161 protein-coding genes and 2 riboswitches are annotated in these 188,044 nt (G+C 68.9%); of the genes, 65 read left to right on the top strand and 96 right to left on the bottom strand.

Annotation, left to right across the window (positions count from 1 at the left end):
• Positions 1-153: 153 nt before the first annotated feature.
• Entirely contained in the window at positions 154-867 is a 714-nt protein-coding gene (locus WG924_RS22170) for a hypothetical protein (RefSeq protein WP_345935238.1), read from the bottom strand.
• Between the two features lie 34 nt (positions 868-901).
• Positions 902-1,156: a CDGSH iron-sulfur domain-containing protein gene (locus tag WG924_RS22165; protein ID WP_345935237.1), complete on the bottom strand. Its 255-nt coding sequence runs from the start codon at positions 1,154-1,156 to the stop codon at positions 902-904.
• Between the two features lie 435 nt (positions 1,157-1,591).
• On the opposite strand from WG924_RS22165, the gene ispH reads away from it, so the two are divergent.
• The 3 genes from ispH to rnhA are packed head-to-tail and all read left to right on the top strand — an operon-like array spanning position 1,592 to position 4,055.
• Complete coding sequence (ispH, locus tag WG924_RS22160; protein WP_345935236.1) at positions 1,592-2,578, top strand: 4-hydroxy-3-methylbut-2-enyl diphosphate reductase; 987 nt, start codon at positions 1,592-1,594, stop codon at positions 2,576-2,578.
• A gap of 45 nt (positions 2,579-2,623) precedes the next feature.
• A complete protein-coding gene (locus WG924_RS22155) occupies positions 2,624-3,589 on the top strand; it encodes a homoserine kinase (RefSeq protein WP_345935235.1) in 966 nt (321 codons plus the stop codon).
• Positions 3,576-4,055 carry a ribonuclease HI gene (rnhA, locus tag WG924_RS22150; RefSeq protein ID WP_372044900.1) on the top strand — a complete coding sequence of 160 codons (480 nt, stop codon included), beginning with the start codon at positions 3,576-3,578 and terminating at the stop codon, positions 4,053-4,055. Before WG924_RS22155 ends, rnhA begins: the two co-directional genes overlap by 14 nt.
• A 14-nt stretch (positions 4,056-4,069) precedes the next feature.
• Here rnhA and WG924_RS22145 read toward each other — a convergent pair whose 3' ends face one another.
• From WG924_RS22145 to WG924_RS22110, 8 genes are all read right to left on the bottom strand, one after another.
• Positions 4,070-5,476 (bottom strand): amidase, encoded by a 1,407-nt coding sequence (locus tag WG924_RS22145; protein ID WP_345935234.1) that lies wholly within the window; start codon positions 5,474-5,476, stop codon positions 4,070-4,072.
• 49 nt (positions 5,477-5,525) lie between these two features.
• Positions 5,526-6,272 (bottom strand): SDR family NAD(P)-dependent oxidoreductase, encoded by a 747-nt coding sequence (locus tag WG924_RS22140; RefSeq protein ID WP_345935233.1) that lies wholly within the window; start codon positions 6,270-6,272, stop codon positions 5,526-5,528.
• A 20-nt stretch (positions 6,273-6,292) separates the two neighbouring features.
• The gene (locus WG924_RS22135; RefSeq protein ID WP_345935232.1) at positions 6,293-7,054 is read right to left on the bottom strand and encodes an SDR family NAD(P)-dependent oxidoreductase; all 762 of its coding nucleotides are present in this window, start codon (positions 7,052-7,054) and stop codon (positions 6,293-6,295) included.
• A gap of 11 nt (positions 7,055-7,065) precedes the next feature.
• Complete coding sequence (locus WG924_RS22130; protein ID WP_345935231.1) at positions 7,066-7,887, bottom strand: polysaccharide deacetylase family protein; 822 nt, start codon at positions 7,885-7,887, stop codon at positions 7,066-7,068.
• Positions 7,888-7,939: 52 nt separating this feature from the next.
• Positions 7,940-8,725, bottom strand: coding sequence for an ABC transporter permease (locus WG924_RS22125; RefSeq protein WP_345935230.1), 786 nt, complete (start codon positions 8,723-8,725; stop codon positions 7,940-7,942).
• Positions 8,722-9,576 carry an ABC transporter permease gene (locus tag WG924_RS22120; RefSeq protein WP_345935229.1) on the bottom strand — a complete coding sequence of 285 codons (855 nt, stop codon included), beginning with the start codon at positions 9,574-9,576 and terminating at the stop codon, positions 8,722-8,724. Before WG924_RS22120 ends, WG924_RS22125 begins: the two co-directional genes overlap by 4 nt.
• Positions 9,573-10,673 (bottom strand): ABC transporter ATP-binding protein, encoded by a 1,101-nt coding sequence (locus tag WG924_RS22115; protein ID WP_345935228.1) that lies wholly within the window; start codon positions 10,671-10,673, stop codon positions 9,573-9,575. The genes WG924_RS22120 and WG924_RS22115 overlap by 4 nt, the downstream gene beginning before the upstream one ends.
• A 278-nt stretch (positions 10,674-10,951) precedes the next feature.
• A complete protein-coding gene (locus WG924_RS22110) occupies positions 10,952-12,022 on the bottom strand; it encodes an ABC transporter substrate-binding protein (RefSeq protein ID WP_345935227.1) in 1,071 nt (356 codons plus the stop codon).
• Positions 12,023-12,335: 313 nt separating this feature from the next.
• Between WG924_RS22110 and WG924_RS22105 the strand changes: the two genes are divergently transcribed.
• A complete protein-coding gene (locus WG924_RS22105) occupies positions 12,336-12,917 on the top strand; it encodes a MarR family winged helix-turn-helix transcriptional regulator (protein ID WP_345935226.1) in 582 nt (193 codons plus the stop codon).
• Positions 12,918-13,079: 162 nt separating this feature from the next.
• On the opposite strand, the gene WG924_RS22100 is transcribed toward WG924_RS22105, so the two are convergent.
• Positions 13,080-13,670: a helix-turn-helix domain-containing protein gene (locus WG924_RS22100; protein ID WP_372044901.1), complete on the bottom strand. Its 591-nt coding sequence runs from the start codon at positions 13,668-13,670 to the stop codon at positions 13,080-13,082.
• A 90-nt stretch (positions 13,671-13,760) separates the two neighbouring features.
• On the opposite strand from WG924_RS22100, the gene rhtA reads away from it, so the two are divergent.
• The 7 genes from rhtA (at position 13,761) to WG924_RS22065 (ending at position 21,611) form a co-directional block, all read left to right on the top strand.
• A complete protein-coding gene (gene rhtA, locus WG924_RS22095; protein ID WP_345935224.1) occupies positions 13,761-14,645 on the top strand; it encodes a threonine/homoserine exporter RhtA in 885 nt (294 codons plus the stop codon).
• Positions 14,646-14,783: 138 nt separating this feature from the next.
• Positions 14,784-15,524, top strand: coding sequence for an EF-hand domain-containing protein (locus tag WG924_RS22090; protein WP_345935223.1), 741 nt, complete (start codon positions 14,784-14,786; stop codon positions 15,522-15,524).
• Positions 15,525-15,759: 235 nt separating this feature from the next.
• Positions 15,760-17,346 carry a UbiA family prenyltransferase gene (locus WG924_RS22085; protein ID WP_345935222.1) on the top strand — a complete coding sequence of 529 codons (1,587 nt, stop codon included), beginning with the start codon at positions 15,760-15,762 and terminating at the stop codon, positions 17,344-17,346.
• 2 nt (positions 17,347-17,348) lie between these two features.
• Positions 17,349-17,792: a GtrA family protein gene (locus WG924_RS22080; protein WP_345935220.1), complete on the top strand. Its 444-nt coding sequence runs from the start codon at positions 17,349-17,351 to the stop codon at positions 17,790-17,792.
• Entirely contained in the window at positions 17,789-19,132 is a 1,344-nt protein-coding gene (locus WG924_RS22075; RefSeq protein ID WP_345935219.1) for an FAD-binding oxidoreductase, read from the top strand. Before WG924_RS22080 ends, WG924_RS22075 begins: the two co-directional genes overlap by 4 nt.
• Positions 19,129-19,881, top strand: a complete 753-nt coding sequence (locus WG924_RS22070; protein ID WP_345935217.1) for an SDR family oxidoreductase — start codon at positions 19,129-19,131, stop codon at positions 19,879-19,881. Before WG924_RS22075 ends, WG924_RS22070 begins: the two co-directional genes overlap by 4 nt.
• Positions 19,878-21,611, top strand: a complete 1,734-nt coding sequence (locus tag WG924_RS22065; protein ID WP_345935216.1) for a hypothetical protein — start codon at positions 19,878-19,880, stop codon at positions 21,609-21,611. The genes WG924_RS22070 and WG924_RS22065 overlap by 4 nt, the downstream gene beginning before the upstream one ends.
• On the opposite strand, the gene WG924_RS22060 is transcribed toward WG924_RS22065, so the two are convergent.
• Entirely contained in the window at positions 21,511-22,737 is a 1,227-nt protein-coding gene (locus WG924_RS22060) for a glycosyltransferase family 87 protein (protein ID WP_345935215.1), read from the bottom strand. The genes WG924_RS22065 and WG924_RS22060 overlap by 101 nt on opposite strands.
• 148 nt (positions 22,738-22,885) lie before the next feature.
• Between WG924_RS22060 and WG924_RS22055 the strand changes: the two genes are divergently transcribed.
• Positions 22,886-24,037, top strand: a complete 1,152-nt coding sequence (locus tag WG924_RS22055; RefSeq protein ID WP_345935214.1) for a zinc-binding dehydrogenase — start codon at positions 22,886-22,888, stop codon at positions 24,035-24,037.
• A 46-nt stretch (positions 24,038-24,083) separates the two neighbouring features.
• Here WG924_RS22055 and WG924_RS22050 read toward each other — a convergent pair whose 3' ends face one another.
• Entirely contained in the window at positions 24,084-25,427 is a 1,344-nt protein-coding gene (locus WG924_RS22050; protein ID WP_345935213.1) for a cobyrinic acid a,c-diamide synthase CobB, read from the bottom strand.
• Positions 25,424-26,296, bottom strand: coding sequence for a uroporphyrinogen-III C-methyltransferase (gene cobA / locus WG924_RS22045; protein ID WP_345935212.1), 873 nt, complete (start codon positions 26,294-26,296; stop codon positions 25,424-25,426). The genes WG924_RS22050 and cobA overlap by 4 nt, the downstream gene beginning before the upstream one ends.
• A 191-nt stretch (positions 26,297-26,487) precedes the next feature.
• On the opposite strand from cobA, the gene WG924_RS22040 reads away from it, so the two are divergent.
• Both WG924_RS22040 and WG924_RS22035 read left to right on the top strand, forming a co-directional pair.
• Entirely contained in the window at positions 26,488-27,627 is a 1,140-nt protein-coding gene (locus WG924_RS22040; protein WP_345935244.1) for a cobalt-precorrin-5B (C(1))-methyltransferase, read from the top strand.
• Position 27,628: 1 nt separating this feature from the next.
• Complete coding sequence (locus WG924_RS22035; RefSeq protein ID WP_345935211.1) at positions 27,629-28,402, top strand: cobalt-precorrin-6A reductase; 774 nt, start codon at positions 27,629-27,631, stop codon at positions 28,400-28,402.
• Positions 28,403-28,434: 32 nt separating this feature from the next.
• On the opposite strand, the gene WG924_RS22030 is transcribed toward WG924_RS22035, so the two are convergent.
• From WG924_RS22030 to WG924_RS22000, 7 genes are all read right to left on the bottom strand, one after another.
• Positions 28,435-29,022 carry a HupE/UreJ family protein gene (locus WG924_RS22030; protein ID WP_345935210.1) on the bottom strand — a complete coding sequence of 196 codons (588 nt, stop codon included), beginning with the start codon at positions 29,020-29,022 and terminating at the stop codon, positions 28,435-28,437.
• Between the two features lie 65 nt (positions 29,023-29,087).
• On the bottom strand, positions 29,088-29,930 hold the full coding sequence (gene cobM, locus WG924_RS22025; protein ID WP_345935209.1) for a precorrin-4 C(11)-methyltransferase: 843 nt from the start codon (positions 29,928-29,930) through the stop codon (positions 29,088-29,090).
• Positions 29,927-31,786, bottom strand: a complete 1,860-nt coding sequence (gene cobJ / locus WG924_RS22020; RefSeq protein ID WP_345935208.1) for a precorrin-3B C(17)-methyltransferase — start codon at positions 31,784-31,786, stop codon at positions 29,927-29,929. The genes cobM and cobJ overlap by 4 nt, the downstream gene beginning before the upstream one ends.
• On the bottom strand, positions 31,783-32,547 hold the full coding sequence (cobI, locus tag WG924_RS22015) for a precorrin-2 C(20)-methyltransferase (protein WP_345935207.1): 765 nt from the start codon (positions 32,545-32,547) through the stop codon (positions 31,783-31,785). The genes cobJ and cobI overlap by 4 nt, the downstream gene beginning before the upstream one ends.
• Positions 32,547-33,776, bottom strand: a complete 1,230-nt coding sequence (gene cbiE / locus WG924_RS22010) for a precorrin-6y C5,15-methyltransferase (decarboxylating) subunit CbiE (protein ID WP_345935206.1) — start codon at positions 33,774-33,776, stop codon at positions 32,547-32,549. The genes cobI and cbiE overlap by 1 nt, the downstream gene beginning before the upstream one ends.
• Positions 33,776-34,444 (bottom strand): precorrin-8X methylmutase, encoded by a 669-nt coding sequence (locus WG924_RS22005; RefSeq protein WP_345935205.1) that lies wholly within the window; start codon positions 34,442-34,444, stop codon positions 33,776-33,778. The genes cbiE and WG924_RS22005 overlap by 1 nt, the downstream gene beginning before the upstream one ends.
• Complete coding sequence (locus WG924_RS22000; protein ID WP_345935204.1) at positions 34,441-35,553, bottom strand: sirohydrochlorin chelatase; 1,113 nt, start codon at positions 35,551-35,553, stop codon at positions 34,441-34,443. Before WG924_RS22000 ends, WG924_RS22005 begins: the two co-directional genes overlap by 4 nt.
• A 746-nt stretch (positions 35,554-36,299) precedes the next feature.
• On the opposite strand from WG924_RS22000, the gene WG924_RS21995 reads away from it, so the two are divergent.
• From WG924_RS21995 to WG924_RS21965, 7 genes are all read left to right on the top strand, one after another.
• Complete coding sequence (locus tag WG924_RS21995; RefSeq protein WP_345935203.1) at positions 36,300-36,704, top strand: AtpZ/AtpI family protein; 405 nt, start codon at positions 36,300-36,302, stop codon at positions 36,702-36,704.
• Positions 36,705-36,896: 192 nt separating this feature from the next.
• Positions 36,897-37,628 carry a F0F1 ATP synthase subunit A gene (locus WG924_RS21990; RefSeq protein WP_345935202.1) on the top strand — a complete coding sequence of 244 codons (732 nt, stop codon included), beginning with the start codon at positions 36,897-36,899 and terminating at the stop codon, positions 37,626-37,628.
• A 125-nt stretch (positions 37,629-37,753) separates the two neighbouring features.
• Complete coding sequence (locus WG924_RS21985) at positions 37,754-37,981, top strand: ATP synthase subunit C family protein (protein ID WP_014746295.1); 228 nt, start codon at positions 37,754-37,756, stop codon at positions 37,979-37,981.
• 203 nt (positions 37,982-38,184) lie between these two features.
• Positions 38,185-38,688 (top strand): F0F1 ATP synthase subunit B family protein, encoded by a 504-nt coding sequence (locus WG924_RS21980; protein WP_345935200.1) that lies wholly within the window; start codon positions 38,185-38,187, stop codon positions 38,686-38,688.
• A gap of 5 nt (positions 38,689-38,693) precedes the next feature.
• Positions 38,694-39,176 (top strand): F0F1 ATP synthase subunit B family protein, encoded by a 483-nt coding sequence (locus WG924_RS21975; RefSeq protein ID WP_345935199.1) that lies wholly within the window; start codon positions 38,694-38,696, stop codon positions 39,174-39,176.
• A gap of 354 nt (positions 39,177-39,530) precedes the next feature.
• Positions 39,531-41,597: a SpoIIE family protein phosphatase gene (locus tag WG924_RS21970; RefSeq protein WP_345935198.1), complete on the top strand. Its 2,067-nt coding sequence runs from the start codon at positions 39,531-39,533 to the stop codon at positions 41,595-41,597.
• Positions 41,594-42,838: an ABC transporter substrate-binding protein gene (locus WG924_RS21965; RefSeq protein WP_345935197.1), complete on the top strand. Its 1,245-nt coding sequence runs from the start codon at positions 41,594-41,596 to the stop codon at positions 42,836-42,838. Before WG924_RS21970 ends, WG924_RS21965 begins: the two co-directional genes overlap by 4 nt.
• Here WG924_RS21965 and WG924_RS21960 read toward each other — a convergent pair.
• The 4 genes from WG924_RS21960 to WG924_RS21945 all read right to left on the bottom strand — a co-directional run bounded on the left by WG924_RS21960 (position 42,817) and on the right by WG924_RS21945 (position 48,507).
• Positions 42,817-44,520 (bottom strand): glutamate-cysteine ligase family protein, encoded by a 1,704-nt coding sequence (locus WG924_RS21960; RefSeq protein ID WP_345935196.1) that lies wholly within the window; start codon positions 44,518-44,520, stop codon positions 42,817-42,819. The two genes, WG924_RS21965 and WG924_RS21960, sit on opposite strands and share 22 nt — an antisense overlap.
• On the bottom strand, positions 44,517-47,063 hold the full coding sequence (locus WG924_RS21955) for an MFS transporter (RefSeq protein WP_345935195.1): 2,547 nt from the start codon (positions 47,061-47,063) through the stop codon (positions 44,517-44,519). Before WG924_RS21955 ends, WG924_RS21960 begins: the two co-directional genes overlap by 4 nt.
• A gap of 350 nt (positions 47,064-47,413) precedes the next feature.
• Positions 47,414-47,626: a cold-shock protein gene (locus tag WG924_RS21950; protein ID WP_188575362.1), complete on the bottom strand. Its 213-nt coding sequence runs from the start codon at positions 47,624-47,626 to the stop codon at positions 47,414-47,416.
• A gap of 266 nt (positions 47,627-47,892) precedes the next feature.
• A complete protein-coding gene (locus WG924_RS21945) occupies positions 47,893-48,507 on the bottom strand; it encodes a TetR/AcrR family transcriptional regulator (protein WP_345935194.1) in 615 nt (204 codons plus the stop codon).
• Between the two features lie 129 nt (positions 48,508-48,636).
• On the opposite strand from WG924_RS21945, the gene WG924_RS21940 reads away from it, so the two are divergent.
• Positions 48,637-49,296, top strand: a complete 660-nt coding sequence (locus WG924_RS21940) for a glutathione S-transferase family protein (protein ID WP_345935193.1) — start codon at positions 48,637-48,639, stop codon at positions 49,294-49,296.
• 68 nt (positions 49,297-49,364) lie between these two features.
• Here WG924_RS21940 and WG924_RS21935 read toward each other — a convergent pair whose 3' ends face one another.
• Positions 49,365-49,850: a group III truncated hemoglobin gene (locus tag WG924_RS21935; protein WP_345935192.1), complete on the bottom strand. Its 486-nt coding sequence runs from the start codon at positions 49,848-49,850 to the stop codon at positions 49,365-49,367.
• Positions 49,851-49,942: 92 nt separating this feature from the next.
• A complete protein-coding gene (locus WG924_RS21930) occupies positions 49,943-50,728 on the bottom strand; it encodes a (2Fe-2S) ferredoxin domain-containing protein (RefSeq protein WP_345935191.1) in 786 nt (261 codons plus the stop codon).
• Between the two features lie 235 nt (positions 50,729-50,963).
• Positions 50,964-51,252: riboswitch (cobalamin riboswitch) on the bottom strand.
• A gap of 157 nt (positions 51,253-51,409) precedes the next feature.
• On the opposite strand from WG924_RS21930, the gene cobW reads away from it, so the two are divergent.
• The 3 genes from cobW to cobO are packed head-to-tail and all read left to right on the top strand — an operon-like array spanning position 51,410 to position 56,994.
• Complete coding sequence (gene cobW, locus WG924_RS21925; RefSeq protein ID WP_345935190.1) at positions 51,410-52,462, top strand: cobalamin biosynthesis protein CobW; 1,053 nt, start codon at positions 51,410-51,412, stop codon at positions 52,460-52,462.
• A 21-nt stretch (positions 52,463-52,483) separates the two neighbouring features.
• Complete coding sequence (cobN, locus tag WG924_RS21920) at positions 52,484-56,368, top strand: cobaltochelatase subunit CobN (RefSeq protein WP_345935189.1); 3,885 nt, start codon at positions 52,484-52,486, stop codon at positions 56,366-56,368.
• Positions 56,365-56,994, top strand: coding sequence for a cob(I)yrinic acid a,c-diamide adenosyltransferase (gene cobO / locus WG924_RS21915; RefSeq protein ID WP_188575343.1), 630 nt, complete (start codon positions 56,365-56,367; stop codon positions 56,992-56,994). The genes cobN and cobO overlap by 4 nt, the downstream gene beginning before the upstream one ends.
• 30 nt (positions 56,995-57,024) lie before the next feature.
• Here the strand turns inward: cobO and WG924_RS21910 are convergent, their stop codons facing one another.
• The 6 genes from WG924_RS21910 to WG924_RS21885 form a co-directional block, all read right to left on the bottom strand.
• Positions 57,025-61,320 (bottom strand): AAA family ATPase, encoded by a 4,296-nt coding sequence (locus WG924_RS21910; RefSeq protein ID WP_345935187.1) that lies wholly within the window; start codon positions 61,318-61,320, stop codon positions 57,025-57,027.
• A 51-nt stretch (positions 61,321-61,371) separates the two neighbouring features.
• On the bottom strand, positions 61,372-62,061 hold the full coding sequence (locus tag WG924_RS21905) for a DsbA family protein (RefSeq protein ID WP_345935186.1): 690 nt from the start codon (positions 62,059-62,061) through the stop codon (positions 61,372-61,374).
• 146 nt (positions 62,062-62,207) lie between these two features.
• Positions 62,208-62,753 carry a DUF721 domain-containing protein gene (locus WG924_RS21900; RefSeq protein ID WP_345935185.1) on the bottom strand — a complete coding sequence of 182 codons (546 nt, stop codon included), beginning with the start codon at positions 62,751-62,753 and terminating at the stop codon, positions 62,208-62,210.
• Positions 62,754-62,826: 73 nt separating this feature from the next.
• Entirely contained in the window at positions 62,827-64,071 is a 1,245-nt protein-coding gene (locus WG924_RS21895) for an RNA polymerase sigma factor (RefSeq protein WP_345935243.1), read from the bottom strand.
• Between the two features lie 52 nt (positions 64,072-64,123).
• Positions 64,124-64,540: a YciI family protein gene (locus tag WG924_RS21890; RefSeq protein WP_345935184.1), complete on the bottom strand. Its 417-nt coding sequence runs from the start codon at positions 64,538-64,540 to the stop codon at positions 64,124-64,126.
• A gap of 129 nt (positions 64,541-64,669) precedes the next feature.
• The gene (locus tag WG924_RS21885) at positions 64,670-65,287 is read right to left on the bottom strand and encodes a cysteine hydrolase family protein (protein WP_345935183.1); all 618 of its coding nucleotides are present in this window, start codon (positions 65,285-65,287) and stop codon (positions 64,670-64,672) included.
• A gap of 501 nt (positions 65,288-65,788) precedes the next feature.
• Between WG924_RS21885 and WG924_RS21880 the strand changes: the two genes are divergently transcribed.
• The 3 genes from WG924_RS21880 to WG924_RS21870 all read left to right on the top strand — a co-directional run bounded on the left by WG924_RS21880 (position 65,789) and on the right by WG924_RS21870 (position 69,503).
• Positions 65,789-66,736 (top strand): LysR substrate-binding domain-containing protein, encoded by a 948-nt coding sequence (locus WG924_RS21880; RefSeq protein WP_345935182.1) that lies wholly within the window; start codon positions 65,789-65,791, stop codon positions 66,734-66,736.
• Positions 66,737-66,815: 79 nt separating this feature from the next.
• Positions 66,816-67,988, top strand: coding sequence for an A/G-specific adenine glycosylase (locus WG924_RS21875; protein WP_345935181.1), 1,173 nt, complete (start codon positions 66,816-66,818; stop codon positions 67,986-67,988).
• 120 nt (positions 67,989-68,108) lie between these two features.
• Positions 68,109-69,503 carry a tetratricopeptide repeat protein gene (locus WG924_RS21870; RefSeq protein ID WP_345935180.1) on the top strand — a complete coding sequence of 465 codons (1,395 nt, stop codon included), beginning with the start codon at positions 68,109-68,111 and terminating at the stop codon, positions 69,501-69,503.
• Here WG924_RS21870 and WG924_RS21865 read toward each other — a convergent pair.
• Positions 69,478-70,080, bottom strand: coding sequence for a TetR/AcrR family transcriptional regulator (locus tag WG924_RS21865; protein ID WP_345935179.1), 603 nt, complete (start codon positions 70,078-70,080; stop codon positions 69,478-69,480). The genes WG924_RS21870 and WG924_RS21865 overlap by 26 nt on opposite strands.
• 223 nt (positions 70,081-70,303) lie before the next feature.
• On the opposite strand from WG924_RS21865, the gene WG924_RS21860 reads away from it, so the two are divergent.
• Positions 70,304-71,599: an MFS transporter gene (locus WG924_RS21860; RefSeq protein ID WP_345935178.1), complete on the top strand. Its 1,296-nt coding sequence runs from the start codon at positions 70,304-70,306 to the stop codon at positions 71,597-71,599.
• Between the two features lie 30 nt (positions 71,600-71,629).
• On the opposite strand, the gene WG924_RS21855 is transcribed toward WG924_RS21860, so the two are convergent.
• Positions 71,630-72,847: an MFS transporter gene (locus tag WG924_RS21855; protein ID WP_345935177.1), complete on the bottom strand. Its 1,218-nt coding sequence runs from the start codon at positions 72,845-72,847 to the stop codon at positions 71,630-71,632.
• 256 nt (positions 72,848-73,103) lie between these two features.
• On the opposite strand from WG924_RS21855, the gene WG924_RS21850 reads away from it, so the two are divergent.
• The 3 genes from WG924_RS21850 (at position 73,104) to WG924_RS21840 (ending at position 77,162) form a co-directional block, all read left to right on the top strand.
• A complete protein-coding gene (locus WG924_RS21850) occupies positions 73,104-74,126 on the top strand; it encodes a nucleoside hydrolase (protein ID WP_345935176.1) in 1,023 nt (340 codons plus the stop codon).
• A gap of 187 nt (positions 74,127-74,313) precedes the next feature.
• Positions 74,314-76,521, top strand: a complete 2,208-nt coding sequence (locus WG924_RS21845; RefSeq protein ID WP_345935175.1) for a methyl-accepting chemotaxis protein — start codon at positions 74,314-74,316, stop codon at positions 76,519-76,521.
• Between the two features lie 149 nt (positions 76,522-76,670).
• Positions 76,671-77,162 (top strand): hypothetical protein, encoded by a 492-nt coding sequence (locus tag WG924_RS21840; protein WP_345935174.1) that lies wholly within the window; start codon positions 76,671-76,673, stop codon positions 77,160-77,162.
• Between the two features lie 16 nt (positions 77,163-77,178).
• Here the strand turns inward: WG924_RS21840 and WG924_RS21835 are convergent, their stop codons facing one another.
• From WG924_RS21835 to WG924_RS21805, 7 genes are all read right to left on the bottom strand, one after another.
• Positions 77,179-77,895: a copper resistance protein B gene (locus WG924_RS21835; RefSeq protein WP_345935173.1), complete on the bottom strand. Its 717-nt coding sequence runs from the start codon at positions 77,893-77,895 to the stop codon at positions 77,179-77,181.
• Positions 77,896-77,965: 70 nt separating this feature from the next.
• Positions 77,966-79,654, bottom strand: coding sequence for a copper resistance system multicopper oxidase (locus WG924_RS21830; protein WP_345935172.1), 1,689 nt, complete (start codon positions 79,652-79,654; stop codon positions 77,966-77,968).
• 14 nt (positions 79,655-79,668) lie between these two features.
• Complete coding sequence (locus WG924_RS21825) at positions 79,669-80,262, bottom strand: cupredoxin domain-containing protein (protein ID WP_372045131.1); 594 nt, start codon at positions 80,260-80,262, stop codon at positions 79,669-79,671.
• 214 nt (positions 80,263-80,476) lie between these two features.
• The gene (locus WG924_RS21820; protein ID WP_345935170.1) at positions 80,477-80,905 is read right to left on the bottom strand and encodes a hypothetical protein; all 429 of its coding nucleotides are present in this window, start codon (positions 80,903-80,905) and stop codon (positions 80,477-80,479) included.
• A 174-nt stretch (positions 80,906-81,079) separates the two neighbouring features.
• Positions 81,080-81,565: a bacterioferritin gene (gene bfr, locus WG924_RS21815; protein WP_345935169.1), complete on the bottom strand. Its 486-nt coding sequence runs from the start codon at positions 81,563-81,565 to the stop codon at positions 81,080-81,082.
• A 275-nt stretch (positions 81,566-81,840) separates the two neighbouring features.
• The gene (locus WG924_RS21810) at positions 81,841-82,047 is read right to left on the bottom strand and encodes a (2Fe-2S)-binding protein (RefSeq protein ID WP_188575303.1); all 207 of its coding nucleotides are present in this window, start codon (positions 82,045-82,047) and stop codon (positions 81,841-81,843) included.
• Positions 82,048-82,162: 115 nt separating this feature from the next.
• The gene (locus WG924_RS21805) at positions 82,163-83,812 is read right to left on the bottom strand and encodes an acyl-CoA synthetase (protein ID WP_345935168.1); all 1,650 of its coding nucleotides are present in this window, start codon (positions 83,810-83,812) and stop codon (positions 82,163-82,165) included.
• A gap of 221 nt (positions 83,813-84,033) precedes the next feature.
• On the opposite strand from WG924_RS21805, the gene WG924_RS21800 reads away from it, so the two are divergent.
• Both WG924_RS21800 and WG924_RS21795 read left to right on the top strand, forming a co-directional pair.
• Positions 84,034-84,870, top strand: a complete 837-nt coding sequence (locus WG924_RS21800; RefSeq protein WP_345935167.1) for a division plane positioning ATPase MipZ — start codon at positions 84,034-84,036, stop codon at positions 84,868-84,870.
• 87 nt (positions 84,871-84,957) lie between these two features.
• Positions 84,958-85,602 carry a DUF6445 family protein gene (locus WG924_RS21795; RefSeq protein WP_345935166.1) on the top strand — a complete coding sequence of 215 codons (645 nt, stop codon included), beginning with the start codon at positions 84,958-84,960 and terminating at the stop codon, positions 85,600-85,602.
• Here the strand turns inward: WG924_RS21795 and WG924_RS21790 are convergent.
• The 5 genes from WG924_RS21790 to WG924_RS21770 all read right to left on the bottom strand — a co-directional run bounded on the left by WG924_RS21790 (position 85,559) and on the right by WG924_RS21770 (position 91,911).
• A complete protein-coding gene (locus WG924_RS21790) occupies positions 85,559-86,302 on the bottom strand; it encodes a hypothetical protein (RefSeq protein ID WP_345935165.1) in 744 nt (247 codons plus the stop codon). The genes WG924_RS21795 and WG924_RS21790 overlap by 44 nt on opposite strands.
• Before the next feature lie 481 nt (positions 86,303-86,783).
• Complete coding sequence (clpA, locus tag WG924_RS21785; RefSeq protein WP_345935164.1) at positions 86,784-89,219, bottom strand: ATP-dependent Clp protease ATP-binding subunit ClpA; 2,436 nt, start codon at positions 89,217-89,219, stop codon at positions 86,784-86,786.
• The gene (clpS, locus tag WG924_RS21780; protein ID WP_188575291.1) at positions 89,219-89,563 is read right to left on the bottom strand and encodes an ATP-dependent Clp protease adapter ClpS; all 345 of its coding nucleotides are present in this window, start codon (positions 89,561-89,563) and stop codon (positions 89,219-89,221) included. Before clpS ends, clpA begins: the two co-directional genes overlap by 1 nt.
• Positions 89,564-89,879: 316 nt before the next feature.
• Positions 89,880-90,857 carry a phasin family protein gene (locus WG924_RS21775; RefSeq protein ID WP_345935163.1) on the bottom strand — a complete coding sequence of 326 codons (978 nt, stop codon included), beginning with the start codon at positions 90,855-90,857 and terminating at the stop codon, positions 89,880-89,882.
• 355 nt (positions 90,858-91,212) lie between these two features.
• On the bottom strand, positions 91,213-91,911 hold the full coding sequence (locus WG924_RS21770) for a hypothetical protein (protein ID WP_345935162.1): 699 nt from the start codon (positions 91,909-91,911) through the stop codon (positions 91,213-91,215).
• A gap of 457 nt (positions 91,912-92,368) precedes the next feature.
• Between WG924_RS21770 and WG924_RS21765 the strand changes: the two genes are divergently transcribed.
• The 3 genes from WG924_RS21765 (at position 92,369) to WG924_RS21755 (ending at position 95,469) form a co-directional block, all read left to right on the top strand.
• Positions 92,369-93,976: a D-alanyl-D-alanine carboxypeptidase gene (locus WG924_RS21765; protein ID WP_345935161.1), complete on the top strand. Its 1,608-nt coding sequence runs from the start codon at positions 92,369-92,371 to the stop codon at positions 93,974-93,976.
• 255 nt (positions 93,977-94,231) lie between these two features.
• Positions 94,232-94,387 carry a hypothetical protein gene (locus WG924_RS21760; protein ID WP_188575282.1) on the top strand — a complete coding sequence of 52 codons (156 nt, stop codon included), beginning with the start codon at positions 94,232-94,234 and terminating at the stop codon, positions 94,385-94,387.
• Between the two features lie 50 nt (positions 94,388-94,437).
• Positions 94,438-95,469 (top strand): PfkB family carbohydrate kinase, encoded by a 1,032-nt coding sequence (locus WG924_RS21755; RefSeq protein WP_345935160.1) that lies wholly within the window; start codon positions 94,438-94,440, stop codon positions 95,467-95,469.
• On the opposite strand, the gene WG924_RS21750 is transcribed toward WG924_RS21755, so the two are convergent.
• Positions 95,451-96,869: a methyl-accepting chemotaxis protein gene (locus tag WG924_RS21750; RefSeq protein ID WP_345935159.1), complete on the bottom strand. Its 1,419-nt coding sequence runs from the start codon at positions 96,867-96,869 to the stop codon at positions 95,451-95,453. The two genes, WG924_RS21755 and WG924_RS21750, sit on opposite strands and share 19 nt — an antisense overlap.
• 423 nt (positions 96,870-97,292) lie before the next feature.
• Here WG924_RS21750 and WG924_RS21745 point away from each other — a divergent pair, with 423 nt between their 5' ends.
• Complete coding sequence (locus tag WG924_RS21745; RefSeq protein WP_345935242.1) at positions 97,293-97,961, top strand: YjbE family putative metal transport protein; 669 nt, start codon at positions 97,293-97,295, stop codon at positions 97,959-97,961.
• A gap of 255 nt (positions 97,962-98,216) precedes the next feature.
• Here WG924_RS21745 and WG924_RS21740 read toward each other — a convergent pair whose 3' ends face one another.
• On the bottom strand, positions 98,217-99,056 hold the full coding sequence (locus WG924_RS21740; RefSeq protein WP_345935158.1) for an alpha/beta fold hydrolase: 840 nt from the start codon (positions 99,054-99,056) through the stop codon (positions 98,217-98,219).
• A 295-nt stretch (positions 99,057-99,351) separates the two neighbouring features.
• On the opposite strand from WG924_RS21740, the gene WG924_RS21735 reads away from it, so the two are divergent.
• Positions 99,352-99,969, top strand: a complete 618-nt coding sequence (locus tag WG924_RS21735) for a CGNR zinc finger domain-containing protein (RefSeq protein WP_345935157.1) — start codon at positions 99,352-99,354, stop codon at positions 99,967-99,969.
• A gap of 165 nt (positions 99,970-100,134) precedes the next feature.
• On the opposite strand, the gene pgmG is transcribed toward WG924_RS21735, so the two are convergent.
• The 22 genes from pgmG to WG924_RS21625 all read right to left on the bottom strand — a co-directional run bounded on the left by pgmG (position 100,135) and on the right by WG924_RS21625 (position 125,483).
• Entirely contained in the window at positions 100,135-101,544 is a 1,410-nt protein-coding gene (gene pgmG / locus WG924_RS21730; RefSeq protein WP_345935156.1) for a phosphoglucomutase/phosphomannomutase PgmG, read from the bottom strand.
• 90 nt (positions 101,545-101,634) lie between these two features.
• On the bottom strand, positions 101,635-102,954 hold the full coding sequence (locus tag WG924_RS21725; protein ID WP_345935155.1) for a UDP-glucose dehydrogenase family protein: 1,320 nt from the start codon (positions 102,952-102,954) through the stop codon (positions 101,635-101,637).
• Between the two features lie 161 nt (positions 102,955-103,115).
• Positions 103,116-104,015, bottom strand: a complete 900-nt coding sequence (gene galU, locus WG924_RS21720) for a UTP--glucose-1-phosphate uridylyltransferase GalU (RefSeq protein WP_345935154.1) — start codon at positions 104,013-104,015, stop codon at positions 103,116-103,118.
• A 373-nt stretch (positions 104,016-104,388) separates the two neighbouring features.
• Positions 104,389-105,234, bottom strand: a complete 846-nt coding sequence (locus WG924_RS21715; protein ID WP_345935153.1) for a molecular chaperone DnaJ — start codon at positions 105,232-105,234, stop codon at positions 104,389-104,391.
• Between the two features lie 3 nt (positions 105,235-105,237).
• Complete coding sequence (locus WG924_RS21710; protein WP_345935152.1) at positions 105,238-105,993, bottom strand: VWA domain-containing protein; 756 nt, start codon at positions 105,991-105,993, stop codon at positions 105,238-105,240.
• 143 nt (positions 105,994-106,136) lie between these two features.
• Entirely contained in the window at positions 106,137-106,412 is a 276-nt protein-coding gene (locus WG924_RS21705) for a hypothetical protein (RefSeq protein ID WP_345935151.1), read from the bottom strand.
• Positions 106,413-106,442: 30 nt separating this feature from the next.
• Positions 106,443-106,715, bottom strand: a complete 273-nt coding sequence (locus WG924_RS21700; protein WP_345935150.1) for a hypothetical protein — start codon at positions 106,713-106,715, stop codon at positions 106,443-106,445.
• A 153-nt stretch (positions 106,716-106,868) separates the two neighbouring features.
• On the bottom strand, positions 106,869-108,488 hold the full coding sequence (locus WG924_RS21695; protein ID WP_345935149.1) for a hypothetical protein: 1,620 nt from the start codon (positions 108,486-108,488) through the stop codon (positions 106,869-106,871).
• Between the two features lie 94 nt (positions 108,489-108,582).
• The gene (locus WG924_RS21690; RefSeq protein ID WP_345935148.1) at positions 108,583-109,749 is read right to left on the bottom strand and encodes a GNAT family N-acetyltransferase; all 1,167 of its coding nucleotides are present in this window, start codon (positions 109,747-109,749) and stop codon (positions 108,583-108,585) included.
• Between the two features lie 44 nt (positions 109,750-109,793).
• Complete coding sequence (locus tag WG924_RS21685) at positions 109,794-110,231, bottom strand: hypothetical protein (RefSeq protein WP_345935147.1); 438 nt, start codon at positions 110,229-110,231, stop codon at positions 109,794-109,796.
• Positions 110,228-110,584 (bottom strand): hypothetical protein, encoded by a 357-nt coding sequence (locus WG924_RS21680; RefSeq protein ID WP_345935146.1) that lies wholly within the window; start codon positions 110,582-110,584, stop codon positions 110,228-110,230. Before WG924_RS21680 ends, WG924_RS21685 begins: the two co-directional genes overlap by 4 nt.
• Positions 110,585-110,634: 50 nt before the next feature.
• The gene (locus WG924_RS21675) at positions 110,635-114,615 is read right to left on the bottom strand and encodes a non-ribosomal peptide synthetase (protein WP_345935145.1); all 3,981 of its coding nucleotides are present in this window, start codon (positions 114,613-114,615) and stop codon (positions 110,635-110,637) included.
• 79 nt (positions 114,616-114,694) lie between these two features.
• Entirely contained in the window at positions 114,695-115,267 is a 573-nt protein-coding gene (locus WG924_RS21670; RefSeq protein WP_345935144.1) for an RBBP9/YdeN family alpha/beta hydrolase, read from the bottom strand.
• A 4-nt stretch (positions 115,268-115,271) separates the two neighbouring features.
• Positions 115,272-117,002, bottom strand: coding sequence for an NAD(P)/FAD-dependent oxidoreductase (locus WG924_RS21665; RefSeq protein WP_345935143.1), 1,731 nt, complete (start codon positions 117,000-117,002; stop codon positions 115,272-115,274).
• Positions 117,003-117,036: 34 nt separating this feature from the next.
• Entirely contained in the window at positions 117,037-117,750 is a 714-nt protein-coding gene (locus WG924_RS21660; protein WP_345935142.1) for an acetyltransferase, read from the bottom strand.
• Positions 117,747-119,126 carry an ANL family adenylate-forming protein gene (locus WG924_RS21655; protein ID WP_345935141.1) on the bottom strand — a complete coding sequence of 460 codons (1,380 nt, stop codon included), beginning with the start codon at positions 119,124-119,126 and terminating at the stop codon, positions 117,747-117,749. The genes WG924_RS21660 and WG924_RS21655 overlap by 4 nt, the downstream gene beginning before the upstream one ends.
• Positions 119,123-119,953 (bottom strand): SDR family NAD(P)-dependent oxidoreductase, encoded by an 831-nt coding sequence (locus WG924_RS21650; RefSeq protein WP_345935140.1) that lies wholly within the window; start codon positions 119,951-119,953, stop codon positions 119,123-119,125. The genes WG924_RS21655 and WG924_RS21650 overlap by 4 nt, the downstream gene beginning before the upstream one ends.
• A 408-nt stretch (positions 119,954-120,361) precedes the next feature.
• Entirely contained in the window at positions 120,362-120,610 is a 249-nt protein-coding gene (locus WG924_RS21645) for a hypothetical protein (RefSeq protein WP_345935139.1), read from the bottom strand.
• A gap of 303 nt (positions 120,611-120,913) precedes the next feature.
• Positions 120,914-121,255: a hypothetical protein gene (locus WG924_RS21640; protein WP_345935138.1), complete on the bottom strand. Its 342-nt coding sequence runs from the start codon at positions 121,253-121,255 to the stop codon at positions 120,914-120,916.
• A 378-nt stretch (positions 121,256-121,633) separates the two neighbouring features.
• Positions 121,634-123,400 carry a thiamine pyrophosphate-dependent enzyme gene (locus tag WG924_RS21635; RefSeq protein ID WP_345935137.1) on the bottom strand — a complete coding sequence of 589 codons (1,767 nt, stop codon included), beginning with the start codon at positions 123,398-123,400 and terminating at the stop codon, positions 121,634-121,636.
• Between the two features lie 90 nt (positions 123,401-123,490).
• Positions 123,491-123,958 carry a RidA family protein gene (locus tag WG924_RS21630; RefSeq protein WP_345935136.1) on the bottom strand — a complete coding sequence of 156 codons (468 nt, stop codon included), beginning with the start codon at positions 123,956-123,958 and terminating at the stop codon, positions 123,491-123,493.
• 46 nt (positions 123,959-124,004) lie between these two features.
• Complete coding sequence (locus WG924_RS21625) at positions 124,005-125,483, bottom strand: aldehyde dehydrogenase family protein (protein ID WP_345935135.1); 1,479 nt, start codon at positions 125,481-125,483, stop codon at positions 124,005-124,007.
• A 341-nt stretch (positions 125,484-125,824) separates the two neighbouring features.
• Between WG924_RS21625 and WG924_RS21620 the strand changes: the two genes are divergently transcribed.
• From WG924_RS21620 to WG924_RS21600, 5 genes are all read left to right on the top strand, one after another.
• Positions 125,825-127,231 (top strand): bifunctional enoyl-CoA hydratase/phosphate acetyltransferase, encoded by a 1,407-nt coding sequence (locus WG924_RS21620; protein WP_345935134.1) that lies wholly within the window; start codon positions 125,825-125,827, stop codon positions 127,229-127,231.
• Positions 127,228-128,481: an acetate/propionate family kinase gene (locus tag WG924_RS21615; protein ID WP_345935133.1), complete on the top strand. Its 1,254-nt coding sequence runs from the start codon at positions 127,228-127,230 to the stop codon at positions 128,479-128,481. Before WG924_RS21620 ends, WG924_RS21615 begins: the two co-directional genes overlap by 4 nt.
• A gap of 88 nt (positions 128,482-128,569) precedes the next feature.
• Complete coding sequence (locus tag WG924_RS21610) at positions 128,570-128,953, top strand: DUF6165 family protein (RefSeq protein ID WP_345935132.1); 384 nt, start codon at positions 128,570-128,572, stop codon at positions 128,951-128,953.
• 17 nt (positions 128,954-128,970) lie between these two features.
• Positions 128,971-129,921 carry a glycosyltransferase family 9 protein gene (locus tag WG924_RS21605; RefSeq protein WP_345935131.1) on the top strand — a complete coding sequence of 317 codons (951 nt, stop codon included), beginning with the start codon at positions 128,971-128,973 and terminating at the stop codon, positions 129,919-129,921.
• A 306-nt stretch (positions 129,922-130,227) separates the two neighbouring features.
• Positions 130,228-131,349, top strand: a complete 1,122-nt coding sequence (locus tag WG924_RS21600; protein ID WP_345935130.1) for an agmatine deiminase family protein — start codon at positions 130,228-130,230, stop codon at positions 131,347-131,349.
• A 52-nt stretch (positions 131,350-131,401) separates the two neighbouring features.
• Here the strand turns inward: WG924_RS21600 and WG924_RS21595 are convergent, their stop codons facing one another.
• On the bottom strand, positions 131,402-132,784 hold the full coding sequence (locus tag WG924_RS21595; protein ID WP_188577804.1) for an OmpP1/FadL family transporter: 1,383 nt from the start codon (positions 132,782-132,784) through the stop codon (positions 131,402-131,404).
• A 306-nt stretch (positions 132,785-133,090) separates the two neighbouring features.
• Here WG924_RS21595 and aguB point away from each other — a divergent pair, with 306 nt between their 5' ends.
• From aguB to WG924_RS21580, 3 genes are all read left to right on the top strand, one after another.
• On the top strand, positions 133,091-133,984 hold the full coding sequence (gene aguB, locus WG924_RS21590; RefSeq protein WP_188577806.1) for an N-carbamoylputrescine amidase: 894 nt from the start codon (positions 133,091-133,093) through the stop codon (positions 133,982-133,984).
• Between the two features lie 181 nt (positions 133,985-134,165).
• On the top strand, positions 134,166-135,074 hold the full coding sequence (locus tag WG924_RS21585) for an EipB family protein (protein ID WP_345935129.1): 909 nt from the start codon (positions 134,166-134,168) through the stop codon (positions 135,072-135,074).
• A 107-nt stretch (positions 135,075-135,181) separates the two neighbouring features.
• Positions 135,182-135,547, top strand: a complete 366-nt coding sequence (locus WG924_RS21580) for a hypothetical protein (RefSeq protein WP_345935128.1) — start codon at positions 135,182-135,184, stop codon at positions 135,545-135,547.
• Between the two features lie 93 nt (positions 135,548-135,640).
• Here WG924_RS21580 and WG924_RS21575 read toward each other — a convergent pair whose 3' ends face one another.
• Positions 135,641-137,212: an AMP-binding protein gene (locus WG924_RS21575; protein ID WP_345935127.1), complete on the bottom strand. Its 1,572-nt coding sequence runs from the start codon at positions 137,210-137,212 to the stop codon at positions 135,641-135,643.
• A gap of 92 nt (positions 137,213-137,304) precedes the next feature.
• Positions 137,305-138,534, bottom strand: a complete 1,230-nt coding sequence (locus WG924_RS21570; RefSeq protein WP_345935126.1) for an ABC transporter substrate-binding protein — start codon at positions 138,532-138,534, stop codon at positions 137,305-137,307.
• Positions 138,535-138,759: 225 nt separating this feature from the next.
• Between WG924_RS21570 and WG924_RS21565 the strand changes: the two genes are divergently transcribed.
• On the top strand, positions 138,760-139,311 hold the full coding sequence (locus WG924_RS21565; protein WP_345935124.1) for a MarR family winged helix-turn-helix transcriptional regulator: 552 nt from the start codon (positions 138,760-138,762) through the stop codon (positions 139,309-139,311).
• A gap of 19 nt (positions 139,312-139,330) precedes the next feature.
• Here WG924_RS21565 and WG924_RS21560 read toward each other — a convergent pair whose 3' ends face one another.
• From WG924_RS21560 to WG924_RS21545, 4 genes are all read right to left on the bottom strand, one after another.
• Positions 139,331-140,032, bottom strand: coding sequence for an extensin-like domain-containing protein (locus WG924_RS21560; protein WP_345935123.1), 702 nt, complete (start codon positions 140,030-140,032; stop codon positions 139,331-139,333).
• A gap of 81 nt (positions 140,033-140,113) precedes the next feature.
• A complete protein-coding gene (locus WG924_RS21555) occupies positions 140,114-141,457 on the bottom strand; it encodes a hypothetical protein (protein WP_345935122.1) in 1,344 nt (447 codons plus the stop codon).
• Between the two features lie 283 nt (positions 141,458-141,740).
• Complete coding sequence (gene panC, locus WG924_RS21550) at positions 141,741-142,706, bottom strand: pantoate--beta-alanine ligase (protein WP_345935121.1); 966 nt, start codon at positions 142,704-142,706, stop codon at positions 141,741-141,743.
• 39 nt (positions 142,707-142,745) lie between these two features.
• The gene (locus WG924_RS21545) at positions 142,746-142,931 is read right to left on the bottom strand and encodes a hypothetical protein (RefSeq protein WP_345935120.1); all 186 of its coding nucleotides are present in this window, start codon (positions 142,929-142,931) and stop codon (positions 142,746-142,748) included.
• 30 nt (positions 142,932-142,961) lie between these two features.
• Here WG924_RS21545 and WG924_RS21540 point away from each other — a divergent pair, with 30 nt between their 5' ends.
• Positions 142,962-144,272 carry an MFS transporter gene (locus tag WG924_RS21540; protein WP_345935119.1) on the top strand — a complete coding sequence of 437 codons (1,311 nt, stop codon included), beginning with the start codon at positions 142,962-142,964 and terminating at the stop codon, positions 144,270-144,272.
• A 9-nt stretch (positions 144,273-144,281) separates the two neighbouring features.
• Here WG924_RS21540 and WG924_RS21535 read toward each other — a convergent pair whose 3' ends face one another.
• Both WG924_RS21535 and WG924_RS21530 read right to left on the bottom strand, forming a co-directional pair.
• Positions 144,282-144,698: a hypothetical protein gene (locus tag WG924_RS21535; RefSeq protein ID WP_345935118.1), complete on the bottom strand. Its 417-nt coding sequence runs from the start codon at positions 144,696-144,698 to the stop codon at positions 144,282-144,284.
• 93 nt (positions 144,699-144,791) lie between these two features.
• Positions 144,792-145,280, bottom strand: coding sequence for a 6,7-dimethyl-8-ribityllumazine synthase (locus tag WG924_RS21530; protein ID WP_345935241.1), 489 nt, complete (start codon positions 145,278-145,280; stop codon positions 144,792-144,794).
• A 196-nt stretch (positions 145,281-145,476) separates the two neighbouring features.
• Positions 145,477-145,649: riboswitch (FMN riboswitch) on the bottom strand.
• Positions 145,650-145,795: 146 nt separating this feature from the next.
• On the opposite strand from WG924_RS21530, the gene WG924_RS21525 reads away from it, so the two are divergent.
• The gene (locus WG924_RS21525; RefSeq protein WP_345935117.1) at positions 145,796-146,392 is read left to right on the top strand and encodes a D-glycero-alpha-D-manno-heptose-1,7-bisphosphate 7-phosphatase; all 597 of its coding nucleotides are present in this window, start codon (positions 145,796-145,798) and stop codon (positions 146,390-146,392) included.
• 17 nt (positions 146,393-146,409) lie between these two features.
• Here the strand turns inward: WG924_RS21525 and WG924_RS21520 are convergent, their stop codons facing one another.
• The 6 genes from WG924_RS21520 to WG924_RS21495 all read right to left on the bottom strand — a co-directional run bounded on the left by WG924_RS21520 (position 146,410) and on the right by WG924_RS21495 (position 151,939).
• Complete coding sequence (locus tag WG924_RS21520; protein ID WP_345935116.1) at positions 146,410-147,057, bottom strand: nitroreductase family protein; 648 nt, start codon at positions 147,055-147,057, stop codon at positions 146,410-146,412.
• Positions 147,058-147,197: 140 nt separating this feature from the next.
• The gene (locus WG924_RS21515; protein ID WP_345935115.1) at positions 147,198-148,688 is read right to left on the bottom strand and encodes a PAS domain S-box protein; all 1,491 of its coding nucleotides are present in this window, start codon (positions 148,686-148,688) and stop codon (positions 147,198-147,200) included.
• Positions 148,689-148,874: 186 nt separating this feature from the next.
• Positions 148,875-149,396 carry a TspO/MBR family protein gene (locus tag WG924_RS21510; protein WP_345935114.1) on the bottom strand — a complete coding sequence of 174 codons (522 nt, stop codon included), beginning with the start codon at positions 149,394-149,396 and terminating at the stop codon, positions 148,875-148,877.
• 56 nt (positions 149,397-149,452) lie between these two features.
• On the bottom strand, positions 149,453-150,100 hold the full coding sequence (locus WG924_RS21505) for a histidine phosphatase family protein (RefSeq protein ID WP_345935113.1): 648 nt from the start codon (positions 150,098-150,100) through the stop codon (positions 149,453-149,455).
• A gap of 107 nt (positions 150,101-150,207) precedes the next feature.
• Complete coding sequence (locus tag WG924_RS21500; protein ID WP_345935112.1) at positions 150,208-151,227, bottom strand: nickel/cobalt transporter; 1,020 nt, start codon at positions 151,225-151,227, stop codon at positions 150,208-150,210.
• 82 nt (positions 151,228-151,309) lie between these two features.
• Positions 151,310-151,939 (bottom strand): DUF1007 family protein, encoded by a 630-nt coding sequence (locus WG924_RS21495; RefSeq protein WP_345935111.1) that lies wholly within the window; start codon positions 151,937-151,939, stop codon positions 151,310-151,312.
• A 346-nt stretch (positions 151,940-152,285) separates the two neighbouring features.
• On the opposite strand from WG924_RS21495, the gene WG924_RS21490 reads away from it, so the two are divergent.
• Entirely contained in the window at positions 152,286-152,939 is a 654-nt protein-coding gene (locus WG924_RS21490; protein ID WP_345935110.1) for an exopolysaccharide biosynthesis protein, read from the top strand.
• Positions 152,940-152,993: 54 nt separating this feature from the next.
• On the opposite strand, the gene WG924_RS21485 is transcribed toward WG924_RS21490, so the two are convergent.
• The gene (locus WG924_RS21485; RefSeq protein WP_345935109.1) at positions 152,994-154,181 is read right to left on the bottom strand and encodes a YbfB/YjiJ family MFS transporter; all 1,188 of its coding nucleotides are present in this window, start codon (positions 154,179-154,181) and stop codon (positions 152,994-152,996) included.
• Between the two features lie 425 nt (positions 154,182-154,606).
• Here WG924_RS21485 and dctP point away from each other — a divergent pair, with 425 nt between their 5' ends.
• From dctP to WG924_RS21425, 12 genes are all read left to right on the top strand, one after another.
• Positions 154,607-155,629: a TRAP transporter substrate-binding protein DctP gene (gene dctP, locus WG924_RS21480; protein WP_345935108.1), complete on the top strand. Its 1,023-nt coding sequence runs from the start codon at positions 154,607-154,609 to the stop codon at positions 155,627-155,629.
• A gap of 90 nt (positions 155,630-155,719) precedes the next feature.
• Entirely contained in the window at positions 155,720-156,226 is a 507-nt protein-coding gene (locus WG924_RS21475; protein WP_345935107.1) for a TRAP transporter small permease, read from the top strand.
• Entirely contained in the window at positions 156,223-157,500 is a 1,278-nt protein-coding gene (locus WG924_RS21470) for a TRAP transporter large permease (protein WP_345935106.1), read from the top strand. The genes WG924_RS21475 and WG924_RS21470 overlap by 4 nt, the downstream gene beginning before the upstream one ends.
• A 26-nt stretch (positions 157,501-157,526) precedes the next feature.
• Positions 157,527-158,912 carry an MmgE/PrpD family protein gene (locus WG924_RS21465; RefSeq protein WP_345935105.1) on the top strand — a complete coding sequence of 462 codons (1,386 nt, stop codon included), beginning with the start codon at positions 157,527-157,529 and terminating at the stop codon, positions 158,910-158,912.
• Positions 158,913-158,937: 25 nt separating this feature from the next.
• Complete coding sequence (locus WG924_RS21460; protein WP_345935104.1) at positions 158,938-159,420, top strand: MaoC family dehydratase; 483 nt, start codon at positions 158,938-158,940, stop codon at positions 159,418-159,420.
• Positions 159,421-159,446: 26 nt separating this feature from the next.
• A complete protein-coding gene (locus WG924_RS21455; protein ID WP_345935240.1) occupies positions 159,447-160,592 on the top strand; it encodes an acyl-CoA dehydrogenase family protein in 1,146 nt (381 codons plus the stop codon).
• 10 nt (positions 160,593-160,602) lie between these two features.
• Positions 160,603-161,082 (top strand): MaoC family dehydratase, encoded by a 480-nt coding sequence (locus tag WG924_RS21450; RefSeq protein WP_345935103.1) that lies wholly within the window; start codon positions 160,603-160,605, stop codon positions 161,080-161,082.
• Positions 161,079-162,266: a CaiB/BaiF CoA transferase family protein gene (locus WG924_RS21445; RefSeq protein WP_345935101.1), complete on the top strand. Its 1,188-nt coding sequence runs from the start codon at positions 161,079-161,081 to the stop codon at positions 162,264-162,266. The genes WG924_RS21450 and WG924_RS21445 overlap by 4 nt, the downstream gene beginning before the upstream one ends.
• Positions 162,267-162,332: 66 nt before the next feature.
• Entirely contained in the window at positions 162,333-163,256 is a 924-nt protein-coding gene (locus WG924_RS21440) for an HpcH/HpaI aldolase/citrate lyase family protein (RefSeq protein ID WP_345935100.1), read from the top strand.
• 75 nt (positions 163,257-163,331) lie between these two features.
• On the top strand, positions 163,332-164,084 hold the full coding sequence (locus tag WG924_RS21435) for an IclR family transcriptional regulator (RefSeq protein WP_345935099.1): 753 nt from the start codon (positions 163,332-163,334) through the stop codon (positions 164,082-164,084).
• A gap of 12 nt (positions 164,085-164,096) precedes the next feature.
• Complete coding sequence (locus WG924_RS21430) at positions 164,097-165,263, top strand: MFS transporter (RefSeq protein ID WP_345935239.1); 1,167 nt, start codon at positions 164,097-164,099, stop codon at positions 165,261-165,263.
• A 98-nt stretch (positions 165,264-165,361) separates the two neighbouring features.
• Complete coding sequence (locus WG924_RS21425) at positions 165,362-166,396, top strand: SGNH/GDSL hydrolase family protein (protein ID WP_345935097.1); 1,035 nt, start codon at positions 165,362-165,364, stop codon at positions 166,394-166,396.
• A 219-nt stretch (positions 166,397-166,615) separates the two neighbouring features.
• On the opposite strand, the gene WG924_RS21420 is transcribed toward WG924_RS21425, so the two are convergent.
• From WG924_RS21420 to WG924_RS21390, 7 genes are all read right to left on the bottom strand, one after another.
• Positions 166,616-167,878: a beta-ketoacyl-[acyl-carrier-protein] synthase family protein gene (locus tag WG924_RS21420; protein ID WP_345935096.1), complete on the bottom strand. Its 1,263-nt coding sequence runs from the start codon at positions 167,876-167,878 to the stop codon at positions 166,616-166,618.
• A 16-nt stretch (positions 167,879-167,894) separates the two neighbouring features.
• A complete protein-coding gene (locus WG924_RS21415; RefSeq protein ID WP_188577871.1) occupies positions 167,895-168,149 on the bottom strand; it encodes an acyl carrier protein in 255 nt (84 codons plus the stop codon).
• A 71-nt stretch (positions 168,150-168,220) separates the two neighbouring features.
• Entirely contained in the window at positions 168,221-168,655 is a 435-nt protein-coding gene (locus WG924_RS21410) for a PaaI family thioesterase (protein ID WP_188577872.1), read from the bottom strand.
• Between the two features lie 36 nt (positions 168,656-168,691).
• On the bottom strand, positions 168,692-176,401 hold the full coding sequence (locus WG924_RS21405) for an SDR family NAD(P)-dependent oxidoreductase (protein ID WP_345935095.1): 7,710 nt from the start codon (positions 176,399-176,401) through the stop codon (positions 168,692-168,694).
• Positions 176,398-178,236: an AMP-binding protein gene (locus tag WG924_RS21400; protein ID WP_345935094.1), complete on the bottom strand. Its 1,839-nt coding sequence runs from the start codon at positions 178,234-178,236 to the stop codon at positions 176,398-176,400. Before WG924_RS21400 ends, WG924_RS21405 begins: the two co-directional genes overlap by 4 nt.
• A 37-nt stretch (positions 178,237-178,273) precedes the next feature.
• Complete coding sequence (locus WG924_RS21395) at positions 178,274-179,806, bottom strand: B12-binding domain-containing radical SAM protein (protein WP_345935093.1); 1,533 nt, start codon at positions 179,804-179,806, stop codon at positions 178,274-178,276.
• Between the two features lie 128 nt (positions 179,807-179,934).
• Positions 179,935-181,320 carry a B12-binding domain-containing radical SAM protein gene (locus WG924_RS21390; protein WP_345935092.1) on the bottom strand — a complete coding sequence of 462 codons (1,386 nt, stop codon included), beginning with the start codon at positions 181,318-181,320 and terminating at the stop codon, positions 179,935-179,937.
• 467 nt (positions 181,321-181,787) lie between these two features.
• On the opposite strand from WG924_RS21390, the gene WG924_RS21385 reads away from it, so the two are divergent.
• A complete protein-coding gene (locus WG924_RS21385; RefSeq protein WP_345935091.1) occupies positions 181,788-182,600 on the top strand; it encodes an enoyl-CoA hydratase in 813 nt (270 codons plus the stop codon).
• Positions 182,601-182,654: 54 nt separating this feature from the next.
• Here the strand turns inward: WG924_RS21385 and WG924_RS21380 are convergent, their stop codons facing one another.
• Complete coding sequence (locus tag WG924_RS21380; protein ID WP_345935090.1) at positions 182,655-183,806, bottom strand: alkene reductase; 1,152 nt, start codon at positions 183,804-183,806, stop codon at positions 182,655-182,657.
• Positions 183,807-184,036: 230 nt separating this feature from the next.
• Complete coding sequence (locus WG924_RS21375) at positions 184,037-184,519, bottom strand: Lrp/AsnC ligand binding domain-containing protein (protein WP_345935089.1); 483 nt, start codon at positions 184,517-184,519, stop codon at positions 184,037-184,039.
• Between the two features lie 159 nt (positions 184,520-184,678).
• Here WG924_RS21375 and putA point away from each other — a divergent pair, with 159 nt between their 5' ends.
• Complete coding sequence (putA, locus tag WG924_RS21370; protein ID WP_345935088.1) at positions 184,679-187,903, top strand: bifunctional proline dehydrogenase/L-glutamate gamma-semialdehyde dehydrogenase PutA; 3,225 nt, start codon at positions 184,679-184,681, stop codon at positions 187,901-187,903.
• Positions 187,904-188,044: the final 141 nt, after the last annotated feature.

The following is a 188,044-nucleotide window of genomic DNA, read 5'->3' as shown; positions in this document are numbered from 1 at the left end:
TCCGCGCGGTCGCAGACAAAAAGAGCCTGAAACTCAGGCGCAAGCTCGCAGGCTGGGATGTCAAATACCTCGCTTCCATCCTCGGGTTACCTCTCCGTTAACCTGGATTCGGAGCCCTGGCATGTCCCGGCCAGCAGACGAGGCGTGTGGTCGTCAGCGCACCGCGCGCGTGTGGCCGCGCTGGAACTCCAGTTGTTCGGGGCTGAGCTGGAAGCCGACCATCAGCGCGTAATCGGCGCCCGAGGTGCCGGCCGTCAGCGGCACGCGGATGCTGAGTTCCTCTTGTGCCGCGGCCTTCAGCCGGTCGGCCGGCAGCGGCAGGTCCGAGCGGAAGACCTGCTTGTTCAGGATCGTCTGGTCGCGATCGGTCACCGCGACGTAATAGTCGAAGGCGGTGCCGGTGTCGCCGGGGGCGGCGGGGCCGCGCTCGACATCGATCACCAGGGTCAGTGCCACATCGATATAGCGCCGGCCGTCATCGGTATCGGCGTCGCAGTTCCATTGCGCATCGGCGATGCGGCCCAGGAAACGCACGCCGGTGACGTCGGTGGCGCCGGGCACGATCTGAACCGCCTGCGACGTTTCGCGCAGCACCACCACCCGCGGGCAGACCGGCGGCTCGGCGCGACTGAAGGCGCCGCAACCGGCGGTGGTGGCCGCCAGCGCGATCGCGGCGGCGCCCAGCAGGCGGCGGCGGCCGCGGCCGCCGGTCTTCAGGGTGGTCCCGGGACCGGACGCGGAATTGGGCTGTGCCACGACGAAGCGCTCCGTGATCGTTGCCGCATGGGCGTGCAGATATGCGCCACTGTATAGCGACGCCGCGCGGGCGCGCAATGCCGCCGCCCGCGCGTGTCTGCCTCGTCTCATGACTCAGATCCGGTCACGATTGCGATGATGACGGTCACAGACCGTTATGGCTGCCGTCGCACATCGGATGGCCGCCGGTCTTCTTGCAGCCGCAGAACCAGGCGGTTCCGTCCTCTTCGGCCTTCCAGGCCATCGGCGACAGGCCGGTGCCCTTGTGGGTGCCGTCGCAGAAGGGCTGCTTCTTGCTGAGCCCGCAGGAGCACCACCAATAGGTGCGGCCCGCAGTCACCGCCACCTCATAGGGCTCGGCCTGGGCCACCACCGGTTCCATGATCGGTTCGGTCGTCATCTGGTCAGTCATCCCCATTGGGCGCCGCCAGGGCCTGGCCCGTGCCTGGCCCGTGCGGTCGCCCGGTTCACACGATGTCGTCGCCGGTGGGCCGGCGATCATTCGATGTTGCTACGACCCCATGTCACGCCCGCATAAAGCTGTCACCCCCGCAGAAAGCCGCCTGACGTGATGTGGCGCGCAAAGGTTGTGATATAGGGTCAGTAGGCACGCATAAGTGTAACGGCCGTGGCAAGGCTGCGGCAAGCCTCCGTCGATGCGCCCGACCGGGCGCCGCTGCGGGCGCATGGTGTTGAACTTCAAGGCCCGGCATGCCATACCGCACCCTTGAGCCCGTGACGCGCCCGACCGGAACCGCCCGACCGGCATGTTGCGCCCGTCATGAGCGACCGGCCGCCAAGGTCCGGCCCCATCCTGATCCGGAGCGTCGATGCGATGACCCAGGTGGTCAACCCCGCCTCCCCGAGCGCTACCCCTGAGGTGGCCTCCGTCACCCTGGTCCTGGCCGAGCCGCGCGGCTTCTGCGCCGGCGTCGACCGGGCGATCCAGATCGTCGAGCGGGCCATCGAGCGGTTTGGCGCCCCGGTCTATGTCCGCCATGAAATCGTCCACAACAAGACCGTGGTGCAGGATCTGGTGGCCAAGGGCGCGGTGTTCGTCGAGGAACTGGACGAGGTGCCCGACGACGTGCCGGTGATCTTCTCGGCCCATGGCGTGCCAAAGGCGGTGCCGCTTGAGGCCGCCCGCCGCAAGCTGCTGGCGATCGACGCCACCTGTCCGCTGGTCTCGAAGGTCCACCGCGAGGCGGAACGCCATCATGGTGAAGGCCGCCATGTGCTGCTGATCGGCCATCGCGGCCATCCGGAGGTGATCGGCACCATGGGCCAGTTGCCCGATGGCGCGGTCGAGCTGATCGAAACCGTGGACGATGCCGAGGCCTATGCGCCGGCCACAGGCGGGTTGCCGCTGGCCTATGCCACCCAGACCACATTGTCGGTGGCCGACACCGCCGGCATCGTCGCGGTGCTGCGCCGGCGCTTTCCCGATATCGCCGGGCCGAAGCGCGAGGATATCTGCTATGCCACCACCAACCGCCAGGAAGCGGTGGCGCAGATCGCGGCCAGCGTTCAGGCGGTGCTGGTGATCGGCGCGCCCAATTCGTCGAATTCGCGCCGGCTGGTGGAAACCGCGGCGTCTGCGGGCTGCGCCAATGCCCGGCTGATCCAGACCGCGGACGAGATCGACTGGGACCGGCTGGCCGGTGCCACCCGCATCGGCATTTCGGCCGGCGCCTCGGCGCCCGAAATTCTGGTCGAGCAGGTGATCGCGGCCTTCCGCGCCCGCGGCCCGGTGGTGATCGAGCGGGTGACCACGGCCGAAGAGAGCGTGGTGTTCAAGCTGCCGCCGGACCTGAACCGGTGACGCCTGCGGCCGGGACGCGTGACACGATGATGCAGGGGGCCTGAGATGGCGGTTTACACGGCGGTCGCCGACGACGAGATGCGGGCGCTGCTGGCCGGCTATGACATCGGGCCGTTCCAGGGACTGGCCGGGATTCAGCAGGGGGTGGAGAATTCCAACTGGATTCTGGCCGCCGGTGGCCGGCGCTATATCCTGACCGTCTATGAAAAACGCGTCGATCCGGCGGATCTGCCGTATTTTCTGGGGCTGATGGATCACCTGACCCATCGCGGCATCCGCTGTCCGCAGCCGGTGCAGGATCGCCAGGGCCGGGCGCTGGCCGAACTGGCCGGCAAGCCGGCGGCGATCTTCACCTTCCTGCCCGGCCGTGGCCCCACCCGGATCGTGCCCGCCCATTGCCGGGCGCTGGGCACGGCGCTGGCGGAACTGCATCTGGCGACCGCCGATTTCCCGATGCACCGGCCGAACACCCTGGCGCTGGCCGGCTGGCAGAGCCTGGCTGGCGGCATCGGGGCCCGCGCCGACGAGATCGCGCCGGGCCTGTCGCGTGAGATCGCGGCCAGCATGGCGACACTGGCGGCCGATTGGCCGCATGATCTGCCCTCCGGCACCATCCATGCCGATCTGTTTCCCGACAACGTGTTCTATGAACGCGCCGACCGGGTCTCGGGGATCATCGATTTCTATTTCGCCTGTTCCGATGCCTTCGCCTATGAAATCGCGATCTGCATCAATGCCTGGTGCTTCGAGCCCGACGGGCAGTTCAACATCACCAAGGCGCGGCTGATGCTGGGCGCCTATCGCGCGGTGCGGCCGTTCTCAGACGCGGAACTCGCCAGCCTGCCGCTGCTGGCGGAAGGGGCGGCGATGCGGTTTCTGCTCACCCGCGCCCATGACTGGCTCAACCGTGTCGAGGGGGCGCTCGTGAAGCCCAAGGATCCGCTGGAATATCTCCACAAGCTGCGCTTCCACCGCGGCGTCACCGGTCCCGGAGCCTATGGCCTTGACTGACGCCACCACCGCCGGAGACACGCTGCCGCCGAAGCGGATCGTGGAAGCCTTCACCGACGGCGCCTGTTCCGGCAATCCCGGCCCCGGCGGCTGGGGCGTGGTGCTGCGCTGGGGCGAGCTTGAGCGCGAGATGAACGGCGGCGAGGCCGAGACCACCAACAACCGCATGGAGCTGATGGCCGCGATCGAGGCCCTGCGCGCGCTGAAGCGCCCGACCACGATCCGGATCTGGACCGACAGCACCTATGTCCGCGACGGCATCACCAAATGGATCCATGGCTGGAAGCGCAATGGCTGGAAGACCGCCGCCAAGGCGCCGGTGAAGAACGCCGATCTGTGGCAGCAGCTCGACGAACTGGCGCGCGGGCACAAGGTGGACTGGCAATGGGTGCGCGGCCATGACGGCCATCCTGAGAACGAGCGCGCCGACGCGCTCGCCCGTGGCGGCATTCCGAAACGGCGCTGACGTCGCGGCGATGGTCAGCCGGCGTCTCCACCGTTCAGCGTCTCCACCAGCCCGGCCACATCCAGGATGAAGCGGTCGTCATGCCAGCGGCCGATGATCTGCAAGCCGATCGGCAGGTGATCGTCTGGGGTCGTACCGCCGGGCATCGACAGGGCCGGATGGCCGGTCAGGTTCAGCGGGAAGGTGTAAGGATACCAGGCGCCGCGGATGGTGCCGACCGGCTCGCCGGCAATGGTGACGATGCCGTTCGGATCCTGATCGACCGGCAGCGGCGGCGCGGTGAGTGTGGGCGAGATGATCACGTCGGCGCGTGACAATTCGGCCTGGATGCGGGTGAAGATGGCGGTGCGGGCGGCGGCGGCGGCCTGAAGATCGACGGCCGAATGGGCCATCCCCTTTTCGATCGTCATCACCAGCGACGGGTCCATGCGGTCGCGGAACCGGGCCAGATGCGGCCCGATGCGCGCGGCGAGCCCGCTTTGCAGCACGACCAGGAAATGCCGTTCCTCGGCGGCGAAATCGATCTCGATCTCGTGGACATGGGCGCCGGCCTGGGCCATGCGGGCGACCACCGCATCGGTTGCCGCCAGAACCCGCGGGTCCACCCGTGTGCCGCAGCGCGGCAGATAGGCGACCTTGAGCCCCTCCAGAGTGGTGACCCGCCGCTCGGCCGGCAGGGCGCCCTGGCCCCAGGGATCGCGGGCGTCCAGCCCGGATATGGCATCGAACAGCAGCCGCGTGTCGGCCACGTCGCGGGCCATGGGGCCGACGAAGGAATTGGCCGAGAACAGGTCGGGCAGCGCCAGATGCGGAATGCGGCCCAGCGTTGCCTTCAGCCCGACGATGCCGCAGCAGGCGGCCGGAATCCGGATCGAGCCGCCGCCATCGGTGCCCAGCGCGATCGGCCCCATGCCGGCGGCCACCGCCACGGCGGCACCGGAACTGGAGGCACCACAGGTGACGGTGGGATCGATCGGGTTCAGCGTCCGGCCGAAGATCGGCGCATCCGCCGCCTGCTTGTGGCCGAATTCCGGCGTGGTGGTCTTGCCGATCAGGATCGCGCCGGCGGCGCGGGCGCGGGCCACCGCCACCGCATCCTCAGCCGGCAGATTGTCGGCAAAGATCGCCGATCCCATGGTGGTGCGCACGCCGCGGGTGGCGGTCAGATCCTTCACCGAATAGGGCACGCCCAGCAGCGGCGGCAGCGATGCCGGGTCGTCGGCCGCCATCACCATCGCCTCGGCGGCGCGCGCCTCGGCCCGTGCCTCTTGGGCGGTGACGGTGATGAAGGCGTTCAGATCGGCCCGGGCCTCGATCCGCGCCAGCACCGCCTCGGTCACCTCGACCGGCGACACCGCGCGGCTGCGGATGGCTGCGGCCAGATCGCGGGCGGTCATGGCGGTGATGTCGGTGGTGGTCATGTCCTGTCCCTGTCTCTGGTCCTGTCGTATCGGGGGCGGCACGTCATATTCAGAGCATCCAGCGGCCGCCATCGATCAGCAGCGTCTGGCCGGTGACGTAGCGGGCATCGTCGCTGGCGAGGAAGGCGACCACGCCGGCCACGTCGTCGGGCGTGCCGACATAGCCGGCCGGGGTCGCGGCCTTGATGCGCTCCACCACGGCCGGGGTCAGCCGGTCATGGGCGCGGGTGGCGATGGCGCCCGGCGCCACGGCATTGACCGTGATCCCGCATGCCGCGTTCTCGCGCGCGACCGCGCGGGTGAAGCCGATCACCCCCATCTTGGCCGCGGCATAATCGGCAATGCCGGCATCGCCCGCGAGTGCGCCATCGCTCGACATGTTGACGATCCGGCCATACCCCCGCTCGCGCATCGCCGGCAGCACCAGCCGGGTCATGCGCAGGGTGGTGATCAGGCTGACCTCCAGCACGAAGCGCCAGACGCCTTCTTCCGAGGCATGAAACGGTCCGGCACGCTCGCGCGCACTCTGGCCGACATTGTTGAACAGCACGTCGACCGGCCCGAAGCGGTCGGTGGCCATGATATAGGCCCGGCCCAGCACGGCCGGATCGGTGCAGTCGCCGGCCACCGCCAGCCCCCGGTCACCGGCACCGGCGAACACGCCGGCCAGTCCCTCGCCATCCAGATCGACACCCACCACCCGGGCGCCTTCCGCCAGAAAGCGGCGCACGGTCGCGGCACCGATGCCGTTGGCGGCACCGGTGACGATCACCAGCCTGTCGGAAAACCGCTGCATCGCCTTCAAGCCTTTCGCGATCAGTGAAAGCTGCGGCCGCCATCGACGGCGAGTGCTATACCGGTGACATAGCCGGCTTCGGGCCCCAGCAGCCACAGCACCGCGCCGGCGATCTCGTCGGGCGTGCCGATCCGGCCCAGGGCATAACGGGCGCGAATATGCTCCAGCGCCGCCTGCGGATCGGGCCGTGGCTCCCAGGATGTGCGGAACAGGGGGGTGTCGATGGCGCCGGGGCAGATGCTGTTGACCCGGATGCCATCGGCGGCCAGTTCCATGGCCAGCGACTTGCCCAGCATCACCAGCCCGGCCTTGGCCGCGCAATAAGCCGCCCGGCCGGCGATCGGCATCAGGCCGGCGGCCGAGGACACGAACACCATGGCGCCACCGCCGGCGGCGCGCAGATGCGGCAGGCTCGCGCGGGCGGTCAGCATCGGCCCGGTCAGATTGACGCCGATCGATCGCGCCCAGCCGGCATCGTCGATCTGGTCCAGCGGCTGTTCATGATCGATGCCGGCGGCGCAGATCACACCGTCGATGCCGCCCATGGCCAGGGCCGCCCCGTCGACCGCCGCCTGAACCATGGCACTGTCGGCCACATCCGCCTGATGGCCGGTGACGCGGTCGAGGGCAAGGGCTGCCAGCGCCGCCGCGTCGCGGTCGAGCACGGCGACCCGCGCGCCGCGCGCGGCCAGCATGGCGGCGCAGGCAAGGCCGATGCCGCTGGCGCCGCCGGTCACCAGCACCCGGCGCCCGGTCATCGTGGTTTCTGGCAACAGGGTCATCTGTGCGGCCGTCATGACCGCGCGGCCTCAAGCCCCGGCCGCATGGCGTCGACCAGCTCGTCACAGCGGCCGATCATCACGCGGCTATGCGCCAATGCGTGCTTGATGATGCCGTCCAGAAGCGTCAGGCGGGATGGCTGACCGATCAGTTGCGGATGCATGCCCAGCATCATCATCCGCTTCTCGGCATAGAGCGTGTCGAATTCCAGCGTCCAGGCCTCCAGCGCCGCCGATGGCGCCTGAAGCGTGCGGCCGGGCAGGACGATCGAATACTGGAAGAACGGCGCGTCATCCAGAACCCAGCGAAAGGGCAGTTCCACCAGTTTGGTGGGCCGGCCCTTGTGGCTGTGCAGATAGGGGCTGTCGTCATCGAAGAAGTTCGACGAATAGTCGAAGCCGTAGTCGACCAGCAGATCCATGGTGATGGCGCTGAACTCGGCGGCGGGGGACCGCCAGCCACGCGGTGCCCGGCCGGTCATCCGCTTGATGATTTCGATGCCGCGTTCCATTTCCTCGCGCTCCTGCTCGGGCGTGAGGTTGACGATCCAGGCATGGCTCCAACTGTGATGGGCGATCTCGTGGCCGCGTTCCAGCAGAGCCTCCACCACATGCGGGCGCTGTTCCATCACCAGCCCGGGCACGAAGAAGGTCGATTTGATGCCATAGCGGTCGAGCAGGTCGAGGATCCGCCAGATGCCGACCTTCCAGCCATAGGCGCCCTGCGACATCAGGATCGGCCGGTTGGCGTTGTTGGGATCGCGCGCCGTCCACATGGTCTCGGCGTCGAGGTCGAAGGTCAGGAACAGCGGAAAGCCATCGGGATGACAGGACATGGGATCGGATTCCGTCAGGAAAGGGCCGGGCAACACAGGATGATTCAGGCGATCAGACGAAGCGGTGGAAACCGGTGCGGCGTTCCGCGATCAGCAGGATCAGGCCGGTGAGGATGATCATGATCGTCGAGATGGCGGCGACGCCGGGGTCGACCCCGTGTTCGACCGACGAGAAGATCAGCACCGGCAGGGTCTGCTGGCCGGGGGCGAGCAGGAAGATCGTGACCGGCACGTTGTCGAGCGAGGTGACCAGCGCGAACAGGGCGCCGGCGACCAGGCCGGGGCGGATCAGCGGCAGGGTCACCAGGCGGAAGGCCTGGAGGCCGGTGGCGCCAAGCACCCGCGCCGCCTCTTCGAGCGACCGGTCGACACCGCCCAGGCTTGAGAGGGCGGCGCGCACGATATAGGGCACGGTGATCACCACATGGGCCGCGATCAGCACGCCGGTGCCGCCATAGAGCCGCAGCAGGCTGACATACTGAAGCAGGGCGACACCGATCACCACCGACGGGAACACCAGCGGCGCCATCAGGAACGAGGCGATCGCCTCGGACCCCGGCAGGGCGCGGGAATGGATCGCCCAGGCGGCGGCGACGCCCAGCACCAGCGACAGCGTGGTCGACGACACCGCCAGGATCAGACTGAGCCGGATCGCCTTCAGGTATTCAGGATCGCTCAACACCTCGGCGAACCAGTGCAGGGTCAGGCCCTGCGGCGGGATGGTGAGATACGAGGTGGTGCTGACCGCGGCCAGCATGGTGACGATCACCGGCACCTGAAGGAAGATCACCACCAGAACCGCGATGATCGCCACGATCCGTCCGGGTGCCAGGGTCATGCCATGCCTCCCCAGCGCTTCGCCAGCCGGCCCGACGCCCAGACGATGACCAGCGCGGCCAGCGTCAGCGCGAAGGCGAGGGCGGCACCGCCCGGCCAGTTCAGAAGCTGCATGTATTCGTCATAGATCACGGTCGCCAGCACCCGATAGGTGGCGCCGCCCAGCATGCGCGGCGTGACCAGGGCGCTGATGGTCAGCACGAAGACCAGGATCGATCCGGCGAGGATGCCGGATGCGGTCAGCGGCAGGGTGACCATGAAGAAAGTGCGGATGCGGCCGGCGCCGAGGGTCGAGGCGGCGGCCTCGACATCGCGCGGCACCGCCTGGATCGCCGCCACCAGCATCAGCACCATGAACGGCAGATAGATATGGACCAGACCGATGACCACGCCGGTCATGTTGAACATCAGCTTCAGCGGCGTGTCGATCAGCCCCAGGTCGATCAGCAGGTTGTTGAGCAGGCCGCGATTGGCCAGCAGCGCGATCCAGCCGAATGACCGCACCACCAGGTTCAGCATCATCGGGAACACGACCAGCAGGATCAGCGGCACCCGCCAGCGTTCGGGGCCCCGCACGATCATCAGCGCCAGCGGATAGCCGATCACCAGCGCGATCGCCGTCACCAGCAGCCCCAGGCCGAAGGTCCGCCACACCACCTCGCGGTAGTAATCGTCCAGGATGATCTGGGCGTAATTGTCGATCGTCCATGAGCCCGGCGTGATGCCCATGCCCGGCAGATATTCGCGAAAGCTGGTCGGCAGCATCAGGATGATCGGTGCCGCGAAGCAGGCGATCAGCACCAGCGCCAGCGGCGAGATCAGCGCCGCACCGGTCCGACGGCGGATGATCATGCGGCACCTTCCATGCCGGCTGCGGCCGCCGGCATCACGAACACCTGACCCGGATCGATCGACAGCACCACCGGCGCGCCGGGGGTGAGCCCGGCCTCAGGCCCCGCCGATGATGTCTCGGCGATGATTTCGACGTCGCCCGCCAGCCGCACCACATACTGCACCCGCGCGCCGGTGAACGACCGGAAGGCGATGGTGCCGGGGATGTTTCCATCATCCTGTGGTGCAGAGGCGGCCGGCCTGATCCGGATGGCTTCCTGGCGGATGATCACCTCGGCCGCGGCGCCGAGCGGTGCCTGCGGGTTGGTGGCGCGCAGCACCAGTGCCGATCCGATCCGCACCCGGCCGGCATCGCCGGTGGCGTCCACGCGGCCCGACAGGCGGTTGGGCCGGCCGATGAAGCTGGCGACGAAGCCGTTGGCCGGGCGGGCATAGATCGCCTCGGGCGCATCGAACTGCTGGATCACGCCATGGGCCAGCACACAGACCCGGTCCGACAGCGACAGCGCCTCGGACTGATCATGAGTGACGAACAGGCTGGTGATGCCCAGCCGGCCCTGAAGCCGCTTCAGCTCGATCTGCATCTCGTCGCGGAGCTGGGCATCCAGGTTGGACAGCGGCTCGTCGAACAGCAGCATGCGCGGGCGCGGCGCCACGGCGCGGGCGATGGCCACCCGCTGCTGCTGGCCGCCCGACATCTGGCGTGGATAGCGCCCGGCCAGATGATCCAGCCGCACCAGCGTCAGCGCCTCCTTCACCCGGCCGGCCAGCTCGGCGCCGCGCACGCCCTGGCGCTTCATGCCGAAGGCCACGTTCTCGGCCACGGTCAGATGCGGAAACAGGGCATAGGACTGAAACACCAGGCCGATCCGGCGCTTGTGCGGCGGCGCCCGGGTGATGTCCTCGTCATCGGCGAGGATACGGCCGCCGCTGGGCTCGATCAGCCCCGCGACCATGCGCAGGATGGTGGTCTTGCCGCAGCCCGACGGCCCCAGCAGCGAGACGAATTCGCCATCGGCAACGTTGATGGAGACGTCGCGCACCACGTCGCTGTCGCCATAGCGCTTGTGGAGACGGTCGATGGTGAGCTTGGCCATGATGCCCTATCTGACGTGGGGAGGCGGGTCGGAGGTGGGGAGACGGGTCCGAAATGGGGAGACGGGTCCGAAATGGGGAGGCGGGTCCGAAATGGGGAGGCGGGTGGCGGAGCGGCCGGGGGGAGGGACCGGCCGGTCACGGGGCTGCCGGGGGAAGCATGCCCGTCGTCTCCGCCACCGCCTGGAACCGCGGCTGCCGATACCCGCCCTGGGGGGAGGGAGGCGGGGGCGCCTGCGGTTCAAGCACGGCGATCACAGAACCGTGTCGCGGATGGCGGTCAGCGGGTCACTTCACGCTGCCAGCGCCGGGTCCAGTTGGGCAGGTTCTCGGCCACCGCCTGCGGGTCGGGGAACCACAGATTGTCGCGTGCCTCACCGGTCGGCACGATCGCCGCCACCTTGTCGGACAGCTCGACTTTGGTGTTCACCGGTCCGGCATATTTGCGTTCGGCGAAGCAGGCCTGACCTTCGGGCGACAGCACCACATCGATGAATTTATGCGCCAGATCGGGATGGGGCGCGCCCTCGGGCACGCTGAGTGTCGGGCGGATGCCGACGGCGCCTTCCTTAGGGTACGCCACCGCCACCTTCACGCCCTTGTCGGCAGCCGAGCCGACCCGGTCGGGATACCAGGGCGCCATGGCGATCTCGCCGCGTTCGAACAGCGACACGATCTGGTCGGCCTGGGTGTAGAAGGTCACCACCGACGGCGCCAGCGCCTTGGCGGCGGCAATGCCCGGATCGACATTGTCGATCGTGCCGCCATGCATCTTGTTCAGCGCCAGCAGGAACTGCATGCCCGAGGTGCCGGTGACGTCGCCAAGGGCGATCTTGCCGGCCCATTTCGGATCGGCGAGGTCGCCCCAGGATGTCGGCGGCTCGGGCATCATCTCGGGGTTGTAGGCAAGGGCGGTCGCACCCAGCATGAACACCACGAAGCGGCCGCCATCGGTCAGGGCGCCGGGGATCAGATCGGCGGCGTTGGACAGCTTGGCCGCGTCGATCGGGCTCAACAGCTTTTCATTGGCAAGCTGGGTCGCCAGCGAGTCGTCCATATAGGCGACGTCGAACTGGCTGCGGCCACCCATGGCGCGGATGGCTGCCGCATGCTGCACCGACGAGCCGACCTTCATCGCCACCATGGCGCCGGTCGCCTTCTCGAAGGCGGCGATATGGCAGGTCTTGGTGTCTTCGGCAAAGGATCCGCCGAAGGTGGCGATCACCAGTTCCTCGGCCGATGCCGCGGCCGGCATGGCGGCGGCCAGACAGGCCGCGACCGCGGCGGTTGCGGCGGTATTGCGTGCGTGATGGCGGCGCTGTGTGGCGGCGGCGGACGGTTTGGTCACCATGGTCTCACTCTCCCGGCATGATCGGTGTCGGCCTGCATGAAGCAGCGTCGGCGGCGGGCGGATTATCCGGCCCCGGGCCGTCTGGCGGCCCTTTATGTCGCATCGACGCGTCCTGTCGATTGAAAGCCTAGGTCTCTTTCAGTTATCTTTCAAGAAAGAAACTTGTGAGACATCTCCTGCCAACTGCCCGGCCGGCGGGGGTTTCCAGGGCATGCATCGGCCATCGGCCACGATGCATGCCTGTCGACCAGCAGACCGGCTGGGCTATGATCGGGATCGAGGATCACGGATGAGCGCGGAGCAGACCCAACCGATGCAGACCAATCCGGCCACGCCGCTGGACGATGACGAGACCGCCGCCGCCCCCACACACACGGCCACGGCGCCTGAGCATTTCGATACCGTCGCGCGCGGCATGGCACGCTGGGCGCGTGAGCGACCGGATATCGATGCCTCGGGCAAGGCCGTGGTCGGCCGGGTTCTCAGATTGCAGGGGGTGATCCTGAAGGCGGTGAATGCGACGCTGGCCGCCCATGGGCTGAAATACCCGGCCTATGCGATCCTGGCGACGCTGCGTGTGGAAGGCGCGCCCTATCGGCTGTCGCCGTCGCAATTGCAGCAGACCATGCTGTTCTCGTCGGGCGGCATTTCCAACCTGCTGCTGCGGCTGGAGAAAGACGGGCTGGTCCGCCGCACCTCGGACCGCAGCGACCGTCGCGGCGTGATCGTGGAGCTGACCGACAAGGGTGTGGCCCTGGCCGATGTCGCCATGACCGACCACGCCAACACCGAACGCCACCTGATCCGCATGTTCAGCCAGGACGAACGCGCCCAGATGGCCGATATGCTGGCGCGCATGCTGGTGGTGAACGCCGATGCGCCGGGCTATGTCTGACGCCGGCGACGCTGCCCAGCCTGCGCGGATCCGCCGGCCTTGAGCCGTCCTTAAATAAGAAGACGAGCGTATATTTAATTAAGACGCCGCGTTGATTAAAGCCTTCAAACAAGCCGACGTCAGCGCGGGGCCGCGGAGCGTGTGTGCCGGGGCATGTGGCCGTCAGTAGATCACGTTGCGCAGGAAACGGACGCGGGCGGTGCCGGTGTTCTCGTAAATATAGGGCTGGTTGCTGGCGAAACTATGGAAATCGCCGGCCTCGATGACACGGGGGCCGTCGACCAGATGCACGGTCAGGCGGCCCTCGATGACATAGATCATGTCATGCCAGCCATCGCCATCCGGCTCCGAGACATAGCGGTCGCCGGCGCCGAGCGACCAGATCCAGAGTTCGGCCGCATGGCTGGCCGGGGCGCCGGCGAGCAGGGTGCCGCGGCTCTCAGGGGTGGTGCCGGCCCAGGCCAGGGCCTGGATGCGGCTGCGATCGGGCCCGTCGGCATCGCGGACAAGATCCACGAACAGCACGTTCAGCGCCGCCGCGATCCGGTCGAGGACGGCCAGGCTGACATTGGCGTCGCCGCGTTCGATGTTGACCAGCATCCGCCGGCTGACCCCCGACGCCTCGGCCAGCGCCTCCTGGCTGAACCCGGCCGCACGCCGCAGGCGCCGCAGATTGCCCGCGACATGCTCCAGGATCGGCGGTCGCTCGGTTGCGCCGCTAACGGTCTCTTGACTGTGCATTATAGTGCCCATAATCTCCCTCTGCGCAGTATAGTACACCAATCCCGCGCCAGTCTGCGCCAATCCGTTCCTGCCCCCAATCCGTTCCGGAGTCCCCGTCCCATGGCCGCCCCCAAGGTCGCCCAGGCCGCCGGGTCGATCCTGCTGCCCGTCGGGCTGCTGCTGATCGCCATCGCCTCTATCCAGTCCGGCGCCTCGCTGGCCAAGACCCTGTTTCCCGCCATCGGCGCGCAGGGCACGGTGGCGCTGCGGGTGCTGTTCGCGGCCATCCTGCTGATGCTGATCTTCCGTCCCTGGCGGGTGCGGCTGACGACGGTGACCCTGCGATCGGTGATCGTCTATGGCATCGCGCTGGGCTGCATGAACCTGACCTTCTATCTGGCGCTGCGCACGGTGCCGCTGGGCGTGGCGGTGGCGCTGGAATTCACCGGTCCGCTGGCGGTGGCGCTGTTCGGATCGCGCCGGCCGACCGATTTCCTGTGGGTGGGGCTGGCGGTGGCGGGGCTGCTGCTGTTGCTGCCGGTCGGCGGCCTGGCCGCCGGCATCGATCCGGTGGGGGCCGCCTATGCGCTGACCGCGGGGGTGTGCTGGGCGCTGTATATCCTGTTCGGGCAGAAGGCCGGTGCCGTGCACGGCATGCAGACCGCCGCCTGGGGTTCGCTGATCGCGGCCATCGTGGTGCTGCCGATCGGCATTCACCATGCGGGGACGGCGCTGCTGGACCCGGCGATCCTGCCGGTGGCGCTGACCGTGGCGGTGCTGTCGACGGCGCTGCCCTATTCGCTGGAAATGATGGCGCTGACCCGCCTGCCGACCCGCACCTTCGGCACGCTGATGAGCGTGGAGCCGGCCTTCGCCGCCCTGTCCGGCCTGCTGTTCATGGGCGAGATGCTGACCCCGCTGCAATGGACGGCGATCGGCGCGATCATCTGCGCATCGGTCGGCACCACGGCCACCGCGCGGCGCGCGCCGGCATCGGCCGGCTGACCACCGCTGTTGGCCTGTCTTGTGTAAAGTTTCCGTTGTGACTGTGTAAAGTCGCCCCTGACCCCCGGCCCGACGTGGTTTTCTGTGACGGTGCGGGATGGTTGAGGCCCGCAGCACCGGATCAGCGGGTGGCGGGCTATGAGCAGCATTGGCAGTATCACGCAGCAGGCGATATCGACATGGTCCAGCCGGAGCGGCACGAACCGGTCGAGTGCGGCCGCGACGGCATTGCAGGATCTGACCGGATCTGCCGGTTCGGCGACAGCGTCGACCACGGCGACCATCACGCCTCAGGCCGCGACGACGTCGGGAACGGCCGGGGCCTTCGTTCAGCAAATGTCGGACCTGCTGCAATCGGCGCTGCTGAGCCTTCAGGAAGCCGCGGCGGGCAGCCCGGTGCAGGGTGGTCAGGCCGGGCAGACGGAGCCGGACGCGGAAGCCATGGTCGCCCGGCTCGACACTGACAGCGATGGCCTTGTCACCCGTGACGAGTTCGTTGCCGGCAAGCCCGACGAGGTGAGCGACGCCCAGGCCGCGGCCTTGTGGGACAGCATCGCCGGCGCCGATACCGAAAGCCTGACCGGGACCGCCTTTGCCGAGGGGCTTGCCGCAAGTGGTGGTCCGGGCGGTCCTGGTGGTGCCGGTGGTCCGCCGCCGGGCGGGCCGCCACCCGCGGCATCGGATGACGATGACGACGAGGACACGCTCACCGGCCTGTATGCGATGCTCGACACCAACGAGGATGGCAAGGTCTCGGCCGAAGAGCTTGCCGCCGGCGGCAAGAAGGCCTTGCAGGCGATCACCGCGGCGCTGTCGGCCTATCGCCAGGCCGATGAACAGGCCACAGGCACAGCCACCGCCACGGCCGTTACCGCCTGAGGCACCGCACGGCCACCACTCTGACACGGCCCGCTCACGGAACCATCTTCAACCCCCCGGCGTTGCGGCTCCTGGGGACTGCAAGACAGCCGGCCACGCGCCAGAAGGCGTTCCGGGCGGTCATACGATCGTCTATATACAAGCGGCGTTCGACGGACGCGGCATCGGCACTCCCCGCACACCTCCGAGCTGACCGGCATCGGTCGGACACTCGTCGTGCCGAGGAGACACCATCTTGCGGACGATCAAGTTTGAAGCCATCGCCGGCGATATGCGGGACGTATCGGGTGACCTTCTGGAACCCACGGGTCGCGGCTTTTCCGGTGCCGCGCCCGACCCTGCCACCCATCCACGTCTGGTCGAGACGACGCGGCCGGCCCGGCCCCGACGGCCCGACGGCGAGGCGGCGCGTCCGCTGCCGCTGGTCGTTGATCTGGACGGCACATTGGTGGCGTCGGATCTGCTGATCGAATGCGCCTTCGCCACCCTGGGCCGTCGTCCCGCCGCCATCATCGACATCATCGGCGGGTTGCGGCGCGGCAAGGCCGATCTGAAACACCGGCTGGCACGGTCGGCCGCGTTCGATCCCGCAGCATTGCCTTATGATCCGGAAGTGCTGGCGCTGATCCGGCAGGCGCGGGCCGAGGGCCGGCCGGTCTATCTGGCATCGGCCAGCAACGGCCTGCTGGTCGAACGGGTGGCGGCACATCTGGGCCTGTTCACCGGCTGGTTCGCCTCGGATGCCGACACCAACCTGGCCGGCGCGGTCAAGGCACGCCAGCTTGTCGACGCCTTCGGCGAAAACGGCTTCGATTATGTCGGCAACAGCGCCGACGATCTGCCGGTGTGGCAGGTGGCGCGCCGGTCGATCGCGATCCGCACGCCCCGGCGGGTGGCGGCGCGGCTGTCATCGGCCTGCCCGGATGCCCGGCATCTGCCGGCACAGCCGGCCGGCCTGCGGGGTTGGGCGAAGCTGCTGCGGGTGCATCAATACGCCAAGAATGCGCTGGTTTTCCTGCCGCTGCTGGCGGCCCATGTCATCACCTTCGGCGCCATCGGTCAGGCACTCGCCGCCTTCGTCGCCTTCTCGCTCTGCGCATCCAGCGTTTATATCGTCAACGATCTGGTCGACCTTCAGGACGATCGCGCTCACCGGAGCAAATGCCGGCGGCCGCTGGCCAGCGGCGCGATTCCGCTGTGGCAGGCCATGGTGGCGGCACCGGTCCTGCTGATCGCCGCCGTCGCCGTGGCGGCCAGCGTGTCGTTGCCGTTCCTGGCGGTGCTCGCCGGCTATTTCGTCATCACCACCAGCTATACCTTCGCGCTGAAGCGGATGATGCTGATCGATGTGCTGACCCTGGCGGTGCTGTATCTGGCGCGGGTGATCGGGGGTGCCGTGGCGACCGATGTGCCGATGTCGAAATGGCTGCTCGGCTTCTGCCTGATGGTGTTTCTGTCGCTGGCCCTGATCAAGCGCTATGTCGAGCTGGCGGCGCGGCGCGATGCCCGTCTGCCCGATTCCAAAAGCCGCGATTATCGCGCCAGCGACCTTGAGATGGTCGCGGCGCTGGCGGCGGCGGCGGGGTTCAATGCCATCGTGGTGTTCGCGGTTTACATCTCCACGCCGGCCGCCGGCGCGCTCTACAGCACGCCTGAGGTGCTGTGGCTGGCGATCCCGCTGCTGCTCTACTGGATCGCGCGCGCGCTGATGCTGGCCAGCCGCCGCGAACTGCACGACGACCCGATGGTCTTCGCGCTGAAGGACAGGGTCAGCCTGCTGACCATGGGGGCTGCGGCCCTGCTCGTGGTCGGGGCGCTCTGATCGTGGCGGCACGCGGAGAGACCGGCTGGCAGGGCCGCCACACGATCTCGCCCCGCTTTCGGCGCTATGTGGCCTTCGCGCTGTTGGCGATGGTGGCCAATCTGGCGGTGCAGGAACTGGTGGTGCGGGGCTGGCCCGCTGCCCCCTTGCTGGTGGCGATCGCGGCTGGAACTGCGGCCGGGTTTGCGATCAAATACCTGCTCGACAAGCTGTGGGTGTTTGATGACGCCTTCACCGGCTATCGCCAGGAGGCATCGAAGATCGCGCTGTATGGCCTGTTCAGCGTCGGCACCACACTGATCTTCTGGGCGACCGAGCTGGCGTTCTGGATGGTCTGGCAGACGGCGGCGGCCAAATATGCCGGTGCGGTTCTGGGGCTGGCGCTGGGCTATGTGATCAAGTTCCGCCTGGATCGCCGCTTCGTGTTCAGGGCGGCGCGGTCATGACAGAATTCCATGGCTGGGGCCGTTATCCCCGCCACGACAGCGCGCTGATCAGCCCGGCCGCGCCCGATGACGTTGCGTCGCTTTATAACGATGCCGACGGCCGGCCGCGCGCCGGGCTGATCGCCCGTGGCGCCGGCCGCGCCTATGGTGACGCCGCCATCGGCGACAGCGCCACCGTGGTGATGCGCGGCCTGGATCGTATCCGCAGCTTCGATCGCCAGACCGGGCGGGTGACCGTGGAAGCAGGGCTGCTGCTGGCCGATCTGATCGGAGTGGCGATGCCGGCCGGCTGGTTTCCGCCGGTGGTGCCCGGCACCCGCTTCGTGACCATCGGGGGCATGATCGCCGCCGACGTCCATGGCAAGAACCATCACCGCGCGGGTGGCTTCGGCGACCATGTCGAAACGCTGACCCTGGCGCTGCCCGACGGGCAGATGGTGACCTGCGGCCCCGATCACCACCCCGATCTGTTCCGCGCCACCATCGGCGGCATGGGGCTGACCGGCATGATCGTCGAGGCCAGCTTCACGCTGATGCCGATCCAGACCGGCTGGATCAGCCAGCGCACGGTCGTGGCGCCCGATCTCGATCGGGCGCTGTCGGCCCTGCGTGATGCGGCGGGCGCCACCTACAGCGTCGCCTGGATCGATTGTCTGGCACGGGGGGCGGCCCTTGGCCGCTCGCTGGTCTATCTGGGCGAGCATGCGACGCCGGCCGATCTGACGGCGGCGGGGGGCGATCGGTGGCCGCCGGCTGTGGGCGGCCGTTTCTCGGTGCCGCTGGATGCGCCGTCGATGATGCTGAACCGGCTGTCGGTGGGGGCGTTCAACGCGCTCTATTACAAACGCGGTGCCCGCGCGGCTGGCCGGTCGATGCTGGTACCGTGGGACCGGTATTTCTTTCCGCTCGACGGTATCGGCGACTGGAACCGCCTGTATGGCGCACGCGGCTTTGTGCAATATCAATGTGTTCTGCCGATGGTCGCTGCCGCGGGAACGCTTGCCGATATCCTGGAACGGGTATCGCGGGCCGGTCACGCCTCGTTTCTGGCGGTGCTGAAGCAACTGGGCCCCGCCCATGGTGATCTGTCATTTCCGATGGAGGGCGTGACCCTGGCCCTGGATCTGCCGGTGTCGGCACGGATGCTGGCCCTGCTCAACGACCTGGACCGGCTGGTGGTGGCGGCCGGCGGCCGGCTGTATCTCGCCAAGGATGCCCGCCAGTCTCCCGCCACCTTCGAGGCCGGATATCCGAAGCGCGACCATCTGCGCCGGCTTCGCCACCAGATCGGCGCCCCGGGGCGGCTGTCCTCGAAACTCTCGACAAGGCTTGGTATATGACCGCGAACGCGCTCAGCAAGACACTGCTCGTGATCGGCGGCAGTTCCGATATCGGCCGGGCGATCGCCAGCCGCTATGCCGCCGCCGGCTGGCAGGTGGTGCTGGCGGTGCGCGACGTGGCGACGGGCACGCGCAACGCCGACGACATCGCGGCGCGCAGCGGCCGGCCGGTGCCGGTTCACCGGCTGGACATTCTGGAGACCGACCAGTTCGCGGCCATGCTCGACGGGCTGCCGGCCCTGCCGGATACGGTGGTGTGTGTGGTCGGCGACATGGGCGATCAGGCCCGGTCCGAGACCGATCCCCTGGCCGCCCAGCGGGTGCTGCGGGCGAATTTCGAAGGCCCGGCGCTGTTTCTGGGTATGATCGCCGAGCGGTTCGCCGCCCGTGGCACCGGCGCCATCGTCGGGATCAGTTCGGTGGCGGGCGACCGTGGCCGGGCCTCGAATTATGTCTATGGCGCGGCAAAGGCCGGGTTCACCGCATTCCTGTCGGGCCTGCGCAACCGGCTGGCCGGCCGGGGCGTGCGGGTGGTCACGGTGAAGCCCGGCTTTGTGCGCACCCGGATGACCGAGGGCATGGCGCTGCCCGGCCCGCTGACCGCCGATCCGTCCGAGGTGGGCGAGGCGGTGTTCCGGGCCGCCGAACAGGGCCGGGGCGAGGTGATCTATGTCCGTGGCGTCTGGCGGCCATTGATGATGGTGATCCGCGCCATACCTGAGCGGTTCTTCAAGCGGATGCAATTGTGACGACACTCGATCTGCCCGGCCCCGGCCCCGGCCCCGCCCCCGACGTCGGCCCCGACCATCGGCGCTGGCGCACTGTGCTCGCCCGCCCCGGCGTGGTGATCATGCTGGTCTGCGTGGTCGCGGCGCTGGTGCTGGCGGTGCCGGGCCAGACCGTGACCAACAAATACGTCAACGACCTGTTCATCTTCCTGGACGGCGTCTGGCGGATCGATCAGGGCCAGGTGCCCAATCGCGATTTCCATACCGCGCTGGGGCCGCTGGTCTATTACATCCCCGCCATCGGGCGCTGGATCGGCGGCAGCTTCACCAGTGCCATGCCGATGGGCATGGGTCTGCTGCTGCTGGCGATGGCGCCGGTGATCGCCCATGTGCTTGCCTCGCGGCTGCGGCCGGCGCTGGCGATTCCGCTGGGCGTGTTTCTGGTTCTGGTGGTGGCGGTGCCGATCAATCTGGGCGAGGACATCCGCGAGCTGTCGTTCGCCATGTTCTATAACCGGGTGGGCTGGGCGGCGCTGGCGCTGCTGCTGATGCTGTATGTGCCGCCGCGGCAGCCGGCCGGCGACGGCGGCGCGTCTGCCCGTCTGCTGATCTTGGACACCGCATCCGCCACGTTTCTGACCGTGCTGATGCTGTATATCAAGATCAGCTATGCGGCGGTGGCGCTGGGCTTTCTGTGCCTGCTGCTGATCGACCGGCGCCACCGGCTGTGGGCGGCGGCGACCCTGGCCGCCACCATGCTGGTGGCGATGGCGGTGGAGGCGGTCTGGGGCGGCACCGCGTCGCATCTGCTGGATCTGATGCTGGTCGGGCAGGTCAGTGGCAATATCGACGATGTCGGCAAATATGCCCGGCTTCTGGGCGACAACCTGGCCGATATCGTGGTGTTCGCGGCGGCCGTGATGCTGTCGCTGTGGCGCACCCGCAGCCTGCGCGATCTGGTGTTCTTCGCGGTCTGTCTGGCGGGCGGCATGATGCTGCTCGCTCAGAATTTCCAGGCGCGCGGCATCGTGACCCTTGCCGCCGCGATCGTGGCCGCGGCTGAACTGGCGTGGCGGGTGCCGGCGACCCACCGGCGCGCGCGCCCGACCTGGACGCTCGCCGCCATTCAATTGCTGGTGCCGGCGATCCTGCTGCCGCCGATCGTGTTCAATGGCGCCGCCCTTGGCATTCATGCCGGGCTTGCGGTCAGCGGACAGGGTGATGGCGTGCCCCTGCCGCAATTTCAGGGCATTCGGATGGTGGCGGCGCGGGATGGCTGGCTGCAGTCGATTTTCGACCGCTATCGGACCAGCATCGCCGATGGCCGCGACATTCTGGACGATCTTGGCGTCGCCACCGGCCCGGCCGCCGACGGCGGCGGGCGGGTGGTGGTGCTCGATTTCGTCAACCCGTTCACCGCCGGCATGGGGCTGGTGCCGCCGCATGGCGACAGCACCTGGCATCACTGGGGGCGCACGATCGACGACCGCCATTACCTGCCGGCCGCGACCATGTTCCGCGATGCCCGGGTCGTGATGGACCCCAAGGCGCCGATCGAGCGCGGCACCGCCGAGGGCATGCGCCGGATCTATGACGACACCCTGACCCGCCAGTTCCGGCTGGTGCGGGAGACCAGCGAGTGGCGGGTGTTCATGCGCCGGGCGTCGATGCCGGGCGGGCCACCGGTTCCGTCGCCGTGGCCATCGTCGCCGGCATCGCCGGATCTGCCGCTGATCCTGGCCGCCCGCTGATCCGGCCGGCCTGCGCCGACGGCACCGCCTGTCGCCAGCGATCGGCGACCAGCGAGCCGACGCAGATCAGCAGTGCCCAGCCATAGACCGAGCCCAGCGTGAGCTGATCCAGTGCCGGGGCGCCCATCCGCGCCAGCACCATCGGCACCGGCACGCACAGCATCAGCCCCGCCAGCCGGATTTCGGGATGGTGCCAGCGCGACAGCAGCAGCGGCAGCAGAAACAGGGTGTAGTGGACCCAGCCCAGCGGCGAGGCGAGCAGGGCCGCGAGCAGGGCGAAGCCGCTGGCGCGTTCGATGCCCGGGCGCCGGCGCACCGCCCAGAGCGCCAGCCCCAGCAGCAGGGCAAGGCTGAGCGGCAGGCCGGCCCAGGGTATGCCGGCGCGGGCGGCAAAGCCCGCGATCGAGGCATTGGTCAGGAACACCGCCCGGCTGCCGTCGCCGGCGACCAGAGACAGCCATTGTCCATAGATATCGGGGCCATAGACCAGCAGCGGCACCGCGCTGACCACCGCTGCGGTGATCGCGGCGGCAATCGGCGCCGGGCGATGGCCGGCCAGGAACAGCAGCACCGGCCAGACCAGGACATTCGGCTTCATCGACACCACCAGCCCGATCAGGATGCCGGCGGCGATGTGCTGCCGGCGTTCCAGCAGCAGCCAGGCCGCCACGGCCATGAACACCAGCGGGATATAGATCTGGCCCAGCAGCAGCGTGTCCCAGAAGCCCGCCAGCGCGAACACCCACAGCACCGTCAGCGGCGTGGCGCCATAGCGGTCGAACAGCAGCAGCACGGTCGCCACATAGATGGCGATGCTGATCATCCGCCAGATCCGGAATGTCTGGTGGACATCGCCGCCGTCGAATAGCTGGAACAGCAGGGCCGAAATCGGCGGATTGAGGTTGGGGTTCCACATGTCGAAACCGGCGATCGACACATGGAAGGTCAGTTCATGGATGCCATAGGGATCGAGCCCCTGAGCGGCCGCGCGGCCCGAGGCCACGAACGAGCCGAAATCCCACAGCAGATCGCCCGGAAGGGTGCGGAGGAATTCCCCGCCGATGATCCAGACGAGGATAAGGGTCACCAGCAGCCGCAGCGGCCAGTCGGTCATGGTCCGGACCATCGTCATCCTTCCGGCAAAACAGCATCCACCCGCACAGCAACATCCTGAACCGACAAAGCGTTCCCCGGTTTCCCTTGTCGCGACCCGCTGTCGCTGCCACCCTGCGTCGGACAAAATTTAAAATAATCTCAGATGGAGGGACGCTCAGATGGCGGACACGACGGCGACGACGGCGTTGGAGGGCGTGGAACTGCGCTCCAAGGTGACATCGGATGGCCGGATCGAGGTGTCGCTGATCCGGGTCGACGTGCCCGAACCCGCCGCCGACGAGGTGGTGGTTCGGATCGAGGCGACGCCGATCAACCCGTCGGATCTGGGCCTGCTGCTGGGCCCGGCCGATCTCGGCACCATCGAGACCGGCGGCACCGCCGATCTGCCGGCGATCAGCGCCGCGATCCCGCCGGCGGCCATGAATGCGATGGCCGGGCGGCTGGACCAGTCGCTGCCGGTGGGCAATGAAGGCGCCGGGGTGGTGATCAAGGCCGGCGCCGACGCCGCCCATCTGCTGGGCCGGACGGTGGCGATGATCGGCGGCGCCATGTATGCCCGCTATCGCGTGATCAGGGCTGCCGACTGCCTGCTGCTGCCGGATGATGCCAGCCCCGCCGATGGCGCATCCTGCTTCGTCAATCCGCTGACGGCACTGGGCATGGTGGAAACCATGCGCCGCGAGGGTCACACCGCCCTGGTCCATACCGCCGCCGCATCCAATCTGGGCCAGATGCTGAACCGGATCTGCCTGAAGGACGGCATCGGTCTGGTGAACATCGTCCGCAACGCCGAACAGGTGGCGCTGCTGCGCGGGATGGGTGCCGCCCATGTGCTCGACAGCACCAGCCCCGATTTCACCGATCGTCTGACCGAGGCGCTGATCGAAACCGGCGCCACCATCGGCTTCGACGCCATCGGCGGCGGCAGGCTGGCCGGCCAGATCCTGTCGGCGATGGAAGCGGCGATCGCCGCCCGCGCCACCGGCAGCTACAGCCGCTATGGCTCGTCGGTGCACAAGCAGGTCTATCTGTATGGCGGGCTCGACACCCGGCCGGTCGAAATCCAGCGCAATATCGGCATGGCCTGGGGGGTGGGGGGCTGGCTGCTGTTCCCGTTCCTGCAACGGGTGGGGCCGCAAGTGGCGCAGCGCCTGCGCGATCGGGTGGCGGCGGAGCTGAAGACCACCTTCGCCAGCCATTACACCGCTGAAATCTCGCTGGCCGAGGTGCTGAAGCCCGAGGTGATTGCCGGCTATAGCAAGCGGGCGACGGGCACCAAGTACCTGATCAACCCCAACAAGGGCGTCTGAGGCCAGCCGCCCGGACCTCTAGCCCCGGACCTCTAGCCCCGGACCTCTAGCCACGGGCGATCAGATGCAGGAACGACCCCGCGACCCGGCCGTGGCACAGCCCGGCCGCGGCCGCGGGCTCGCCCAGGGCATCGGTGACGTCCCGCCACAGCGGCAGGCCATCTTCGGCGGTGATGCTGGCATAGTGGAATTCATGGCCGCGATAGCCCTGGCCCGCATCCCCCAGCGGGCCGGGGCCTGCCAGCCGTGCCTGACGATAGCCAAGATGCAGCCGGCGGCGGGCGAAGCTGGTGTCGAGCGCCAGCAGCCCCGCCATCGGCCAGGCGCGGCCATCGGCGTCGGTCAGGCCGCGCCCCAGCGCCATATAGCCGCCGCATTCGCCGAAGATCGTGGCGCCGCGCCGTTCAGCCGCCCGCAGCCCCGCCACCCAGCCATCGGGCCGCGCACCCATGGCGGAAAGGGCGGGGGCATGCAACTCCGGATAGCCGCCGGGCAGCCAGACCGCATCGGCATCCCCGTCCGGCGCCTCGCCGGCCAGGGGGGAGAAGGGCAGCATGGCGGCACCGGCATCATGCCAGCCGTCCAGGATATGCGGATAGGCGAAGGCGAAGGCGTGATCGCGGGCGATCGCGATCCGCTGGCCGAGCGGCGGCACGGCCGGTGTCACGGGGCTGGCCGCCAGCCGGGGGCCGGTCGCGGCCGGCCGTGCCAGGGCGGCGATGCCGTCGAGATCCAGGTGGCCGGCGACCAGATCGCCCAGCCTGTCGAGCAGGGCATCGAGCCCGCCGGTCTCACGTGCCTGAACCAGCCCCAGATGCCGCGAGGGCAGGGCGATATCGGCCTGGCGGGGCACGAAGCCGAAGGCCGGCACCCCGGCTTCAATGGCGGCTGCGGCCAGGCTGCGGATATGGCCGGCACCGCCACAGCGGTTGAACACGACGCCGGCCAGATCGATACGCGGATCGAAACTGCGGAAACCATGGATCAGGGCGGCGGCGGAACGGGCCTGCGCCGAACCGTCGACCACCAGCAGCACCGGCAGCCCGAACAGCGCCGCCAGGGCGGCGGCAGATCCGTCGCCGCCGGCCCCCGGCGCCGGCGCGCCGTCGAACAGCCCCATCACGCCTTCGATCAGCAGCAGGCCGGCATCGCCACGGCTGTCGATCATCCGCGCCAGCCGGTCGGGCGTCATCGCCCAGCCATCCAGGTTGACCGATGGCCGGCCGGATGCCGCCTCGTGAAAGGCCGGATCGATGTAATCGGGGCCGATCTTGGCGGCGGCCGGTCGCCGGCCGGCGCGGGTGAAGGCCCGCAGCAGCCCCAGCGTCATCGTGGTCTTGCCGCCCGAGGATGACGGCGCCGCGATGATCAGCGCTGACGGCCCGGTCACGACCCTGTCTTCTTCTGGCCATGGCGGGTGCCCAGCGGATCGGCGGTCAGTGTGCGGCCGTCGAGCGCGCCCAGCCAGTCCAGCGCCGCCCGCAGCCGCACCACCGGCCCCATCACCACGATCGCCGGCGCCTCGATGCCCGATGCCGCGACATCGGCCTCGGCACGGCGGATCGTCGTCTCCAGCACCCGCTGAGCCGGGGTTGTTGCGCGCGCGATCACCGCCACCGGCTCGTCCGGGTCGCGACCGCCGGCCATCAGCCGGGTGGCGATCTCGCCCAGATGCTTCAACCCCATATACAGCACGATCACCGGCGAGCCCTTGGCCAGCGCCTCCCATTCGATATTGCCGGTGACGCCGCCGGTGGTGTCGTGGCCGGTGATGAAGCTGACCACGTGGTTGGTGTCGCGATGGGTGACCGGGATGCCGGCATAGGCCGAGCCGCCGATGCCGGCGGTGACGCCGGGAATGACCCGGAACGGGATGCCGGCCTCGACCAGCGCCAGACCTTCCTCGCCGCCCCGGCCGAACACGAAGGGGTCGCCGCCCTTCAACCTCAGAACCCGCTTGCCCTGGCGGGCCAGATCGATGATCCGCAGCGTGATGTCTGCCTGTTTCGGCGACGGGCGGCCGCCGCGCTTGCCGGCATATTCCAACTGCGCGTCGGGGCCGGCCAGCGCCAGGATGCGTTCGTCGACCAGCGCGTCATAAACCACGACATCGGCCGAGGCCAGCGCATGGGCGGCGCCAAGCGTCAACAGCGCCGGATCGCCCGGCCCGGCACCGACCAGCCACACCCAGCCGGGTTGAAACATGGGCAGCCCCAGGAAACCGGGCAGGGTGACGCTGGTCCGGGTCGCCTCGCTCATGCTGCCTGTCTCCTGTCGCTGACGGTGGAAAGATGTCGTCCCGGTCTTGTCCCGGCTGGGGCTTTCCGGGGGTCGGGCTGCAATGGTATCGTCCGGCCATGAGCGATGCACCGTCCGACGCAGCCCCTGTCGATCAGCCCGACGCACCGACCGTCATGCGGCCGGATGAGGGCATGCGGCCGGTTGAGGGCATGCGGCCGGTTGAGGCGCCGGCCGGTGGCGGCCGCAAACCCGAAGGGGTGTTGCGTCGCGGTTGGACGACCGGCGCCTGTGCTACAGCCGCCACGGCCGCCGCGTTCACCGCATTGGCCACCGGCCGGTTTCCCGACAGTGTCCAGATCACGCTGCCCAAAGGCGAGCAGCCGGTCTTTACCCTGGCCGAGCGCCGGGTGGAGCGGGGTGGCGCCATCACCGCCGGCATCGTCAAGGATGCCGGCGACGATCCGGATGTCACCCATGGCGCGCTGATCCTGGCGACGGTCGCGCCGGCGGCCCCCGGTAGCGGCGTGGTGTTTCGCGCCGGAGCCGGGGTCGGCACCGTCACCCGCCCCGGACTGCCGGTGCCGGTGGGGGAGCCCGCGATCAATCCGGTGCCGCGCCGGCTGATGACCGAGACCATCACCCGGCTGGCGGGACTGTTCGGCCATCCGGGCGATGTCACGATCACGATTTCGGTGCCCGGCGGTGCAGCTCTGGCCGAGCGCACCTGGAACCCGCGCCTGGGCATTCTGGGCGGCATCTCCATCCTGGGCACCACCGGTGTGGTCGTGCCCTATTCCTGCGCGGCCTGGATCCATTCCATTCACCGGGGTATCGATGTGGCGCGCGCCGCCGGTCTGGCCCGGGTCACCGGCTGCACCGGCTCGACCTCCGAGGCGATGCTGCGCCGCCTGCTGCCCGATCTGCCCGATCACGCGCTGATCGACATGGGCGATTTCGCCGGCGCGCTCGTCAAATATCTCCGCGCCCATCCGGTGCCGCATCTGGTGGTGGCGGGTGGTTTCGCCAAGCTGGCCAAACTGGCGCAAGGCGCGCTGGATCTGCATTCCTCGCGATCGACGGTCGATTTCACCCGACTCTCGGCCATGGCCGCCGGCATCGGCGCCGATGCGGAGCTGGTGTCGGCGATTGCCGGCGCCAACACCGCCAAACAGGTGCTGGACATGGCCATGGCGGCAGGCCTGCCGCTGGCCGCAGCGATTGCCGACGGCGCCCGCGCCACCCTGGCCGCGGCGGTTCATCCGGCACCGGTCATGGTCGATGTGGTGGTGGCCGACCGGCTGGGCAAGCCGGTGGCGGCAACCGACCCGGTTCTGCTCGGGGCGGCATGACATGGCGATCGGCGCGCCCCTGAAGCTGCTGATCCTGGGCGGCACCGCCGAGGCGCGGGCGCTGGCCGAGGCCGCGACCGGCGCCGGCCATGATGTCTGGACCTCGCTTGCCGGGGTCACCGACGAACCCCGCCGGCCGGCCGGGCGGCTGTTGAGCGGCGCGCTTGGCGGCATCGACGGGCTGACCCGGCTGTTGCAGGCCGAAGGTTTCGACCGGCTGATCGATGCCACCCACCCCTTCGCCGAAACCATGTCGGGCCATGCGGTCGAGGCCGCGCGCAGGGCGGCGGTGCCACGTCTGGTGCTGCGCCGGCCGCCCTGGACCGCCGGGATCGGCGATCGGTGGTATGGTGTCGCCGATCTGGCCGAGGCGCTGGAGACCCTGCCGAGAGCGGCCGCCCCTGAGGATGGCCGCGTGTTCGTGGCCACCGGCCGGCGCGGGCTGAACCTGCTGACCCGGCGCCTGGAATACGGCTTCGTGGTGCGGACGATCGAGCCGGTGACCGTGGTGCCGCCGGCGATCGACATCCGCTTCGTGCGCGATCGCGGGCCGTTCGATCTGGACGCCGAACGCCGGTTCTTCGCCGACCACGTCGTCTCCGCCGTGATCGCCAAGAATGCCGGCGGCACGGGCGCCATGGCCAAGATCGATGTTGCGCGGGAATGCCGCATCGCCGTCCTCATGATCGACCGGCCGCCGGTGCCCGATGGCCCGCTGGCGGCGGATGTCGCCGCCGCCATGGACTGGATCGGCCTGCCCGCCGAGCCCGTCTGAGCGACCTCACGTCCAGGCCGTATCGGCCTGGGTCAGCCGACCATCAGCGCGACACCGGCCAGCGCGATGCCGGCACCGACCGCACGTTCCAGCTTCGCCACCGACGCCTTGCGCATGCCCATGGCCACAGCGATGCCGGCCAGATGCAGCAGGGCGGTTGCGGCCACGAAGCCCAGCACATACAGCGCCGCCGATCCGCCGGCGGCCATTTCGGTGCCATGGGCATGGCCGTGGAACAGCGCGAAGACGCCGGCGATGGCGGCGGCGGCGACCGGGTTCGGCCTGAAGGCGAAGGCGATCATCAGCCCGAAGACCACGATCGAGGCGGTGATGCCAAGCTCGACACCCGGCAGGCCGATGCCGGCCATGCCCAGCGCGCCACCGGCGATCATCAGCACGACGAAGCCCAGCGGTGCCGCCCAGATCATGCGGCCGCCGGTCTGACCGGCCCAGAAGCCGACCGCGAGCATGGCCAGCACGTGATCCAGCCCGCCGATCGGATGGGCGAAACCGCTCATGAAGCCCGCGACCTCATGGCCGGTATGGGCGAAGGCCGGGCTGGCCAGGAGCAGGCCGGCGGTTGCGGTGCCGAGCGTGGTGGACAGAAGGCGTCGGAACATGGGTGCGGTCTCCGTCGTCGGGACGTCTGGCGTCGTGGATGAAAAGCAGGGACGGGTGGTGCGGATCAACTGGACCTGACGCGGGGGGCTGCGTCTGCGTCGGCGCCCGCGTGGCCGGCTGTGGGTGCCGGTCTGGCGCGCCGGGGCGCGGTCCGCTTCGGGCGCAACACATGCGCATGTCCAGGATCGTAAAGTGCGCTGTCGGCGAAGTCGCCGGGTTCGAAGACATGGCCCACCAGCACCAGCGCCGTGCGGGTGATCTTGGCGGCGCGGACCTTGGCCGCGATATCGGCCAGCGTGCCGCGAATGATCATCTGATCGGGCCAGCTTGCGCGATAGACCACCACCACCGGGCAGTCGTCGCCGTAATGGGGGCCAAGTGTGCGGTGGATCTGGGGCAGGAAGCGGATCGACAGATGGATGGCGAGCGTCGCCCGCGACCGGCCCAGTTCCTCTAGCGTCTCGCCCTCGGGCATTGGTGACGAGGCATGGCCGGTGCGCGTGACGATGATGGTCTGCGAGATGCCGGGCAGGGTCAGTTCGCTTTGCAGGGCCGCCGCCGCCGCCGCGAAGGCCGGCACACCCGGTGTGACGTCGAAGGGAATGCCCAGCGCCCGCAGCCGGCGCATCTGTTCGGCCGTGGCGCCATAGATCGACGGATCGCCGGAATGGACCCGCGCCACGTCATGGCCAAGCGCATGGGCCTGGCGCATCTCCTCGACGATCTCGTCCAGGGTCAGCGGGGCGGTGTCGATGATCCGTGCGCCTGCGGGCGCATAGTCGATCACCTCACGCGGGACCAGGGATCCGGCATAAAGGCAGACCGGGGCACGCGCGATCAGGTCGCGGCCGCGCAGGGTGATCAGGTCGGGCGCTCCCGGCCCGGCGCCGATGAAATGAACCGTCATGCCACCTCCTCGCCGCGGCTGCCATAGCCACGGGGTGTATAGACCCGCACCCCCTGGCCCAGATCGAGCCGGCGGGTGCCGCGCGCGCCGACCATCACCAGGGTCAGCATGTCGACGGCGTCGACATCCAGGCGCCCAAGCTCGATCACCGTCACCGTTTCGTCGGGCCGGCCCAGATTGCGGGCCAGGATCACCGGCGTTGCCGGTCCGCGCGCGGCCAGCAGGATCTCGCGCGCCCGCGCCAGTTGGTGACGGCGGCGGCGCGAGACCGGGTTGTAGAACGCGACCACGAAATCGCCGTCGGCGGCGGCCTGCACCCGGCGTTCGATCACCGGCCAGGGGGTCATCAGATCCGACAGCGAGATGGCGCAGAAATCATGGCCGAGCGGCGCGCCGGCACGGGCCGCCGCCGCCTGCAGGGCCGAGATGCCGGGGGAGACCCGCACCCGCACCCGCGACCACAGCGGGCGCGGGCCGCCCTGATCCTGGCCACGCTCGATCAACTCATAGACCAGGGCCGCCATGGCATAGATCCCGGCATCGCCCGAACAGACCAGGGCGACCTCGCGCCCTTCGGCCGCGAGGTCGAGCGCGCAGGCAACCCGGCGCTCCTCCTCGCCCAGCTCATAGCCATGACGGCGCTTGCCCGCCGCGGCAGGCCCCAGCAGATCCAGATACAGGCCATAGCCGACCAGATCGGTCGATGCGGCGACCATGCGGTCGACCTCGGGCGTGCGCCAGTCGGCGCGGCCGGGGCCGATGCCCACCACATACAGCACCCCCGGCGCCCGGCCGGTGCGGTCGATATCGATCGGCGCCGGTGCCAGCGCCACGGCACAGGTCGCCCGCGCCGATCTGCGCTTGGCCACGATCAGCCGGCCATCGGGGCCGGCGGCGGCCAGGGCCGCCGCCTCGGCCACACCGGCCACGCCGACGGTGGCCTGCACATAAGCGGAGGGGGTTTCGAGGCGCGGGGCCTCTTCGGCCAGCCGCGCCGCCGGAAAAATCCTGACCGGCAGGCCACGGGCCTCGGCGGCGGCGGCGATGCCGGCTTCGTCGGCCTTGATGTCGATGGTGACGATCAGGGCCACGGCCTCGGGCGCCAGCCCGGCATCGGCCAGGGTGTCGTCGATCAGCCGGCCGATTTCGGCCGCCGGCGCACCGCGATCCGATCCGATGCCGATCGCGAGGCTCTGTGGATGATAGAGCAGCCCGCCATCGGGTGCATTGATGCGCAGATGACTGGTCACCACCGCCACGGCACCGTCTGCCGCCTGCGGCAGATGGGCCAGCCAGTCGGGCAGGGTGGTGTCGGGCCAGGTGGGATCGGCCAGGGTGGGATCGAGCCGTATGGCGGCGCCGGCGACCAGTGCCGCCATCGCCGGCTTCGGATCGCAGTCTGCCGCCAGTCGCCAGCCGGCGGGCGGATCGTCGAGCGCCACGCCGAAGCGCAGATCGCCGGCGGTGGTGATGGCCGCGACCGCACCGATGGCGCCGGCGATCCGCCGCGCCAGATCATTCGCGCCATGATGGCCACCCAGCAGGGGCACCACCACGCTGGCATCTTCCGCCACCGCCAGCACCGGCGGTTCGGTGGCCTTGGTGGCCAGCACCGGCGCCAGCATCCGGATCAACGCGCCGGCGGCGGCGATGCCGATCACCGGCCGGCTGGCCAGGAACAGCGCCCGCAGGCCATCGGCCACCGGTTCAAGCGGCGCCACCTCGATGCGCTCGGCGGCATCCAGCCGGGCATGGGGGCCGGTGATCACGGCGCCGGGCAGCAGGGCCGCCAGCCGCCGGGCCAGCGGCAGCGCCGATGGCCCCAGGATCAGGATGGCGGGGGTCATATCGGTCATCGGGTCGCCTCGCCGCGTCGGTGAACCAGGATCAGGCTGAAATAGGGGGCCGTGTCATCGGCCAGCATCGACAGCTTCAGGATGCGTTCCTCCGGCCGGGTGGCGTGTTCCACATACCAGGCGTGGTCGGCAAGGCCTGCCGCCGTCAGCACCCGGCGCAGCTTGGCCAGATGGCGGCCGATTTTCAGAAAGGCGGCACCATCGGCCGCGTCCAGCCGGCGGGCCAGTTCGGCTTCGGGCAGGGTTGCGGGGATGATCGCCAGGCTGTCGGTGCGCGCCGCCAGCGGCAGCACCAGCCGGGCGGCGGCGGCGGTCATCGAGGTGATGCCCGGCACCACCTCGATCCGGAAGCGCCCCGACAACCGGGCCGCCAGATACATGAACGAGCCGAAGGTGAGCGGGTCGCCCTCGCACAGCACGCCGACATCGTGGCCCTCGGCCAGATGCCCGGCGATCCGGGCCGCGCCGGCATCATAGGCGGCGGCACCGGCGGCGCGGTCCTCGCGCATCGGCATCGCGATCGCGATCAGCGTGGCGTCGGCGCGGATCAGGTCGCCGGCGATGCCACGGGCGAGCCCGGCCTCCGCGCCCGAGGCCGGCCCGGCGGCGCCGGCCTCGGGTGTCTCGGCATGGATATGCGCGATCACCGGCAGGCTGGCCAGCAACCGGGCCGCCTTCAGCGTGATCAACTCAGGATCGCCCGGGCCCATGCCCAGCCCGATCAGCCGGCCGGCGGCGGCATCGCCGATCCCTGCCGCCATCAGCGTTTCCTCCAGACATACTGAGTGACCGGCATCGCGGCGCGCCAGCCCATATGCGGCCCCACCGGCACCGCGCGGGCGGCCTGAACGCGGATCAGATCGCCGCCATGGTGATGATGGGCATCCGCCAGCGCCGCCTCGCCCGAGAGCGTGACGGCGTTGGCGACCAGCCGTCCGCCCGGGATCAGGCGATCCATCAGCAGCGCGATCAGGCCATCCTGTGCGACGGCGCCGCCCAGAAAGATCGCATCCGGCGCCGGCAGGCCGTCCAGCGCCGCCGGTGCCGACCCCTCGATCACCGTCAGCGCCGGCACGCCCAGCGCCTCGGCATTGCCGCGGATGCGGGCCGCCCGGTCTCTGCGGGGCTCGACCGCGACCGCCCGGGCGGTGGCCTCGGCGCGCAGCCATTCGATCCCGATCGAGCCATTGCCCGCGCCGATATCCCAGAGCAGCGCGCGCGGTGCCGGCATCAGCCGGGCCAGGGTGATCGCCCGCATCTCGCGTTTCGTCAACTGGCCGTCATGATCGAAGGCGTCATCATCCAGCCCCGGCACGGTCGGGTGCCAGTCGGTCGCGGCATCGGCCGCAAGCGTCACCGCCACCGTGTTCAGGTCGGCGGTGATGGCATCGCCCCAATCGGCGGCGCGGGTCTGGCGGATCGTTTCATGTGGGCCGCCCAGGCAGGCGAGCACGGTCATCCGGCTGGCACCGAAGCCGCGTTCGGCCAGCCGGCGGGCGATCGCCGCCGGGGCGGCACCGTCGTCGGTATATATAACGAGCTGCGCGCCCGGCTGGAGATGCCGGTCGAGCAGCGCCAGCGGTCGGCCATGCAGGGTGATCAGCCGCACATCCGGCAGCGACCAGCCCAGCCGCGCGCAGACCAGGCTGGCGGCCGAGGGTGCCGGATGCACCGTCAGCGCATCGGCGCCGAACCAGCGCGCCAGCGTGGTGCCGATGCCCCAGCAGAACGGATCGCCACTGGCCAGAACCACCAGATCATGACCGCGCGCCGCCTCGATCACCGGCCGCAGGGCCTTGAGCGGGCTGGGCCAGGCATGTTTCGGGCGGGTGTCGCCGGCCGGCAGCATCGCCAGATGACGGTCGCCGCCGATCAGGATCGTGGCCGCATCGATGCAGGCGCGGGCCTGCGCCCCCAGACCGCCAAGCCCGTCCTCGCCGATGCCGACCACCGTGATCCAGGGGGCGGTGTCTGCCCTCATGGTGTCCATCACAGCGCCTCCTCGTTCGGGGCGGCAATGGCGTTCACCGCCGCCGAGGCCATGGCGCTGCCACCCATCCGGCCGGGCAGGGTGAGGCAGGGGATGGCGAGCCCGGCATCGAGCAGCGCCTGCTTGCTTTCCGCCGCACCGACGAACCCCACCGGAAAGGCCAGGATCGCCGCCGGGCGCGGGCCGCCGGCCGTGATGATCTCGATCAGCCGGAACAGGGCTGTCGGCGCGTTGCCGATCGCGACCACCGCGCCGGCGATCCGGTCACCCAGCGCATCGATCGCCGCCGCCGACCGGGTGGTGCCATTGGCGGCGGCCAGCCGGTCGGTCCGGGGATCGTCGAGCCCGCAGAGCACGGTGTTGCCGGCGGGCAGGCGACGGCGGATCACGCCCGACGCCACCATCCGGCAATCGGCGATCACCGGCGCGCCGGCGGCCAGGGCCGCGCGGCCCGCGCCGGCGACATCACCCTGAAACGCCAGCCGGCCGGCGATATCGACCATGCCGCAGGCATGCACCACCCGGATCGCCACGCCATGCAGGCTGTCGGGCAGATGGCCCAGCGGCGCCTCGGCCCGGATGATCGCGAACGATCGGGCATAGATCGCGGCCGGGTCGCGGTCATAGGTCGGGGTTGCGGCCTCGTTCAGAACCAGCGGCACCGTCATCTCTTGGCCGCCTTCAGGCTGACAGGGCCCAGCGGATGATCGGCATGGGGGTAGGGGTGGTGATGATGGCCGTGCCCATGCGCGTGATCATGCCCGTGCCCATGATCATGGTCGTGATCATGATCATGATGTGCGGCGTCATGGCCGGCCTCGGCCGGGGCGGGCGCGCCGGTGCCGATGCCCTCGACATGATGGTGATGGCTTTCCTGCGGCAGCCCGCGTTCGGCTTCGAAGCCCAGCACCTGCACCCGATATTTGCAGAGCTGGCAGTTCATGTTGCCGGTGCCGTGCACGATCTCCCGCACCCGGTCGACCATGGTCTCGATCACTTGCGGGTGGTCGCGCAGATAGCCGGCCTTCACGAATTCGATCTCGGGGAAATCGGCCGCGACCCGGTCGACGGCGTCATAGATCCGCTTGACCAGAATGCCGGTGAACAGGAAATAGGGGAACACCACGATCCGCCGGAAACCCAGTCGTACCGCATGGCGCAGGCCCGGCTCGGTCAGCGGGAAGGTGACGCCGGAATAGGCGGTCTCGGCCCAGCCCAGGCCCAGCCCTTCCCACAGCATCCGGCTGACCTTGGCGACATTGGAATTGGCGTCGGGGTCCGATGCGCCACGCCCCACCACCACCAGCAGGGTATCGTGCCGCGACACATGATCACCGGCCGCGCGCGCGGCATCGGCGCGGGCGATGGCGCTGTCCACCCGCTCGCCCGCCGCGCGCAGCATCCGCGGATCGATGCCCAGCTCGCGACCATAGCGGATGGTGAAGCCGGGATCGGCCCGGCCCTGCGCCATCTCGCCGCCCTGGCGCACGCTGGTCTGATAGGTGTTCAGCACCGACGGGATGTCGTTCTTGGCGTGGCCGGCGGCGAACAGCATGCCCGGCACCGCCAGCACCTCACGCACCCCTTGGGCGCGCAGCCGGTCCAGGCCGTCGCGGATGATCGGCTTCGCGAACTCCAGATAGCCGTACTCGACCGGCACGGGGGTAAAGCGGCGGCGCAACGCGATCGCGAGTTCAGCGAATTCGTCGACCGCGCCCTGATCGCGGCTGCCATGGCCGCAGATCATGATCCCCTGTCCGTCACCCAGTCCGAGCATCGCCTTGCATCCTCCGCTCTCACACGATCCGGGCATCCGGCATCGGGCGGGCGGGGTGGAAGGCGACAGAGCGCGTCGGGGGCGCGGACGGCGCGGCAGTATCGGCGATGCATCCCTCTATATATAGAGAGAGTGGCGCCAAGCGATCCGCGACGATCGGCATCCCACGCGGGCTTCCGTCAGGATCCGCCCGTCCGCCGGCGCTGGTTGGCCCGGCGAAGCCCCGTCGCGACTGGCGTCCCGGGGCGTGGTGGCCGGTTCCGCTGTCATGCGGGCCGGCCTTCATCTCCGATCACCATGCGTCAACCGCGTCTGGGATGCAACAGCCGGTCGCTCTTCAATCATGGCGCAAGTAATATGTGCACTGCACCTACACGTCGGCGGGTCCGGGGGGTCGATTCCCCCCCGCCGATGGCCCGGACGATCCCTTGCGGGTTGCAGGACCAGGGGGGGCACCCCATGGCGCCGTGTGCCCCGGCGGGTGGTGGCCGAGAATGCGAGTGCTTGAAAGTCAATGGGTTAGCTTGGCCAATCCCTTGTAAAGCAAGGGGTTTTCATTCTTGACACGCATATGGCTTCCCCGTATGGTTCACGCGCCTTCGGCAGCGCTGTTGCGGCGCGGCCGGCGCGCCCGGATCGCCGGATGACGGTTCGTCATATGTGTGATGCTCACGCATCGATGACCCGGCATTCGTTGGTTCACCAGGGCCTTTCACCGACTGGATGCAAAGGCGGGCCAGACGCTCATGAACGACCGGGACGATGACTCGGGACTGAAAGAGCTTGAAGCCCGTCTGAAGCAGGCACGCGTGTCCACCGACCGCCGCAATGGCGACGGCCCGGAGAATTCGCGTGGGCCGGCGAGGGGCGTGGGGTTCGCCGCCCGTATCGGAACAGACATCCTGGCGGCGCTGGTCGTCGGTCTCGGTCTGGGCTGGTTTCTGGACCGGTGGCTCGGGACGGCGCCTTTCGCGATGATGGTCTTTTTTGTACTTGGTGCGGCGGCCGGCATACGCAATGCCTATCGCCTGGCCAACCGCACAATGGGCGAGATCGACGCGGAAGAGAAGGCGGGCCAGGATGCAGGGGGCCGGGACGCGGCGGACCGGACTGCGGCGGGTGATCAGCCCGGCGAGGACGGGAAACGCTGACGAACGGCATGCCTGCGGGCTTGGCAAGCCACAGATTTCGCTGGCCATGGATCGGTGATCCGGGGTACAGCCGGACGGAAATCGGGTTCGCGGGGTAACCGCGGACGTAAGGTGCGGAAGGTGTACGGCACGGTGACTGACGTGCCGAACGGCTCCGGCCAGGGTTGAGTTCTTAAAAGAGCGAGGACCACGGTGGCGGAAGCGCATAGCCCGCTTGAGCAGTTCGAGATCAAGCGTCTGGTCGACCTCCAGATCGGCGGCGTCGACATCTCCTTCACCAACTCGTCGCTGTGGATGTTCATTGCCATCGCGGGCGTGACCCTGTTCCTGACGCTTGGCTCTCGCAGCCGGGCGATGGTTCCTGGTCGGGGCCAGTCGATGGCGGAAATGTCCTACGAGTTTGTAGCGAACATGCTCCGCGATAACGTGGGATCGGAAGGGCGGAAGTATTTCCCCTTCATCTTCACGCTGTTCATGTTCATTTTGTTCGCCAATCTGGCGGGCATGCTCCCTTACAGCTTCACCACGACCAGCCATATCGTCGTGACCTTCGCGATGGCGCTGTTCGTCTGGATCCTGACCACGGTCATCGGTCTGGTGAAGCATGGCACGCACTTCTTCAGCTTCTTCGTTCCGCAGGGTGTGCCCGTGTGGATGATGCCGCTGGTCGTGCCGATCGAGATCATCTCCTACCTGTCGCGGCCGATCAGCCTTGCGGTGCGACTGTTCGCCAACATGGTTGCCGGTCACACGATGCTGAAAGTGCTGGCCGGCTTCATCATCGCACTCGGCGTCGCCGGCATTGCGCCTCTCGTGGTGGTCGTGGGCCTTACCGCCCTCGAACTCTTCATCGCGGCACTCCAGGCCTATGTCTTCGCGATCCTGAGCTGCATCTACCTGAACGACGCACTTCACCTGCATTGAGAACATCGGGCCTCGGGGTTTAAGGGCCGGCGACGTCGCCGGGCCACCCCTTGGTCGCGAGCAGGTTATGGGCGATCGCCCCTCGTTGAAAACCAGTCCCTTTGTCAAGATAAGGAAGTTGAGCGATGGAACTGGAAGCCGCAAAGATGATCGGTGCCGGCCTCGCTGTGCTCGCGCTGTTCGGCGTCGGTATCGGTATCGGCAACATCTTCTCCTCGCTGGTCAGCTCGCTGGCGCGCAACCCCTCGGTCCGCACCACCGTGTTCCCGCTGGCAATGCTGGGCTTCGCGCTGGTTGAGGCGGTCGGCCTCTTCGCCCTGCTGATCGCGCTGATCATTCTCTTCGTGTTCTGATCAGCACGCAGCCGGGATCCGGTACCGAACGGGCCCGAGGGGTGTGAAAACACCACCTCGGGCGCGTTCGTGAGGGCCCGGAGGGCAGGTGCGTGGAGCCATGGTCTTGAACCATGTACCCCTGCGCCCCATGCCCGCCCGCGCCAGACTTTCGACATGACGGCCGGCCTCATGCCCCGTCCACGAAATGCCCCGGGAGACCCATGCCTCAGTTCGAACCGAGCACCTTCGCGTCGCAGATCTTCTGGCTGGTGGTATCCTTCGGCCTGCTCTATCTGCTGATGTCGAAGATCGCGCTCCCGCGCATCGCCGATATCCTCGAGGTGCGCCAGGACCGTATCGCCGCTGATCTCGATCGTGCCGAAGCGCTCCGGCGCGAGGCCGAAGAGGCGCGCGCGGCCTATGAACTGGCCCTGAGCGACGCCCGTTCCGAAGCCCAGAAGCTTCTGGAAAACGCGGCCGAGCAGGCCCAGGCCGAGGCCCAGCGTCAGCTTGACGCGCTCGATGAGCGTCTGGCCGCCAAGGTGCGCGAAGCCGAAGTCGCCATCGCCGCCGCCAAGACGGCTGCCATGGCCGACATGGCGACGCTCGCGACCGAGACCGCCGAAGCCGCGACCGCCAAGCTGGCCGGTGCACCGGTCGATCCGGCCACCGTGCGCCGCGCCGTCGACACGGCGCTTGCCGCCACCTCGTCGCGGAAGGAGTGAGGCTGATGTTCTCCGATCCCACCTTCTGGGTCGCTATCGCCTTCATCCTCTGCATGGTGGGCCTTGGTTTCCTCAAGGTTCATAAGATGATCGGCGGCATGCTGGACGCCCGGGCCGACGCGATCCGCGCCGAGCTCGACGCGGCGCAGAAGCTGCGCGAGGATGCCCAGGCCCTGCTGGCCCAGTATCAGCGCAAGCAGCGCGAGGCGATGCAGGAAGCCGAGCAGATGGTCGCCCATGCCCGTCACGAGGCCAAGCGCATCGTCGAGCAGGGCCAGACCCAGCTCTCGCAGTCGATCGAGCGCCGCGAGCGGATGGCGATGACCAAGATCTCGCAGGCCGAAAGCGACGCCATCGCCGAGGTCCGCGCGACCGCGGTCGACGTGGCCATGGCGGCGACCGAGCAGGTGCTGCGCACCCAGCTTTCGGCCGATCGCCAGGCCCGACTGGTCGACGACACCATTGCGAGCCTGAAGACACTGCATTGAGGCCGACAGGCCGGGCGGCCATGCCGGCGAAGCCGGCCATGGCGTTTTGGATGCCGGAAAATGCCCCTGACGGTTCTGCCGCCAGGGGCATTTTCCGTTGGGCGGCCAGATCGCTGTTGCCCTGCTGGCACGGAGGTCGCCGACGGTCCATCAGCCATGCCTGCGGCCTCGCCATGGCCTCGGCGATCAGGCAGGATGCCAACGCGGGCGGGCGGGTTCGCGGCCGGATACAGTCGCCAGGATGCGGTCGATGCTGCCGGTGGCCGGCCGATGCGATCCGGGGCTCCGGAGCGATCCGGGGCTGGAAGCCCCTCGGCGGTCCGCAGAGCAGTCAAGATGGGGACGGGACGGGGCGTGTTACGGTTTCATTCACTCAGGGTGGCGGTATTCCTGGGCGTCGCGCTGATTCTCGGCGTGACAGCGGGCGTCATCCTGCCATCGACCACCATACTGCTTGAACGGAGCTTCGTGGCCGAGCGCGACCGCGAGGCCCGCAACACCGTCGACCTGTTCGCGACCAGCCTGCGCGAGCGTTTCCAGGCCCTGATCCGTCAGAAGGTCGATACGGTCGAGCAGCGCAAGCGCTCGCTGGAGGATCACGGCAATCAGGTGGTGTCGGTGCTCCAGTCGTTTCGCGGCATGGCGGCAACCGGACGGATGTCCGAGACCGAGGCGCGAAACGCGGCGCTCGACTGGCTGGTCAGTCAGCCACGCAGCGAAACTCGCTATATTCTGGTCTATGACGGCCAGATGCGGATGCTGGTGCATCCCGACATCGCCCGGCTTGGCCAGACCCTGCTCGACGGCGTCGACATGAAGGGCCGGCCGACCTTCGCCGCTGCACGCGCGGATGTGCTGACCTATGGCAATACCTTTTCGACCTTCGAACGCCCCAGCCTGGACGAGACCAGCACCCGGCTGAAATTCGGCTTCTTCCGCGGCTTTGCCCCCTGGGACTGGACCGTGGCGATCATCGCCGATGCCGAGGATGTCCAGCGGGCCGCCGATGCCCAGATCGACCAGATGATCCGCGACCTCACCACCAGCGTGCACGCGCTGCGGCTGGGCGATCGCGGCCGGGCGATGATCTTCGACGGCGCCGGCCATATGGTGATCGCCCCCCAGGGCGGCGATGCGGCCTGTGCCGCGGTCACCACCGGTGCCGGCGGCTGTGGCGATCTGTTCCACATGCTGCCGGGCGATCTGCCGCGCCAGCGCACCACCGGCGTCACCCCGCCTGACGATGCCGGCGATCTGGTGCTCTATGCCTATCTGTTCCGCCCGCTGGACTGGCGGGTGGCGCTGGTGCTGTCGCGCGACGACATTCTGGGGCCGGCGCATGAGGTGACGCGCAATCAGGCCCTGCTGCTGGGCAGCGTGCTTGTGCTGTCGTTCCTGGCCGCCTATCCCCTGTCGGGCCTGCTGGTCCGGCCGCTGCGCCGGCTGGAGGTGCGGGTCCGGGCACTGTCGTCGCAGGACTTCACCCGCGATGCCGAGCCCGACGCCGATCTTGCCCGGCTGATCGACGACCGGCGCGACGAAATCGGCCGGCTGGCCGGCGCCTTCGCCTTCATGGACCGCACGCTGCGCGAGAAGATCCGCGAGCTGATCAAGATCACCGAAGAGCGGATGCGCATCGAAGGTGAACTGGCGGCGGCGCGCGACATTCAGGAAGGCCTGCTGCCCAAGACCTTCCCGCCCTTCCCAGGCCGGCCGGAAATCAACCTGAACGCCCGGCTGATCTCGGCCAAGGAGGTCGGCGGCGACCTGTTCGACTTCTTCTTTGCCGAGGACCGCTATTTCTATTTCGTGGTCGGCGACGTTTCAGGCAAGGGCGTGCCGGCGGCGCTGTTCATGGCGATCACCCGGACGCTGCTGAAGACGTCGGCCGAGAAGGGCCTCAGCCCGGCGGGCATGCTGGCCGAGGTGAACGACATGCTGGCGCGTGACAATCCGAACACCATGTTCGTCACCCTGTTCTGCGGCCGGCTGGATCTGGCCAGTGGCCGGCTGGAATACTGCAATGCTGGCCACAACCCGCCGCTGCTGTTGCGCAAGGGGGCGGCCCCGGAAGCGCTGACCACGGTCTGCGGTCCGGCGCTGGGCGTGATCGAGGACATGCCCTATCGGGCCATGGCGCTGGACCTCATGCCCGGCGATGACCTTCTGGTCTATACCGATGGCGTCACCGAGGCCCATAATCCGCAGAATGTCCTGTATGGCGAACCCCGGCTGTTCGGCATCGCCGAGCCCGGCATGCAGGGCGATCCCGCCGGCTTCGTCGACCGCCTGTTCGACGACATCACCGAATTCGTCGACGGTGCCGCCCAATCGGACGACATCACCGTCTTCGCCCTTCACTATGCGGGGCCGGCCGAGGCCGCCTCGAACCCGCCTGCGGCACTACGGAGCATCGGATGACCTTGAGGAAGCCTGCCACCCTGTTCGGCCGCGCCATGCTCTCGCTGCTGATCGGCCTTGCCCTTGCCGGCCTGCTTCTGGGCCTTGTGCCGGCATCGGCAGATGCCGCCGAGGCGGCAGCCTCTCCGCCGCCGACCGCCGCCGAGCGCGCCGCCGCCGAAGCGGTGCCGGAAACCCCGCCTGCAACCGCGCCTGAACACCGGTTCCGGATCGGCTATTACGAGGGCGGGCAGTATGCCGATTACAAGATCATCCTGGCGGCGATCGTGCGGGGCATGATCCAACTGGGCTGGGTGCCGGCCATCGACCTGCCGCCGAATGACAGCTTCGCCAATTCGGCCGAGCTGTGGCAGTACCTGGTGGCCAATGCCCGCGGCCCCTATGTCGAATTCGCGGCCGATGCGCATTACACGGCCGGCGATTTCGACCCGGAGCGGCGCAAGCTGGTGCGGCCTGAACTGATCGAGCGGCTGGCGACCCGCGGCGACATCGACCTGATGATCGCGATGGGCACCTGGGCCGGCCAGGATCTGGCCAATGACGCGGTGGCGGTACCGGTGGTCGTGGCCTCGACCTCCGACCCGGTGGCGGCCAAGATCATCCCCAACCCGGATGACAGCGGCCGTCCCAATCTGCATGCCAAGGTCGAGCCCGGCCGCTATGGCCGCCAGGTCGAGCTGTTCGAGGACATCGTCGAGGCCGATCGCCTGGGCATCGTCTATGAGAACACGCCGGAAGGCCGGACCTTCGCCGCGATCGAGGAACTGGAAGCGGTGTCGGCCAATCGCGGCTTCGAACTGGTGACCTGCTTCGCGCCGTTCAACGGCGTCGATCAGGAGGTGGCGAAGGCCGAGGCGGTGCGCTGCTATGAGGAGCTGGCCCCGAAGGTCGATGCCTTCTACATCACCGTGCATCGCGGCGTGACCAGCAGCAGCCTGCCCCGCATCGTGCAGGCGGCGCTGGATGCCGGCATCCCGACCTTCTCGATGGCCGGATCGGCGGATGTCCGCCGGGGCGTGCTGATGAGCATCGCCCAGGGCGACTTCACCTATGTCGGGCGGTATCACGCCGAAATCATCGGCCGGATCCTGAACGGCGCCCTGCCGCGGGCGCTGGATCAGCGCTGGGTGGCGCCGGCGAAGATCGCGCTCAATCTCGAGACCATGGAGGTCATCGGCTTCAACCCGCCGGTCGACATCCTGCTGGCCGCCGACGAGATCTATCGCACCATCGAGCAGTGAGCCGGCAGGTCGTTCCGGGCGGGTGAGGCATCCACGCCGACACCCGGCCCAGCACCATCCGGCCCAGCACCATTCAGGCCGGCACCATTCAGGCCGGCACCATTCAGGCCGGCACCATTCAGGCCAGCACCATTCAGGCCGGCACCACGCCGGCTGGCGCTATCCAGGCTGGCAGGCACATGGCGGCGCGCGGTCACCAGCGCGCGCAGACGCCGGTCCATGCTGCCATGGCCGGCCTCGACCATGGCGATGGCGCGGTCAGCGCCACTCTGACCGGTGCGGCAGACATGGTCGGGATAGGCCAGGAAGCGCTGATCGGCGCCGTCCAGCCCGCTGGCCGCAATCTCCACCAGTTCGGCGGCCAGGGCGGCGGCGGTCAGGCCATCGACCTCGGCTGCCATGGCATCGCGGATCGCGGCGGTCCGGAGGGCCATCAAGCGGCCCCAGCCATGGCGGTCGATGGCTGAAAGCGCGCGGTCGGGATTGGCGAGCAGGCCTTTCTGAAGCGCGCCGGCGGCATTGACCACGCTGCCGGCGACCGCCGGCCCGGCCCGGTCGATCAGGTCGCGATCGGGCAGATTGGCGCCGGGGGCGCGGCCCTCCAGATAAACCGCACGGGTGCAGGCGCCCATCAGCGCCGCGATGGCGTCGTCATCGTCGATCGCCGCCACCAGATCGGCGGGATCGGGCATGTGATCGGGCGAAAAGGTGAAGCGCAGTCGGGCGTCGAGGAAATTCGACGACTGCATCGCCGCGAAATGGCCGGCGGTGGGCGTGACCATCACCTCGGCGCCGCTGTCGCCATACAACCGTCCGGCCCAGCCCTGCCGGCGGGTCAGAAACTGGCGCAGGCTGGGCGTGCCGTTGATCTCGACCAGTCCGCCGATCTTCGACGTCGGCGCCAGATCGGCCGGGCCGAAGGGCAGGGCCGGAACCGGCGCATCCATGCCCAACGCCCAGCGCAGATAGGCGCCAAGGCCGTTGAACGGCTGCGCCGGCGGCTGAAAGCAGATCCGGTCACGCGCCGCATGGGCCGTGCCGCACATCCGCGGCCACAGGGTCAGCCGGTTTTCCTTGAAGCCGGTGGCCGCGCCGTTTTCGAACGGGCTGTTGGCGAACAGGGCGATGAAGGCGGCGGAAAAGCCCAGCACGATGTTGACCGCATCGGCGCCGCGCGCGATCTCGACATCGGTCGACGGGCTGTTATGGGCCTTGGCGTCGATACCCGAGGCATGCACCCAGCCCCGGGTCTGGTTCCAATAATCATAGACCGGTTTGGGCGCGCGGGTGCGGGCATAGAAGCCGGCGTCGGTGGCCTGGAACGGATGTTCGGCCAGATTGACCAGCATGCCGCCTTCGGCCGCGACCGCGGCGCCGATCCGGTCCAGGGCTGCGGCCGCCGATGCGTCGAGGGCGGCCAGATCGGGCTCGGGGCCAAGCGATGCTTCCAGATTGTTGAAGCCGTTATCGACCGAGATCATGCCCGACGGGTCGCGCAGGCCGATCAGCGCGCCGCCCAGCATCAACGCCGATACCGGGCCATCGCTGGAGCCGCCGGCGGAAAGAAGATGGCTGAAGGCGCCGGGCACCGCCAGACTGTGGCCATCGGCCTCTGACGCCACCGGCAGTTCCACCTCGACACCCACCTTGACCGGCGCGGCACGCCACCCGATCCCGTTCATTGTCCGACCGCCTTGCCGATGGGGGCGTCCGTGGCCGCCGTATCGCCCGGCTGGCCGCCGCCCGGGCCGGATGAGCCTGCCAGCCCCTTGACGATCCCCAGCTTGACCGGCGCCTTGTCGAGCAGCAGGAAGATCAGCCCGGCCACCAGCATCAGCCCGGCGGTGGCGGCAAGGCCGGCGGTGGTGCCGACCACGGCGAACAGCCCGCCGACGATCAGCGGCCCCAGCATCTGCCCGAACTTGTCGGCCGAGCGCTTCATGCTGACCGCGCGGCCGATGCCGGCGCGGGCGACGCCTTCACCCTGCAGGCCATGGGCGCTTTGTGCGCCGCCGGCGATGCTGCCCGACACGCCGATCAGGAACACGGCGGCGACCAGCGCCATCAGATTGCCGCCCAGACTGGCGACCACCAGGGCCGCGGCGGCGGCGATCGCCCCCGCCACGATGAACGGACGCTTGTCGGTCATCCGGTCGGTCAACCGTCCGAACAGCGGCCCCAGGATGATCACCGCCAGACCGTTCACCATCAGCACGCGGCCGATATCGGACTGGTTGATCCCCTGCTCAGACAGATAAACCGGCACGGCGAAATTCAGCAGCCCGACCTGGGCGATCGAGAACGGCACGACACTGCACAGCAGCACCAGCATGAAGGTGCGGTCGCCGAGCAGGCCCCGCCAGCCACCACCCTCTGCGGCGGCAACCGGCCGGGTGGCCGGTTCGATCACGGGGGCGGCCGGCAGCGGCGTTGCCGTGTCGTCATCGACCACGGCGATGGCGTCGGTGCCGCCGGTGGTGGCGGATAGCTGCTGGCGGGCGGCGGTGATCGCCACCACCGCCACGATCAGCGGCAGCAGCAGGAACACCGCCGCCATCAGGAACACGTTGCCATAGCCCAGTTGCTCGGCCAGCATCGCGCCGATCGCGGTGCCGCACATCTGGCCCACGAAGATGCCGGCGATCAGTGCCGCCGTGGCACTGCCGCGCCGTTCCGGCCGGGTGGTAGCGTAAAGATGGCTCTGAATGCCCATCCAGGCGAAGCCATAACCCAGCCCGCCCAGCGCGCGGGCGGCGACGAATCCCAGCGGATCGTTGGTGACCGTCATGACCAGCATCGAGCACAGATTGGCCAGGCCGCACAGGGCGAAGCCGGTCAGCACCGGCACCTGCCAGCCCCGCCGGTCGGCCATCGGGCCGGCGATCAGGGCGGTGATCAGCGCGCAGAACATTTCAGCCGAGACCGGGGCCGCCATCAGCATGTCGCTGGGCGGCTGTCCGCCCGTGGCCGACAGCGCCCGCATCGCCAGCGGCACGAACGACAATGGCAGCGACCAGGACAGCAGAAACAGGAAGGCCATCGGCCGGGCGAAACGGCTGTCGGCGATGGCGGTGGCTGCGGCCGAGCGCCCGCGCACGGCCGCGAACACGAAGATCAGCCCTTCGCCCACGATCATCGCCGATACCAGCGCGAGCGTGATGGCATCCAGCACGCGGGCGCGCACGCTGGTGGCGATGGTGCTGCCCGACAGGGTGACGGCGACATAGCCGGCGGGTCGGTCATCCGAGCCGATGGCGGTGCCGTCTGCCGCGACCGATCGGGTAAGCGCGCGGCGCACCACCGGGCCGCTGCCGGCATCGGTCACGCCATAGCCGGCGATCCGCCGGCCATCGGCATCGATCAGCTCGGCACCGCCGATCAGCGGCACGGCATCCACCAGCCGGGCGAAATTATCCTCGATCCGGCTCATGTAGCGCAGGTCGATGCCCTTGTCGAGCAACTGGTCCAGGTCATGGGCAACCGATGTTGCCAGACGGTCGCCCTGGCGGCTGGCGGCGGCTTCGACAGCACCCCGGAATTCGCGGATGCTATAGGCGGCGAAGGCAAGCTGGGCCACCACCACCACGGCGATGCCGGCGATGCGCATCCAGCCCAGTTGCAGGGTGCCGCGCTTTCGGCCGCGACGCGACAGGGCGAGACCCAGCGCCACGGTCAGCACCACGCCGGCCAGCGTGATGGCGATGGCGGCCAGCGTCATCGCCTGGACGGTTTCGGTCACCGCCGCGGTCTGTGCGCCGGCGGGCAGGGCGGTCGCCAGATGGCCGATCACCCGGCCGCCGGCCTCGCGGATCGGGAACAGCACCCAGCGGGTGCCATCGGCCACCACGTCATGCACCCGGCCGCCGCCGCTATCGGCCTGTACGGCCGGAGGCAGTTCGCCCCGGCCCCGCAGCTCCAGAACGCCGCCCGTGGCATCCAGCACCGCGGCCTGGGTGACCACGGGGATGTCGGCGCGGATATCGTCGAGCAGGGCGTCGAGGCCGGCGAATTTCTCCAGCGGCTTGCCATAGCGCACCGATACCTGCAGCCGGTCGGCCCATTTGCCGCCAACCGCCTGCACCTCGCTCAACGTGGCTTCGGCATCCACGCGCTTCAGGGCGGTGAGGTTCAGAAAGCCTGCGATCCCCATACAGACCGGCAGCAGCAGTGCCAGAGCCAGGGTCAGCCGGAAGATCGGTCCGCGGGGGGCAGATGGCGAAGTCATGGGTGCAAGGGTCCGACGGCAGATATGGCTGCGGCCGGAGCGACCGTCAGCGGCGCCTATCCTACGACGGTCCGCCAGAAATTGCGCGGGGCAGGCATCACCGGATCAACCCGGATTGACACCTGGCCACATGCCGGCCACACATGATCGGGCAACTGTGCCACATCTGTGGCGGCAGACAGGCCGCACGCGGCGGATCGGCAGGGGTCCGGGGACGAATGATGGCATCCGGCACGGGACCAGCGGGTATGCCGGTCATGCAAAAACCCCGCGCCTCGGAAGAGGCACGGGGTCTTCGTATATCGGTCCGGTGGGCTCTAGACAAGCCCTGGACGGCAAACCCGTTAGGGTCAGCCGACGATCCGGAGGTTGTCGGCAGTCATCTTGCCGCTGCGACGGTCAGCGACCAGTTCGTAATCAACGCGCTGGCCTTCGACCAGCTCGCCGATGCCCGAACGCTCGACGGCGCTGATGTGCACGAACGCGTCATTGCCGCCATTGTCGGGAGCGATGAAGCCGAAGCCCTTCTGGGCGTTGAACCACTTAACGGTGCCGGTCTGCATGGGGAATGTCCTCATCTGCAGTGTGTCTACATAGCCGCGTTACCGCAGCCATCGGAATCGCATTTCAGGAAAGAAGAGTATCAGCTCGACGCAAATTTTTTAGCGCAAGATCAAGTCATTCTGGTCCATCCATCGACGGGCTGAACATGAGCGTATTCTGAGAGAAATTCAAGCGTCATGATCGGATTTCTGGTCGATTCATCGTCCGGCTCGGGCGAGCGGGACAAAAATACATCGCTTTTCCGGCGCTGTCACAGCCCGTCATCTCACCGCGACGGCGACGGGTGGGGCGGGCCGTCGGCCGCCTGGAAGCCCATGATCCGGGTGAAGGCATTCAGCGTGCGATCGCGTGCGGCCGGATCCCGCAGCAGGCGACTGGTCTGGGCATAGGCCAGCACCATGCCGAACAGCAGGAAGGCGCGGTCGCGGTCGCAGCCGGTGGGGCTGGCGCGGTCGCAGGCGGCGGCGACCAGGTCCGCCAGCAGGGTCTGCCACTGACGTTGACCCTCGACCAGCTTGTCGCGCAAGGGGCCCGGCTGGTCGTCGAGTTCCACGGCCGCCGCGGTCAGCGGGCAGCCGCCGGGCAGATGATGGCCATCCACCCAGGCCAGCCAGTTCAGGAACACCGCCGCAAGCCGAGCCCGGCCGGGTGGCTGCGCGCGTGCCGGCCGCCAGACCACGGCGGCGAAGCGGTCCTGCATGGCGTCCAGCAGGGCGGCCTGCAAGGCCTCCTTCGACCCGAAATGGGCGAAGACCCCGCTTTTCGACATGCCGAGCGCCGCCGACAGCTCCCCCAGGCTCAGCCCCTGCATGCCGTGCAGGCTGGCGCGGTCGAGCGCCGCGGCGATGATCCGCTGCCGGGTGGTCTCCGCCTTGCTCATCCATTCGCTCCTGGTCGCATATCTGGCCGCGGCATCGCCTCGGCGCCGGTCCAGCATAGGGGCCTTGACCAAAAAGCACGATCGTTCACTAATAATCCACAGACCGTTTTCTGTGGAGCCCCCGCCGCCATGTCCGACATCACCTTGTTCTATGCCAGGGCCGCCTGCTCGCTGGCCGTGCGGATCGGTCTTGAGGATCTGGATCTTGCCTATGAGGACCGGATCGTCGACATCAAGGCAGGCGAGACCGGGGCACCGGCCTTCCTGGCGGTCAACCCCAAGGGGCGGGTGCCGGTGCTGGTGACGGCCGCGGGCGACACGCTGACCGAGGCGCCGGCGATCCTGGTGTATCTGGCGCTCAGCCACCCCGACGCTGGCTTGCTGCCCGCCGATCCGCTGGGCCATGCCCGGGCGCTGGAATGGCTGAGCGAGCTGTCGGGCGTGATGCATGGCCAGGGCTATGGCGGGCTGTGGCGCAGCAACCGGTTCAGCGACGATCCGGCGGCGCAGGACGGCATCCGTGCCCGCGCGGCCCGGACCATCGCCGACCAGTCGTCGCGCATCGATGCCCGCCTTTCGGGGCGCGACTGGGCGCTTGGCGACCGCTATTCGGTGGTCGATGCGTTCCTGCTGGTCTTCTATCTGTGGGGGCGGCGCGGCGGCACCGACATGGCGGGGCTGTATCCGAACTGGCATGCCCAGGCGGAACGCGTGCTGGCCCGGCCGGCGGTGCAGCGGGCGCTGGCGCGTGAGGGGCTGGCACAGCCGCTGCCGGCGGTCGGGATCTGAGCGGCCAGGGCGGTCTGACCGGGTGGTGATGTCGGGCAGGGTGGGGGTCGTCGGCCGTTGACGGGTGCTCAGGATACCGGTTCGTGGGTAGAGGCGGACGACAGCCGCTCTCCGCGGCGCAGCATCTGGCCCCGCCCGACGGCGATGCCCATCTCCAGGCTGGCGGCGATGCGGCCGGCCCGATCGATCAGCAATGCGGCGCCGGCCTCGGTGCAGATGGTGGTGACGGTGTCGCGAAACAGCGCCAGCCAATGATCGAAATCGGCACCGCTGATCGGCAGCGGCAGATGCGCCGGCATCGGCCGGCCATGATAATCGCCGGTCATCAGCGCCACCGACGACCAGAACCGGCGCATCTGCGCCAGATGGGCCGGCCAGCGCTCATCGGCGATGCGGGCGGCGAAAACCGGGCCCAGCACCGGATCGACGCGGATCCGGTCATAGAAGCGGTCGACGACCTGGCCGATGACCGCATCGGTCAGGCCGGTCTCCTCGATGATCCGGGCGGTCAGCGCGGCCCGCCGTTCGGGGCCGCCCTCGGGGTGCAGCGACATCGCAGGGCCTCATCATTCAATGCATTCCATATGCATCTTATGGGCGCGCCCCGACGGGATGACAAGCGGCGGGGCCGGCCTGCGACCTCCGGTCACGTGGCGGCGCGGAACAGAAGATCGCCGACCGGCCGGCCCTGTTTCAGATGCTCGTCCACGATCCGCCGGGCGGCGGCGGCATCGGGCACCGCATACCAGTATCCGCCGGGATGCAGGGTCAGCACCGGTCCGCGATTGCAGGGAAACAGGCAGCGGCTGCGGGTCATCATCACCCGATCGGGGGTCTTGTTGCGCAGACCCGCCGCTTCCAGCGCCGCCAGCAGTGCCGTCCACACCGGCCCGGCGCCGCGATGGGCACAGCGCGGCCCGTCGCAGGCAAAGATGTGATGGGCATGCTCCGGCGGGTCGTTCCATGACGGCCTGGTGTCGATGGCGGGGCTGTTGCGGATGTCGTCGTGGTCGCTGGCGGCGATGCGCGCGGCGATCGCGTCGACGAAAAGCGGGTCGCCCTCAACCGGGGCGCTGAAGCTGATGTCGAGGGTGATGGCATGGCGCTGTGCCCAGTCATGCAGGGCACCCGGCAGCCAGCCACGCAGGCTCATCTCGGCCGGCACCACCAGATCGACCAGCAGCACCGCGTGATGGCCGCCGCCGGCCAGGTCGCCAAGCGCGCCCGAGACGGCTGGTACCGCCAGTTCGGTGAAGGCCAGCACCACCGGCCCGTCGAAGCCCGCGGTGTCCCGCAGCCGGGCGGCCACGGCCGCGCGCAGGGTTTCCAGCCGGCGCGGGCTGCCCTGGCCGCGCCGCACCAGCAGGATGACCGCGTCATGGTCGATCCGGGCAATCGTCGGCGAGGCTGGCGTCGTGTGGTCAGCCGGCATCGCGGCCGCGATCTGCGGCTGATCGATAACGGTTTGAGATGTCTGGATAAATCGCCATCGTTGCACTGTCACCAATCGCCTCCGCCGAAACGGATCGGCGGTTCATGGGTCAATGGCTGGCAGCGGAAGCGGGTGCGGCGATGTCCGGGGGGGCGGCATATGGGGCGGGCTGTCCGGCGGGGTCCGGAACAGCCGCATGCGCGGCCCTGGATCAGCGCGCACCGCCCTCCGCGGCTTGCCGGTCGTGTCACAGGCTGGTTTCCGGGCTCGACCGCGGGAGGTTTCAAGGACCGCGTCTGGTCCTGATCCTCCGGGCCCGTGCCTTCCCAGGCCGCCCCGGCCGATGCTGGCGGGGGTGAAACCCAGTGGCTGCGACGGGCTTGCCGCATGTCCTACCGTTGCGGGGGCAGCGTCGGCTTCCGCCATGCCGGATCGGGTGATCCGGGATCGCGTTCCGACTTCCCAATTCTCCGCGAGTGACCCTGACCGGACCACTCAACGGCACCTGTGCAGCCCTGATGCTAGACCGCCGGACCTGCGTCTGCAACGCGTTTTCACGGCGTCGACGTGGCCGGAATGGCGTCGGCCGGTTCGCCATGCGGTCTGAAGACAGCGGATTGACGGCGGCCCCCACACGCCTCTACCGTTGCCGCGACCCGATTGAACCAACGTGAGGCGCGCATGAGCACCCGGTCGAAAATACCTGCGACGATCGTCACCGGCTTTCTCGGCGCGGGGAAGACCACGCTGATCCGGCATCTGATCGAGAATGCCGGCGGCCGGCGTCTGGCGCTGATCGTGAACGAATTCGGCGATGTCGGTATCGACGGCGATCTGCTGAAGGGTTGCGGCATAGACACGTGCCCTGATGAAAACGTGATTGAACTGGCAAATGGCTGCATCTGCTGCACGGTCGCCGATGACTTCCTGCCGACCATGGAAGCGCTGCTGGCCCGCGAGCCGCGCCCCGATCACATCATCATCGAAACCAGCGGGTTGGCGCTGCCCAAGCCGCTGGTGCAGGCCTTCGCCTGGCCGTCGGTGAAGACCCTGGCGACGGTCGACGGCGTGATCGCCGTGGTCGATGGCGCGGCGCTCGCCGAAGGCCGGGTTGCCAATGATCCGGAGGCACTGGACCGTCAGCGCGCCGCCGATACCTCGCTCGACCATGAGGCCGAGGTCGACGAGCTGTTCGAGGATCAACTGGCCTGCGCCGATATGGTGATCGTGACCAAGACCGATCTGCTGGATGCGGCCGGACTGGCCCGCGCCCATGCGGCGATCGCGCCCGAATTGCGGCCGGCAACCCGGGTGATCGAGGCGGCAGGCGGCAAGGTCGACCCCGCCGTGCTGCTGGGGATCGGCGCCGCGGCCGAGGACGACATCGCGTCCCGGCCCAGCCATCACGACGGCACCAGCGAGGAGGAGCACGGCCATGACGCCTTTGCGAGCTTCGTGGTCGAGCTTCCCGACGGCATGAGCCCCGATGACATCAGCCGGCGGATCACGGCGGCGGTGGCCGATCATCCGATCTATCGGGTAAAGGGTTTCGTTTCGGTGACAAACAAGCCGATGCGGCTGGTGGTTCAAGGCGTGGGGCCACGGCTTCAGCAGCATTTCGACCGGCCCTGGGGGGCTGGCGAGGCCCGGCGGTCACGGCTGGTGGTGATCGGTGCGCAGGGGCTGGATGCCGGGGCGGTCGCGACCGCGCTCGGCGGACGGACCGCGGCCTGAGACCGGGCGGGGCAGCCCCCGATGCATCTGCTGGCAGCCGAACCCGGCCGGATCGATGATGGCGACGAGGCCATCGACCTGCGCCAGAGCCCGGCCGAAATGGTGGTGGTCACCGCCGCCGACACCGAACTTGCCTGCCTGTCGGCGGCGCGGGATCGGCTGGGCGATGCCGCACCCGGGTTGCGGCTGGTCAATCTTCAGCGCCTGAAGCACCCGATGTCGGTGGATCTGTGGGTGGACCGGACGCTGGCCCATGCCCGGCTGGTGATCGTGCGCCTGCTGGGCGGCACCGCCTATTGGCCCTATGGGCTGGAGCGGTTGACCGAGATCGCCCGCGCCCGGCCGATCGCCCTGGTGGTGATCCCCGGCGACGACAAGCCCGATGCCTCGCTCGACGGGCTGTCGACGGTGTCGCCGGCGGAGCGGCGGCGGGTGCTGGCCTATTTCTCGGGCAATGGCGTCGGCAATGCCTGCGGGCTGCTGCTTCATGCCCAGCATCTGCTGGGCCGGCGCGCCGAACCTGGCCCGGCGCCGGTGCCGCTGCCGCCCGCCGGGCTGCACCCGGCCCTGGCCGGCGCGGGTGACGGCACCGCCGCCGACAGCACGGCCGCCCAGCCCCTGCACGGCTTGAGCGGCGCCGATATCGAGCGGATCGACGCGGCGGTGGCGACCGGCCGGCCGGTCGCCGGCATCGTGTTCTATCGCGCCCTGGCGCTGGGCGGCCAGACCGCGGCGGTGGATGCGCTGGCGGCGGCCCTTGAGGCGCAGGGGCTGGCACCACTGGCCATCCATGCCCAGAGCCTGAAGGATCCGGCGGCGGCGGCCTTCGTGCGCGCGGCGCTCGACCGGGCCAGGGCGGCGATCGTGTTGAACACCACGGCCTTCGCGCTGGGATCGGCGACCGGGGTGGGCGGGCCTGCCCGCACACCATTCGACGGGCTGAACCGCCCGGTGTTGCAGGTGGTGCTGTCGGGCGCCAGCGAGGCCGCCTGGGCGGGCGGGCATCGCGGGCTTGGGCCCGCCGACCTCGCCATGCATGTCAGCCTGCCCGAGATCGACGGCCGGGTGCTGACCCGCGCGGTTGCCTTCAAGGCCGAGGCACGCTGGGATCCGGCGACCGAATGCCCGATCCTGGTTCAGGCGCCGAAGCCCGACCGGGTGGATTTCGTGGCGGCGCTGGCCGCCGCCTGGGTGCGGCTGGGCCTGACACCGCCCGCGCGGCGACGCGTGCTGCTGGTGGTGGCGAATTATCCCAACCGCGATGGCCGGATCGGCAATGGCGTCGGCCTGGACACGCCGGAAAGCGTCGCCCGGATTCTGGGCGCGCTGACCGCCGCCGGCTATGACACCGGTGATGCGCCGACCGATGGCGCCACCCTGATGGCCCGGCTTCTGGCCGGCCCCACCAACGACCTGACCCGGCGGCGCGCGTCGGCGGCGACGGATGACGGCGATCAGACGGCAGGCATCGCCTGGAGTCTTGATGCCTATCGCACCTGTCTGGCGGCGATGCCGGCCGGGGCGGCGGCGCGGATCAGCGGCCGCTGGGGCGATCCGGCCGACGACCCCTTCGTGGCCGATGGCGCCTTCCGCCTGCCGGTGCATGTCTTCGGGCGGGTGGCGGTGGCGGTGCAGCCGGCGCGTGGCTACAACATCGATCCGGTGGAGAGCTATCACGACCCGGCCCTGCCGCCACCCCATGGCTATGCGGCCTTCTATGGTTGGGCGCGCACGGCGTTCGGCGCCGATGCGGTGGTGCATGTCGGCAAGCATGGCAATCTGGAATGGCTGCCGGGCAAGTCGCTGGCGCTGTCGGCCGATTGCCTGCCGGAAGCGGTGCTGGGCCCCCTGCCCAATCTGTATCCGTTCATCGTCAACGATCCCGGCGAGGGCGCGCAGGCCAAGCGCCGGACGGCGGCGGTGGTGATCGACCATCTGACCCCGCCCCTGACCCGCGCCGGCAGCTATGGCCCGCTGGGCCGGCTGGAGGCGCTGGTCGATGAATATTACGAGGCGACCGGGCTGGACCCGCGCCGCCTGCCCGAACTGGGGCGCGGCATCGTCGCCGAAGCGGCACGGCTGGGGCTCGACAAGGATTGCGGCGTCGAGGCCGGCATGGCCGAGGAAGCGGCGCTGGCCCGGATCGACGCCCATCTCTGCGACATCAAGGAACTTCAGATCCGTGACGGGCTGCACATCTTCGGCAGCAGCCCCGATGGTGACCGGCTGACCGAATTGCTGGTGGCCATCCTGCGCAGCCCGCGCCACGCCGGCCAGAGTGGCGACGCCTCGATCCTCAGGGCTCTGGCGCTGGATCTGGGGCTGAGCGACCCGGCGGATGGCGGCTTCGATCCGCTGTCACGCGATTTCGCCGCCCCCTGGACCGGCCCCAAGCCCGCCGTGCTGGGCGATGCCGCCGGCTGGCGCAGCGCCGGCGACACGATCGAGCGGCTGGAAGCCCTGGCTCATGATCTGGTGGCGGGCACGCGGCCGGCCGATCCGGCCTGGATCCGCGCCACCGAGGTGCTGGCGGTGGCCGAGCGGGTGATCAGGCCGGCGATCGAGGCCTGCGGCGCCGCCGAGATGACCGCATTGCTGCATGGCCTCGATGGCCGGTTCGTGGCGCCGGGGCCGTCGGGCGCGCCGACGCGCGGCCGGCCCGAGGTGCTGCCCACCGGCCGCAATTTCTTCTCGCTCGACAGCCGCTCGCTGCCCACGCCCGCCGCCTGGACGCTGGGTTGGAAATCGGCCGGCCTGCTGGTCGATGCCCACGTCCAGGAGCAGGGCATGTGGCCGCGCCGGATGGTGTTGACCGCCTGGGGCACCGCCAATATGCGCACCGGTGGTGATGATATCGCCCAGGCGCTGGCTCTGATCGGCGCCCGGCCACGCTGGGATGACATCTCGGGCCGGGTGGTCGGGTTCGAGGTGCTGCCGGCGGCCCTGCTGGGCCGGCCGCGGGTGGATGTGGTGCTGCGGGTGTCGGGTTTCTTCCGCGACGCGTTTCCGGCCCAGATCGATCTGTTCGACAGCGCGGTGCGGGCGGTGGCGGCGATGGCCGATGAGGATGACGAGACCAACCCGATCGCGGCGGCGATGCGCGATGATCGCGCCCGGCTGGAAGCCGATGGCGCCGATGGCGAGGCGGCCGCGCGCGCCGCAGGCTTCCGGGTGTTCGGTTCGGCGCCGGGGGCCTATGGCGCAGGTCTTCAGGCCCTGATCGATGAAGGCGGCTGGACCAGCCGCGCCGATCTGGCCGAGGCCTATCTTACCTGGGGCGGTCATGCCTATGGCGCGGGCGCCGAGGGTGAGGGCGCCCGCGGCCTGTTCGCGGCCGCCCTGTCGCGCGCCGATGCGGTGGTTCAGAACCAGGACAACCGCGAACACGACCTGCTGGACAGCGATGATTACTATCAGTTCGAGGGCGGGGCGGCGGCGGCGGTGGAAACCCTGTCCGGCAAGGCGCCGGTGGTCTGGCACCCCGATCACAGCCGCCCTGAACTGCCGGTGATCCGCACGCTCGATGCCGAGATCGCCCGCGTGGTGCGTGGCCGCGCCGCCAACCCGAAATGGATCGCGGGGGTGATGCGCCACGGCTATAAGGGCGCTTTCGAAATGGCGGCGACGGTGGATTATCTGTTCGCCTTCGCGGCCACCACCAATGCCGTGGGCAACCACCATTTCGACCAGCTTTACGACGCCTATCTGGCCGATCCGGCGGTGCGTGACTTCATCGCCGAGGCCAACCGCCCGGTGCTGGAAGAAATGGCCGTGCGCTTCGCCGAGGCGATCGATCGCGGGTTGTGGCGCCCCACCCGCAATGCCGTTCACGATGAACTGACCGCCCTTCGTGCCGCCGGCCATGCCGGTCGTGCGGACCAGCCCCTTCCGGAGACCGACCGATGACCGACAGCCGCACGCCCGAGACCCCTGAAGACCTCGACCGCCGCCATTCCGAGAAGATGGCCAAGAAGAAGGCGGTTCGCGACAAGATCGTCGCCGGCAAGACCATCGAGAAGGGGTTGCTGATCGTTCATACCGGCAAGGGCAAGGGCAAGTCGACCGCCGGCTTCGGCATGGTGCTGCGTGCCATCGGCCATGGCTTCAAGGTCGGCGTTGTCCAGTATGTGAAGGGCGCATGGGACACCGGCGAGCGGACGGTGCTGGAACGCTTTCCCGATCAGGTGACGATCAAGGCACTGGGCGAGGGTTTCACCTGGGAGACCCAGGACCGGACCCGCGACGTGGCCGCCGCCCGCGCCGCCTGGAACGCCACGCTAGAGATGCTGGCCGATCCTGAGATCCGCATGGTGCTGATGGACGAGATCAACATCGTGCTGCGCTATGGCTATCTGCCGGTCGATGAGGTGATCGAGGGCCTGTCGCGCCGCCACCCCGACACCCATGTCATCGCCACCGGCCGCAACGCCCCCGACGCGCTGATCGCCGCCGCCGATCTGGTCACCGAGATGACCATGATCAAGCATCCGTTCCGCGACGGGGTGAAGGCGCAGGCGGGCGTGGAGTTCTAGGTTCAGGGGGAGTTCCAGGCTCAGGCTCCGTCAGTCGACCATCCGCTCGGCTTCCGACAGGTCGACCGAGACCAGCCGGCTGACCCCGCGCTCGATCATCGTCACGCCATACAGCCGGTCCATGCGCGCCATGGTCATCCGGTGATGGGTGACGACCAGAAACCGGGTGTGGCCGGCCGCGGCGATGTCCTCGACCAATGACAGGAAGCGGTCGACATTGGCGTCGTCGAGCGGCGCGTCGACCTCGTCGAGCACGCAGATCGGCGCCGGGTTCGACAGGAACACCGCGAACAGCAGCGCCAGGGCGGTCAGCGCCTGTTCGCCGCCCGACAGCAGGCTGAGCGATTGCAGCTTCTTGCCGGGGGGGCTTGCCAGGATGTCGAGCCCGGCATCGAGCGGGTCGTCGCGCTCGATCAACTCCAGCCGGGCGCGACCGCCACCATACAGCCGTTCGAACAGCCGGCCGAAGGCGCCGTCGACCTCTTGAAACGCGGCGAGCAGCCGGGCACGGCCATCGCGGTTGATGTCGGCGATGCCGCGGCGCAGCCGGTCGACCGCGCCCTGCACATCGTCGCGTTCGCCCTGGATCTGGTCGTGCTCGGCCCGCACGGCCGCATACTCCTCGGCGGCGCGCAGGTTCACGGCGCCCAGCGCCTCGCGCCGGCGGGTCAGATCGGTCACCCGGCGCAGCAGCACGGGTTCCTCGGCCGATGGCAGCACCGGGCTTGTGAAGCGCGGGCCGACAGGTGGTGGGGATGATGGCGATGCCGGCTCGGCCGCGATATGGCCTGATAGCGGCAGTTCGGGCTCCCCGTCATCATCCTCGCCCGCGTCGTCGCCGGCATCGCCCAGCAGCCGGCGTTCGGCGCGCACCGCGTCTTCCAGCGCATCCGGCCCCAGATTGAGCCGTTCACGCAGATCGGCCACGAAGGCGTTCCAGGCCTCGCGCACCTGATCGGACTGGCCGGCGGCGCGGGTGCCGGCATCGCGGGCTTCGGCCAGACGGGCAGTGGCGGCCCGCTCGTCGGCGGCGGCCGTGGCGCGGGCGGCCTCGGCCAGCCGCAGGTCTTCGCTTGCCCGGTCGAGCGCGGTTGCGGCCGCGCGCAGGGCCGCATCGGCGGTGGCGCGGGCGGATGCCAGGGCATCGGGCTGTCCGGCGATCGCCTGCTGGCGGGCGTCCAGATCGGCGAGCCGCCGATCCAGCGCCGCCAGCCGGTCGGACGCCGCCTGCCGGCGGGTGGTCGCCCGCACATGATCGGCGGCCAGATCGTCGCGACGTCGGGCCAGCGATGCGGCCTCGGCTTCATGGCCGGCGATCCGGCGGGCAATCTCGTCACGCGCCGCACGGGCGGGGTTGAGGGCGGCTTCCGCCGCCTCCGTCGCCGCGCGGGTCTCGATGACGGTCCGGTCGCCCGCCAGCCGGTCGGCCAGGTCGTCGTGGCGGCGCGCCGCGTCCTCGGCCTCGACGCGGCTGGCGGCGGCCTGCGCCTCCAACTGGTCGCGGCGCCGGCTCAGGCCGCGCTGTTCGCCCTCGGCGCGCTCCAGCGCCGCGCGGGCTTCATTGATCTGCCGGTCCAACTGGCGCAGGCGGCCATCGGCCCCGCGCAGGGCGGCATCGGCGGCGCCACGCCGGCGGCGGGCCTCGGCCAGCGCCCGATCGGCGGCGGCAAGCCCGGCGCGTGCGGCCTGATCCTGGGCCTGGGCCTCGGTCGTCGCGGCGGTGGCGGCGGCAAGCCCGGCGGCAGGATCGGGTTCGGCCGCGATCGCCGATGCCGTGGCCGATGCCTCGGCCAGCGCGTCTTCGGCGGCGGCCAGTTTTTCGGCGGCGAGACCGGCACGGGCGGTGGCGTCACGAACGGCGGCGGCTGCGCGCGACGCGGCCTCGGCCGTCGTCACCGCATGGCGTCGGGCCTCGGCGGCGGCATGGCGGGCAGTCTCGCGCCGGCTGCCGGCGGCCTGATAGGCGGCGGCGGCCGTGGCGGTCGCGGCCGCTCCGGCATCGCGGGTGGCGGTGGCCTCGGCCATGTCGGCGCTGAGCGCCCGCCGGCGCGCCCGGCGGCGCAGATCGGCCGCCCCCGATGTCTCGCCGGCGGCGGCGTCCGGGCGCAGGCGATAGCCATCGGCCCGCCACAATCCGCCATCGGCGGTGACCAGCGCCGCACCGGCCGGCAGCGCCGGCGCCAGGGCTTCGGCGGTGTCGGCATCGGCGACCAGCCAGCAGGCGGCCAGCGCCGGCATCAGCGCCGCGGGACCGCGAGCCAGATCCGAGAGCGGCCGGGCGCCGGCGGTGGCGATGACCGGCGGCATGGCTGGCGGGGGCGATGCCCGGTCGGCCCAATGGCGCGGCGCCCCGGCCGTCAGCCGGGCGGTCAGCCCGTCGCCCAATGCGGCTGCCAGGGCGACGGCATGATCATCGGCAACAGTCAGCACGGCGCTCGCCGGTGGCCCGCTCGCCGCACCGGTATCGTCGGCGCCGGCTTCGGCCGCAATCAGCCGGTCCAGCGCCCGGGCCTCGGCGGCGAGTGCCGCAAGGGTTGCCGTGGCCTCGTCCTCGGCGGCGCGGGCGGCGCGCAGGGCGGTTTCGGCGCTGGCGAAGTCTGCCTCGGCCTCGGCCTCGGCGGCATCCGCCGCGCGCGCGGTGCGGGCTGCCTCGTCGGCGCGGCGCGCGGCATTCTCGGCATCGGCTGTCAGGGCAGCCGGGTCGGGCAGGCCGGTCGCGGCGGCGCGGGCCTGATCCCGACGGATCGTGGCGTTGCGCAGCCGGGCTTCGACCTCAACGGCCCGGCGGCGGGCGGCTTCGGCGGCGGCGCCGGCCTCGTCGACCGCGCGACGGCGGGCGGCAAGCTGCTGGGCGGCTTCGGCGGCGGCGGTCACCGCCGGGTCGCGGGCGGCCTCGGCCTCGGCCAGAGCCGCATCGGCGGCATAGAGCGCGGTTTCGGCGGCGTCACGGGCCGCGGCAGCGCGCGCCGCCTCGGCTTCGGCCTGCCCCAGCCGGGCTTCGGCCTCGTCCAGACGCCGGCGGTCGGCCAGACGGCGGGTCACCTCGTCCAACTCGCGGGTGGCGGCGCGCGCCACCTCGGCCAGCCGGTCGCGGTCGCGCGCCAGGGCCGCCAGGTCGCGCGCGGCGCCGGCGGCTCCGGCCTCCGCCTCGGCGCGGGCGCGGTTGGCATCGGTCAGGGCGGCTTCGGCGGCGGCCATGGTGGTTGCGGCCGCTGTCGCCGCTGTGGCGTCATCGGCACGGACGGCCGCAATCGCCGTCGCCGCCTCGGCCAGCGCCGCCGCCTCGGCGGTCAGGCGGTCAAGCTCGGCCTCGGCGCCCGCGGCGTCGGCGGTGGCGGTGGCGCGGTCGTCGTCCAGCGCCGCGCGGGCGCGGGCCAGTTCCTCGGCCAGCGTGTCGATGCGCGCCGCTTCGGCCGCCAGCCGCGCCAGCTCGGCCTGGGCCAGATCGCGGGCGGCACGCGGGGCATCCAGCGCCAGACGCGCGGCCTCGGCGGCCCCGGCCGCGGCCTGGGCCACGGCTGTGGCGCGGGCGGCATCGGCGGTGGCGTTGCGCATGGCGGCATCGGCGCCGGCTTCGCGCTCGGCCGCCCGCGCCCGGCGTTCGACCAGGGCGATGCGCCGTGCCAGCATCAGTTCGGCCTGAGCCAGCCTCAGGCGCTGCGACAGCCGCCGATATCGGCCGGCCTCGCGCGCCTGCTGGCGCAGTGCCGCCACCCGTACCGCCAGGGCGGCGATGATGTCGTCCAGTCGGGTCAGATTGGTCTCGGCGGCGGTCAGGCGCTGTTCGGCCTCGCGCCGCCTTGCATGCAGGCCGCTGATCCCGGCCGCTTCCTCAAGGATCGCGCGGCGATCCGATGGTTTGGCGGAAATGATCTGGCCGATCTGGCCCTGACCGACGATGGCGGTGGAGCGCGCGCCGGTCGCGGCGTCGGCGAACAGGATCTGCACGTCGCGGGCGCGGGCCGGGCGGCCGTTCACCCGATACTGGGTGCCGTGGCCGCGCTCGATCCGCCGCCTGACCTCGATGGTCTCGGCCTCGGTCCACGGCATCGGCGCGCGACCATCGGCATTGTCGAGCACCAGGGTGACATCGGCCAGATTGCGCCGCGGCCGGCCCTCGGCACCGGCGAAGATCACGTCGTCCATCTCGGCGCCGCGCAGATTGCGGGCCGATGCCTCACCCATCGCCCAGCGCAGCGCTTCCGTCAGATTCGATTTGCCACAGCCATTGGGGCCGACCACGCCGGTCAGCCCCGGCGCGATCTCGACCTCGGTGGTATCGGCAAAAGATTTGAACCCGCTCAGGATCAGGCGGACGAACTGCATCGGCGCGATCCGGTCTCGGGCGGCGGCCGCCGGGCGATGGCTGGTCTGACCTTACGGCAACTTGGCGTCGATGACCTTGGCGAAGTCATCGATCGGCAGGTTGCCGGTCACCTTCTCGCCATTGACGATGAAGGTGGGGGTGCTGTCGATCTGGAAGGCGCGCGAGCCTTCAAGCCGCTGGCTCAGGATCTTTTCCTCGATCGCGCCATCGGTCAGGCAGGACTGCATCTTGTCGTCGCTCAACCCGGCCAGCCGGCCATAGCGCTTCAGGCCCTCGGTCGGATCCTGCATCGTGCCCCATTCCGCCTGGCTGCGGAACAGCACGTCGACGAAGCCGGCATAGCGTTCAGGCGCCACGCATTCGGCAAGCTTGGCCGCGACCAGCGCCGGCTCGTTCAGCGGGAAATGGCGCAGCACGATCTTGACCTGGCCCTGATCGATATAGCGCGCCTTGATGTCCTGAAGCGTGGTGGCGTGGAAGGCCGCGCAATGCGGGCAGGTCAGCGAGGAATATTCAACGATCGTCACCGGCGCCGCCGGGTCGCCGATCACATGATCGCCGGGCTGGGCCTGGGCCAGCGCCGGGGCGTCGGCCGTCGACTGGTTGGCGGGCTGGCTGCTGCCGGCGGCTGGCGGGGCAGGCGTTGCCGCCGGCTCGTCCTTCAGGGCGAACTGCCATGCACCGAGGCCGACGACGGCGACAGCGGCGATACCGATCAGGCCATAGGTCAGATTGCGCACCGGACGACGAAGCTCCTGCTGAAACGCGATTTGGTTGGCTGCGGAGTGTAGTGCGGGATGCCGGCTCAGGCCAGTATCGATACGGTGACCTGGTGTCGCAGAGATGCCCCGGGCGTGGCCATTCCCACAGGGAGGCCGCGTCGGCGTCATGTGCCTTTCAGCGCGTTGCGCGCCAGCACCGCACGGCCCAGCCGTTTCAGCCGGGCGGCGAGGTCGGGGTCTTCGGTGCCGTCGAACATGCGGTTCAACCGCACCTCTTCGGCGGCTGGCAGCGGTGCCGCGGGCGCGCGGCGGCGGTTGTGGCTTTCGGGGATCGGCCCCTGGCGGATGCGCAGCCGCGCCACGGCGCCATAGCCGAAATAGGCATTCACCCGTTCGATCAGCAGGTCGCCCAGCATCTGGATTTCCGTCGCGAACGGACCGGCCACCTTGACATAGAGCGTGCCGCCCGCGCGTTTTCCGGGCGGAAAGGTCAGCTCCAGCGGCATGGTCACCCGGTCCAGCGGCTGGCCGATGATCTGCGGCCAGTCGGTGACGATGCGGCCGGCCATGAAGCCGCGCCGCCTGAGATCGCGATCGAGCAGCCCCGGCACCAGATCGGCGATCCGGCGCTCGGCCCGGATGCGCTTGGGCGCCTCGTCGGCGGGCTTCGGCGCCGGCCGGCGCTTCGCGGCGGGTGCGGGATCGGACATCGGGGCTCCGGTGGCGGCAGGTCGGGTGATAATGGTGCCAGTCTAGGCCGATGACGGCCTTCCGAACAGGGGGTCACGTGCCGCAGGCGGCGGCGCGGGCCAGAAGATGGAAGCGTTCACGCGCATTGCGGGTCAGCCCGGCAGCGTCCACGAAATGCTCCCGTGCCTCGGCCTTGCGTCCGGCACGACACAACAGATCGCCGATCACCGCCGGCAGCGGCGCATATCCGGCCAGCGCCGGCAGTGTGGCCAGCGTCATGGCGATCGCCAGCCCGGCCTCGGGGCCATGGGCCATGCCATGAGCGACCGCACGGTTCAGGGTCACCACAGGCGACGGCATGACCAATTCGAGGTCGTCGTAAAGCCCGGCGATCCGCATCCAGTCGGTGGCGGCGAAGTCCGGCGCGCGCGCGTGGCAGGCGGCAAGCGCCGCCTGAAGGGTGTAAGGGCCGCGGGTCTCGGCCAACCTCCAGGCCAACCCCTCGGCCTGGGCCAGGGCATCCAGGCCCTGGCTGATCAGCAGCCGGTCCCAGCGCCGCCGGTCCTGCGCGTCGAGCGGCACGGCCGACCCATCGGGGGCGATGCGGGCGGCAAGGCGCGATGCCTGGATGTCCATCAGCGCCTTCAATCCCAGCACCTCGGGGTCGGCCGGCATGGCGGCGGCCAGAACCCGGCCCAGGCGCCGGGCCTCGGCACACAGCGCCGGCCGGGTCAGGTCGGGGCCGGCGGTTGCCGCATAGCCTTCGTTGAAGATCAGATAGATCACCTCAAGCACCGAGGCGAGGCGCGGGGCCAGCGCCGGCCCGCGCGGGATCTCCCAGGCAAGGCCGGCGGCGGAGAGCGTTTTCCGTGCCCGCACCAGGCGTTGCGCCATGGTCGCCTCCTTGACCAGAAAGGCGCGGGCGATCTCGTCGGTCGCAAGCCCGCCGATCAGGCGCAGGGTCAGTGCCGCGCGCGCCTCGCGGGTCAGCACCGGATGGCAGGCGGTGAAGATCAGCCCCAGAACCTCGTCACCCAGATCATCATCCATTGCGGCTTCCGCGCGCGCGATCCGGCGCAGGCCGTCATGGTCGGGCACCGCCGCCGCCGGGGTCTGCGCCAATTCGGCCAGCTTGCGGCCGCGCATCCGGTCGTGGCGGAGATGGTCGACGGCCCGGCGCCGGGCGGTGGCCATCAGCCAGGCGCCGGGATTGGCGGGGATGCCGGTCTCCGGCCAGGTCGCCAGTGCCGCGACCAGCGCATCCTGGGCAAGATCCTCGGCCCGGGTCAGATCGCGCAGCATCCGGGCGAGCCCGCCGATCAGGCGGGCCCGCTCCATCCGGAACACGGTCTCGACCGTCCGGGCGACCGCGTCCGCCCGCTCGTCGGTCTCAGCCAAGGCGGTCCCGGACCCGATCGTGGACCGCTGCCGCCTCAGGGGTCATGACGGCGTCGAAATCCGACAGGTCGTAAAGCGGCCGGATCTCGATCTCGCTGGGCCCGGGCATCGGGTTCGGGCAGCGCTTCACCCATTCCACCGCCTCGGCCATGTCCTTCACCTCCCACAGCCAGTAACCGGCGACCAGTTCGCGGGTTTCCGCGAACGGGCCGTCGATCACGGTGCGACCGGCGCCATCGAAGGCCACGCGGCAACCTTTGGACGACGGCTTCAGCCCGTCGCCGGCCAGCATGATGCCGGCCTTCACCAGCGCCTCGTTGTACAGCCCCATGGCTTCAAGCAGGCCGTCGGGGGGCATGACGCCGGCTTCGCTGTCGGCCGTGGCCTTGACCAGAACCATCACACGCATCGTCGCATCTCCTGTCGGATGGGCACCCGAAGCGGGTGCGATAACCATACGACGAACGATGCTGCCTGTGATCGACAGGCCGGTGGTGGATGCCGGAAAAAAAGTTCACCACCGGCCTTCGGGGCGCCCTCAGCCGCCCCAGGCACCGGCATCGGGCACCACCGCCGCGAAACGGTCGGCCAGCGCCGCCAGGGTCGCGCGGTGCAGCAGCTCGGCCGGCACTGGTTCGGCCTCGCCGCCGGCCGGCGGCAGGTCGCGGGTGGCGCAGCCCCGCGCCACCACGGTCGGGCTGAAGCCCAGATGCAGGGCGGCACGGGTGGTGGTGGACACGCACATATGGGTCATGAAGCCGGCGAAGACCGGCTGGTCGCGACCGGCGGCGCGCAGTCGCCCGGCCAGATCGGTGCCGGTGAAGGCATCGGGCAGGGCCTTGGGGATCACCGGCTCGTCACCGCGCGGGCCGGCTGCGGGGATGATCAGCGAGCCGCTGCCATCGGGGTCGAACAGGGCGCCGCCGGGCCGGCCCAGATGGCGGATGTGGAAAACCGGCACCTCCAACTGCCGCATGCGGTGGACCAGCCGGATGATCTCGTCCAGCGCCGCATCCACGCCCACCAGCGGCAGGCGGCCATTGCGATATTCTTCCTGCACGTCAATCAGCACCAGGGCGGCGCGGCTGGCCTCCGCCGGGGCGAGGCTGGCGCCGGCATGGGCGAGAAGGGTGGTGGCAGGGCCGGTGACGGGCATGGGATCGGCTTTCCGTGCAGGAGCGGGCTGGGGGCAGGTGCGGGCTGGACAAGTCAGGCTAGGGCAACGCCATGATGCTGGCGGAAGATGATGGGGGTCAGAACGGCCAGACCGGGCGGGGCGGTTCAGGCAGCGGATCGGGCAGGTTCAACGCCCGATGCTCGCCCCGCGGTACCGCCCCATGGGCGGTCGTCGCGGCAGGATGGAACAGCCGGGCGACAAGGCGGAACAACAGGGGCCGTATGATGGACGGCCAGATCGGATGGGCGCAGGCCGGAAAGGCGAATGCCGGCGGGCCCGGCCGCGACCGCAGGGCGGGGGCCAAGGGCGGGGAGGGGAGCATGGAACGTCTCCGGGGTTCGTGATACGGTCCAATCTACGCCGCGCCGGACGGGGGTGCGATCGAGGCTTTCTCGCCCATAGCCCTAACCTGGCTGAGTCTCGCTCATCCATGGCCGCCGCCTCCGGCCATGCGTCCGTCCCATTGCCTCAGAGGGTGCGTTGAGTCAGCCACCGCTACGCCGTCGTCGTCTGCCTCCGCTTCTGGCGCTGCGCCATTTCGAGGCGGCGGCCCGCCTTGGCGGCTTCGCCCGCGCGGGCGAGGAACTGGGGGTCACGCCGGCGGCGGTCAGCCAGCAGGTCCGTCAGTTGGAAGACTGGCTGGGCCGGCCGATGTTCGCCCGCCATGCCCGCGGCGTGGAGGTGACGGAATATGGCCGCCGGCTGTTGCCGACGCTGACCGAGCAGTTCGACACGCTTGAAGCGACCCTGCGCCGGGTGCAGGAGGCCGATGCCGATGTCAGCCTGACGGTATCGACCCTGCCGAGCTTCGCCGGTCGCTGGCTGCTGCCGCGCATGGAACGGATGACGGCGGTGCTGGGCGGCCGCCAGGTCAGCCTTCTGGCATCCTCGATGCTGGCCGATTTCACCCGCGACGGGGTGGATGTGGCGATCCGCTATGGCGGCGGGCGCTATGTCGGGCTGATCGCGCATCATCTTCTGCCCGGGCAGATGGTGGTGGTCTGCGCGCCGGCCATGGCCGAACGGCTGCGCGCGCCGGCCGATCTGTGCGGCGTGACCCTGCTGCATGACGAAATTGAAACCGGAACCACGGTGGTCGAACCGGGCTGGACCGATTTTCTGCGCCGCTTCGGGCTGGGGGCGATCGATGGCGGACGGGGCCCGCGCTTCGGCCTGACCTTTCTGCAACTGGATGCGGCGGCGGCCGGCATGGGCGCCGCCCTGGTGCCATTGGGCCTGGCGATCGACGCGCTGGTGGCCGGTACCCTGGTGCGCCCCTTCGCCCAGGCGCTGGAGGTGCCCTATGATTACTGGCTGGTCTGCCCGGAAGACCGCGCCGGTGCCCGCGCGATCCGCGATTTCATCGCCTGGGCGCTGGACGAGGCCGGCCGCCAGATGGCGGCTCTGCCGCCGCCGGTCCATGGCTGACCGCTTGCCGATCGGGCCTGTGGCCGCTATCTGATGGCGCCTGCCCTGTTGCCTTGCCCGGATCGGAAACCCACCGCCCATGCCCCGAGGTCGCCCCGCCAAGCCGAAGCTCGCCATTGCCGTGCCGGCGATCGATCCCGATCGCCGCGACCGGCTGCGGCGGGCATTGCTCGACTGGTATGATCGCCACCGCCGCGTTCTGCCCTGGCGGGCGGAGCCGGGCCAGACTGCCGACCCCTACGCCGTGTGGCTGTCGGAAATCATGTTGCAGCAAACCACGGTTGCGGCCGCCGGCCCCTATTTCCGCGCCTTTCTGGATCTGTGGCCGCGGGTGACCGATCTGGCGGCGGCACGGCGCGAGGCGGTGCTGGCCCGCTGGGCGGGGCTTGGCTATTACGCCCGGGCCCGCAATCTGCATGCCTGCGCCGAGGTGGTGGCCGACTGCCATGGCGGCCGCTTTCCCGATACCGAGGCCGGCTTGCTGGAACTGCCCGGCATCGGCGCCTATACCGCCGCCGCCGTCGCATCGATCGCCTTCGACCGGCCGACCGTGCCGGTGGACGGCAATGTCGAGCGGGTCTGCGCGCGGCTGTTCGCGATCGCCACGCCTCTGCCCGATGCCAAGCCGGAATTGCGGGCGCGGGCGGCACAGTTCGCCCATGACCACCGGCCGGGCGATTTCGCGCAGGCGATGATGGATCTGGGAGCGACGCTGTGCACGCCGCGCCGCCCCGCCTGCCATCGCTGCCCGTGGAGCGGCGATTGCGCGGCCGAGGCGGCCGGCATCGCCGACACCCTGCCGGCCCGGCTGCCAAAGGGCGACCGGCCCGTCCGCCATGCCGTGGCCTTTATCACTCTGCGTGCGGCCGATGGTGCCCTCCGCATCCGCACCCGCCCCGATTCCGGCCTGCTGGGCGGCATGGCCGAGGTGCCGGGCACGCCGTGGGAAGAAGGGGCGCCATGGGATCAGGCCGCGGCGCTGGCCCATGCGCCGCTGTCCCCCCAGGGCTGGCGGCTGCTGCCGGGGGTGGTGGTGCATGTCTTCACCCATTTCCGGCTGGAGGCGCGGGTGATGCTGCGCCATCTGGACCGGGCCGAGGCGGCGGCGCTGGATGCGGCCGAGGCGGGGGAGGCCGGTGATCCGCGCTGGTGCCCGCCTGAGGCGCTGGGCCGGGCCGGGCTGCCCAGTGTGATGGCCAAGCTGGTCGAGCATGCCCGGATCGGCACCAGCGAGCCGGGTCTGCCTCTGTAGCCGGGCCGGAGCCGGCTGCTGGATGCGGCAATCGGAACCCTTGATCCCGTGGGGCGCCACCGCCAAGCTGGCAGGGGCCAGCCATCCGCCGCGCCATCTGACCCCAAGGACCGCCAGCCCATGCCGATCACCCGCCAGACCGACCGCCTGGACAACCCCGTGACAACCGGCCTTGCCGGCACGCTCGATGGGGTGAATGCCTTTATCGGCGGGTTCCTGGGCTATCGCACCGAAGCCGTCGATCTGCTGCCTGCCGCCGATGCCGACCCGGATGCGGCGCTGGCACAGGCCTATGCCGCGGCCTTGCACATGTTCGCCGAAGCCCATGACGCCACCGCCAATGCCACGCCCTATCTGGCGCGGGCGGAAGCGGCGGCGAAGGGCGCGACCGAGCGCGAGCAGTTGACGGTGAAGGCGGTGGGGGCGTGGGTGCGTGGCGACATGCCGGCCGCGATCCGGCTGCATGAGGAAACCGTCGCCCGGTTCCCGCGCGATCTGGTGGCCGCCAAGCTTGGCCAGTATCACGCCTTCAATCTGGGCGACAGCCCGACCATGCTGCGGATCATCGACCGCGCGGCGCCGCATGCCGACGAGGTGGCCGAACTGCACGGCATGCGGGCCTTCGCGCTGGAGCAATGCCATCTGATCGACGAGGCCGAGGCGGAGGCCCGGACGGCCGTGCGCCTGCGCCGCGACGAACCCTGGGCGCATCATGCCATCGCCCATGTCTGCCTCAGCCGTGGCCGCACCGATGACGGGCTGGCCTTCATGCGCGAGATGAGCGAGACCTGGGTGGGCCTCAATTCATTCATGTCCACCCATAACTGGTGGCATCTGTGCCTGTTTCTGCTCGACCGCGACCGCATCGACGAGGTGTTCGACATCTTCGACGGCCGGGTCTGGGGGGTGTGGAAGGAATATTCGCAGGATCAGGCCAATGCCGTGTCGCTGCTGATGCGCCTGGAACTGGCCGGGGTCGATGTCGGCGACCGCTGGGCGGATGTGGCAACCTATCTGGCCCCACGGACCGGCGATCATGTTCAGCCGTTCCTGGACCTGCATTATCTGTACGGGCTGGCGCGCGCCGGCCGCTGGGCCGAGGCCGGGGCATTGGAGGGCTCGCTGCACGCCCATGCCCACGCGGTGCCCGCCTTCCTGAAGACGGTATGGGGCGAGGTGGCGGTGCCGGCCGCCGATGGCCTGCTGGCCCATGCCCGTGGCGACTGGGCGGATGCCGTGCGGGGGCTGGGCCGCGCCCTGCCGCGGATGACCGAAATCGGCGGCAGCCATGCTCAGCGCGATCTGTTCGAACAGGTCTATCTGGATGCGCTGATCCGCGCCGGGCGGCTGGTGCCGGCCCAGCAGATGCTGGAACTGCGCCGGGCGGCGACGCCCGATGTGCCGGCCAATCTGCGGGCCCTGGCGCGGGTCTATGGCCGGCTGGGGCTCGATACCCGCTCAGCGGCGCTGGACGCCCGGGCCGAGGCGCTCAGCCGGCGGTATCGCCACGGGTAAGTTCCGCCTTCAGGCTGGACAGGATCTCGGTCGACAGCTCAGGATCGGTGGCGGCCGCGGCGCGTGCCAGCGCCAGCCCCCCGACCAGGGCCGACATCATCAGCAGCGCCTTGCCGCGATCCGAGGCCCGGCCGTCGCCACCATCGCCGGCCAGGGACGGAAAGCGGCCGATCAGCGTGTCGGCGAAGTGGTCGATGCCTTGAGCATATTCGGCCTGAATACCGGTGTCCTGGCGGGGAATATCCGACGCGAAGGCGGCGATCGGGCAGCCGATATCGCGGCGGTCGCGATGGGTTTCAGACAGATAGCCATCGACATACTGCGCCAGATCACCCTTGGCCAAACCGCGCCCGCCTGCCAGCCGATCGACCGTATCCTTGAACGCGACGCCGCAGGCTTCGGCCGCCAATGCATCCTTCGAGGCGAAATGGCCATAGAAGCCGCCATGGGTGAGGCCAGCGGCCTTCATGATTTCCGCCACCCCCACGCCATCGAAGCCGCGTTCGCGGAACAGTCGTGCCGCCGCCTTGACGATGGCCGCCCGGTTCGCGGCGGCCTGTTCCCGTGTCACTTTCATTTGCGGCACCCCGTTGCTGGTCGCGCTGCCGGCTGTCGAACATGACCGGCTGTCGGACTGATCGGCGCTTGACATTAATCATGATGTTTATCATCAATAACACAAATCGATGATCTCCATCATCATAAATCGAACGATGTTCGTGGGCAACCGGCGCAGATGTCGCAGCCGCCGGTCGCCCCACCCCCGCCGGACCGCCGGCAGATCGGGAGCCGCACGCGCCATGTCCACACCACGCATCGCGGCCGCACTGGCTCGCCGTCAGGTCCACTACGGCTGGGTGGTGGCGGCCGTCACCTTCCTGACCATGCTGATTTCGGCCGGCGCCGTCGGCGCGCCAGGCGTGCTGCTGCTGCCGTTGCAGGCGGAATTCGGCTGGGAAACCGCCGACATCTCGCTGGCCATGGCGATCCGGCTGCTGCTGTTCGGGTTGATGGGGCCGTTCGCGGCGGCGCTGATCAACCGTTTCGGTGTGCGGCGGATGACCTTGACCTCACTGTCGCTGGTGGCGGGCGGGCTGGCATTGTCGATGGCGATGACCCAGTTGTGGCAGTTGATCCTGCTATGGGGCGTGGTCGTCGGGATCGGCACCGGGCTGACCGCTCTGGTGCTTGGCGCCACGGTCGCCACCCGCTGGTTCACCCATCGCCGCGGCCTGGTCATCGGCCTGCTGACCGCAAGCTCGGCGACCGGCCAGTTGATCTTCATGCCCCTGCTTGCCTATATCGCCGAGGAAACCGGCTGGCGGACGGCATTGATGCTGTTATGCGGGTTGATGGTGGTGGCGGCGCTGGCGGTGCTGGCCTTGATGCGCGACCGCCCGTCGGATCTGGGCCTGCCGGCCTATGGCGAGACCGAGGTGGCGCCGCCTGCGGCGGCGTCGGGCCGCTCGGTCGCCTTCGCCGCCATCGATGCCCTGCGCGATGCCGCCCGCACCCGGGTGTTCTGGGTGCTGTTCGGCACCTTCTTCATCTGCGGTGCCAGCACCAATGGCCTGATCCAGGTGCATCTGATCCCGCTCTGCGCGGATTTCGGCGTGCCGGCGGTGCGTGCGGCCGGGCTGCTGGCGCTGATCGGCGTGTTCGACTTCATCGGCACGGTCGGGTCGGGCTGGCTGTCGGACCGCTATGACAATCGCTGGCTGCTGTTCTGGTATTACGGCCTGCGCGGCATATCGCTGCTGTTCCTGCCGTTCTCGGATTTCACGCTCTATGGCCTGTCGCTGTTCGCGGTGTTCTATGGCCTGGACTGGATCGCGACCGTGCCGCCGACCATCAAGCTGACCGCAGACCGCTTCGGCCGCGACCGCGCGCCGCTGGTCTTCGGCTGGATCTTTGCCGGCCACCAGATGGGCGCCGCCGCAGCGGCCTTCGGCGCCGGCCTGTCGCGCACCATGCTCGACAGCTATCTGCCGGCATTCTTCGTGGCCGGCGCGCTGTGCCTGGTGGCGGCGGTGGCGATCCGCACGCTGGGGCAGGGGCGGCCGGCCGCCGTGGCGGCCGGGGCGACGAAGGGGTGATCCGGGTGTGATCCGAGAGACGGGCGCGGCTCAGGCGCCCACCGCCCGTGGCCGGGTGCCGTCCATCGCCCACAGCCAGCCCAGGGCGCAGGCGGTGATGGCGACCGGCGGCAGCGCCGCCATGGTCAGCGTCGCCCAGTCGAAACGCTCGATCAACTGGCCCGAGAAGAAGGCCGACAATGCGACCAGGCCGAAGACGATGAAGTCGTTCGCGGCCTGGCCGGGGCCGCGTTCGGCCGGCAGCAGCGACAGCGACACCAGGGTGGTGGCGCCCACGAACAGCGCCGACCAGCCCAGACCGAGCAGGGTGAGGCTGATCCGGAAATGCCAGAGGCTGATGCCGGATGCGCCGACGCCAATGGCCATCGCCATCAGGATGCAGCCGCCGAACATCACCGGCATCAGGCCGAAACGCTCGATCAGCCGGCCCACGATCAGCGCCGGGGCGAACATGCCGAGCACATGCCATTGAATGACCTGCGCGGTGTTGGCGAAATCCAGCCCGCAGGCGGCCATGGCCAGCGGTGTCGCGGTCATCAGCAGGTTCATGACCGTATAGGAGGTGATGCCGGCCATGACCGCGATGATATAGCGCGGCCGCCGGAAGGCGGCACCGAGCCCGCCGGCCAGCGATTTCGGCGGGCCGGCCGGGCGGCGCATGTCCAGCGACAGGGCGGCCACCAGCATCAGGGTCGCCGCCCCGGCGATCACCAGATAGGTGCCAAGGAACGGATAGGGCGCGATGGCATCGCGCGATGCCCGCGCCAGCGTGGGCCCGACCAGCGCCGCCATCAGCCCGCCCGAGATGACCAGCGCGATCGCCCGCGCCTCACGCCCGCGCGGTGCCGCCTCGCCGGCGGCATGGCGCAGAAAGACGCTGAAGCCGTTCGACATGCCGACCAGCACCATTGCCGCGCACAGCAGCAGGAAGCTGCCGATCGCGATCGATGCCGCGGCCACCAGCGCGCCGGCGATGCCGAAGCTGGCGCCGATCGCGAAGCCGGTGCGCCGACCGGCCCGCGCCATCAGCATCGATGCCGGAATGGTGGTGGCGGTGTTGGCGATGAAGGTCAGCGCGAAAGGCAGGGTGGCGAGGGTCTTGTCCTCGGCCAGCATATACCCCGCAAGGCCCGAAACCGTGACCAGCAGCATGGTCATGACGGTGTAGAAGCCCTGGGAGAGCGACAGCAGGGCGATGGAACGCCGGCTGCCGCCCTGGGCCGCATCGGCGGGGGCGGTTGCAGTCATCGGGGGTGGGGTACTCCAAAGCCGTTATGGCCAGCGCGGATATGGCCAGTGCGGATATGGCCAGCGCGGACTGCCGTCGCCGGCGCGGGCCGCTATCGCCCAGGCAGGATAGTTCCACTATCCTGACGTGTTCAACCCCTGGCGTCCATACCGCGTTCGCCAGGGCTTCCGGTGATCCGCCGTGCATGCCACTCTGTGACCCGTCCTTCAGCCTGAACCTGCCACCGATGGCGGTGCCCCTGTCGAAAGCCCCCCGATGTCTGTTGCCGACCAGCCCCCGTTGATCATCGATTGCGATCCTGGCGTCGACGATGCCCACGCACTGTTCGCGGCCATCGGCGCCCGCCGGCGGCTGGGGCTGGAGGCGGTGACGGTGGTTGCCGGCAATGTCGGGTTGGGCTTCACCCGCGCCAATGCCTTGCGGGTCCGCGACGCCGCCGGGCTGGATGCGGCGGCGCTGCCGATCCATGCCGGCTGTCCGGCGCCCCTGACGGGCGGCACCACCGACGCCGCCGATATCCATGGGCAGGATGGCCTGGACGGGGCCGGGCTGCCGCCGCCGCGCAGCGATACCGAGTCTGGACATGCGGTGACCTTCCTGATCGAGCGGCTGCGCCGGGCGGCGGCTGAAGGCCGGCCGGTCAGGCTGGTGACCCTGGGGCCGCTGACCAATCTGGCGGCGGCGCTGATCCTGGCACCCGACATCGTCGACGGGTTGCTGGAGGTGCGGGCGATGGTCGGCAGCGCCGCGCGCGGCAACATCACGCCAGCAGCCGAATTCAATGCCTTTGTCGACCCTGAGGCGCTGGATCGGGTGGCGGCGGCGCTGGACGTGCCCGACGGCGTGGCGCCGCGGCTGCATGTCTATGGCCTGACCCTCACCCACACGGTCTGCGCCGATGCGGCCGAAATCGCGCGCTATGCGGCACTCGGCACCGTGCCGGGCCGGGCGGTCGCCGGCATGCTGGGCGCCTATCTGTCGCGTCATCGCACGCCGCCGCTGCCGGGGATGGGCGGCGCCCCGGCCGATGCGGCACCCCTGCACGACCCCTGCGTGATCGGCCATCTTCTGGCGCCCGATGCCGTGGCCGGGGTGGACGGGCGGATGACGGTGGTGCTGCGCGGTCCCGCACGAGGCCAGACCCTGGCAAGTTTCGGCGACGGCGCGGCGGCGGCGGGGCGCGCGCGGGACGTTCGGGTGCGCTGGATGGTGGATGGCGATGCTGCGGCGCTGAGGGTGGCATTGCGCGATGCTGTTGCGGATTGCGGATCGGTGTAAGGCTGGCAGCGGGGGCGTCTGCGACGATACAGGATCCGCAAATTCCGCAGAGTGTTAACGATCGCCTAAGCTTCAAGGGTTCAGCATAGAGATACCGGGTGTTGATCACGCGGAACGCATGCCGCAAGAGCATCGCCGCCAACGGCCGGAACGGCCGCAATAAATCAAGAGGGGAGGCAGGGCAGACATGACCGATCAGTCATTGGACGAGGTTGAGGCCGCGGAGACCCCGGTGGACCGGCCGCCGCGGAAGATCGGCCGGCTGGGCCGCATCGGCTTGGGACCGAAGCTGTTCCTGGCCTTCGCGATCGTGGCGATCCTGGCGGTGGTCGCCAGCGGCGTGGCCTGGATTTCCTATGACCGGGTCGAAAACGGCTTCGAACGGGTGCAGGAACAAGGCGTGCGGCCATTGACCGCCGCGCTGCGCATGGCCCGGCAGGCCGAGGTGCTGGCGGCGCTGGCCCCCGCCGTGGCTGCCGCCGGGTCGGCCGAGGCGCTGGACAAGGAGCGCCAGGCGATCACCGCCGCCATCGGCGCGATGCGCGGCGATCTGGCCGCCCTGCAATCGGCGGGGCTGGACGGCGACCTGATCGGCATTGTCACCGAGGATTCGGATGCGCTGATCACCCGGCTGAACGAATTGCTGGAGGCGGTGGAGCAGCGCTATACCCTGACCGAGCGCCGCGAGACCGTGACCCGCGACCTCGCGGGTGCCCGCGACACCTATCTGGCGGCGATTTCACCCGGTGCACAACGCATTGCCCAGGACTTCCGCAACCGGTCGGAGGCGACCGCCGGCATGTTCGAACTGGGCACCTTGCAGGATGCGGTGCACGACCTGACCGCGCGCCAGCTGCCGGCCCTGCAATTGAGCATTCAGCTGCGTGGCGACATCGCGGCAGCCCAGGGCATCATCAACGAAACCGCCACCATCACCAATGCCCAGCATCTTGAGCGGCTGCGCCAGCGGTTGGCGGCCGCCGCCTATGCGCTGGACCGCGACACCAAGGCGCTCGACGACCGGATCGCCAAGGAGCGGCTGCTGGAGGCCGTGGCCCGCTATGCCACTGCCGCGACGGCCGGCGACCCGACCAATGTGTTCGAGTTGCGCGTGGCCGAGGTGACGGCGATCGAGCAGGTGGAGCAGCGGCTGGAAGCCGCGCGCGATGCCGGCGTGCTGCTGGCGGAAGACGTCGACGGCCTGGTGTTCCAGACCTCCGGCGCCATCGCCGAGGTCCGTGCCCGCACCGCCGAGGATCTGGAACAGAGCCGCACCGTGCTGCTGGCGCTGGCTGTGGCCAGTGTCGCCGTGTCGCTGATCATCGCGCTGGGCTATGTCGGGCGGCGGGTGATCGGCCGGCTGAAGCGGCTTGAAGGCGCCATGCGGGCGGTGGCGGCCGGCGATCTGGACGCGCCGCTGCCAAAACCCGCGGGCGACGAGATCGGCCGGATGACCGACGCCTTGCGCGTGTTCCGTGATACCACCGCCGAGGTCGAGGTCACCAAGCGCCGGGCCGAGGAGGAAGAGGCCCGCCAGGCGGCGCTGCGCCGGTCGGAAATGCTGGAACTGGCGGCGACCTTCGAGGCGGAGGTGAAGGGCGTGGTCGACCAGTTGACCGAGGCGGTCGGTGCTCTGGGCGGCAGTGCGGTCGAGCTGTCAGCGGCCGCCGCCCGCGGTAATGAACGCGCCCAGACGGTGGCTGCGGCCAGCGAGCAGGCAGAGCGCAATGCCGAGACGGTGTCGGACGCGACCAGTCAGCTTTCAGGTGCCGTGGCCGAGATTGCAACCCAGGTGCAGGAGGCGTCGACCATCGCACGCGGCGCGGTGTCGCAGGTCGAGCGCACCGATGCGACAGTCGAGGAACTGGGCAAGGCCAGCGAGGAGATCAGCGAGGTGGTGCGGCTGATCGGCGAGATCGCCGGCCAGACCAATCTGCTGGCCCTGAATGCCACCATCGAGGCGGCCCGTGCCGGCGAGGCCGGCAAGGGCTTCGCGGTCGTGGCGGGCGAGGTGAAGACGCTGGCGGCCGAAACCGCCAAGGCCACCGGCCGGATCAGTCAGCGGGTGGAGGCGATCCAGAGCCGCACCGGCGAGGCGGTGGCGGCCATCCGGGCGGTGCGCGACACCATTCTGCGGCTGAATGAAATCGCCGGCGCGATCGCGGCGGCGGTCGAGGAGCAGGGCAGCGCCACCCAGGAAATCGCCCGCAGCGTGTCTGAGCTTACCGCCGGCTCCCGCGAGGTGTCGGGCTCGATCGCCGATGTCGCCGATGCCAGCCGCCAGACGGCGGACGGTGCCCAGCAGGTGCGCCACGCGGCCGACGCGCTGGGTGCCGCGTCGGGTAATCTGGACAACTCGATGGGCGGGTTCCTCAACAGACTCCGGCGTGCATAACGATCGCATTTCGCAGTAATAGCACCCACGATACGTTGAGTGTGACAGGACTCATTCGCGGCAATTGTATCTTGTTTGAAGCCAGGACCGGCCCAGTTCTTTAGGTATAGACGGGCTGGGCAGGCCCTGCTGCAAGCGAGGACAGCGAGATGAGACATTCAGGCGCCGATACCACTGTGGCCGGGCGGCAGGATACCACGATCGTTCATCTGGACGCCCATCGCCGGCAGCAGGCCTTGCGGGTACTGGTCGAGAATACCCGCAAGGCCGGCGCCGGCATGGCCCCGGCACCCGATCGTGATGACGATAGCGGCGCGCGGGCCGCCGCCACCACCACTGGCGGGCAGGTGGTGGCTTTTGATCGCCGCAGCCGCGCGACCGAGCGGCTGGCACAGGCCATGGCGTCGATCAACGCCGCCGGCGTCGAACTTGCGGCGGCGCGGGGCAACCTGGCCGATCAGTCCCGCCGGCTGGATGACCAGCGCCACCGGCTGTCGACCCATTCCGATCGGCTGACCGGCATCGTCGACGACCTGAACCAGCGCGCGGCGCGCCTGCGCCAGATCGAGGCGGCGGCCGGAGAGGTGATGGCGCGTGCCGAGGCCCTGCCTGGATCGGAGATCGAGCACCAGCCGCGTTGAGCGACTGATCCGCTGATCAGAACCAGAACCGGATGCCGGTCACGACGGCGAAGTCGTCGTCATCCTCGCCATCCTCCCGGGCCAGACGCGCGGTCTGCCCCATCATCCGTCGCCAGTTGACGCCTATATAAGGCCCGATCTTGCGGGTGAGGTCATAGCGGAGCCGCAATCCCAGTTCCAGATCGTTTACCCCCGATCCGACGCCCCGTTCCGGCACGTCCTGAAGGGCGATGTTCAGCTCGGCCGTCGGCTGGAGCACCAGCCGCCGGGTGACCGGCAGATCGTATCCGGCGTTGAGCCGGGCCGAGACCTCGCCTTCATGGCTGACAAAGGCCGAGGCGCCGACCTCGAACCACTGCGGCGCCAGCCCCTGTATGCCCAGCACGGCGAAGCCCCGTGCCGGAGCGCCATCATCGCCGGCCGGTTCCGGGTCATAGCGCAGCCCCGCCTGAAGATCGTAGAAGGCATCCAGCCTGCGGCTGTAAAGCAGCTGGATTTCGGCCTCGGCCAGCCGGCCGCGGTCGGTGGTCTCGCCCTCGGTTTTTAACCAAGCGCGATGGTCGTCGGTGCCGATCCAGCCCTGGATGTCCCAGTTCAGGCTGTCGGCGCCGTCGCGCGACCGCAGTTCCAGTTGTTCCGCCTGTAGAAAGGTGAAGATCCGGCCGGCTTCGGCGGCCTCTGCCGGCGGGGCTGCCAGGATCGACAGCAGGGCCATCGCGGCAATCAGGCCCATCGGGGTAAACAGGCTCCCGCGGTTCTGGCGGCCGGCCTTTCGTCTTGCGTGCACTGTCATGGCCGGGCCCTCACGCGGTCTGATCGTCGACGATGAAGCGGGTCATCATGCCGGCGGCCATGTGGTAGAGCAGATGGCAGTGGAAGGGCCATTCGCCCGGCTCGCTGGCCGTCAGCACCACCGATATCGTCTTGCCCGGCGGCACCAGCACCACATGCTTGCGCGGCATGCGCCGCCCCTGTCCGTTCTCCAGTTCCACGAACATGCCGTGGAGGTGCATGGGATGGGCCATCATGGTGGTGTTGACATAGGTGATCCGGATGCGGTCGCCCTGCCGGACCCGGATCGGCTGATCCTTGCCGAAAGGCCGGCCGTTCAGACTCCACATATAGCGGTCCATGATGCCGGTCAGCCGGACCTCGATCACATGGTCCGGCGCGCGATCATCGCCATTGACCGTCGCCGACACCAGATCGGCATAGTCGAGCGCCTTGTCGCCGGGGGGCGTGGATGCATCCGCCCAGCCTAGCGGCCGGCCACGATCGGTGGTATCCGCCATGGCCGCGTGATCCATCCCGGCCATGCCATTGCCGGCCATCGCCATGGTCGAATGATCCATGCCGTCCATGCCTCTGCCCCCCATCCCCATGTCTCCCATTCCCATGTCGGCCATGGTCAGAAGGGTGCGCGGGCGGGGTTCGGGAACAGGGCCGGACATGCCGCGGCGCGGTGCCAGCGTGGCGCGGGCATGGCCTGTGCGATCGATCGGTTCGGCGACGATCGTATAGGCCCGGCCCTCGCGTGGCAGAACCACGACATCATAGGTCTCGCCGACGCCGAAACGGAACTCATCGACCCGGACCGGCTGAACGGTCTGGCCGTCGGCCGCGAACACCGTCATCGGCAGGTCCGGGATCCGGACATCGAAGATGCTCATCGCCGAGGCATTGATGATCCGCAGGCGCACCCGCTCTCCGGGCGTGAACAGCCCGGTCCAGTTGTCCTCCGGTCCGCGACCATTGACCAGAAACCGATAGCCGGCGACATCGGCCAGATCGGTCGGGTCCATCCGCATGGCCCCCCAGTCGAGGCGGTCGGACAGGGCGGCGTTGAAGCCGCTGTCGCGGGCGTCGCGGATGAAGTCCATCAGCGTCCGCCGGGCCTGATTGTAGTGGCCCGCATCCGCCTTCAGGTTGGACATCACCCGCATCGGGTCTTCGGCCGTGTGGTCAGACAGCACGACCACGTAGTCACGGTCGGCCCGCACCGGCTCGGGCCCCGCCGGGTCGATGACGATGGCGCCATACATGCCGGCCTGTTCCTGAAGCGCCGAGTGGCTGTGATACCAATAGGTGCCGGCCTGGCGCAGCCGGAAGCGATAGGTATAGGTCTCCCCCGGCTGAATGGCGACATAGCCGTTGAAGCCGGGCGCGCCATCCATGACGCCGGCGATCAGCAGCCCGTGCCAATGGATCGATGTCGGCTCGTCCAGCCGGTTGGTCGCATGAACCACCACCTCCTCGCCTTCCCGCCAGCGCATGGTGGGGGCGGGAACCGTTCCGCCCATCATCACGGCCTTGCTGCTGACCCCGTCGACGATGATGCGATCGGCGGTGATCGCCAGTTCATAGGTACCGGCCGCCGAGGCGAAGCTCCGCCGGCCGTTGTGGATGGTGACAAGGCCGGCGATGCCCGCGATGCCGCCAAGCTTCAATGCCGAACGCCGGGACAGGCCGGCGGCGGTGGTGAACCGTGTCATCCTGACTGCCCCCCTCACTGCCCGAAGCCGATCGGCCCGCTCATGCCGGACTCGTAATGGCCTGGAACGTTGCAGGCGAATTCCAGCGCGTCGGCTTTCGCGAACTGCCAGACCAGTTCCGCCGTGCCGCCCGGCGCCACCAGCACGCTGTTCGGGTCGTCATGTTTCATGTCCGACATGTTCATGCCGGACATGTTCATGCCGGACATCCGGGCGTGATCCATGGCCGGCATCTCCTGCAGGCCGGTGGCGGTCAGCATGCCGTGCTCCATCATCATCGCCATCTCGCGCTGATGGCGGGCATGCATGTCGGGCGTGCCGAGATTGAACTCGTGAAGAAGCGTGCCCTCGTTTTTCAGCACGAAACGGATCACCTCTCCGGGCGTCACAGTCAGGCTGTCGGGCTCGAACAGAACGTCGCGCATGGTGATGGTGACGGTGCGGGTGGCCTTGTCGGCCGTGGCCGGCCTGCCGAAGGCGAAGCCGTGACCGGCATCGGCGCGGGCCGGTGCGGCCGAGGCGATGATGGCGGCCGTCAGCGCGGCGGTCAGGGCAAGAGTGATGGTGCCGACGGCGCTGTTGGCACGTCGGGGCGTGATGGCTGTCATCGACATGAAAGGACGGTCCGTTCCGAAGCCCGGCCGGTGATGCCGGACGGGCAGTGTCAGACGGAGGATCGCGCGGCCGGCGGGTCGTGCGAGGCCGGGCAGCCCCCTTATGAAAGCGGAGACGGCAAGACCGCGACCAGCGGTGGGCCCTGCACGCAGATGTGGGTCTGCGCGCAGAACTGATCCTGCGAGGGGCCGGCTTGCCGTCAGCGGATCACAGTTGACGGCGTGGCGGCCGGAACAGATCGTCGGCGATGGTGGCGACAAGCACCTGAGCGGCGGGTGGCGCGCGCCGGCTCGTCACGAAGGCCGGCATGCCGGCATCGCCGCCGGCGGCGGGGGCGAGCCCCGGGGCACACAGACTGACGCAGCAACCGCCGGCCATGCCATGTGCTGCCGGCATATCGGCCTGCCCGGCTGTCGCGGCGGTCTCGTCGGCCGGCGCCACGCAGCTTGCGGTGTGCAGGATCATTCCGTTATCGGTGCTGGATGACAGGGTCGGCATGGCGCCGTGCACGTGTTGCATCGGCATCTGGACCGGAGACGGGCCGGCAATGGCCACAAGCATGCCAAGCAGTGCCAGCGCCGCCCAGATGCGGCGCAGCCCCTGCGCGGTGATCAGATGTCGGAATGCCTGCCCCATAGCGACACCCTAGCACGACAGCGCGCCGCCGCAAGGCCTGCCAGCGGCTGGCCCGCCTGCGGCGCTTGGGCGCAGCCGGGCATGGCACCCACATGGAAACGGGCCGGCGGACTTGTGATCCGCCGGCCCGTTTTCCGTATCGATGTCCGGTTGGTGCCGCTGTGCGGCGCGGGTTCAACTGCCTTCTTCGATCTCGCCGGCGGCGGTCTGAAGGTAATTCTGAAGGCCCAGCGCGTCGACCAGGCCCAACTGGGTTTCCAGCCAGTCGACATGGTCTTCCTCGCTCTTCAGGATCGAGCGGAACAGGTCGCGGGTGACGAAGTCGGCCTTGGTCTCGCAATCGACGATCGCGGCCTTCAGATCGGGGATCGCCTTCATCTCCAGATCCAGATCGGCCTGGAGCATTTCAGGCACGGTCTCGCCGATATGCAGCTTGCCCAGATCCTGAAGGTTCGGCAGGCCTTCCAGGAACAGGATGCGCTCGATCACCTGATCGGCGTGCTTCATCTCGTCGATCGACTCGTGATACTCGACATGCGCCAGCTTGCGATAGCCCCAGTTCTTCAGCATGCGGGCGTGCAGGAAGTACTGGTTGATGGCCGTCAGCTCATTCTTCAGCACCATGTTGAGGTGCTTGATGATCTTCGGATCGCCCTTCATGGTCGTCTCGTCCTCATTCTTGTGACCCGTGGCGCGGCCGGGGCGCGAGGCACAGCCGTCTTGGGGAGAATATAGGACGAAGAGCCGCCCCGACGCCAGTCGGGACGGCCATTATTTTCAGATTTTCCCTGTGATTACTTGAGTTTGCGTCGCAACTTCGTGTTTTGACTGCGGCTGCGTCTCAACTTCGTATACGTCACAGCGACTGCGTCTCAACATTATGTGCTTCGCAGCAACTGCGTCGCAAGGGCGCCGGAATTGCCTGCGGCTGAAAATCAGGCGCGGACCGAAGCCGGAATGGTGGTGTTGGCGGCATCGCCGGTGCCGCCGCAACCGGCCAGCATGCCGCGTACACAATCGATGCACTTGCCGCATTGCGGCCGGCTGTCCAGGGCGCGATAGACACCGGAGACGCTGCGCGCGCTGGCTGCCGCCTCACGCACGCGCCGTTCAGTCAATCCGTTGCAGATGCAGATATACATTCTGAGCCGCAGCCTCCGATCGGGTGCGGTCGCCCCGGCCCGGGGGAGGGATAGGTGGCCCGGGAACCGTTGCGAACCGCTCGCAAAATCAGATTGGCGACTCTGAGAATGAATGTCAATCGCCTTTGCGCGCCTCGCGATCCTTGAGCACCCGCCTCATGATCTTACCCGTTGCGGTCATCGGCAGCTCGGCAACGAAGGCGATCTCGCGGGGGTATTCATGGGCGGCCAGCCGGTCGCGGACATGCTGCCCCAGTTGGCGCGCCAGATCGTCCGAGGGCTCGACCCCCGCGGCCGGCACCACAAAGGCCTTCACGATTTCGGTGCGCAGCGCATCGGGCTTGCCGATCACCGCGGCCATGGCCACGGCCGGATGGCGGATCAGGCAATCCTCGATCTCCCCCGGGCCGATGCGATAGCCGCCGCTGGTGATGACGTCGTCGGCGCGGCCCATGAAATGGAACAGTCCCTGGGCGTCGCGACGGCCCATATCGCCGGTCAGCAGCCGGTCGGCGCGGAACTTGGCCTCGGTTGCGGCAGGGTTGTTCCAATAGCGCAGGAACATCACCGGATCCGGGGCGGCCACGGCGATTTCGCCCGCCATGCCATCGGGCACCGGCTGGCCGTCCTCATCGACGATGGCGACGTCGTGGCCGGGCACCGCGCGGCCCATGGCGCCGGGCGGCGATGGCTCGATGCGTTGGTTGCACGACACCACCAGATTGCACTCGGTCTGGCCATAGAACTCGTTGATCGGCACGCCGAAGGTGTCGCGGCCCCAGTCGAGCAGCTCCGATCCCAGGCTCTCGCCACCGCTGCCGACACTGCGCAGGGCCAGATCGGCGGGTACGGCCGCGCGGCTCACCCCGCGCATCAGCTTCAGCGCCGTCGGCGGCAGGAACACGTTGCGCACCCGCTCGGCGGCCATCAGCCGGAAGGCGGCCTCCGGGTCGAATTTACGCATCCGCTGCGACAGCACCGGCAGGCCCATGGCCCAGGCCGGCAGCAGCACGTCCAGCAGGCCGCCGATCCAGGCCCAGTCGGCGGGGGTCCAGAACATGTCGCCGGCCTGTGGCGGAAAATCATGGGGCATCTGAACACCGGGCAGATGGCCGGTCAGCACCCGGTGGGCATGCAGCGCCCCCTTCGGGTTGCCGGTGGTGCCCGAGGTATAGATGATCACCGCCGGGTCGTCGGCGGCGGTATCCAGAATGCCGGGCAGGGCGCCGGTGGCATCGCGGAGCAGGCGGGCGAAGGCGGTGGTGCCGGCGGCCACCGGCTCCGGGCCGGTCACGATCACATGGGCAAGATCGGGGCAGTCAGCTCTGACCGACATCAGCGCCTCCACCCGGCCGGGATCGACCACCACGGCGCGGGCGCCGCTGTCGGCCAGCCGGAAGGCCAGCGCTTCCGGCCCGAACAGCGTGAACAGCGGCAGGGCGATCGCGCCGATCCGATAGACCGCCAGATGCGCCAGCGCTGCCTCGGGGCTCTGGCTCAGGCAGATGCCGACCCGGTCGCCGGGCTGCACGCCCAGATGCAGCAGGCCGGCCGCCAGCCGCGCCGCCTGACGGTCCAGATCGGCGAAGCTGAACACCTGCCGGCCGCCATTTTCATCGACATGCACCAGCGCCGTCCGATCAGGTGTCTCGGCCGCCCAGCGGCCCACGGTCTGGTGGGCGATGTTGATCCGCGGCGGCACTGACCAGCGGAAGCGGGCGCGCCACGCGGCCGTGGTTTCCTCGGGGCGGGGGGCTTGCAGCATCGGGTATGATCCTTCGGATGGCGGTACGGCATCTGCCGATCCTGCCCCGGCGGCGGTACATCGTACAAGACCCGCCACGACCTTGCCCAATAAGTTGGCACTGTCGGGGCTGCCGGTCCAACAGCCGCTTGACCCGCCCGTACACCCCGCTATCGTGCGGCAGCGGCACGGATCCGTGCGGCCAGGGGCTTTCGGGCGGGATTCAAAGGGATATAACGGGCATGGGCGGTCAGATCCCTGCGCATATCATCGTGCTGGGCAACGAAAAGGGCGGCTCCGGCAAGTCGACCACCGCCATGCATCTGGCGGTCGGGCTGATGAAGCTGGGGCAGAAGGTGGGCGTGATCGATATCGATGGCCGCCAGCGGACCATCAGCCGGTATATCGAGAACCGCGCTATTTTCGCGCGCGATCAGCCGAACTGGATGCCTGTGCCGGAAAACGCGGTCATCGCGCGATCGGACAAACAGAACCGCACGGATGTCGAGGCGGAAGAGCGCGAAAACTTCATCACCGCTCTTGCCAGGCTGGCACGTGACAATGACGTGGTGATCATCGACAGCCCCGGCAGCGATCATTTCCTGGCGCGCCTGGCTCATTCCTTCGCCGACACGTTGATCACGCCGATCAATGACAGTTTCATCGATCTGGACGTGCTGGCGCGGGTGGATCCTGAAACGCTGAAGGTGCTGGGGCCCAGCGTCTATGCCGAGATGGTGTGGAACGAGAAGAAGAACCGCGCCATCCGCGATCGCGGCACCATCGACTGGGTGGTGATGCGCAACCGCCTGTCATCGACCGAAAGCCGCAACAAGCGGGATATGAACCGGGTGGTGGAACAGTTGTCGCGGCGGGTGGGCTTTCGTGTGGCGCCCGGTTTCGGCGACCGGGTGATCTATCGTGAATTGTTCCTGCGCGGGCTGACCATGCTGGATCTGCGCGATGTCGACGCCAATATCTCGCTGTCGATGTCGCATATCGCCGCCCGCCACGAGGTGCGCGCCCTGATCGAGACCTTGCGCCTGCCGATGCTGGATGGCCGCGACCTGATCCTGTGACACCATGGCCGCCACGGCCGCGGGTTGCGATGCCGCGGGCGGCATGATGGAATGCACCCGGTTCAGATCCCGCCGGAGTGCCCCGTCATGCATCAGTCGATGATCGTCGTCGACGACTTCTACGAAAACCCGCTTGAGGTGCGCGCCCAGGCGCTGGCGTTGGATTATCCGCTGGTGGAAGGGCCGGGGATCTATTTTCCCGGCCGCAATTCCAGGCAATTCATGCTGCCGCCCGACAGCGACCGCATGTTCAGCTATCTGGTGCGCGAACCGGTGGCGGGCAATCGCGGCATGGCCCATGGCAAATGCCGGCTGTCCTATGCCGCCGACACCCGGGCCGGGGTGGTACATATCGACCCCGGCTGCGCCTGGGCCGGCATCGTGTTCCTGTCGCTGGACGAACATGCCCGCGGCGGCACCGAATTTTTCCGGCACAAGGAAACCGGTACCGACCGTGCGCCGCTGAGCAACGAGGAAGCTCAGGCGAAATTCGGCTGCGCCACGCCCGACGAGGTCCTGGACACGGTGCTGAAGCGCGATGGCGGCGACCGGTCGAAATGGGATCTGCAGATGGTTCTGCCGATGAAGTTCAACCGGCTGATCCTGTTCCGGCCCTGGCTGTGGCACACCAGCGGCGAGGATTTCGGCGACGGACCCGAAAACGGCCGCCTGGTGCAGATCCTGTTCTTCAAGCCCGGCGCAGCGTCGGCGGCGGCACGGCCGCAACGATAGGCCGTGGTGCGGCCCAGCTATCGCTGGCGCCATCGCTGCCGGTCGCGGTTTTACCCTCGCCGGGCGACGGCGCCGCGGGGGCCGTCGGCTGCATCCGGGGCGGTGTGCCCTGCGGTTCAGGTGGCAGGATCTGCGTGCGGATGACGTTTTCGACGAAGGCGGCAAGCCCGCCGGTCATTGCCGGCTCGATCACCGACAATGTCAGTGCCAGCGCTGCCCGCACCGCTTCGAGGGCAAGCGGCACCTGTGTTGCGGGCAGCGTGCGCAGGCAGGCATGGATCACCAGAAACCGCAGATTCAGGCGGACCATATCGGCGACCAGACCGCCTTCGCTGCAGAAATCGGCCGGATCGGCAGGGGGGGGTGGCAGAACCCCGTCCGGCAGGGCCAGCGGGTCCAGTTGGGCCGCGGCCTGCTCCAGCGCGCCCGCAATCAGCAGCATACGCGATGCCAGATCGGGGGTGGAACAGGGCGCGCCGGTGGTGCGCAGACAACCCGCCAGCAGGTCGATGCCGGCCGCTGCCCAGCAACTGGCCGCATGATGGGATGGCTGGGCCGGCATGCCGGTTGTAATTGATGGCGCCGGCGTCGCTTTGGGGGCGGCAGCCGCCAGCATCATCCGCAGCACTGCCCGCCGGTACAACCCCGGTGGCAGCGCGTCTGCAAGGCGCGGGTCGGCAAGGTCGATCGCAGGGATCATGGGTGACAGACCGATCTGACAACAACAACCATCGGGTCCGCGATATGGCCCGGCGGTGGGGCTTCTTGACGCGGGCTCCGGCGAACAGGCGTAACGGCCCTGCCATGGCACACGACATGAGCGCAGGCGCGCGACATCATGCGCGGAATATGGCCGGGACGCTCGTCTGGGCGGGGCAACCGATTGGTCTGTGGGGGAACCGATAGCGCTTCTGCAGGCCGGTTTCAAGACCGGCACCGCCGTGTGCACGTTCATCCGTGCATCAGATTTCTACTTGAGGTTATTGGCAAAATCGCCTGTCCGTCAAGTGCCTTGGGCGGAAACCGCCGGGCAGAAGCCACGACAGTCCGCATTGTGAAACAGTTTTGACTGTATGCGTCCTGACGAAAGCCGGCCGATGCGCACGAAAAAGCCGGCCACAGGCCCTCGGCGGGGGCTGTGGCCGGCTTGATTGGCAGGCCGATCGCGGCTGGCGCCGGTGTTACACCACCGGCTCCGGCATCTGATCGTGGTTGGGGCTCGTCGCCTCGCCACCATCGCCTTCGGGGCCGGTCGGGCCGGTATCGGGCACCGAGCCGCCACCGCGACGGCCGCCACGCGGCCGGTCGGGGCGCTTCGGCTTGTCGACGCCGCTGTCGAAGCGGAACACCGGCTTGCCCTCGTCGACATCGATCACGACATGGCCGCCATCGACCAGATGCCCGAACAGCACCTCTTCGGCCAGCGGCTGCTTGATCTTCTCCTGGATCACCCGGGCCAGTGGCCGGGCGCCCATCGCCTCGTCATAACCGGCATTGGCCAGCCAGCGGCGGGCCTCCTCGGTCAGCGAGATGGTGACCTTGCGGTCGGCAAGCTGGGCTTCCAACTGGTTGATGAACTTGTCGACCACCAGTTCCACCACGTCGATCGGCAGCCGGCCGAAGGGAATGACGGCATCCAGGCGGTTGCGGAACTCAGGCGTGAACATCCGCTTCACGACGTCCTGATCCTCGCCCTCGCGGTCGACGCGGCCGAAGCCGATCGGCGCCTTGGCGATCTCGGCCGCACCGGCATTCGAGGTCATGATCAGCACGATGTTGCGGAAGTCGACCGTCTTGCCGTTATGGTCGGTCAGCTTGCCATAGTCCATGACCTGCAGCAGCACGTTGAACAGGTCGGGATGGGCCTTTTCGATCTCGTCCAGCAGCAGCACCGCATGCGGGTTCTGATCGATCGCATCGGTCAGCATGCCGCCCTGGTCGAAGCCGACATAGCCCGGCGGCGCGCCGATCAGCCGCGACACGGAATGGCGCTCCATATACTCCGACATGTCGAAGCGGATCAGCTTGATGCCCAGCACCTCGGCCAGGCGCTTGGCCACCTCGGTCTTGCCGACGCCGGTCGGGCCGGTGAACAGATAGGACCCGATCGGCTTTTCGGGATCGCGCAGGCCGGCACGGGCCAGCTTGATGGCGTTGGACAGGGCGTCGATCGCCCGGTTCTGGCCATAGACCACGGTCTTCAGATTGTCGCCCAGATTGCGCAGGCTGTTCTTGTCGCGCGCCGACACGCTCTTTTCAGGGATGCGGGCGATGCGGGCGACGATGCCCTCGATCTCCTTGACGCTGATCTGCTTGCGGCGGCGCGATGGCGGCAGCAGCCGCTGGGCGGCGCCGACCTCGTCGATCAGATCGATCGCCTTGTCGGGCAGTTTGCGTTCATGGATATAGCGCACCGACAGGTCGACCGCGGCCTTCAGCGCCGCCTCGGTATACTGAACGTCGTGGAACTTCTCGTAATAGGGCTTCAGACCCTTCAGGATTTTGACCGCATCCTCAGGGGTCGGCTCCGACACATCGATCTTCTGGAACCGGCGCAGCAGCGCGCGGTCCTTTTCGATGTAGTTGCGGAACTCCTTATAGGTGGTGGAGCCCATGCAGCGGATGGTGCCGGCCTGAAGCGCCGGTTTCAGCAGGTTCGATGCATCCATCGCCCCGCCCGAGGTGGCGCCGGCGCCGATGACGGTGTGGATCTCGTCGATGAACAGAACCGCATGGTCCTGCGCCTCAAGCTCGGTCACAACCGCCTTCAGCCGTTCCTCGAAATCGCCGCGATAGCGGGTGCCGGCCAGCAACGCGCCCATGTCGAGCGCATAGATGGTGGCGTCCTTCAGCACTTCGGGCACGTCGCCGGTCACGATCCGGCGCGCCAGACCCTCGGCGATCGCGGTCTTGCCGACACCGGGGTCGCCCACCAGCAGCGGGTTGTTCTTGGTGCGCCGGCACAGAACCTGGATCGCGCGTTCGACCTCGCCGTCACGACCGACCAGGACGTCGATCTTGCCAGCGCGGGCCTTGTCGTTCAGGTTCACGCAATAACTGGCCAGGGCTTTGGCGCTGCCCTTCTGGCCGGTCTTGGTGCCCTCGCGCTGGGCCTCGTCTTCCGGCGCCTGACCGGTGACCGGCGCGCCGCGCACGGCGCGGTTCTCGGTCATGCCCGACGCCTTGGCGATGCCATGGCTGATATAGTTGACCGCGTCCAGACGCGACATGTCCTGGGTCTGCAGGAAATAGACCGCATGGCTTTCCCGTTCCGAGAACAGGGCGACCAGGACATTGGCCCCGGTCACCTCGGCCCGGCCCGAACTCTGGACATGGATCGCCGCCCGCTGGATCACGCGCTGGAAGCTGATGGTCGGTTTGGCCTCGACCCCGCTGTCTGTCACCAGACTGGCGAGTTCGTTGTCGAGGAAGTCGTTGAGGTCGACGCGCAGTCGATCGACATCCACGTCGCATGCCTTCAGGACAGCAACCGCATCCTGATCATCCAGCATCGCGAGCAGCAGATGTTCGAGCGTCGCGTATTCGTGCCGCCGGGCGTTCGCGATGGCGAAGGCGCGGTGCAGGCTCTGCTCGAGGTTCTTGGAAAGAATCGACATCAGTCCTTTTCCATCGTGCACTGGAGCGGATGCTGGTTGCGGCGGGCGTAATCCATAACCTGGTTGACCTTGGTTTCGGCAACCTCGAACGGAAACACGCCGCAGACACCGACGCCGTGATTGTGAACGTGGAGCATGATGCGGGTAGCTTCCTCCGCACCCTTGCCGAAAAATCGCTGCAGCACGTCGATCACGAACTCCATCGGAGTGTAATCGTCGTTCAGCAGCAAAACCTTGTACATCGACGGTTTGCGGGTCGCCGTCTTCGGTCGGGTATCGACCTCAGTGACTGTACCGTAACCGGGACGGTCTTCATCGGGCCTGCGTTCGCCGCTCATTCCCATTCCGTCGTGTTCGATCAGGATCCCTATGCCCTACCGTCTGAGGATATTGGATTTGGCCCGGACAGGAAAAGGCCTTGAAACAGTGACGCGTCGACCTATTGAAACCCCCGCGGCGCGATAAATTTTCGCACCGCGCCGAAATCGGCGCCTCACGGCCGATTGTGAACCGCGCTTCAGGTCCGAAAAAAACCCGCAGCCGGTGATCCGGCTGCGGGTTTTTCGAGCGTCGGCGCTCCGGATTGTGTCCGTGGTGCAACGTCAGAGCACCGTGGACGGCGCCGGATGCCGTGGAGGGGGTCGGATGCCGTGGAGGGGGTCAGGCCCGCGGACGACTGCCCGGCGCCACGAAGGTCTTCTGCCAGTGACGGTTCATCGGCGACAGAGCCGCGCCGGCCAGCCTGAGGCCCACTTCCGACATCTTCGCCGCATGTTCGACGTAAAGGTCGACCAAACCGCGGGTGTAACGCTCCTGCACCGCCGCCATCTCTTCGAACGACTGGGCCGACATGGCTTCGCGGGCGGTGTTGATGCCGAAATCGATCCGGGCCTGAGTGAACGACACCAGACCGTCGGTGGCATCGCCGAACGCCTTGGCGGCTTCGTTCGATGCATCGACCAGACCGCTCATCGCCTCGTCACGCATGCGCTGTGCCTCGGCGAAGGCGGCGGCGGGGTCGGTGATCATCTCGGCCGACATGCTCTTCTGCATGCCGTCGAACACCTCCATCGCCGCGGAGGCGGAGCGCTCGGCGATGCTGGTGGCGGTGCGCAGAGCCTCGGCCGCAACATCGGCCGCGGTGGTCGCGGCGGCGCTGGCGGCCACCTCTTCCATCAGCTCGGCCTGGGTCTTGCCGGTGGTGTGGGTCGCGGTCTTGGCAATCTCGGTCGTGGTCTTCGCCATCTCGGTCGCGGTCGATGCGGCGGTCTCGGTCGCGTCGGTGGCGGCGTCGGCGATATCGGTTGCGGTCTCGGTCATGGCCTCGGTAACCTCGGCGGTCTGCGCCACTGCGGTATCGGTGGCGGCCTTGGCGGCGGCGGCGGTATCGGTCGCGGCGGTATCGGCTGCGCCCGCGCTCTCCGAGGTCTTGCTCTCGGAGGTCTTGCTCTCGGAGATCGCGCTCTCGGCGGCCACGGGCGCCTCGACAGGTGTCACGGCGGCCGCTTTGGCCGGGGCTTTCGCGGGCGACGTCGCCTTCGTGGCGGTCGTACGGGGCGTGGCACCGTTCGCGTCGGACGCGGTGCCGCGGGTGGTCCGGCCGCGCGTGGCGGGGCCGGCGGGCTTGCGGGTGGTCATGCGTCTCTCTCCGTTCGGTTCCGCACCGTCTGGCCGTGGGATGCGGGCACCCTCTGCGGCGGTCCGGAATGCCGTGGACCGGACCGGCGAATGCCGGATCCGGGCTGGCTCTCAAAGGTCTGTCCGGCTCAAAAAAAGCTCTGGCCCGGACGTGCCAATCTGCACCGCGCCCCCGTCTGCCGGGTTCGCCTGCACGGTTATGTTGCGTTGCAACATAACTTAACGCCTTCACCTGCTTGAGGTCAAGCCCGCCCGCGCTTGCGTTGCATCCGGTGCCGTTGCATCCGGTGCCGCTGTATCCAGTGGCACGGGCCGGCTGTTCCGGTTCCCTTCGTGACCGACGGGGTGCGCCCGTTCAGTTGCGGCCATCGTAATCGACGCCGACCAGGCCGCTTTTCGACACGGTCAGCTCGAAGGGCTGGTGGCCGTTGACCAGCCCGCCATCCTGCGAGCGGATCGGCGGGTTGGTGACCACCGGGCGGGGTTCGCGCGGCGGCACGGGGTTGCCGTCGATCGAGAACAGCATCTGGAGATGGAACGCGGTGAAGGCCGGATCGGGCGCCTCGGCGGCCCAGAAACCGAACCGGCCATCCTGGCAGCGGGCCACCGTCCAGTAGAAGCCCAGGGAATGCAGCCGCTCACCCGCAGGCGCCGGCCTGAAGCCGCCCCCGGCAGCCAGCCGGTCGATCAGGGCGGCGGTCTGGGCCGCGCCCAGATCGGTGCGGCTTTCGGTCGGCCCCCAGGGCGCCCCCGGCCGGCTCGCGGTGATCCTGGCCAGATTGGCGCGTTCCCAGACCGTGGTGACCAGCGTCGATCCACTCAACCGGCCACGGTTGTCTTCGCGGGTGACCAGATCATAGGTGCGGACCTGTTCGGGAAACACCGCATTATAGACCAGCCGGTATCGGTCCGGGATGCCAGGCGCGCAGGATCGGGCCAGGTTGCCGCCGCCGACATAATCGAACCAGGTGAAGCTGCGGGTGATCGGGTCACCCGCCGGGCCACTTGCGGTACAACCGGCGGTGATGGCGGCGGCAACCGCTGCCACGATCACGGCAGCACGCCTCCGGCCGCGGCTGCGTCCGATGGTTGAGGGTGCCGGCATCATTTCGGGCATGCGCGCTCCTTTGGTCACACCATGGCTGAGGAAATGGAATTAAGCCCATACACAACAAGAATTTTTGGGTTGCCGCAACTGCCCTCCCATGTCTAGGATGCAATTCCACGGATCACAACACTCCAGCCACCATTGCACAGAGCGCGTGCCGCTTGCCGGCCGCGCAATGGCAGATCGTCCCGAGGCCCGGGATACACGGCCCCGCCCTTTTCGGCTGGGCGTGAAACCCTGGGTCGTGGAATGCTGCGCTCCGCCCTCGGGCCGCCTTCAGGACGGGCGGAATGGCGGACGGCACAGGCAATGGCGGCTGGAAGACAGGTCGTGATCCGGCACCGCAAGGTCAATGCAGCCCGGATGCTTCTGGTGTATCCGGCAAACCACGGGGACGGACACCATGGATATCGGTCGCTACAGCCGGATGCGGATCGCAAGGCCCGACGGATGCACGCGGTCGACATCGACGCGCGCGACGGCGGCGGCCGGAGAGCCGGCAAGCGCCGGGCGTCCGGCTCGGGTGTCGCTGGCGCGGCTGCCGCTGATCAGGCTGGCGCTGGTTCTTCTGGTGGCCGTGATGGCGGCCACCGGTTTCGCCCGCGATGCCGCCGCCGGCTATGCGGCGCTGGTGGTCGAGGCCGATACCGGCCGCGTGCTGTATTCCAAGAACGGCGATGTCCGCAATTACCCGGCGTCTCTGACCAAGATGATGACGCTGTATATGACGTTCGAGGCGATCAAGGCCCGCAAGCTTTCTATGGACACGGCCCTGCCGGTGTCGGCGCGGGCGGCGGGCATGGCGCCGACCAAGCTGGGTCTGCGCGCCGGCCAGACCATCAAGGTCAAGGACGCCGTCTACGGCCTGATCACCAAATCGGCCAACGACGCCGCCGTGGTGCTGGCCGAGGCGATCAGCGGCAGCGAGATCGCCTTCGCCCGCGCGATGACGGCCCGGGCGCGCAAGCTTGGCATGGAGAAGACCACCTTCCAGAATGCCAACGGGCTGCCGAACCGCCATCAGTTGTCCACCGCCCGCGACATGGCGACGCTGGCCGTGCGCCTGATGAACGATTTTCCCCGCGAATACGCGCTGTTCTCGACCAAGTCCTATAACTACAAGGGCCAGGAACTGCGCAACCACAACCGGCTGCTCAGCTCCTATACCGGCACGGACGGGATCAAGACCGGCTATACGCGCGCCTCAGGGTTCAACATCGTGGTTTCGGCAGTGCGGGACGATCGCCGGCTGATCGGGGTGATCTTCGGCGGCTCCACCTCGCGGGAACGCGACAAGGCGGTGGCGGCGCTGCTGGACAAGAGCTTCACCCGGCTGGCCTCTGAAACCCCGGCCGAGCGCCAGCGCGCGATCGCATCCGCCCGTGCCCGCGGCGAATTGCAGATCGCCCGGCTGGAGCGTGATCTGGACGATATCGGCGGCAGCGGCATTCAGGTGGCCTCGATCACCGACGCACAGGTTGCGGCCGCCGAGCGTGACATGACCGGTGCGGCCGCCATCGCCGCGGTCGACGAGGACGATGCCGAACTGGCCGAGACGACGCAGGTGGCTGCCGCCGCCCCCACTCCCGCACCGGCAACGCAGCTTGCGGCGGTTGCCGCCGGCACGGCCAATGCCCGCGCCGCCGATATCCGCAACGGCCCGGCGCCGCAGCCGGTGGCCCAGGGTGATACGCAGTATGCCGCGATCGCGCCCAAGCCGCGGGTGTTCGACGCGCAGGGCCGCTGGGGCATTCAGTTCGGTGCCTTCGGCCGGGTCGATGCTGCCCAGGGTCTGGTCGGCCGGGCGCAGGATCTGCTGCCGGCAGAGCTGCGCAGCGGCGCCGAAACCGCGGTGGAACCGCACAGCATCGGCGGTCGCTATATCTATCGGGCGCGGATGATGGGTTTCGAAGGCGAGCGGCCGGCCCGTCAGGCCTGCGCGCTGCTGGACAAGCGCGGCATCGCCTGCATCCTGGTGCCGCCGATCAGCGCGCTGTCGGCCGCCGGCTGATCTGCCGGCCGCTGCCTCAAAACGACGGTCCCGTCAAACCTGCCCCGGTCGATCGATCGGGGCAGGTTCGTTTGCGGGCGGCGCGGGTGTTCAATCGTGCTGGCGGCGCCGGGTCTTCAATCGTGCTGGCGGCGCCGGGCTTGACCGGCGCCGCCACAGCCGCCACCTTGGCCAACGTCGCGCGGGCCAGGGAGCGGCGCGTTCAGGGCGCCACGTCTGGGCAGCCGTTCATCCTATCGGCGCAGGAGCCTCCGCATGAAAACCTATCTGATCGTCATGGCGCCCGTGCTGCTGGGCATTCTGCTGCTGGGGCTGTCGATGGGCGCGGTGGACTGGGTCTCTGCGCTGATCGTGGCGGTGATCATGACCCTGCTGTTCGTCTTCACCATGTGGTATCGGCCGCGCGGCTGACCGCTGCGGTATAGAACAGCGATCCACAGAAGCAGGGGGAGGCAGCGCCCATGGCCCGGCCGCGCGGGGTTCTGGTCTTCGGATCGGTCAATCTGGATCTGGTTCTGCCCTGCGCGCATCTGCCGGCGGCGGGCGAGACGGTGGCCGCCGGCGACCCGCTGCATCTGCCGGGCGGCAAGGGCGGCAATCAGGCCTTCGCCGCCGCCCGCGCCGGCGCTGCGACCCGGCTTGCCGCCAGCCTCGGAGATGATGCGGCGGCCGATGCGGCGCTGGACGGGCTGGCCCGGGCGGGTTGCGACCTGTCGCTGACCGTGCGGGGCACCAGGCCGACCGGCATCGCGGTGGTGGCCATCGGCCCGCGCCAGGCGGCTGTCGATACGGCCAGCAGCAGCCCGGCAGTCGACAACCAGATCATCGTGGCCGCCGGTGCCAATGCCGATCTCGACGACCGCGCGGTCGCCGATGCCGATCTGGCCGGCATGGTGCTGGTCACCCAGAACGAAACCCCGGCTCCGGCGCTGGCGCGGCTGCATCTCCGCGCACGCACCGCCGGTGCCGTGGTGGTCCACAATGCCGCACCGTCCCGGGGTCGGGATGCGCCGCCGTTGATCGCGGTCGACTGGCTGGTGGTGAATGAAACCGAATGGGCCGACCTGTCGGGCTATGCCATCGGCGACGACAGCGCCGGTGGCGACCAGAGCGAGGACGGCGCGCTTGCGGCGGTTCTGCTGTCCGGTCGCGATGCGCTGGGCCTGCGGGCCGATCAGCGGGTGGTGCTGACCTTGGGGTCGCGCGGCGCCGCGGTTCTGGATGGCTGCGACGTTCTGATTCAGCCGGCCCCGGCGGTGGCCGTTGTCGACAGCACCGGTGCCGGTGACGCGTTCGTTGGCGCCTTCGCGGCCGGGCTGGTGCAGGATGCGGCGGCGACGGGATCAGCACTGGCGGCCGCCGTCGCGGCCGGCGCGCTGGCCTGTGGCGCTGTGGGCGCCCGCAGCGCCACACCAGACGCGGCGGCGATCGCGGCGATGCGGGCCGGCCTGCCGCCGCAGCGGCTGGTGCGGGGTCAGCCGTCGGCGCGATAGGCCAGACGGATCACCCCCCAATGCCGGCCCTGCACGGCGATCGGCACCGCCAGATCCTTCATCAGGGCGAATTGTCCGCCGCCCATGTCGCGGCGATAGGTCTGCAACAGGAAGCGCTTGGTGCTGCGCGCGGCCCGAAGCCCGGTGCGGTCGTCGAATTTGCGCCGGTTGCGGGCATTGGCCGCATTCCACACCGCATCCCGGCCCTGGGGCTTCGAGAATTTGGCATTGTGGGTGGGCAGATAACCGTTGCGGTCGACCGCCGCGCAGAACACCACTTTCGGGTCCAGGCTCAGCACCGGTTCCTGGATCCGGGGCAGAAGCTGATCGCACAGATCGGTGAAGGCGGTGGTGAACTGTATCGGGTTCGATCCGGCCACCGGGCGATAGTGTTCGTCGAACAGGCCGCGAAGATCGATGCGACCGGCCTTGAGCGCCGTTTCGAAGGCCTCGCCGGCCTGGGTCGCGGCCCGCGTCGCCGCGGCGATGAACGGCGTGTCGACGGTCTCGGCGCCGGCGCCGGCGGTCAGCTCGATCAGGCTTTCCGACACGTCGAGCAACTGCACCAACTGGGTGTCGGCTTCGTCCAGCCGGGCGCGCGACTGCGCCACTTCGCCGTTCAGGGCGCCGACTTCGGCGCTGATCTCGGTGCACACCCGGGTGTTTTCACCCGCGCCGGCGGCGATCCGGCCGACCTCGCCGCCGATCATGCTCACCGCATCGGCCAGTCCGTCGATGACCCCGCCGATCCGGCCGGTACCATCGCGGACATGTTCGGCCCGGCCCAGCGTGTTGCTGCTGACCTCGACCAGGGCACGTACCTCTGTGCCAAGCTCGCCCAGCGTGCGGGCGATCTGCGCGGTCGCCTCCTGGGTGGAGCGGGCAAGGCTTTTGACTTCGCCCGCGACCACGGCAAAGCCACGGCCGGCATCGCCGGCACGCGCCGCCTCGATCGTGGCGTTCAGGGCCAGAAGATTGGTCTGCTTGGCAATCCCGTCGATCTGGCCCGACACCTTGCCCACCCGGTCAAGTGCCGCGGCCAGGGCATCCAGGCGCCGGGCAATATCCGCGACCCCGCCGGCCAGATCGCGGATCTCGTCCAGCGTCTGGGCGGCCTCGGCACGCGACGAGGCCGCCTGGCGTGCCGCCTCGGCCGCGCGTTCATCGGCGGCCCGCGCGGCGGTGTCGATCGCGCGATTGTCCTCGGCCATCCGGTCGACCCGGGCCGACAGGGTGCCGAACCGCTCCGATTGTCCACGCAGGGCGCGCGCGACATCATCCACCTTGCCGACAATGTCGGCGACCCGCACCCCCAATCCACCCGCGCGGTCGGCAAGGCGGGCGATCGTCTCGCTCATCGACATGCCGTCGCCCGTGGTGGATCTTTCGGGAATACTCATCGCTGTCACCTCAATCCTCCCCAGGACATCTGCCGGGCGCGATCGCGCACCGGGAATGGCCATCCCCCACGCCGATTATAATCCCGCGGCGTACCGCGTTCTTGTTGATGCGCGGTTCGGTTGACCATCATGTCGCAAGCCTTCACCACATGCCAGCGCCGGGCGCCGATCGCGTCGCGATCAGGACCAAGGTCGGGGATATGCGGCCCGACCTGCCTGAACCGTGACCGACCTGCCTGAACCGTGACCGACCTGCCTGAACCGTGACCGATCTGGGGGAAGTGCGGCGGGGCAGGGGAGCATGCTTGCGGCGGCGGCATCAGGGGCCTAAAACCGGACCGGGCCGTGGTCCGGACGGCAGATCGCCGGCATCGGCACAGATCCCGGCATTCGAAGGTTGTTATCACCGTGCCAGAATTTCTCATGTCCGCCGACGGGCTGGGCGCGCTCGCCACCGTGATCATGATCGACATCGTGATGTCGGGCGACAACGCCGTGATCATCGGCATGGCCGCAGCCGGTCTGCCGGCCACGCTGCGGCGCAAGGCCATCATCTATGGCATCCTGGCGGCCACGGTGCTGCGCATCGCCTTTGCGGCGGTGACCGTGCAACTGCTGGCCATCATCGGCCTGACGCTCGCCGGCGGTATCCTGCTGCTGTGGGTGGCGTGGCGGATGTGGCAGGAACTCCGCGCCAGCCGCCGGGCCGCCGCCGCCGAAGCCGCCGCTGCCGCAAGCCCCCCCGGCGCATCGGCCGGCGACGGGGTGGACCTGCCCGGTGCGGCCGGTGCCGCGCCCAAGACCATGCGTCAGGCGCTGACCTCGATCATCATTGCCGATGTGTCGATGTCGCTCGACAACGTGCTGGCTGTGGCCGGTGCTGCGCGCGAGCATGTCGAGGTGCTGGTCATCGGTCTGGTGCTGTCGATCGCCCTGATGGGGCTGGCCGCCAATTTTGTCGCCCGCCTGCTGGAGCGCTGGCACTGGCTGGCCTATCTGGGGCTGGCGATCATCACCTATGTGGCCCTCGACATGATCCTGCGCGGCAGCACCGAGGTGATGCAGGCGGCGGGCGCGGGAGGAGTCTTTTAGTCCCTCGCCGGGCGGGCGCTGCCGCGCCCTTGGCCGCCGCCGCAATGGCGGCTGGAGGAAGGGCGGGGGGAGCCTGTTTGTCCCTCGCCGGGCGGGCGCTGCCGCGCCCTTGGCCGCCGCCGAGTCTGTTTGTCCCTCGCCGGGCGGGTGCTGCCGCACCCTTGGCCGCCGCCTCAATGGCGGCTGTTAAGCCTTCCTCCCGGGCGGGCGCCGTCGCAATGGCGGCTGGGGGGCGCACCACCGGCTCGGGTGGTTTCAGGCGAAGACGGTTCGGATTTCGGCGGCGATGTCGGCCGCGTGGGTTTCCAGGGCGAAATGACCGGTGTCGAGGAAGGTCACCCGCGCCTCCGGTATGTCGCGCTGGAACGCCTCGGCGCCCTGTGGCAGGAAAAACGGATCGTGGCGGCCCCACACCGCCAGGAAGCGCGGCTTGTGGGCGCGGAAATACGCCTGGAATGCCGGATAGAGCGCGATATTGGTCTTGTAGTCGCCGATCAGATCCAACTGGACATCCTCGGCGCCCGGACGACCGAGATAATGAACATCCAGGGTGTAGCCATCGGGTGAAACGGCCGACGGGTCCGGCACCCCGTGTGTGTACTGCCAATAGGTCGTCTCCGGCGTCAGCATCGCGCGCAGCGCCTGACGATTGGCGATGGATGCATCCGCCCAATAGGCGCGGGCGGGGTTCCAGCCCTCGCTCAACCCGTCGACATAGGCGTTGCCGTTCTGAGAAATGATCCCGGTGATCCGCTCCGGATGGCGGATCGCGAGGCGGAAGCCGGTCGGCGCGCCATAATCGAAGACATAGATGATGAACCGGTCGAAGCCCACGATCTCGGTGAAGCGCCCGATCGTGCCGGCGATCGACTCGAAGGTGTTGGCCTCAGGATCGCCCGACCGGCCAAAGCCCGGCAGATCCGGCGCGATGATGTGGAAGCGGTCGGCCAGACGGGGCATGAGATCGCGGAACATATGGCTGGAACTGGGGAAGCCGTGCAGCAGCAGCAGCTTGGGCGCGCCAGCCGCCCCCGCCTCGCGGTAATGGATGTTGATGCCGTCGACATCGATGGTCCGATAGGCAATGGCGGTCATGACGTTTCTCCTGATGATGCGTAACCGTCTAAACTTTCATAAGACGGTTATCAGCCGATCGATGCTCGCTGTCAACCGGCATCGTAACCTCTCAAGAAGATTTTTATTGGTTACATTTCTTTCCGTGCAGGAGCAGACTATGTCGGATTGCAGCATGATATGGCGTTGATAACCCCATCCGATATCGGATATGAAACCTGTCTCTTGTCAGAAAGAGGGTTACGATTCGCTCTCATCATGGCTATCATTGACAATGATATGGCCCGTCACCGATTGATGGATGGACAGCACCGCCATGCCTGTGAACATGCCGGCCTTTTTCATTGCCGATGCCTTGGGGCTCGATTTTCTCAACGCGATCGCCACCACGACCGATGGACCGGTCGACTGGATCGGTGATGGCAAGGGGCTGGTCGACTGGCTGCGGCAGGCGGCACTGGTGCCGGAGCCTGAGCTTGACGCGATCGCCGGGCGTGCCATGCCGGGGGAACTCGATCGGGTCGCCGATCAGGCCCGCGATCTTCGCGAATGGTTCCGGGGCTTCGTGACCAGCCACATGGGCAAACCGCTCACGGCCGGGATGCTGCAGGATCTGGCTCCGCTCAATCGCCTGCTGGAGCGTGACGAGGCCTTCAGCCGGATCACCCTTCACGAAGGGAACCATCTGGCCCTGGAGACGGCGCGGCGCTGGCGCTCGCCGGAGGGGCTTCTGCTCCCGATCGGTGAGGCGATCGCACGCGTGGTCGTGGAGGAAGATTTCGCGCAGGTCAAAGCCTGCCAGGGATCGGGCTGCACGCTTCTCTTCGCCGACCACACCCGCAGCCGGTCGCGCCGCTGGTGCAGCATGAGCGTCTGCGGCAACCGGTCCAAGGTGTCGGCGCATCGCAGCCGCCGGAAGGCGACAGAGGGGTAGGGCCGGGGGGTAAGGCCGGGGCCGGGGGCAATCGCGGCACGCCATTCCGGACGAGCGAGCTGCAACCGGACATGACAAAGGGCCGCATCCTTGCCGGATGCGGCCCTTTGCGCGTGGACAGGCCCGTGCATATGGACAGGCCCGGATCGCACCGGGCCGCGCGGATCAGTCGGCGATCGCGGCCGGAACCGCGACGCCGGCCCTGGTCAGCACCCGGGCGAGTTCGCCCTTCAGCACCGTCAGGCGGTCGGTATCGGCGGCTTCGGCGCGGGCGACCAGCACCGCCTGAGTGTTGGAAGCCCGCAGCAGCCACCAGCCGCCATCGACCTTCACCCGCACGCCATCGGTCCGGTCGACCTCGGCACCTTCGGCCGCCAGCAGATCGGCGATGTCGGCAACCACGTCGAATTTGCGGTCGTCGGCACAGGGCACCCGGATTTCGGGGGTGTTGACCATGTCGGGCAGGCTGTCGCGGATGTCGGTGATGCTCTCGCCGCTGGCCACAAGCTGATCCAGCAACCGCATGGCGGCATAGAGCGCGTCGTCATAGCCGTAATAGCCATCCGCGAAGAACACATGGCCGCTCATCTCGCCGGCCAGCGGACTCGATGTTTCCTTCATCTTGGTCTTGATCAGCGAATGGCCGGTCTTCCACATCAGCGGCGTGCCGCCCAGGCGCGCGATCTCGTCGAACAGGGCCTGGCTGGCCTTCACGTCGGCAATGATCGTGGCATTGGGAATGCGGGCGATGATCGGGCGCGCCAGGATCATCAGCAACTGGTCGCCCCACAGGATCCGGCCCTTGCCGTCGACCACGCCGATGCGGTCGCCGTCGCCGTCGAAGGCGATGCCGAAATCGGCGCCTTCCTCGGCGACCCGCGCGATCAGGTCGACCAGGGTGTGCGGCTCGGTCGGATCGGGGTGATGATTGGGGAAGGTGCCGTCGATATCGGCATAGAGCAGAACATGACGGCCGGGCAGGTTGCGCGCCACCATGGTCAGCGCCTCGCCGGCGGCACCGTTGCCCGCATCCCACACCACCACGGGCTCGCGGGTCACGGTCTGGAACAGGCCTTCGGTCAGGCGGGCGACATAGGCCGACAGCACGTCGGGGGCATCGTTGTCGGCGCCGAGCGAGGGGGCCGCCAGCAGCTCGCCCCCGGCCGCCAGCCGGCCCATCTCGCGGATGTCCTCGCCGAAGAACGGCTTGCCCAGCATGACCATCTTGAAGCCGTTCTGGTCGGGCGGGTTGTGCGACCCGGTGACCATGATGCCGCCGTCGACACCCCGGGTCTGGGCCGCGTAATACAGCATCGGCGTGGGGCCAAGGCCGACCCGCAGCACATCGACGCCGCCTTCGGTCAGGCCGCGGACCAGGGCGCCTTCCAGTTCGGGCGAGCTGATCCGGCCATCGCGGCCGACGGCTGCCGAATTGCCGCCGCGGGACTTCAGCATATGGGCGAAGACCCGGCCGATGGCATAGGCATCCTCGGTCCCCAGGGTCTCGCCGATGATGCCGCGGATGTCATATTCACGCAGCACGCTCGGATGAAAGCGGTGGACGAGCTTGGTCACGGATGGCCTCTCGGGGTCGGTTGCACGCAGGGGCGATAGAACGGAACGGTGCGAACGGAACGTGCCGCGGTACCGGCTGTGGTGGCGCGATCAGGCGACGCCGGGTGTCGGCCGGCCGATCGAGGTATAGGTGAAGCCGCGACCGACCATTTCGGACGGGGCATAGACATTGCGAAGGTCGACCATCACCGGCGCCTTCATCACCGCCTTGACCCGGTCGAGGTCGAGCGCGCGGAACTGGTTCCATTCGGTGATCAGCACCGCGACATCGGCACCTTCCAGGGCGTCATAGGCATCCGCGGCCCAGGTCACCCCGGTCAGCAGGCGTCGTGCCTCGGTCATGCCTTCGGGGTCATAGGCCCGCACGCGCGCGCCGGCCCGCAGCAATGCCGGAACGATGTCCAGGCTCGGCGCCTCGCGCATGTCGTCGGTGTTGGGCTTGAAGGTCAGGCCCAGCACGCCCACGGTCTTGTCGCGCAGGCTGCCGCCGGCAGCGGCGACCACACGCTCGGCCATCCGGCGTTTGCGGGCCTCGTTCGACGACACGACCTGCTCGACCAGGGTCAACGGCGCGCCATATTGCTGGGCGCTGGACACCAGAGCGCGCGTGTCTTTCGGAAAGCACGATCCGCCGAAGCCGGGCCCGGCATGCAGGAACTTGCGGCCGATGCGGCCGTCGAGCCCGATGCCGCGCGCGATGTCGTGAACATTGGCGCCGACCTTCTCGCACAGATCCGCCATTTCATTGATAAAGGTGATCTTGGTCGCGAGAAAGGCGTTGGCGGCGTATTTGATCAACTCGGCGCTTTCGATCGTGGTGTGCACGATCGGGGTTTCCATCAGGAACAGCGGCCGGTACAGCTCGGTCATCAGGTCGCGCGCGCGCTCGCTGTCGGTGCCGGCAACCACCCGATCCGGGCGCATGAAGTCTTCGATCGCCGAGCCTTCGCGCAGGAATTCGGGGTTCGAGGCCACGTCGAAGTCCACATCGGGGCGGGTCTCGGCCAGCAGCGCCTTGACCCGGCCTCCGGTGCCCACCGGCACGGTCGATTTGGTCACGACCAGGCGGTAGCCGTCGGCGGCCAGCGCCACCTGACGCACCGCCTCGAACACATAACTCAGATCGGCATGGCCGTCGCCACGACGGCTGGGGGTGCCGACGGCGATGAACACCACCTCGGCGCCGCGCACCGCTTCGGCCAGGTCGCTGGTGAAGCCCAGCCTGCCGGCGCGGACATTGCGCGCCACCAGATCCTCCAGCCCCGGTTCATAGATCGGGATCTCGCCGCGCAACAACCGCTCGATCTTCGACTGGTCGTTGTCGACGCACACGACCGAATGGCCGAATTCGGAAAAACAGGTGCCCGACACGAGCCCGACATAGCCCGTGCCGATCATCGCGACGCGCATGAAGCCCTGGTCCTTCTCAAGCTGGCTGGTCGCCGGTATCCGCCCTGGCGTCTACCCCGACCGCGCATCCCGGCCTGCCCGGAACGCGCAAACGGCGCACGAAGCCTGCGACGCGCCGCGATCGCGGCCGGTCATCAGGCTCCGTGCGCCGAACTATAGCCTTACTGGGCGGCGTCGCGGTAGGTGGAAAGCCGCTCGGCCAGGAAGTCCTTCACCTGATCGCGCAGGTCCACCCGGGCCAGCGAGAAGGCGATATTGGCATGGATGAAGCCGGCCTTGTCGCCGCAGTCGAACCGCTCGCCCTCGAAGCGCAGGGCATGGAAGGGCGTGTTGCCCACCATGGCGCGGATGGCGTCGGTCAGCTGGATCTCGCCACCCGAGCCGCGCTCGTGCCGGCCCAGATGCTCGAAGATCTCGGGCTGCAGGATATAGCGGCCGATCACGGCGGTGCGCGACGGCGCATCACCCGCTTTGGGCTTCTCGACCATGCCGCGGGCGGTGACCAGACGGCCATCGTCGTCGGCGATGTCGATGATGCCATAGCGCGCGGTGTTCTCGGCCGGCACGTCCATCGCTGCCACGACATTGCCACCCTTCTGCTCGTAGACCTCGACCATCTGGCTGAGGCACGGGCGGTCGGCAAGCACCAGATCGTCGGCGAGCAGCACGGCAAAGGGCTCGTTGCCCACCAGATGGCGGGCACACCACACGGCATGGCCCAGGCCCATCGGCTCCTGCTGGCGGGTATAGGACACATTGCCGGCCTTCGGCAGCCAGCGGCGCAGTTGCGCCAGCTGCTCGTGCTTGCCGCGCTCCTGCAGCGTCCATTCCAGCTCGAACGACTGGTCGAAATGGTCTTCAATGGCGGTTTTGTTGCGGCCGGTGACGAAAATCAGCTCTTCGATGCCGGCGGCACGGGCTTCTTCCACCGCATACTGGATCAGCGGCTTGTCGACGACAGGCAGCATTTCCTTCGGCATGGCTTTGGTTGCCGGCAGGAAGCGCGTGCCCAGGCCACCCACGGGGAAGACGGCTTTACGAACGGGCTTGGTGTTGCTCATGGACCTAATCGCTGGATCGAATTCTTGAGGCGTTCTTCGGAACGATCGTCCGACCGGTCACGTCACTGCCGATATCGCGGAGACCACGTGCTGCCCACACGCTCCGCAGCGGATGCCGGTTGCCTCCTCGCCTCGGGCAGGAGCAACGTCGATCCACCAATCGACTGTATGTATATTGCATCGCAACAGAGGGCGATGCGACGCCTAATTTCACCTGCCCCGTTTTTGTCACCGGGGGCGGTGATCGGGCGTGTCACGGTCACATGTCGGACCTATCTGCGCGGTGTGTATACCCTTTCCGACCTGAAAATGCAATCGCAGCCCCGATCTCGCGTCTGCGGAAACAGGCAGGGGCCTGTGCATACGGCAAGGATCATGCACCGGATGCGGGCCGGGTCAGGCGGTCGCGGGCGGCATTGACCCGGGCCGCCAGCGCGGCGCTGCCGCCCTGATCCGGATGCACCCGGGCCATCATCCGCCGCCAGGCCGCGTGGATGTCGGCGGGGCTGGCATCGGCGGCCACATCCAGAATGGCACGGGCTTCCGCCGCGGTCATCGCCTCGTCCGAGGGGGGCGGCCCGGCCTGTCCGCCGCTGCCGCCGCCGCCACCGTCGCCGGTTCCGTCACCGGCCCGGCCGGTTGGGTCATCGGCCCAGCCCGGACCGATCATGCGCTCGCCCCAGGTCTCCAGCAGCCGCGCCGCGTCGGGGTCGTTGATCCGCCAGTCGTTGAGCCAGTGGCGCAGGCGGTCGGGGGGCAGGTCGGCCAGGGCACGGCCTCGATCGGGGCCGGTCAGGATCACGCCGGTCATGGCGCCGGTATCGGGGTCGAGCGTCATCCGCAGGCTGGCGGTTTCCACGGTTTTCGGGCGGGCCTGCGCGCGGCCGGCCTGTCCGAAGCCACCGCCGCCGGGCGGGCCGGCCGACCGGGCACGGCGCAGCAGGTGATAGACCGGGGCCAGTTTCAGGGCGGTGCCCGCCAGCCGCAGCACCACCGGCAGGCTGGCCGCCGCCACAGCCATCACGGCCGGCCATCGGCCGGTGACCGCCAGCAGCACGGCGGCCACCACGGCCAGCGCGGCCAGGCTCCACAAGGCCACCCGGGTCATGGTGGCGCGGCTCATGCCGCGGCGCCCGCTGCGGCGGCCGCTTCCCGGCATGCCGCCCAGACCCAGCACAACCAGCAGCGCGACGAACCCCGCCAGCAGCGCCCAGGCCATCGCTCAGCCTCCGCCCATGCGATCGGCCAGCAGGCGCAGGGCCGCCGGATCGGCCCGCCCCGGCCGGTCCAGGGCCCGGGCCCCGTGCGACACGAAGGCCGCCACCGCCCCCAGCAGGGCACGCAGCCGGTCGGGCCCGGTGCTGTCGAAGGGCAGCAGGGCGCCGCCGGTCGTCCGCGCGATCCGCTGGAAGCCGGCGGTCGCCACCGGATCATGGCCTTCCTGAAAGATAAAGGCGCGCACACCGAGCAGCGCCAGATCGGCCGCGTGGCCGTCGAGCACGTCCTGGGGTTCCTCCAGCGCGTCGCCCACGAAAACCAGCGCCTTCACCGGCACCACGCGCGCCTCGGCCACCGCATGCGACAGCACGCGCGCGATCTGGGTACGGCCGCCCCGGCAGTCGATCCTCGACATGGCCCGGGCCAGCCCCTGGGCGTCGCCCGTCCAGCGGCTGGCGCGGCATTCGTCCAGGCCGCGATAATAAACCAGTTGCACCGCCAGCCCGCCATCGCCGGCCACGCGGAACATCTCGCCCTGCTGGCTCTGGGCCAGATCCCAGCCCGGCTGCCGGCTCTGGGTGGCGTCCAGCGCCAGGATCAGCCGGGCGGCACCCGTGCCGACGGCGGCAGGGCGCGCCGGCGCCATCTGCCGGGCCTCGGCCAGAAAGGCATCGACGGCGCCGCGCGATGCCGGCTGCACATGACCGGATGGCGGCGTGCGGCTGCGGCGATGGTCCAGATCAGAGCGGTCACGGGTCATCAGGCAGGGGTTCCGGGCATGCTGGCAGGATATCAGCCCCTGAAACACAAGGCTCATACAGCCGATGTGGTGTCGCCGCCCCCGATGGCCAATGACTTTGATCCGCCGCCGTCGATCCGCCGCCATCGATCCGCCGGGCGGGTTCAGGGGATGATCGACCAGTTGCCGGACAGGGGAACATAGGTCGTGTTCCCGGCAAGACCGCCCGCGACCGCTTCCAGGGCGGCGTCATCCAGATCCCGGTCGCTGCTGGTGCGCTTCAGCCGCGGGATCAGCGACCGCCAGTCGAATTTGAAGCCGCGGGACTGGCCGGCCTGGCCCAGAATCTGTGCGGCCTCCTCAGGCGTCATCGCCGCGATCAGCGCCGCCGCGGTCTGCGGATCGGCGGCCAGAATCATCAGATTGGCAGTGGATATCATCGGGTGCGCTCCGGCTTGCCGACATGTGGATCAGTTGGCGGTGATCGACCAGGGTCCGGCCAGCGGCATGGGCATGCCGCCGGCGCCACCGGCCACGCCTTCCAGCGCCGCATCGTCGAGGTCGCGATCGGCCGACTGGCGCTTCAGCCGCGGGATCAGCGATCGCCAGTCGAATTTGAAGCCGCGCGCCTCGCCGGCATCGCCCAGAACCCGGGCGGCATCCTCGGCGGTCAGCGCCATCACCAGCGCCCCGGCAACGGTCGGGTCGCTGGCAAGCATGATCAAACGGGATGTGGGAACCATGGCTGCATCCTCCGTGGGGCGCCTTATGTCGATCATCGACGACCACAGAATGCACCGGCCGGGTGCCCTGCGCATCCGGGAATGGCCGGTCGGGTTGCCCGTGGTTCACTTCACCGGGCGATGCCATCTGCGCGGCGTCCCGGTACGTTCCGATCACCGGGGGCCGTATCGCCAGCGATCGATCATGAACACCACCTCGCGGTCGTCCCAGGTCAGATGGGCCAGGCGGTTGCGGCGATGCAGCCAGATCGATACGAGTTCGGGCACGAAACTGCCGGCCAGAACCTCCGGGCTGAAATTGCCATGGACGTCGCCCTCCCATGGTCGCGTCGGCGGCTCGCCGGTCAGCAGCTGGCCACCGGTTCGCGGCAGGTCCGAGAATGAGAAGCTCAGCGGGTCCTCAGGATAGAAGCCGGGGTGCCACGCCTCGATGCCGCCGCCGATATTGACCAGTCCGATCGCCGCATGGGCGATCCAGGCATCGATGCTGCGTGCCAGCAGGCGGAACAGGGCCTTGTCGCGGTGGTCGGGAAACAGGGTGGCGCCATGGTACAGGATCAGGCCGATGCCATCCGCAAGTCGCATCTGTCGTAGCCCGGTCTGGGTCCGGCGTGCGAACACCTTCATCTTCAGGGCATGGTCGGCGTCGCTCAGATCACGGTCATGGGTGGCAAGCAGCATGTCGGCCCGCGGGTGTTCCGCAAAGCGCAGCGAGAAGGCCGGTGTCACGCCGGCGCGGAGATTCTCCCGTGCCGCCGCGATCGCCCGCAGATTGTCCGCCACCCGGCCGCCGAGCGTGTCCTTCAGCGACACCACGAATTCGGCGGGAAGCGGCGCGGGACGCGTGACCGGGGTGGGTGCGGCAATGGGCGTGGCGGGCGTGGCGGAGGGCGGGGGACCGGCCGGCAAGACGGTCGTGGCCGGATATTGCCGCGCCACCCGGTCGAAGATCATCTCGATGGTCGCCAGATAGTCCTGCACCGATATCACCGGCGCCACCTTGCCGCGCGCGCCCTGACGCACACCCAGCCACACGCCATAGGCATGCATGGCCCGATCGTCGCTGGCCCCTGCGGCGACGGCCAGGGTCAGTTCGCGCAGGCCGCGCGCCAGATCGGTCGTCTCGGCTGCCGGCATGCCGGGATCGGCGGTCGCCACGGCAAAGGACCGTATCAGCTCTTTCGGAACCGGGTCGGCATGGGCCCCGATCGCGAACCGGACCCGGCCATTGGCGCCGATGGCGAGAAAGCCCGCGCGTGTCTTCTGGACGAGTTGCGCCAGGCCGCGATGCGACGGCGCCACGACCGTGTGTGACGGCTCCGCCAGTCCGGCAAGCCGACCGCCGCTCAGCAGATCGATCGCCGGAGTTTCGGTCAGGATCGCCGAATTGCCGTCCTTGTGGACAGCATGGGCGCGTTCCCATGCCGTCACCGGCACCAGACTGACGATCTGGTCATCGGCGGAACCGCGGTGGAGGGTCTTGAGCAGAGTCTGTTCCAGGTCGATCTTGGCGTCGCGCAGGCGATGAAGCGCCGTGACCCGGCCGCTGACGCTCAGGCTGTCCCACGGCACCTCGACGATGACATCCAGATCGCTTGTGTCTGCGTCGAAACGCAGGCCGTCGTCATTGACCGCGCTGCCGAACAGCCAGGCCCCGCCGATCAGCCCCCGCTCGGCGACGGTCTGGCTCCATGAGGTCAGCGCCTCGATCGCCCGATCGAGCATCGGGCTTCGGATCAGCGGTGATGGCGGCGTGTCGGCGGGACCGGTCATCATGCACACCTGAACATGGATCATGTGCGCACAATTCTAGGCGGGTCAGAGGTGCCGTCAAGCGGCCGTCATGCCGGCCTGTCACGCCGGCCCGTCACGTCGGCCCGTCACGTCGAAACGGCAGATGATCGGCCAGCGCCTCGGTCTCGGCGTCGACCGCCGCGCGTTCCTGATCCAGAAAGCCCTTCACCGCGCGGGCCAGGCGCGGATCGGCGATCCAGTGGGCCGAGCGGGTGGTGACGGGCTCATAGCCGCGCAGCAGCTTGTGGCCACCCTGGGCGCCGGCCTCGACCCTGGCTAGGCCGCGCTCGATCGCCACATCGATCGCCTGATAATAACAGGTCTCGAAATGCAGAAAGGGCAGGTCGACCACCGCCCCCCAGTTGCGGCCATAGAGCGCATCGTTGCCGATCAGGTTCAGGGCGCCGGCAACCGGGCGGTCGCCGTCATAGGCCATGATCAGCACCACCCGCTCGGCCATCATCTGGCCCAGCCGGTCGAAGAAATCGCGGGTCAGATAGGCCTCGCCCCATTTGCGGTCGACCGTCGCGTGATAGAAGCGGTGAAAGGCGTCCCAGGCCTCGGCGGTGATGTCGGCGCCGGACAGGGCCCGGAAGCGCAGGCCGCTCTCGGCCACCTTCTGGCGTTCCTTGCGGATGGTCTTGCGCTTGCGGGCCGCCAGCCCCGCCAGGAAATCGTCGAAACTGCCATAGCCCCGGTTATGCCAGTGGAATTGCACGTCATGGCGTTCCATGAAGCCGGCCATGGCCAGCGGTGGCATGTCGTGATCGGCAACGAAGGTGGCATGCACGCCCGACACCTCCAGCGTCTCGGCCACCGCCACCAGCCCGTCGGCCAGCGCCCGGCGGATGGCCGGCGCGTCGGGGCCATCGCCCGCCAGCAGGCGCGGCCCCGGCACCGGCGTGAACGGCACCGCGGCCTGAAGCTTCGGGTAATAGGCGCCGCCCGCCTGTTCATAGGCGCGCGCCCAACTGTGGTCGAAGACGTATTCGCCCCAGGAATGCGCCTTCAGATACAGCGGCACCGCGCCGACCAGCCGGCCAGATGCGGTCGACAGGATCAGATGCCGGGGCAGCCAGCCGGTGCGTTCCGACACCGAGCCGGATTGTTCCAGCGCGTCCAGAAAGGCATGGGCAAGGAAGGGATTGCCGGGACCGGCCAGGGTGTCCCATGCGGCCGGGTCGATTTCGGCCATACTGCCGGCGGTGGTCAGGGTCAGGCGCGTGTCCTGCTCGGTCATCGGCTCCGGTTCCGGCGTCTCGTGTTGCTTGGCGATGGATCCTCCTATACTTGGCGCCCCGGCGCCGGGGAGCAAGGCTCGACCGCGGCCGGTCTTGCGCCGGCACGGCTGCGGCTGCGGACATAGACCGTGCAGAACACCAGCCCGATGCCATAAGACGGCGCGATCGTGGCCAGGATGCGGGGCGTGCCTGCGATGGCATGGGCCGCCGCGAACACCAGCGCCAGCAGGGTGATCGGCAGCACCGCCGCCGCCAGCCGCCGCGTCGGGCCGGCCGGTGCGTCGCCCGTGGTCAGCACCGCGTCCATCGCCATGGTCAGCACGGCGGTGGCGCCGAAGCTCAGCGCGAATTGCACGCCCGCGGCCCGCAGGGCCGCTGCCGGATCGGCGGTGTGGTTGGCGAAATACGCCCAACTGCCATAGATCAGCCCCGATGCGACCCCAAGCATCAGGGCACGCCGGGTGACGATCACGCGGCTCATGAAGCGGCGGCCCTGAGCGGTGCTGCGTCAGGCGCGTCTTCGGCCGCATCGTCGCCGGCGATCTCTTCCAAAATGAAGCCGGCCAGGGCGCGCACGCTGGCAAAGGGGCTGACCTTGCGCGACACCGCCTTCTCGGAGGTCAGGGAGACCATCGCGCCCAGATCGTCTTCCAGCTTTTCCTCGACCGTGGTCAGAAAGTTCACCAGCCCCATGCTGTCGAACACGCCACCGGTGCCATACAGGATCAGGTCGGGGCCGGGGCCCAGATCGAAGGGTTCGTCGCGATCCTCGTTCACCTCGCCAAGCGTCGCCATGATGATGTCGTGGATCTGCTGTTCGGTTGCCTGGGCCATCGTCGGGCCTCCTTGTGGTCTGGTGGTGGGGCGTCGTCGTCAGGTGGTGGTCATGCGGGCAGGGTTGCGGGCGCAAGCAGCGCCTCGTCGATGATGCCGGCGATCTCGGGCAGCAGCCGGTCGGCCAGCAGGTCGAAATGGCCACCATCGACATCGATGCGGGTGAAGCGGCCGGTGGTGTGGGCGGCCCAACGGTCGGGCCGGTGCTCGGCCGGATCGCGGCGGGCTGATACCATGGTGATATCGCCACGGATGGCGCCGCGCGCCTGCCAGCCGGCCACGGCGCGGGCGTTGCGCAGCACCAGCGCCTTCAGCCGCGCGATGGCAGCCCGGTTCAGCGTCGCGGCGGCCCGCCCCATGGCATCGCAGGTATCGAGGGCGCGGCGGCTGAACTCCCGCTCGAATGTCCGCGACACCGCGTCGTCATGTGTCGGCACTGGCGCCACCGCCGTGTCCAGCAGCACCAGATCGACCCGTGCGCCGGGATGGGCGGCCTCGATCAGCCGGGCCGCCTCGAAGGCGACCATGCCGCCCAGCGAATAGCCGACCAGACGCCAGCGGCGCCGGGCCGCGCCGTCATCGGCGGCCGGATCGGGCTGGCAGGCCAGCATGCAGGCCGCGGCATGGCGGGCGAATTCCGGCAGGCCGGCGGCGGTGGCGGCTGGAAAGCGCAGGCCGATCGCCGGATGATCCATCAGCCGCGCCAGATCCAGGAACACCGCCGGCTCGCCCGCGACCGGCGGCAGCAGGAACAGCGGCGGCCGGTCGCAGGCGGGATCGCGCGGGGTCAGTGGCACCGGATCATCGGTGGCCGGGCGGCTATCGCGCGCGTGCTCCAGGGCCATGGCAAGCCCGGCAGGCGTCGGGTGCAGGAACAGTTGTTTCAGATCGGCGTGCAGGCCGGTTGACGCCTCCACCTCGGCCAGCAGCCGCAGCGCCAGCAGCGAATGACCGCCGGCCAGGAAGAAATCGCTGCCGGCATCGATATCGGCGGCATTCAGCACCTGCGCGAATACGCGGGTGATCGCGGCCTCAAACGGCGTGGCCGGAGCCAGGGCCGTGCGGGGCCCGTTCAGGGCGTCGACCGGCATCGGCAGCCGGGCGGCGTCCAGCTTGCCATTCGCGCGCACCGGCAGGCTGTCGACCGCGATCAGCGCCGCCGGCACCATCCAGCCGGGCAGGCGTTCGGCGACCCAGGATCTGAGGGCTGCGGCATCCAGCGCCGTTCCGCCGGTGGCATACCAGCCGATCAGCCGCTGCCCGCCCGGCATGCGCACCGCCCTGACCGCCGCCTCGCGCACGGCGGGATGACTGAGCAGGCGGTCGACGACCTCGCCCGGTTCCACCCGCGCGCCATCGATCTTCACCTGATCGTCGGACCGGCCCAGATAGAGCATCACGCCATCGGGGGAGAGCAGCGCCCGGTCGCCGCTGTCATACCACCGGCGTCCGGTGCCGTCCGGCGCGATAGGGAAGCGCTCGGCGGTCAGATCCGGCCGGCCTAGATAGCCGCGGGCAAGCTGCACGCCGCCGATCATCAACGCGCCCGGCCGCCCCACCGCGACCGGGGCCCCGGTCGCCGGGTCGACCACATGCAGGCTGGTGTTCCAGGCCGGGCGGCCGATCGGCACCACGGTGTCCTGCGGGTCGCCGTCATGGCGGCTGACGTCGATCGTGGCCTCCGTCGGGCCGTACAGGTTGATGATCCGCGCAGCCGGCCAGCGCGCCGCGACGGTGCGCACGCATTCGGGCGGCAATGCCTCGCCACTGGTGATCACCAGCCGGACGCCGGCCATGTTGGTGTCGTCGGCCGGTGTCATCGCGGCCAGCGTGGCATTCAGCGCCGAGGGCACGAAATGCAGGCAGGCGACCCGATGGCGGGCGATCAGCGCCGCCAGGGCCGCCGGGTCATGGGCGGTCAGGGGTGGGCACAGCACAATCGGCGCGCCGAAGGCCGGCGGCATCAGCATTTCCCACACCGAGACGTCGAAGCTGCTGGTGGTGCGGTGCAGGACCGGCTCGTCCACGCGATGGCCCAGCGCATGCCATTGCCAGACCAGACGATTGAGCAGGGCCGCATGCCCGATCATCACGCCCTTGGGCCGGCCGGTGGTGCCCGAGGTATAGAGCACATAGGCAAGGTCATCGCCACCAACGGCTGGCAGATCGGGCAGAGGCGGCGTCGCGGCGATGTCATCATCGGCGGTGTCGCCGATCACCAGGAGCGGGCCCGGTTGCGCCGAGCCCGGTCGGTCGGCGACGGTGGGATGGTCGACGACGGAGGGATGGTCGACGAACGCTGGGCAGGTCACGATGGCCGTGGCCGACGCATCCGCGGCCAGTTCTGCCAGCCGCGCCGGTGGCAGGGCCGGATCGAGCGGCAGGAAGGCCGCGCCGGCCTTCATCACCCCGATCACGGCGGCGATCATTGCCGGGCTGCGATCGATCATCACGCCGATCACCGGCTGATCGCCGGCGGTGGCCCCGGTGTCGATCAGCCGCCGGGCGATGGCGTCGGACCAGCGATCCAGCGCGCCCAGGCTGGTGACGGTGCCCGCCGCCGTGATCAGTGCCGGCGACCGCGGGGCCGCCGCCGCCGTGGCGCGGATCAGGTCGACGATGCTGGCGGCATCGGCGGCAGGCCCCGGCAGGGGCTGGGTGGTGTCGTTGAACCGGGCGATCAGCCGGGTCTCGGGCCCGGGCATCGGCGCCAACAGCATGCCAAGCGGCGTTTCGGGGGTGGCGTCGGCCAGGGCATCGAGCATCGGCCCCAGGCGATCCAGGGCGGGGCTTGCGCCCAGCTCACCCCAATGCGCCGCATCCATGGCCAGATCGAAATTCACCAGCCCCTCACCGCCCAGATCGCGGACATGCAGCGACAGGGCGTATTTGTCGCCCTCATGGCTGATCGGGTGCAGCACCGTGCCGCAGCCGTCGAAACCCGGCGTGCGTGCGCGGGTTTCGAACGAGAACAGAACATCGCCCAGCATCGCCTCGCCCCCGCCCGGCCGGCGGCCAAGGGCCTTGCCGATCGCGCCCATTGGCAGGCGCTGGTGGCGGAATCCACGACGCATCGCGGCCTGAACCCCGGTCGCGGCGGTGCCGACCGTGGCGTTTGGGTCGATGGCGAGCCCCAGCGGCATCAACCGGACATAGGGTGTGATCGCGGCGCGCTCGGCGGCGGTCATCCGATTGCGCACCGGGGTGGCCAGAACGATCGCCTCCTGGCCGGTCAGGTCATGGACCAGCAGGCCGAACAGCGTCATCAGCAGGGCCGGCATCGGCGTGCCGCAGGCCGTGGCCACCGCCTCGATCCGGCCGAACCTGTCGCGGTCGATCGACAATCGCGCCTTCAGCGACGGGCCGAAGGGCGGCCGGCGCAGGAATGCCGCCGGCTGCATACAGGCCAGCTCGGCGGCCCAGAACGCGGCATCCGCGGCGGCTTTCGGGCTGTCGATCCACGCCAGTTCCGCAGTGGGATCGGGCAGCGGCGCCGGGTCCGGATCGGGCGAGACACCAGACCTGATCGCGTCATAGGCGCGGCGGAACCGGTCGAACAACTGCAGGCCCGCCCAACCATCGATGATCAGGTGATGGCAGCGGAACAGCACGATCCGCCGGTGGGGGTTGATGCGGATCAACCGCATGTCGTGCATCAGCCCGCCGTCTTCGGGCCGGATCGGTTCCGCCCACAGCGCCTCGGCGCGCGCCACACCGGTCATCTCGGGCTCGGCCGTGGCCGATACGTCCTCGATATCGATGTCGAGCGCATCGGCATCGTCCGGCGGTGCCACCGCCAGCATCGGGCGATGGTCGCGCACCACCAGCCGCGCCCGCATCGCCGCGACGTCGCGACCGGCGGCGCGATAGGCCGCCCGCGCGACATCTTCATCGAACGGTCCGTCGACATGCATCTGGCCGCCGACGAGATACAACCGGTCGGGGTTGAGCGTGCGATCGAAATAGATGTCGCGCTGCGCAAGGTTCAGGTCGTGCAACTGGGCGTCGCGCGGTCCGGCGTCATAAGGCATTGCGGGCCTCCTGGACACGGCAGGTCTTGGGCCGGTTGCGGGGCGCGGGGGGGGGGTGGGCGTCGACACGGGCCGGATGTCAGCCGTCCTCGATCAGTTCACGCAGCAGATCCTGGCCCAGCGGCCAGACCCCGAAGCCGCTGTCGGCATTGATGTGTCCGGCGTCGCGGATCTCGACCAGATCGGCGCCCCAGGCGGCGGCGAAGGCGCGGGCGCGTTCCGGCGCCACGAATGCGTCGTCGGTGCTGGCAACCACCAGCGTCGGGAAGGGCAGCCGCCCCATGCCAAGGGGGGCGAAGACCCGGGCCTCGTCGGGCGTGTGGTCGGGGCTGTCGACATCGGCGGGCGAGACCAGCAGGGCCGCGGCCACCCGGCCGGCGCGGGCGGATGTCTCGGCCCAGCGCACGACCATGGCGCAGGCCAGGCTGTGCGCCACCAGCACCACCGGCGATGGCGCCAGCGCCACCGCCTCTTCCAATGACGCCAGCCATTCATCGGCGACCGGCCGGTCCCAGTCGCGTTGCTGAACCTGCCGCCAGCCGGGGTTTTCCGCCGCCCACAGGCTCTGCCAGTGGTCGGGGCCGGACCCGCCCAGCCCCGGCACGATCACCACGGTCCGGCGCGGCACGGCATCTGCATCGGTCACGGGCATGGCATCAGACCTCGTATTCCGCACCGACACCGTCGAAGCGCAGACGGTGCTGGACCTGGACCGGCGCATCGCTGCGGTCATAGCCCTTCAGCATCCCGGCCTCGATCAGCCGGATGATCATCTGCGACGACAGGTCGGGGCCGTCATCGGCCTGCTTCAGCCGCTTGACCAGATCGCGATAGCCAACCCGCTCGGTCTTCAGGCCGGCCAGCACCGCACGATGGGCATCGGTCATCGGGTATTTCACCATCCGCCGCCCGGTGTCGTCGGCCACAAGCTGGCGTTCGACCAGTTGGAAGCTCATCGGGTCGACCTTGAAAGTCGGTACCAGCGAGACCTCGCCGCCGGTCCATTCGAACCGGTCGATGCGGTTCAGGCTGCGGGTCAGCTTGCCGATCCACTGCACGCGCTTGGCGGCCAGTTCCTCTTCCGTGAAATCATCGGTCAATTCGGTGCGCAGATGCTGGCCCAGGCTGATCATGTTGCCCGAGCGGTTGACGAAATCGCGCAGCAATTCATCCTCGCCGGCGGTCTCGGCGGCCGCCTGACCGGTCATGCGGGCAAACCAGGCCTTGTCGCTGAACCGCTTGTCGCCCAGCCCCTGCACCCGCCGCTTCGACCAGAAGGTCGAGGCCGGCATCACCTCCGACGCATAGCTGTAGAACGAGGCCAGAAACTCGTGATACTGCGAATAGCTCTCGCGATAGGCGGCATCGTACCAGGCGTGGATGTCGTCGGCGCGGTCGGGATTGTCGAGCAGGAAGTCGATCGCGGCCCCGGCATAGACGCCCGACTGGGTGGCCAGATGCACCCCTTGCGAGAACAGCGGATCGGTGAAGCAGGCGCTGTCGCCGGCAAGGAAAGCGCGGCCGACCGACATCTTCTCGGCATTATACGACCATTCGCGGATGATCCGCGGCTCGGCGCGGGGATCGTCCAGATCCACGATGCTCGCGACCTCGGGCGCCGATCGCAGGCACTGGTCCAGAAACGCCTGCCGGCCGGTTTCGTGGATGTCGCCGGCATTGTCGACATCGACCACGGCGCCCACCGAATAGGTGCCGTCCTTCAGCGGGATCATCCACACCCAGCCCTTCTCGAAGGTGATCGAGAAGGTGGTGCCGTCCAGGTCGCCGGTGAATTTGCGGATCGCCGGGTAATAGTTCCACACCGCCAGCGAGCGATAGAATTCGTCATAGCGGCGCAGGTTCAGCTCCCGCGCGATCAACCCGTTCTGGCCGGTGGCGTCGACCACATAGCTGCCGGGCAGCACGACATCGTGATCGCCCTCCACCGCGCGGGCCCGCACCAGCACGCCGTCGCTGTGGTCGTAATCGATGGTGGTGACGGCGTGGCCCATGCGCACATCCACCCCGGCATCGCGGGCGGCATCCAGCAGCAGGCCGTCGAATTCCTGCCGATAGACCTGGATGGCGTGATCATAGATCCAGGGCTCGGGGCGCGGGGTCGCGAACGAGAAGGTCCACGGCGCCTGCCCCATGCCCCAGACGAAGGTGGCGGAAGGCTTCGACACGAAACCGCGTTCGTTGATGCGGTCCATCAACCCCAGCCGGTCGAGCAGCGACAGGGTGCCGGGCAGCAGCGACTCGCCGATCTTGTAGGCGGGCTCCGATGCCCGCTCCAGCAGGATGACCTCGCGGCCGCGGCGGCGCAGGGTCAGGGCGGCAACACAGCCGGCCGGGCCGGCACCGATGATCAGGACGGGATCGGACATGGGGCGCATGGACCTCGATCGACGGGTTGCGGGATCAGCCCTCGCCGGCGGTATCAGCGGCAAGGGTGGGGGCGGCAAGGGTGGGGGCGGTAAACAGAAAAGCGGTCTTCGGCTGGTCCTTGCGGAACACGAAGGCGCCGGAGCCGACATCGGAGGCCACCGACACGCCGGCCTGGATACGGTTGCGGTCGCCCAGCGTCAGGCGTGGCTGGACCGAGGCGCTTATGCCGAAGAAATTATCGGCGCCGAGCGTGACATAGCCCGCCAGTTGCACGCCCGATGCCAGAACGTTGTTGCAGCCGGATGCCCCGTCATGACCGAAGGAGCAGCCGTAATTCATCACCGTGAACCGGCCGGGCCGCGCCTTGACGCCGACATGCGCCCGCGGCCCCAGCACCGATCCGGCGCCGATCGTGGCGCCGGCCATGATGGTGGCGGTGGGGTGGATGATGGTTGCGGCCGGCCAGCCGGCGCCGCCGGTATCGGCGTCCGCATGGGGGGCATCGAACCAGCGGGCGATCAGCCGGGCGCGGATGGCGGTGTCGGCGATGCCCAGCGCGAAGAGTTCAGTGCCGTCGGGGCGATAATCTTCCGCGCGCCCCAGCCAGCCGGGCTCCGGCGCGCCATGGGCCTGCCAGGCCTCGGCCGAGACGTCGAGGAAGCCGCGCAGCCGGAAGCCGGCATCGGCGGCATAGGCCGCGACTTCCTGGGCGAAGCCGCCCGACCCGAAGATCACCAGATCGATCATGACGCCTCCCGCGCGATCAGTTTCTTGAACCGGGCCGAATAGGGGATGTCGGCGACCACCTTCACCCGCACCGGCACCTTGAACGCATCCAGACGGCCGCGGGCATGGGCCTTGACCGCCTTGACCAGATCGGCGCCGCCGTCATTGCCGGCGGGCACGATCTCGGCCCAGACGCTCTGGCCGGTGATGGCGTTGGGCTGGCCGAAGACCTTGCAGTCGGCCACCAGACCCGATGCCATCAGCACGCCTTCCACCTCGGCCGGAAACACCTTCTCGCCGCCGACATTGATGATCTCCTTGGCGCGCCCCTTCACCTTCAGGAAGCCGTCGCCGGCCTCTTCCACCAGATCGCCGGTGCGGAACCAGCCGTCATCGGTGAAGGCATCCATGCTGTGGTTCAGATAGCCCAGGATCCGCCGCCGGCTGCGCAGCCATAATTCGCCGTCCACCACCCGGTGTTCGACGGCATCATCGTCGAAGCGCATCAGCAGGCTGTCGGATGCCTTGCTGACGGTCGACACGATGCCGGTCTCGGAGGTGCCGAAGGTCTGCAGCAGCCGTGCCCGTGGCAGCCGGGCGCGCAGCAAGGCCAGCAACCCGTCGGGCATCGGCTCGGTGCCATAGGTGATCATCCGCAGGCATGACAGATCGTGGCGGGCGGCAACCCCGCTCATCAGCATCAGATTCAGGAAGGTGGGCGAGGCCGGCAGCACGCCCACCCGGTGGGCGGCGATCGCGGCCGCGACACCGTCGGGTGTGCGGGCGGCGGGCAGAACCAGCGTGGTGCCCTGGGCAAGGCTTGAGAAGATGGTGTTGATGCCGCCGATATGATCGAACATCAGGAACAGCAGCAGCCGCACCGATTTGGTGCGCGGGTCACCGGCGATATAGCTGTCGGTCAGCCGGTCCAGATCGTGGAGCATCGCCTTGGGCCGGCCGGTGGTGCCGCTGCTGAACAGGATCAGCCCGGCGCGGTCGGCGGCTGTAAGCGCCGCCACCAGCGGCGCCGGGGCGTCGCCGGATGGCGTCAGCGCCTGCGGGTGGTGGCCGTCTTCCGGTGCCAGCCGCCAGCCGGCGCCGGCCAGTGCCGCCTTGTCGGCCCGTTCCGCCGCCACGGTCGAGGTGTCGAGCGCCGTCACCGCCCCCAGGCTTTGCAGGGCCAGCAGCAGGGCCAGTGTGCCGGCCGCCGCCTCGCCATCCAGCTTCACGACGGCACCGGGGCCGATGCCGGCGGCAGCGAGCTTGTGGCGGGCTTGATCGGTGGCTCCGGCCAGATCGGCGAAGCTGGTCTCGATGCCGGTCGCGGCATCGATCAGCGCCACGCGCGGTCCCAGCGCGCGCAACCGGTCCAGGAAGCGATCGGCGGCTTCCGTCATGCGAACACCCCTCCCAGATAGATGACCTGACCGGTCACCATGGCGGCCCCCGGTGCGGCCAGGAAATCGATCACCCGTACCACCTCGTCCATGGCGGCCAGACGCGGCACCGCCTGGGCCGCAAGCAGCCGGTCGATGGTCTCGGCCGGCACGGTGCGGGTCAGGCGGGTACGCACCGGCCCCGGCCCGACGGCATTGACGGTGATGCCCTGCGGTGCCAGTTCGCGGGCCAGGGTGCCGGTCAGGCTTTCGACCGCGGCTTTCGATGCGGCATAGGCGGCGGCACCGGCCAGCCGCAGCGGCACGGCGACGCTGGTCAGATTGATGATCCGGCCGCCGGCCGGTGGCGCAACCGATGGCGCGGCCGGTGGCGATACGGAGCGGGCCTCGCCATCCGCATCCGTATCGCCATCGCCTTGTGCATCCTTGCGCCGGGCCTCGGGCCGCATCAGCCGGGCGGCTTCCCGCGCGCAGACAAAGCTGCCGACGACATTGGTGCGCAGCATGGCGTCCAGCGTCGCCGCAGGGGTCAGCAGGGCATGGTTCATCGATGCGATACCGGCGGCGTTGACCAGCACGTCGATCCGGCCATGGGCGCGGCGGATGCGGCCGCACATCGCCTTCACCGCCGCCTCGTCGGCCACGTCCAGCACATGATGGTGATAGGCGTCATGATCGATGCCGGCATCACCGCGCGCGCAGCCATGAACGATGTCGCCCGCGCCCAGAAAATGCAGGGCCGCGCCGCGACCGATGCCCTTGCTGGCACCGGTGACCAGCACGATCCGCGATGGCGCGGCCGTGCAGGATGCGGGTATGGGCGACATGGCGTCTCCCTCTGTCATCGGCCGTCACGGCCGACACAGGGTCGCATGCCCCACAGTGCTGCGCAGAATGTCCTCATCGGATAGTTACCCTGATGAACAAATTACCTGTGGTTGCATTTTCCGACGGAGTCTCGACGCCATTGCCGTCGTCTCAAAACGACGGCGCAAAGCGTCGCAGGCGTGGCGCGGGGGCAGGCGGCGCACCGCATGGCCGGGGTGCCCGGTTATACATGGCGTGGATCCGGCACGCTGGGGGCGACGCGGGCACGGATCTGAAACGTCAGGGTTATGTCTTCCCAAGTATCTCCCGCCGGGCGGAATCTTCAACATTATTCTGGGTTGATGGAATTGGGCGGCTGTAACCAGAAGCGATCGCCTGCCGGCTGCGGCAATCCGGCGGCCGCCGCCTCAGGGCCGGTTCTGCTTGTCCGACCGCCGGACCGGGCCATTGGTGCCATCAGGGCCAGGATCAGAGCCGGTGTCGGCATTGGCGCAGATCCGGCGAAGGGCCTGCCAGCCGGCATCGTCCAGAAGGACCGGTCCCGATGGCAGCGTCTGCGCGGTGTCGGGCGCCGCCGCCAGCCGGTCGAGCCGTTCGGCGCTGACCGGATGGCTGTCGAGGATTGTCCCCCGGCTGTCGCTGCCGGTGATGCGCACCAGCAATCGGCCGAAGGCGGCGGGCGGGCGCCCCAGGGCGGTGACGGTGGCGGCGGCGAAATCATCGGCCGCGCGCCCACCATCCGCGCCAGTGCCGCCGCGCCATCGGGGCGGGCGCAGACCCGGCCGCCGAGCATGGCGCGCAGCCGCGTGTCGGTGGCATCGCCCAGGCGCTGCTCCACACTTAACGGCACCAGCGGTGCCAGCCGCCTGGCGGCGAAGGGGATGCCATAAAGGACAAGGGCCAGGATCGACACACAGGCCGCCGGCGACCAGCCGACGATCTGGCGGGCGCGGCCGTCATCAGATCCCGCCCAGATTGAGGTCGAGCCCGCCGGCGAAGCCTTCGCCCAGCGCATCGGCGGCGCTGCCCTGGCCGACGACGCCATCGGCCGCCGCCAGGTTATGGATGGCGGTGGTCTCGGCGATCCGCGCCCGGATATCGCGGGTCAGATAGATCCGGATCACCACCCCCAATCCCGGCGCCATCAGCAGATAGCCGGCGGCGATGCCGGCCACCACCAGCGGGTGCTGAAATGCCATGGCGTAATCGGGCGTGCCCTCCGGCGCCGGCGCCCGCGCCCGGGCGGCGGCGATGCCCAGCACACAGCCGCCCCACAGGCCCATCATCGCCGCCAGCAGCAACCCCCCAGCCGGTGGCCTTCCAATAGCAGCCGAACAGGCTGTTACGGTCCAGATAGTTGTGAAAGCGCACCGCGCCGAAGCGGATGTTCGATACCCACCACTGCCACAGGATCGCGCGGAAAGCGGCCACCAGGAACGGGATGGGGATGACCAGCAGCACGCCGGGGATCGCCAGCGGCCGAAAGGCCGGGCGCCGGCCATGGAACCGCACCCAGCGGGCCGGTTCCGGGGCTGTCGGCGCCGGGGCGGTGACTGGCAGGGCGGGCGACAGACCATCGCACCTCATGAACGGCCTGATCCGGTCATAACGGAAGATGTGACGACATGCAACCCGAGCGTTCCTTGCGGTGCCCGCCAATCATCTTTCTCGTTGGCGACTCAGGCCAGGGGGCCATAGGCCGAGATGTCGCGTGGGTCGGTCTTCACATGCACCAGCGCCGGGCCGTCATGGGCAAGTGCGGCCCGGAACGCCCCGGCGAAATCCTCCGTCCGCTCCACCGTGAAGCCGGCGGCGCCATAGGCGCGGGCCAGCATCGCGAAATCGGGCCGCGACAGCACCACGCCGTGGTCGCGCCCACGGCCGATGCGGCGGGTCTGGTGCATCAGAATGGTGCCATAGACGCCGTTATCGACCACGATCACCTTGACCGGCAGCCGTTCCAGCACGGCGGTGGCCAGTTCCTGGCCGGTCATCATGAAGCCGCCATCGCCGGCGAACACCACCACCGGGCGCCGGTCATCGGCGGTGGCCGCCCCCAACCCCGCCGGCAGGCCATAGCCCATGGCGCCGGCCTGGGTGGCGAACTGGGTATCGGGACGGGTGAATGGCCAGTAGCGATGCACGAAGCCCGCGAAATTGCCGGCATCGATCGCGACCGCCGCATCGGGCCCGGCGATCCCGGCGGCGGTGATCACCACCGCCGCCATGTCCACCGCCCCCAGCACCGGGCGCACCGGATCGGCGGCGAAGCGGGTGACCTCGCCATGGATGGCATCACGCCAGTTGATCCGGTCGGCGGGCGGGATGGTATCGGCCAGCCGGTCGGACAGCGCATCCAGGCTGGCCGCGACGTCACCCACCAGCAGATGCGCGGGCAGGCGGATCTGGCGCCCGGCGGCGCGCGCGATCGCATCCGCATCGGGATAGAGATGGATCACGGTCTGATGGGCGGCCGGCATCGTCCAGCCCTCGGTGGTCACGTCGTCCAGCCGGCTGCCGGCGATCAGGATCAGATCGGCCTCGGCGAAGGCGCGCTTCTGGGCCGGGGCACGGCCCAGCCCCAGATGTCCGAACCATGCCGGATGATCGGTGGGCACCAGATCCTGGCGGCGGAAGGCGGTGGCAAGCCCGGCGCCGGTCAGCCGGGCCAGACGGTCCAGCGCGCCATGGGCGCGGTCGAAGGCCGCGATCTCGCCGCCGATGATGATCGGGCGCGCCGCCTGTGACAACGCCTCGGCGGCGGCGATCACCGCCGCCGCGCCAGGCAGGCCGGCGGCGGCGCGCAGATGCGCCAGATCCAGCGCATGGGCGGCGACGCCATGGCTGATATCGGGCACGGTCGCGGCGGCATCCCCGGTCAGCACGCCCTCGGTCACGTCTTCGGGCAGCACCAGGATCACCGGGCCGGGGCGGCCGGCCATGGCGATGCGCAGGGCGCGCGCGGTGGCGCCGGCACAATCGGCGGCGGTGCGCGGCTCGATCACCGCCTTGACCGCCTGGCCGAACATGGCGGTGTAATCGACCTCCTGGAACGCCTCCAGCCCGTATTCGGCGGTGGCGACCTGGCCCACCATCAGCACCAGCGGCGTCGAATCCTGTGCCGCGACATGCACGCCATGGGCCGCATTGCTGGCGCCGGGGCCGCGGGTGACCATGGCGATGCCCGGCAGGCGCCGTGCCCGCGCCCAGGCCTCGGCCGCGCAGGCGGCGCCGGTCTCGTGGCGATGGACCAGCAGGCGGATCCGGTCGTCATGGACCCGCAACCCTTCCAGCACCGCCAGATAGCTTTCGCCCGGCACGCAGAACGCGGTGTCGATGCCATGGGCGATCAGCGTGCGGATGATGGCCTCGCCGCCGGTGATGGCGGCGGCGGCGGCGGTGGCGGGTGCATCTGTGGCGGGTGTGCCGGCGGTGTTGGCGGTCATGGGGCGGGGGTCTCCGGGGCGGCGGGGGATGCCTCAAAGCAGAACCGCCGCAAACCCCGGGGAGAGGTTTGCGGCGGCATCAGGTCCGGATCAGGCGATCTCGGCGACGATCTCGACTTCCGTCGTCACGTCCAGGGGCAGTTCGTTCACCCCCACCGCCGAGCGGGCATGTTTGCCCGCATCGCCGAAGATCTCGACCAGCACGTCGGAGGCGCCGTTGCCGACCTTGGGCTGATCGTTGAAGCCGGCGGCCGAGGATACGAAGATCACGACCTTCACGATCCGCTTCACACGGTCGAGGTCGCCACCGCAGGCGGCCTTCAACTGGGCGATGCAGTTCAGCGCGCACAACCGCGCCGCGGCGGCGCCATCCTCGATCGACCGTTCGGCGCCGAGCTTGCCCTTCCAGACCACCGCGCCGTCGGCGACCGGCACCTGGCCGGAGGTGTAGACGAGGTTGCCGGTCACGGCGTATGGCACGTAATTCGCGACGGGGACGGCGGGCACCGGCAGGGTGATGCCCAGTTCTGCGAGACGCGCCTCGATCTTGCCCGACATTGCGCTGCTTGCTCCTATCAGTCGTGGATGAAGCCGGGCCGTGGCGTCAGGCGCCGGGCCGGCCGGCCGCGCCGGCGGTCAGCCGGATCGCGACATTCTTGGTCTGGACATAGCCGAGCAGGGCTTCGACACCCTTCTCGCGACCATAGCCCGACCGCTTCATACCGCCGAACGGCGTTTCGATGCCACCGGCAAACCATTCATTCACGAACACCTGACCGGCCACCAGACGCTCGGCCACCAGATGCGCGCGGGCGAGATCGCGGGTATAGACACCGGCACACAGACCGTAATCGGTGCCGTTGGCGATGGCGAGCGCTTCTTCGGCATCGTCGAACGGCAGGATGGTCAGCACCGGGCCGAACACTTCCTGCTGGGCGATTTCCGAATCCGGCGTCGCATCGGCCAGCACGGTCGGGGCCATGAAATAGCCCGGACGCTCGATCCGCCGGCCACCGGCGACGGCGCGGGCACCGTCCTGCACCGCGCGCAGGCACATGGCCTCGATCTTGTCGCGCTGGCCGTCGGAAATCACCGGGGTCAATTCGCTGTCGTCGATGCCGGGGCCGACCGTCAGCGCGCCGGCGGCGGCGCCCATCCGCTCCACCACCTGGTCATAGACCGCGCGTTCCACCACCAGCCGCGCCGAGGCCGAGCAGACCTGGCCGGCATTGGTGAAGATGCCGCCGCGCGTGGAGGCGATGACCTGGTCGATATCGGCGTCCTTGAACACCACCCCGGCCGATTTGCCGCCAAGCTCCATCACCGCCGGCACCACCCGGTCGGCAAGCGCGTGCAGGATGCGGCTGCCGGTGGTGACCGAGCCGGTGAACACCAGATGGTCGATATCGCCATGACCGGCCAGTGCCGCACCCGCCTCGTGGCCATAGCCGGTCAGGATGTTGACCACACCCGCCGGCACGCCGGCATCGTGGACCGCCTCGGCCAGCGCCGCCAGCGACAGCGCCGACAATTCCGGGGTTTTCATCACCACGGTGTTGCCGGTGGCAAGCGCGCAGGCGATGGAGCGCGCGCCGATCTGAAGCGGGAAGTTCCACGGCACGATCTGCGCCGACACGCCGAAGGGCGCATGGACGGTGTAGTCGATATAATCGGGGCCGAGCGGGATCGACTTGCCTTCCAGCTTGTCGGCGAGCCCGGCGTAATACTCGAAATAGCGGGCGGCGGCGCCGACATCGACACGGGCCGAGGAAATCCGCTTGCCGTTGTCGAGGGTCTCGACCAGGGCGATCTGTTCCGTGCGCTCCAGCAGGATGCGGGCGATGCGATGCATCAGCCGCGACCGCTCCACCGGCTTCATGTTCAGTAGCAGCCGGGCGTTGAAGGCGCGGCGGGCGGCGGCCACCGCCATGTCGACATCGGCGGCCTTGGCGCAGGCGATATCGGCGATGACCTCGCCGGTCGCGGGGTTGACGACGGGGATGCGGCTGCCATCCAGGCTGTCGACGAAACGGCCGTCGATATAATGCTGCCAGCTCCGCTTGATCTCGGTCGAACCGGTCATGGGCTTTCTGATGCCTCCCTGATGATGTCGACGCCCGGGGGTCCGGCGGTCATGCGGGGCGGGCATGCGGGGACGGGCGAGGGCGGCAGCATGCCAGCCCCGGCCGGCGCAGACAACGCCCGCAAACGGCGATGCCGACAGAATTCCACCGGTTGTCCACTCGAATGTGCCACCATGTCCATTACCGGGGACGGGGGCGACTCCTGGCAGCGGTGGCGACGATCCGCCGCAGCCCGCCTCGGTCTCATCCGCATGGCGATGGTGGCGATCGTCATCTAATCAGGCGAGTATCGGTCAAGGCCATGCCATCGATCCACCAACCGTGGGACCACACAGCCGATATGCTCAGAATTGCCAACCGCACAGTCGACGACATCCGCACCGGCGATGACGCGGTGCTGGTCCACGAAGCCGGCGCGTCGCTGGTCGACCGCCTGGGCGCGATGGCGCTGGACATCGACCCCGCCCATGTCGATCCGGCCCTTGCCGCCGATGCCGGCTTCCGGGGCACGGCGGCGCTGGGCGCCCTGCCGGGCCTGCTGATCGACCTGCTGATCGCGGCCGACCTGCCGGGACCCGGCGCCGAGGTGCTGACCTCGCGGCTCGACCGGCTGTGCCCGGTGGTGGCGGGTGAAACCCTGACCGCGCGGGTGGTGGTGACCGCCATGGCCGCCGACCGCCGGCTGACACTGGCCTGTACCGTCTCGGGTGCCGGCGGCCGGATGGTGGCCGAAGGGCATGCCGAGGTGCGGGCAGGGGCGGTCCGGGTCGACCGTCCCTATGTCATGGCGCCGGGGGCGGCGATCGCGGCCGCGGTTGCGGCGGCGCCTGAAAACCGGCCGGTCTATCGCCATCTGCTGGCGATGACCGCCGAGCTGCCGCCGATCGCGACCGCCGTGATCCATCCGGTCGATACCAATTCGATCGAAGGCGCGCTGGATGCGGCGGCGGTCGGGCTGATCCTGCCGATCCTGGTCGGCCCGGAAGCGAAGATCAGGGCCGCGGCCGAGGCCTGCGGCCGCAGTCTGGCTGGCATCCGGATCATCGATCAGCCCCACAGCCATGCCGCGGCCGAGCGCGCGGTTCTGCTGGTGCGCGAGGGCGAGGCGGCGGCGCTGATGAAGGGCGCGCTGCACACCGACGAGGTGATGTCGGCGGCGGTCGACAAGGCGTGTGGCCTGCGCACCGCGCGGCGGATGAGCCATGTCTTCGCCCTGGACGTGCCGGCCTATCCCAAGCCGCTGTTCGTCACCGACGCGGCGATCAACATCTATCCCAACCTGGATGCCAAACGCGACATCGTCCAGAACGCCATCGATCTGGTCAGGGCGCTTGGCACCGACCGGCCCAAGGTCGCGATCCTGTCGGCGATCGAAACCGTCTATCCGCCGATCGCCTCGACGGTTGAGGCGGCGGCGCTGTGCAAGATGGCCGATCGCGGCCAGATCACCGGCGGCGTGCTCGACGGGCCGCTCGCCTTCGACAACGCGGTGTCGAAAGCGGCGGCCCGCGCCAAGGGCATCGTCTCGGAGGTGGCGGGTGATGCCGACATCCTGGTCACCCCCGACCTTGAGGCCGGCAACATGGTCGCCAAACAGTTGATCCATCTGGCCGGCGCCGAGGCAGCGGGGCTGGTGCTGGGCGCGCGGGTGCCGATCATGCTGACCAGCCGCGCCGACGGCCCGGCCGCCCGGCTGGCCTCGGCGGCACTCGCCCAGATCTTCGTTCATCGTGGAGCACGGCCATGACCGCGACGCCCGCCAATCAGTCAGGGGCCGATCAGTCAGGGGCCGATCAGTCAGGGGCCGATCAGGCATCCCCCACGGAACGGCTGATCATCACCGTCAATGCCGGCTCGTCGAGCCTGAAATTCGGCGTGGTGCGGATGTCGGACATGGTCGAGATCGGCCGTGCCGAGGTGGAGATGATCGGCACGCTGAAGGGGCCGTCGGCCAATGGCCGCGGCGTGCATCTCGACGATATCGGCAACCCGCCTGAAGGATTGGCCGACCATGCCGGGCTCACCGCCTGGGCGCTGGGGCGGATCACCGACATCGTCCATCATCTGGGCGAGGTGGTGGCCGTGGGCCATCGCGTGGTCCATGGCGGTGCCAGCTTCTCGGCGCCGGTGCTGATCGACGATGCGGTGATCGAGGCGCTGGGCCGGCTGACGGCGCTGGCACCCAATCATCAGCCGCACAACCTGTCGGGCATCGCCGCCACCCGCCAATTGTGGCCGGATCTGCCGCAGGTCGCCTGTTTCGACACCGCCTTTCACCGCACGCAACCCCGCCTGGCCCAGTTGATGCCGATCCCGCGTGAGCTGTCGGATGACGGCATCCTGCGCTATGGCTTCCACGGCCTGTCCTATACCCACATCGCCTCGGTCCTGCCCGACTATGCCGGCGACCGCGCCGACGGCCGGGTGATCGTGGCGCATCTGGGCCATGGCGCCAGCCTGTGCGGCATGCAGGGGCGCCGGTCGGTGGCCACCACCATGGGCTTCACCGCGCTGGATGGCCTGATGATGGGCAAGCGCGCCGGCAGCATCGATCCGGGCGTGGTGCTGCACCTGATCCGCGACCGCGGCATGAGCGCCGCCGAGGTCGACCGGATGCTGAATGCCCGCTCAGGGCTGCTGGGCGTGTCGGGGATTTCGGCCGATATGCGGGTGCTGGAGGCATCGGACGACCCGAAGGCCGAAGAGGCGATGGCGCTGTTCGCCTATCGGGCGGCGCGTGAGGCGGGGTCGATCGCGGTTGCGCTGGGCGGATTGGACGTGCTGGTCTTTACCGCCGGCATCGGCCGCCACTCGGCGCAGATGCGGGCGCGGATCGCCGACTATCTGGCGTTCCTTGGGGCGGAGATCGATCCGGCCGCCAATGCGGCCCATGGCCCGGTGATTTCGGCACCCGACAGCCGGGTTCTGGTTCTGGCCCTGGACACCGATGAAGAGGCGGTGATCGCGCGCGAGACCGCGCGTCTCGTGTTCGCATGAGCCACGCGGCCCGGAATCCGTTTGGCGACATGATGTTGAGGCGATACAAACAGGACGGCGCGACCACCCGTGTTGAAAGACGGCTCCCTTGAGGCTCAAGATCGACGTATCCCCCGGCGAGGTGATCGACAAGCTGGTCATCCTGTCGATCAAGGCGGCGCATATCGATGCGGCCGACAAGCTGGCGCATGTCCGGCGCGAGATGGCGGCGCTGGAGGAGGTGGTGGGGCCGGTGGTCCGGGGCCATGACGCCCTGCCGCCCCTGATCGCTGAACTGCGCGAGATCAACCAGGCGCTTTGGGACATCGAGGATGCCTTGCGCGTGCATGAGGGCAAGGCCGATTTCGGCCCGGACTTCGTCGCCCGTGCCCGACTGGTCTATCAGACCAATGACCGCAGGGCGGCGGTGAAGGCGAAGATCAACGATCTGCTCGGCAGCGATATCGCCGAGCAGAAGGCCTATTCGGTCTGACGCCCAGGATGGCGCAGTTGTTCATCGGTCCGACCCGGCTCGGCGACGCGATCCTGGTCAGCGGCGTGCTCGCCTGGATGCGGGAGGATGCCCCCGACAGCCCCATCACCATCGCCTGCGGTCCGCAGGCGGCACTGGCCTTCAGCGGCTGGCAGGGCGTCGAGGCCATGCATGTCGTCCACAAGCGCCGGCATCACCGCCACTGGCTCGATCTCTGGCAGAAGACGCGCAACCGGCGCTGGCGTCGGATCGTGGATCTCAGGCGGTCGGCCCTGCCCTGGTTGCTGCGGGCGGACGCGCGCTATCGGATTCCACCGGGCCTGCCGGGCGAGCATCGCGTGATCCAGGCGGCGCGGACCCTGGGTCTGCCGCCCCAGATGCCGCGGATCGACCTCGCGGCGGCGGGGCGTGCCCATGCCCTGTGCGATCTGCCGGACGGCGTACCGGCACTCGCCATCGGCCCCGGCGCCAGCCAGATCTTCAAGACCTGGCCGATTGAGCGGTTCGCGGCCGTGGCGGACCGGCTGCTGTCGACGGGCGGGCCGCTGGCGGGCGGACGGCTGGTGCTGCTGGGCAGCGACGCGGAGCGTCGGGACGCGGCGGCATTGTTCAAGCTGGTGCCGGCCGACCGGCTGGTCGACGGGTTCGGGCTGGACATCCCGGCCTCGGCGGCGTTGCTCGAACGATCGGCGCTGTTCATCGGCAACGACTCGGCAATGATGCATCTGGCGGTCGCGGCCGGAACCCGGACCGTCGGCCTGTTCGGGCCGACACGGGATGACCATTACGGTCCGTGGGGGCCGCAGGGACTGGTCGTGCGCACGCCGGAGAGTGTGGATGCCCTTCAGGCCCGGCTTGCCGCCGAGGGCGGGGGCGGGTCATTGATGGCGTCGCTGACCGCCGACGCGGTCAGCGACGCGGTTCTGCGGCGCTGGCCTGATCTATCGGCCGGCATGCATTCCGCCTGACGGATGCATGCCGCGATACATCCGGTTGCCTGAGGCGCACGGCGATCCCGCGGGCGTCAATCGCGGGTCATTGCAGTGTTGGCCCGATGCGCGGTAGACTTCTATCTTGCGACACGCCAACAACAAAGCGGAACGCCGGTCGCCTGGGCGGCCGGAAAGAACGCCACGCCTGATGATGCCCCGGGACGGGCAGATCAGACCCGACCCCGAACAGGGGGGCGGGATCGGCGATGGCCCGCATCATCCGCACCCTCCGATCACCGATACGCGCATTGAGATCCCAGCGACCCGGAGCGGAGACGCCACATGTCCGACAGTGTTTTTCCGCCGGGTGCCATCGATCTGCACCCGGTCTGCCTTCTGCCGTCGCCGGACCGTCCGGCCGCGATCTGGCTCGCCGTCTGGCCGTCGGCCGTCGACGGCTTCACCGACCCGCGCGATGCCGGGCTTGCCATTGCCGAGGCGGCGCGCCTGCTGGCCCGCGACACGACCGTTGCGGTGGTCGCGCGGCCGGGCGATCTTGCCGATGCCTCGATGCGGTGCGGCGCCGGCGTCCGGGTGTCGTCATGGGGCGGCAGCCTGCGCTGTTTCGCCGATCGTCTGCCCATGATGGGCCACGGCCCCGATGGCCGGCCGCTGGCGCTGGACTGGGCCCCGCCGTCTGATGCGGCCGGCGGGGCTGCGATCGACCACGACCCGGATTGCGACATCACCGCCCGGCTTCTGGGGCTGGGCGGCCATGGCGAGGCCGCGGCGGCGATGCGTGCTCTGGCGCCGGTCGCCGGCCGCGCACAGATGATCGCCGGCGACGGTCACGGAATGGTGGTGGCAAGCGAAGCCCTGCTCGCCACGGCCGATCCCGATGCCCGCGCGGCGGTGGCCGATCTGTTGTGCCGCAGCCTGGATGCCGAGCGGGTGATCTGGGTACCCGGCGGCTTTTCGGAAGACGACTGGCCGGGCAGCCTGGATGGCGTGGTGCGGTTTCTGGCGCCGGGCGTGGTGGCCGTGGCCACCGCCATCGATGGCGACCCCGACCAGCCGGCCCTGCATGAAACCCGGCTGCGGCTGGAGGTGACGACCCAGCCCGACGGTCGGCTTCTGACCGTGGTGCCGGTGCCGCTGCCGCGCAAGCGGCCGCGTTCCGAGGATGGCCGGCTGCTGCCCGCGAGCTATCTGAGCCTGCTGCGCGATGGCCGGCGGCTGGTGGTGCCGGCCTTTGACGACGGCAATGACGATGTGGCGCTGCGGCTGCTGTCGCGCGCCCTGCCGGCCGCGGCGATCGAGCAGGTGTCGTGCAGGGCGCTGGCCGGCTATGGCGGCCTGGCCCGGCTGGCGGTGGCTCTGCCGCAGGCGCCGGCACTGAATGCCGCCACCATCGCCGCCGCGATGACCGCCAGCGGCGGGCCGGTGCCGCAGCCGGGCGCCTGACTGCCTGCGCACCCGCGCCTGTGATCAACCGGCCGCGCACCCGCGCCTGCGATCAGAAGCGCAGCCGTGCCTGCAGGCTGACGATGTCGATGCTGCTCTCGACATCGGCCTTCACCCGCACCCGGCCAGTGCCGGCGCCGGCCGGCTCGTCCAGATCGATCGTGGCGTCGTCGACGAAGATATGGGCATAGGCCATATCCAGCGACACCGCATCGCTGATCGCCCAACTGGCGCCGGTCGACAGCCACAGCCGGTCGCCATCCGGCGTGCGGGTGGTGCGGAAGCCGTTCACGGTGGGGGTCTCGTCCCACTGGGCACCGCCACGCAGGGTCCATGCCTCGTTCAACCGATATTGTGCTCCCAGGCTGACGCCATAGCTGTCTTCATAATTCTGCTGTTTGACCGAATCCGGCAGACCGTTGGAGAACTTGACCCGGATCTCGTGAAACCGGCTCCATTCATACCAGTTCACCTGGCCCAGCAGGGTCAGCCGGTCGGTGGCATCCCAGGCGACGCCGGCCGATGCGATGGCCGGCAGGTCGAGGGCGGCGCTGCCATCGGTGTTGAAATTGGCGACCGCAAGCGGGCCGGTCAGGCCGGTGAGCGACGCGGTGCCCTTCAGATCATGGCTGATCGCCGAGCGGTAGTGCACGCCCAGCCGCAGCGCAGGCGTCAGCGTGAACTGCGCGCCAAGATTATAGCCGACGCTCCAGTCATCACCCTGGACCCGCGCATGGCCGTCGGTGGCGGCGCTGGGGCCGCCGGGAGCCAGCCCGTTCGGCACCGCGTTCTCAAGCGTGGCATCGGCATACTGGATGTCGAAACCCGCCCCCACCGACAGCCAGTGCGCCGCCTTGAAAGCGATGCTGGGGGCGATGTCGATGGTCTTCAGGTCGGTCTTGGTCGAGTCATAGCGCCCGAACCAGTCGTCCTGATAATCGGCGACCAGACCGAAGGGGGCCGATATGCCGACGCCCAGCCACAGCCGGCCTTCGTCATCCACCGGTGCCGCCGCGTACAGGTTCGGCACGGGGGTGTCGTCGAACGGATTGCCGCCGTCACCACCGCCCAGCGGCACGCTGGCGCCGCCGCTGCCCAGCGTGGTGGCGGACGACCCGGTATCGGTCAGCGTGGCGCGCAGAATCAGATAATGGCCACCCAGTTGCGCCTGCCGGCCCTTCAGGCGGGTCATGCCGGCCGGGTTGGTGAAGATGGTGGAGGCGTCTTCGCCAAGGGCGACGTCACCGGCGAATGCCCGGCCGACGCCCTGCACGCTCTGCTCCTGAATGAAGAAGCCGGCGGCCGATACCGGGCCGGCGGCAAGGATCATGACGATGGCGGTGGCCGTGGCGGCGGTCAGGCTGGCGGTGCCGGGCGTGGTGCGAAGGGTGGGGGCGGGGCGGGGTATGGGCGGTGTGGGGGCGGGGCGGGGCATGGGCGGTCTCCCTGAACCATATGCGCCGGCCGTGATGACGGCCGGTGGCAGATTTCGCGCTATACGTTCTTTATTTTTGAGATTATGTCGTACATGGTTATGATCGTTAAACGTGCTTAACGTATGCGTCAAGATCAATATCCATGATCAGGTGTCTTCTATTTCATATTGGAAACAGGCGTGGCGGATCGGTCGCGGGCCGCCGGAATGTCACATCACTGGCGGTTGCGGCCGAGGGCCAGGGGCGGCTAGCCTGCATGCACGACATCCAGATGTCGCAGCCAGACCGCCAGGGAGTGCCGATCCATGTCCGAGGGTCACCTGACCGTCGCCGCCTTGCAGATGCAGGTGGAGGACGACCGCGACCGCAATCTCGACCGGGTGGAGGACATGGTGCGCGCCGCCGCCGCCGCCGGCGCCCGGCTGGTGCTGCCGCAGGAGCTGTTTGAACTGCCCTATTTCTGCAAGGATCAGGATCCGGCCTGGTTCGAAACCGCCCGGCCGTTCAGGGACAATCCCGCGATCATCCGCATGCAGGCGCTGGCGGCAGAACTGGGCGTCGTCATTCCGGTCAGCTTCTTCGAGCGCGCGGGGCCTGCCTTCTTCAACAGCCTGGCGATGATCGACGCCGATGGCCGCGTGCTGGGCCTGTATCGCAAGAGCCATATTCCCGACGGGCCGGGCTATCAGGAGAAGTTCTATTTCTCGCCCGGCGACACTGGTTTCATGGTGTTCGACACCGCCATCGGCCGGGTGGGGGCCGCGATCTGCTGGGATCAGTGGTTCCCCGAAGCGGCGCGGTCGATGGCGCTGATGGGCGCCGACATCCTGCTGTATCCGACCGCGATCGGATCGGAGCCGCAGGCGCCCGACTGGGACAGCCGCGATCACTGGCGCCGGGTGATGCAGGGCCATGCCGCCGCCAATATCGTGCCGGTGGTGGCCACCAACCGGGTCGGCACCGAGGTGGGCCGCGAGGCGACCCTCACCTTCTATGGATCCAGTTTCGTCACCGACGCCACCGGCGGTATCGTCGCCGAGGCCGGTCGCACCGGCGATGCGGTGGTGGTGGCCGAGATCGATCTTGCCGCCGCCCGGGCCTTGCGGGCGTCGTGGGGCCTGTTCCGGGATCGGCGGCCCGACCTTTACGGCGCGGTTGCAACACTGGATGGCGGGATCGGCGGCAAGCGGGGCGGCTGAAGCCCCGGCCGCCCGCGCGGGGCTTGGAAGCCCCGATGGCGCATGGCACACTCGCCCGCCGCAGCACCGCTTGTTGACGGCACGGCTCAGGGATCGCCATGTCAGCCCTCTTTGCGCTGCCCGCGCGATCCCCGTGTCATTTTCCGTCCCCGCGCCATCGCGCCCCCCGGAGCCCTTGCCCATGACCCGCCATGCCTGTACCGCCGCTGCCGTTTCCGCCCGGCCCATGCCGCTGATCCGGCTGACCGGGGGTGCTATGGCCATGGCGGTGGCAGCACTGGTGGCCATTCCGGCGCTGGCCATTCCGGCGCTGGCCGAGCCGGCGCCCCGGTCCGTGCCGCACCGCGCGCATTATGCGATGACACTTGCCGATGCCACCGGCGACAGCGGTATTGCCGCCGTGACCGGCGACATGACGGTGATCTTCGACCGGATGTGCAAGGGCTGGTCGGTGTTGCAGGCGAGCCGGATGGAAATCGATTTTGTCGAGGGCGAGCCGGTGGTGTCGGACATTCTGTTCGATGCCGAAGAGGATGACGACGGCCGCCATTTCCGGTTCCGGTATGAAGAGCGCGAGAATGGCGACACCATCGAACTCGCCATCGCCAATCTGGATCGTGCGGCCGTCGACAAGCCGGCGCGGCTGCGGTTCGCCAACCCGCCCGGTCTGACCGAGACGGTGCCAGCCGGCGCGCTGCTGCCCACGGCCCATACCGAGAAACTGCTGGCCGCCGCCGCCGCGGGCCAGCCCTTCGTGCGCGACATGGTGCTGACCGGGTCCGGCACCGACAGCCTGTCTTATGTCAGCGCCCATATCGGCAAGGCGCGGCCGATCGCCGGGGATCTGGACTGGCCGGAGGGTGCGGCTTCAGATGCCGATATCGGCGCATTGCGCAGCGAAACGGTGTATCCGATGCGGCTCGCCTTCTTCGATGCCGGCGACACGGCGGAGACACCGGTCTATGAGCTGATCTATCAGATGCAGCCAAATGGGATCGTGCGTCGCTTCGACATCGACTATGGTGGTTTCTCAATCTCGGCACGCCTGACCTCCATCGAATCCCGTGCTGAGACCGGCGCCTGTAAGTGAGCGGCTCTTCTATCGGATGTCGAGATTGTCAAGATGACCGGACAGATCAGTGCCGACCGCGTCGACGCGGTCATCCACGAGGAACCGCCCGCAAAAGGCGCTGTGGCATGAGTGCCAGGCGGCATGACACCGGCCGCCGGCGCTTTCTGACCGGCATTGCCGGTGGCGCCGGCGCGGTGGCGCTGCTCGCCGGTGCCCGTCCGGCCGCGGCCTTCACGGTTGAACCCGCATCCGGGGCCGCCGGCGCGGTGCTGGATGGCGTGCTGGCGGAACAGCGCCGGCATCTGGCCTTCCGGGCTGAGGTGCGGGCCGAGATGGTCGCCCAGGGCGCCACGCCGGACCATATCGAACAGGCCCTGGCGCTGATGGACTGTCCGCTGTGCGGCGCGCGGCTCGATGGTGCCAGCATTTCCGCCCTGCCGGCCGGCGAACGCGCCGTCGACGGCGATCCGGACGCCCCGGCCCGGGGTTGACCGCCCACCACGGCCGGGCGTGTGGTGCCGATTGCTTGTGGTGTCGATGGTGCTGCCGTGGAGGCGGACCCGGTCACGGCAGCATGGGCCGTCTCAAACCAGCCGGTCGCGGCCGGCCCAGAACCGGTCGCGGACCGCGCGCTTCAGGATCTTGCCCACCGGGCTGCGCGGCAGATGGTCTTCGAACAGCACCGATTTGGGCGTCTTGACCGGCCCCAGCCGGCTGCGGCACAGCGCGATCAGTTCGTCTTCGGTGACGGTGGCGCCGGGGACCGGCTCGACCACCGCGGTCACCGCCTCGCCCCATTTCGGATCGGGCACGCCGATGACCACGCAATTCTGCACGGCCGCATGGCCTTGGATCACATTCTCCACCTCGGCCGAATAGACGTTGAAGCCGCCGGTGATGATCATGTCCTTCTTGCGGTCGACGATATAGACATAGCCGTCGTCGTCCATCCAGCCGATGTCGCCGGTATGGTGCCAGCCATGGCTGCTGACCTCTTCGGTCGCGGCGGGGTTCTTGTGATAGCCGGCCATGACCAGATCGCCGCGCACCACGATTTCGCCGCGGTCGCCCGGCGGCAGCAGCCGGCCGTTATCATCCATGATCGCCACCCGCGCCAGCAGGGTGGGGCGGCCGCACGAGGCCAGCCTGTGGGCCAGGGCCGGGTCGGCGGCCGCGGCCGCGTGATCGGCCGGTGACAGGAAGGTGCACAGCATCGGCGCCTCGGCCTGGCCATAGGTCTGGGCCATCACCGGGCCGAACACCCGGATCGCCTCGGCCAGCTTGTCGGGGGCCATGGGCGATGCCGCATAGATAAAGTGCTTCAGCGAGCTGTAGTCGAAATCGCGCAGGCGCGGATGGCCCAGCATGCCATAGATCACCGTCGGCGGCAGGAACAGGTCGGTGACCTTTTCCCGGTCGATCGCCTGCATCACCTCAAGCGGCTCGGCGCGATCGATGATCACCACCTTGGCGCCGGCGGCCAGCATCGGCAGTGCCATGGCGCCGGCTGCATGGGTCATCGGTGCCGCGACCAGATAGACCGGATGCTCGACCGGCGGCATCGCCGCATGGGTGATGGCCACCAGCGCCGACCAGACCTGTTCGGTCAGTGTCACGGCTTTCGACCGGCCGGTGGTGCCGCCGGTCGGGAAATAGGCGGCGATGCGCTGCGGGTCGGGGCGCAGATCGGGGGCGCGGGCCTCGGCATCGACGGCACCGGCCAGCACGTCGTCCAGCGACGGCACGCCATCGAGGCGCTGGTCGATGCACACGACATCCTGAAGCGTCGGCACGCCGGCGCGGATGGCGGGCAGATGCTGCGCGAAGCTGGAATGGATGAACAGCCGCCGGCAATCTGCCGTGGCCAGGAAATCGATGTTGTCGTCGGCATGGCCGCGGGCGTTGATCGGGGCCCAGATGCCGCCGGCACGCAATCCGCCCAGCAGACAGGCGAATGCCATGGCATGGTTCGGGCTCCACACCGCGACCGTGCCGACGGCGTCGGGGTTGCCGCCGGCACGCGCCGCAAGGCTTGCGGCGATGCGCAGGGTCAGGCGCCGGACCTCGCGATAGGTCAGGCGGTGTTCCGCTGAGACCAGGGCCTCGCGGTCGGGAGCGATGGCCGCCCCCCGGTCGAAAAAATCGATAACGCGCATGGGGGCGGCGCTTCCTTCCCGGTTGTCTGTCTCGGGGCCTTTTCTTGTCGCAATGCCGGTCTTGTCGCAGTGCCGGCGTTATGACGCTCCGGTCACTTCACCAGCGGGCAACCGCCCTGATCCAGCGGCCGGAAGGCCTGATCACCGGGGATGGCGCTGACCACCTTGAACACGTCGCCGCGCGCCTTGGCCTCGGATGCGGGCTTCACCTCGGTCAGCAGCATGTCGTGGATCATCAGCCCGTCGGCGCGAACCTTGCCGTCCTTGACGAAGATGTCCTGAACCGGCAGTTCGCGCATCTTTGCGGCCACCGCGTCGCGGGCATCGGTGCCGGCGGCATCGACCGCCTTCAGATAGTGGTTCACCGCCGAATACACGCCGATCTGCAGCGAGGTCGGCCAGGTGCCATGGGCCTTGGCGAAGCGCTCGCCGAAGGCCTGGGTCTCGGCGTTCAGGCTGGCCTCATAGCCGTTGATCGCGTTCAGGCCCACCAGCGTATCGGCGCCGATCGCCAGCACGTCGGTGTTGAAGAACAGCATCGCCACCATCTTCTGGCCCGATTCGGCCAGACCGAATTCCTTGGCCTGCTTCAGTGCGTTGACCGTGTCGCCGCCGGCATTGATCAGCGCCACCGTATTGGCGCCCGAGCCCTGCGCCTGCAGCAGGTAGGACGAGAAATCCGGCGTGTTCAGCGGGTGCTTGACCGAGCCCGCGATCTTGCCGCCGGCTTCCGTGATCGCCTTGGTCAGATCATTGGCCAGGGCCTCGCCGAAAGCATAATCGACCTGGATCAGATACCAGTTGTCGCCGCCCTGGGCGACCGTGGCCCGGCCCAGCGCGTTGGCGACCGAATAGGTGTCATAGGTCCACTGGAAGCCATAGGGCGAGCAGGCCTTGCCACTGAAGGTCGAGACGCCGCCGCCCGACGAGACCAGAATGCCATCCTTTTCGCGGACGATTTCCTGCAGGGCCAGCAGAATGCCGGAATTGGGCACGTCGAAGATCGCGTCGACGCCCTCGACATCCAGCCAGCGGTTGGTCGTCGACGAGCCGATATCGGCCTTGTTCTGATGGTCGGCCGACACGATCTCGACCGGCTTGCCCAGCGCCTTGCCGCCGAAATCCTCGACAGCCATCTCGGCCGCGACCACGGAGCCCTGGCCGGCGGCGTCGGAATAGGGGCCGGAGCGATCGTTCAGAATGCCGATCTTGACGGCGCCGTCGGCGCCGGCCAGCGCGCCGCCGGTCATGGCGAGGCTGGCGGTGCCGGCGAGCAGGGCCGCCGAGAGCAGGCGGCGGATTGGTGTGCCGATGGCGGTCATCTTCAGGGGTCTCCCGTGGAATGGCGCGGTCTTGGCTGCCGCATGATCGAGGACGGTGTTCCGAACAGCGAGATTACCATCCTCTGTGTGTAACACAATGATATTGTGCTATTTGGCTGGCACCGATCGGCGCTTGACCAGCCGGCATCTGACACCGCAGGATCATGTGACGTCTTCTTGCGGCCCGCCCGGCGACCACCGCCCCTGTCTTCAGCCGGAGATCCGATGTCACAGCCACCACGCCTGCCGACCGGTCACCACGATGCCCGCATGGCCGGATCGGCTGGCGATCCGGTGGACAATCAGGCTGCGGCCCATCGCGTGGCCCAGTTGTTCTTCCTGGCCCATCGCGGACTGACCGGCGATGCCAATGCCTATCTGCGCGATCTGGGGCTTGGCCGGGCGCATTACCGGGTGCTGTATTTCGCGGCCCGCCTGCCGGGTGTCACGGTGGGTGAGATGCTGGACATTCTGGACATCACGGCCCAGGGGGTGGCGCGGGTGTTGAACCGGATGCTGGACGAAGGCTATCTGCGCCAGGAAACCGACCGTGGCGACCGCCGCCGCCGCCGGCTGTATGTGACCGAGGCCGGCGCCAGACTGGAACGAGATGTCTTCGCCCGTCAGGCGGTGATCATCGATGCCGCCATCGCTGCCGCCGGCGCCGGCGCGCAGGCTGGATTCGCGGCGATGATGATGGCGCTGATCAGCGCCGATGACCGGGTGATCCTGGACCGGCTGGGGACCGCGACGGGCGGGGGCGAGACTCAGACGTGATCGCCGGCAGATGGGCCGGTCACCGGCAGATCCCCCAGCGCCCCATGTCGAGATGAAAATGATCGTGATGGGCGGCGTTGTAGTCCGGGCTCAGCACGCCGCGGAACAGGTCGCAGGCGCCATCGCGGACATCGCGCAGAAAGGCCGCCTTGGCCGGGTCGTCGCCCGACCAGTCGCGGGCGACCGAGATCGTGGTGCCGTCGGCCAGAATGAAACCGGCGATGTCGATGGCATTGGCGGTGGCGTGCTGGCTGGGCGTGGTGCCGCCGCGCACCGGCCGGCAGGCATAGGTGCCAAGGTGGCGGATGCGGGCGACGGGCGACCCGAAATGCCGGTCCGCCGCCGGTTGCAGGCGGTGGCGCGCAAATATCGACCACGCCACCATCAGCGGGCATGAGGCGGTGAAGCCCGACGAGAAGCGGATGTCGCCGCCGTTCCCGACCCGGACGGCGTTCTCGAACCCGCAACTGTCGCCGGTCCGCCGGTCGGGCACCGGGCTGGTGGCGAGCGGGCTGGTATCGAGCACGGCCAGGCACTGGGCCGGATCATCCTTCAACCGGCCGAGCTTCCACCCGGTCAGCAGGTTGGGCGGATCGGCGATCGCCGGCGCAGCGAACGGGTCATAGCGTGGTGGAATGGTGATCAGCCCGGCATATATGGCCGCTGCGGCGCCACTGATGGCGGCGACGAGCGCGATCAGGATCAGACGAAACACTGGCATGACCGTTCAGATGGGGATCGCCGCGCCGAACCCAAGGCCGCCGGCTCGATCCGGCCGTCCGGCCGATCAGGTGCCGGCTGATCAGGTGCCGGCCGACTGAGGAGCTTCGGCCGGGAGACGGTCAGGCGTGACCGGCGCGCCCACGACGGGCGGTTCAGGGTCGCCGCGGCCGATGATCCGACCGGTCACCGTCTGTGCGTTCAGGCGCCGGGCCATGTCGAGTTGTTCGGGGTCGCGCAGCGCGGTCAGCATCAGCGACAGTCGTGCCCGCTGGATCCGTGTGGCCAGCGCCACCAGCGGCGCTTCGGGCATGCGACCGTCGAGCGGATGGCACAAACCCATGGCGCCGCTGTCGACATAGGGCTTGAGGTTGACGCCCGTGGCGACACCGCCCGTGGCGCTGGCGGCAGGCCCGACAGGCAGGTGAACCACCACGCCGCGCACGCCGGATTTGAGACCGGCCATGATCTCGGCCAGCAGCGCCGGTGAGACATCTCCCGGGCATGCCACCAGGTTGATCATCAGCCCCCGGCGCACCGCGGCGGGCAGGCGGTGCAGATGGGCGATGTACTGAGCGCGGCGGTTGCCACTGGCCAATGCGTCGAAATGCACCGACGACACCACCAGCGACATCACCCCGTGATGCAGGCGCAGCGCCAGATCGCGGGCGGCGCGGTCCAGCACCCGGCGGTCGAATTCGGCCAGCAGGCCCGGTTCGGGGGCGCGGCCCAGCAATTGATAATTGCGCTGGGTGCCAAGCAGATCCTTGTGCTCCAGCATCACCGCGCCGGCGGCGATGGTCATGGTCTTCAGGGTCGCGATCGGCAGATAGCGGACCACCGGGCGGATATCCGGCAGGTCGGGCATGTCGAAGGTGTCGAACGCCGGCAACCTGTCATGGTCCGGCGCGGCGGGCGGGATGGGTGGTGGTGCGGCTTCGGGCGCCGGGCCCACGCCGACATGCCGGCGCTTCGGTGCCGGCCGGCCGGCCGTGATTGCACGCTGCCGGCCGGCGGCGACGGTCGTCGATGGCTCGGGTATGGACTCATGATCGATCCGTTCGAACAGAATGCCCTTGGGACCGCTGCCCGACAGCCGGTCGATCTGCGCCACCGGGTCTTCGGCATCGCTGCCGAACACGAAGCGGGTCAGATCGGCCGCCGCCTGCCGCAGCGCCAGCGCGGCCGCATCGGGCGTCAGTCGCGCCGCCACCACCAGAAAGGCATCGGGGCCATAGGGCGCCACCAGGGCGCCGTCGCCCATGAACCGGCGCAGGGTGGTTTCGGTGGCCAGGCGGATGCGATCTGCCCGCGCCGGCCAATCATCGCCCAGCCGCTGGCGGATCGGTGTCAGATCCAGGCGCAGCACCCGGGCCGCCATGGTGCGGCCGCCGCGCGCGACCAGAGCCGCCAGTTCACGGGTCAAGACATCGGCCGCGGCATCATGGTTAACAGATGGTGTGTCAGCGGCCGTGGCAGTTGCGGGCGAAGTCTCCGCCGCCTGGTCATCGGTTTCGGCCGATGACGTGATTCTCAGCCTTAATTTACGGGCAAGTTCCGCCAGGCCCTGAATTGGCATGCTGACACTTTCTCGTCGTGAACGACGGTGCTTTTTATATGGTGCATCTGCAGCGCGTGTTTCAGAACGAGTGTAGCGCCATCGGCGGCGAACTTTGAACAGGAAAGATATATACAATCTGCGGCGAATGTTACGAAATGGTGTGATCGGCCGGGCTGTCGGCCCCCCCCTGCATTCTGCCGTCAGGGCCTCTTCCCACGTCCGCGCGCGCCGTCTCGCGCGCGACCGCGATATTGTCGATCAGCCGGGTCGTCCCCAGGCGGGTCGCCACCAGCAGCCGCGCCGGCCGGCCGGCCTGGGGGGGCAGGCGCAACGGCGCCAGCGTCTCCGCGTCCACCAGGCGCAGATACTCGACCGGACGATGCCCCAGCGCCTGAAGCCGGGCAATGCCGGCGGCGATGGTGGCCGGAACGGCGGCGGCATCATCGATGTCGGCGGCGGTCAGGCGGCCGGCCACGTCGGCCAGAACCTGGTTCAACGCCTCGGCGGCCGGGCGTTCGGCGGCACTCAGATAGACATTGCGCGATGACCGCGCCAGACCTGAAGCCTCGCGGCTGGTCGGCGCGCCGATGATCGTGACCGGCAGGTCCAGATCGACCGCCATCCGGCGGATAACCTGCAATTGCTGCCAGTCCTTCTCGCCGAACACCGCCACATCCGGCGCGCAGCCGATCAGCAGCTTGGCCACCACGGTGGCGACGCCATCGAAGTGGCCCGGCCGCAACGGGCCGCACAAGCCGTCGGTCAGGCCGGCGACATGCACGGTGGTCGCGGCGTCGGGACGGTACATGTCGGTCACACGCGGCATCCACACCAGATCGGTACCGGCCTGGGCCAGTTTGGCGATGTCGCCGGCCTCGTCGCGCGGATAGCGCTCGAAATCCTCCCCCGGTCCGAACTGGGTGGGGTTGACGAAGATGCTCACCACCACCCGGTCGGCGGCCCGGCGCGCCAGATCCACCAGCGACAGGTGCCCGTCATGCAGCGCACCCATGGTGGGCACCAGAGCGATCCGCTCGTCGCGCCGTCGCCAGCGGGCGACATGGCCGCGCAGATCGGCGCGATCGTGGACAACATCGATCGGGGGGGGTGACATCGGGGGGAACCTCACGGTCGGTGCATGCTGCGATGCACGCTAGCCGCTCCCGCGATGCGGTGACAGCAAAAAATCCACCATGATGGAAATGTCACCCCGGGAAACCAGCAATGGCGGAATCGTCACCACATAGGCGATCGTAACCAAGGGTTTCTTGTATTGGCGGTCAATGTTCGAAAAAGATAGAGCCATCGGCAATCCGCCGATGCGCGTCCGCTCGTTCATCATCAGCCCCTTGCCCGAAGGCGCTGCCCTATGTCCGCATCATCCGGCACACCCCCCACCTCTCATCCCCCCACCTCTCATCCGGCGGGCGTGCCGCGCCGCGCGCTGTGGCTTCTGGCGGCGGCTCTGGCGGTGATCGGCGCTGGTCAGGCGATCCAGGTCTCGGTGATCCCGGCGCTGATCGCGGCGACCGGGCTCGATGCCGGCACGCTGGGCCTGCTGGTGGCGCTGGGCGTGGCGCCGTTCCTGGTGGGGGCGCCGCTCTGGGGCCGGGTCAGCGACCGGCTGGGGCGCAGGCCGGTGCTGATGATCGGGCTAGCCGGTGCCTCGGCAGGGCATGCAGTCTTCGCCGCCGCCGCGGATCTGCTGGCGCGGGGCATGATCGATCACGACACCGCTATCGCGGTGATGGTGGTCTCGCGGCTGATGTTCGGCCTGGCGGGATCGGCGATCTATCCGGTGGGGCAGGCTTGGGCCGCCGATCTGGCCGGCCCCGATCGCCGGCTGGCGGCGGCGGGGGCCCTGGCCGCCGGCCTCAGCGCCGGCCGGCTTGGCGGGCCGGCGCTGGCTCTGGGCCTGCTGCTGATCGGGCCGGTGGCGCCGCTGTGGGGGCTGGCCGGCATCGGCGCCGCGGCGGCGGTCACCGTGGCCGTGGGCCTGGGCGGTGCCGCGGCGGCGGCGGGGCAGGCATCGCACGCCGCCAATACCGCGCCGCCACCACCGGCGCCCGTGCCGGCGCGGGGCTTCACGGCCCGGCGCATCCGGCTGGCGCCGTTCGTGGTCGCCGGCGTCGGTTCCTTCGCCATGGGGCTGATGCAGTTCATCTTCGGCCTGCATGCCATGGCCCGGCTGGACATGGCGGCCGACACCGCGTCGCGACTGGTGGCGATCACCATGGCGGTGGCGGCGGTGGCGATGCTGGTGGTGCAGACCCGGCTGCTGCCGCGATTGTCGGGCCGGCCGGCCGCCACCGCCACGGCGTGGCGCGTCGCGCTGGTGCTGATGCCGGTTTCGATCGCGATCGGCTGGTGGGGGGCCGGCTGGGGGGCATTCCTGGCCTCGGCGGTGCTCACCGGCTCGGCCATGGCGGTGATCGTGGCGGCGCTGTTTGCAAAGATCACCGCCGATCCGCGCAATCGTGGCGCGCGGGCAGGCTTGCTGAATTCAGCCCAGACCGGCGGCTATGCCCTGGGCTCGGCCATCGGCGGGCTTTATCCGGCGGGCGAAATGCTGCCCTTCGGCGTGGCGCTGGTGGCGCTGATCGCGGCCATGCTCACCGGCTGGCGCGGCCTGTTCGGCCGGCCTCCGGCACCGGCGACCCCACATCCGGCGGCGCCGTGACGCCGGGCGTCAATCGCCGGCATAACGGCAGACGAAACCGGGCACATTGGGGGTGAAGGCGATGCTGGCAGCCGTGTCGCAGGCCGCGGCGGCGATGTTGCCGGTGGCCGTCCAGTCGGGATAGGCGTTCAGGCTGCGATCGGCCTTGGCGGCCCCGGCCGGGGCGTTGGCCGCATAGGGCACATAGCCGCGCACACTGTCGCCGGCCTTGCAGGTCCGTGTCAGCAGCTTGCGCACGGCGGCGGCGAAATCGCCATCCTGGGCGGCGGCGCGGGTGGCGAGCGCGTTGGTGCGGTCGACATCCACCCAGCATACCGGCGGCGCCGCCGCGACGCCCTGCCCGGTGCCCGCCAGCACGGCCGCGCCGGCGAATACGAGGATGGCCACGGCCCGCACGGCCGGCCGAACCATGGTCTGGTTGATCATCACGTGGTGGCTTTCCGACCAAACGATATGGGGTGTCCGATGATGGGCGGCTGCCGGTTGCCCTGGCAACCGGCAGCCGTTTTACATGATCTGTCAGGCAATGTCGGCCATTGTGGGGGCGGGCGCCGACAGCCGCGCGCGCGCGGCCGGTGTCGCCATGCAGGCATCGGCGGCCTCGCGGCCCTTGGTGACCAGATGTTCGGCGAAGAAGCTCTGATGGGTGTCGTGTTCGTGGAAATGGTGGGGGGTCAGCACCACCGAGAACACTGGCATGCCGGTGTCGAGCTGCACCCGCATCAGCGCCTGAACCACGGTGGCGGCCACGAAATCGTGACGATAGATGCCGCCATCCACAACCAGCGCTATGGCGACCACGGCGGCGTGGCGGCCGGCGTTGGCCAGACGCTGTGCTTCCAGCGGGATTTCGAAGGCGCCGGGCAGGTCGATCAGGTCGATCCGGTCCTTGTCGATGCCAAGCTCGGCCATGCGGGCGGTGAAGCTCAGGGCGGCACGATCGACCAGATCGGCGTGCCAGCGGGCGCGCAGCACGGCGATGCGCGGCTGCGTGATGGTACCGGGCATAACGCCCGAAGGCGCGATGGTACCGGGCATAACGCCCGGGCGGGAACTCTGATTCATGGCGGTCCTCATCAATCCAGGATACCGGTTTGCCAGAATCAGGGCGCGACGGGGGATGCACCCATGCATGATGGTGGCGGCGCAGACCCCGGCGCCATGCGCCACGGTCCACGCAGTCCCGGATGCGGGGGTGCGCCTTGCCCGTTCTCTTCCATCCGGACTATGACCGTCGGCTCCGGCATCGCACCGGATCTGCTGACCCCGGACGGGCTGGCGTCGCCGCAGCCGTCCGGGCGCTCGCGGGCTCGCGGTTCCCGATCGCCGGGACCACATACCGCCGGTGGGGATTTCCACCCCGCCCCGAGAACGTGTTATCCGACGATGGTGCCGGGCAGGCCCGCATCGCGGGACCACCCGAAACCGACGGCCGGACGCGCTCACCATACCCGCGCCCGGCCATGCTTGTCGACTGCCACCCGCGCGCCACCATCGTCATCCAGACATCGGACCGGAACCCCATGCCGCATTCTGCCGACACCCCGCCGCCATCCGGTGGCCTCGAAGCCGCGCCGCGCCGTGTCGCCCTGCTGGATCGCGACGGCACGATCAATCTCGACACCGGCTATCTGGCCGATCCGGACCGGTTCGAACTGCTGCCGGGGGCAGTGGCGGGGTTGCGACGGCTGGTCGATGCGGGCTTCGGTCTGGTGGTCGTCACCAACCAGTCTGGCATCGCCCGCGGCCTGATCCGGCCCGATGCGCTGGCGGCGATCCACCAGCGGATGCGGGCGATGCTGGCCGCCCATGGCATCACCATCGACGCGATCGAAATCTGTCCCCATGGCCCCGATGACGGCTGCGACTGCCGCAAGCCGCTGGCCGGCATGGTCACCCGTGCGGCGGCGCGCCTGGGCTTCGATCCAGGCCGGGCCATCCTGTTCGGCGACAAGCCGTCCGATATCGGGCTTGCGCGGGCGGTTGGGGCGATGGCTGTGCTGATCGGCGATACCACCGCCGCCGCCGCCTGCCATCCGGCCCCCGATCTGGCGGCCCCTGATCTGGATCAGGCGGTACGGCTGGCTCTGGCCCGGCTCCAGCCGTCGCCGGCAGGCTGAGCGGGACCGGTGGCCGGTCAGCCGCTGAAACGGCCCCGGTGCACGAAGCTCGACCGCGGATTGCGTTCACGTGCCGAGATTTCGCGGCCCCGCAGGTCTTCCGCCAGATCCGCCGGGTCGCCGATCGGGCCGATGGCGATCATCGCCGCCGGCTGCACATCGGCGGGCAGGCCCAGCGTGCCGATGGCGACCTCGGCATTGAAGCCGGCCATCTGGTGCAGCCACAGCCCGGCCGACAATGCCTGAATGGTCATCATCGCCACCGATTGTCCCAGGTCGTACAGCGCCAGGGGGTTGGGCTGGCCATCGCGGGGGCGGGTGGTCTTGGCCGCAGCCAGCACCAGCGCCGGTGCATCGGGCGCCCAGCGCTGATTGCCCGGCAGCAGGCAGTCGGCCAGCCGTTTGAAGCCGGCGGGGTCTTCGGCGCGGGTGGCGGCCACGAACTGCCAGGGCTGCATGTTATTGGCCGATGGCGCCCAGCGCGCGGCCTCGAACAGCGGCGCCAGGTCGTCGAGCGTCAGATCGATATCGGCGAAGGCGCGCGGGCTCCAGCGCCCGGCCAGCAGCGGCATGATCGCCGGCTCCGCCGTGGCGCGCTTGGTATCGGCCAGGTCCGGCGCCCACTCGGCCGGCGGGCGGCCATAGGCCATCAGATCGTCAGTCATGCCATCGTCTCTCATGCCGTCGTCTCCAATGCCGTCGTTTTCCCAGGCCATCACTTCCATGCGCGGGTCGGCATTGACGGTCCGATATGCGGGCGGGCATTGCAAGAGTTGCGATGCAGCATATACGGCGGGCGCAACGGTCAGTCGGCGACGGCGGGTCGCATCGGCGTGTCCGATTGCAGCGGCGTGTCGGGCAGGTCCACGGTCACCTCGGTGCCCTGGCCGGGAGCTGTGGAGAAGTTGATCCGGCCGCCGATCAGGGTCACCAGCCGTCGGACGATGGCGAGCCCCAGCCCGGCGCCGCCATAGCTGCGCGACAGCACGCCGCCGCCGACCGCGAAGGGTTGGCCCAACTGGCGGGCCAGGGTTTCCGGCATGCCGATGCCATCATCGATGACGCGGATCAGCACGCCGGTGCGGCCGTTGTCGTCATGGCTTTCGGCGATGATCTGAACCTGCCCGCCCGGCCTTGAGAACTTGATCGCATTGGAGGCCAGGTTGGCGATGATCCGGGCGGTTGCCGCCGGGTCGCCGGCAAGCGTGGTCTCAGGCGCGATCGTCACCGTGATCTTCACATCGCCGCGCCCCTCGGCCTCGGCGGCGCGTTGCAGCCCCTCGGCGACGATCTGGTCGATATCCACCTCCTGGCTGTCCAGCAGTGACGGATCGTCCAGCCGGGTCAGGTCCAGGATATCGTCGACAATGGTCAGCAGTCGGCGCCCGGCCTGAAGGATGGCGCTGACATGGTCGCAGTGGCGCGGATCCAGCGGCCCGTGCAGGCCCGACAGCAGCAGTTCGGCGAAACCGATCACCGCGTTCAGCGGCGTGCGCAGCTCGTGGTTCATATGGGCGAGGAAGGCGGTCTTGGCGGCGCTTGCCGACTCGGCCGCGGCAAGCGCGCCGGTCAGTCGTTGCTCCGTCTTCATCAGTGCGGTCACGTCGGCGAACTGGGCGATGCAATGGGCGGGATCGCCATCGCGGTTGCGGATGATCACGCTGGCCACCCGGAACCACACGGTATGGCCGTCGGCATGGATATAGCGGCGGGTCGCCTCCATTGTCTCACTGATCCGGCCGCCGGCGGCCAGCCAGTTTTCCGGCGCGGTCACGTCGGCCGGATGAATCACCTCGCGGAAATGGGTTCCGGTCATCGATCCGGCCTCGCGGCCCAGGCTGCGCGCCAGCGCGGCATTGACCTTCAGGAAGCGGCCGTCCATGCCCACGATCGCCTGCCCCACCCCGGCGCTCTCGAACGACAGCCGAAGGCTTTCCTCGGCCAGCTTGCGGTCCGACAGATCGCGGATCGTGCCGATATACATCCGGATGGTGGTGCGTGGCAGCGGGCTGACCACCAGGTCGATCGGAATGATGCTGCCGTCCCGGCGCCGGGCGGTCAGTTGGCGGCCGCGGCCGATGATCCGGCGTTGAAGATTGGGGTCGGCATCCTCGAGATAGCGGTCATGGGACGCGGCCTCCTCGTCGCGCATCAGGCGACTGATGTTGCTGCCGATCAGTTCCGCGGGGCTGTAGCCGAACATCAGCTCGGTGGCGCGGTTGGCGAACTGCACAATTCCCTGCGCATCGATGACCACGATCGCGTCGTGGGTCGCATCGATAATCTCCGCGAACAAGGCTTTGTCGGATGAAACGCTTGGGTCCATCGCCATGTTGGGGGCATGCCGCCATTAATTATTGTTGCCACATAGACAATCTAGGGTCCTGTGATGGTGATGTCGATATCGAATGTATGGCGATGACGTATCAACGAATATTACAAAGTTCAAATTGTGAAACATTACTCGCCCATCGGATTTTCGTCACGGCATGGACAACCATATGCCGGTATTCAGGGCGGTGGCGTAACCCACCCAGGCGATATATGGCAGCATCAGCAGGCCGGCGATCCGGTCGTGCGCCATGAATGCCCGGGTGGTCAGGACGATCGCGATCAGCAGCAGCAGGATATCGATCAGCGCCGCGCCGGTCAGATGCAGGCCGAAGAACAGCACCGACCAGGCGAGGTTCAGCGCCAGTTGCGCCAGATGCAGGCGGAGCGCCCCGCGCGCATGGCCAAGCCCCGATGCCCGCCACACCCGCCAGGCGGCAACCGCCATCATCAGATAAAGCGCCGACCATACAGGGGCGAACAGCCAGTCGGGTGGCGTGAAGCCGGGCTTGGGCAGCAGGCGGTACCAGCCGTCGATCTCGGGCGTGGTGACGGCGCCGCCGATGCCCGACACCACCGCCGACAGAAGAATGAAGCCGATCAGCATGCCCAGCCCCTGCCGTGACAACAGGGATGGCGGCTGGCGGCGGGCGGGGACGGCAGATCCGGCCATGATGACGGCTCCTTGAAACGAACATGCGGTGCGGTGCCGGCCCAGGGCCGGATACGTCAGGGCCGGATGCGGGCAAGTGGGATGGCGCCGCCATCGGGCGTCACCTCCACCACCACGATTTCGCCCGAGGCGGGAAAGATGCCGGTGACGGCGGTGATGTTGACCTGATGGCTGACCATGATCAGCGGCGGATCATCCGCCTGCCGGCCGGCGATGCGGTCGCGGATCGCGGTTGCCGCCGCATCGGCGCGGCCACGATCGCCGAAGAAACTGTCCAGCGGCGGAAACGGCAGTGCCGGCCCCAGATCAAGCAGCCGCGCGGTCTCGGTGGCCCGGCACCAGCGGCTGGTCAGCACGGTTGCGGTGGTGATGCCGGCCGCGGCCAGCCGCCGGCCGGTGGCCGTCGCTTCGGTTCGGCCCTGATCCGACAGGTTGCGTTGGGTGGCACAGTCATCCAGCCGGAAATGATCGGGGTCGCCGGTGCCGGGGGCTGTCGCGTGGCGCATCAGCGCCGCATGCGCCGGGCGGGCCAGCAGCGCCGCCATGGCAGCCATATCGGTGGTGACCATATCGGTGGTGACTGGCATCTGCGCGCGGTCTTGTGCGCGGGCCTCGGCCTGCCCGAAGGCAACCAGAAGCCCCAACGCGACCAGAAACCCGTGCATCATCAGCGCCGCCGGCGCGCCATCCTGTGTCCGTGCCAACCGATCCGCCTCCGCTTCGATCGCGCGCAGGCATATCGGCGCCCGCCGTCAGGGGATATAGCGGTGGTTGCGGCCGTGACGAGGGGGCGTTGTGCGATGACAGTGGATCAGAGACCGGCCGACATCCGGATCCAGGTCGCCCAGGCCATCAGCGTGCCGAAGATCAGGATCAGCGCCGGCGCCGCGAAGGCGAGGCCGCGATCGATCAGCCAGCCGCCGCGTGCCCCGGCACCCCCTGCCGCCAATGCCACCAGCGACCGGCGCACGCCGATCACCCCCAGGCCGATCAGCACCACGGTGATCGCCGACCCCAGGCTCATCGCCAGCACCCCGGCCATGCCCAGCAGAAACGCGCCCTGGCTCATCGAGAACAGCAACAGCAGGATCGCGCCGGAACAGGGCCGGATACCGGCGGCGGCGATCATGCCCCAGAAGGCATCGGGATGGCGGCGCCGGGGGGCTGCGGCGGCATGATCATGGCCCTCATGGCCCTCATGGTGATGATGTTCATGATGTTCATGATGTTCATGATGCCCATGGCCATGATGCGCGTGATCGTGATGACCGTGGTCATGGCCCTGATCATGCTCGTGGTCATGGCCGCAGGCGGCGCGGCCGCGCAGCAGATTGGCGATCATCCAGCCGCCCATCGCAGCGATCAGCGCATAGCTGGCCAGTTCCAGGGCCAGCGGGTCGGTCATCCGCCCCAGCCCCTGGCGCCCCAGCACCAGGGCCAGCCCGCCGATCGCCACGATCGCCACCAGCCCCTGCATCAGGCTGATGGCCACGCCCATCACCAGGCTGGTACGGGCCTGTGCCGGCCGCCCGGCCAGATAGCCGGCCACCGCCACCTTGCCATGGCCGGGGCCGGCGGCGTGCAGCACGCCATAGGCGAAGGCCAGGCCGATCACGGTCAGCGCCGGACCGATGGTGCCGGCGCGCACGGCCTCGCCCAGCGCGCCTGAAATCATGGCGTTCAGCTCGCCCTGCCAGCGGATGATCTGTGCCAGCACCGGCCCCAGAAAGCCGGCGCCGATCGCCGCGGTCTCGATGGCGGGTGGCGCTTCGGCAGCGCCGCCGCGCCCCAGATAGGCCGAGGCCATGGCCGCGGCCGACCAGATCATCATGACGGGCCCGATCAGCAGGGCGGGCCAGATCAGCGCGAGCGCAGGCCCCGGCCGGCGGCGGATGCGGCGGTTAGCCCGGTGGTCAGGAGCTGGGGCAGACGACATCAACGACCTCGGGGTTCACATAGCCGAAATAGATCGGGTTCAGCGTGTCTTCGCGGGTGGCGGTGCGGCAGGCATCCAGCGGTGTGCCGGTCAGCACCAGCGCATCGGCGGGCATGGTGAAGGCGATGAAGAATTCGGGGTCATACACCCCCACGGTCAGGCGCTGGCGCAGGGCATCCACCGGCCGGGCCAGGTTGACCGTGAAATGCATGGTGACCACACCATCGCCCAGTCCGGCGCCCGGATCGGCCACACCCGCCAGGTCAACGAAGGATGCATCCGCCTGAACATGGGTGAAATAGCCGTAATCCTGCATGTTCTTCAGCAGCTCGGCGGTCAGGGCCGCCTGTTCGGCCGCATCGAAGGCGCTGTTCTTGTCGGTGTCGAAATCCTCGACCAGCACCGATGACAGCATGGCGTCGAAGGTCCAGCGCATCTTGAAGCCCTGCACCATGCGGCCGTCGGCAGCCATGACCGGCGTCGCCGCGGCGGTGATCCAGACATGCGGGTGGGCCTGGGCGGGGCGCGTCAAGACGGAGGTCGCCATCAGGCCGGCAATACCGCCAAACAGCATGGCGCGGCGGATGGCCGGAAAGGGTGAGGGCATCGGCGGGGCTGTCCTCGGGCGACGACGATCGGGAACGGATGACTCTGGTGGCGCAGACGGGGATCATCCGGCGACCGACGGTAGCAGCGGCGGGCGGGCTGTCGCAACGGTCTCCGTCGTTTCATGGATCGTGATTTCAGAACATGGACACGGCCGGCGTCGATGACGAGTGGCTGTCGGCGCAATTTTCTTAAATTCTGATGCTGCCGGGTGGCCTGTCATTTGGGTAAGATGCCGGCGGCCCGTCACCGGAGCATGACGCCCCTGACGGCAACCGATGCGACCGCAGTCGAACATGCGGCGCCGACCAGCGACGTGACGGGACCAGCCGGTGACGGACGGGGCAATGACGATAGCCAAGGACACCGCGGCCGGCGGTGGGCGTAAGCCCGGTCCTGAGCGTACTTCTGATATTTTGCGACGTCTGATCCGCGACTGGCCGGGCGAGCGGATCAGCCTTCAGGATCTGACCGCCGTGATGGGGGAGCGTGCCTTCGGCGCGCTGATCCTGCTGTTCGCGCTGCCCAACTGCCTGCCTCTGGGCATTCCCGGCCTGTCGGCGGTGCTGGGCGCGCCGATCGTGCCCTTTGCCATCGGGCTGATGCTGGGACAGCGCAGTCCGTGGCTGCCGGCCTTTCTGGGCCGGCGATCGTTCCGCAAGACGGACTTCATGCGGGTATTCGACCGGGCCCTGCCCTGGCTTGAGCGCGCCGAACGGCTGTTGCGCCCGCGCATGACCTTTCTGGTCGATGGCCGGGCGGAGCGGGTGATGGGCTTTCTGATCCTGATCCTGTCGGTCGTGCTGGTGCTGCCGATCCCGTTCGGCAACAATCCGCCGGCCATCGCCATCGCCGTGATCGCCCTGGGCCTGATCGAGCGTGACGGCCTCACCGTGATCATCGGTTATCTTCTGGGGCTGCTCAGCGTCATCGTGGCATCGGCGGTGGTGCTGGCGCTGTTCAAGGCGGTGGTCTTCTTCCTGCTGCATATGTTCAGCTGAGGCAGGCTCTCCACGTCGGCAGGCCCTCCACGGGTACTGGCCGGCGGATACGGGTCAGCGCCGCCGCAGCGTGCAGGCGGCGGCCACGGCGCCGGCCATCAACGCCAGGGCGCCGGCGATGAACAGCGGGCGATGTTCCCCCATCACCGCATACCAGCGGGTCATCGCGAAACCGGCGATGCTCTGTGCCACCGCGAAGCTGACGGTCATCGCCGCCCAGGCCTGGCGCTGGCGGTGCGGGCTGGCGATTTCGGTGATCCGGCCGGCGATCATCGTGCCCATGCCCGGCGTCAGCAACCCCACCACCATTGCCGATGCCGCCAGCGCCCAGGGTGTGGCGGTGAAGGCGGCAAGCCCGATCGCCAGCCCCTTCAGCACCAGCCCCGCCACCAGGGTCGGGCCGAAGCCGATCCGTTCGGCGATCAGGCCCACGGTGATCGGCCCCAGCGCGGCGCCTGCGCCGAACAGGCTCCACGAGGTGCCGGCGGCGGCAAGGCCCAGGCCCAGGGTGCGGGCGACATAATCGGCCCAGAACAGGGTGTGGGGCACGAAGCCGAAGGCGTCGAGCGCATAGGCGAGGCCGACCAGCGCCAGCGCGATGCCGGTTGCCGCCGGCGGCACGCCCAGATGACCGGCATTGGCGGATGCCATGGGCGTGCCGCGCGGCCAGCCATTCCAGGCGACGATGCCCAGGACGAAGGCAAAGACTGTCAGCATCACCCAGGCTTCGACGACGCCGTAACCGGCGGCGACCGGCACGAGCTGGCCCGAAATCACCACGCCGAGCCCCACCCCGGTGAACACCATGCCCGCCACCCGGCCGCGGCGGCGGGGCGGGGTGGCGGTCAGTGCCATCGGCACGGCCACGATCATCAGGATGGCACCGGTGATGCCGCCGGTGGCCCGCCAGAGCGCCAGCCAGCCAAAGCCCAGATTGAGGATCGAGGCGGCGAACGAGATGACGGTCAGCGCCACCGCCAGACGGATCAGCAGCACACCCGGCACCGCCCGTGCCAATGGTGCCGCGGCCAGCGCACCCAGCAGATAGCCCGCCAGATTGATCGCCCCAAGCGTGGCCGCATCGGCGGCCGGGTACCAGCCGCCCTCGACCAGAGCCGGGATCATCGGCGTATAGGCGAAGCGGGCGAGCCCCAGCCCGATCAGCACGGCGGCGAATGCGGCGGCGGCGGTGCGCCACGGAATACGGTCGTCATCGCCTGCGGTCTGCGTGGATATCGCCATGGCCGTCTCGGTTCCCCTGCCGTGAACGGTCCGGTCTGCCGCGGACCTTGCAGCGTCCGCCGCGGGTACTCGGCGACGCGGTGATCATCGTCATGATGCGGTGCGTTCTGTCGAGCCGGAGATTGCGGCCCGGCCGCATGGCTGCCATGCGGGGGCGCGACGGTCATCCGCGATCACATCACATATCTGATACTGCATTCACATATGCGTTGATGGCCTGGACGACCGCATGCGGTGTCTCCTACAGTTGATCGCGACGACAGAGGTGCCGACACCGGTTGGCGCCACCACGCATGCCCTTGACAATTCTGACGGATATCTCCGGTCGCGCCAACGGCCGGGCAGGGGGAAGTCATGCCTTGGCGTGCGGTTCATCTGATCGATGCAGACGCCGGTTCACGGCGCGATCTTGCCAGGAGGAAACAATGAGTATCTTACGCTGGGGGAGGGCCGGTCTCGGGACCGTGCTGGCTCTGACGTTGTCGATCGGGATCGCTGGAGCGGCCGAGACCGTCACCTTCCGGATTTCGGTCGACACCTCACCCACCCATGTCCGGACGGTCTGGGTTGAAGAATTTGCCGAACGGCTGAAGGCCCGGTCCGATGGCGCGCTCGATGCCACCGTCTATCACAGCGGCCAGTTGTTCAAGGACGTGAACGTCGCCAAGGCGCTGCGTCAGGGCAGCGTCGAGATGGCCGTGCCCGGTAGCTGGGTTCTGGGCGGCTTCGAACGCCGGCTGGATGCATGGAACCTGCCGATGCTCTATGGCCATGGTCCGGACGAGTATCATGCCGTGTCTGATGGCGAGCCCGGCCGGATCATCGGCGCGGCGCTTGAAGAGAAGCTCGACGTCAAGGTACTCGGCAAGTGGTTCGACCTGGGCGCCAGCCACACCTATTTCGCCAGCCGCAAGGTCGAGACCTATGACGACATGAAGGGCGCCAAGGTGCGCTTCCCCGGTGGCGCCGGCCTTTCGGCGCGTCTTGAATATCTGGGGGCGACGCCGGTTCTGGTGCCTTGGCCCGACGTGCCGCTGGCGATGTCGCGGGGCAATTTCGACGGGCTGATCACCACCAATGAAAGCGTAAAAAGCGCGAAGCTTTGGGAAAGCGGCCTCAAATACGTGTTCGAGGACTATCAGATCTTCGGTCAGTACATCCCGATGGTCGCGGGCGATTTCTGGAAAAAGCTCACACCCGATCAGCAGCAGTTGATGACCGATCTGTGGGACGAGGTCGCGACCGAAGAGCGCGTGGCGGCCCTGGCAGCCCAGCAGGATGCGGGCGAGGAGGCAAAGCGCCAGGGCGTCGTGTTCGTGACGCCGACGCCGGAGCAGCGCACGGCCATGCGCCAGCGGATGATGGAGCGCCAGGACGAGACCGCCAAGGCCATCGGTATTCCGGCCGATTTCGTCGAGACCGTGAAGGCGGCGCTTCCGCCCGATTGATGCCGGTCCCCACAAGCGCATGCCCGCCTGGGTCCGCAGAAGACAGCTAGGCCCGCAGAAGACAGGCTCCCGTCACAGGTGGAGACGCCGTTGAACCGCGTCCTGACGCTCGTTGAACACGAGCTTGTGGGTGTCGTCGCGACCGTCGCGATGCTGCTTGCGACCTATCAGCTGCTCAGTCGTTACCTCTATCCGCCGGCCTCGACCCACTGGATCGACGAGGTGGTGATCTACCTGATCATCTGGGCGTCGTGCCTCAGCTTCAGCGGTCTGGTGGCGGGCAATGCCCATGTCCGCGCCGACCTGGTGTTGCGCATGCTGCCGCAGCGATTGCAGCGGCGGGTGGAAATGGTCAACACCCTGGCCGCGCTCGCCCTGTGCGGTCTGCTGGTCTGGTTCGGTGGCCGGATCGTGTTCGACGCCTGGGATATCGGTGAGACCAGCCTCAGCGAGCTTCAGTTCCCGATGTGGGTCTATTACCTGGCCCTGCCGGTGGCGGGCGGGCTGATGGCGCTGCGCTATCTGGCCCGGCTGGCCGGCCTCGCCTCGGGCCGCATCGGCGGGCAGGACGTGCTCGATGGCGGAGGTCACCTGTGAGCCAGGCGCTTTTCGGTCTCTTCTTCGTCTTCCTGGCCGCCGGCATGCCGATCTTCGTGGTGCTGGGCCTCACCGCCGCCGTCCTGCTGGCCGCCGATGGCAGTTCATTGCTGCTGCTGGCACAGAAGGTGCTGGACGAGCTGAATTCCGAGCTGTTGATGGCGCTTCCGTTCTTCGGCATGGCGGCGGTGTTCATGCAGCGCGGCGGCATTGCCGGGGCGCTGATCGACGTCTCGGCGGCGTGGATGGGGCGCCTGCCCGGCGGGCTGGGGGTGGTCGCGGTGGCCGGCTGCACGATCTTCGCCGCCATCGCCGGGTCCAGCGTCGCGACCGCGCTGGCCATGGGCACCATCCTGGTGCCGGCGATGGTGGCGCGCGGCTATCCGGCCTCGTTCTCCACCGCCCTCATCGGCACCGGTGGCACGCTCGGCATTCTCATTCCGCCCAGCCTGCCGCTGATCCTGTTCGCGATCATCGCCGAACAATCTGTGCCGCGTCTGTTTCTGGCCGGTGTGGTGCCGGGGGTGCTTCAGGCGCTGCTGCTGATCGCCTTCGTGATCTGGACCGCGCGCCGCAAGGGCTATCCGCCTGAGCCGCCGATGAGCCGGGCCGGGTTCATCCGGGTCAATCTGCGCGCCCTGCCGGCGTTCTCGGTGCCGGCGATCGTCGCGGTCGGCATCTATGGCGGCTTCGTCACCGTCACCGAGGCGGCGGTGCTGGCGGCACTGGTGGCGATGCTGGTCGGCATGCTGGTCTATCGCGGTTTCACGTTGCGCCAGGCGCCTGGGGTGATGGGCCAGGCGGTGCGCTCGGCGGCCAGCATCATGGTGATCATCGCCATGGCGCTCGCCTTCGGCCACTGGGTCACGGAAAGCGGCGTGCCTGCGGCGGTGGTCGATTTCGTGACCGCCAACGAGCTTGAACCCTGGCAGTTCCTGCTGGCGATCAACCTGCTGCTGCTGATCCTCGGCATGTTTCTGGAAGTCGCCTCGATCATCCTGATCGCGGTGCCGATCCTGCTGCCGGTGGTGACGGCGCTCGGCATCGATCCGATCCATTTCGCGATCGTGATCGTGGTCAACATGGAGATCGCGCTGCTGACCCCGCCGGTCGGGCTCAACCTCTATGTGCTGTCCAGCATCTCGAAGGTGCCGGTCAGCGAGGTGATCCGCGGGGTCTGGCCATTCATCGGCCTGTTCGCGGTCTATCTGGCGCTGATCACCTATATCCCCGAACTCTCGCTCTGGCTGCCGAACCTCGTCTACGGCAACTGACCCGTCCCGGAGGAGACATCTGCATCATGACTGATATCGACGCGACATCCGTGGGCGCCACGGGCGGTTTCGCAGCGGCGCTGGCCCGGCTCGGGCGCGAGCCGCTGCCGGAGGAGGCGCTGGTCGCCGCCCGTCACTGCCTGCTCGACTGGATCGGCGTGTCCCTTGCCGGGCGCCATGAACCGCTGGTCGACATTCTGGTCGACGAGGCGTTGGACGACGGCGCCGGCGGCGCGCTGCCGCTGATCGGCCGGCCGGAACGGCTGCCTTTGTCACAGGCGGTTCTGATCACCGGCGCCATGTCGCATGCGCTGGATTACGACGATGTGCATCTGGCCATGCTGGGCCATCCGGGGGTGGCGGTGATCCCCGCCGCCTGGGGGCTCGCCATTGCCGGCGGGCATGACGGCGCGGCATTTCTGCGGGCGGTGATCGCCGGCTATGACATCGCCTGCCGTGTGGGGCGTTATGTCGGGCCGTCGCATTACCGGCGCGGCTGGCATGCCACCGGCACCGTCGGCACCTTCGGGGCGATGGCGGCATCTGCCGTGCTGCTCAAGCTTAACGAGGCGCGCATCGCCCAGGGCCTCGGCATCGCCGGCACCCAGGCCGCCGGGCTGAAGGCGGTGTTCGGCACCATGAGCAAGCCGCTGCATGCCGGACGCGCCGCCATGAACGGGTTGCTCGCCGCCCGGCTGGCGGCGCGGGGCTTCACCGCCCATCCCGATATCCTGGGCGTGGCGCAGGGCTTCACCGACACGCAGTCGGATGGCGCCGATCCTGAGGCGGCCTTCGCGCCGGCGCCGCTGGGCGGGTTCCATATCCGTTCGACGCTCTTCAAGTATCACGCCGCCTGCTATCTCACCCATTCCTCGATCGAGGCGGTGCGGTCGCTGGCCGATGCGGCACCGCTGGACCCGCAATCGGTGCGGCGGGTGGTGGTGCGGGTCGACCCAGGGCATCTCAGGGTCTGCAACATTCCCGAACCCCGCACCGGTCTTGAGATCAAGTTCTCGCTGCGCATGACCACGGCGCTGGCGCTGGCCGGCGAGGATACGTCGCGTGAGGCGCTCTATTCGGATGCGACGGCCGCGCGGCCCGACCTCATCGCCCTGCGCGACATGGTCGTGGTCGAGCCGCGGGAAGCCTCCAGCGCCACGTTGTCCGAGGTCGAGATCACTCTGGCCGACGGCGCTGTCCGGCGGACCGCATGTGATGTCGGCGTGCCGGCCCCGGACCTCGACCGCCAATGGCAGCGGCTTGCCACGAAATTCCTGGGCCTCGCCGAGCCGGTGCTTGGCGCCGTCGGCGCCCGGGCGGTGCTGGAGCGGGTGCGCGTGCTGGATGCGGGCTCGGATCTTGCCGACCTCGCCCGGCTGTGCGCCGCCGCACCGCCCCGTGCGGCCAACTGATCCACCCCAAGGAGGTTCACCGGACATGACCGATGATTTCCGGGCCCGGGCGCAACTGCTCGCCCGTGGCAACCGCTATGAGGATTTCGAGCCCGGCCGGGTCTTCGAGCATCATCTGGGCCGCACGCTGACCGAGGGCGACAACATCGCCTTCACCACGCTGACCCTGCACTACAACCCGCTCTACTTCAACGCCGCCCATGCCCGTGGCCATGGCCATGGCGGATTGGTCGCCAACCCGTTGCTGGTGTTCAACATCGTCTTCGGCCTGTCGGTCGAGGATCTGAGCGAGGGCGGCGGGCCGTTCCTGGGCGTCGACCAGCTCAACTATCTGCGGCCCGTCCAGGTGGGGGAAACCCTGCTTGCCCGCAGCCGGGTGCTCGACCGGCGGACATCCGACAAATTCAAGGATTACGGCATCGTGACCTGGGCGACCGAGGGCTTCACGCCCGAGGGCGAGACGGTCGTCACCTTCCAGCGGTCCAATCTCGTGAGGTACCGGCAGTGACCACGCATCCTGAAAGCTCGGGCTACATGACCGAGGACCGCCGGATGATCCAGCAATCGGCCCGCGACTTCGCGATGCGCGAGGTGCTGCCGGTGGCCAACCGGCTCGATCCCGAACAGGGCGACATCCCGATGGCGCTGCGCGACAAGATGGCCGAGATGGGCTATTTCGGCATCACCATCGACGAGACCTATGGCGGGCTGGGCCTCGGCTGCTTCGAATATTGTCTGGTCGCCGAGGAACTGGCGCGCGCCTGGATGAGCGTCGCCAGCATCATCGCCCGTGGCAACGGCATGATCGGCTTCGATGCGATGAGCGAGGCGCAGCGGGCGGAGATCATGCCGCGCGTCGCCTCGGGGCAGTATCTTGGCGCATTCTCGATGTCGGAGCCGAATGCAGGATCGGATGTCGCCAACATCACCTGCCGGGCGCGGCGGGATGGCGATGACTGGCTGATCACCGGCAATAAATACTGGTGCACCTTCGCCGATGGCGCCGATTACATCATCGTCATCGCCCGCACCGGCGCCACGACCGACCCCAAGGCGCGCCACAAGGGCCTGTCGATCTTCATCGTCGACAAGCCGCGCGGCGAGCTGCCGCCCGGCTGCCAGGGCAGCCCGATCCCCAAGATCGGCTATTTCGGCTGGAAGACCTGGGAACTGGCCTTCGACGACTGCCGGGTGCCGGCCTCGGCCATGGTGGGTGAGGAAGGCCGCGCCTTCTATGCCGTCACCCACGGGCTGGAGAAGGCCCGCGCCCATACCGCCGCCCGCGCCATCGGCCTTGCCCGCGCGGCGCTGGAGGATGCGACCGCCTATGCGCAGGAGCGCGTCCAGTTCGGCCGGCCGATCGCCGACTTCCAGTCGATCCGCTTCAAGCTCGCCACCATGGCGACCGAGATCGAGGCTGCCCGGCAGTTGATGTATTTCGTCTGCACCGAGATCGACAGCGGCCGGCGCTGCGACAAGGAGGCGGCGATGGTCAAGTATTTCGCCTCGGAAATGGCCGAGCGGGTGACCAGTCAGGGCCTGCAGATCCTGGGGGGCGCCGGCTATACCAAGCTGCATGCCATGGAGCGCCACTGGCGCGACGCGCGCCTGACCAAGATCTTCGAGGGCACCTCCGAGATCCAGCAGCGCATCATTTCCGACCATCTGCTCGGACGCTGAGGAGGCGGACATGTTGAGCACGCTCACCGCATCGTCGAAATATTTCGAGGACTTCACCCCCGGCGACGTCTACCGCCATGCCCGCGGCAAGACCGTCACCGAAATGGACAACGTGATGATCACCAACATGGTGATGAACACGGCCGAGGGGCATTTCAACGAGCATCTGATGAAGGGCAACGAGATCTTCGGCCAGCGTGTCGTCTTCGGCGGCATCAACATCTCGATGGTCGTTGGCCTCGCGGCTCAGGACACGGCAGCCAATGCCCTGGCCGAGCTTGGCATGGACCGCATCCGTCTGCGCCACCCGGTTGTCCATGGCGACACGCTCTATGCCTATAGCGAGGTGCTGTCGGCGGTGGATGCCGAGCGCGAGGATGCGGGTGTGGTGACCTTCCGGCATTGGGGGGTCAACCAGGACGACCGCATCGTGTTTCAGGGCGAGCGGCGGGTGCTGGTCAAGCGGCGCAGCCATTGGGGGGCGAAATGAGCCCGCTGCCGGGCGCGCTCGCCGGGCTGAAGGTGATCGACCTGACCGTGATGCTGGCGGGCCCGTTCTGCACCATGCTGCTCGCCGATCAGGGCGCCGACGTGATCAAGGTCGAGCCGCCCGAGGGCGACAACACCCGGCGGTTCGGCCCGTACATGGCGGATGATGAGCAGCGCATCTTCGGCGGCTATTTCCAGAGCGTCAACCGCAACAAGCGCAGCATCGCGCTCGACCTGAAGAGCGCCGGCGGCCGCGCGACCTTCGAACGCCTGGTGGCCGGCGCCGATGTGGTGGTCGAGAATTTCCGCGCCGGGGTGATGGACCGGCTGGGGCTCAGCTACGAGCATCTGCGCGCCATCAACCCGCGGCTGGTCTATGCCTGCCTGCGCGGCTTCGGCGACCCGCGCACCGGTGCCAGCCCCTATGTCGACTGGCCGGCCTATGACGTGGTCGCCCAGGCGATGGGCGGCGTGATGGGCATCACCGGCCCCACCCCCGACCAGCCGCTGAAGGTGGGGCCCGGCATCGGCGACACCGTGCCGGCCACCATGCTGGCCTTCGGCATCCTGGCCGCCGCCCGCCATGCCGACCGCACCGGCGAGGGCCAGTTCGTCGACATCGCCATGTATGACAGCATCCTGGCGCTGTGCGAGCGGATCGCCTTTCAGCATTCCTATACCGGCGTGGTGCCGCATCCGGAAGGCAATGGCCATCCGCTGCTCTGCCCCTTCGGGCTGTTCCGGGCCGCCGATGGCTGGGTGGCGATCGCCTGCCCGCAGGACAGGTTCTGGCGCGACCTCTGCGCCGCGATGGGCCGGCCGGAACTGGGCCAGGATCCGCGTTACGCCCTGAACAACGACCGGGTCGCGCATAAGGCGGATGTGATCGCCGCGGTCACCGCCTGGACCGAAACCCTGACCAAGGCCCAGGTCAGCGCCGCGCTGGGCGGCGAGGTGCCCTTCGGGCCGGTGAACGACGCCGCCGACATCTTCGCCGATCCCCATGTGGCGGCGCGCGAGATGCTGCAGCCGGTCGAGCATCCGGGCTCGACACACACCGCCATCATCGCCGGCGTGCCGCTGCGCATGACCCGGACCCAGGGCCGGGTCCGCAGCCGCGCGCCGCTGCTCGACGAGCATGCCGACGCGATCCGCGCCGAATTCGGCATCGGCGTCGCGGACTGACGATCTCGTGAACCGGATCATCGGGCCGGGCCATTCGGCCGGGCCATCGAACCAGGACCAGACATCATGACCAATACCCCGATCTCCCGCCCGCGCCGCCTGCGCCGCAGCCAGTTGAGCGTGCCCGGCAGCAGCGAGAAGATGATGGCCAAGGCCGCGGCCTCGGCCGCTGATCATGTCTTCCTCGACCTTGAAGACGCGGTCGCACCGAATGCCAAGGTGGCGGCGCGATCCAAAATCGTCGCGGCGCTGCGCGATCATGACTGGGGCCGCAAGACGCGCTGCGTGCGGATCAACGATCTCGGCACCCAATATGCCTATGAGGACGTGATCACGGTGGTCGAGGGTGCCGGCGCGCATCTCGATACCATCATGGTGCCGAAGGTGAAGACCGCCCATGACGTGATGTGGATCGACATCCTGCTCGGCCAGATCGAGCGCAAGCTGGGCCTCGACCGCCGGATCGGCGTGGAAGTGCTGATCGAGGAGGTCGAGGGCATGATGAACATCGATGCCATCGCCGCCGCCTCGCCGCGGCTGGAATGTCTGATCTTCGGCATGGGAGACTATTCCGCCTCTCAGGGTATTGATATCGGCGGGGGCTTCGGACCGGCCGGCTATCCGGGTGATATCTGGCATTATCCGCGCTATCGGCTGGCGATCGCCGCGCGCGCCAATGGCCTGGACGCGGTTGATGGCCCCTTCGCCGATTTCCGCGACCCCGATGCCTATCGCGAGGAATGCCGCCGGGCGATGACCTTGGGTTGTGTGGGCAAATGGGCGATCCATCCGGCCCAGATCGAGCCGGCGCTTGAGGTCTTCTCGCCCTCGGCCGAGCAGGTGGCCCGTGCCCGCAAGCTCGCCGCCGCCTATGCCGAGGCCCAGGCGCGCGGCGAGGGTGCCGTGCAGGTCGACGGGGTCATGGTCGATGTCGCCTCGATCCGCATCCTTCAGAACGTCGTCGATAAGGCGGCGCTGATCGGGATGTGATGGCGGCGTGGCGGGGGGCGGTGATCGCCATCCCGCCCTGATCACGCCGGGTGAAACAGAAGGGGGCATCCATCCATGGCCGAGGGCGAGGGGGTGGTCAAATCGGCGGGGCGGGTTCTGGGCCTGCTGCAGATCTTCGCCGAGCATCGTCGGGCGATGCGGGTGTCCGAAATCGCCCAGGCGCTGGGCATCCCGCAATCCAGCACCTCGATGCTGCTGAAAACCCTGACCGCGATGGGCTATGTCAGCTTCGATGCCGAAGCCAAGGCGTTCAGGCCCACCCTGCGCGTCGCCCTGCTGGGAGCCTGGCTCAACGACGAATTCTCCCGCGAGGGCAGCGTCGACGAGATGATGGTCGCGATGGCGCGGGCGACGCAGGACGCGATCATCCTGGGGGTCGAGAGCGGCGTGTATTCCGAATACATTCATGTCGTGCAATCGGAACAGGCTCTGCGCTATGCCTTGCGGCCAGGCACCCGGCGGCCGCTGCCGGCCACCAATATCGGCCGGGTGCTGCTGTCGCTGAAGCCTGATGACGAGATCGAGCGGATCGTGCGCCGGATCAATGCCGAGGCGGCCGAGACCGACCATCGCTTCGACGTGGCCGAGACGATGCGGGCGATCCGCGCCATCCGTCGCGAGGGGCATTCCTTCTCGCACAACCTGATATCCAGCGGCGCCAGCGTCATCGCCCTGCCGATGCCGACCCCGGCCGGCTATAAGCCGATGGCGATCGGCGTCGGCGGCCCGACCGACCGGCTGGTGCGCGGCCATGATGTCATCCTGGCCGAGATGCGCCGGCTGATCGCTCAATATCTGGGGAGTTGAAACGTGGGCGCGATGCTGCCGCCGCTGCTGGTGACCCTGATCGCGCATACCGTGCTGTCGCTGTCGGCGGCATCCGTTCCGGTGCTGATGCCGACCATCGCCGGTGCCGATGCCGCGGTGCTGATCGGCATCTTCACCGCCGTGGTCTATGCCACGGCGGCGGCGACGTCGCTGTGCCTGTCGCATCTGATCCCCCGGCTGGGGCCGGTGCGCACCCTGCAACTGGCCTTGCTTGCCTGCACCGCCGGCATGCTGGTCTGCCAGATCGGAACGGCGCCGGCACTGATCGGCGGCGCGGTTCTGGTCGGGCTGGCCTATGGGCCGGTGACGCCGGCGGGCTCGCTGCTGCTGACCTTCACCATTCCCGCCCGCCGCTTCGGGCTCGCCTTCTCGATCAACCGTACCGGAGTCCCGGGCGGCATCGCACTGGCCGGTCTCATCCTCCCCCGGACCAGTCAGGCCTATGGCTGGCATCCATCGCTGGCCGGTATCGCCGCCGTCGCCCTGGCCGCCGCCCTCGCCCTTCAGGCGGGGCGGTACCTCGACCGTCCCATCCGCCGCCCGCCCCCCTCGGGTCGGCGGCTGGGGCGGTCGCTTGTCGCCAATCTGGCTCATGTCCTCACCGACCGCACGATCGGGCCGCTATCCCTGGCCTCGATCGTGTTTCTTGGCGCGCAGAACTGTCTCGCGGCCTTTCTGGTGGTTTTCCTGATCGGCCATATGGGGATGGGGGCGATCGAGGCCGGCGGGCTGCTCGCCCTGGCCCAGACCGTCGGCATCGGCGCGCGTCTGGTGCTTGGCACCGCCTCCGACCTCGCACCATCGCGGCTGATGATGGTGGGGGTGATCGGGCTGGTCATCGCGATCGCCGCGGCGTCGATGGCGCTGATGGAACCCGGGTGGCCGATGCCGGCCGTCACCGCGGCGGTCGTCCTCTATGGTGCCGCGTCGCTCGGCTGGAACGGCGTGGTGCTGGCGGCATTGGCCCAGGCGGCGCCGCGCGAACGGGCATCGGACATCGCCGGCGCCTCCACCGCCGTCGCCTATAGCGGCGCGGTGGCGGGGCCGGCGTTGTTCGCCGTGGTGCTGGAGGTGGCGGGCTTCGCCACCGCCTTCGGCGTGGTGGCCGCCATCGCCGCGATCACCGCGATGGTCATTCTGCGCCGGGCGCGGCACTGATCGCCATCCCCAACAACGAGACGCAGGATTCTGGACTGGATCGGTGGCGCCATACGCGGCAGACTGCCCCGCCCGTCCAATGACCAGAGCCCGTGCCCATGAAGAATCCCGTCTCCATTCTGCTGGGCCTGTTCCTGATCGTCTGTCTGGTCGACGGCGTTCTCGATATCGGCATCGGTGTCGCCAGCCGCATCCGCGACCGGATCGCGGATGCGGCGCGGAACGATGACCCTTATGCCGATATGCGGGCGCGGAAACTCGCCGTGATGATGGACCTGCCCAAACGCCATGTGGCGGGGATCGGCGATGTGCTTCAGCCGGTCTCGGTGCCCGGCTTCACCATCGGCGCCGGCGGCGAGCGGCTGCACACGCATGCGGTCGCACCTGACGAGGCGACGCGGCATATCCTGCTGCTCGGCGCCTCTCAGGCCTTCGGGTTGTTCAACGACGACGACGAGACCCTTGCCGCGGCACTCGAACGGCACATGCCGGGGGCGGTGGTGCGCAATTTCGCGATGCCCGGCCAATCGCTGCCCGGCAACATGATGATCCTGAAGCAGCGCGTGGCCGCGGGCGACCGTATCGATGACGTCCTGGTCGTGAACGGCCTGATGGATCTGATCGCGTATTGCCTGCCGCCGACGCTGCCGCCGCCCGTGGCGCGACCGGTTCTGGGCGACATGATCAAATGGGTGACCGGTCCTGCACCGGCGACGTCGGGACGGAGCGATGTCTGTCAGACCCCGGATGAACGGGCCATCGTTCTGGATCGACTGGAAGAGGACATCCGGGGCCTGCTGGATGTCGCCCACCGCCACGACCTGCAGGTGACGCTGGTTCTCACGCCCCTGCCCTATGTCGCGGGCGCCGGCGACGGCACCTTCGCGCGGCTCGCGCAGTTTCAGCGCTATCAGGCGATCATGGACCCGCTCATGGCCGCGTTGCGCGAGCGTCTGGACGCCAGCGGCTCCGATAGGGTGATCGACCTGTCACAAAGCTTCGACGGCACACGCCAGCATGGCCTGTTCGGCGACCTCTATGGCCATTACACCGATGCCGGCAACGAGGCGCTGGCGCCGCTGATCGCCGAGGTGCTCCGCGCCCGTGGGATGGTGGATCAGGCGCCTGAATAAACGAAAGGCAGCCGGCCGGCATGTGTCATGCCGCCGATCAGGACTGGCCGTAACCGTCCTCGAACCCGCCCATGACCTCATCTTCTTGTCATGGCGATGGTCGTGGGGCCCATACTTCCGGAACCCGTGCTCATGACCGCACATAGACGCTGAATAAGCAAGGGTTGGCCGACAATATCGTCGTTCGGCGGGTTATGCCGGTCGCCCTGGCCGCACGCGTCACCCCGCCACCACCAGCGACGCATTGATGCCGCCAAAACCGAAGCTGTTGACCAGGATCGGTGCGTCACGGTCGATCGCGCGCGGCTGGTGGCGCACGGCGTCGATCATCGCGGTGTCGTCGGATGGCTGATCCAGCCCGGTGACCGGCGGCAACTGCCCCCGGGCCAGGGCGCCCAGTGCCGCCACCGTGCTGACCGGGCCGTTGGCCGCGAACAGATAGCCGGTGGAACCCTTGATCGAGGTCACCGGCGGGTTGCGCCTGCCGCAGAGCCGGGCGATCGCCCCGGCCTCGATCGCATCGCCGGTGATCATGCCCGATGCCTGGGCGATGACGGCCCCGACCGCATCCGGCCGAATGCCGGCATCGTCGAGTGCCGCCCGCATGCAGGCCAGACCCTGGCGGTCGGGGATCGCGGTCAGGTCGGGGGCGCCGGAATTGGTGGCATAGCCTATGATCCGGCCCAGAACCGGCGCGTCGCGGCGGGCGGCGGCGGCGGGACGTTCCAGCAGCAGCATCGCCGCCCCCTCGCCACAGATCATGCCGTCGCGGCGGGCGTCGAAGGGCCGGGCGGTGGGCGGTGCCGCGTCGCCGTCGCCGCGTGCCAGGGCATGCATGGCCTCGAACCCCGACCAGGTGATCGGCGTGGTCACGGCCTCGCTGCCGCCGGCCAGCGCCCAGTCGATGCGGCCGGCGCGCAGTTCCGACAGCGCATACCCGATGGCCTGGGTGCCGCTGGCACAGGCACCGGCCAGGGTTGCCTGCGGGCCTTCGAAGCCCAGCCGCAGCGCCAGCATGCTGGCGGCCATGTTGGGGATCAGCGACGGGATCAGGAAGGGGGTGGTCTTGCGCGGCCCCGCGCGTTCCTGGCGCATCACGCCGGCCTCGATATGGGGCAGGCCGCCCATGGCCACGCCGACCACGATCATGCCGCGCCCCGGCGGCAGGCGGGGCGCCACCGTGGTCGCCGGATCCTGGTCGAGCGCCTGCAATCCGGCGTGGACCGCCAGCCGCACGAACAGGCTCATCCGGGCCAGTTCATGCGACAGGGGGCCACGGGCGAAGCGCAGCGCGGGTTCCGGCACCTCCACCGCCACCCGGCAGGCGAAGCGGCCGGCATCGAACCGGGTCACCGGACCCGTGGCCGACCGGCCGGCCGCAAGCGCGTCATCAAGCGCCGTGCTGCCGATGCCATGGCCGGTGACGATGCCGATGCCGCTGACGATCGCCGCGGCATCGGTGATGGCCGAGTTGGGCGTCATCGACCCGGGCCTCCGCTCAGGCCGCGGCCGCCTGCCGCTCCTGGATATGGTCGACCAGTCCGCCCAGGGTCTCGACCTTGTCCATCACCGCCTCGTCGAACTCGACGCCGAAGCAATCCTCCAGATACAGGATCATCTCGAACATCTTCAGCGAGTTCAGCCCCTCGATCGAGGTCGAGAGCTTGGACTCCGGGGTCAGGTCGCTGACATCGGTTTCCAGATACTCGCCGATGCGGACCAGCACGTCATTGAACAATGCGGTATCAGTCATGGATGTGGTCTCTCCCCTTGGCCGCGGGCCGGGGGGCCCGCGGCTGCCTGTGTGTAGGGCGGCACCGACGCTCAGCGCCTCTGCAGCACCGCCAGCGATACCACCGCCTTCGAGACGCGGGTTTCCACGTCGTCGCGGACGGCGAAGACTTCCGACTCGCACACCACCAGCCGGCGGCCGGCCTGAAGCACGGTCGATCGGCAGCGCAGTTCCGTGCCCAGCGCCGCCTTCAGCAGATTGGTGGTGAAGCTGGTGGTCAGCACGAATTCATCGGCGCCGATCACCGTGAAGGCGGCCGCCCCCGCGGTGTGATCGGCCATGGTCATCTGCACCCCCGCATGGATCACGCCGTCATGCTGCATGTGGCGGGGCTGGATCAGCACCCGCGACAGCACCAGGCCCGGCTCCACGGCCTGCGGCTCGATGCCGATATCGGTGATGAAGCCGGCATTGCCGAAAATCGCGCGGGCGGCATCGGCATAGGCGGGATTGCGGGGCTCGAACATGGGTGTCTCTCTCCGGCTGTTCGTGAAGCTTCTGGTTCAGGGTGCGATCGCAGTCAGCAACCGTTCCGTTAGCTTGGAGAGAGACGGGCTCTGGGTCAATTCGATCGCGGGGGTCTTCACGCCCAGGTCATCCTCGATCAGACAGCTCAACTCCACCGCCATCAGGCTGTCCAGGCCCAGATCGGCCAGCGGCTGGCTTGTGTCCAGGGCATCGGCGCTGGTGCCGAGCACGGTCGCCAGCCGGTCGGCCAGCGCCGCCTGCAACAGCGCCGGGCGGTCCTCGCCGGCGGCATCCAGGATCTGCGCCAGGATCTGCTCGCCGCCATCGCCGCCGCCCTGGCCGCCAGCCGCACCCTCGGTCATCGGCAGGTCGCCATAGCGCGGGTTGCGGGCGATTTCCGGCAGGTAGCGCGCCCACTTCGCCCAGTCGATGTCGATCACGCCGGTGGCGACGGCGCCGGCGCCGAGCAGCGCCTCAAGGGCCGCCAGCGCATCCGGCGCCTGAACCGGGGTCAGGCCATGGCGTTCGAAATGCCGGGCGATCTCGTCATGGGCCGCCACATAGCCAACCCCGCCGATCGCGCCCCAATCCACCACCAGCGCCGGCAGGCCCTGTGCGCGCCGGCGCTCGGCCAGCGCCACCAGATACTGATTGGCGGCGACGTAATTGGCCTGACCGGGATTGCCGACCATGGCCGCGAACGAACTGAACATCATGAACAGCTCGATCGGGTCATCCCGGGTCGCCAGATGCAGGTTCAGCGCACCCTGAACCTTGGGCGCGGTCACCCGCGCCAGCCGGTCGCGATCCAGGTTCAGCACATGGTCGTCGTCCAGCACCATGGCGGCGTGCAGCACACCCCGCAGCGGCGGCAGCTCGGCCCTGATCCGGGCCAGCATGGCATCGACGGCGGCACGGTCGGTGATGTCGCAGCGTTCAACCCGCACCCGCGCGCCACCCGACCGCAGCCGGTCCACCCCGGCCTGCGCCTCGGGCGTCGCGGCGCCCGACCGGCCGGCCAGCACCACGGTGCCGGCACCGCGTGCCACCAGCCAGTCGGCGACCGCCAGCCCGAAGCCACCCAGCCCGCCGGTCAGCAGATAGGTGCCGTCGGCCTTCAGCGGCAGCGGCCGGGGCAGCGGCCGCGCGATGCGGGCCTGGGTGTCCGCCATGTCCAGCACGATCTTGCCGATATGCCGGGCCTGCGCCATGTGGCGGAAGGCCTGTTCGGCGCGCGACACCGGCCACACCCGGCGCGGCAGCGGTTCCAGCGCCGGCCCGCCATCTGTGCCTTGCGCGAAGGCGCCAGCCACTTCGGTCATCAGCCGGGCGGCCAGTTTCGGGCGCTCCCGGAACACCCGGTCCAGATCGATGGCGAAATAGGACAGGTTGTTGCGGAACGGACGGAGCCCGATGCGGCTGTTGCCATAGATGTCGGTCTTGCCGATCTCCAGGAACCGGCCATAGGCGCGCAACACCCCCAGCGATTTGGGGATCGCCTCGCCGGCCAGGGAGTTCAGCACCATGTCGACGCCTTCGCCGCCGGTGGCCTCCATGATCTGGTCGGCGAAATCCAGGCTGCGGCTGTCATAGATGTGGGTGACACCAAGGCCGCGGATGAAGGCGCGCTTTTCGGGCGAACCGGCGGTGGCGTGGATCTCCAGCCCCGCGCGTTTCGCCACCTGGATGGCGGTCAACCCCACGCCGCCGGCGGCGGCATGGATCAGGATGCGTTCCCCCGCCTCGGCGCGGGCCAGATGATGCAGCGCATACCACACCGTCACGAAGGTGATCGGTATCGTGGCGCCGCCATCCAGGGCCACGCCATCGGGCAACCTTGCCACGAAACCGCGCTTGACCACGGTGCGGCTGGCGAAGCCGGGCGCGATCGCGATCACCCGGTCGCCGGGGGCCAGATCGGTGACGCCGGGGCCGACGCGGACCACATGGCCCGAAACCTCGTCGCCCAGCACCAGCGGTTCGTCGCCCTCGGTGGGATAGATGCCCATCACCTTCATGACGTCGCGGAAATTCAGGCCGGTGAAGGCGACCGCGATCTCGACCTCGTCGGGGCCGGGCTCGGGCACCGTGATCTCGGTCAGCATCAGATTGTCGAGCGCGCCCAGCTTCAGCGCGTTGAGCCGGAAGGCGGTGTCGGCCTGCACGGGGCGCGGGTCCAGCGCCCGGCGGCGCAGACTGTCGACGGTCTCGGGGCGGATGCGGGCGACATAGGTGCGCGCGCCGCGCAGGGTGATCTCTGTTTCAGCCCCGGCGCCCTCGGCACAGATCGCGGCCAGGGCCTCGACTTCAGCCCCGGTCTCGCCATCGGCTGCGGCCGACAGGTCGACCATCACCGTGCCCAGTTCCGGATGCTCGTTGGTCAGCACGCGCGCAAAACCCCAGGCCGGGGCCTGTGCGGCCTCCGGCGCCGGATCGGCCGGGGTGGCGCGTCTGGCGCCGGCCGTCACCACCACCAGACGCGGCGGGTTGCCGAAGCTGGGATCGGTGACCGATCTGACGAGGTCGAGCAGGGCGCCGGCGCCGGCGGCCTCCACCGCCGCCATGTCGGCGGCCTCGGTCGGCCCCGCATCCAGCGACCACAGATGAACGATGCCGCCGATCTCAGGCAGTGCCGCCATCGCCCGGTCGATCAGCGCCGGAATCCGGCGGGCGTCCTCTCCACCGGCCAGCAGCACCGGATGGCCGCATTCCTCAAGCGACCGCGCCAGTGCCGCACCGACGCCGCGGCCGTCGCCCAGCACCAGCCAGCCGGGTTTCGCCCGGGTCATGGTGCTCAGCCCCAGCAGGCTGTCGAGCGCGTCGCCGCCAGTGTCCTCGGCGCCGATCGGGTCGGTGCCGACCGGCAGCGCCTGGGCGGTGGTCGACCGGCGGGCCAGGATCACGCTGTGCACCGTGGGGCCGCCATCGGCGCGGTCGCTGAGTGCCGCCACCGTGTCGCATCCGGCGCGGGCAAGGGCCGCTTCCCAGGCCGGCAGCGCCATGCAGGCATGGGCAGGGCGGGCCTCGGCGTCGTCGAACGCCCACCAGCCCTTCAGCATGCCGAACACCAGATCGAACCAGGGCGGCGGTGCCGTCAGCTCCACCAGCGCCATCAGGCCGCCGGGGCGCAGCAGGCCGGTCGCGTGGCCAAGGGTGCGGTCGATGGCGCGGGTGGCATGCAGGCTGTCGGTGGCAATCACCAGATCGAAGCTTGCCGGCGCGAAGCCCTGCGCCGCCGGATCTTTCTCGATGTCGAGCAGCCGATAGCGGACGAAGCCGTGGTCGCGGAATTTCTGCTCGGCCTTGGCGGTGAAGGCGGTCGAGATGTCGGTGAAGACATAATCGGTGCGCGCCGATGGCAGGGCCGGCAGCAGATGGGCGGCGGTGGCGCCGGTGCCGGCGCCGATCTCCAGCACGCGGATCGCCCGGTCGGCGGGCAGCCGGTCGACCAGCGCCCGAACGGCCTGTTCCAGAATCAGGTTATAGGTGCCGAAGCTGCGGCTGTCGCGATAGACCCGCTCGGCATCGGTCTGGGCGCCATCGGGGAAGATCAGATCCAGCGGATCCTGCGCGCCGGTCAGCACCCGGGCCAGTGCCGCGCCGCAACGCCGGATCAGCACCAGTTCGGGCTCAAGCTCGGGATGACGCTGTTCGATCAGCGCCAGCACACTCTCGGGCGGCACGCGTGCCGCCTCACCTTCGGCGCGGGCGACGGCGGCCAGCCGGGCCAGCAGCCGGTGATGGACCGGGTCGACGGTATCCGCCAAAGCCGCGGCGACATCCAGCGCTGCGGGATCGGCGCCCAGTTCGGTGAAAGCGGCATTGGCATAGGCCGCCGTCAGCCGGTCCAGCAGCGGTTGAGCCTCGGCGTAATATCCGGCGCGGCCCAGCCGATCGACCAGCGGCGGCAGCAGCGGTGTCACCTCGGCCACCAGATCGGCCGGGGCGGGCAGGTCGGTCGCCACCACGCCGGCGGCCTGCTCCACCCAGTGTTCGGCGAACAGCCGGCGGTCGAGCTGTGCCGCCTCGCCGCGCCCGCCGGCGCCGGCCTGATCCAGCGCCATGCAGGTGAAGCCCTGCACCTCGACCAGCACCCGGCCGGTGGCGTCGGTCAGACGGATATCGGCATCAAGCTGTTTCGAATTCAGCGTCAGCAGCCGGGCATGGGCGTTCAGAACCATGTCGGGATCGGTGGCGACCGGCGCCAGCAGCCGCAGCCGCTCCACGGCCACCGGCAGATAGGCGCCCGATGCCGCGGCCGTGCCCTCGATCGCGCCCAGCACCGCCTGGAAGCAGGCGTCCAGCACCGACGGATGCAGGGTATAGCCACCAGTGGCGTCGCCGGCGCCATCGTTGCCGCGCGCGGCGTCGGGCAGCACGATCCGGGCCAGCGCCTCGCCGGCGCCCCGGTTCAGCGCCGCGATGCCCTGGAAGGCCGGGCCATAGGCAAGCCCGCGCGCGGTGAAGGCGCCATAGCCGCGATCGGCCACACCCTGGTCGCAACGCGCGGCCGCCGCCGCCAGGTCCACCGCCTGGGCATGGCCATGGGCGGCGGTCTGCGGCTTCAGGGTCATGGTGGCGTGCAGCGCCCACGGGGCGTCGTCCTCGCCCAGTGGCCGCGACAGAATGCGCGCGCCGCCGGTTGAAGGGTCCAGCGCCACCTGCAGCTTCACCGCCCGGTCGGCGCCCAGGATCAGGGCCTTCAGGAAGCGGATATCCTCGACCGAACCGGGCCGGCTGCCGGTCTCGGCGGTCCAGGCGGCGATGCCGGCCTCGATGAAGCCGGCGCCGGGGAACAGCACCGATCCGCCAACCGCGTGATCGGCCAGGAAGGGCAGGCGGTCCAGATCGATGCGGATCTCGCGCAGCGGCAGGCCGCTCGCCAGCTTGCGGCCGATGAACGGATGTGGTGGCACGCCCACGCGACCATCCAGGCTTTCCGCCGCCTCCTGCCAATAGCGCTTGTGCTGCCAGGCATAGGCGGGCAGGGGCACCGGCGCCGGCCGGTGGCCGCTCTCGGTGGTGGCCTGGCGATCGCCGTTCACCGCCAGCCAGTCGATGTCATGGCCGGCCGTGTACAACTGGGCCAGATTGGTCAGCAGCACGCTGCGTTCATCGGTCTGGCGGCGCAGCGAATGGGCGGTGCGCACCTTGCTGCCGGCCTCGCCGGCGGTGTCGTCGACCGACGACGAAATCACCGGATGCGGGCCGATCTCAAGGAAGCTGTCATGGCCATCGGCGATCAGGGCGCGGATCGCATCGGCGAAGCGCACCGGCTGGCGGACATTGCGCCACCAATAGGCGGCGTCATAGGGCAGATCGTCGGCACGGGCGCCGGTGACGGTGGAATAGAGCGGGGTGGTCGCCGCCGTCGGGCGGATCGCCGCCAGCGATGCCTCCAGATCCGCGCGCAGCGGGTCCATGTGGTGACTGTGGAACGGCACCGCCACGGTCAGGAAGCGGTTGAACCGGCCGTCCTCGGCAAGCCCGGCCGCGATCGCCTCCAAGGGCTCGGCATCACCGGCCAGGGTCAGGATGCCGGGGCCGTTCATCGCCGCGATCGACACCCGGTCGGCGACCGGGGCGATCCGCTCCAGCGCCTCGGCCTCGGTCAGGGCCGCGGCCAGCATCCGGCCCTTGCCGCTGGCCCGCTGCTGCACGCGCGACCGGTGATAGATCACGGTGCAGGCGGTGGCCAGATCCAGTTGGCCCGCCACATGGGCGGCGGCGGCTTCACCGGTCGAGTGGCCGACGATCGCGGATGGTCTGATTCCCCAATGCCGCCACAGCCGGGCCAGCCCCACTTGCAGGGCGAAATTCGACGGCTGCGAGATATAGGTCTCGGCCATCAGGCTTTGCGCTTCCGGGCGCAGCATCTCGTCCATCAGCGACCATGGCGCGCCAGCCGCCTTCAGAAGCGCGTCGCATTCCTCGATCGTGGCCCGGAACAACGGCTCGCCCGCGATCAACTGCCGGCCCATCGCCCACCATTGCGGGCCCATGCCAGAGAACACGAACACCGGATCGGCGGGCCGGCTGGCGGCGCGGCCGCGTCCGGCGATGATGCCGGGCCCCGCCGTGCCGGCGGCGGCATCGCGCAGCCGCTCCGCCGCCTCGCCATGATCGGCGGCGATCACCGCCAGACGGTGATCATGCTGGCTGCGCCGGGCGCCGGCCCAGGCGGCAATGTCGGCCAGGGGGCGGGCGATCAGCGCCGGTGTCGCCAGGGCGTCGGCCAGGGCGGTGGCGGCGCCCGACAGCGCCTCGGCGCCACGGGCCGATACCGGCAGCAGCACTGGCCGCGTCTCGGCCGCGTCGGACAGGGGTGTCGCGTCGTCATCGAAGCGGATGGCGGGCACCGCCTCGGGCGGGGCCGCTTCCAGCACCGCATGGGCGTTGGTACCGCCGAAGCCGAATGAATTCACACCGGCGCGGGCGGTATGGCCATTCTCGGGCCAGGGCTGGTCCTCGGTCGCCACCCTCAGCATCAACCCATCGAAATCGATCGCCGGGTTGGGGCTCTGGAAGTTCAGATTCGACGGAATCCGCCGGTGATGCAGCGCCAGGGTCGCCTTGATCAGACCGGCAATCCCGGCCGCGGCTTCAAGATGCCCGATATTGGTCTTCACCGATCCGACCACGCAGGCGGTGCCGGCGGGGCGGCCCTGGGCCAGCACCCGGCCAAGCGCCCGGGCCTCGATCGGGTCACCCACGGGCGTGCCGGTGCCATGGGCCTCCATATACTGGATATGGCCGGGGACCACCCCGGCGCGGGCATAGGCGGTCGCCAGCATCCGGGCCTGGGCATCCTCGCCCGGCACGGTCATGCCGTTGGTATGACCATCCTGATTGACCACCGTCGCCCGGATCACCGCATAGACCGGGTCGCCATCGGCAAGCGCCGCCGACAGCGGCTTCAGCACCACGATGCCGGCGCCCTCGCCACGGGTATAGCCATTGGCGCGGGCATCGAAGGTCTTGCAGCGGCCATCGGGTGACAGCATCGATGCGCGGCTGAAGCCGATGGTCGGCTCCGGCTTCAGGATCGCGTTGACGCCGCCGACGATCGCCATCCGGCTTTCGCCGCTGCGCAGCGACTGACAGGCCAGATGCAGCGCCACCAGCGACGACGAGCAGGCGGTATCGACCGCGACGCTGGGGCCCTTCAGGTTCAGCAGATAGCTGATCCGGTTGGCGGCGATCGACAGCGCGAGGCCGGTATTGGTGTGGCCGGAAATCAGCTCGCGATTGTTCATCCCGTGCTGGATCTCGGCATAGTCATAAGCCGCGATGCCGATGAACACGCCGGTCTCCGACCCGTCCAGCCGCTCAAGCCCCAGCCCGGCATCCTCGATCGCATCCACGGCCGCTTCCAGCAGCAGCCGCTGCTGGGGGTCCATCAACTGCGCCTCACGCGGCGAGATGCCGAAGAAGCCGGGATCGAACTTGTCGATATCGGCCATGAACCCGCCCATGCGGGTGCCGATGGTGCCGGGGCGCGATGCCGGGTCGGGATGATGGAACAGCGCCGCGTTCCAGCGGTCGGCCGGCACCTCGCGCACGGCATCCACCCGGTCGCGCAGCATCTGCCAGAATGCGGCCGGGCCGTCGGCACCGCCGGGCAGGCGGCAGCCGATGCCCAGGATGGCGATCGGCTCAAGCGGGGCGGCGCCGGCATCGGCGGCCCGGACATCGGCAGGAATCAGCGGCTCGGCCTTGAAGGCGGGGTCTTTGGGCGCGTTCATCCGGTGATCCTCCCGTTCGTGGGGGCAGTCTTCGTGGGGTCAGTCTTGGTGGGGGCAGCCTGTTGGCGGTCCGCGAGGCGGGTGGCGACGATGTCGCGGCAGCGGAAGCGCTGAACCTTGCCGCTGGGGGTGCGCGGGATCAGGCCGGCGGCGATCCAGTGGGTGCCGATGCCGGTCAGGCCGAAGGCGTCGTTCAGCGCGTCGCGGATCGCCTGGGCGATCGCCGGGCGCGCGTCCTCGGGGCCAAGACGTGTGTCGAGCAGCAGGTGCAGCGCCTCGGTGCCGATGGCCTCATCCGTCAGGCCGATCGCGATCACCGCCGGTGTGACCGCGGCATCGGCCGCGGCCTCGGCCACATCCTCGATCTGGGCGGGGGTGAAATTGCGCCCGCCTAAGATCAGCAGATCCTTGGCCCGGCCGGTGACATGCAGCCGGCCCCCGGCCAGATAGCCCAGATCACCGGTGCGCAGCCAGCCATCGGGCCGATACAGCCGGGCGCTTTCGGCCGGGTCCAGCCAATAACCCTGAACCGCCGCCGGGCTGAAGATCTCGATCTCGCCCACCTGCCGGTCGGGCAGTTCGTTCCCATCGGCGCCGGCGATCCTGAGCGCCGCTCCCGGCACCGCCGGCCCCAGGGTCACGGCGTCGAGATGACGCGCGACGGTGTCGCCGGCTGTGACCGCGCGGCCATCCTCGGCCAGCCGGTCGGCATCGATCCGGTCGACCACACAGCCGCCGACGGGCGGGATCGCCGCGGCCAGCGTCGCCTCGGCCAGACCATAGACCGGCCGCAGCGCCGCCGGCGCGAAACCGTGGTCGCCAAAGGCCTGGGCGAAGCCGTTCAGGGTGCGGGCGTGGACCGGCTCGGCCCCGCACAGCGCCACCCGCCAGCCGCTGAGGTCCAGTCCGCGCGGCGGCCGCAACCGGGCCAGCCGCGCGCACATCTGGAAGGCGCTGTTGGGCGCCGGCGACAATGTGCCGCGATGGCGCGACATCCAGCCCGGCCAGTTCATCGGGTTGCGCAGAAACTCGGCCGTATCGGCCAGCACCATGCCGATGCCCCAATGCAGGGCATAATTCAGCCCGACCAGCCCCATATCGTGCGACAGCGGCAGCCACGAGACCAGCACGTCGCCGGTGACGTCCGCGGGCGTGGTGCAGATCGCGGCGCCGATCTGGGCCAGATTGGCCGCCAGCCGGTCGTGGTGAACCACGGCGAGCTTCGGGCTGCCGGTCGATCCGGATGTCTGCTGAAGATGGGCGATGCCGCGCGGATCATGCCCCAGCACCGGCATCGGCGCCTTCAGGCCGGCGGCGAGCAGGGCATCGGCGGCGGCAAGCCGGGCGCCGGGCGCGTCGGCGAGCGCGCCGTCGCCATCGGCGGCCAGGGCCGCCATGGTGGCGGCCTCGGCGATGATCAACCGGGCCTCGGCCCGCCGCGCGATATCGGCCAGATGCTGGCGCCCGGCCGCCGGCACAGGCACCGGCGGCGGTGCCACCACCACCGGCAGCACTCCCGATGCGCCGGCGCCCAGATAGAAAGCCAGAAACAGCCGCGAAGCCGGCAGCGCCAGAACCACCCGGTCGCCGGCGACGATCCCCGCCGCCGCCAGCGCCCGGGCGCCGGCGGTGGCCAGCGTCGCCAGATCGGCCCGGGTCAGCACCGCCTCGCCGCCGCCACGCTCGATCACGCGCAAGCCGGCCGCATGGGGCTGCGTCTCGGCCATGCGGGCGACGGCGGCCCAGGCGGTGCGCGCGGGCAGGGCATCAAGGAAGCCCGCGAAGCGGCGGCCCGCGTCGTCGGGATGGGAGGGGATGGCAGTTGCAGCGGTCATCAGGCGGGCCCCGGCCTCGTTGGCATGACGTGCCGGCCTATCTGGCATAGGCCTTGGCGAAGGCGGGTTCGGCGCCGCGGGCGGTGCCGGCCAGCCAGTCGCGGGTGGCGCCGTGGCGGTCCTCGAAATCGGACCGGATCAGATCCTCGCGCAGGCTGCCCTCGCGGGTGTAATAGGGCTGCTCCAGCTTTTCCAGAAAGGCGATGTGGCGCTCCATGCCCGCGCGCCCCAGCGCCACGCTGCGCTGATACGACTTCAACCGCATCCGGCGCTGCGGGCGGGTTTCCACCTCGAAGGCCCGTTCGAAGAAGATGTCGTAGCTGTCGAGGATCGCCTGCTGCAACGCCGACGGACGCATATGGCGCGGGAAGATGCCGACAAACGAATAGTGCTGGTATGTCGGCACTTCCATGATGATCCGGTGGTCTTCCACATCCTGCCGGGCGCCGAACAGCAGGTTCTGGAACGGATATTCCGCCAGGCAGACGAAGGTGGGATGAACGATGCGGGCATCGGCGCACCAGCGGGCCGTGCGCTCGATCGCCGCCCGGTCCTGTTCGTCCAGACCATAGATGATCGCCGAATGGATATAGATGTCGTTCTCGGCGAAGCGCCACAGCCGCTGGGTCTGCTCGGTGGCATCGACCTTCTTGTTGAAGGCCTTCAGCACGCCGGGATCCTCCGACTCAACGCCGAGGCAGTATTCGTCGAACCCCGACGCCTTCATCTCCAGCACCAGATCCTCGTCATCGGCGTGGTTGATGCGGCTCATCGAGATGAATTTGTAGGGCCGGTCACGGACCGCGCGCGCCACCTGCTCGCAGAAATCGCGGCGGGTGGTGAAATTCAGGTCGGTGACATAGAACCGGGTGCAGCCGGTCTGGGCATGAATGCCGTCCAGCTCGGCCACGATGTCGGGGATGGTCTTGGTGCGGAACTTGCGGCCCAGTAGCCGGATCGCATAGCAGAACGAACAGTCGAACGGGCAGCCGCGCGACATCGACACCGTCGCCCAGTGCAGCTTGGGCGCGCGGGCCAGAAGCTGCGGCCGGATGCTGGTCGAGATCTTGTCGAACCGCTTGATGTCGTTGACCCGGAGCCGGCCATCGGTGCCGATCCAGGCGATGTTGGGGATGCCGTCCAGATCGAGCGTCGCGCCGGATGCGCGACGCGCGATCAACTCAAGCGTCGGCAGCTCGCCTTCGCCGATCACCGCGACATCGGCATATTTCAGCGCCTCATGCGGCGCGAAGGCGGCATGAGGGCCGCCCATGATCACCAGCGCATCGCGCCGCCGCCTGCGGCTGATCGTCTCCAGGGTCGGGATGTTCGACCAGAAATGGGTGGCCAGCGCCGAGATCAGGATGACGTCATAGTCTTCCAGCGGAAAATCCGCCGGTTTCTCGCCCCAGAACATCTGGCACATCTCGATCTCGGCTTCGGGAAGCTGATCGGCGATGAACGAGGCGACGTAATAGATGCCGTCATTATAGGTAGTGGCCAGGGTCGACACATCCGGATAGTCGGGATGAAAGCCGAGCTGGATGGCCAGGACTTTAAGCGCACTCATCAGCGGTCCCTCGGACGGGCGGGGATGCGCGCGGGTCTCCATCGGGAGCCCGCGGCGACACGATCCCGCCGGCAGGTTGCCGTGCTGTCTGGAAAACAGGGTGATCGGCCAAAGCGGCCGGCTTCAGATCAGCGGTCGGGTAACCCGAAAGCACCCGCTGCCATGCCGCCGCTGGTGGCACCGCCACCAAGGCCCACGCCACCGAGGCCAAGCCGCGATGGCCGGCTGCCCGCCGGCAGCACGCCGCGCTTGGCCGCCATCTCGCGCCGAAGCTTGTCCTTCATGTCCTGCTTGATCTTCTGCGCCACGATGTCGGGATCGTTGACCTTGCGCTGCGCCCAGGCCATCAGGTCGCGAGCCTCGCTCGGCGACATCTTGGCGTGGTTCCAGACCAGGTTGTAGAGATCGAACTTCGACAGGTCGGTCTCGGTCACCAGATGCTCCATCTGCTTCCACAGCTTGGTGCCGTGAAAGGGGGTGAGCAGGGTCAGCTGGCAGGCGAACAGGCCCTCGTCGGCCAGCTGGGTGATGTCGTATTCCATGTCCTCGATGCTGTCATCGGGGAAGCCGACCATGAAGGTGCCCAGCGCCCGGCGGCCGTTTTTGATCAGCTCGCGGACGGTGGCACGGACGTTATAGACATCGTCGCGCTTCTGGACATCGGCGATGTTCTTGTCGCGATAGCTTTCGATGCCGATGATCGCGCCATCCATGCCCCGGTCGGTCAATTCCTCGATCCGGCCGCGCAGCAGGTCGGCGCGGGTCAGGCAGATCCAGCCGAGCCCGCGTTTGGCCAGCCCGTCGACCACCCGCTCGGCAATGTCGTTCTTCAGGAAGAACGATTCGTCATAGATGATGACATGGGCGACGCTGTTCTCTTTATAGGCATCCAGCGCCCGCTCCATGTCCTCCATGAAGATGGCGTCTTCCTTGGGGTTGAACACCGGCGTGGAACAGAAGGTGCAGCCGATGTTGCAGCCGCGCTTGCTGTAGAGATAGCCCACCGGCGAACTGACGCCACGGAAGCTGGAATAGCCCATCATCGGCGGATGCTCGACCCGCTCAAGCGGCCGGCCATAAACATACTGGTGCAGGACATATTCGCCCGGACCCTTGATCAGCCGGTCGAAATGCGCCTGAATTCCGGGCGTGATCGCGCCGTAATTGCCGCCCCAGACGTCCTTGACCCCATATTCGCGGGCAAGTTTCGCCATCTGGATCGCCACCGGCACCGACCAGGTGTAGAAGCTGATCCCGACCATGTCCCATTGTTCCGATGCGAGCGCCTTCTCGTATTCGGCCCAGGTGGGATATTCCAGAAGCTCCACATCCGGCACATTGGCCTTCAGGAAGTTCAGCCCGGTCGGCGGGCAGGTGACCGACAGCCGGTCATCAAGATCGTTGGCGCAGGTCCACGCCATATAGGTGTCGGTACGATCGTACCAATTGCCACCGATGCCGTTCATTTCCACCAGCGCCTCCTTGGGCGCGGTGGTCAGAAGTACCCGTTTCATGGACATCCTCCCCGGCGGATCGTCGGTTGCGGCGCCGATGCGGCCCGCCCTGGCGCAGATCCCGATGAGCGTGCAAGAGCCTCATCGTCTGCCATCAGAGCGGGCGGACGAGGCGGCCGGAGCCTCGTCCTGGATCGGTCCGTCTTCGCGTCCTCTGCATTCGGTCCGGTCTTTCTTATCTGTTAACGATAGACGAGGCACAACCTTATTGCATCATGATTCTCATATAGTCGCCTTCTAGTTTAGTAACGTCGTTATTGAATATTTGGGTATGCCGTGGATGCGCGCTCTGATGGTGAGACGCCGCGCGCGGTGCCCGGCCGGCCGGCGGCTTGTCGGGACGCGCCGCCCGATTGTCTCAGCCATTCCGGTGGCGTAGGCTCAACCGCCGGCCGGATGCCGGCACCCGGGCGGCGGCGCCCGGGCCAATCCGGCGCAGACAAGCCGGACCCGTGGAGGAAGACCTGATGACCGAGCGTCCGGCCGTGACCGAACTTCTGGAACGCATCGAGGATGGCGTCGCCTGGCTGACCCTGAATCGGCCCGAGCGGCTGAACGCCATGTCGCGGCCGATGCTGGCCGATCTGGTGGCGGCGCTGATGCGGGCGGCAACCGACGATGCCGTGCGGGTGGTGGTGCTGACCGGCGCCGGCCGGGCGTTCTGTGCCGGTGGCGACGTCAAGCGGATGGCCGAGACCGCCGAGGCGGAGGCGGCGAAATCCACCGAGCGCCGGGCGACCGAACTCAGGCAGGTGATGGAAGCCTCGCGCTGGCTGCACGAGATGGGCAAGCCGACCATCGCGGCGTTGCCGGGGCCGGCGGCCGGTGCCGGGTTGTCGCTGGCGCTGGCCTGTGACATGCGGATCGCCGCCCGTTCGGCGGTGATGACCACGGCCTTCGCCAAGGTGGCGCTGTCGGGCGATTTCGGCGGCAGCTATTTCCTGACCCGGCTGGTCGGGCCGGCCCGGGCACGGGCGCTGTATTTTACCGCCGAGGTGCTGGACATGAGCCGTGCCGAGGCGCTGGGGCTGGTGACCAGCGTGGTCGACGATGCCGATCTGGAGGCCGAAACCCGCCGGCTGGCCACCAGCCTGGCCGCCGGCCCGGCCCTGACCTTCGCCGCCATCAAGCGCAACATGAACCTGGCGGAAACCGGCACGCTGGCCGAGGTGATGGACCTTGAGGCGATCCAGCACACCCGCTGTTCCGAAAGCGCCGATCACCGCGAGGCGGCGCAGGCCTTCGTCGAGAAGCGGGCGCCACGCTTCATCGGCCGGTAACAAACATGCAGGCCCGGGTGGATCCTGGATCCACCCGGGCCGGGGAGCAGGCGATCAGGCCGCGGCGATGCTGCCTGAGAGGGTGGGATAGTCGATATAGCCCTGGGCACCGCCGCCATAGAGCGTGTCGCGATCGAGAGGGGCGAGCGGGCCCGCACGACGCAGCCGGTCGACCAGATCGGGGTTCGAGATGAAGGGCCGGCCGAAGGCGACCATGTCGGCGGCGCCGCTGTCGATGGCGGCGATGGCGCTGTCGCGGTCATAGCCGTTGTTGACGATCCAGCCCGGCTTGCCGAAGGCGGCCTTGAGCGCCGCGTAATCGAAGGGCTGATTGTCGCGCGGGCCGCCGGTGGCGCCTTCGACGACATGGATGAAGGCGATGTTGCGCCGGCCGAGTTCGGCGGCGACATAGCCATAGAGGGCGGCCGGATCGTCATCCTGGCCGGTGTCGTTGGCGGGGGTCACCGGCGACAGCCGCACGCCCACGCGGTCGGCGCCGAACACCTCGATCGCCACATCGGTTGCGGCCAGCAGCAGCCGGGCGCGATTTTCGATCGACCCGCCCCAGTCGTCGCTGCGGTGATTGGTCGACGAGCGCAGGAACTGTTCCAGCAGATAGCCATTGGCGCCATGGACCTCGACCCCGTCGAAGCCGGCGGCGCGGGCGTTCAGGCTGGCCTTGCGGTAATCCTCGATGATGCCGGGGATTTCATCGCCATCCAGCGCGCGCGGGGTCTCGAAGGGCACGAATCCGGTTTCGGTGAAGGCCTGACCATCCGCCCGGATCGCCGATGGTGCCACCGGCAGGGCGTGGCCCGGCTGAAGGCTGCTGTGCGAGATGCGCCCGACATGCCAGAGCTGCAGCACGATCCGCCCGCCTCTGGCATGGACGGCATCGGTGATCTGCTTCCAGGCCGCGACCTGCGCGTCGTTGTAGATGCCGGGCGTCCAGGCATAGCCGCGGCCCTGGGCGCTGATATTGGTGGCCTCGGTCACGATCAGCCCGGCATCGGCGCGCTGGGCGTAATAGGTGGCGGCCAGCGGCGAGGGCACGCCGTCGCTGCCGGCGCGCGAACGGGTGAGCGGCGCCATGGCCACCCGGTTGGCAAGGGTCATCGAGCCCAGCGTCACCGGGCGGAACAGCCTGGCGTCGGAGAGTGTGGCGGTATCGGAAATGGCGCGGGTGTCGGAAATCTGGTCGGTCATCGACGGGTCATCCTCGGATCGAGATACCTGCCATCGGCCTGGAGGCCATGGCATCGGCCCGGTCCGGCGGTGCGCGGGCCGGCCGAGGCGCCGGGCGCGCCCGTCATCTGCCGCGGGCCTGCATTCACCACATAGGCACGCATGTTGCGGTGCGGAAGCGGCGGATTCCGTGAACAGGCCGTTTCCACAGGGGCGACGCAACGATCACAATCCCCGGCCGGCGCCATCGCTCAGACCGGCAGACGGGCGTCGGTCTTCACCTCTTCCATCACGACATAGGTGTGGGTGCTGCGCACGCCCGGCAGGCTGACCAGACAATCACCCAGAAAGCGGCGATAGGCGGTCATGTCGGCCAGGCGGGCCTTGACCAGATAGTCGAATCCGCCGGCCACCATGTGGCATTCCAGCACATCCGGCTGCTGGCGGATCGCGGCCTTGAAGGCTTCGAACACCGTCTCGTCGGTGCGGTCCAGGCTGACTTCGATATAGACCAGCAAGGCGCGGCCCAGCTTTTCCGGATCGAGTTCGGCGCGATAGCCGCGGATGAAGCCGTCACGTTCCAGCCGCCGCACCCGTTCGAGACAGGGCGTCGGCGACAGATGCACCCGGCGAGACAGCTCGACATTGGTCAGCCGGCCGTCGGCCTGAAGTTCCGTCAGAATCCGGCGGTCGATCCGGTCCAGCGGGCGAGGGTCGGCACTGTCGTCGGTCATGGGTATATCCTGGCCATTCATGCTGCCATTCTAGGGTTTTCGTGGAGAATATAGCGGTTGTTTTGCCAAAATAGCCGCACATTCTGTGGTGATCCCGCTAATCTCAGACAATCAGGCGCAGCCCGCGCCGCGTGCCGCCCATCGGAGACGACACAGATCATGATCCGCGATGCCGACGCCCAGCCCTTTGCCGCCACGACCGACGCCGGACGCCGGCGGATCGCCGACCTGACGCTTGCCGATGAGGCGGCGGTGACCGCGCGGCTGATCGAGGCCGCCAGCCTGCCGCCGGAACAGACCGCGCTGATCCGCGAGCGCGCCTTGGCCCTGGTCGCCAAGGTGCGGGCGGGCGACGAGCCGGCGCGGGGCGTTGAAGCCTTCCTGAAGGAATACGGGCTGGGCACGCGCGAAGGTGTGGTGCTGATGTGTCTGGCCGAAAGCCTGCTGCGGGTGCCCGACGCCACCACCGCCGACCGGCTGATCCGCGACAAGCTGGGCGATGCCGACTGGGATGCCCATCTGGGCCGCGCCGGCAGCCTGTTCGTGAATGCATCGACCTGGGGGTTGATGCTCACCGGGCGGGTGGTGCGGCTGGGGCCGGAAGATACCGCCGGCGCGCCGTCATCGGTGCTGGGCCGGCTGGTGGCCCGGTCGGGCGCGCCGGTGATCCGTCAGGCGCTGCACGCGGCCATGCGGATGATGGGAAAGCAGTTCGTGCAGGGCCGGACGATCAACGAGGCGCTGGAACGCGCCCGGCCGGGCTGGGCCAGGGGCTGGCGGCATTCCTTCGACATGCTGGGCGAGGGCGCGCGCACCGAGGCGGATGCCTTGCGCTATCTCGCGGCCTATGACGCGGCGATCAGGACCGTGGGCAAGGCGGCGCCGTCGGATCTGGACGAGATCCAGCGGCCGAGCATTTCCGTGAAGCTGTCGGCGCTGCATCCGCGCTATGAGATGGCCAAGGACGGCCGGATGCTCGACACCCTGGGCGGCCGGCTGGCCGATCTGGCGCGCGTCGCCAGGGATGCGGGCATCGGCCTGACCGTGGATGCCGAAGAAGCCGACCGGCTGGACCCGTCGCTGGATCTGCTGGCCCGTGTCGCCGCCGATCGGTCGCTTGCCGGCTGGAACGGGCTGGGGTTGGCGGTGCAGGCCTATCAGAAGCGGGCGCATGCGGTGATCGACTGGGTGGCGGCGCTTGCCGGGCAGACCGGCCGGATCATGCCGGTGCGGCTGGTGAAGGGCGCCTATTGGGACACCGAGATCAAGCGCGCGCAGGAACGCGGGCTCGCCTCGTTCCCGGTGTTCACCCGCAAGGAAGCGACGGATGTGTCCTATCTGGCCTGCGCCCGCGCCATGCTGGCGGCGCGCGACCGGATCTATCCGCAGTTCGCCACCCACAACGCCCATACCGTTGCCGCCATCGACGTGATGGCCGGCAATGACCGGCGGTTCGAATATCAGCGCCTGCATGGCATGGGTGAGCCCCTGTATGAGGCGGTGCTGGGCGAGACGCCGAAGGGCGAGACACCAAAGGGCGAGACACCAAAGGGCAGCGGGGGCGGTGGGGTCAGTTGCCGGATCTATGCGCCGGTGGGGGCGCATGAGGATCTGCTGCCCTATCTGGTCCGCCGGCTGCTGGAAAACGGCGCCAATACCTCGTTCGTCCACCGGCTGGCCGATCCGACGGTGCCGGTCGACGATCTGGTGGGCGACCCGGTGGCGCGGTTGAAGGGGCGCGCCTCGCGCCCCAATCCGTCACTGCCGGTGCCGCCGGCGATCTATGCGCCGGAACGGGTGAACAGCGCCGGCATGGACCTGACCGACCCGCTGGTGATCGCCGATCTGGACACGCGGATCACAAAGGCGCTGGCGAAGCCGGCCGATGCCTCGGCGATTGTCGGTGGCCGTGATCTTGGCGGTGATTTTAAGCCGGTGACCAACCCTGCCGACCGGTCGATGACCGTGGGCCGGGTGGCGGAGACGGATACGGCGGCGGTGGATGCGGCGCTGGATGCGGGGATCGCGGCACAACCGGCCTGGGATGCGGCTGGTGGTGCCGCGCGCGCCGACGTGCTCGACGCAGTGGCTGTGCGGTTCGAGGCGGATCAGGCCCGTGCCTTCGGCTTGCTGACGCGCGAGGCTGGCAAGACCATGGGCGATGCCCTGGCGGAAATCCGCGAGGCGGTGGATTTCCTGCGCTATTACGCCGCCCGCGCCCGCGCCGATTTCAGCGGACCCCTGGTCCTGCCGGGGCCGGTGGGCGAGAGCAACGAGATCCGGCTGGCCGGGCGCGGGGTGTTCGCCTGCATCTCGCCGTGGAACTTTCCGCTCGCGATCTTCACCGGCCAGATCGCGGCGGCGCTGGCCGCCGGCAATGCCGTGGTCGCCAAGCCGGCCGAACAGACACCGCTGATCGCCGCCTGGGCGGTGCGCCATATGCTGGCGGCGGGCGTGCCGGCGGGGGTGCTGGCCCTGCTGCCCGGCGACGGCGCGCGGATTGGCGGCCGGCTGGTGGCCGATGCCCGGGTGGCCGGCGTGGCCTTCACCGGATCGACCGAAACCGCGCGGGCGATCAATCGCGGCCTGGCCGGGCGTGACGGGCCGATCGTGCCGCTGATCGCCGAGACCGGCGGCCTGAACGCGATGATCGTCGACAGTTCGGCCCTGCCCGAACAGGTGGTGGCGGATGTGCTGATCTCGGCCTTCGGATCGGCCGGGCAGCGCTGTTCGGCCCTGCGGCTGCTCTGCGTGCAGGAGGACGTGGCCGAGCGGATCGAGACCATGCTCGCCGGCGCCATGGCGGTGCTGGATGTGGGCGATCCGATGCGGCTGGCGACTGATGTCGGGCCGGTGATCGATGCCGAGGCGCTGGCGATGCTGACCGATCACGTCGCGGCGCTGGAGGCCGCCGGCCAGCCCCGGATCGCCGCGGCGCCGGTGGCCGAGGCCACGGCCGCCGCCGGCCATTTCATGGCGCCGGTCGCCTATCGCATCGACAGCCCCGACCGGTTGACCCGCGAGGTCTTCGGCCCGGTGCTGCATGTCTGGCGCTATAAGGCGCGGGATCTGGACGCGGTGGTGCGGCGGATCAACGGCTTCGGCTATGGCCTGACCATGGGCGTGCACAGCCGGATCGACCAGACCATCCGCCGGGTGGCGGCGGTGGCGAAGGTCGGCAATCTGTATGTCAACCGCAGCATGATCGGCGCCGTGGTCGGCACCCAGCCCTTCGGCGGCGAGGGCCTGTCGGGCACCGGCCCCAAGGCCGGCGGTCCGCGCTATCTCTATCGCTTCGCGACCGAACGCGTGCTGTCGGTCAACACCGCCGCCGCCGGCGGCGACACCCAGTTGATGACCACCATCGCCGACGGGGGGGATTGAGGAGAGCGGCGGAGCTGGGGCAGGGCTCCGAATCCAGGTTAACGGAGAGGTAACCCGAGGATGGAAGCGAGGTATTTGACATCCCAGCCTGCGAGCTTGCGCCTGAGTTTCAGGCTCTTTTTGTCTGCGACCGCGCGGACG

Origin of the sequence: Tistrella arctica, from assembly GCF_039630945.1 — a bacterium.
GTDB lineage: Bacteria > Pseudomonadota > Alphaproteobacteria > Tistrellales > Tistrellaceae > Tistrella > Tistrella bauzanensis.
The sequence above is the reverse complement of the archived record's forward strand: the minus strand, read 5'-3'. Positions and strand labels throughout refer to the sequence as shown.

Coding starts and splice junctions, on each gene's coding strand:
- aguB (WP_188577806.1), top strand. CDS start 133,091: ATGTCCGAGGGTCACCTGACCGTCGCCGCCTTGCAGATGCAGGTGGAG.
- WG924_RS21875 (WP_345935181.1), top strand. CDS start 66,816: ATGCCCCGAGGTCGCCCCGCCAAGCCGAAGCTCGCCATTGCCGTGCCG.
- WG924_RS21985 (WP_014746295.1), top strand. CDS start 37,754: ATGGAACTGGAAGCCGCAAAGATGATCGGTGCCGGCCTCGCTGTGCTC.
- WG924_RS22125 (WP_345935230.1), bottom strand. CDS start 8,725: ATGACCCTGGCACCCGGACGGATCGTGGCGATCATCGCGGTTCTGGTG.
- WG924_RS21635 (WP_345935137.1), bottom strand. CDS start 123,400: ATGACCGCCAACACCGCCGGCACACCCGCCACAGATGCACCCGCCACC.
- WG924_RS21400 (WP_345935094.1), bottom strand. CDS start 178,236: ATGACCGCTGCAACTGCCATCCCCTCCCATCCCGACGACGCGGGCCGC.
- WG924_RS22135 (WP_345935232.1), bottom strand. CDS start 7,054: ATGACCCTGTTGCCAGAAACCACGATGACCGGGCGCCGGGTGCTGGTG.
- WG924_RS21540 (WP_345935119.1), top strand. CDS start 142,962: ATGTCCGCATCATCCGGCACACCCCCCACCTCTCATCCCCCCACCTCT.
- WG924_RS21560 (WP_345935123.1), bottom strand. CDS start 140,032: ATGCCAGTGTTTCGTCTGATCCTGATCGCGCTCGTCGCCGCCATCAGT.
- WG924_RS21500 (WP_345935112.1), bottom strand. CDS start 151,227: ATGATGATCTGGTCGGCCGCGGCCATGGCCTCGGCCTATCTGGGGCGC.
- WG924_RS21440 (WP_345935100.1), top strand. CDS start 162,333: ATGACCAATACCCCGATCTCCCGCCCGCGCCGCCTGCGCCGCAGCCAG.
- cobJ (WP_345935208.1), bottom strand. CDS start 31,786: ATGACCGATATGACCCCCGCCATCCTGATCCTGGGGCCATCGGCGCTG.
- WG924_RS21960 (WP_345935196.1), bottom strand. CDS start 44,520: ATGAACGGGATCGGGTGGCGTGCCGCGCCGGTCAAGGTGGGTGTCGAG.
- WG924_RS21860 (WP_345935178.1), top strand. CDS start 70,304: ATGTCCACACCACGCATCGCGGCCGCACTGGCTCGCCGTCAGGTCCAC.
- WG924_RS21490 (WP_345935110.1), top strand. CDS start 152,286: ATGACGATAGCCAAGGACACCGCGGCCGGCGGTGGGCGTAAGCCCGGT.
- WG924_RS22155 (WP_345935235.1), top strand. CDS start 2,624: ATGGCGGTTTACACGGCGGTCGCCGACGACGAGATGCGGGCGCTGCTG.
- WG924_RS21700 (WP_345935150.1), bottom strand. CDS start 106,715: ATGGTTCCCACATCCCGTTTGATCATGCTTGCCAGCGACCCGACCGTT.
- WG924_RS21940 (WP_345935193.1), top strand. CDS start 48,637: ATGTCCGACATCACCTTGTTCTATGCCAGGGCCGCCTGCTCGCTGGCC.
- WG924_RS21870 (WP_345935180.1), top strand. CDS start 68,109: ATGCCGATCACCCGCCAGACCGACCGCCTGGACAACCCCGTGACAACC.
- WG924_RS21805 (WP_345935168.1), bottom strand. CDS start 83,812: ATGCTGCAAGCCCCCCGCCCCGAGGAAACCACGGCCGCGTGGCGCGCC.
- WG924_RS21710 (WP_345935152.1), bottom strand. CDS start 105,993: ATGACCCGTGACCGCTCTGATCTGGACCATCGCCGCAGCCGCACGCCG.
- WG924_RS21525 (WP_345935117.1), top strand. CDS start 145,796: ATGCCGCATTCTGCCGACACCCCGCCGCCATCCGGTGGCCTCGAAGCC.
- WG924_RS21435 (WP_345935099.1), top strand. CDS start 163,332: ATGGCCGAGGGCGAGGGGGTGGTCAAATCGGCGGGGCGGGTTCTGGGC.
- WG924_RS21620 (WP_345935134.1), top strand. CDS start 125,825: ATGCTCAGAATTGCCAACCGCACAGTCGACGACATCCGCACCGGCGAT.
- WG924_RS21890 (WP_345935184.1), bottom strand. CDS start 64,540: ATGCGTGTGATGGTTCTGGTCAAGGCCACGGCCGACAGCGAAGCCGGC.
- WG924_RS21625 (WP_345935135.1), bottom strand. CDS start 125,483: ATGACCGGTTCGACCGAGATCAAGCGGAGCTGGCAGCATTATATCGAC.
- WG924_RS22000 (WP_345935204.1), bottom strand. CDS start 35,553: ATGCTCGGACTGGGTGACGGACAGGGGATCATGATCTGCGGCCATGGC.
- WG924_RS21650 (WP_345935140.1), bottom strand. CDS start 119,953: ATGTCGCCCATACCCGCATCCTGCACGGCCGCGCCATCGCGGATCGTG.
- WG924_RS21445 (WP_345935101.1), top strand. CDS start 161,079: ATGAGCCCGCTGCCGGGCGCGCTCGCCGGGCTGAAGGTGATCGACCTG.
- cobO (WP_188575343.1), top strand. CDS start 56,365: ATGACCGACAGCCGCACGCCCGAGACCCCTGAAGACCTCGACCGCCGC.
- cobM (WP_345935209.1), bottom strand. CDS start 29,930: ATGACGGTTCATTTCATCGGCGCCGGGCCGGGAGCGCCCGACCTGATC.
- WG924_RS22140 (WP_345935233.1), bottom strand. CDS start 6,272: ATGCAGCGGTTTTCCGACAGGCTGGTGATCGTCACCGGTGCCGCCAAC.
- panC (WP_345935121.1), bottom strand. CDS start 142,706: ATGTCACCCCCCCCGATCGATGTTGTCCACGATCGCGCCGATCTGCGC.
- WG924_RS22070 (WP_345935217.1), top strand. CDS start 19,129: ATGACCGCGAACGCGCTCAGCAAGACACTGCTCGTGATCGGCGGCAGT.
- WG924_RS21405 (WP_345935095.1), bottom strand. CDS start 176,401: ATGAACGCGCCCAAAGACCCCGCCTTCAAGGCCGAGCCGCTGATTCCT.
- WG924_RS21825 (WP_372045131.1), bottom strand. CDS start 80,262: ATGACAGCCATCACGCCCCGACGTGCCAACAGCGCCGTCGGCACCATC.
- WG924_RS21495 (WP_345935111.1), bottom strand. CDS start 151,939: ATGCCCTCACCCTTTCCGGCCATCCGCCGCGCCATGCTGTTTGGCGGT.
- WG924_RS22100 (WP_372044901.1), bottom strand. CDS start 13,670: ATGGGCACTATAATGCACAGTCAAGAGACCGTTAGCGGCGCAACCGAG.
- WG924_RS21900 (WP_345935185.1), bottom strand. CDS start 62,753: ATGTCCGATCCCGCACCCGCCGCGAAGCGCCGGCCGGCGCCGAAGCCC.
- WG924_RS21765 (WP_345935161.1), top strand. CDS start 92,369: ATGGATATCGGTCGCTACAGCCGGATGCGGATCGCAAGGCCCGACGGA.
- cobW (WP_345935190.1), top strand. CDS start 51,410: ATGAGCACCCGGTCGAAAATACCTGCGACGATCGTCACCGGCTTTCTC.
- WG924_RS22115 (WP_345935228.1), bottom strand. CDS start 10,673: ATGGCCAAGCTCACCATCGACCGTCTCCACAAGCGCTATGGCGACAGC.
- WG924_RS21670 (WP_345935144.1), bottom strand. CDS start 115,267: ATGCCCGTGACCGATGCAGATGCCGTGCCGCGCCGGACCGTGGTGATC.
- WG924_RS21755 (WP_345935160.1), top strand. CDS start 94,438: ATGGCCCGGCCGCGCGGGGTTCTGGTCTTCGGATCGGTCAATCTGGAT.
- WG924_RS21935 (WP_345935192.1), bottom strand. CDS start 49,850: ATGTCGCTGCACCCCGAGGGCGGCCCCGAACGGCGGGCCGCGCTGACC.
- WG924_RS21615 (WP_345935133.1), top strand. CDS start 127,228: ATGACCGCGACGCCCGCCAATCAGTCAGGGGCCGATCAGTCAGGGGCC.
- WG924_RS21530 (WP_345935241.1), bottom strand. CDS start 145,280: ATGCCCGGTACCATCACGCAGCCGCGCATCGCCGTGCTGCGCGCCCGC.
- WG924_RS22035 (WP_345935211.1), top strand. CDS start 27,629: ATGGCGATCGGCGCGCCCCTGAAGCTGCTGATCCTGGGCGGCACCGCC.
- WG924_RS21850 (WP_345935176.1), top strand. CDS start 73,104: ATGTCTGTTGCCGACCAGCCCCCGTTGATCATCGATTGCGATCCTGGC.
- WG924_RS21760 (WP_188575282.1), top strand. CDS start 94,232: ATGAAAACCTATCTGATCGTCATGGCGCCCGTGCTGCTGGGCATTCTG.
- WG924_RS21695 (WP_345935149.1), bottom strand. CDS start 108,488: ATGACCGGTCCCGCCGACACGCCGCCATCACCGCTGATCCGAAGCCCG.
- cobI (WP_345935207.1), bottom strand. CDS start 32,547: ATGGCGGCAGGGATCGGCGATGCCGCCGCCGGCCGGCTGATCGGGCTG.
- WG924_RS21790 (WP_345935165.1), bottom strand. CDS start 86,302: ATGATCCCTGCGATCGACCTTGCCGACCCGCGCCTTGCAGACGCGCTG.
- rhtA (WP_345935224.1), top strand. CDS start 13,761: ATGGCCGCCCCCAAGGTCGCCCAGGCCGCCGGGTCGATCCTGCTGCCC.
- WG924_RS21725 (WP_345935155.1), bottom strand. CDS start 102,954: ATGCGCGTCGCGATGATCGGCACGGGCTATGTCGGGCTCGTGTCGGGC.
- WG924_RS22090 (WP_345935223.1), top strand. CDS start 14,784: ATGAGCAGCATTGGCAGTATCACGCAGCAGGCGATATCGACATGGTCC.
- galU (WP_345935154.1), bottom strand. CDS start 104,015: ATGAGCAACACCAAGCCCGTTCGTAAAGCCGTCTTCCCCGTGGGTGGC.
- WG924_RS21570 (WP_345935126.1), bottom strand. CDS start 138,534: ATGACCGCCATCGGCACACCAATCCGCCGCCTGCTCTCGGCGGCCCTG.
- WG924_RS21750 (WP_345935159.1), bottom strand. CDS start 96,869: ATGAGTATTCCCGAAAGATCCACCACGGGCGACGGCATGTCGATGAGC.
- WG924_RS22120 (WP_345935229.1), bottom strand. CDS start 9,576: ATGATCATCCGCCGTCGGACCGGTGCGGCGCTGATCTCGCCGCTGGCG.
- WG924_RS21585 (WP_345935129.1), top strand. CDS start 134,166: ATGACCCGCCATGCCTGTACCGCCGCTGCCGTTTCCGCCCGGCCCATG.
- WG924_RS21930 (WP_345935191.1), bottom strand. CDS start 50,728: ATGCCGGCTGACCACACGACGCCAGCCTCGCCGACGATTGCCCGGATC.
- WG924_RS22060 (WP_345935215.1), bottom strand. CDS start 22,737: ATGGTCCGGACCATGACCGACTGGCCGCTGCGGCTGCTGGTGACCCTT.
- WG924_RS21395 (WP_345935093.1), bottom strand. CDS start 179,806: ATGAGTGCGCTTAAAGTCCTGGCCATCCAGCTCGGCTTTCATCCCGAC.
- WG924_RS21995 (WP_345935203.1), top strand. CDS start 36,300: ATGAACGACCGGGACGATGACTCGGGACTGAAAGAGCTTGAAGCCCGT.
- WG924_RS21630 (WP_345935136.1), bottom strand. CDS start 123,958: ATGTCGGGCAAGATCGAGGCGCGTCTCGCAGAACTGGGCATCACCCTG.
- clpA (WP_345935164.1), bottom strand. CDS start 89,219: ATGTCGATTCTTTCCAAGAACCTCGAGCAGAGCCTGCACCGCGCCTTC.
- WG924_RS21800 (WP_345935167.1), top strand. CDS start 84,034: ATGGGCGGTCAGATCCCTGCGCATATCATCGTGCTGGGCAACGAAAAG.
- WG924_RS21950 (WP_188575362.1), bottom strand. CDS start 47,626: ATGCAGACCGGCACCGTTAAGTGGTTCAACGCCCAGAAGGGCTTCGGC.
- WG924_RS21430 (WP_345935239.1), top strand. CDS start 164,097: ATGCTGCCGCCGCTGCTGGTGACCCTGATCGCGCATACCGTGCTGTCG.
- WG924_RS22005 (WP_345935205.1), bottom strand. CDS start 34,444: ATGACGGTGCCGCTGGTTCTGAACGAGGCCGCAACCCCGACCTATGAC.
- WG924_RS22170 (WP_345935238.1), bottom strand. CDS start 867: ATGAGACGAGGCAGACACGCGCGGGCGGCGGCATTGCGCGCCCGCGCG.
- WG924_RS21965 (WP_345935197.1), top strand. CDS start 41,594: ATGACCTTGAGGAAGCCTGCCACCCTGTTCGGCCGCGCCATGCTCTCG.
- WG924_RS21380 (WP_345935090.1), bottom strand. CDS start 183,806: ATGACCGACCAGATTTCCGACACCCGCGCCATTTCCGATACCGCCACA.
- WG924_RS22130 (WP_345935231.1), bottom strand. CDS start 7,887: ATGTCCTGTCATCCCGATGGCTTTCCGCTGTTCCTGACCTTCGACCTC.
- WG924_RS21845 (WP_345935175.1), top strand. CDS start 74,314: ATGACCGATCAGTCATTGGACGAGGTTGAGGCCGCGGAGACCCCGGTG.
- WG924_RS21575 (WP_345935127.1), bottom strand. CDS start 137,212: ATGCGCGTTATCGATTTTTTCGACCGGGGGGCGGCCATCGCTCCCGAC.
- WG924_RS21375 (WP_345935089.1), bottom strand. CDS start 184,519: ATGACCGACGACAGTGCCGACCCTCGCCCGCTGGACCGGATCGACCGC.
- WG924_RS21945 (WP_345935194.1), bottom strand. CDS start 48,507: ATGAGCAAGGCGGAGACCACCCGGCAGCGGATCATCGCCGCGGCGCTC.
- dctP (WP_345935108.1), top strand. CDS start 154,607: ATGAGTATCTTACGCTGGGGGAGGGCCGGTCTCGGGACCGTGCTGGCT.
- WG924_RS22105 (WP_345935226.1), top strand. CDS start 12,336: ATGCAGACCAATCCGGCCACGCCGCTGGACGATGACGAGACCGCCGCC.
- WG924_RS21820 (WP_345935170.1), bottom strand. CDS start 80,905: ATGGGGCAGGCATTCCGACATCTGATCACCGCGCAGGGGCTGCGCCGC.
- bfr (WP_345935169.1), bottom strand. CDS start 81,565: ATGAAGGGCGATCCGAAGATCATCAAGCACCTCAACATGGTGCTGAAG.
- WG924_RS21465 (WP_345935105.1), top strand. CDS start 157,527: ATGACTGATATCGACGCGACATCCGTGGGCGCCACGGGCGGTTTCGCA.
- WG924_RS21420 (WP_345935096.1), bottom strand. CDS start 167,878: ATGACGCCCAACTCGGCCATCACCGATGCCGCGGCGATCGTCAGCGGC.
- putA (WP_345935088.1), top strand. CDS start 184,679: ATGATCCGCGATGCCGACGCCCAGCCCTTTGCCGCCACGACCGACGCC.
- WG924_RS21775 (WP_345935163.1), bottom strand. CDS start 90,857: ATGACCACCCGCAAGCCCGCCGGCCCCGCCACGCGCGGCCGGACCACC.
- WG924_RS21885 (WP_345935183.1), bottom strand. CDS start 65,287: ATGCCCGTCACCGGCCCTGCCACCACCCTTCTCGCCCATGCCGGCGCC.
- cobN (WP_345935189.1), top strand. CDS start 52,484: ATGCATCTGCTGGCAGCCGAACCCGGCCGGATCGATGATGGCGACGAG.
- WG924_RS21580 (WP_345935128.1), top strand. CDS start 135,182: ATGAGTGCCAGGCGGCATGACACCGGCCGCCGGCGCTTTCTGACCGGC.
- WG924_RS21595 (WP_188577804.1), bottom strand. CDS start 132,784: ATGCCCCGCCCCGCCCCCACACCGCCCATACCCCGCCCCGCCCCCACC.
- WG924_RS21660 (WP_345935142.1), bottom strand. CDS start 117,750: ATGATCGATCTGGTGATCTTCGGGTCGGGCGGCTTCGCCCAGGAAGTC.
- WG924_RS21485 (WP_345935109.1), bottom strand. CDS start 154,181: ATGGCGATATCCACGCAGACCGCAGGCGATGACGACCGTATTCCGTGG.
- WG924_RS21600 (WP_345935130.1), top strand. CDS start 130,228: ATGTCCGACAGTGTTTTTCCGCCGGGTGCCATCGATCTGCACCCGGTC.
- clpS (WP_188575291.1), bottom strand. CDS start 89,563: ATGGGAATGAGCGGCGAACGCAGGCCCGATGAAGACCGTCCCGGTTAC.
- WG924_RS21385 (WP_345935091.1), top strand. CDS start 181,788: ATGACCGAGCGTCCGGCCGTGACCGAACTTCTGGAACGCATCGAGGAT.
- WG924_RS21975 (WP_345935199.1), top strand. CDS start 38,694: ATGTTCTCCGATCCCACCTTCTGGGTCGCTATCGCCTTCATCCTCTGC.
- WG924_RS21835 (WP_345935173.1), bottom strand. CDS start 77,895: ATGGGCCTGATTGCCGCGATGGCCCTGCTGTCGATCCTGGCAGCCCCG.
- WG924_RS21390 (WP_345935092.1), bottom strand. CDS start 181,320: ATGAAACGGGTACTTCTGACCACCGCGCCCAAGGAGGCGCTGGTGGAA.
- cbiE (WP_345935206.1), bottom strand. CDS start 33,776: ATGGACACCATGAGGGCAGACACCGCCCCCTGGATCACGGTGGTCGGC.
- cobA (WP_345935212.1), bottom strand. CDS start 26,296: ATGAGCGAGGCGACCCGGACCAGCGTCACCCTGCCCGGTTTCCTGGGG.
- WG924_RS22075 (WP_345935219.1), top strand. CDS start 17,789: ATGACAGAATTCCATGGCTGGGGCCGTTATCCCCGCCACGACAGCGCG.
- WG924_RS21415 (WP_188577871.1), bottom strand. CDS start 168,149: ATGACTGATACCGCATTGTTCAATGACGTGCTGGTCCGCATCGGCGAG.
- WG924_RS21865 (WP_345935179.1), bottom strand. CDS start 70,080: ATGAAAGTGACACGGGAACAGGCCGCCGCGAACCGGGCGGCCATCGTC.
- WG924_RS21735 (WP_345935157.1), top strand. CDS start 99,352: ATGCCTGTGAACATGCCGGCCTTTTTCATTGCCGATGCCTTGGGGCTC.
- WG924_RS21715 (WP_345935153.1), bottom strand. CDS start 105,234: ATGGCCTGGGCGCTGCTGGCGGGGTTCGTCGCGCTGCTGGTTGTGCTG.
- WG924_RS21510 (WP_345935114.1), bottom strand. CDS start 149,396: ATGGCCGGATCTGCCGTCCCCGCCCGCCGCCAGCCGCCATCCCTGTTG.
- WG924_RS21705 (WP_345935151.1), bottom strand. CDS start 106,412: ATGATATCCACTGCCAATCTGATGATTCTGGCCGCCGATCCGCAGACC.
- WG924_RS21665 (WP_345935143.1), bottom strand. CDS start 117,002: ATGTCCGATCCCGTCCTGATCATCGGTGCCGGCCCGGCCGGCTGTGTT.
- WG924_RS21810 (WP_188575303.1), bottom strand. CDS start 82,047: ATGTATATCTGCATCTGCAACGGATTGACTGAACGGCGCGTGCGTGAG.
- WG924_RS22040 (WP_345935244.1), top strand. CDS start 26,488: ATGCGGCCGGTTGAGGCGCCGGCCGGTGGCGGCCGCAAACCCGAAGGG.
- WG924_RS21685 (WP_345935147.1), bottom strand. CDS start 110,231: ATGAGCCGCGTGATCGTCACCCGGCGTGCCCTGATGCTTGGGGTCGCA.
- WG924_RS21545 (WP_345935120.1), bottom strand. CDS start 142,931: ATGAACGAGCGGACGCGCATCGGCGGATTGCCGATGGCTCTATCTTTT.
- WG924_RS21450 (WP_345935103.1), top strand. CDS start 160,603: ATGTTGAGCACGCTCACCGCATCGTCGAAATATTTCGAGGACTTCACC.
- WG924_RS21535 (WP_345935118.1), bottom strand. CDS start 144,698: ATGATCAACCAGACCATGGTTCGGCCGGCCGTGCGGGCCGTGGCCATC.
- WG924_RS21425 (WP_345935097.1), top strand. CDS start 165,362: ATGAAGAATCCCGTCTCCATTCTGCTGGGCCTGTTCCTGATCGTCTGT.
- WG924_RS21565 (WP_345935124.1), top strand. CDS start 138,760: ATGTCACAGCCACCACGCCTGCCGACCGGTCACCACGATGCCCGCATG.
- WG924_RS22145 (WP_345935234.1), bottom strand. CDS start 5,476: ATGACCACCACCGACATCACCGCCATGACCGCCCGCGATCTGGCCGCA.
- WG924_RS21980 (WP_345935200.1), top strand. CDS start 38,185: ATGCCTCAGTTCGAACCGAGCACCTTCGCGTCGCAGATCTTCTGGCTG.
- rnhA (WP_372044900.1), top strand. CDS start 3,576: ATGGCCTTGACTGACGCCACCACCGCCGGAGACACGCTGCCGCCGAAG.
- ispH (WP_345935236.1), top strand. CDS start 1,592: ATGACCCAGGTGGTCAACCCCGCCTCCCCGAGCGCTACCCCTGAGGTG.
- WG924_RS21655 (WP_345935141.1), bottom strand. CDS start 119,126: ATGACGGAAGCCGCCGATCGCTTCCTGGACCGGTTGCGCGCGCTGGGA.
- WG924_RS21955 (WP_345935195.1), bottom strand. CDS start 47,063: ATGACTTCGCCATCTGCCCCCCGCGGACCGATCTTCCGGCTGACCCTG.
- WG924_RS21840 (WP_345935174.1), top strand. CDS start 76,671: ATGAGACATTCAGGCGCCGATACCACTGTGGCCGGGCGGCAGGATACC.
- WG924_RS21520 (WP_345935116.1), bottom strand. CDS start 147,057: ATGACTGACGATCTGATGGCCTATGGCCGCCCGCCGGCCGAGTGGGCG.
- WG924_RS21910 (WP_345935187.1), bottom strand. CDS start 61,320: ATGCAGTTCGTCCGCCTGATCCTGAGCGGGTTCAAATCTTTTGCCGAT.
- WG924_RS21740 (WP_345935158.1), bottom strand. CDS start 99,056: ATGACCGCCATTGCCTATCGGACCATCGATGTCGACGGCATCAACATC.
- WG924_RS22030 (WP_345935210.1), bottom strand. CDS start 29,022: ATGTTCCGACGCCTTCTGTCCACCACGCTCGGCACCGCAACCGCCGGC.
- WG924_RS22055 (WP_345935214.1), top strand. CDS start 22,886: ATGGCGGACACGACGGCGACGACGGCGTTGGAGGGCGTGGAACTGCGC.
- WG924_RS22165 (WP_345935237.1), bottom strand. CDS start 1,156: ATGACGACCGAACCGATCATGGAACCGGTGGTGGCCCAGGCCGAGCCC.
- WG924_RS21455 (WP_345935240.1), top strand. CDS start 159,447: ATGACCGAGGACCGCCGGATGATCCAGCAATCGGCCCGCGACTTCGCG.
- WG924_RS21690 (WP_345935148.1), bottom strand. CDS start 109,749: ATGACCGAGCAGGACACGCGCCTGACCCTGACCACCGCCGGCAGTATG.
- WG924_RS21675 (WP_345935145.1), bottom strand. CDS start 114,615: ATGCCTTATGACGCCGGACCGCGCGACGCCCAGTTGCACGACCTGAAC.
- WG924_RS22110 (WP_345935227.1), bottom strand. CDS start 12,022: ATGGTGACCAAACCGTCCGCCGCCGCCACACAGCGCCGCCATCACGCA.
- WG924_RS21795 (WP_345935166.1), top strand. CDS start 84,958: ATGCATCAGTCGATGATCGTCGTCGACGACTTCTACGAAAACCCGCTT.
- WG924_RS21410 (WP_188577872.1), bottom strand. CDS start 168,655: ATGTTCGAGCCCCGCAATCCCGCCTATGCCGATGCCGCCCGCGCGATT.
- WG924_RS21830 (WP_345935172.1), bottom strand. CDS start 79,654: ATGACACGGTTCACCACCGCCGCCGGCCTGTCCCGGCGTTCGGCATTG.
- WG924_RS21855 (WP_345935177.1), bottom strand. CDS start 72,847: ATGACTGCAACCGCCCCCGCCGATGCGGCCCAGGGCGGCAGCCGGCGT.
- WG924_RS21895 (WP_345935243.1), bottom strand. CDS start 64,071: ATGGAGCGGGCCCGCCTGATCGGCGGGCTCGCCCGGATGCTGCGCGAT.
- WG924_RS21745 (WP_345935242.1), top strand. CDS start 97,293: ATGTCCGCCGACGGGCTGGGCGCGCTCGCCACCGTGATCATGATCGAC.
- WG924_RS21460 (WP_345935104.1), top strand. CDS start 158,938: ATGACCGATGATTTCCGGGCCCGGGCGCAACTGCTCGCCCGTGGCAAC.
- WG924_RS21680 (WP_345935146.1), bottom strand. CDS start 110,584: ATGGCCCAGGCAACCGAACAGCAGATCCACGACATCATCATGGCGACG.